The 230,686-nt window shown below is 72.9% G+C and carries 204 protein-coding genes, 1 tRNA gene and 4 pseudogenes (2 of these 209 running past the window's edge); 121 read left to right on the forward strand and 88 right to left on the reverse strand.

Annotated elements, in window-relative coordinates:
* The 5 genes in view from ptlI to fdxA are tightly spaced (at most 20 nt apart) and all read left to right on the forward strand, a layout consistent with a single transcriptional unit that may run on beyond the window.
* Positions 1–878, forward strand: the 3' portion of a protein-coding gene (gene ptlI, locus B446_RS29795; protein WP_020943156.1) for a pentalenene oxygenase. 517 nt of this gene lie to the left of the window's left edge; the window shows 878 of its 1,395 coding nt (coding positions 518–1,395); the start codon falls outside the window, past its left edge; the stop codon is at positions 876–878.
* Positions 875–1,864: a 4-hydroxy-3-methylbut-2-enyl diphosphate reductase gene (ispH, locus tag B446_RS29800; RefSeq protein WP_020943157.1), complete on the forward strand. Its 990-nt coding sequence runs from the start codon at positions 875–877 to the stop codon at positions 1,862–1,864. Before ptlI ends, ispH begins: the two co-directional genes overlap by 4 nt.
* Before the next feature lie 20 nt (positions 1,865–1,884).
* Positions 1,885–3,729, forward strand: coding sequence for a 1-deoxy-D-xylulose-5-phosphate synthase (locus B446_RS29805; RefSeq protein ID WP_020943158.1), 1,845 nt, complete (start codon positions 1,885–1,887; stop codon positions 3,727–3,729).
* Between the two features lie 13 nt (positions 3,730–3,742).
* Complete coding sequence (ispG, locus tag B446_RS29810) at positions 3,743–4,957, forward strand: flavodoxin-dependent (E)-4-hydroxy-3-methylbut-2-enyl-diphosphate synthase (RefSeq protein ID WP_078614959.1); 1,215 nt, start codon at positions 3,743–3,745, stop codon at positions 4,955–4,957.
* Entirely contained in the window at positions 4,954–5,274 is a 321-nt protein-coding gene (gene fdxA / locus B446_RS29815) for a ferredoxin (protein ID WP_020943160.1), read from the forward strand. The genes ispG and fdxA overlap by 4 nt, the downstream gene beginning before the upstream one ends.
* A 31-nt stretch (positions 5,275–5,305) precedes the next feature.
* On the opposite strand, the gene B446_RS29820 is transcribed toward fdxA, so the two are convergent.
* Both B446_RS29820 and B446_RS29825 read right to left on the reverse strand, forming a co-directional pair.
* Entirely contained in the window at positions 5,306–5,800 is a 495-nt protein-coding gene (locus tag B446_RS29820; RefSeq protein ID WP_020943161.1) for an NUDIX domain-containing protein, read from the reverse strand.
* A 28-nt stretch (positions 5,801–5,828) separates the two neighbouring features.
* Positions 5,829–6,902: an ADP-ribosylglycohydrolase family protein gene (locus tag B446_RS29825; protein WP_020943162.1), complete on the reverse strand. Its 1,074-nt coding sequence runs from the start codon at positions 6,900–6,902 to the stop codon at positions 5,829–5,831.
* Positions 6,903–7,062: 160 nt separating this feature from the next.
* Between B446_RS29825 and B446_RS29830 the strand changes: the two genes are divergently transcribed.
* Positions 7,063–8,214 (forward strand): glycerate kinase, encoded by a 1,152-nt coding sequence (locus B446_RS29830; protein WP_234967581.1) that lies wholly within the window; start codon positions 7,063–7,065, stop codon positions 8,212–8,214.
* Positions 8,215–8,292: 78 nt separating this feature from the next.
* Here B446_RS29830 and pssA read toward each other — a convergent pair whose 3' ends face one another.
* The 9 genes from pssA to B446_RS29875 all read right to left on the reverse strand — a co-directional run bounded on the left by pssA (position 8,293) and on the right by B446_RS29875 (position 19,283).
* A complete protein-coding gene (pssA, locus tag B446_RS29835; RefSeq protein WP_020943164.1) occupies positions 8,293–9,111 on the reverse strand; it encodes a CDP-diacylglycerol--serine O-phosphatidyltransferase in 819 nt (272 codons plus the stop codon).
* 22 nt (positions 9,112–9,133) lie between these two features.
* Positions 9,134–9,790 (reverse strand): phosphatidylserine decarboxylase, encoded by a 657-nt coding sequence (locus tag B446_RS29840; RefSeq protein ID WP_020943165.1) that lies wholly within the window; start codon positions 9,788–9,790, stop codon positions 9,134–9,136.
* Between the two features lie 170 nt (positions 9,791–9,960).
* Positions 9,961–11,166, reverse strand: coding sequence for an acyl-CoA dehydrogenase family protein (locus B446_RS29845; protein WP_020943166.1), 1,206 nt, complete (start codon positions 11,164–11,166; stop codon positions 9,961–9,963).
* A 2-nt stretch (positions 11,167–11,168) separates the two neighbouring features.
* Entirely contained in the window at positions 11,169–11,693 is a 525-nt protein-coding gene (locus B446_RS29850) for a MaoC family dehydratase (protein ID WP_020943167.1), read from the reverse strand.
* A 5-nt stretch (positions 11,694–11,698) separates the two neighbouring features.
* Entirely contained in the window at positions 11,699–12,661 is a 963-nt protein-coding gene (locus B446_RS29855; RefSeq protein ID WP_020943168.1) for an HpcH/HpaI aldolase/citrate lyase family protein, read from the reverse strand.
* Positions 12,658–14,685 carry a protein meaA gene (locus B446_RS29860; protein WP_043476688.1) on the reverse strand — a complete coding sequence of 676 codons (2,028 nt, stop codon included), beginning with the start codon at positions 14,683–14,685 and terminating at the stop codon, positions 12,658–12,660. Before B446_RS29860 ends, B446_RS29855 begins: the two co-directional genes overlap by 4 nt.
* Positions 14,686–14,694: 9 nt before the next feature.
* A complete protein-coding gene (gene ccrA, locus B446_RS29865; RefSeq protein WP_020943170.1) occupies positions 14,695–16,032 on the reverse strand; it encodes a crotonyl-CoA carboxylase/reductase in 1,338 nt (445 codons plus the stop codon).
* Between the two features lie 454 nt (positions 16,033–16,486).
* Complete coding sequence (locus B446_RS29870) at positions 16,487–17,308, reverse strand: TetR family transcriptional regulator (protein WP_237751126.1); 822 nt, start codon at positions 17,306–17,308, stop codon at positions 16,487–16,489.
* 160 nt (positions 17,309–17,468) lie between these two features.
* Positions 17,469–19,283, reverse strand: coding sequence for a 3-hydroxyacyl-CoA dehydrogenase family protein (locus tag B446_RS29875; protein ID WP_020943172.1), 1,815 nt, complete (start codon positions 19,281–19,283; stop codon positions 17,469–17,471).
* 403 nt (positions 19,284–19,686) lie between these two features.
* Here B446_RS29875 and B446_RS29880 point away from each other — a divergent pair, with 403 nt between their 5' ends.
* Positions 19,687–20,271 carry an adenylosuccinate lyase gene (locus B446_RS29880; RefSeq protein ID WP_043476694.1) on the forward strand — a complete coding sequence of 195 codons (585 nt, stop codon included), beginning with the start codon at positions 19,687–19,689 and terminating at the stop codon, positions 20,269–20,271.
* A gap of 7 nt (positions 20,272–20,278) precedes the next feature.
* On the opposite strand, the gene B446_RS29885 is transcribed toward B446_RS29880, so the two are convergent.
* The 3 genes from B446_RS29885 to B446_RS29895 form a co-directional block, all read right to left on the reverse strand.
* Positions 20,279–20,776 carry a GNAT family N-acetyltransferase gene (locus B446_RS29885; RefSeq protein ID WP_043479378.1) on the reverse strand — a complete coding sequence of 166 codons (498 nt, stop codon included), beginning with the start codon at positions 20,774–20,776 and terminating at the stop codon, positions 20,279–20,281.
* 166 nt (positions 20,777–20,942) lie between these two features.
* Positions 20,943–22,508, reverse strand: a complete 1,566-nt coding sequence (locus B446_RS29890) for an alpha/beta hydrolase (protein ID WP_043476697.1) — start codon at positions 22,506–22,508, stop codon at positions 20,943–20,945.
* Between the two features lie 149 nt (positions 22,509–22,657).
* Complete coding sequence (locus tag B446_RS29895) at positions 22,658–23,713, reverse strand: Rv2578c family radical SAM protein (RefSeq protein ID WP_020943176.1); 1,056 nt, start codon at positions 23,711–23,713, stop codon at positions 22,658–22,660.
* A 134-nt stretch (positions 23,714–23,847) separates the two neighbouring features.
* Between B446_RS29895 and B446_RS29900 the strand changes: the two genes are divergently transcribed.
* The 15 genes and pseudogenes from B446_RS29900 to B446_RS29970 all read left to right on the forward strand — a co-directional run bounded on the left by B446_RS29900 (position 23,848) and on the right by B446_RS29970 (position 42,413).
* Positions 23,848–24,291: an SRPBCC family protein gene (locus B446_RS29900; protein ID WP_020943177.1), complete on the forward strand. Its 444-nt coding sequence runs from the start codon at positions 23,848–23,850 to the stop codon at positions 24,289–24,291.
* A gap of 160 nt (positions 24,292–24,451) precedes the next feature.
* The gene (locus B446_RS29905; protein WP_043476701.1) at positions 24,452–26,893 is read left to right on the forward strand and encodes an MFS transporter; all 2,442 of its coding nucleotides are present in this window, start codon (positions 24,452–24,454) and stop codon (positions 26,891–26,893) included.
* 250 nt (positions 26,894–27,143) lie between these two features.
* Positions 27,144–29,674 (forward strand): annotated as a pseudogene (locus B446_RS29910) (SpoIIE family protein phosphatase).
* 126 nt (positions 29,675–29,800) lie between these two features.
* Positions 29,801–30,535: a class I SAM-dependent methyltransferase gene (locus B446_RS29915; RefSeq protein ID WP_020943179.1), complete on the forward strand. Its 735-nt coding sequence runs from the start codon at positions 29,801–29,803 to the stop codon at positions 30,533–30,535.
* Positions 30,536–30,733: 198 nt separating this feature from the next.
* A complete protein-coding gene (locus B446_RS29920; RefSeq protein WP_020943180.1) occupies positions 30,734–31,567 on the forward strand; it encodes a M55 family metallopeptidase in 834 nt (277 codons plus the stop codon).
* Positions 31,560–32,864 (forward strand): M20/M25/M40 family metallo-hydrolase, encoded by a 1,305-nt coding sequence (locus B446_RS29925; RefSeq protein WP_020943181.1) that lies wholly within the window; start codon positions 31,560–31,562, stop codon positions 32,862–32,864. The genes B446_RS29920 and B446_RS29925 overlap by 8 nt, the downstream gene beginning before the upstream one ends.
* A 63-nt stretch (positions 32,865–32,927) precedes the next feature.
* A complete protein-coding gene (locus tag B446_RS29930) occupies positions 32,928–34,928 on the forward strand; it encodes a prolyl oligopeptidase family serine peptidase (RefSeq protein WP_419184165.1) in 2,001 nt (666 codons plus the stop codon).
* Complete coding sequence (locus B446_RS29935) at positions 34,925–35,848, forward strand: S66 peptidase family protein (RefSeq protein ID WP_020943183.1); 924 nt, start codon at positions 34,925–34,927, stop codon at positions 35,846–35,848. Before B446_RS29930 ends, B446_RS29935 begins: the two co-directional genes overlap by 4 nt.
* A gap of 37 nt (positions 35,849–35,885) precedes the next feature.
* Positions 35,886–36,437: a GNAT family N-acetyltransferase gene (locus B446_RS29940; RefSeq protein ID WP_043476705.1), complete on the forward strand. Its 552-nt coding sequence runs from the start codon at positions 35,886–35,888 to the stop codon at positions 36,435–36,437.
* Positions 36,438–36,555: 118 nt separating this feature from the next.
* Positions 36,556–37,578, forward strand: a complete 1,023-nt coding sequence (gene paaA / locus B446_RS29945; protein WP_020943185.1) for a 1,2-phenylacetyl-CoA epoxidase subunit PaaA — start codon at positions 36,556–36,558, stop codon at positions 37,576–37,578.
* Entirely contained in the window at positions 37,575–37,877 is a 303-nt protein-coding gene (gene paaB, locus B446_RS29950; protein ID WP_020943186.1) for a 1,2-phenylacetyl-CoA epoxidase subunit PaaB, read from the forward strand. Before paaA ends, paaB begins: the two co-directional genes overlap by 4 nt.
* Positions 37,878–37,886: 9 nt before the next feature.
* Positions 37,887–38,720 (forward strand): 1,2-phenylacetyl-CoA epoxidase subunit PaaC, encoded by an 834-nt coding sequence (gene paaC / locus B446_RS29955; RefSeq protein ID WP_020943187.1) that lies wholly within the window; start codon positions 37,887–37,889, stop codon positions 38,718–38,720.
* Positions 38,714–39,229, forward strand: a complete 516-nt coding sequence (gene paaD, locus B446_RS29960) for a 1,2-phenylacetyl-CoA epoxidase subunit PaaD (protein ID WP_020943188.1) — start codon at positions 38,714–38,716, stop codon at positions 39,227–39,229. The genes paaC and paaD overlap by 7 nt, the downstream gene beginning before the upstream one ends.
* On the forward strand, positions 39,229–40,347 hold the full coding sequence (gene paaE / locus B446_RS29965) for a 1,2-phenylacetyl-CoA epoxidase subunit PaaE (RefSeq protein ID WP_020943189.1): 1,119 nt from the start codon (positions 39,229–39,231) through the stop codon (positions 40,345–40,347). The genes paaD and paaE overlap by 1 nt, the downstream gene beginning before the upstream one ends.
* 104 nt (positions 40,348–40,451) lie before the next feature.
* On the forward strand, positions 40,452–42,413 hold the full coding sequence (locus B446_RS29970; RefSeq protein ID WP_043476708.1) for a DUF5107 domain-containing protein: 1,962 nt from the start codon (positions 40,452–40,454) through the stop codon (positions 42,411–42,413).
* Positions 42,414–42,426: 13 nt separating this feature from the next.
* Here the strand turns inward: B446_RS29970 and B446_RS29975 are convergent, their stop codons facing one another.
* A complete protein-coding gene (locus tag B446_RS29975; RefSeq protein ID WP_020943191.1) occupies positions 42,427–42,774 on the reverse strand; it encodes a VOC family protein in 348 nt (115 codons plus the stop codon).
* Between the two features lie 107 nt (positions 42,775–42,881).
* On the opposite strand from B446_RS29975, the gene B446_RS29980 reads away from it, so the two are divergent.
* Positions 42,882–43,319 (forward strand): phage holin family protein, encoded by a 438-nt coding sequence (locus B446_RS29980; RefSeq protein ID WP_020943192.1) that lies wholly within the window; start codon positions 42,882–42,884, stop codon positions 43,317–43,319.
* 68 nt (positions 43,320–43,387) lie between these two features.
* Here the strand turns inward: B446_RS29980 and B446_RS29985 are convergent, their stop codons facing one another.
* Entirely contained in the window at positions 43,388–44,344 is a 957-nt protein-coding gene (locus B446_RS29985) for an LLM class F420-dependent oxidoreductase (RefSeq protein WP_020943193.1), read from the reverse strand.
* 221 nt (positions 44,345–44,565) lie between these two features.
* Between B446_RS29985 and B446_RS29990 the strand changes: the two genes are divergently transcribed.
* From B446_RS29990 to B446_RS30050, 12 genes are all read left to right on the forward strand, one after another.
* The gene (locus B446_RS29990; protein WP_020943194.1) at positions 44,566–46,101 is read left to right on the forward strand and encodes an NAD(P)/FAD-dependent oxidoreductase; all 1,536 of its coding nucleotides are present in this window, start codon (positions 44,566–44,568) and stop codon (positions 46,099–46,101) included.
* A complete protein-coding gene (locus B446_RS29995; RefSeq protein ID WP_020943195.1) occupies positions 46,098–47,945 on the forward strand; it encodes a transketolase in 1,848 nt (615 codons plus the stop codon). Before B446_RS29990 ends, B446_RS29995 begins: the two co-directional genes overlap by 4 nt.
* 133 nt (positions 47,946–48,078) lie before the next feature.
* Entirely contained in the window at positions 48,079–48,468 is a 390-nt protein-coding gene (locus B446_RS30005) for a gas vesicle protein (RefSeq protein ID WP_078614960.1), read from the forward strand.
* A gap of 87 nt (positions 48,469–48,555) precedes the next feature.
* Positions 48,556–48,978, forward strand: coding sequence for a gas vesicle structural protein GvpA (locus B446_RS30010; RefSeq protein ID WP_043479386.1), 423 nt, complete (start codon positions 48,556–48,558; stop codon positions 48,976–48,978).
* Positions 48,975–49,745, forward strand: coding sequence for a GvpL/GvpF family gas vesicle protein (locus B446_RS30015; protein ID WP_020943199.1), 771 nt, complete (start codon positions 48,975–48,977; stop codon positions 49,743–49,745). Before B446_RS30010 ends, B446_RS30015 begins: the two co-directional genes overlap by 4 nt.
* Positions 49,746–49,774: 29 nt before the next feature.
* Positions 49,775–50,038: a gas vesicle protein GvpG gene (locus tag B446_RS30020; RefSeq protein ID WP_020943200.1), complete on the forward strand. Its 264-nt coding sequence runs from the start codon at positions 49,775–49,777 to the stop codon at positions 50,036–50,038.
* On the forward strand, positions 50,035–50,727 hold the full coding sequence (locus tag B446_RS30025; RefSeq protein WP_043476718.1) for a hypothetical protein: 693 nt from the start codon (positions 50,035–50,037) through the stop codon (positions 50,725–50,727). Before B446_RS30020 ends, B446_RS30025 begins: the two co-directional genes overlap by 4 nt.
* On the forward strand, positions 50,724–51,965 hold the full coding sequence (locus B446_RS30030) for an SRPBCC family protein (protein ID WP_020943202.1): 1,242 nt from the start codon (positions 50,724–50,726) through the stop codon (positions 51,963–51,965). The genes B446_RS30025 and B446_RS30030 overlap by 4 nt, the downstream gene beginning before the upstream one ends.
* On the forward strand, positions 51,962–52,321 hold the full coding sequence (locus tag B446_RS30035; protein ID WP_020943203.1) for a gas vesicle protein: 360 nt from the start codon (positions 51,962–51,964) through the stop codon (positions 52,319–52,321). Before B446_RS30030 ends, B446_RS30035 begins: the two co-directional genes overlap by 4 nt.
* Complete coding sequence (locus B446_RS30040; RefSeq protein WP_020943204.1) at positions 52,318–53,085, forward strand: GvpL/GvpF family gas vesicle protein; 768 nt, start codon at positions 52,318–52,320, stop codon at positions 53,083–53,085. The genes B446_RS30035 and B446_RS30040 overlap by 4 nt, the downstream gene beginning before the upstream one ends.
* Positions 53,082–53,300, forward strand: coding sequence for a gas vesicle protein (locus B446_RS30045; protein ID WP_020943205.1), 219 nt, complete (start codon positions 53,082–53,084; stop codon positions 53,298–53,300). The genes B446_RS30040 and B446_RS30045 overlap by 4 nt, the downstream gene beginning before the upstream one ends.
* Positions 53,297–53,590, forward strand: a complete 294-nt coding sequence (locus B446_RS30050; protein WP_020943206.1) for a gas vesicle protein K — start codon at positions 53,297–53,299, stop codon at positions 53,588–53,590. Before B446_RS30045 ends, B446_RS30050 begins: the two co-directional genes overlap by 4 nt.
* 147 nt (positions 53,591–53,737) lie before the next feature.
* Here B446_RS30050 and B446_RS30055 read toward each other — a convergent pair whose 3' ends face one another.
* Entirely contained in the window at positions 53,738–54,574 is an 837-nt protein-coding gene (locus tag B446_RS30055) for a class I SAM-dependent methyltransferase (RefSeq protein ID WP_020943207.1), read from the reverse strand.
* Between the two features lie 143 nt (positions 54,575–54,717).
* Positions 54,718–56,205, reverse strand: coding sequence for a bifunctional phosphatase PAP2/diacylglycerol kinase family protein (locus B446_RS30060; RefSeq protein WP_020943208.1), 1,488 nt, complete (start codon positions 56,203–56,205; stop codon positions 54,718–54,720).
* A 107-nt stretch (positions 56,206–56,312) separates the two neighbouring features.
* On the opposite strand from B446_RS30060, the gene B446_RS30065 reads away from it, so the two are divergent.
* The 3 genes from B446_RS30065 to B446_RS30075 all read left to right on the forward strand — a co-directional run bounded on the left by B446_RS30065 (position 56,313) and on the right by B446_RS30075 (position 59,054).
* The gene (locus B446_RS30065) at positions 56,313–56,969 is read left to right on the forward strand and encodes a histidine phosphatase family protein (protein WP_043479388.1); all 657 of its coding nucleotides are present in this window, start codon (positions 56,313–56,315) and stop codon (positions 56,967–56,969) included.
* 42 nt (positions 56,970–57,011) lie between these two features.
* On the forward strand, positions 57,012–58,631 hold the full coding sequence (locus B446_RS30070; RefSeq protein ID WP_020943210.1) for an ABC-F family ATP-binding cassette domain-containing protein: 1,620 nt from the start codon (positions 57,012–57,014) through the stop codon (positions 58,629–58,631).
* Between the two features lie 165 nt (positions 58,632–58,796).
* On the forward strand, positions 58,797–59,054 hold the full coding sequence (locus tag B446_RS30075; RefSeq protein ID WP_020943211.1) for a DUF6158 family protein: 258 nt from the start codon (positions 58,797–58,799) through the stop codon (positions 59,052–59,054).
* 122 nt (positions 59,055–59,176) lie between these two features.
* On the opposite strand, the gene B446_RS30080 is transcribed toward B446_RS30075, so the two are convergent.
* The 4 genes from B446_RS30080 to B446_RS30095 all read right to left on the reverse strand — a co-directional run bounded on the left by B446_RS30080 (position 59,177) and on the right by B446_RS30095 (position 62,638).
* The gene (locus B446_RS30080) at positions 59,177–59,719 is read right to left on the reverse strand and encodes a type 1 glutamine amidotransferase domain-containing protein (RefSeq protein ID WP_020943212.1); all 543 of its coding nucleotides are present in this window, start codon (positions 59,717–59,719) and stop codon (positions 59,177–59,179) included.
* Between the two features lie 5 nt (positions 59,720–59,724).
* On the reverse strand, positions 59,725–60,381 hold the full coding sequence (locus B446_RS30085; protein ID WP_020943213.1) for a hypothetical protein: 657 nt from the start codon (positions 60,379–60,381) through the stop codon (positions 59,725–59,727).
* Positions 60,378–60,752: a DUF2795 domain-containing protein gene (locus B446_RS30090; RefSeq protein ID WP_020943214.1), complete on the reverse strand. Its 375-nt coding sequence runs from the start codon at positions 60,750–60,752 to the stop codon at positions 60,378–60,380. Before B446_RS30090 ends, B446_RS30085 begins: the two co-directional genes overlap by 4 nt.
* Before the next feature lie 86 nt (positions 60,753–60,838).
* Positions 60,839–62,638: a thiamine pyrophosphate-requiring protein gene (locus B446_RS30095; protein ID WP_020943215.1), complete on the reverse strand. Its 1,800-nt coding sequence runs from the start codon at positions 62,636–62,638 to the stop codon at positions 60,839–60,841.
* Between the two features lie 313 nt (positions 62,639–62,951).
* On the opposite strand from B446_RS30095, the gene B446_RS39915 reads away from it, so the two are divergent.
* The 3 genes from B446_RS39915 (at position 62,952) to B446_RS30110 (ending at position 66,837) form a co-directional block, all read left to right on the forward strand.
* Entirely contained in the window at positions 62,952–63,992 is a 1,041-nt protein-coding gene (locus B446_RS39915; protein ID WP_020943216.1) for a hypothetical protein, read from the forward strand.
* Between the two features lie 302 nt (positions 63,993–64,294).
* Positions 64,295–65,551 carry an aminotransferase class I/II-fold pyridoxal phosphate-dependent enzyme gene (locus B446_RS30105; protein ID WP_020943217.1) on the forward strand — a complete coding sequence of 419 codons (1,257 nt, stop codon included), beginning with the start codon at positions 64,295–64,297 and terminating at the stop codon, positions 65,549–65,551.
* On the forward strand, positions 65,548–66,837 hold the full coding sequence (locus B446_RS30110) for an MBL fold metallo-hydrolase (RefSeq protein WP_020943218.1): 1,290 nt from the start codon (positions 65,548–65,550) through the stop codon (positions 66,835–66,837). Before B446_RS30105 ends, B446_RS30110 begins: the two co-directional genes overlap by 4 nt.
* Here B446_RS30110 and B446_RS30115 read toward each other — a convergent pair.
* Positions 66,800–67,432, reverse strand: coding sequence for a DedA family protein (locus B446_RS30115; protein WP_020943219.1), 633 nt, complete (start codon positions 67,430–67,432; stop codon positions 66,800–66,802). The two genes, B446_RS30110 and B446_RS30115, sit on opposite strands and share 38 nt — an antisense overlap.
* Positions 67,429–68,202: an MBL fold metallo-hydrolase gene (locus tag B446_RS30120; protein ID WP_043479396.1), complete on the reverse strand. Its 774-nt coding sequence runs from the start codon at positions 68,200–68,202 to the stop codon at positions 67,429–67,431. Before B446_RS30120 ends, B446_RS30115 begins: the two co-directional genes overlap by 4 nt.
* Positions 68,203–68,286: 84 nt before the next feature.
* Here B446_RS30120 and B446_RS30125 point away from each other — a divergent pair, with 84 nt between their 5' ends.
* The 6 genes from B446_RS30125 to dnaK all read left to right on the forward strand — a co-directional run bounded on the left by B446_RS30125 (position 68,287) and on the right by dnaK (position 76,528).
* A complete protein-coding gene (locus B446_RS30125; RefSeq protein ID WP_020943221.1) occupies positions 68,287–68,718 on the forward strand; it encodes a hypothetical protein in 432 nt (143 codons plus the stop codon).
* A gap of 142 nt (positions 68,719–68,860) precedes the next feature.
* Positions 68,861–71,023 carry a phage holin family protein gene (locus B446_RS30130; protein ID WP_078614838.1) on the forward strand — a complete coding sequence of 721 codons (2,163 nt, stop codon included), beginning with the start codon at positions 68,861–68,863 and terminating at the stop codon, positions 71,021–71,023.
* An 80-nt stretch (positions 71,024–71,103) separates the two neighbouring features.
* The gene (locus B446_RS30135) at positions 71,104–72,165 is read left to right on the forward strand and encodes an ATP-binding protein (RefSeq protein ID WP_020943223.1); all 1,062 of its coding nucleotides are present in this window, start codon (positions 71,104–71,106) and stop codon (positions 72,163–72,165) included.
* The gene (locus B446_RS30140; protein ID WP_020943224.1) at positions 72,162–73,961 is read left to right on the forward strand and encodes a DUF2201 family putative metallopeptidase; all 1,800 of its coding nucleotides are present in this window, start codon (positions 72,162–72,164) and stop codon (positions 73,959–73,961) included. Before B446_RS30135 ends, B446_RS30140 begins: the two co-directional genes overlap by 4 nt.
* Positions 73,962–74,024: 63 nt before the next feature.
* Positions 74,025–74,450, forward strand: a complete 426-nt coding sequence (locus B446_RS30145; RefSeq protein ID WP_020943225.1) for an OsmC family protein — start codon at positions 74,025–74,027, stop codon at positions 74,448–74,450.
* A gap of 161 nt (positions 74,451–74,611) precedes the next feature.
* Positions 74,612–76,528, forward strand: coding sequence for a molecular chaperone DnaK (dnaK, locus tag B446_RS30150; protein WP_020943226.1), 1,917 nt, complete (start codon positions 74,612–74,614; stop codon positions 76,526–76,528).
* Positions 76,529–76,598: 70 nt separating this feature from the next.
* Here dnaK and B446_RS30155 read toward each other — a convergent pair whose 3' ends face one another.
* From B446_RS30155 to B446_RS30165, 3 genes are all read right to left on the reverse strand, one after another.
* Positions 76,599–77,411, reverse strand: coding sequence for an SAM-dependent methyltransferase (locus tag B446_RS30155; RefSeq protein ID WP_020943227.1), 813 nt, complete (start codon positions 77,409–77,411; stop codon positions 76,599–76,601).
* Between the two features lie 106 nt (positions 77,412–77,517).
* Positions 77,518–78,381 carry a helix-turn-helix domain-containing protein gene (locus tag B446_RS30160; protein ID WP_020943228.1) on the reverse strand — a complete coding sequence of 288 codons (864 nt, stop codon included), beginning with the start codon at positions 78,379–78,381 and terminating at the stop codon, positions 77,518–77,520.
* A 100-nt stretch (positions 78,382–78,481) separates the two neighbouring features.
* Positions 78,482–79,312 carry a helix-turn-helix domain-containing protein gene (locus tag B446_RS30165; protein WP_020943229.1) on the reverse strand — a complete coding sequence of 277 codons (831 nt, stop codon included), beginning with the start codon at positions 79,310–79,312 and terminating at the stop codon, positions 78,482–78,484.
* A gap of 79 nt (positions 79,313–79,391) precedes the next feature.
* Between B446_RS30165 and B446_RS30170 the strand changes: the two genes are divergently transcribed.
* From B446_RS30170 to B446_RS30180, 3 genes are read left to right on the forward strand one after another with little or no spacing between them, the layout of a single operon-like run.
* Positions 79,392–80,477 (forward strand): ADP-ribosylglycohydrolase family protein, encoded by a 1,086-nt coding sequence (locus B446_RS30170; protein WP_020943230.1) that lies wholly within the window; start codon positions 79,392–79,394, stop codon positions 80,475–80,477.
* 48 nt (positions 80,478–80,525) lie between these two features.
* On the forward strand, positions 80,526–80,831 hold the full coding sequence (locus B446_RS30175) for a 4a-hydroxytetrahydrobiopterin dehydratase (RefSeq protein ID WP_020943231.1): 306 nt from the start codon (positions 80,526–80,528) through the stop codon (positions 80,829–80,831).
* A gap of 5 nt (positions 80,832–80,836) precedes the next feature.
* On the forward strand, positions 80,837–81,583 hold the full coding sequence (locus tag B446_RS30180) for a class I SAM-dependent methyltransferase (protein ID WP_020943232.1): 747 nt from the start codon (positions 80,837–80,839) through the stop codon (positions 81,581–81,583).
* Between the two features lie 161 nt (positions 81,584–81,744).
* Here the strand turns inward: B446_RS30180 and B446_RS30185 are convergent, their stop codons facing one another.
* Positions 81,745–84,660, reverse strand: coding sequence for a glycoside hydrolase family 48 protein (locus tag B446_RS30185; RefSeq protein WP_020943233.1), 2,916 nt, complete (start codon positions 84,658–84,660; stop codon positions 81,745–81,747).
* Positions 84,661–84,921: 261 nt separating this feature from the next.
* Between B446_RS30185 and B446_RS30190 the strand changes: the two genes are divergently transcribed.
* The 4 genes from B446_RS30190 (at position 84,922) to B446_RS30205 (ending at position 90,047) form a co-directional block, all read left to right on the forward strand.
* Complete coding sequence (locus B446_RS30190; RefSeq protein WP_078614839.1) at positions 84,922–86,397, forward strand: cellulose binding domain-containing protein; 1,476 nt, start codon at positions 84,922–84,924, stop codon at positions 86,395–86,397.
* A 31-nt stretch (positions 86,398–86,428) separates the two neighbouring features.
* The gene (locus B446_RS30195; RefSeq protein ID WP_020943235.1) at positions 86,429–88,159 is read left to right on the forward strand and encodes a glycoside hydrolase family 6 protein; all 1,731 of its coding nucleotides are present in this window, start codon (positions 86,429–86,431) and stop codon (positions 88,157–88,159) included.
* Between the two features lie 173 nt (positions 88,160–88,332).
* Positions 88,333–89,286 (forward strand): class I SAM-dependent methyltransferase, encoded by a 954-nt coding sequence (locus B446_RS30200; RefSeq protein WP_020943236.1) that lies wholly within the window; start codon positions 88,333–88,335, stop codon positions 89,284–89,286.
* A 59-nt stretch (positions 89,287–89,345) separates the two neighbouring features.
* Positions 89,346–90,047, forward strand: a complete 702-nt coding sequence (locus tag B446_RS30205) for an SDR family oxidoreductase (protein ID WP_020943237.1) — start codon at positions 89,346–89,348, stop codon at positions 90,045–90,047.
* Between the two features lie 13 nt (positions 90,048–90,060).
* Here B446_RS30205 and B446_RS30210 read toward each other — a convergent pair whose 3' ends face one another.
* The gene (locus B446_RS30210) at positions 90,061–90,762 is read right to left on the reverse strand and encodes a glycoside hydrolase family 75 protein (protein ID WP_043476730.1); all 702 of its coding nucleotides are present in this window, start codon (positions 90,760–90,762) and stop codon (positions 90,061–90,063) included.
* A 140-nt stretch (positions 90,763–90,902) separates the two neighbouring features.
* On the opposite strand from B446_RS30210, the gene B446_RS30215 reads away from it, so the two are divergent.
* Complete coding sequence (locus tag B446_RS30215; RefSeq protein ID WP_234967582.1) at positions 90,903–91,538, forward strand: hypothetical protein; 636 nt, start codon at positions 90,903–90,905, stop codon at positions 91,536–91,538.
* A 224-nt stretch (positions 91,539–91,762) separates the two neighbouring features.
* On the opposite strand, the gene B446_RS30220 is transcribed toward B446_RS30215, so the two are convergent.
* The 3 genes from B446_RS30220 to B446_RS30230 form a co-directional block, all read right to left on the reverse strand.
* Positions 91,763–92,599, reverse strand: a complete 837-nt coding sequence (locus B446_RS30220; protein ID WP_020943240.1) for an aldo/keto reductase — start codon at positions 92,597–92,599, stop codon at positions 91,763–91,765.
* Positions 92,600–92,691: 92 nt separating this feature from the next.
* Positions 92,692–94,518 (reverse strand): AMP-dependent synthetase/ligase, encoded by a 1,827-nt coding sequence (locus tag B446_RS30225; RefSeq protein ID WP_020943241.1) that lies wholly within the window; start codon positions 94,516–94,518, stop codon positions 92,692–92,694.
* A 230-nt stretch (positions 94,519–94,748) separates the two neighbouring features.
* Positions 94,749–95,654 (reverse strand): LysR substrate-binding domain-containing protein, encoded by a 906-nt coding sequence (locus tag B446_RS30230; RefSeq protein ID WP_020943242.1) that lies wholly within the window; start codon positions 95,652–95,654, stop codon positions 94,749–94,751.
* Positions 95,655–95,881: 227 nt separating this feature from the next.
* Between B446_RS30230 and B446_RS30235 the strand changes: the two genes are divergently transcribed.
* The gene (locus tag B446_RS30235) at positions 95,882–96,889 is read left to right on the forward strand and encodes a bile acid:sodium symporter family protein (protein ID WP_043476734.1); all 1,008 of its coding nucleotides are present in this window, start codon (positions 95,882–95,884) and stop codon (positions 96,887–96,889) included.
* 43 nt (positions 96,890–96,932) lie between these two features.
* On the opposite strand, the gene B446_RS30240 is transcribed toward B446_RS30235, so the two are convergent.
* Entirely contained in the window at positions 96,933–98,816 is a 1,884-nt protein-coding gene (locus B446_RS30240; protein WP_043476737.1) for a sialidase family protein, read from the reverse strand.
* Positions 98,817–99,095: 279 nt separating this feature from the next.
* Between B446_RS30240 and B446_RS30245 the strand changes: the two genes are divergently transcribed.
* Complete coding sequence (locus B446_RS30245) at positions 99,096–99,623, forward strand: isochorismatase family protein (protein WP_193384513.1); 528 nt, start codon at positions 99,096–99,098, stop codon at positions 99,621–99,623.
* A gap of 151 nt (positions 99,624–99,774) precedes the next feature.
* Here the strand turns inward: B446_RS30245 and fdhD are convergent, their stop codons facing one another.
* Positions 99,775–100,623 (reverse strand): formate dehydrogenase accessory sulfurtransferase FdhD, encoded by an 849-nt coding sequence (gene fdhD / locus B446_RS30250; RefSeq protein ID WP_020943246.1) that lies wholly within the window; start codon positions 100,621–100,623, stop codon positions 99,775–99,777.
* 389 nt (positions 100,624–101,012) lie between these two features.
* Between fdhD and B446_RS30255 the strand changes: the two genes are divergently transcribed.
* From B446_RS30255 to B446_RS30270, 4 genes are all read left to right on the forward strand, one after another.
* Positions 101,013–101,960, forward strand: coding sequence for a beta-ketoacyl-ACP synthase III (locus B446_RS30255; RefSeq protein WP_020943247.1), 948 nt, complete (start codon positions 101,013–101,015; stop codon positions 101,958–101,960).
* A 230-nt stretch (positions 101,961–102,190) separates the two neighbouring features.
* Positions 102,191–102,877: a GntR family transcriptional regulator gene (locus B446_RS30260; RefSeq protein ID WP_020943248.1), complete on the forward strand. Its 687-nt coding sequence runs from the start codon at positions 102,191–102,193 to the stop codon at positions 102,875–102,877.
* Positions 102,878–103,147: 270 nt separating this feature from the next.
* Positions 103,148–104,704: an aldehyde dehydrogenase family protein gene (locus B446_RS30265; protein WP_020943249.1), complete on the forward strand. Its 1,557-nt coding sequence runs from the start codon at positions 103,148–103,150 to the stop codon at positions 104,702–104,704.
* Between the two features lie 173 nt (positions 104,705–104,877).
* A tRNA-Leu gene (locus tag B446_RS30270) sits at positions 104,878–104,965 on the forward strand.
* Positions 104,966–105,119: 154 nt separating this feature from the next.
* Here the strand turns inward: B446_RS30270 and B446_RS30275 are convergent.
* From B446_RS30275 to B446_RS30285, 3 genes are all read right to left on the reverse strand, one after another.
* On the reverse strand, positions 105,120–106,451 hold the full coding sequence (locus B446_RS30275; protein ID WP_043476740.1) for a L,D-transpeptidase: 1,332 nt from the start codon (positions 106,449–106,451) through the stop codon (positions 105,120–105,122).
* Between the two features lie 147 nt (positions 106,452–106,598).
* Positions 106,599–106,928: a hypothetical protein gene (locus tag B446_RS39330; RefSeq protein WP_020943251.1), complete on the reverse strand. Its 330-nt coding sequence runs from the start codon at positions 106,926–106,928 to the stop codon at positions 106,599–106,601.
* Positions 106,925–107,560, reverse strand: a complete 636-nt coding sequence (locus tag B446_RS30285; protein ID WP_193384514.1) for a ParA family protein — start codon at positions 107,558–107,560, stop codon at positions 106,925–106,927. The genes B446_RS39330 and B446_RS30285 overlap by 4 nt, the downstream gene beginning before the upstream one ends.
* 530 nt (positions 107,561–108,090) lie before the next feature.
* Between B446_RS30285 and fusA the strand changes: the two genes are divergently transcribed.
* The 3 genes from fusA (at position 108,091) to B446_RS30300 (ending at position 111,692) form a co-directional block, all read left to right on the forward strand.
* On the forward strand, positions 108,091–110,184 hold the full coding sequence (gene fusA, locus B446_RS30290; protein ID WP_020943253.1) for an elongation factor G: 2,094 nt from the start codon (positions 108,091–108,093) through the stop codon (positions 110,182–110,184).
* A gap of 291 nt (positions 110,185–110,475) precedes the next feature.
* The gene (locus B446_RS30295) at positions 110,476–110,823 is read left to right on the forward strand and encodes a carboxymuconolactone decarboxylase family protein (protein ID WP_020943254.1); all 348 of its coding nucleotides are present in this window, start codon (positions 110,476–110,478) and stop codon (positions 110,821–110,823) included.
* A 35-nt stretch (positions 110,824–110,858) separates the two neighbouring features.
* Entirely contained in the window at positions 110,859–111,692 is an 834-nt protein-coding gene (locus B446_RS30300; RefSeq protein ID WP_020943255.1) for a class II glutamine amidotransferase, read from the forward strand.
* A gap of 57 nt (positions 111,693–111,749) precedes the next feature.
* Here B446_RS30300 and B446_RS30305 read toward each other — a convergent pair whose 3' ends face one another.
* Positions 111,750–113,039 (reverse strand): ROK family protein, encoded by a 1,290-nt coding sequence (locus tag B446_RS30305; protein ID WP_020943256.1) that lies wholly within the window; start codon positions 113,037–113,039, stop codon positions 111,750–111,752.
* Between the two features lie 195 nt (positions 113,040–113,234).
* Here B446_RS30305 and B446_RS30310 point away from each other — a divergent pair, with 195 nt between their 5' ends.
* The 8 genes and pseudogenes from B446_RS30310 to B446_RS41190 form a co-directional block, all read left to right on the forward strand.
* Positions 113,235–114,551: an ABC transporter substrate-binding protein gene (locus tag B446_RS30310; protein WP_020943257.1), complete on the forward strand. Its 1,317-nt coding sequence runs from the start codon at positions 113,235–113,237 to the stop codon at positions 114,549–114,551.
* Positions 114,552–114,556: 5 nt separating this feature from the next.
* Positions 114,557–115,543 carry a carbohydrate ABC transporter permease gene (locus tag B446_RS30315; protein WP_020943258.1) on the forward strand — a complete coding sequence of 329 codons (987 nt, stop codon included), beginning with the start codon at positions 114,557–114,559 and terminating at the stop codon, positions 115,541–115,543.
* 13 nt (positions 115,544–115,556) lie between these two features.
* Complete coding sequence (locus tag B446_RS30320) at positions 115,557–116,396, forward strand: carbohydrate ABC transporter permease (protein WP_020943259.1); 840 nt, start codon at positions 115,557–115,559, stop codon at positions 116,394–116,396.
* Complete coding sequence (locus tag B446_RS30325; protein ID WP_052352203.1) at positions 116,393–117,790, forward strand: GH1 family beta-glucosidase; 1,398 nt, start codon at positions 116,393–116,395, stop codon at positions 117,788–117,790. The genes B446_RS30320 and B446_RS30325 overlap by 4 nt, the downstream gene beginning before the upstream one ends.
* 202 nt (positions 117,791–117,992) lie before the next feature.
* Positions 117,993–119,870 carry a discoidin domain-containing protein gene (locus B446_RS30330; protein WP_020943261.1) on the forward strand — a complete coding sequence of 626 codons (1,878 nt, stop codon included), beginning with the start codon at positions 117,993–117,995 and terminating at the stop codon, positions 119,868–119,870.
* Between the two features lie 202 nt (positions 119,871–120,072).
* Entirely contained in the window at positions 120,073–121,959 is a 1,887-nt protein-coding gene (locus tag B446_RS30335) for a DUF2075 domain-containing protein (protein ID WP_020943262.1), read from the forward strand.
* 210 nt (positions 121,960–122,169) lie between these two features.
* A complete protein-coding gene (locus B446_RS41185) occupies positions 122,170–123,348 on the forward strand; it encodes a DNA/RNA helicase domain-containing protein (RefSeq protein WP_043479406.1) in 1,179 nt (392 codons plus the stop codon).
* 41 nt (positions 123,349–123,389) lie between these two features.
* Positions 123,390–123,458, forward strand: a pseudogene (locus tag B446_RS41190) (DUF397 domain-containing protein); the annotation flags it as partial.
* Between the two features lie 174 nt (positions 123,459–123,632).
* Here B446_RS41190 and B446_RS30345 read toward each other — a convergent pair.
* From B446_RS30345 to B446_RS30355, 3 genes are read right to left on the reverse strand one after another with little or no spacing between them, the layout of a single operon-like run.
* Positions 123,633–124,142: a hypothetical protein gene (locus B446_RS30345; protein WP_234967583.1), complete on the reverse strand. Its 510-nt coding sequence runs from the start codon at positions 124,140–124,142 to the stop codon at positions 123,633–123,635.
* A complete protein-coding gene (locus B446_RS30350; RefSeq protein WP_020943265.1) occupies positions 124,139–125,302 on the reverse strand; it encodes a hypothetical protein in 1,164 nt (387 codons plus the stop codon). Before B446_RS30350 ends, B446_RS30345 begins: the two co-directional genes overlap by 4 nt.
* A gap of 47 nt (positions 125,303–125,349) precedes the next feature.
* Positions 125,350–125,766: a hypothetical protein gene (locus tag B446_RS30355; RefSeq protein WP_078614840.1), complete on the reverse strand. Its 417-nt coding sequence runs from the start codon at positions 125,764–125,766 to the stop codon at positions 125,350–125,352.
* Positions 125,767–125,956: 190 nt separating this feature from the next.
* Here B446_RS30355 and B446_RS30360 point away from each other — a divergent pair, with 190 nt between their 5' ends.
* The 7 genes from B446_RS30360 to B446_RS30390 all read left to right on the forward strand — a co-directional run bounded on the left by B446_RS30360 (position 125,957) and on the right by B446_RS30390 (position 131,987).
* Positions 125,957–126,832 carry a hypothetical protein gene (locus B446_RS30360; protein WP_020943267.1) on the forward strand — a complete coding sequence of 292 codons (876 nt, stop codon included), beginning with the start codon at positions 125,957–125,959 and terminating at the stop codon, positions 126,830–126,832.
* 235 nt (positions 126,833–127,067) lie between these two features.
* A complete protein-coding gene (locus tag B446_RS30365; RefSeq protein WP_020943268.1) occupies positions 127,068–127,295 on the forward strand; it encodes a hypothetical protein in 228 nt (75 codons plus the stop codon).
* Positions 127,292–128,119, forward strand: a complete 828-nt coding sequence (locus tag B446_RS40505; RefSeq protein ID WP_020943269.1) for a hypothetical protein — start codon at positions 127,292–127,294, stop codon at positions 128,117–128,119. Before B446_RS30365 ends, B446_RS40505 begins: the two co-directional genes overlap by 4 nt.
* Before the next feature lie 21 nt (positions 128,120–128,140).
* Complete coding sequence (locus tag B446_RS30375; protein WP_020943270.1) at positions 128,141–129,130, forward strand: hypothetical protein; 990 nt, start codon at positions 128,141–128,143, stop codon at positions 129,128–129,130.
* Positions 129,131–129,301: 171 nt separating this feature from the next.
* Positions 129,302–129,940, forward strand: a complete 639-nt coding sequence (locus B446_RS30380; RefSeq protein WP_043476744.1) for a hypothetical protein — start codon at positions 129,302–129,304, stop codon at positions 129,938–129,940.
* A gap of 51 nt (positions 129,941–129,991) precedes the next feature.
* Positions 129,992–130,735 carry a YcnI family protein gene (locus B446_RS30385; RefSeq protein ID WP_020943272.1) on the forward strand — a complete coding sequence of 248 codons (744 nt, stop codon included), beginning with the start codon at positions 129,992–129,994 and terminating at the stop codon, positions 130,733–130,735.
* Between the two features lie 139 nt (positions 130,736–130,874).
* Positions 130,875–131,987 carry a hypothetical protein gene (locus B446_RS30390; RefSeq protein WP_052352204.1) on the forward strand — a complete coding sequence of 371 codons (1,113 nt, stop codon included), beginning with the start codon at positions 130,875–130,877 and terminating at the stop codon, positions 131,985–131,987.
* Between the two features lie 145 nt (positions 131,988–132,132).
* Here the strand turns inward: B446_RS30390 and B446_RS30395 are convergent, their stop codons facing one another.
* Positions 132,133–132,918 carry a CDP-alcohol phosphatidyltransferase family protein gene (locus B446_RS30395; RefSeq protein ID WP_043476747.1) on the reverse strand — a complete coding sequence of 262 codons (786 nt, stop codon included), beginning with the start codon at positions 132,916–132,918 and terminating at the stop codon, positions 132,133–132,135.
* 108 nt (positions 132,919–133,026) lie between these two features.
* Between B446_RS30395 and B446_RS30400 the strand changes: the two genes are divergently transcribed.
* The 5 genes and pseudogenes from B446_RS30400 to B446_RS40510 all read left to right on the forward strand — a co-directional run.
* On the forward strand, positions 133,027–134,022 hold the full coding sequence (locus B446_RS30400; protein WP_020943275.1) for a zinc-dependent alcohol dehydrogenase: 996 nt from the start codon (positions 133,027–133,029) through the stop codon (positions 134,020–134,022).
* 140 nt (positions 134,023–134,162) lie between these two features.
* The gene (locus B446_RS30405) at positions 134,163–134,561 is read left to right on the forward strand and encodes a 6-pyruvoyl trahydropterin synthase family protein (RefSeq protein ID WP_020943276.1); all 399 of its coding nucleotides are present in this window, start codon (positions 134,163–134,165) and stop codon (positions 134,559–134,561) included.
* Entirely contained in the window at positions 134,558–135,739 is a 1,182-nt protein-coding gene (locus B446_RS30410) for a glycosyltransferase family 4 protein (RefSeq protein ID WP_020943277.1), read from the forward strand. The genes B446_RS30405 and B446_RS30410 overlap by 4 nt, the downstream gene beginning before the upstream one ends.
* The gene (locus tag B446_RS30415; RefSeq protein WP_020943278.1) at positions 135,736–136,938 is read left to right on the forward strand and encodes a methyltransferase domain-containing protein; all 1,203 of its coding nucleotides are present in this window, start codon (positions 135,736–135,738) and stop codon (positions 136,936–136,938) included. The genes B446_RS30410 and B446_RS30415 overlap by 4 nt, the downstream gene beginning before the upstream one ends.
* Positions 136,935–137,996, forward strand: a pseudogene (locus B446_RS40510) (lysylphosphatidylglycerol synthase transmembrane domain-containing protein); the annotation flags it as partial. The gene B446_RS30415 and the pseudogene B446_RS40510, both read left to right, overlap by 4 nt.
* A gap of 101 nt (positions 137,997–138,097) precedes the next feature.
* On the opposite strand, the gene B446_RS37530 reads toward B446_RS40510, so the two are convergent.
* Entirely contained in the window at positions 138,098–138,880 is a 783-nt protein-coding gene (locus tag B446_RS37530) for a creatininase family protein (RefSeq protein WP_078614842.1), read from the reverse strand.
* Positions 138,881–138,918: 38 nt separating this feature from the next.
* Between B446_RS37530 and ribA the strand changes: the two genes are divergently transcribed.
* The 5 genes from ribA to B446_RS30440 all read left to right on the forward strand — a co-directional run bounded on the left by ribA (position 138,919) and on the right by B446_RS30440 (position 143,197).
* Positions 138,919–139,578, forward strand: a complete 660-nt coding sequence (gene ribA / locus B446_RS30425) for a GTP cyclohydrolase II (RefSeq protein ID WP_020943281.1) — start codon at positions 138,919–138,921, stop codon at positions 139,576–139,578.
* Between the two features lie 125 nt (positions 139,579–139,703).
* On the forward strand, positions 139,704–139,853 hold the full coding sequence (locus tag B446_RS39920; RefSeq protein WP_158506789.1) for a hypothetical protein: 150 nt from the start codon (positions 139,704–139,706) through the stop codon (positions 139,851–139,853).
* The gene (locus tag B446_RS30430) at positions 139,850–140,995 is read left to right on the forward strand and encodes an NAD(P)/FAD-dependent oxidoreductase (protein WP_020943282.1); all 1,146 of its coding nucleotides are present in this window, start codon (positions 139,850–139,852) and stop codon (positions 140,993–140,995) included. The genes B446_RS39920 and B446_RS30430 overlap by 4 nt, the downstream gene beginning before the upstream one ends.
* Positions 140,992–142,053: a saccharopine dehydrogenase gene (locus B446_RS30435; protein WP_020943283.1), complete on the forward strand. Its 1,062-nt coding sequence runs from the start codon at positions 140,992–140,994 to the stop codon at positions 142,051–142,053. Before B446_RS30430 ends, B446_RS30435 begins: the two co-directional genes overlap by 4 nt.
* Positions 142,046–143,197 carry a saccharopine dehydrogenase family protein gene (locus B446_RS30440; protein ID WP_020943284.1) on the forward strand — a complete coding sequence of 384 codons (1,152 nt, stop codon included), beginning with the start codon at positions 142,046–142,048 and terminating at the stop codon, positions 143,195–143,197. Before B446_RS30435 ends, B446_RS30440 begins: the two co-directional genes overlap by 8 nt.
* Positions 143,198–143,248: 51 nt before the next feature.
* Here the strand turns inward: B446_RS30440 and B446_RS30445 are convergent, their stop codons facing one another.
* The 5 genes from B446_RS30445 to B446_RS30465 form a co-directional block, all read right to left on the reverse strand.
* Positions 143,249–144,193: a CU044_5270 family protein gene (locus B446_RS30445; RefSeq protein ID WP_020943285.1), complete on the reverse strand. Its 945-nt coding sequence runs from the start codon at positions 144,191–144,193 to the stop codon at positions 143,249–143,251.
* Positions 144,186–144,830, reverse strand: a complete 645-nt coding sequence (locus tag B446_RS30450; RefSeq protein WP_234967585.1) for an RNA polymerase sigma factor — start codon at positions 144,828–144,830, stop codon at positions 144,186–144,188. Before B446_RS30450 ends, B446_RS30445 begins: the two co-directional genes overlap by 8 nt.
* Before the next feature lie 182 nt (positions 144,831–145,012).
* Positions 145,013–146,236: a serine hydrolase domain-containing protein gene (locus B446_RS30455; protein ID WP_020943287.1), complete on the reverse strand. Its 1,224-nt coding sequence runs from the start codon at positions 146,234–146,236 to the stop codon at positions 145,013–145,015.
* Positions 146,237–146,296: 60 nt separating this feature from the next.
* Positions 146,297–147,658 (reverse strand): MFS transporter, encoded by a 1,362-nt coding sequence (locus B446_RS30460; RefSeq protein ID WP_020943288.1) that lies wholly within the window; start codon positions 147,656–147,658, stop codon positions 146,297–146,299.
* A complete protein-coding gene (locus B446_RS30465) occupies positions 147,655–148,281 on the reverse strand; it encodes a TetR/AcrR family transcriptional regulator (protein ID WP_020943289.1) in 627 nt (208 codons plus the stop codon). The genes B446_RS30460 and B446_RS30465 overlap by 4 nt, the downstream gene beginning before the upstream one ends.
* Before the next feature lie 123 nt (positions 148,282–148,404).
* On the opposite strand from B446_RS30465, the gene B446_RS30470 reads away from it, so the two are divergent.
* Positions 148,405–148,866, forward strand: a complete 462-nt coding sequence (locus B446_RS30470; RefSeq protein WP_020943290.1) for a PPOX class F420-dependent oxidoreductase — start codon at positions 148,405–148,407, stop codon at positions 148,864–148,866.
* On the opposite strand, the gene B446_RS30475 is transcribed toward B446_RS30470, so the two are convergent.
* Positions 148,845–149,936, reverse strand: a complete 1,092-nt coding sequence (locus B446_RS30475) for an NAD(P)-dependent oxidoreductase (protein ID WP_328285622.1) — start codon at positions 149,934–149,936, stop codon at positions 148,845–148,847. The two genes, B446_RS30470 and B446_RS30475, sit on opposite strands and share 22 nt — an antisense overlap.
* A 2-nt stretch (positions 149,937–149,938) precedes the next feature.
* On the opposite strand from B446_RS30475, the gene B446_RS30480 reads away from it, so the two are divergent.
* Complete coding sequence (locus B446_RS30480; RefSeq protein ID WP_020943292.1) at positions 149,939–150,535, forward strand: TetR/AcrR family transcriptional regulator; 597 nt, start codon at positions 149,939–149,941, stop codon at positions 150,533–150,535.
* 93 nt (positions 150,536–150,628) lie between these two features.
* Here B446_RS30480 and B446_RS30485 read toward each other — a convergent pair whose 3' ends face one another.
* The 9 genes from B446_RS30485 to tkt form a co-directional block, all read right to left on the reverse strand.
* Entirely contained in the window at positions 150,629–151,516 is an 888-nt protein-coding gene (locus B446_RS30485; RefSeq protein ID WP_020943293.1) for a hypothetical protein, read from the reverse strand.
* 124 nt (positions 151,517–151,640) lie between these two features.
* Positions 151,641–152,342 (reverse strand): TetR/AcrR family transcriptional regulator, encoded by a 702-nt coding sequence (locus tag B446_RS30490; RefSeq protein ID WP_020943294.1) that lies wholly within the window; start codon positions 152,340–152,342, stop codon positions 151,641–151,643.
* A gap of 234 nt (positions 152,343–152,576) precedes the next feature.
* On the reverse strand, positions 152,577–153,170 hold the full coding sequence (locus B446_RS30495; RefSeq protein ID WP_020943295.1) for a histidine phosphatase family protein: 594 nt from the start codon (positions 153,168–153,170) through the stop codon (positions 152,577–152,579).
* A gap of 6 nt (positions 153,171–153,176) precedes the next feature.
* Positions 153,177–154,055 (reverse strand): phosphogluconate dehydrogenase (NAD(+)-dependent, decarboxylating), encoded by an 879-nt coding sequence (gene gnd, locus B446_RS30500; RefSeq protein WP_020943296.1) that lies wholly within the window; start codon positions 154,053–154,055, stop codon positions 153,177–153,179.
* Between the two features lie 2 nt (positions 154,056–154,057).
* Entirely contained in the window at positions 154,058–155,722 is a 1,665-nt protein-coding gene (pgi, locus tag B446_RS30505) for a glucose-6-phosphate isomerase (protein WP_020943297.1), read from the reverse strand.
* Position 155,723: 1 nt separating this feature from the next.
* Positions 155,724–156,650 carry a glucose-6-phosphate dehydrogenase assembly protein OpcA gene (gene opcA, locus B446_RS30510; protein ID WP_020943298.1) on the reverse strand — a complete coding sequence of 309 codons (927 nt, stop codon included), beginning with the start codon at positions 156,648–156,650 and terminating at the stop codon, positions 155,724–155,726.
* Positions 156,647–158,242 (reverse strand): glucose-6-phosphate dehydrogenase, encoded by a 1,596-nt coding sequence (zwf, locus tag B446_RS30515; RefSeq protein WP_020943299.1) that lies wholly within the window; start codon positions 158,240–158,242, stop codon positions 156,647–156,649. Before zwf ends, opcA begins: the two co-directional genes overlap by 4 nt.
* Complete coding sequence (gene tal, locus B446_RS30520; protein WP_043476750.1) at positions 158,242–159,384, reverse strand: transaldolase; 1,143 nt, start codon at positions 159,382–159,384, stop codon at positions 158,242–158,244. The genes zwf and tal overlap by 1 nt, the downstream gene beginning before the upstream one ends.
* Positions 159,385–159,403: 19 nt before the next feature.
* Positions 159,404–161,479 carry a transketolase gene (tkt, locus tag B446_RS30525; RefSeq protein WP_020943301.1) on the reverse strand — a complete coding sequence of 692 codons (2,076 nt, stop codon included), beginning with the start codon at positions 161,477–161,479 and terminating at the stop codon, positions 159,404–159,406.
* A gap of 147 nt (positions 161,480–161,626) precedes the next feature.
* Here tkt and B446_RS30530 point away from each other — a divergent pair, with 147 nt between their 5' ends.
* Complete coding sequence (locus B446_RS30530; RefSeq protein ID WP_020943302.1) at positions 161,627–162,529, forward strand: helix-turn-helix domain-containing protein; 903 nt, start codon at positions 161,627–161,629, stop codon at positions 162,527–162,529.
* 294 nt (positions 162,530–162,823) lie between these two features.
* Here the strand turns inward: B446_RS30530 and B446_RS30535 are convergent, their stop codons facing one another.
* Together B446_RS30535 and B446_RS30540 are read right to left on the reverse strand one after the other, a co-directional pair.
* A complete protein-coding gene (locus B446_RS30535; protein ID WP_020943303.1) occupies positions 162,824–164,224 on the reverse strand; it encodes a glycoside hydrolase family 16 protein in 1,401 nt (466 codons plus the stop codon).
* 400 nt (positions 164,225–164,624) lie between these two features.
* Positions 164,625–165,434 (reverse strand): DUF817 domain-containing protein, encoded by an 810-nt coding sequence (locus B446_RS30540; protein ID WP_078614843.1) that lies wholly within the window; start codon positions 165,432–165,434, stop codon positions 164,625–164,627.
* 157 nt (positions 165,435–165,591) lie between these two features.
* On the opposite strand from B446_RS30540, the gene B446_RS30545 reads away from it, so the two are divergent.
* Complete coding sequence (locus B446_RS30545; protein ID WP_020943305.1) at positions 165,592–166,929, forward strand: 6-phospho-beta-glucosidase; 1,338 nt, start codon at positions 165,592–165,594, stop codon at positions 166,927–166,929.
* 305 nt (positions 166,930–167,234) lie between these two features.
* Here the strand turns inward: B446_RS30545 and B446_RS30550 are convergent, their stop codons facing one another.
* Positions 167,235–168,923 (reverse strand): carbohydrate binding domain-containing protein, encoded by a 1,689-nt coding sequence (locus B446_RS30550; RefSeq protein WP_020943306.1) that lies wholly within the window; start codon positions 168,921–168,923, stop codon positions 167,235–167,237.
* Positions 168,924–169,090: 167 nt separating this feature from the next.
* Positions 169,091–170,218, reverse strand: coding sequence for an ATP-grasp domain-containing protein (locus B446_RS30555; protein WP_020943307.1), 1,128 nt, complete (start codon positions 170,216–170,218; stop codon positions 169,091–169,093).
* 399 nt (positions 170,219–170,617) lie between these two features.
* Here B446_RS30555 and B446_RS30560 point away from each other — a divergent pair, with 399 nt between their 5' ends.
* Together B446_RS30560 and B446_RS30565 are read left to right on the forward strand one after the other, a co-directional pair.
* Positions 170,618–171,523 (forward strand): metallophosphoesterase family protein, encoded by a 906-nt coding sequence (locus B446_RS30560; protein WP_020943308.1) that lies wholly within the window; start codon positions 170,618–170,620, stop codon positions 171,521–171,523.
* A complete protein-coding gene (locus B446_RS30565) occupies positions 171,471–172,169 on the forward strand; it encodes a 4'-phosphopantetheinyl transferase family protein (protein ID WP_020943309.1) in 699 nt (232 codons plus the stop codon). Before B446_RS30560 ends, B446_RS30565 begins: the two co-directional genes overlap by 53 nt.
* A 23-nt stretch (positions 172,170–172,192) precedes the next feature.
* On the opposite strand, the gene B446_RS30570 is transcribed toward B446_RS30565, so the two are convergent.
* From B446_RS30570 to B446_RS30580, 3 genes are all read right to left on the reverse strand, one after another.
* Positions 172,193–172,420 carry a hypothetical protein gene (locus tag B446_RS30570; RefSeq protein WP_020943310.1) on the reverse strand — a complete coding sequence of 76 codons (228 nt, stop codon included), beginning with the start codon at positions 172,418–172,420 and terminating at the stop codon, positions 172,193–172,195.
* Positions 172,421–172,765: 345 nt separating this feature from the next.
* Positions 172,766–173,395, reverse strand: a complete 630-nt coding sequence (locus tag B446_RS30575; protein ID WP_043479424.1) for a hypothetical protein — start codon at positions 173,393–173,395, stop codon at positions 172,766–172,768.
* Positions 173,396–173,427: 32 nt separating this feature from the next.
* Positions 173,428–174,084 (reverse strand): helix-turn-helix domain-containing protein, encoded by a 657-nt coding sequence (locus B446_RS30580; RefSeq protein ID WP_020943312.1) that lies wholly within the window; start codon positions 174,082–174,084, stop codon positions 173,428–173,430.
* 241 nt (positions 174,085–174,325) lie between these two features.
* Between B446_RS30580 and B446_RS30585 the strand changes: the two genes are divergently transcribed.
* From B446_RS30585 to B446_RS30625, 9 genes are all read left to right on the forward strand, one after another.
* Positions 174,326–174,997 (forward strand): hypothetical protein, encoded by a 672-nt coding sequence (locus B446_RS30585; protein WP_020943313.1) that lies wholly within the window; start codon positions 174,326–174,328, stop codon positions 174,995–174,997.
* Between the two features lie 123 nt (positions 174,998–175,120).
* Positions 175,121–176,119, forward strand: a complete 999-nt coding sequence (locus B446_RS30590; protein WP_020943314.1) for a LacI family DNA-binding transcriptional regulator — start codon at positions 175,121–175,123, stop codon at positions 176,117–176,119.
* Positions 176,120–176,247: 128 nt separating this feature from the next.
* On the forward strand, positions 176,248–177,594 hold the full coding sequence (locus tag B446_RS30595) for an ABC transporter substrate-binding protein (protein ID WP_020943315.1): 1,347 nt from the start codon (positions 176,248–176,250) through the stop codon (positions 177,592–177,594).
* A gap of 5 nt (positions 177,595–177,599) precedes the next feature.
* The gene (locus B446_RS30600; RefSeq protein WP_020943316.1) at positions 177,600–178,556 is read left to right on the forward strand and encodes a carbohydrate ABC transporter permease; all 957 of its coding nucleotides are present in this window, start codon (positions 177,600–177,602) and stop codon (positions 178,554–178,556) included.
* Positions 178,553–179,428: a carbohydrate ABC transporter permease gene (locus B446_RS30605; protein WP_020943317.1), complete on the forward strand. Its 876-nt coding sequence runs from the start codon at positions 178,553–178,555 to the stop codon at positions 179,426–179,428. Before B446_RS30600 ends, B446_RS30605 begins: the two co-directional genes overlap by 4 nt.
* 33 nt (positions 179,429–179,461) lie before the next feature.
* Positions 179,462–181,069 carry a glycoside hydrolase family 13 protein gene (locus tag B446_RS30610; RefSeq protein ID WP_020943318.1) on the forward strand — a complete coding sequence of 536 codons (1,608 nt, stop codon included), beginning with the start codon at positions 179,462–179,464 and terminating at the stop codon, positions 181,067–181,069.
* Between the two features lie 117 nt (positions 181,070–181,186).
* Positions 181,187–183,331, forward strand: a complete 2,145-nt coding sequence (locus B446_RS30615; RefSeq protein ID WP_020943319.1) for a discoidin domain-containing protein — start codon at positions 181,187–181,189, stop codon at positions 183,329–183,331.
* Between the two features lie 223 nt (positions 183,332–183,554).
* On the forward strand, positions 183,555–185,603 hold the full coding sequence (locus B446_RS30620) for a phosphocholine-specific phospholipase C (protein ID WP_020943320.1): 2,049 nt from the start codon (positions 183,555–183,557) through the stop codon (positions 185,601–185,603).
* A gap of 66 nt (positions 185,604–185,669) precedes the next feature.
* The gene (locus tag B446_RS30625; protein ID WP_020943321.1) at positions 185,670–186,524 is read left to right on the forward strand and encodes a phospholipid scramblase-related protein; all 855 of its coding nucleotides are present in this window, start codon (positions 185,670–185,672) and stop codon (positions 186,522–186,524) included.
* Positions 186,525–186,608: 84 nt separating this feature from the next.
* On the opposite strand, the gene B446_RS30630 is transcribed toward B446_RS30625, so the two are convergent.
* Positions 186,609–187,724: a hypothetical protein gene (locus B446_RS30630; RefSeq protein WP_020943322.1), complete on the reverse strand. Its 1,116-nt coding sequence runs from the start codon at positions 187,722–187,724 to the stop codon at positions 186,609–186,611.
* The gene (locus tag B446_RS30635; RefSeq protein ID WP_020943323.1) at positions 187,721–188,524 is read right to left on the reverse strand and encodes a phosphatase PAP2 family protein; all 804 of its coding nucleotides are present in this window, start codon (positions 188,522–188,524) and stop codon (positions 187,721–187,723) included. The genes B446_RS30630 and B446_RS30635 overlap by 4 nt, the downstream gene beginning before the upstream one ends.
* Before the next feature lie 317 nt (positions 188,525–188,841).
* On the opposite strand from B446_RS30635, the gene B446_RS30640 reads away from it, so the two are divergent.
* On the forward strand, positions 188,842–189,456 hold the full coding sequence (locus B446_RS30640) for a TetR/AcrR family transcriptional regulator (protein WP_020943324.1): 615 nt from the start codon (positions 188,842–188,844) through the stop codon (positions 189,454–189,456).
* 138 nt (positions 189,457–189,594) lie between these two features.
* Here the strand turns inward: B446_RS30640 and B446_RS30645 are convergent, their stop codons facing one another.
* The 3 genes from B446_RS30645 to B446_RS37535 all read right to left on the reverse strand — a co-directional run bounded on the left by B446_RS30645 (position 189,595) and on the right by B446_RS37535 (position 193,311).
* Positions 189,595–190,641, reverse strand: a complete 1,047-nt coding sequence (locus B446_RS30645; protein ID WP_020943325.1) for a DUF2510 domain-containing protein — start codon at positions 190,639–190,641, stop codon at positions 189,595–189,597.
* 97 nt (positions 190,642–190,738) lie between these two features.
* The gene (locus B446_RS30650; RefSeq protein ID WP_020943326.1) at positions 190,739–191,899 is read right to left on the reverse strand and encodes an anhydro-N-acetylmuramic acid kinase; all 1,161 of its coding nucleotides are present in this window, start codon (positions 191,897–191,899) and stop codon (positions 190,739–190,741) included.
* Complete coding sequence (locus B446_RS37535) at positions 191,890–193,311, reverse strand: MFS transporter (protein WP_234967655.1); 1,422 nt, start codon at positions 193,309–193,311, stop codon at positions 191,890–191,892. The genes B446_RS30650 and B446_RS37535 overlap by 10 nt, the downstream gene beginning before the upstream one ends.
* Before the next feature lie 333 nt (positions 193,312–193,644).
* Here B446_RS37535 and B446_RS30660 point away from each other — a divergent pair, with 333 nt between their 5' ends.
* Positions 193,645–196,329 carry an ATP-binding protein gene (locus B446_RS30660; RefSeq protein ID WP_020943328.1) on the forward strand — a complete coding sequence of 895 codons (2,685 nt, stop codon included), beginning with the start codon at positions 193,645–193,647 and terminating at the stop codon, positions 196,327–196,329.
* A 270-nt stretch (positions 196,330–196,599) separates the two neighbouring features.
* On the opposite strand, the gene pcaD is transcribed toward B446_RS30660, so the two are convergent.
* The 7 genes from pcaD to B446_RS30690 are packed head-to-tail and all read right to left on the reverse strand — an operon-like array spanning position 196,600 to position 202,002.
* Positions 196,600–197,721, reverse strand: coding sequence for a 3-oxoadipate enol-lactonase (gene pcaD / locus B446_RS30665; protein ID WP_020943329.1), 1,122 nt, complete (start codon positions 197,719–197,721; stop codon positions 196,600–196,602).
* Positions 197,718–199,076 carry a 3-carboxy-cis,cis-muconate cycloisomerase gene (gene pcaB, locus B446_RS30670; RefSeq protein ID WP_020943330.1) on the reverse strand — a complete coding sequence of 453 codons (1,359 nt, stop codon included), beginning with the start codon at positions 199,074–199,076 and terminating at the stop codon, positions 197,718–197,720. The genes pcaD and pcaB overlap by 4 nt, the downstream gene beginning before the upstream one ends.
* Positions 199,073–199,675, reverse strand: coding sequence for a protocatechuate 3,4-dioxygenase subunit alpha (gene pcaG / locus B446_RS30675; protein ID WP_020943331.1), 603 nt, complete (start codon positions 199,673–199,675; stop codon positions 199,073–199,075). The genes pcaB and pcaG overlap by 4 nt, the downstream gene beginning before the upstream one ends.
* Positions 199,672–200,457, reverse strand: coding sequence for a protocatechuate 3,4-dioxygenase subunit beta (gene pcaH / locus B446_RS30680; protein ID WP_020943332.1), 786 nt, complete (start codon positions 200,455–200,457; stop codon positions 199,672–199,674). Before pcaH ends, pcaG begins: the two co-directional genes overlap by 4 nt.
* A gap of 17 nt (positions 200,458–200,474) precedes the next feature.
* Entirely contained in the window at positions 200,475–200,606 is a 132-nt protein-coding gene (locus B446_RS40840) for a hypothetical protein (RefSeq protein WP_268825420.1), read from the reverse strand.
* Positions 200,603–201,247, reverse strand: coding sequence for a CoA transferase subunit B (locus tag B446_RS30685; RefSeq protein WP_020943333.1), 645 nt, complete (start codon positions 201,245–201,247; stop codon positions 200,603–200,605). The genes B446_RS40840 and B446_RS30685 overlap by 4 nt, the downstream gene beginning before the upstream one ends.
* Positions 201,247–202,002, reverse strand: coding sequence for a CoA transferase subunit A (locus B446_RS30690; protein WP_020943334.1), 756 nt, complete (start codon positions 202,000–202,002; stop codon positions 201,247–201,249). Before B446_RS30690 ends, B446_RS30685 begins: the two co-directional genes overlap by 1 nt.
* A gap of 194 nt (positions 202,003–202,196) precedes the next feature.
* Here B446_RS30690 and B446_RS30695 point away from each other — a divergent pair, with 194 nt between their 5' ends.
* Positions 202,197–202,667 carry a MarR family winged helix-turn-helix transcriptional regulator gene (locus B446_RS30695; protein ID WP_020943335.1) on the forward strand — a complete coding sequence of 157 codons (471 nt, stop codon included), beginning with the start codon at positions 202,197–202,199 and terminating at the stop codon, positions 202,665–202,667.
* 32 nt (positions 202,668–202,699) lie between these two features.
* On the opposite strand, the gene B446_RS30700 is transcribed toward B446_RS30695, so the two are convergent.
* The gene (locus B446_RS30700; protein WP_043479428.1) at positions 202,700–203,698 is read right to left on the reverse strand and encodes a DUF3048 domain-containing protein; all 999 of its coding nucleotides are present in this window, start codon (positions 203,696–203,698) and stop codon (positions 202,700–202,702) included.
* A 272-nt stretch (positions 203,699–203,970) separates the two neighbouring features.
* On the opposite strand from B446_RS30700, the gene B446_RS30705 reads away from it, so the two are divergent.
* The gene (locus B446_RS30705; protein WP_020943337.1) at positions 203,971–205,161 is read left to right on the forward strand and encodes a zinc-dependent alcohol dehydrogenase; all 1,191 of its coding nucleotides are present in this window, start codon (positions 203,971–203,973) and stop codon (positions 205,159–205,161) included.
* A 51-nt stretch (positions 205,162–205,212) separates the two neighbouring features.
* On the opposite strand, the gene B446_RS30710 is transcribed toward B446_RS30705, so the two are convergent.
* Positions 205,213–206,277, reverse strand: a complete 1,065-nt coding sequence (locus B446_RS30710) for an ATP-dependent DNA ligase (RefSeq protein WP_020943338.1) — start codon at positions 206,275–206,277, stop codon at positions 205,213–205,215.
* Between the two features lie 74 nt (positions 206,278–206,351).
* Here B446_RS30710 and ligD point away from each other — a divergent pair, with 74 nt between their 5' ends.
* Positions 206,352–207,395, forward strand: a complete 1,044-nt coding sequence (gene ligD / locus B446_RS30715) for a non-homologous end-joining DNA ligase (RefSeq protein WP_020943339.1) — start codon at positions 206,352–206,354, stop codon at positions 207,393–207,395.
* A 3-nt stretch (positions 207,396–207,398) separates the two neighbouring features.
* Here ligD and B446_RS30720 read toward each other — a convergent pair whose 3' ends face one another.
* The gene (locus tag B446_RS30720; protein WP_020943340.1) at positions 207,399–209,528 is read right to left on the reverse strand and encodes a hypothetical protein; all 2,130 of its coding nucleotides are present in this window, start codon (positions 209,526–209,528) and stop codon (positions 207,399–207,401) included.
* 430 nt (positions 209,529–209,958) lie between these two features.
* On the opposite strand from B446_RS30720, the gene B446_RS30725 reads away from it, so the two are divergent.
* Positions 209,959–211,023, forward strand: a complete 1,065-nt coding sequence (locus tag B446_RS30725) for a LacI family DNA-binding transcriptional regulator (RefSeq protein WP_020943341.1) — start codon at positions 209,959–209,961, stop codon at positions 211,021–211,023.
* Between the two features lie 126 nt (positions 211,024–211,149).
* Here the strand turns inward: B446_RS30725 and B446_RS30730 are convergent, their stop codons facing one another.
* On the reverse strand, positions 211,150–211,941 hold the full coding sequence (locus B446_RS30730) for a VOC family protein (RefSeq protein WP_043479432.1): 792 nt from the start codon (positions 211,939–211,941) through the stop codon (positions 211,150–211,152).
* A gap of 418 nt (positions 211,942–212,359) precedes the next feature.
* Between B446_RS30730 and B446_RS30735 the strand changes: the two genes are divergently transcribed.
* Positions 212,360–212,605 (forward strand): WhiB family transcriptional regulator, encoded by a 246-nt coding sequence (locus B446_RS30735; protein ID WP_020943343.1) that lies wholly within the window; start codon positions 212,360–212,362, stop codon positions 212,603–212,605.
* 42 nt (positions 212,606–212,647) lie between these two features.
* On the opposite strand, the gene B446_RS30740 is transcribed toward B446_RS30735, so the two are convergent.
* The 4 genes from B446_RS30740 to B446_RS30755 all read right to left on the reverse strand — a co-directional run bounded on the left by B446_RS30740 (position 212,648) and on the right by B446_RS30755 (position 217,154).
* Entirely contained in the window at positions 212,648–213,622 is a 975-nt protein-coding gene (locus tag B446_RS30740) for an acyl-ACP desaturase (protein WP_020943344.1), read from the reverse strand.
* 260 nt (positions 213,623–213,882) lie between these two features.
* A complete protein-coding gene (gene ddaH, locus B446_RS30745) occupies positions 213,883–214,659 on the reverse strand; it encodes a dimethylargininase (RefSeq protein WP_020943345.1) in 777 nt (258 codons plus the stop codon).
* Between the two features lie 136 nt (positions 214,660–214,795).
* The gene (locus B446_RS30750; RefSeq protein ID WP_020943346.1) at positions 214,796–216,421 is read right to left on the reverse strand and encodes an ABC-F family ATP-binding cassette domain-containing protein; all 1,626 of its coding nucleotides are present in this window, start codon (positions 216,419–216,421) and stop codon (positions 214,796–214,798) included.
* Between the two features lie 319 nt (positions 216,422–216,740).
* Positions 216,741–217,154, reverse strand: coding sequence for an SsgA family sporulation/cell division regulator (locus B446_RS30755; RefSeq protein ID WP_020943347.1), 414 nt, complete (start codon positions 217,152–217,154; stop codon positions 216,741–216,743).
* A 205-nt stretch (positions 217,155–217,359) separates the two neighbouring features.
* Between B446_RS30755 and B446_RS30760 the strand changes: the two genes are divergently transcribed.
* Positions 217,360–218,463, forward strand: a complete 1,104-nt coding sequence (locus B446_RS30760) for a WD40/YVTN/BNR-like repeat-containing protein (protein ID WP_193384515.1) — start codon at positions 217,360–217,362, stop codon at positions 218,461–218,463.
* A 97-nt stretch (positions 218,464–218,560) separates the two neighbouring features.
* Positions 218,561–218,899, forward strand: a complete 339-nt coding sequence (locus B446_RS30765) for a hypothetical protein (RefSeq protein ID WP_020943349.1) — start codon at positions 218,561–218,563, stop codon at positions 218,897–218,899.
* A 33-nt stretch (positions 218,900–218,932) separates the two neighbouring features.
* On the opposite strand, the gene B446_RS30770 is transcribed toward B446_RS30765, so the two are convergent.
* Positions 218,933–219,229 carry a YciI family protein gene (locus B446_RS30770; protein WP_020943350.1) on the reverse strand — a complete coding sequence of 99 codons (297 nt, stop codon included), beginning with the start codon at positions 219,227–219,229 and terminating at the stop codon, positions 218,933–218,935.
* 60 nt (positions 219,230–219,289) lie between these two features.
* Between B446_RS30770 and B446_RS30775 the strand changes: the two are divergent.
* Both B446_RS30775 and mmpA read left to right on the forward strand, forming a co-directional pair.
* A pseudogene (locus B446_RS30775) lies at positions 219,290–219,979 on the forward strand (endonuclease V); the annotation flags it as partial.
* A gap of 560 nt (positions 219,980–220,539) precedes the next feature.
* Positions 220,540–220,686, forward strand: a complete 147-nt coding sequence (gene mmpA, locus B446_RS39810; RefSeq protein ID WP_167543350.1) for a morphogenic membrane protein MmpA — start codon at positions 220,540–220,542, stop codon at positions 220,684–220,686.
* An 18-nt stretch (positions 220,687–220,704) separates the two neighbouring features.
* Here the strand turns inward: mmpA and B446_RS30785 are convergent, their stop codons facing one another.
* The gene (locus B446_RS30785) at positions 220,705–221,883 is read right to left on the reverse strand and encodes a saccharopine dehydrogenase family protein (protein ID WP_020943353.1); all 1,179 of its coding nucleotides are present in this window, start codon (positions 221,881–221,883) and stop codon (positions 220,705–220,707) included.
* Positions 221,884–222,086: 203 nt separating this feature from the next.
* Here B446_RS30785 and B446_RS30790 point away from each other — a divergent pair, with 203 nt between their 5' ends.
* The 3 genes from B446_RS30790 (at position 222,087) to B446_RS30800 (ending at position 226,847) form a co-directional block, all read left to right on the forward strand.
* Positions 222,087–223,271 carry a CaiB/BaiF CoA transferase family protein gene (locus B446_RS30790; RefSeq protein ID WP_020943354.1) on the forward strand — a complete coding sequence of 395 codons (1,185 nt, stop codon included), beginning with the start codon at positions 222,087–222,089 and terminating at the stop codon, positions 223,269–223,271.
* A gap of 136 nt (positions 223,272–223,407) precedes the next feature.
* Entirely contained in the window at positions 223,408–224,622 is a 1,215-nt protein-coding gene (locus B446_RS30795; RefSeq protein WP_020943355.1) for an acetyl-CoA C-acetyltransferase, read from the forward strand.
* A 41-nt stretch (positions 224,623–224,663) separates the two neighbouring features.
* Positions 224,664–226,847 carry a 3-hydroxyacyl-CoA dehydrogenase NAD-binding domain-containing protein gene (locus B446_RS30800; protein ID WP_020943356.1) on the forward strand — a complete coding sequence of 728 codons (2,184 nt, stop codon included), beginning with the start codon at positions 224,664–224,666 and terminating at the stop codon, positions 226,845–226,847.
* Here the strand turns inward: B446_RS30800 and B446_RS30805 are convergent.
* Complete coding sequence (locus B446_RS30805; protein ID WP_020943357.1) at positions 226,833–227,540, reverse strand: MerR family transcriptional regulator; 708 nt, start codon at positions 227,538–227,540, stop codon at positions 226,833–226,835. The two genes, B446_RS30800 and B446_RS30805, sit on opposite strands and share 15 nt — an antisense overlap.
* Before the next feature lie 233 nt (positions 227,541–227,773).
* Here B446_RS30805 and B446_RS30810 point away from each other — a divergent pair, with 233 nt between their 5' ends.
* The 3 genes from B446_RS30810 to B446_RS30820 all read left to right on the forward strand — a co-directional run.
* Positions 227,774–229,249 carry an amino acid permease gene (locus B446_RS30810; RefSeq protein ID WP_043476763.1) on the forward strand — a complete coding sequence of 492 codons (1,476 nt, stop codon included), beginning with the start codon at positions 227,774–227,776 and terminating at the stop codon, positions 229,247–229,249.
* Positions 229,250–229,323: 74 nt separating this feature from the next.
* Positions 229,324–229,812, forward strand: a complete 489-nt coding sequence (locus tag B446_RS30815; RefSeq protein ID WP_043479441.1) for a macro domain-containing protein — start codon at positions 229,324–229,326, stop codon at positions 229,810–229,812.
* Positions 229,809–230,686, forward strand: the 5' portion of a protein-coding gene (locus B446_RS30820) for a PfkB family carbohydrate kinase (protein WP_020943360.1). The gene runs 40 nt beyond the window's last position; the window shows 878 of its 918 coding nt (coding positions 1–878); its start codon is at positions 229,809–229,811; its stop codon lies off the right edge, out of view. The genes B446_RS30815 and B446_RS30820 overlap by 4 nt, the downstream gene beginning before the upstream one ends.

Genomic DNA, 230,686 nt, shown 5'->3' on the forward strand with positions numbered 1-230,686 from the left:
CGGTCCTCAACGGCCTGTTCCGGCAGATGTTCCTGCCCCGCTTCCTGCGCCGCCTGCCCACCCCGGCCAACCGCCGCTACCGGCGGAACCTCGACTACCTGCACGCCACCACCCAACGGCTCATCGACGACTACCGCCGCGACGACGCCGAACACGACGACCTGCTCTCCGCGCTGCTCGCCTCGCGCGACGAGGACGGCGGCCGGCTCGACGACACCGAGATCCACGACCAGGTCATCACCGTGATGGCGGCCGGCACCGAGACCGTCGCCGGCACCCTCACCTGGATCTTCCACCTGCTCTCCCGGCACCCGGACGTCGAGGCCGCGCTGTACGACGAGATCGACACCGTCCTCGGCGGCCGCACCCCGGGCTGGGACGACCTGCCCGCCCTGTCGCTGACCGACCGGGTCATCAGCGAGACCCTCCGGCTGTACCCGCCCGCCTGGCTGTTCACCCGGCTCACCGCCGCCGACACCGAACTCGCCGGACAGAGCCTGCCCCGGGGCACCACCATCGTCTTCAGCCCCGCCGCCGTGGCGCTGAACGAGGAGGCGTACCCCGACGAGCAGCGCTTCGACCCCGACCGCTGGCTGCCCGAACGGGTCACCCCGCAGGCCCGCCAGGCCTTCATGCCGTTCGGCACCGGCGCCCGCAAGTGCATCGGCGACCTCTACGCCCGCACCGAGGCCGCCCTCGGACTCGCCACCATCCTCGGCAGATGGCGGATCACCTGCGAACCGGACGCCGACGTCCGGCCCGTCCCGCTGGCCACCGTCTACCACCCGCGCCGGCTGCGGCTGCGCGTCACCGCCCGCACCGGACGGCCCACCGCGGCGGCCCCCGTGCTCCCCGGGCTCGGGGGAGACGCCGCGTGAGCGGGCCCGGGACGATCGTCCTCGCCCAGCCGCGCGGCTTCTGCGCCGGCGTACGGCGGGCCATCGGCATCGTGGAGCGGGCCCTGGACCTGCACGGCGCACCCGTGTACGTGCGCAAGGAGATCGTGCACAACCACTACATCGTCTCCGAACTGGAGAAACGCGGCGCGGTGTTCGTCGACAGCGAGGAGGACGTCCCGCCCGGCGCGGTCTGCGTCTTCTCCGCCCACGGCGTCGCCCCGGCGGTCCGGGCCGGCGCCGAACGCCGCCGCCTCGAGGTGATCGACGCCACCTGCCCGCTGGTGGCCAAGGTGCACCAGGAGGCCCTGCGCTTCGCCCGGGACGGCCGCACCATCCTGCTGGTCGGCCACGCCGGGCACGAGGAGGTCGACGGCGTCCTCGGCGAGGCGCCCGAGCGGACGATCGTCGTGGAGAGCGCCGCCGACGTGGACCGGCTCGACCTGCCCGCCGGCACCCCGGTCGCCTTCCTCACCCAGACCACCCTCTCCTTCGACGAGACCGCGAAGGTGGTCGAGGCGCTGCGCGCCCGGTTCCCCGGCATCGTTTCCCCCGGAGGCGACGACATCTGCTACGCGAGCCAGAACCGGCAGAACGCCGTCAAGGACCTGGCACGCCGTCACGACCTCGTCCTCGTCGTGGGATCGGCCAACTCCAGCAACTCGCTGCGCATGGTCGAGGTGGCACGCGAGCACGGCTGCCGCGCCCACCTCGTCCCCGACCGCGGCCACCTGCGCCCCGAGTGGCTGGACGGGGTGTCGGGCATCGGCGTCAGCGCCGGGGCCAGCGCGCCCGAGATCCTGGTCGACGGCGTCCTCGACCGGCTCGCCGAACTCGGCTGGAGCCGGGTGGAGGTGCAGCGGGCGGTGCCCGAGGACGTCGTCTTCTCGATGCCGGCCCGGCTGGCCGACCCGCTCACCGGCCGGATCCCGCGCACCCCGCTCGCGGACGAGCCGCGGGCGCGATAAACGCGACGGAGGAGACACACGTGAAACAGACACCCCTCGCGGATCCGCGGCCGGCGGACATCAAGGGCCCCGAGGACCTGCGGGCCATGTCCCCCGGCGAGGTCCGGCGGCTCGTCCCGGAGATCAGGCGGCTGCTCGTCGACACCGTCACCCGTACCGGCGGCCACCTCGGTCCCAACCTCGGCGTCGTCGAACTCTCCGTCGCCCTGCACCGGGTCTTCGAGTCCCCCCGGGACGCCATCCTGTGGGACACCGGCCACCAGTCCTACGTCCACAAGATCCTCACCGGCCGCGCCGGGGACCTCGGCACGCTCCGCCGGCGCGGCGGACTGTCCGGCTACCCCAGCCGGGCCGAGTCCCCGCACGACGTCATCGAGAACTCGCACGCCTCCACCGTGCTGTCCTGGGCCGCCGGCCTGGCCCGCGCCCACGGCCTGCGCGGCGAACGCGACCGGGCCGTGGTCGCCGTCATCGGCGACGGCGCGCTCACCGGGGGCATGGCCTGGGAGGCGCTGAACAACATCGCCGCCGCCCCCGGCCGCCCGGTGATCGTGGTGCTCAACGACAACACCCGCTCCTACGGCCCCACGGCCGGCGGCATCGCCGAGCACCTGGCCGCCCTGCGCACCGGGACCGCCCGCGACCACCTGTTCGAGTCCCTGGGACTGGCCCGGCTCGGCCCCGTCGACGGGCACGACATCACGGCCCTGGAGACGGCACTGCGTCACGCACGCGACCTCGGCCGGTCCGTCGTCGTCCACTGCGTCACCGAGAAGGGCCGCGGCCACGCCCCCGCCGAACAGGACGAGGCCGACCGGCAGCACGCCGTGCGTCCGCTCGCCCCCGGCCGCCCCGGCGGCGACGGCTCGCCCTCCTGGACCGCCGTGTTCGGCCGGGAACTGGCCCGGCTCGGCGCCGAGCGGCCCGACCTGGTCGCCGTCACCGCCGCCATGCTGCACCCCACCGGGCTCACCGAGTTCGCCGGCCGCCACCCCGACCGCACCCTCGACGTGGGCATCGCCGAGCAGCACGCGGTGACCACCGCCGCCGGCCTCGCCCTCGGCGGGATGCATCCGGTGGTGGCGATCTACGCCACCTTCCTCAACCGCGCCTACGACCAGCTCCTCCTGGACGCCGCCCTGCACCGCGCCCCGCTGACCCTGGTCCTCGACCGGGCCGGCGTCACCGGCGACGACGGACCCTCGCACAACGGCATGTGGGACCTGTCGCTGCTCAACACGGTGCCCGGACTGCGGGTGGCGGCCCCCAGGGATGCCGCCACGCTGCGCCGCGCGCTGCGCGAGGCCGTCGCCGTCCACGACGGTCCCACCGCCGTGCGCTTCCCCAAGGGCACCACGGGCCCGGACATCCCGGCCGTCGACACCGTCCGGGGGGTCGACGTGCTCCGGCGGGGGGAGCTCGCCGACCTGCTCCTGGTCTCCGTCGGCGCCATGGGCGGCACCTGCCTGGAGATCGCGTCGCTGCTCGCCCTGGACGGCGTCGGCGTCACCGTCGTCGACCCGCGCTGGATCAAACCGGTGCCCCAGGCACTGGTCGAACTCAGCCTCGGCCACCGCCTCGTCGCGACCGTCGAGGACAACGGCCGGGCCGGCGGCGCGGGGGCCGCGGTGGCCCAGGCGCTGGGCGACGCGGGGGCACCCGCCCCCGTCCGCACCTTCGGCCTGCCCCAGCGGTTCCTCGACCACGGCTCCCGCGCCGAGATCCTGGAGTCCGCCGGACTCACCGCCCCCCGCATCGCCGACACCCTGGCCGCCGCGCTCCTGTACAGCCGTGCCGCGGCCGCCCCCGCCCCGCTCCCCGTACCGCGTCCGCCGGTTCCCGGCAGCGCCGTACCGCCGCACTGAGGAGGAACGTGCCATGCCCGTCCCGCTCGGGGTGCCCACCGTGCCGGTGCGCCTCGCCCCACGCCGCCCCAGCCGGCGGATCCAGGTCGGGTCCGTGGCCGTGGGCGGGGACGCGCCCGTCTCGGTCCAGTCCATGACCACCACGCCGACCGCCGACGTCGGCGCCACCCTCCAGCAGATCGCCGAACTCACCGCCGCCGGCTGCCAGATCGTCCGGGTGGCCTGCCCCTCGCAGGACGACGCGGACGCGCTGCCGGCCATCGCCCGCAAGTCGCCGATCCCGGTGGTGGCCGACATCCACTTCCAGCCCCGCTACGTCTTCGCCGCCATCGACGCCGGATGCGCGGGCGTCCGCGTCAACCCGGGCAACATCCGCCGCTTCGACGACCAGGTCAAGGAGATCGCCCGGGCCGCCGGGGCCGCCGGCGTGCCCATCCGCATCGGGGTCAACGCGGGCTCCCTAGACAAGCGCCTGCTGGCCAAGTACGGCAAGGCCACCCCCGAGGCCCTGGTGGAGTCCGCGCTGTGGGAGTGCTCGCTGTTCGAGGAGCACGGCTTCCGGGACATCAAGATCTCCGTCAAGCACAACGACCCGGTCGTCATGGTCAGCGCCTACCGGCTGCTCGCCGAGAGGTGCGACTACCCGCTCCACCTCGGCGTGACCGAGGCCGGCCCGGCCTTCCAGGGCACCATCAAGTCGGCGGTCGCCTTCGGCGCGCTGCTCAGCGAGGGCATCGGCGACACCATCCGGGTGTCGCTGTCGGCCCCGCCCGCCGAGGAGGCCAAGGTCGGCATCCAGATCCTGGAGTCGCTGAACCTCAGGCAGCGCCGGCTGGAGATCGTCTCCTGCCCGTCCTGCGGCCGCGCCCAGGTCGACGTGTACAAGCTCGCCGAGGAGGTCACCGCCGGCCTGGACGGCCTGGAGGTCCCGCTGCGGGTCGCCGTCATGGGCTGTGTGGTCAACGGGCCCGGCGAGGCCCGGGAGGCCGACCTCGGCGTGGCCAGCGGCAACGGCAAGGGCCAGATCTTCGTCAAGGGCGAGGTCGTCAGGACCGTCCCCGAGTCCAGGATCGTCGAGACCCTCATCGACGAGGCGCTCAAACTCGCCGAGCGCCTACGGGCCGACGAACCCGACGAACCCGATGAACCCGATGAACCCGATGAACCCGGCGAACCCGACCAGTCCGGCCGGCCCGGGCACCCCGACAAGGAGAGCGAGCCGTCATGACCTATCTGATCGCCCAGCCCTGCGTCGACGTCAAGGACCGGGCCTGCGTCGAGGAGTGCCCCGTCGACTGCATCTACGAGGGGCGCCGCGCCCTGTACATCCACCCGGACGAGTGCGTCGACTGCGGGGCCTGCGAGCCGGTCTGCCCGGTCGAGGCGATCTTCTACGAGGACGACACCCCGCCGGAGTGGGCCGGGTACCGGGCGGCGAACGCCGAGTTCTTCGACGAGCTCGGCTCGCCCGGCGGCGCCGGCGCCCAGGGGCTGATCGACCGCGACCACCCGCTGGTGGCCGGGGAACCGGTCCGCACGGCGTGAGCCGGGGTGGCCCGGCCGTCCCCGCGGGCGGTCAGGCCACCCGCACCCCGTTCTCCAGCTCCGCCGTGCCGCCGCCCTCCGCCAGGACGTCCAGCGCGGCCAGCACCCGGCGGCCGAGCGCCCCGGGCAGGTGCTCCGGGACATCGGCGCGGTCCACCAGCCGCCAGGACAGCAGTTCCGCCTCCTGCAGCCGGATGGCCCCGAACTCGGCGTCGGTCAGCACACCGCCGTCGTACACGTACGCCACCAGCGGGGGCCGGCCCGGACCGCGCACCCAGTCCACCGTGAGCAGCCGGCCCGGCTCCCGGTCCAGGCCGATCTCCTCCAGCGTCTCGCGGCGCGCGCCCTGCCGGGGCGTCTCACCGTCGTCCGACTCGATCGTGCCACCGGGCAGCGCCCAGCCCTCCCGGTAGTTCGGCTCGACGAGCAGGACCCGGCCCCCGGCGTCCCGGAAGAGCGTGGCGGCACCGGCGAGCACCCGGGGGAGGCTCGCGATGTACGCGGCGAAGTCTTCTGTGGTGGTCATCCCCGAAGGGTAACCAGGCGCCGGACGGTCACGGGCCGACCGCCGCCAGGCGCAGGGTGCGCTCGGCCAGCGCACTGATCCGCACCCCGTCGAAGCCGAACACCGCGCTCCGTACGGTGTCCCGCAGCGGCTCGCTCCACTGCGCCGGGATGGCGGCGGCACCGGTGAGCACCCCGGCCACCGAGCCGGCCGTCGCCCCGTTGGAGTCGGTGTCGAGACCCCCGCGGACGGTCAGGGCGATGGTGCGGGTGAAGTCGCCGTCGCCGTACAGCAGCCCCGCGGTGAGGACGGCCGCGTTCGGCACGGTGTGGATCCAGCCGAGCCCGGCGGTCTCCGCGGACACCGTAGTCAGCGTCTCCTCCCAGGAAAGGCGGCTCGCGTGCAGGGACATCACCCGGCGCACGGCGCGGGCGAGACGGCTGCTCGCGGGGACGACCGCGAGCCCGGCCTCCAGGGCCTCGCGCACCTCCCGGGCGGCGAACGCCGCCGCGATCAGCGCGGCGGCGAACATCGCGCCGTAGACGCCGTTGCCGGTGTGCGAGAGCACCGCGTCCCGGCGGGCGAGACCGGCGGCCCGCGACGGGTCGCCCGGGCAGGTCCAGCCGTAGACGTCGGCGCGGATCAGCGCGCCGATCCACTCCTGGTACGGGTTGTCGTACGTCGCCGTCAGCGGCGGTTTCAGACCGGCCGCGAGATTGCGGTAGGCCGCCCGTTCGGCGGTGAAGGTCTGCAGGTACGGCAGCCGGAGCAGCCACAGGTCGCCGACCTGCTCGGTGCTGAAGCCGAAGCCGTGCGTCTCCAGCAGGTGCAGGCCGAGGATGGCGTAGTCGACGTCGTCGTCGCGGCAGCTTCCGTCGACGCGGCCGCGCACGCACCGGCGCCATTCCGGGCGCAGCACGGCGCCGTCGTGCGGGTCGGCGGGCTCGGGCAGGTAGTCGGTGAGCGGCAGGGCCGCGGCCCGGCGCAGGTAGCCGTCGATGCGCTCGCGGGTCCACACCTCGCCCTGCTCGACCGGCTTGCCCAGCATGTTCCCCGCGATACGGCCGAGCCAGCCGCCGTGGATGCGGTCGGCCAGGTCCGGCCCGGTGCCCTGGTTGGTCATGGCCGGTGTCTACCCGTTTTCCCGCCGGATCCCCGGCGGGAGGCCGGCCGCTTCCCACGGTTCGGTCGGGGCATGACGGCACGGGTGCCTTGAGGTTATGGTCGCAGCGGCGCGACTGGCCCCGCCCTGCGCGGGGCCCGGAGAGCAAGGGGAAAGCAAGGTGGCGGACGCTGCAGTGGACGGGACCCGACGGGTGCTCGTCGCCGCGGACAAGTTCAAGGGCTCGCTGACGGCGGTGCAGGTCGCCGAGCGGGTGACGGCCGGGCTGCGCCGGATCGTGCCGGGCCTTCAGGTGGCGGCGCTGCCCGTCGCCGACGGCGGTGACGGGACCGTGGACGCCGCGGTCGCGGCTGGGTTCGAGCGGCGGGAGGTCCGCGTCGCCGGGCCCCTGGGCGACGAGGTGACGGCCGCGTTCGCGCTGCGCGACGGCACCGCGGTGGTGGAGATGGCCGAGGCGAGCGGTCTGGGGCGGCTGCCGGCCGGTGTGTTCGCGCCGCTGACCTCCTCGACGTACGGCTCCGGGGAGCTGCTGCGGGCCGCGCTGGACGCGGGCGCGCGGACCATCGTGTTCGGCGTCGGCGGCAGCGCCACGACGGACGGCGGCGCCGGGATGCTGGCGGCGCTCGGCGCGCGGTTCCTGGACGAGGACGGCGAGCCGGTGCCCCCGGGCGGCGGCGGCCTGGCGGAACTGGCCCGGGCCGACCTGTCCGGCCTCGACCCTCGCCTGTCCTCGGTCGAGCTGGTGCTGGCCAGTGACGTGGACAACCCGCTGACCGGCCCGAAGGGCGCTCCCGCGGTCTACGGCCCGCAGAAGGGCGCCTCCCCGGCGGACGTGGCCGCGCTGGACGCGGCCCTCGCCCACTTCGCGAAGGTCCTGGAGGCCGAGGCCGGACCGCGCGCGGCGGAGCACGCCGCGGCGCCGGGCGCGGGCGCGGCGGGCGGCATCGGCTACGGCGCGCTGCTGCTGGGCGCCCGGTTCCGCCCCGGCATCGAGGTCATGCTCGACGTGCTGGGCTTCGGGCCGGCCCTGGAGCGCGCCGACGTGGTCGTCACCGGCGAGGGCTCGCTCGACGAGCAGACGCTGCACGGCAAGGCCCCGGCGGGCGTCGCCGCGGCCGCCCGCGCCGCGGGCCGTACGGTCGTCGCGGTCTGCGGCCGGCTGGCCCTGTCCGAGGAGGCCCTGCGGGCCGCCGGGATCGAGCGCGCCTACCCCCTGACGTCGGTGGAACCGGACGTGGCCCGGTGCATCGCGGAGGCGGGCCCGATCCTGGAGCGGGTCGCGGAGCGCATCGCCCGGGACCTGCTGCGCTGAGCGGCGCGGCGGAAGCGGAAACGGGTGCGGCCCGAGCCTTGGAGGCTCGGGCCGCACCCGTGGTGCTTACGACGAGGATCAGGGCAGCTGGGCCGCCCGGGCCTCGCGCCGGTTGTCGCGGAAGTTGTTCACCCGGCGCGCCGTGGCGAACAGCGGGATCACCGCGCCCATGACCAGCTGCAGCGCGCAGCCCGTCTGGAGCAGCAGCTGTCCGCTCGGGGCGTCGAAGGCCCAGGCGGCCAGCAGTCCCATGGACAGCACGATCCACGAGAGCATGGCGCCGGCGAGCCGGCCCCGCGGCTTCGGGTACTCCACGCGGCTCACCATCAGCCACGCGGTGCCCAGGATCGCCAGCAGGGTCGCCACGAAGGGCAGCTCCAGCAGGACGATCGAGACGACCGTCAGCGCGCCGAACGGCGAGGGCATGCCCTGGAAGGTGCCGTCCTTCACCGTCACGCAGCTGAACCGGGCCAGCCTGAGCACCACCGCCAGCAGCACCACGATCGCCCCGAGCGCGGCCACTCTCTGGTGCGCGTCGTCCGCGACCATGCCGTAGACGAGGACGAAGTACGCCGGGGCGAGCCCGAAGCTGATCAGGTCGGACAGGTTGTCCAGCTCCGCGCCCATCGGCGAGGACCGCAGCTTGCGGGCGACCAGGCCGTCGAACAGGTCGAAGACCGCCGCGCAGAGCATCAGGATGACCGCCGTGGCCGCGCTGTGGCGGGCCATGCCGGACTCCTGGCTGCCGGTGAGGTGCGGGATCAGGATGCCCGTGGTGGTGAAGTACACCGCCATGAAGCCGCACGTGGCGTTGCCGAGCGTCAGGGTGTCCGCTATCGACAGGCGCAGAGAGAGGGGCATCTCCTCCTCGTCGTCCACCTCGTCGGCCTCGGGCACCCAGCCCGCCTGGGTCTCCGGATCAATCACGGTCAATGCGAGTCACCCCAGCCACGGTCTTCTGTCCGACCTCGACCGCGACCTCCACACCCTCGGGCAGGTAGAGGTCGACACGCGAGCCGAAGCGGATCAGACCGATGCGGTCGCCCTGCTCGACCTTCGTGCCCTCGGGGAGGTACGGCACGATGCGGCGGGCCACCGCGCCGGCGATCTGGATCATCTCGATGTCGCCGAGTTCGGTGTCGAAATGCCAGATTACGCGCTCGTTGTTCTCGCTCTCCTTGTTGAAAGCGGGGACGAAGCCACCGGGCACGTGCTCGACCGACGTCACCGTGCCCGCGAGGGGGGCGCGGTTGACGTGGACGTTGAGCGGGCTCATGAAGATCGCGACGCGGGTGCGGCCGTCCTTCCACGGCATGATGCTCTGCACCACACCGTCGGCGGGCGAGATGACCCGGCCCGGGGCGATCTCGCGCTCGGGGTCGCGGAAGAACCACAGCATGCCCGCCGCGAGCGCGGTGGCGGGCACGGCGACGGCCTTGGCGGCACCCGAGCGGCGGGCGCGGGCCAGGCTGAGGGCTGCGGTGGCGACGGTCGGCAGGAGCCACGGCGATGCTCCGCGCGCGAGGCGTGCGCCTACCAGGCTGTCGCGGTGTGCAGAGGTTTGGCTGTGGGGCATGGATGACCTTCGTAGCGGATGATGCCGCGCTCTGACGGGGGACGGCGGCTTTCCCGGGATCGTACCGGTCGCGGGCCGCAACTGGGCAAGCCAGTCAGCCGAGTCGGCGGCTGAACCCTGTCTACGGGGTGTGATCTTCTTCTCGGAGAAAACACCCCGTAGCCGGACAATCAGCCCTGGAACCGATACTCTTCGAGCAGCCTGCGCCCAATGATCATTTTCTGGATCTCGGCGGTGCCCTCACCGATGAGCAGCATCGGGGCCTCGCGGTAGAGGCGCTCGATCTCGTACTCCTTGGAGAAGCCGTAGCCGCCGTGGATCCGGAAGGCGTCCTCCACGACCTCCTTGCAGTACTCGGAGGCGAGGTACTTCGCCATCCCCGCTTCGAGGTCGTTTCGTTCGCCGGAATCCTTTTTGCGTGCCGCGTTGACCATCATGGCATGCGCGGCCTCGACCTTGGTAGCCATTTCGGCCAGCTTGAACTGGATGGCCTGGTGCTGGGCGATCGGCTTGCCGAAAGTGTGCCTCTGCTGGGCGTACTGGACACCCAGCTCGAAGGCACGCTGAGCGACACCGCAGCCACGGGCCGCCACGTTCACGCGGCCCACCTCGACTCCGTCCATCATTTGGTAAAAACCTCGACCGGTGACGCCGCCGAGCACCCGATCGGCCGGAACCCGCAGGCCGTCCATGACGAGCTCGGTGGTGTCGACCCCCTTGTACCCCATCTTGTCGATCTTGCCCGGAATGGTCAGGCCGGGGCGGACCTCACCGAAGCCGGGCTCCTTCTCGACGAGGAAGGTCGTCATCGACTTGTGGGGCGCGGTGCCCTCGGGGTGTCCTTCGTCACTCCGGACCAGAACGGCCACCAGGGACGAGGTGCCGCCGTTCGTCAGCCACATCTTCTGGCCGTTCAGGACGTACTCGTCGCCGTCCTTCACCGCCTTCGACGTGATCGCCGACACGTCCGAGCCCAGCGCCGGCTCCGACATCGAGAACGCGCCCCGGATGTCGCCGGCCGCCATGCGCGGCAGGAAGTGGTCCTTCTGCTCCTGCGTGCCGTGCTGCTTGAGCATGTACGCCACGATGAAGTGCGTGTTGATGATGCCGGACACCGACATCCAGCCGCGGGCGATCTCCTCCACGCACAGGGCGTAGGTGAGCAGCGACTCGCCCAGGCCCCCGTACTCCTCGGGGATCATCAGCCCGAAGAGGCCGAGTTCCTTCAGGCCGTCGACGATCTCCTGCGGGTACTCGTCGCGGTGCTCGAGACCGGTGGCGACCGGGATGATCTCCTTGTCCACGAAGTCGCGGACCGTGGAGACGATCTCCTGCTGTACGTCGGTCAGACCGGCGGTCTGGGCGAGACGGGCCATCTCTACTTCTCCGTCTTTTCCGAAGGGGCGTTCAGTTCGGGACGGCCCGGCTGCTCGCCGCCGCGCTCCTTGATGTACGTCTCGGTGGGCACCATGACCTTGCGGCGGAAGACGCACACCAGGGTGCCGTCCTGCTTGTAGCCCTTGGTCTCGACGTAGACGATGCCGCGGTCGTTCTTCGACTTCGACGGCCACTTGTCGAGCACGGTGGTCTGGCCGTAGATCGTGTCGCCGTGGAAGGTCGGCGCCACGTGCTTGAGTGACTCGATCTCCAGGTTGGCGATCGCCTTGCCCGAGATGTCCGGCACGGACATCCCGAGCAGCAGCGAGTAGATGTAGTTGCCCACCACGACGTTCTTGCCGAAGTCCGTCGTCTTCTCGGCGTAGTTCGTGTCCATGTGGAGCGGGTGGTGGTTCATGGTGAGGAGACAGAACAGGTGGTCGTCGTACTCCGTGACCGTCTTGCCCGGCCAGTGCTTGTACGTCGCACCGACCTCGAACTCCTCGTAGGTGCGTCCGAACTGCATCGCGCTCAGGCCTCCGGGATCTCGAACTTGCTGGTGCGCTGCATGCCGGCGGCCCGGCCCTTGCCGGAGACGACCAGGGCCATCTTGCGGCTGGCCTCGTCGATCATCTCGTCGCCGAGCATCGCCGAGCCCTTCTTGCCGCCCGCCTCGGACGTGTAGTAGTCGTACGCGTCCAGGATCAGCTCGGCGTGGTCGTAGTCCGCCTGCGACGGCGAGAAGATCTCGTTGGACGCCTCGACCTGGCCCGGGTGCAGCACCCACTTGCCGTCGAAGCCCAGCGCGGCGGCGCGGCCGGCCACCTCGCGGTAGCCGTCGACGTTGCGGATCTGCAGGTAGGGACCGTCGATCGCCTGGAGGTTGTTGGCGCGGGCGGCCATCAGGATCTTCATCAGGATGTAGTGGTAGGCGTCCGCCGGGTAGCCGGGCGGCTGCTCGCCCACGACCAGCGACTTCATGTTGATGGACGCCATGAAGTCGGCCGGGCCGAAGATGATCGTCTCGACGCGCGGGGACGCCTGCGCGATCGCGTTGACGTTGTTCAGGCCCTGCGCGTTCTCGATCTGCGCCTCGATGCCGATCTTGCCGACCTCGAAGCCCATGGTCTTCTCGATCTGCGTCAGCAGCAGGTCGAGGGCGACGACCTGCTCGGCGTTCTGGACCTTCGGCAGCATGATGCAGTCGAGGTTCGGGCCGGCGCCCTCGACGACCGTGACGACGTCACGGTACGTCCACTCGGTGGTCCAGTCGTTGACGCGCACGACCCGCGTCTTGCCGGTCCAGTCGCCCTCGTTGAGGAACTTGACGATCGTGTGCCGCGCCTCGGGCTTGGCGAGCGGCGCGCAGGCGTCCTCCAGGTCGAGGAAGACCTGGTCGGCGGGGAGCCCCTGGGCCTTCTCCAGGAAGCGGGGGTTCGAGCCCGGCACGGCCAGGCAGGAGCGCCGCGGGCGAAGGCGGTTGACGGTCGTCATGCGGGGACCTCCAGGGGGTCGAGCTTGTTCGCTTTCCGGATCTCGTCGACGATGCGGCCGATGATCCCGGTGATGTCGAAGTCCTTCGGGGTGAACACGGCGGCCACACCGGCGGCCTTCAGCTGTTCGGCGTCACCGTTCGGGATGATGCCACCCGCGATCACGGGGATGTCTGTGGCACCGGCCACACGGAGCCGCTGGACCACGTCCGGCACGAGCTGGGCGTGCGAGCCGGAGAGGATCGACAGGCCGACGGCGTGCACGTCCTCGTCGACCGCCGCGTCCACGATCTGCTCGGGCGTCAGCCGGATGCCCTGGTAGACGACCTCGAAGCCGGCGTCCCGGGCGCGCACCGCGATCTGCTCGGCGCCGTTGGAGTGACCGTCCAGGCCCGGCTTGCCCACCAGGAAGCGCAGCCGGCCCACGCCCAGCTCGCGGGCGGTGGCCTCCACCCTGGCCCGCACCTCGCCGAGCGCCGAGCCGGCCTCGGCGGTGACGGCCACGGGGGCGGAGGAGACACCGGTGGGCGCCCGGTACTCGCCGAACACCTCGCGCAGCGCCCCGGCCCACTCGCCGGTCGTGACCCCGGCGCGGGCGCACTCCAGGGTCGCCTCCATCAGGTTGCCGGTGCCCTTCGCGGCCTCCTTCAGCCGCTCCAGCGCCTTGCACGGGCGCGGGTGGTTGAAGGGCGGCTGGTAGCGGGTGTCCCGCCAGGCCGCCAGGGCCTCGACGACGCGGGCCTCGACCGCCGGGTCGACCGTCTGGATCGCGGTGTCCAGGTCGGCCGTCAGCGGGTTCGGCTCGGTCGTCTCGAAGATGTTGACGCCGACGATCTTCTCCTGCCCGGACTCGATCCGGGCCCGGCGCTCGGCGTGCGAGGAGACCAGTTCCGCCTTGAGGTAGCCGGACTCCACGGCGGCCATCGCGCCGCCCATCTCCTGGATCCGCTCGATCTCGGCGAGCGACTCCGCGACGAGGGCGTCCACCTTCGCCTCGATGACGTGCGAGCCGGCGAAGATGTCCTCGTACTCCAGCAGGTCGCTCTCGTGCGCCAGGACCTGCTGGATGCGCAGCGACCACTGCTGGTCCCAGGGCCGGGGCAGGCCGAGCGCCTCGTTCCAGGCCGGGAGCTGCACGGCACGCGCGCGGGCGTCCTTGGAGAGGGTGACGGCCAGCATCTCCAGCACGATCCGCTGGACGTTGTTCTCCGGCTGCGCCTCGGTCAGGCCGAGCGAGTTGACCTGGACGCCGTAGCGGAAGCGGCGCTGCTTGGGGTCCTGGATGCCGTAGCGCTCACGGGTGACCTGGTCCCAGATGCGGCCGAACGCCCGCATCTTGCACATCTCCTCGACGAAGCGGACGCCCGCGTTGACGAAGAAGGAGATGCGGGCGACCACGTCGCCCATCCGCTCCTGCGGCACCTGGCCGCCGTCGCGGACGGCGTCCAGGACGGCGATGGCGGTGGACATCGCGTACGCGATCTCCTGCACCGGCGTGGCCCCGGCCTCCTGCAGGTGGTAGCTGCAGATGTTGATCGGGTTCCACTTGGGCATGTGGGAGACCGTGTACGCGATCATGTCCGTCGTCAGGCGGAGGCTCGGCCCCGGCGGGAAGACGTGCGTCCCGCGGGAGAGGTACTCCTTGACGATGTCGTTCTGGGTCGTGCCCTGGAGCCTGGTGATGTCAGCGCCCTGCTCCTCGGCGACGACCTGGTAGAGCGCCAGCAGCCACATGGCGGTGGCGTTGATCGTCATCGAGGTGTTCATCTGCTCCAGGGGGATGTCCTGGAACAGCCGGCGCATGTCACCGAGGTGCGAGACGGGCACGCCGACCCGGCCGACCTCGCCGCGGGCGAGGATGTGGTCGGGGTCGTAGCCGGTCTGCGTCGGCAGGTCGAACGCCACCGACAGACCGGTCTGGCCCTTGGCGAGGTTGCGCCGGTACAGCTCGTTGGACGCCTCCGCCGTCGAGTGACCGGCGTACGTCCGCATGAGCCACGGACGGTCCTTCTGACGCTCTGTCATCTAAGGCCCTCAGACGTTCCGGAAGCGGTTGATGGCGTCGAGGTGCTTGGCGCGCATCTCCTCGTCGCGCACGCCCAGGCCCTCCTCGGGGGCGAGGCACAGCACGCCGACCTTGCCCTGGTGGGCGTTGCGGTGGACGTCGTGGGCGGCCTGGCCGGTGTCCTCCAGGGAGTACACCTTCGACAGGGTGGGGTGGATCTTGCCCTTCGCGATGAGCCGGTTGGCCTCCCAGGCCTCGCGGTAGTTGGCGAAGTGCGAGCCGATGATGCGCTTCAGCGACATCCACAGGTAGCGGTTGTCGTACTCGTGCATGTAGCCCGAGGTCGAGGCGCAGGTGGTGATGGTGCCGCCCTTGCGGGTGACGAACACGGAGGCGCCGAAGGTCTCGCGGCCGGGGTGCTCGAAGACGATGTCGATGTCCTCGCCGCCGGTCAGCTCGCGGATGCGCTTGCCGAAGCGCTTCCACTCCTTCGGGTCCTGGGTGTGCTCGTCCTTCCAGAACCGGTAGTCCTCGGCGTTGCGGTCGATGATCGACTCGGCGCCCATGGAGCGGCAGATGTCCGCCTTCTGGTCGCTGGAGACGACACAGATCGGGTTGGCGCCGCCGGCCAGCGCGAACTGGGTGGCGTACGAGCCGAGGCCGCCGCTCGCGCCCCAGATCAGGACGTTGTCGCCCTGCTTCATGCCGGCGCCGTTGCGGGAGACGAGCTGGCGGTAGGCGGTGGAGTTGACCAGGCCGGGGGCCGCGGCCTCCTCCCAGCTGAGGTGGTCCGGCTTCGGCATCAGCTGGTTGGACTTGACCAGGGCGATCTCGGCGAGGCCGCCGAAGTTGGTCTCGAAGCCCCAGATGCGCTGCTCGGGGTCGAGCATCGTGTCGTTGTGGCCGTCGGAGGACTCCATCTCGACCGACAGGCAGTGCGCGACGACCTCGTCACCGGGCTTCCAGGCGTTGACGCCCGGGCCGGTGCGCAGGACGACGCCCGCGAGGTCGGAGCCGATGATGTGGTACGGCAGGTCGTGGCGCTTGGCCAGCTCGTTGGTGCGGCCGTAGCGCTCCAGGAACCCGAACGTGGACAGCGGCTCGAAGATCGAGGTCCACACCGAGTTGTAGTTGACCGAGGAGGCCATGACGGCCACCAGGGCCTCGCCAGGGCCCAGCTCGGGCACGGGGACCTCGTCCAGGTGGATCGACTTGCGCGGGTCCTTGTCGCGGGTCTGCAGGCCCGCGAACATCTCCGTCTCGTCCTTGTGCACGGTGATCGCGCGGTACGAGTCGGGAAGCGGCAGGGCGGCGAAGTCGGCGGACGTGGCGTCCTTCGACTGGATCGCGTCCAGGATGTCCTTCACGGTCACGGTGTTGCCTCCGGCGGTGAGCGCCCTGAGGGAGGGGCGCTGGGGGTTCGTCGGTGCTGCTGGGAGTGCTGCTGAGGGTTGTGGTGGAACGTGCCGTCGGTTCGGCGGGTGGTGCTTCGGCAGCGCGTGGTGGCGCGGGAGGTTGCCTGTGACGCAGGCGTCCGGGCGCGCAGGCCGTCGGCTTGCGGGGACAGCCGGCGAACGAGTGGTCTCTGCTCGCCGGCCGCCCGGACTCCCTTCAACGTATGACACCGCGTGTCAGGTGACAAGGCACTGAGTGCCAGAACTTGCTCTCAGATGAAATCTTTACGTAACAAATGAGCGATGATCGATCGAACGGCGCTCGAAAGCTGCGCGAAAACGGGCCCTGACATGGCAAAACGGCCACCCCGAAGGGTGGCCGTCCTCACAGTGCCGCAGCGGGCCCGAGGCTCCGCTCGTGCTCCGCTCAGCGCTCCTTGAGCGCCTCCTCGATGGTGCGCATGACCTCGTCCAGCGGGGCGTCCGTGCGGGCCACCGTCACCAGCACCTCGCCGTGCGCGGAGACCGTCGCCGGGGCGGTGGCGGCGGCCGGCCGGGGCACCGAGCCGCGCCCGGCGCCGATGCCGGTGCCGAAGGTCTTGCGCACGATCGCGAAGGCGTGGTCGAGCTGGGCCTCCACGTCGCCCTGGCCGCCGGCCCGCAGCCAGCGCCGCAGGACGTGGTTGTGGGCGGTGACCACGGCGGACGCCGCGACCTCGGCCAGCAGCGGGTCGTCGTTGGCGTCGTCCGCGTGCGCGTGCTCGTCGAAGTGACCGAGCAGATAGCGGGTGAACAGGCGCTCGTAGCGGGCCACCGAGGCGATCTCCGCCTCGCGCAGGGTCGGGACCTCGCGCGTCAGCTTGTAGCGGGCGACCGAGATCTCCGGCCGCGCCGCGTACATCCTCATGACTTCCTTGATGCCGCGGCACACCGTGTCGAGCGGGTGCTCGTGTGCCGGGGCGGCGTTGAGCACCGCCTCGGCGCGGACCAGCGTGTCGTCGTGGTCCGGGAAGATCGCCTCCTCCTTGGAGCGGAAGTGGCGGAAGAAGGTGCGGCGCGCGACCCCGGCCGCGGCCGCGATCTCGTCGACGGTGGTCGCCTCGTACCCCTTGGTCGCGAACAGTTCCATCGCTGCGGCCGCCAGTTCCCGGCGCATTTTCAGCCGCTGGGCGGCGGCGCGACTGCCTGCGGCACTTTCCGGCGCGTCGGGCGTGGCTGGTGTACGTGAGGACTTGGCGGGCTGGGACATGACCCGAACGTACTGCATGTGCGCGGCCGAATGCGCAGGTCCGGGGTTTCCCCCGCCCGCGGGGGGCGGGGGGCCGCCGGGCGGGGCGGCCGGCACGAACCCGTGGGGGTCCAGCAGCCCGCCCCAGTCCGTCTCCGTGCGGGACCAGTCGCCGGCGCCCTCAGCGGCGGGCATACTCGCGGAAGCCGCGGCCGGTCTTGCGGCCGAGGCAGCCCGCGGCCACCAGGTGCTCCAGCAGCGGCGCCGGGGCCAGGCCCGGGTCGCGGAACTCGCGGTGCAGCACCTTCTCGATGGCCAGCGAGACGTCCAGGCCGACCACGTCCAGCAGCTCGAACGGCCCCATCGGGTAGCCGCCGCCGAGCTTCATCGCCGCGTCGATGTCGTCCAGGGTGGCGTAGTGCTCCTGGACCATCTTCACCGCGTTGTTGAGGTACGGGAACAGCAGCGCGTTCACGATGAACCCGGCGCGGTCGCCGCAGTCCACCGCGTGCTTCCTGACCTTGGCGCAGACCTCGCGGACGGTGGCGTGGACGTCGTCGGCCGTCAGCACGGTCCGGACGACCTCGACCAGCTTCATCGCCGGCGCCGGATTGAAGAAGTGCATGCCGATCACGTCCTGCGGCCGCGAGGTGGCACGGGCGCAGGCGACCACGGGCAGCGAGGAGGTGGTGGTGGCGAGGACCGCGCCGGGCTTGCAGACCTTGTCCAGCGCCTGGAACAGCTGCCGCTTGACCTCCAGGTCCTCGGCGACCGCCTCGACCGCCAGGTCCACGTCGGCGAACGCCTCGTAGGAGCCCGCCGGGGTGATCCGCTCCAGGGTCTGGGCGGCGGCCTCGGCGGTCAGCCGGCCCTTGTCCACGGACCGCGCCAGCGACTTGCCGATCCGGGCCTTGGCGGTCTGCGCCTTCTCGTCGCTGCGGGCGGCCAGGACGACGTCGTATCCGGCCTTGGCGAACACCTCGGCGATGCCGGACGCCATGGTGCCGGAGCCCGCCACCCCGACGGAGCGCACGGGACGGCCCACGGCCCGGGCGCCGTCCGCCGCCGGCGTCAGCGCGTCCGGCACGACCGTCGCGCTGCCGGGCGCCTCGTAGGTGTAGAAGCCGCGGCCCGCCTTGCGGCCGGTCAGGCCCGCCTCGCTGAGCTGCTTCAGGATCGGCGCCGGGGCGTGCAGCCGGTCCCGGGACTCCGCGTACATGGCGTCCAGGACCGTGCGCGCGGTGTCCACGCCGATCAGGTCCAGCAGGGCCAGCGGGCCCATCGGCAGGCCGCAGCCGAGCCGCATCGCCGCGTCGATGTCCTCGCGGGAGGCGTAGCGGGCCTCGTACATCGCGGCGGCCTGGTTCAGGTAGCCGAACAGCAGGCCGTCCGCGACGAAGCCGGGGCGGTCGCCGACCGCGACCGGCTCCTTGCCCAGCTCGATGGCCAGGTCGGTGACGGCGGCGACGGCCTGCGGCGCGGTCAGCACCGAGGAGACGACCTCGACCAGCTTCATCGCCTGCGCCGGGTTGAAGAAGTGCAGTCCGAGCACGCGCTCGGGGCGGGCCGAGTCGGCGGCGAGCCGGGTGACGGAGAGGGCGTTGGTGCCGGTGGCGAGGATCGTCTCCGGGCGCACGATGCCGTCGAGCTCGCGGAAGATCTGGTGCTTGACCTCGTACGACTCCGGGGCGACCTCGATGACCAGGTCGGCGTCGGCCGCCGCGCGCAGGTCCGTGGAGGTGCGGACGCGGGCCAGCACGCCGGCGCGCTCCTGCTCGGTCAGCCGGCCGCGCTCCACGGCGCGGGCGGTGGCGGCCTCCAGGGCGGCGACGGTCCGCGCGGTCTGGGTCTCGCTGATGTCGATGCCGATCACCTCGCGGCCGGCCTTCGCGAGAACCTCGGTGATGCCGGTGCCCATGGTGCCGAGGCCGACGACGGCGATCGTCTTCAGCGCGGACAGCGGGGAACCGGACTGGGGGGACAGGGGAGTGGCCATCGCGGGACTCCAGGAATGAGGGTGACGACTAGGAACGCGCCGGGTGCGCCGAAGGCGCACACCGGGGCGGGAAGGAGTGCGGGTGTTGCCGGGCTGCGAGCGCACACGCCCGGTGCCGGTGCCGAGGACGCGCACACGTCCGGCAGCGGCGGTTTCCGACCGGCCCTGTCCCGGAGCCGGGTCGTACTGCGGTACCGAGGTACCGAACCGACCAGCCCCCGCTGCCCGAAGGCGCCGGGGGAGACCGACGACGGCTGCGTCACCAAACCGTCGTCAGCGGATGCGAGGGGGTGACCTCGCTCGTCTGAGCTTAACCGGCGGGTAACGAGCGCGCCAGCCCCACGAGGAACCGACTTTGTGATGTGTCTCCCGCCGCGGTCGCCCCCCGCCTACCCTGGTCGCCGTGGACGAAGAGTTGCGATCGCTCACGGAGCGCGTACGGCGCGAGTCGGGCGGCTCGGCGGACTGCGAACGGCTGCTGGCCACCGGCGACCGCGACGAACTCGCCGGGGTGCTCACCGAACCCGGCCGGCCGCTGTGGGCCAGGGAACTGGCGGCGTTCCGGCTCGGCCTGGCCGGCGACCGGCGGGCCTTCGAGTCCCTGGTGCTGCTCCTCAACCACCGCGACCCGCCGCGCTGCGCCTCGGCCGCCCACGCCCTCGCCCGCCTCGGCGACCCGCGCACCGCCCGTGCCGCCGCCGCCCTCGCCACCAACGAACTGCGCGTCGCCTACGCCCTGCACCCGGTGCGGCTGCTGACCGCGCTGCGCGCCCCCGAGTCCGTGCCGGCGCTGATCACCACCCTGGAGCGGCGGCTGCGCCCGCACGACCCCTATCGCCGGGTGGCCCTCGCCTGCGTGGAGGGCCTGGGCGCCCTCGGCGACGCCCGGGCGCGCCGGGTCCTCGGCGAGGCCCTGGCGCATCCCGCGCTGGCCGAGGCGGCGGTGCACGCCCTGGCGCGCATCCCGCAGCGGCAGCCGCGGGAGTGACGCCCGGTCAGCCGCGCAGGGAGCGGGTGTAGCGCACCTCGGGCACCGGCACCCCGTCCACGTCGTACGGCTCCTCGGCGCCGTCCGCGTGGAAACCGGCCCGCTCGTAGAAGCGGCGGGCGGACGCGTTCTCCTTCAGCACCCACAGGCGCATGCACGAGTACCGCGCGCACTGTCCGACCGCTTCGGCCAGCAGCGCCCGCCCGACTCCGGTGCCGGTCCGCGCGGGGTCGACGTAGATCGCGTACAGCTCGGCGTCGCCGGTACGCCCCGCGACGTCGTCGCGGTACGGCCCGTGCGCGGCCCAGCCGACCACCTCGCCGTCCCGCTCGGCGACCAGGTTCACCACCGCGCCGTCGCCCTGCCCGAACCGGGCCCGGTGCCGCTCGGCGTCCCGCGCCACGCTGAGCCGGTCGAGATGGGACTGGGGCATGAGCCCCCGGTAGGCGTGCTGCCAGCCGCGGATCCTGATCTCGGCGACGCGGTCGCAGTCGGCGAGCTCCATCGGACGGACGCGGATGACCGGGGCGGGCGAGGCGGAGGCGGCGGGCGGGGCGGAGGCGGCGGGCGATGCGGGCGGGACGTCCATGGCCCACACCCTAGAGAGCCGCCCGCCCGGTCCGCCCGTGAATATCGGGGCCCCGCCCCGGGCCTGCCGGCTCCGCCCCCGGCTACCCGCGGAACCCCAGCAGGCGGTGCAGGGTCGTGCCGGCGGACGACGGGGCGGCGGCCTTGGTCGTCCGGGGGGCCGGGTCCGGGGACTTGGGGCAGACCGCGTCGGCGACCGGGCCGCCGTGCGGGAGCGTGCCGTCGGTGAGGTAGGCGGCCAGGTAGCCGTCCAGGCAGGCGTTGCCGCTCAGACTGATGCCGTGGTTGCCGCCGCCCTCCTCCACCACCAGGCTGGAGCGCGCGAGCAGGCGGTGGGCCGTGACGCCCCCGGCGTACGGGGTCGCGGCGTCGTCCGTGGCCTGGAACAGCAGCGCGGGCGGCAGTTCGGTGTTGGCGATGCTCACCGGGGCCGCCGGCCCGGTCGGCCAGAAGGCGCAGGGCGCGTTGTACCAGGCGTTGTTCCAGGCCATGAAGGGCGCCTTGGCGTACACCGCCCAGGTGTCCGCCTGCCAGCGGTTCCACGCGCGCGGCCAGGAGGCGTCACGGCACTGCACCGCCGTGTAGACGCTGTAGCCGTTGTCCCCCGCGGCGTCCACCGCGCCGAACTTCCGGTAGGCGTCCAGCAGCGGCCCGGTGTCCTTGTCGTGGACGTAGGCGGCGAACGCCTCGGCCAGGTAGGGCCAGTAGCCGTCGTAGTAGCCGCCCGGGACGAAGGTGTCCTCCAGCTCCGCGGCGCCCACCACGCCGCCCGCCGGCTTCTTCGCCAGGGCCGCGCGCATGGCGTACCACCGGGCCGCCACCCGGGCCGGATCCGTGCCGAGCCGGTACGTCGTGTCGTACCGGGCGATCCACGCCATCAGCGCCCGGTGGCGGGCGTCGAAGGCGTAGTCCTGGCCGAGGTTGTCCGCGTACCAGACCCCCGTCGGGTTCACGACCGAGTCCAGCACCAGGCGGTGCACCCGCCCGGGGAAGAGCTTCGCGTAGACCGCGCCGAGGTAGGTGCCGTAGGAGTAGCCGAAGTAGCTGATCCGCTCCGCCCCCAGGGCCTGCCGGACGGCGTCCATGTCCCGGACCGCGTTCGTGGTCGTCATGTACGGCAGCACGTCCGCGTACGCCCGGCCGCAGGCGGCGGCGAAGGTCCGGGCGCGTTCGAGGTTCGCCCGCTCCAGCGCGTCCGTCGCGGGCACCGTGTCGGGGCGCACCGGACCGAAGTGGCGCGGGGCGCAGTCCAGGGCCGGCGTGCTGCGACCCACCCCGCGCGGGTCGAAGCCGATGACGTCGTAGCGCGCCGCCACGCCCGCGGGCAGCGCCGAGGCGACGTACCCGGCGAGCGCGAGACCGCTGCCGCCGGGCCCGCCCGGGTTGACCAGCAGGGGGCCCTCGGAGGTCTTCGCGGTGTGGGGCACGCGGGTCAGGGCGAGGGTGATCCGCCGGCCGGACGGCCGCACCGGGTCCAGCGGCACCGGCAGGGAGGCGCACTGGAGCGTCGGGTGGTCGCCGGTCCCGCACTTCTTCCAGACGGGTGCCGCGGGGGCGGGGGCGGGGGCGGCCGCGCCCGCGGGCAGGGCCGTGACCGTGCCCGCCACCAGGGCGGCGGCCGCGCACAGCACGGCTGCGCGAGTTCTCATGGGGCCTCCCGGGACGGAGGGTGGTGCGAACCGTGGAGATCACGGTTCTCGCCGGATCGTCCCGGAGACGGAACCCAAATGAACCTTTTCTGTCACTACTTGACCCGATTGGATCGGGTGATGCCCTCCAACGACCTCACATGGACGTCTCACATCAGGGTGAGCTGGGTCGGCTCGTCCAGGGCCGCCACGGGCGCGGGGTCCGCCGGCCGGATCCGCCGGGCCTGCCCCGCGCGCCAGGGTCCGATGCCGTACTCCTGGGCCAGTTCGTGCACCTGGCGGGTGATCCGGCGCTGGTACCACGTGGGCGCGTAGGCGCCGTCCGCGTACAGCCGCTCGTAGCGGCGCACCAGGTGCGGGTGGTGCCGGCCGAGCCAGGCCGTGAACCACTCGCGGGCGCCCGGCCGCAGGTGCAGCACCAGCGGCGTGACCGAGGTGGCCCCGGCCGCGGCGATCGCCCGTACGGTCTCCCGCAGTTGCGCCGGGGTGTCGCTCAGGAACGGGATCACCGGCGCCATCAGCACCCCGCAGCCGATCCCGTGCTCGCCGAGGGTCCGTACGACGTCCAGGCGCCGCTCGGGCGCGGGCGTGCCCGGCTCCACCGTGCGCCACAGCTCCGCGTCGGTGAAGCCCACGGAGACGGAGATGCCGACGTCCGTCACCCGGGCCGCCCGGGTGAGCAGGTCCAGGTCGCGCAGGACCAGGGTGCCCTTGGTCAGGATCGAGAACGGGTTCGCGTGCTCGGTGAGCGCCGAGATGATCCCCGGCATGAGCCGGTAGCGGCCCTCGGCCCGCTGGTAGCAGTCGACGTTGGTGCCCATCGCCACGTGGTCGCCCTGCCAGCGCCGGGAGGCGAGCTGGCGGCGCAGCAGTTCGGGGGCGTTGACCTTGACCACGATCTGGGTGTCGAACCCGATGCCCGTGTCGAGGTCGAGGTAGCCGTGCGTCTTGCGGGCGAAGCAGTACACGCACGCGTGCGTGCAGCCCCGGTAGGGGTTCACCGTCCACTCGAACGGCATGCGCGAGGCACCCGGCACCCGGTTCAGGACCGAGCGGGCCCGCACCTCGTGGAAGGTGATCCCGCGGAACTCGGGTGTGTCGAAGGTGCGCGTGACGACGGCGTCCGCGCCGAACAGCGCGGGATCGGCGGCCCGGCCGTGATCGTCGGAGTCCGCGGACCGCACGGTGAGGTTGTCCCAGCGCATGACGCCTCCTCGGTAGCACTGGCCACAGAATAGAACATACGTTCCCATGATCGTGCGACCCCCGATTTGGGGGGCCGGGCGCCGGGGTGGTTGGCTTGCCCCCATCCCGAGCAACCAGGTCCTGGAGGAACGCAATGGCGCAGGTCGAGGCCACTACGGAGCGGGTCGTCGCGGCGGACGCGGAGAAGGTGTTCGACGCCCTCGCCGACTACCGCGGCACACGGCAGAAGCTGCTGCCCGAGCACTTCAGCGAGTACGAGGTGCGCGAGGGCGGCGACGGCGAGGGCACCCTCGTCCACTGGAAGCTCCAGGCCACCAGCAAGCGGGTGCGCGACTGCCTCCTGGAGGTCAGCGAGCCCACCGACGGTGAGCTGGTCGAGAAGGACCGCAACTCCTCCATGGTCACCACCTGGCGCGTCACCCCGGCCGGCGAGGGCAGGTCCCGGGTCGTCGTCACCACCACCTGGAAGGGTGCCGGCGGCATCGGCGGCTTCTTCGAGAAGACCTTCGCGCCCAAGGGCCTGGGCCGGATCTACGACGCCGTGCTCGCCAACCTCGCGCGCGAGGTCGAGGCGTAGCCGGCGGTCACCAAGAGCGGGCCGGTGCGGGGGCGTTGCGCCCCTCACCGGTTCGGGTGGATCTCCACCGAGTCCGGGACTGAGCCGTGTCTCACCGTACTTGTCCGCAGTTGTCGCCCTCGAGCGACACATGTGACAGGTACGACGTGGGGAGCGGTACGTGGGCGGGACGACTCTGGTGCGGCACGAACCGCACACGGCCGCTGACCCGGCCCCCGCGCCCGCACCCGCGGCGGAGGCCGAACTCCCGCCGCGCCGCGTGCGCCTGGTCTTCGTCGGGCTGATGCTCGCGCTGCTGCTCGCCGCGCTGGAGCAGATGATCGTCGCCACCGCCCTGCCGAAGATCGTGGGTGAGCTGCACGGCCTGGACCGGATGTCCTGGGCGATCACCGCCTACCTGCTCACGTCCACCATCGGCCTGCCCCTGTACGGCAAGCTCGGGGACCTCCTCGGCCGCAAGGGTGTCTTCCAGTTCGCCATCCTGGTCTTCGTCGTCGGCTCCGGGCTCGCCGGCCGGGCCGGCAGCATGGACCAGCTCATCGCCTTCCGCGCCCTCCAGGGCGTCGGCGCGGGCGGCCTCATGATCGGCGTGCAGGCGATCATCGCCGACATCGTGCCGCCCCGGCGGCGCGGCCGCTACATGGGCCTGATCGGCGCCGCGTTCGGCCTCGCCTCCGTCGCGGGCCCGCTGCTCGGCGGCTACTTCACCGACCACCTCTCCTGGCGCTGGTGCTTCTACGTCAACGTCCCCTTCGGCCTGCTCACCCTGGCCGTCGTCACCGCCGTCCTCGACCTGCCCAGGCCCCGGGTGCGCGCCCGGTTCGACGTCCTCGGCGCGCTGCTGCTCGCGACGGCGTCCACCTGCCTGGTGCTGCTGACCAGTTGGGGCGGCACCGAGTACGCCTGGGACTCGCGCCGGATCCTCGGCCTCGGCGCGGGCGCCGTCACCGCCACCGCGCTCTTCCTCGTCGCCGAGCGCTTCGCCGCCGAACCCCTCATCCCGCTGCGGCTGTTCCGCGACTCCGTGTTCAACGTCACCGGTCTGGTCGGCCTGGTGATCGGCGTCGCCCTGTTCGGCGCCGCCAGCTACCTGCCCACCTTCCTGCAGATGGTCGACGGCGCCAGCGCCACCGAGTCCGGGCTGCTGATGCTGCCCATGATGGCCGGGATCGTCGTCGCCTCGATCGCCGGCGGGCAGCTCATCAGCCACACCGGCCGCTACAAGGTCTTCCCCGTGCTCGGCGCTGCCCTCGCCGCCGTCGGCATGTGGCTGCTGTCGAGGCTGGAGACCGACACCCCCCGGCTCCAGTACAGCGTCTGGATGGCCGTCCTCGGCGCCGGCATCGGCCTGGTCATGCCCGTCCTGGTGCTCGCCGTGCAGAACTCCGTGCGCCCCGCCGACCTCGGCACCGCCACCAGCGCCAACAACTACTTCCGGCAGATCGGCGGCAGCGTCGGCGCCGCCGTCTTCGGCACGCTGTTCGCGAACCGGCTCGCCGACGCCCTGCGCGAGGAACTGCCCCCGCGCGCCGGCGCCCGGCTGCCCGACCCCGAGTCCCTGACCCCGCAGCTCGTGCACACGCTGCCGCCGGCCCTGCGCGACGCCTACATCCGCGCCTACGCCGACGCGATGCCCCGGATCTTCCTCTACCTCGTCCCGGTGCTCGTCCTCGGCCTGCTCATCGCCTTCTTCCTCAAGGAGAAACCGCTGGTGTCCCACCACGCCACCGAACCGGAACCCGCCACCAGGGCCGAACCCGCCGGCCCGTACGCCTCCGTCCCGCAGGCCCGCCCCCAGCCTCCGGCCGGGGGGACCACCGGCTCGCTCCGCTCGCCGCACACCGCCGGTATCCCCGTGTGCGGCACCGTTCAGCACCCCGACGGCACCGCGGTGCCCCGCGCGGCGCTCACCCTCATCGACGTCACCGGGCGGCAGATCGGGCGCGGCGCCAGCGGCGAGGACGGCCGGTACGCGCTCGGCACCCCCGGCGCCGGGTCGTACGTGCTCATCGCCGCCGCCGGCGGCCACCAGCCGCAGGCCGTCTCCGTCACCGTCGGCGAGCGCCCCGTCGAGCTCGACGTCGTCCTCGGCGGCGCCGGACGCCTCGCCGGCAGCGTGCTCACCGCCGACGGCAGCCCCGTCCGGGACGCCACCGTCACCCTCACCAACGTGCACGGCGAGGTCGTCGCGACCACCCGCAGCGGCCGCGAGGGCGGCTACGTCATCACCGAACTGGTCGCCGGCGAGTACACCCTGGCCGCCGGCGCCCCCGCGTTCCGCCCCGCCGCGCTCCCGGTCAGCGTCCAGGCCGCCCGGGAGACCCGGCAGGACATCGAACTCGCGGGCGGCGCCGTCCTGAAGGGCACCGTCCGGGCGAGCAGCGGCCGGCCCGTCGAGGACGCCCGGGTCACCCTCCTGGACGCGGCGGGCAACGTGGTCGACACGCTCACCACCGCGGCCGACGGGACGTTCAGGTTCGTGGACCTGTCCTCCGGCGAGTACACGGTGATCGCCGCGGGCTACCCGCCGGTCGCCACCGTCCTCCAGGTCGCCGGCGGCGGCCGCACCGAACGCGATCTCCAGCTCGGCCACGAGGACTAGGGCCTGTCGCGAAGGTGGTCCTCTGCCGTGCCACGCCCGGCCGCCCTTCGGGCGACGAGGCCACTTTCGCGACAGGCCCCGGGCCGCCCGGAGCCGAGGGGGCGCGCGAGGGGCGCTGAGCTGCGCGCCGGTGCGATCAGGTGGAACCAATTCCAGGATTGCCACACATCGCGACCGGCCGCAGCCGTACCGTAGTGGCGGGCGGCACAGATCGTTTGCGAACAGCCTGTGGGGAGAGAGGGCCTGGGCCATGGACCATGGCAGCGAGCGGGACACACCTCCCGGCGGCGCCGGTGACGCCACGTCGGGCCGGGTTCCGCTGGCCGTGGTGGTCGTCGACCGCGACGGCCTGGTGTCCCACTGGAGCAGCGGCGCGGGCCGGCTGTTCGGCGTGCAGCGGCGGGACGCGGTCGGGCGCCCGGCCGCCGACCTGCTGCCGGTCTCCGGCGCGCTCTCCGACGACCTCCTCGACCTGCACACCGACGCGCTGCCGGACGCCTACGGCCCCGACGGCCCGGGTGACGGACCCGGCCCCGACCTGGAGGCCTCTCTCGGCGGCGGCTCCGCCTACCCGACGGCCGGCCGCGCCCGCCTCTTCCCGCACGAACACGCGGACGAGCACGGGGACGAGCACGGAGGCGCGGACGAGCACCGGGACGGGCGGGCCGGCTCAGGGCCGGCCGACGCGCCCCGGATCGACGTGCTCTGGTGGGCCTACCCGCTGATCGGCCCCGGCCCCTCCCGGCTGCTGGTGCTCGCCGCCGACGCCACCCGCCTCCGGGAACAGCGCGGCTACGACGACGAGACCGCCGAGCGCATCGCGCCCGGATTCGCCCGCCACACCGAACTGCCCGCCTCCGACGAACTGGAGCGCCGGCTCCCCGAGATCCTGCCCAACATGGGCCCAGGGCTCAGCGGCCGCATCGTCTCCCAGATCCTCGAACTCGGCTACCCGGTACTGGAGTTCAGCCAGTACGACCGGGTGCCCGTCACCCCGTACTGGGGCGTGCCGCGCCGCCCGGGACGCAGCCGCGCCGAGGCCGTCGTACCGCAGCAGCGCTCGGCGCCGCCGATCCCCGCCGGCGCCGAGCACGAACTCGAGTACGCCGCCGTGCGCGAGCGACTGGAGTTCCTCAACGAGGTCAGCTCCGGCATCGGTTCCTCGCTCGACCTCGGCGAGACCATCCGCGAGGTCACCAGCGCCGCCGTACCCCGCTTCGCGGACTTCGCCGGCACCCACCTGCGCTCCGCCGTCCTCGCGGGCGAGGGCTTTCCCGACGGCCCGCCCGACGCGACCACCGTGATGCACCGCGTCTGGGTCGAGCACAACGACGAACCCGGCCGCTGGGACGACACCGTGCCGGTCGGCGAGACCTTCGCCTTCCCCGAGCACACCCCGTTCTACCGGTGCATGGTCACCGGCGAACCGGTGCTCGTCCCGCTGGTCACCGAGGAACTGGGTACCGCATCTCCGGCGAGTTCGAGAAGCGCGACCTCAGGCCGCTGATCAACGGGCGCTCCCTGCTGATCGTCCCGCTCAAGGCGCGCAACGTCGTCCTCGGCTTCATGGTCCTCATGCGCCGCCCGGACCGGGCGGCGTTCGACGACATGGACCGCACCACCGGCGCCGAACTCGCCGCCCGCGCCGGGCTCGTGCTCGACAACGCGCGCATGTACACCTACCAGGAGAACGTCGCCGACACCCTCCAGGACAGCATGCTGCCGCAGGTCGCGCCGCGGACGGCGGGCTGTGACGTGGCGACCCGCTACCTGCCCGGCACCCGGCTCGGCCGGATCGGCGGCGACTGGTTCGACAGCATCAAGCTGCCCGGCTCGCGCACCGCCCTCGTGGTCGGCGACGTCATGGGCCACGGCCTCAACTCCGCCGCCATGATGGGCCAGTTGCGCACGGCCGTGCAGACCATGGCCGCCCTGGAGACCCCGCCCGCGCAACTCCTGCGCAACCTGGACGACCTGGCCCGCAGACTGGGCGAGAACTACCTCGCCACCTGCCTGTACGCGGTCTACGACCCGATCCGCGGCGAACTGCACCTCGCCAACGCCGGACACATCCCGCCGGTCCTGGTGCGGGCCGAGGACGGCCGCAGCGAACTGCTCGACCTGCCCACCGGTGCGCCCATAGGCGTCGGGGGTGTCCCGTTCGAGTCCACCGTCGTCCGCGTCCGCCCCGGCGACCGGCTGGTGCTGTGCACCGACGGACTGGTCGAGGTGCGCGGCTGCGACATCGGCGAGGGCCTCGCCGCGCTCTGCGAGTCCGCCGCCCACCCCGCCGCGTCGATGGACGCCGCCTGCGACACCATCATCCGCGCGCTGAACACCCGCGGCGGCCGCAAGGACGACGTCGCCCTGCTCATGGCCCGGCTCAACGGCATCCCCGCCGACCACGTCGCCGAGTGGCGCCTCGACGCCGACCCGCGCGAAGCGGGACGGGCCCGGCGCCTGGTCGGCGAGCGGCTGCGCGCCTGGGGCCTGCCGCAGGCCGTGGAGACGGCACAGCTGCTGGTCAGCGAGGTCGTCACCAACGCCGTGCGGTACGGCGGCGGCGGTCCGGTCGGACTGCGGGTGGTCCGCACCGACGCGCTGCTGTTCGAGGTCACCGACGACGAGCCGGGCCTGCCCGCCATGCTCTCCGCCGGACCGTACGACGAGGCGGGCCGCGGCCTGCGGGTGGTGACCCGGCTGGCCCGCGAGTGGGGTGCCAGCGCCACCGGTCACCGCAAGACCGTCTGGTTCGAACAGGCCGTCGGCACAGGGCCGTGAACGGCGGCCGGGCACGCCGAACGGTGGCCCGAGGCCGTACATCAAGTGAAGGTGGTGTACGGCCCCTTGCCCCACGCCCGGCCGTCGCGATATCCCGATCACGGAACCGACCGTGGGGAGATCGCGATGAACGTCGTCTCGGACAACTACCGTGACAACTGGGAGAGTTACTGGCGTGGGACCTCCGACGCCCCGGGCGAGGCCATCTGGGACGCCGACCCCTCGCTGACCGCCGGACCGCACAGCGAACTGCTGCTCCCCCACGCGGACGCCACGCGCACCGTCGTGGACCTCGGCTGCGGCAACGGCACCCAGACCCGTTACCTCGCCACCCGGTTCGCGCGCGCCGTCGGCGTCGACCTCTCGCACGCGGCCGTCGAGCACGCCCGCCGCGCCGCCGAGAAGGCCGCGGACGGGACGTCCGTCGAGTTCCACCAGCTCGACCTGACCGACGCCGCCGCCGTCGAGGCCCTGCACGACAGGCTCGGCGACAGCAACGTCTACATGCGGGCCGTCATCCACCAGAGCGAACCGGCCGCACGCCCCCTGGTCGCGGCCGCCGTCGCCCGGCTCATCGGTACCCGGGGCCGCGCCTTCGTCGTGGAACTGACCTCCGCCTCCCGGGACGTCCTGCGGCAGGCGGCGGACGGCCCCGACGGCCCCGGCCCCAAGCTGCGCCGGGTCTTCGACCACCACCTCAAGCCCGCCGACGCCGACGACGAGGAGATCCCGCGCCTGCTCGCCGAGGCCGGCCTGAGGATCCTCGCCGAGGGCGGGACGACCCTGCCGCAGACCGAACACCTCGCCGACGGCACCCGTATCGACCTCCCGGCCCACTGGTTCGTCCTCGCCGCGCACTGACACCGCCCGCCCCGCTCCGGGCCCGGGACCGCGCGAGCGGACCCGGGCCCGGCGGACTTCCTCGCTCCGGCCGTGACGAAGCCGTGTCCCACCGGCGGTACCGCTGCCCGGGCGTGCCGCTCACCGGCCTCGGGCGGCCCTGACGACGTGGCCCGCCGTCGTAGCCTGCCGGGGCCGCGACGCGTAACGTGACGCGGCATGAAGATCCTCATCAGCGCGGACATGGAGGGCGCCACCGGGGTCACCTGGCCGGCCGACGTGCTGCCCGGGACGCCTCAGTGGGAGCGCTGCCGTTCGATGTTCACCTCGGACGTGAACGCGGCCGCCCTCGGCTTCTTCGACGGCGGCGCCGACCAGGTGCTCGTCAACGAGGCCCACTGGTCCATGCGCAACCTGCTCCTGGAACGCCTCGACGACCGGGTCGAGATGCTCACCGGACGGCACAAGACGCTGTCCATGGTGGAGGGCGTCCAGCACGGCGACGTCGACGGCATCGCCTTCGTCGGCTACCACACCGGCGCCGGGACGGAGGGCGTCCTCGCCCACACCTACCTGGCCAACCAGATCACCGGGGTGTGGCTGAACGGCGTCCGGGCGAGCGAGGGTCTGCTGAACGCGCACGTCGTCGCCGAGTACGGCGTCCCGGTGGTGCTCTTCACCGGCGACGACCTGGCCTGCGAGGACGCGCTCGGCTACGCGCCCGGAGCGCTGAAGGTCGCGGTCAAGGACCACGTGTCCCGCTACGCGGCGGTCTGCCGCACGCCGGCCAGGACCGCCGCCGACATCCGCGCGGCCGCCGAGGAGGCCGCGCGGCTCGCCGTCCGGCACGAGCCCGTGCACGCCGGGCCGTTCACCGTCGCCGTCGAGTTCGACGCCGAGCACCTGGCGATGGCGGCGACCGTCGTCCCGGGCGTGGCCCGCACCGGCGAACGGAAGGTGGCGTACACCAGCGACACCATGTACGAGGGAATCCGGACCTTCAAGGCGGTCACCACGATCGTCTCGGCCGCGGTGGAGGAGCAGTATGGCTGACCAGCAGGCACTGGACGAGGTGGTCGAGTTCACCTCCGGGCTGATCCGAATCGACACCACCAACCGGGGCGGCGGCGACTGCCGGGAGCGGCCCGCCGCCGAGTACGCGGCCGAGCGGCTGGCCGGTGCGGGCCTGGAGCCCCTGATGCTGGAGCGGACCCCCGGGCGCACCAACGTCGTGGCCCGGATCGCGGGCACCGACCCGTCCGCCGACGCCCTGCTCGTCCACGGCCACCTGGACGTGGTGCCGGCCGAGGCGGCCGACTGGAGCGTCGACCCGTTCTCGGGGGAGATCCGCGACGGTGTGGTGTGGGGGCGCGGCGCCGTCGACATGAAGAACATGGACGCGATGATCCTCGCGGTCGTCCGCTCCTGGGCCCGGCAGGGACTGCGGCCCCGCCGGGACGTCGTCGTCGCCTTCACCGCCGACGAGGAGGCCAGCGCCGAGGACGGCTCCGGTTTCCTCGCCGACGAGCACCCCGGGCTCTTCGAGGGCTGCACCGAGGGCGTCAGCGAATCGGGTGCCTTCACCTTCCACGACGGGGCGGGCCGGCAGCTTTACCCGATCGCGGCGGGGGAGCGCGGCACCGGCTGGCTGAAGCTCACCGCGCGCGGCCGCGCCGGACACGGCTCCAAGGTCAACAGGGAGAACGCGGTGACCCGGCTCGCCGCCGCCGTCACCCGTATCGGCGAGCACCAGTGGCCGCTGCGGCTCACCCCGACCGTACGGGCCGCCCTCACCGAACTCGCCACGCTCCACGGCATCGACCCGGACCTCACCGACGTGGACCGGCTGCTGGAGAAGCTGGGCCCGGCCGCCAAGCTGGTCGAGGCCACCCTCCGCAACAGCAGCAACCCCACCATGCTGGAGGCCGGCTACAAGCTGAACGTCATCCCGGGCGAGGCGGTCGCCTTCGTGGACGGGCGCTACCTGCCGGGCGGCGAGGAGGAGTTCCGCACCACCCTGGACCGGCTCACCGGCCCGGACGTGGACTGGGAGTTCGCGCACCGCGAGGTCGCCCTCCAGGCGCCGGTGGACTCGCCGACGTACGCGCGGATGCGCGCGGCCGTCGAGGAGTTCGCGCCCGAGGGGCACGTGGTGCCGTACTGCATGTCCGGCGGCACCGACGCCAAGCAGTTCTCGCGGCTCGGCATCACCGGCTATGGCTTCGCCCCGCTGAAGCTGCCCGAGGACCTCGACTACCAGGCGCTGTTCCACGGCGTCGACGAGCGGGTGCCCGTCGAGGCCCTGCACTTCGGCGTCCGGGTCCTCGACCGCTTCCTGCGGACGGCCTGAGCGATGGGGGAGGAGACGGCGCGGAAGACGACGCGGAAGACGACGCGGGAGATGACGGGGAAGATGACGCAGGAGATGGGGGAGGACATGGCGGACGGGACGGGGGACGGGACGGTCGCGGCGGCCTACGGGTCGTGGCCCTCGCCCGTCGACGCGGCACTGGCCGCCGCGCACGGCGGCGGCCCGCAGTGGGTCGGCTTCGTCGGGGACGAGGTGTGGTGGACCGAACCCCGGCCCGCCGAGGGCGGCCGCCGGGCGCTGGTGCGCCGCACCGCCGACGGCACCGAGCGCTCGGTGCTGCCCGCGCCGTGGAACGTGCGCAGCCGGGTCATCGAGTACGGCGGCCGGCCCTGGGCCGGAGTGGTCCGGGGCGGCGTGCCGCTGATCGTGTTCACCGACTTCGCCGACCAGCGGCTGTACCGGTACGAGCCCGGCGGCGAGCCGCGCCCGCTGACCCCGGTGTCCGCGGTGGGCGGCGGGCTGCGCTGGGCGGAACCGCGGGTGGACCTCGTGCGCGGCGAGGTGTGGTGCGTCCTGGAGGAGTTCACCGGCCCCGGTGCCGGCGACGTGCGGCGCGTCCTGGCCGCCGTCCCGCTGGACGGCTCGGCCGCCGGCGACCGGTCCGCCGTGCGGGAGCTCACCGAGGAGCGGCACCGGTTCGTCACCGGGCCCCGGCTCTCGCCGGACGGCCGCCGGGCCGCCTGGCTCGGCTGGGACCATCCCCGGATGCCCTGGGACGGCACGGAGCTGCTGGTCGGCGAGGTCGGTGACGACGGCAGACTGCATACCGTCCACACGGTCGCCGGCGGACCGCAGGAGTCCGTCGCGCAGGTGGAGTGGTCCCGGGACGGGCGGCTGCTGTACGCGAGCGACCGCGGCGGCTGGTGGAACCTGTACCGGGACGGCACCCCGCTGTGCCGGCGCGAGGAGGAGTTCGCCGGGCCGCTGTGGATGCTGGGCCTGAGCTGGTTCGCCCCGTTGGACAACGGGCTGCTGGCGGTCGTCCACGGCAAGGGGGCCGCGGCACTCGGCATACTCGATCCCGAGACCGGCGAGGTCGTGGACGCCGCCGGGCCCTGGACCGAGTTCGGGTCCACCCTGTCGGCCCACGGCGACCGGGTGGTCGCGGTCGGCGCCGGTCCGCGCACCGCCCCCGAGGTGGTCGAGCTGGACGCCCGCAGCGGGCGCGCCCGCGCCGTCGGCGCCCTGCACCACGACCCGGTCGACCCGGCGTACTACCCCGAGCCGCACAGCCGCACCTTCACCGGACCCGGCGGCCGCGAGGTGCACGCGCACGTCTACCCGCCGCACCACCCCGCCCGCACCGGACCCGCCGGCGAACTGCCGCCGTACGTCGTCCGGGCGCACGGCGGTCCCACCAGCCGGGTGCCGCAGGTGCTGGACCTGGAGATCGCCTACTTCACCTCGCGCGGCATCGGCGTCGTCGAGGTGAATTACGGCGGCTCCACCGGATACGGCCGCGCCTACCGGGAGCGGCTGCGCGAGCAGTGGGGCGTCGTCGACGTCGAGGACTGCGCGGCCGTCGCGCGGGCCCTGGCCGAGGAGGGCACCGCGGACCCCGACCGGCTCGCCGTCCGGGGCGGCAGCGCGGGCGGCTGGACCACCGCCGCCTCCCTGACCGGCACCGACGTCTACGCCTGCGGCACGATCATCTACCCCGTCCTCGACCTCACCACCTGGGGGCCGGGGGAGACCCACGACTTCGAGTCGCGGTACCTGGACTCCCTGATCGGGCCGCGCGATGAGGTGGCCGACCGGTACGCCGAACGCTCGCCCACCGCGCACGCCGACCGGCTCTCGGTGCCGTTCGTGATGCTCCAGGGCCTGGACGACGTGATCTGCCCGCCCGCCCAGAGCGAGCGCTTCCTCGCCGCGGTCGAGGGCCGGGGCGTGCCGCACGCCTACCTCACCTTCGAGGGTGAGGGGCACGGGTTCCGCCGGTCCGACACCATGGTGCGCGCCCTGGAGGCCGAACTGTCCTTGTACGCGCAGGTGTTCGGCCTGGACGTGCCCGGCCTGCCGAAGCTGGAGCTGCGCCCGTGAAGGAGCTGACGCGGCCGGCCCGGCTGGCGCCGGGCGCACGCGTGGCCGTGGTGGCCACCAGCGGCCCGGTGCCCGAGGAGCGCCTGCAGGCGGGCCTCGACGTGCTGCGCGGCTGGGACCTCGACCCGGTGGCCGGCCCCCATGTACTGGACCGGCACCGGGAGTTCGGCTACCTGGCGGGCACGGACGCGGACCGCGCCGCCGACCTGCAGAACGCATGGTGCGACCCGTCGGTGGACGCGGTGCTGTGCGCCCGCGGCGGGTACGGGGCGCAGCGCATGGTCGACCTGCTGGACTGGGAGGCGATGCGCGCGGCCGGCCCGAAGGTGTTCGTCGGCTTCAGCGACCTCACCGTCCTGCACGAGGCGTTCGCCACCCGGCTCGGGCTCGCCACGCTGCACGGCCCGATGGCGGCGGGGATCGACTTCGTCAAGAACGAGCGCGCCCAGACGCATCTGCGGGCCACCCTCTTCGCTCCGGAGTCCGTCCGCACCCTGGCCTGCGGCGGCGGTGCCCTGGTGCCCGGCCGGGCCCGCGGGGTCACCCTGGGCGGCTGTCTGTCGCTGCTCGCCGCCGAGCTCGGCACCCCGCACGCCCGTCCGTCGGCGCGCGGCGGGCTGCTGTGCCTGGAGGACGTGGGCGAGGAGCCGTACGCGCTGGACCGCTTCCTCACCCAGCTGCTGCGGGCGGGGTGGCTGGACGGCGTGCACGGGCTGCTGCTCGGCTCCTGGGAGCGGTGCGGCCCCTACGAGCGGCTGCGGCCGGTGCTCGCCGACCGCCTCGGCGCGCTCGGCGTCCCCGTCGTGGAGGAGTTCGGGTTCGGGCACTGCGCCGGCGCGCTGACCGTCCCCTTCGGCGTCGCGGCCGAACTCGACGCCGACGCGGGCACGTTGACACTGGACGAGCCCGCGCTGCGCTGACCGCGGGCGGCGCGCGCGGGCCGCGTAGGCTGGCCGGATGCCGAACCCCGCATCTCGCTACCTCGCCGAGGGCCCGCGCGTGGCCATCCGTCCCTTCACCCCGCAGGACGGGCCCGAGTTCACGGCCCGGGCCCGGCAGAGCAAGGACCTGCACCGGCCGTGGCTGTTCCCGCCGGACTCCGAGGAGGGCTACGCGGGCTACGCCGCGGCGCTCGTCGAGGACCCGGCCAGGGCCGGCTTCCTGGTGTGCGAGAAGGACACCGGGGCCATCGCCGGGTTCATCAACATCAACAACATCGTCCGGGGCGGTTTCCGGTCCGGTGCCCTCGGCTACGGCGCCTTCGCGCACGCGGCGGGCCGCGGCCTCATGCGCGAGGGCCTGGACCTGGTGATCGACCACGCCTTCGGGCCGCTCGGGCTGCACCGGCTGGAGATCAACGCGCAGCCCGGCAACACCGCGTCCATCGGGCTCGCGCGCGGCGCCGGCTTCCGTCTGGAGGGCTTCTCGCCCGACATGATTTACATCGACGGGGCCTGGCGCGACCACGAGCGCTGGGCGCTGACGGCGGAGATGCGGCCCGCGGACTGACCGGTCGCGGGGCCGGGCCCGGCCGGTCCTACCGCTTCCGAAGCGCACCACTTCCAAAACGACGGGAACTCGTCCTATCATGGACCGAACGAACGGTCGGTTGGGATTGGTGGTAGGGATGACTGCACGGCAGGCCGGGCACGTCTCGGCGGACGACGCGCCGCCCGGACTCCAGGAGCGCTTCGACGACACGATCGCGCGCGACCAGCGGATCGAACCGCGCGACTGGATGCCGGACGGTTACCGCAGGACGCTGATCCGCCAGATCGCCCAGCACGCGCACTCCGAGATCATCGGCATGCAGCCGGAGGGCGAGTGGATCACCCGCGCGCCGTCGCTGCGCCGCAAGGCCATCCTGTTCGCCAAGGTCCAGGACGAGGCCGGCCACGGTCTCTACCTGTACTCGGCCGCCGAGACCCTCGGCGCCGACCGCGCCGACCTGACCGAGCGGCTGATCGAGGGCCGCCAGAAGTACTCCTCGATCTTCAACTACCCGACCGCGTCCTTCGCCGACGTCGGCGTCATCGGCTGGTTCGTGGACGGCGCCGCCATCTGCAACCAGGTGCCGCTGTGCCGCAGCAGCTACGGGCCCTACGCCCGGGCCATGGTCCGCATCTGCAAGGAGGAGTCCTTCCACCAGCGGCAGGGCTACGAACTGCTGATGACCATGATGCGCGGCACCGATGCCCAGCGCGCCATGGTCCAAGGCGCCGTGGACCGCTGGTGGTGGCCGTCGCTGATGATGTTCGGCCCGCCCGACGACGCCTCGCCCAACTCGGCGCAGTCCATGGCCTGGAAGATCAAGCGGCACAGCAACGACGAACTGCGCCGGCGCTTCGTCGACATGACCGTGCCCCAGGCCGAGAAGCTCGGCGTCACCCTGCCCGACCCCGAGCTGCGCTGGAACGAGGAGAGCGGCCGCTACGACTTCGGCACCCCCGACTGGTCCGAGCTCAAGCGGGTGATCAGCGGCGACGGGCCGTGCAACGACGAGCGGGTGGCCAGGCGCCGCACCGCGCACGAGGACGGCGCCTGGGTGCGCGAGGCGGCCGCGGCACACGCGGCCAAGCAGGCGGCCAGGACCACGGCCGGGACGGACACCGGGGCGGACACCCGGACGAAGAAGGGTGCGGCGGCATGAGCGAGACGCAGACGAAGCGGGACGGCTGGCCGCTGTACGAGGTCTTCGTGCGCGGCAAGCGCGGGCTGAACCACGTGCACGTCGGCTCCCTGCACGCCGCCGACGACCGGATGGCCCTCACCCACGCCCGCGACCTGTACACCCGGCGCAACGAGGGCGTCAGCATCTGGGTCGTGCGCTCCGAGCACATCGCCGCCTCCACACGCGACGAGAAGGACCCCTTCTTCGACCCGAGCGCCGACAAGGTCTACCGCCACCCCACCTTCTACGACATCCCCGACGACGTCCCGCACATCTAGGAGCAGGTCATGAGTGACGACCACGTCTACCTGTCCCTGGCCGAGGGACACGACGACAGCGACGCCCGCTGGGCCTTCGGCACCGGCTTCGAGGACCCGCTGCACGGCGTGAGCACCGCCGTCCCCGAGGGCGTCGACCGGGCCGAACTGGCCGCCACCTGCCTCGCGCTCGGTGACGACGCCCTCGTCACCGCCCAGCGGCTGGCCGAGTGGACCACCCGCGCCCCGGAGCTGGAGGAGGAGGTCGCCCTGGCCAACCTGGGCCTCGACCTGCTCGGCCAGGCCCGGCTGCTGTACGCCCGCTGCGGCCAGGTCGACGGCACCGGACGCGACGAGGACGCCTACGCCTACTTCCGCGACGCGGACGACTTCCGCAACGTCACCCTCGCCGAGCTGCCCAACGGGGACTTCGCGTTCTCCATGGCCCGGCTGCTGCTCCTCGCCAGCTGGCGGCTGGCCCACTTCGAGCGGCTGGCCGGCTCCGCCGACCCGGTGCTCGCCGCCGTCGCCGCCAAGGGCGTCAAGGAGCTGACCTACCACCGGCAGTACGCCGCCGAGTGGGTCGTCCGGCTCGGCGACGGCACCGAGGAGTCCCACCGGCGCATGCAGGCCGGCCTCGACGAGGTCGTCCCGCACCTGCGCGAGCTGACCGCGGCGCACGACGCCGGGGAGCCGGTCCTCGCCGTGCTGCGGCAGGTCGCCGACGCGGCCGGCCTCACCCTGCCCGGCCTGCCGGCCGAGCCGGCCGGTTCCGGCCGCGCGGGCGCCCACACCGCCCACCTCGCCCCGCTGCTCGCGGAACTCCAGAGCGTGGCCCGCGCCCACCCGGAGGCGACATGGTGACCACCCTCACCGAAGCCCGGCGCGCCCGGCACCTCGCCGAGCAGGTGCCCGACCCCGAACTGCCCATGCTCACCCTCGCCGACCTCGGCGTGCTCAGGGACGTGCGGGTGACCCCCGAGGGCACGGTCGTCGCCGACCTCACCCCCACCTACTCCGGCTGCCCGGCCATGTCCGAGATGCGGGCCGACGTGGCCGCCCGGCTCAGGGGCGCCGGCTACCAGCGCGTCGAGGTGCGCACGGTCCTCGACCCGCCCTGGACCACCGACTGGATCACCCCCGAGGGCCGCCGCAAGCTCGCCGAGCACGGCATCGCACCCCCGGGACCCGCGCCGCGCCCGGCCCCCGGCCCCGTGCCGCTGGTCCTGTCGGCGACCCGCCGCACCGTGCCCTGCCCGCGCTGCGGCGCCACGGACACGGAGGAGACCTCCCGCTTCGGCGCCACCTCCTGCAAGGCGCTGTGGCGCTGCCGCGCCTGCCGCGAACCGTTCGAGTACGTCAAGGAGATCTGATGGAGGACCTGTTGGCGCCCGCCGACGCGGCCCCCGCCCCGGTGCGCCGCACCCGCCGCCGCCCGGCCTTCCACACCCTGCGGGTGGCGGCCGTACAGCGGCTGTGCGAGGACGCGGTCGCGGTGAGCTTCGACGTACCCGCCGAACTGGCCGAGGAGTTCGCCTTCGAACCCGGCCAGTCGCTCACCCTGCGCCGCCGGGTGGACGGCCGCGACGAGCGCCGCTCCTACTCGATCTGCTCCCCGGCCGGCACCCGGCCCCGGATCGGCGTACGGGTGGTCCCCGGCGGCCTGTTCTCCTCCTGGCTGGTCGACGAGGTCGCCCCGGGCGACACCGTCGAGGTGATGGGCCCCGTCGGCGCCTTCACCCCCGACCTGACCGTGCCCGGCCACCACGTGCTGATCGCCGCCGGCTCGGGCATCACCCCGATGGTCTCCATCGCCGAGTCCGTCCTCGCCGCCGACCCGGCCTCCCGGGTCACCCTCTTCTACGGCAACCGCCGCACCGACTCGGTGATGTTCGCCGACGAACTCGCCGACCTCAAGGACCTGTACCCGGCCCGCTTCCAGCTCGCGCACGTCCTGTCCCGGGAACCGCGCGAGGCCGATCTGCTCAGCGGCCGCCTGGACGGCGAACGGCTGGCCGCGCTCGTCGACGGCCTGGTCGACGTCCCCACCGCCGACCACTGGTGGCTGTGCGGCCCGCACGGCATGGTCCTCGACGCCCAGCGGGTGCTGTCCGGGCTCGGCGTCCCCGCCGACCGGATCCACCAGGAACTCTTCTTCGCCGGCGAGGAACCCGTCGCCCCCGTCCGGCACGCCGAGCCCCGCGCGGACGGCCCGGTCAGCGAGGTCACCCTCGTCCTGGACGGCCGTTCCACCACCTCCCCGCTCTCCCGCGAGGCCACGATCCTGGACTCCGCCGCCCGGGTCCGCCCCGACCTGCCCTTCGCCTGCAAGGGCGGCGTCTGCGGCACCTGCCGCGCCCACATCACCGAGGGCAAGGCCGACATGCGCCGCAACTACGCCCTCGAACCCGCCGAGGTCGACGCGGGCTACGTGCTGACCTGCCAGTCCTACCCCGTCTCCGACACCCTCACCGTCGACTTCGACAGCTGACCGGGCCGGCGGACGGCACCCCCGGCCCATGACCCGGGCCGGGGGTGCCTTTGCGCAATCCTGACCGGCAGCTCCTCTGGCCGACTCACCGCCCGCCGGGTTCCATGGTCAAGGTGACGAGGATCCGACGTGAGGTACTGACCCTGCCCGCTGCCCGGTTGGGCCCCGACAACCCCCTGCCGCCGCTGAGCCCCCTCGACGAGGTCCACCGCATCGACGACCGGGAACGGGACGACATGCCCCGGGACATGGCCCGGCAGCTCGGCCTCGACCCCCTGCACAGCCTGCTGCCCGAACGCGTCCGCGACGGGTACGGCAGAACCCGCGAACCGATGTCCCTGGACGCGCTGGTGATCGAGAACGACCGGCTGCGCGCCACCGTCCTGCCCGGCCTGGGCGGCCGCGTCGCCTCCCTCGTCCACCTGCCCACCGGCCGCGAACTCCTCTACCGCAACCCGGTGTTCCAGCCCGCCGGCTTCGCCCTCAACGGCGCCTGGTACTCCGGCGGCATCGAGTGGAACATCGGTGCCACCGGCCACACCGCCCTCTCCTGCGCCCCCCTGCACGCCGCCTTGGTGCCCGCCCCCGACGGCGGGCAGATGCTGCGCCTGTGGGAGTGGGAGCGGCTGCGCGACCTGCCGTTCCAGGTCGACCTGTGGCTCCCGGACGGCTCCGACTTCCTCTTCGTCGGCGTCCGCGTCCGCAACCCGCACGAGCGCCCGGTCCCCACCTACTGGTGGTCCAACACCGCCGTCCCCGAGGACGTACGCGTCCTCGCCCCGGCCGAGGAGGCCTGGCACTTCGGCTACGAGCGCCGGCTGCGCCGGGTGCCCGTCCCCGCCCACGACGGCATCGACCGCACCTACCCGCTCGACAGCCCCCATCCCGCCGACTGGTTCTACGAGGTACCCGACGGCCGGCGCCGCTGGATCGCCGCGCCGGCCGCGGACGGCCGCGGCCTGGTGCAGACCTCCACCGACGTGCTGCGCGGCCGCAAGCTGTTCGTGTGGGGCCACGGACCGGGCGGCCGGCGCTGGCAGGACTGGCTCACCGAACCCGGCACCGGCGGCTACTGCGAGGTCCAGGCCGGACTCGCCCGCACCCAGCTCGAACACGTCCGCCTGGAACCGGAGAGCGAGGTGTCCTGGCTGGAGGCGTACGGCCCGCTCGACACACCCCGCGAGGGGGAGTGGAGCGAGGTCGTGCGGACGGCGGAGGAGCGGCTGGCCGCCGTGCTGCCGCGCCGGCGCGTGGAGGAGGCGTACGCGGCCTGGAAGCCGTACGCCGACACCGAACCCGGCGAGCGCCTGGCCACCGGCTCCGGCTGGGGCGCGCTGGAAGTGCTGCGCGCCGACTGGAAACTGCCCGGCACCCCGTTCCCCGAGTCCACGCTCGGCGAGGACCAGGCGCCCTGGGCCGAACTGCTGCGCACCGGCTGTCTGCCCGAACCGCGCCGGGTCCGCCCGCCGCACCCGACCCTGGTCGCCCCGCACTGGCGGGACATGCTGGAGACCGCCCCCGCCACCCCGCACACCGAGTACCACCTCGGCGTCGCCCAGTGGCACGCGGGCGACCGCGCCCAGGCCGTCCGCAGCTGGGAACGCGCCCTCCCGCTCGCCCCCTCGCAGTGGCCGCTGCTGCGCTGCCTCGGCGTCGCCGACCAGGAGTCGGGCCACCTGGAACGCGCCGCCGACCGGTACGCGGAAGCCTTCGAGGACCTGTGCCGCGAACGGCGGGACGACGGCGAGACCTGGACGGCCGCCGTGGCCGCGCTCGGCCGCGAGACCCTCCAGGCGCTGCTGCGCGCTCGCCGCACGGCGGACGCCCGCGCCGTGTGGGAGCGGCTGCTGCCCGCCGTCCGCCGGCGCGGCCGGTTCCGGCTGCTGGAGGCCGAACTGCTGCTCGCCGAGGGCCGCCGGGCCGAGGCCCTCGCCGTCCTCGGGCCGGACCTGGAGGTGGCGGACCTGCGCGAGGGGGAGGACGTGCTCGGCCGGCTGTGGGCCCGGCTCACCGACGAGCCGCTGCCCGCCCGGCACGACTTCCGGATGCGACCGGACACGCCCTGACCGGCGCGGCCGGTCAGCCGGACTGGTCGACGTACTCGAAGACCGAACCGTCCGGATGCATCGCGAGCAGGTTCCGGCCCGCCGGGGTCGGCACCGGCCCCGCGATGATCCGGGCGCCCAGAGCCGTCAGCAGCCGGTGCGCCTCGGCCACGTCCTTCACCGCGATCGTGGCCGCCACCTTGCGCAGCACCTCCAGCTCCGCCTCGGGCCCGCTCATCAGCAGGAAGGAGCCGATCGCGGCGACCTGGACGCCGCCGCGCTCGAAGCGCTGTGCCGTGCCGCCCGTAAGACGTTCGTAGAAGGGGATCGCGGTGTCGAGGTCATCGACGCAGATGCGCAGCGAGGCGCCCAGAATCTCCATGCGCACGAGCCTAGTTGGGGCGGGGCCCGGCCCGCACCGGACGGCCGCGCGGTGCCCGGTCGCGGCCCCCGCCGTTACCCGCCGTGCCCCGCGGGTACCCGCGCGGCATGGACCGTTCGGATCACCTGGAACATCTGGACAAGCACCTCGTCGAAGAACTGGCACAGGTGGCACGCGAGACGGTGCGCGACGAACTGCGCGAGCAGAGCCGCAAGCAGCGCCGCACGGCCGTGCTCTACGCCGCCTCGGGTGCCGTCGCCCTGTACGCGGGCGGTGCCCTCGCCCTCGCCCTGGGCCTGGGTCTCGCGGTGGGCCTGCCCGGCTGGGCGGCCGCCCTGATCACCGCGGCGATCCTCGGCGTGCTCGCCCAGCTGCTGCGCGGCGCCGCCCACCCGAAGCACCCGCACGGCGCGGGCCCGGGTGCCGGCGGCGCGGGGACCGTACCGGCCGGCGGACTCGGCACGCGGTACCCGCCCATGCCGTCCGAGGCCCCCTCGCCGCCCCGCCCCGGCGTCGACCCCGAGGGCCCGCACCACCGGGCCTGACACGCACCGGCAGCACCGAGGGGCGCGGGAGACATCCCGCGCCCCTCGGTCGCGTGCCGGCCGTCGTCTCAGCCGGTGAGCCGCGGCAGCACCTTCGTGCGGTAGAAGTCGAAGAAGCCGCGCTGGTCGGATCCGATCTGGTTGACGTACACCCGGTCGAACCCCGCGTCCGCGAACGCGCTCAGCGCGGCCACGTGCTCGTCCACGTCGTCGCCGCACACCGACTTCTCCCGGACCATGTCCTCGGTGACCAGGTCCGCGAGCTGCTCGAAGTGCCGCGGCGAGGGCAGCACCTGCCCCATCTCGCCGGGCAGCAGCTCGTTGGACCACAGCCGCCGCACCGTGCGCAGGCACTCCTCGCGGTCGGTGCCGTAGCAGACCTTCGTGCCCCCGCTCACCGGCTTGGCCCCGCCGCCGCCCTTGCGGAACCGGGTGACCATCTCCTCCTCCGGCGCCATCGTGATGTAGCCGTCGCCCACCCGGGCGGCCAGCGCCGTGGCCTTCGGGCCGAAACCGGAGATGTCGATCGGGACCGGCTCGTCGGGCACGGTGTACAGGCGGGCGTTCTCCACCGTGTAGTGCGTGCCGTGGTGGCTGACCTCCTCACCGGTGAACAGCCGCCGCATCACCTGGACGGCCTCCTCCAGCATCTCCAGGCGGACGGGCAGCGGGGGCCAGCGGTCGCCGAGGATGTGCTCGTTCAGCGCCTCGCCGGTGCCGACGCCGAGCCGGAAGCGCCCGCCGGTCATCACCGCGGTGGTCGCCGCGGCCTGCGCCAGCACCGCCGGATGGATGCGCACGGTCGGGCAGGTCACGGCCGTCTCGACGGGCAGTGACACGGCCTCCGAGAGCGCGCCGATCACCGACCAGACGAACGGGCTCTGGCCCTGCGCGTCGTTCCACGGGTGGTAGTGGTCGGAGATCCACAGCGCCTGGAAACCGGCCTGCTCGGCCATCCGGGCCTGCTCGACCAGCTCGGCGGGGCGGTGTTCCTCGCAGGACAGGAAGTAGCCGTACTCGGGCATGGGTGACACCTCCGGCGACCGGGCGGTCGGGTTCGGGGCTTGCGGGTGGGCTCCGCGGGGTCCGGCCCGGGCGGAGCGGCGCGGCCCCGGCCGGGTAACCGGGGCCGACCCGGCGAAACGCGGGGTCCCGGCGGGCGTCCGGGTGAGCCGCGCGGCGTTTGGGTGCCCCTGCCCCGGTTACGCGGAACACCTCGGAGGAGCCAGACCGCCGGAGGCGCACCGTGAGCCGTCCACGCGTCGTGATCGTCGGTGCCGGATTCGCCGGGTACCGGGCTGCCCGCACCCTGGCCCGGGTGACCCGGGGCCGCGCCCACATCACGCTGCTCAACCCGACCGACTACTTCCTCTACCTGCCGCTGCTGCCCCAGGTCGCCGCCGGGGCCCTGGAGGCCCGCCGGGTCACCGTGTCGCTGGCCGGCACCCTGCCCGGGGTGCGGCTGCTGCTCGGCGAGGCCGGCCGGGCCGACCTGGACGCGCGCACGGTCCACTACACCGACCCGGAGGGCGGCACCGGCTCCCTCGGCTACGACCGGCTGGTGCTGGCCGTCGGCAGCGTCAACAAGCTGCTGCCGATCCCGGGCGTCGCCGAGCACGCCCACGGCTTCCGCGGACTGCCCGAGGCCCTATACCTGCGCGACCACGTCATCCGCCAGGTGGAGCTGGCCGCCGCGACCGGCGACCCGGCGGTCCGCGCCGCGCGCCGCACCTTCGTCGTGGTCGGGGCGGGCTACACCGGCACCGAGGTGGCCGCGCAGATGCAGATGCTGACCGACGGCCTCGCCCGCCGCCACCTGCCCGGCGGCAGCCGGCCGCGCTGGATGCTGCTGGACGTCGCGCCCCGGGTGCTGCCCGAGATGGACGAGCGGCTGTCCCGCACCGCCGACCGGGTGCTGCGGGCGCGCGGCGTGGACGTGCGGATGGGCACCTCGGTGAAGGAGGCCACCCGTGACGGGGTGCTGCTCACCGACGGCGAGTTCGTGGCGTCGCGGACTCTGGTGTGGTGTGTCGGGGTCCGGCCCGATCCGCTGGTCGAGGCCGTCGGGCAGCCGCTGGAGCGGGGGCGGCTGATCGTCGACCCCTACCTCCAGGTGCCCGGCCGCCCCGAGGTGTTCGCCTGCGGCGACGCGGCGGCCGTACCGGACCTGGAGCACCCGGGCGCGTTCACCCCGATGACCGCCCAGCACGCCTGGCGGCAGGGCAGGGTGGCCGGCGAGAACGTGGCCGCGGCCCTCGGGCTCGGCCGGCGCCGGCGCGCCTACCGCCACCGCGACCTGGGGTTCGCCGTCGACCTCGGGGGCGTCCACGCGGCCGCCAACCCGCTGGGGGTGCCGCTGTCCGGCCTGCCGGCCGGCCTGGTCACCCGCGGCTACCACCTGGCCGCGCTGCCCGCAGGCCGCGTCCGCGTCGCCGCGGACTGGCTGCTGGACGCCGTGCTCCCGCGTCAGGGCGTCCAGCTCGGCCTCGTGCGGTCCTGGGCGGTCCCGCTGGACACGGCGTCCCCCGAACTGCCCCGGGTACCCGACGCCGGCGGCCCGGCCCCCGCCCCGGCGGACACGGCCCCCGGCGCCGCGCGGGCCACCGCTCCCGCACGGAGCGAACCGGACGGCGGGGCCGCCGGAAACCGGACGGGCGACGAGCCCGCGCAGAACCGGCCGTCGACCCCCGGCCCCGCCGGCCCCCGCCCGGCAGAGGCGGAAGCGCAAGCAGAGCCGGCCCCAGCCCCAGACTCACCTGCAGAAGCAGAAGGAGACGCATGAACACCGAAGAACTCGGCGCCCTCGGCCAGCAGTTGCGCGTGGACAGCGTGCGGGCCGCCGCCGCGGCGGGGTCCGGGCACCCGACCTCCTCGATGTCCGCCGCCGACCTGGTGGCCGTGCTGTTCGCCCACCACCTCCGCTACGACTTCGAGCGCCCCGAGCACCCGGCCAACGACCGCTTCGTCCTCTCCAAGGGACACGCCTCGCCGCTGCTCTACTCCGCCTACAAGGCGGCCGGCGCCGTCGAGGACGGCGAACTGCTGACCTTCCGCAAGCTCGGCAGCCGTCTGGAGGGCCACCCCACCCCGCGCAGGCTGCCCTGGGTGGAGACCGCCACCGGCTCGCTCGGCCAGGGCCTGCCGGTCGGCGTCGGCATCGCCCTCGCCGGCAAGCGACTGGACCGCGCCGACTACCGCGTCTGGGTGCTGTGCGGGGACAGCGAGCTGGCCGAGGGCTCGATCTGGGAGGCCGCCGAGCACGCCTCCTACGAGCACCTGGACAACCTGACCGCCATCGTCGACGTCAACCGGCTCGGCCAGCGCGGGCCCACCCGCCACGGCCACGACCTGGACGCCTACGCCCGCCGCTTCCAGGCGTTCGGCTGGCACACCATCCAGATCGACGGCCACGACGTCGACAAGATCGACCGCGCCTACGGCGAGGCGATCTCCACCACCGGCCAGCCCACGGTCATCCTCGCCCGCACCCTCAAGGGCAAGGGAGTCGCCGCGGTCGAGGACCGCGAGGGCCTGCACGGCAAGCCGCTGCCGGATGCCGACGAGGCCATCGCCGAGCTCGGCGGCCCCCGCGACCTGCGGGTCCGCGTCTCCGAACCGTCCGCGGCCGCGGTGCTGCGCTCCGCCACCACCGACGCGGTCCGGCTACCGCGCTACGACCTGGGCGACGAGGTCGCCACCCGGGACGCCTTCGGCGCGGCGCTCGCCGCGCTCGGCACCGCGCGCGGCGACGTCGTCGCCCTCGACGGCGAGGTCGGCGACTCCACCCGCACCGAGGAGTTCGGCAAGGAGCACCCCGACCGCTTCTTCGAGTGCTACATCGCCGAGCAGCAGCTCGTCGCCGCCGCCGTGGGCCTGGCGACCCGCGGCTGGGTGCCCTACGCCTCGACGTTCGCGGCCTTCCTCAGCCGCGCCCACGACTTCGTGCGCATGGCCTCGATCAGCGGCTCCGGGATCAACCTGGTCGGCTCGCACGCGGGCGTCGCGATCGGCCAGGACGGCCCCTCGCAGATGGGCCTGGAGGACCTGGCGATGTTCCGGTCCGTGTACGGCTCGACCGTGCTCTACCCGTGCGACGCCAACCAGACCGCCCGGCTGGTCGCGCAGATGGCCGGCCTCGACGGCATCCGCTACCTGCGCACCTCGCGCGGCAAGGACCCGGTGATCTACGGTCCGGACGAGGAGTTCCCGGTAGGCGGCAGCAAGGTGCTGCGTTCCGGGGAGCACGACCGGCTGACGGTCGTCGCGGCCGGCGTCACCGTGCACGAGGCGCTGGCCGCCGCCGACCGGCTCGCACAGGACGGCATCGCGGTCCGCGTGATCGACCTGTACTCCGTCAAGCCGGTCGACGCGGAGACCCTGAGCCGGGCCGCCGAGGAGACCGGCTGCCTCATGACGGTCGAGGACCACCACGAGCAGGGCGGCCTCGGCGACGCGGTCGCTGAGGCGTTCGGCGACGGCCGGCCCGTGCCCCGCCTGGTCCGGCTGGCGGTGCGCACCATGCCGGGCTCCGCCGCGCCCGACGAGCAGCTGCACGCGGCGGGCATCGACGCGGCCGGCATCGAGGCCGCGGCGAAGCTGCTGGTGGAGGAGGCGGTCGTGCGCTGACCGCAGACCTCACGACCTACGGATCTCCTCCCCCGCGGGCGTCCTGACCTGTGGCTTCGTGGACTGCTGTGCGCTCGGTGCGCTCTCGATGTTTGGCGCGCCGAGGAGCGGCCACCCGCAGGTAGAGGTGGCCATGTCGAACACAAAGAACACATCCCAGTCACAGAGTTCACAGAAATCCCAGGACTCGGAGGATTCCCGGCCCGAGAAGGAAGAGGATTCCCAGCCCAAGAAGGAAAGAGACGTGAACCGGCGGCCCACCCCCATGGAGGTCCTGCGCGAGGCGCGGGCCCAACTGGCCGAACTCACCGGCCTGGTGCCCGAGTCGGTGTCCTCCTTCGAGCAGACCGACGACGGGTGGTCGCTCGAGGTCGAGGTCCTCGAACTGGAACGGGTTCCGGACACGATGAGCCTGATGGCGAGCTACGAGGTCGAACTCGACGCGGAGGGGCAGCTCACCGGTTACCGGCGCGTCCGCCGCTACGAGCGCGGCCGGGCGGACGCGCGCAGGGGCGGCCGCTAGGCCGCACGGACGCGTCCCCTCGCAGGGATGCGCACGGACAGATCGCGTACACCGCGCAACAGAACACCACAAGGAGGAATGGCCGGCATGACCGTAGTACCGGCACAGCAGAGCGGCGGCGGAGGCGGCAGCAGTGGCCTCTACGACGTCCTAGAGCTGGTTCTCGACAGGGGGCTCGTCATCGATGCCTTCGTGCGTGTCTCCCTGGTAGGCATCGAGATCCTGAAGATCGACGTCCGTGTCGTCGTGGCCAGCGTGGACACCTATCTGCGCTTCGCCGAGGCGTGCAACCGGCTGGACCTGGAGTCCGGGCCGCGCAAGGACCCCGGCCTGCCCGACCTCGTCGGCGAGATCACCGAGTCCGGCGCCAAGGGCAAGTCCAAGGGGGCGCTGTCGGGCGCCGCGCAGACCGTGTCCGACGCCTTCGGCAAGGCACGTGACGAGGGCCAGTCGGAGGAGCGGCCGCGTCAGCGCAGGACCGCGTCGCGCCGTAAGGAGGAGCAGGAGTGAGCACGTACGTCTACGGGATCACCGCAGGGTCCCACCCCACGCTCCCGGAGGGCACGGCCGGTGTCGGCGAGCCAGCCCGCCCGGTGCGCGTCCTCACCGCGGGTGACCTGGCCGCCGTGGTCAGCGACGCGCCCGAGGACCTTCGCCCCAAGCGCAGGGATCTGCTCGCCCACCAGAACGTGCTGGCCGAGGCCGGCGCGGCGGGCTGTGTGCTGCCCATGCGCTTCGGCAGCGTCGCCACGGACGACGACGCCGTGCGCCAGGTGCTCAGCGAGCGCTCCGAGCACTACCAGGAGCGGCTGCGCGAACTCGACAACAAGGTCGAGTACAACGTCAAGGCCACGCATGTCGAGGAGGCCGTGCTGCACCTCGTGATGGCCGAGAACGCCGACCTGCGCGCCCTCGCCGAGGAGAACCGGCGGGCGGGCGGCGGCGGTTACGACGACAAGATCCGCCTCGGCGAGATGGTCGCGGCCGCGGTCAAGGCCAAGGAGGGCGAGGACGCCACCGAGGTCCAGGGCCTGCTGGCCCCGGGCGCCGCCGCCGTGAGCGTGGGCCCCGAGTCCAGCGGCTGGCTGCTGAACGTGTCGTTCCTGGTCGACCGGGACTCCGCGGACAACTTCCTGGCCTCCGTCGAGCAGGTCCGCGAGAGCCACCCGCACCTTGACCTGCGCGTGAACGGCCCGCTCCCGCCGTACAGCTTCGTCGAGCCCGGCCCGGCCGAGCCCGCGGGCAGCCAGGCCGGCGTGGACGCCGGGACGCAGTAGCGCACGGGCCCGAACGGAAGGAGGACGCCGTGGGACTGATCAGCGAAGTGCTGCTGCTGCCGTTCGCACCGGCGCGCGGCAGCGCGTGGGCGATCAGACAGGTGATCCAAGAGGCGGAACGGATCTACTACGACCCCGCCACCGTACGGGCCGAACTCGCCCGCCTCGAAGAGCGTCTGGAGGCGGGCGAGATCACTGAGGAGGAGTTCGACCAGGTCGAGGACGAGCTGCTCGACCGGCTGGAGACCGCCACGCGCTCCGGCGAAACCACAGGCGACGGGACGGCATCATGAACCGAACAGCACTCGGCCTCGCGATAGGGGCCGGATACATGCTGGGACGCACGAAGAAACTGAAGATGGCCCTCGCGGTCGGCTCCGTCGTGGCCGGGAAGAAGCTGAATCTCACCCCGCGGGCGATCGGCGAGCTGCTGCAGCAGCAGCTGCGCGACAACCCCCAGTTCAAGGAGATCGGGGACCAGCTCCGGCAGGACATGCGCGGTGTCGGCAAGGCCGCCACGGGCGCGATGGCGGAGCGGCAGATCAACGCGCTCGCCGACCGGCTGCACGGCCGGACCGCCGACGTGCGCGACCGGCTCTCCGGCCTCGCTTCCGGCGGCGGCTCCGACGACGAGGAGTCCCGGGAGGACACCGGGGACGACGAGCCGCGCGACGACGCCGACGACGCCGCCGAGGACGAGGACACCTCGGGCGGCGGGCGCGAGGACCGCGAGGACCGCGAGGACGACGAGGAGGACGACGACTCCGGGGCCCGGCGTCAGGAGCGGCCGCGCAAGAAGGCCGCCCAGAAGGCCCCGGCGAAGAAGTCGTCCGCCGCGTCCACCGCGAAGAAGGCCGCGGGGAAGGCACCGGCGAGGAAGACGGGAGCGGCCCGCAAGACGGCCGCGAAGAAGACGGCCCCGGCCGGCGGCGGCAACCGCGGCGGCGGGTCGCGGCAGGCGAAGGGCGGTGACGACCGATGACGTCGACGACGGGGCCGCTGGGCTCCGCGGCCGGCAAGGCCACGGGCGCCGCGAAGGACAACCCGGTGACCGACCTCGTGCACAGCGAGGCCGCCGACCGGCTGAAGGGTGAGGTGCAGGACTACCTGTCCGCTCAGGCCGAGCGGCTGCTGTCCGGCCTCGGCCGCAAGCTGGGCGAGACCACCCTCAAGCTCAACGACATAGCCGACGGCAAGAGCCCCGGCTTCGCCAAGCTCGCCCTCGACGGCGGGCGCAAGCTGGCCGAGGGCAAGGGCCCGCTGCGCACCGCGCTCGAACTCGGGGCCTCCCATGCCAAGGACAACGTGATGAACGCGGTCAAGAACATAGGCGGCGGCGGCAAGGGCAAGAGAAAGGGCGGCGGGGGCAACAAGCCCACCGTCATCCTGGAGTCCATCGACGTCGGCGTGCCGGTGCGCACCGCCTACGACCAGTGGACGCGGCTCCAGGACTTCTCGACCTTCGCCAAGGGCGTCAAGAGTGCCAGCCGGGCGAACGACACCGACTCCGACTGGCAGGCCAAGATCTTCTGGTCCAGCCGGAGCTGGAAGGCGCACACCACCGAGCAGGTGCCGGACTACCGCATCCAGTGGACCTCCGAGGGCGCCAAGGGCACCGTCAAGGGTGTCGTCACGTTCCACCCGCTGGGGGAGAACCTGACCCGGGTGCTGCTGGTCATGGAGTACTACCCGAGCGGCTTCTTCGAGAAGACGGGCAACATCTGGCGCGCCCAGGGCCGCAGGGCCCGGCTCGACCTGAAGCACTACGCCCGCCACATCAGCATGAAGGGCGAGGTGGACGACGGCTGGCGCGGCGAGATCCGCGACGGCGAGGTCGTCAAGAGCCACGAGGACGCGGTGGCCGAGGAGGAGGAGCAGGAGTCCCAGGAGTCCCAGGAGTCCGGCGACGAGGGGCCCGAGGAGCCGGAGGGCCAGGAGTCCGAGGAGGGCCAGGAGCCCGAGGAGGGCGAGGAGTCCGACGAGTCCGAGGAGTACGAGGACGAGGCGGAGGAGCCCTACGAGGAGGACGCCGAGGACGAGGACGCCGAGGACGCGGAGTACGAGGACGAGGCGGACGACGAGCCGTACGGCGAGGAGGCCCCGGAGGAGGAGCAGGAGTACGAGGACGAGGCCGGCGGGGACGGCGAAGCCGCCGAGGACGAGGAGTACGAGGACGAGGAGGAACCGGAGCCCGCCGGAGGCGGCAGGAGCCGTCGATGACGACCCCCAACCGCTTCCCTCCCGAGCGGTCCGCCCGCTTCCCGGAGCCCTACGGCTCCGGGAGCGGGGCGAACCTCGCCGACATCCTGGAGCGCGTGCTCGACAAGGGCGTCGTGATCGCGGGCGACATCCGGATCAACCTGCTCGACATCGAACTGCTCACCATCAAACTGCGGCTCATCGTCGCCTCGGTCGACAAGGCCAAGGAAATGGGCATTGACTGGTGGGAGACCGACCCCGCCCTCTCCTCGCGCGCCCGCAGGGACGAGCTGACCCGGGAGAACGCCGAGCTCAGGGAACGGCTGGCGCGCCTGGAGGAGCTGGAGACCGGGCACGTGCGCGAGGAGGCCCCATGACCGCGGGACTGCGGTACGTCTACGCCGTGTGCCGCCCCCTGGGCGCGCCCCTGCAGGCCGAACTGACCGGCATCGGGGGCGCGCCGCCGGCGCTGCTGCACCACCACGGGCTGGTCGCGGTGGTCAGCACCGTCCCGGAGCACGACTTCAGCGAGGAGTCGCTGCGGGCCCGCCTGGAGGACCTGGACTGGCTGTCCGCCACCGCCCGCGCCCACCAGGGCGTGATCGACGCGCTGACGACGGTCACCACCCCGGTGCCGCTGCGGCTGGCCACCGTCTTCCGGGACGACAGCGGGGTGCGCTCGATGATCGAGTCCCGGGAGGACGACTTCCGGCGCATCCTCGACCGGCTGGAGGGACGGGTCGAGTGGGGTGTCAAGGTGTACGTGGAGAGCGGGCCGCAGGAGGCGAAGGCCCCGGCGCCCGCCGCCGCGCGGCCCGCCAGCGGGCGGGACTACCTGCGCAGGCGGCGTGAGTCGGCGCACGCGCACGAGGAGAAGTGGCGTACCGCCGAGACCTTCGCCGAGACCCTGCACGAGCGGCTCACCCGGCGCGCGGAGGACGCCCGGCTGCACCCGCCGCAGAACTCCGCGCTGTCCGGCACGCCGGGCCAGAACGTGCTCAACGCCGCCTACCTGGTGAGCCGGGCCGACTCGGAGGAGTTCGTGGAACTGGTGGACCGCACCAAGGGCGAGGTGCCCGGCGTCCGCGTGGAGCTCACCGGGCCCTGGGCCGCCTACTCGTTCAGCGGGGAGGAACGGTGACCGTCATCGAGCGCCGTGAGATCGCCCTGGTGGACCTGCTCGACCGGCTGCTGGCCGGCGGTGTGGTGATCACCGGCGACATCACGCTGCGGATCGCGGACGTCGACCTCGTGCGCATCGACCTGAACGCGCTGATCAGCTCCGTCAACGAGTCGGTCCCCTCGCCCTTCGAGCTGCTTCCCGCGGCCCGGCCGGACCATGAGGAGCCCCGATGACGGCCCAGGGCGCGTCACACAAGCGGCTGGACCTGGAGCCCGACACGGTCGAGCGGGACCTGGTGAAACTGGTGCTGACCGTGGTGGAGCTGCTGCGCCAGCTGATGGAACGGCAGGCGGTGCGCCGCTTCGACACCGGCGACCTGACCGAGGAGCAGGAGGAGCGGATCGGGCTCACGCTGATGCTGCTCGAGGAGCGCATGGCGGAGTTGCGGGACCGCTACGGCCTGCGGCCCGAGGACCTGAACCTGGACCTCGGACCGCTCGGCCCGCTGCTGCCCCGGGAGTGAGGCGGGCGCCGCTGTCCCCGGAGTGGGGCGGGCGCCGCTGTCCCGGGAGTGGGGCGGGCGCCGTTTTTTCCCCCGTGGTGAGCCGGGCGCGGCGGTGCGGCCGCCCGGCGGACCGGGCGTGACGCGCCGGACGTGATGTCCGGCGCGTCACACGCGTTTGCGGCACAGGATCTCGCCGTGCAGCACCGTGAACCAGCCGTCCTCCCGCCGCCCCCACTCCCGCCACGCCCCGGACACGGCCTCCAGCAGCTCCGGTGTGGCGTGGCCGCCCTCGACGGCGCGCTCCGCGTAGGCCGAGGCCAGGGTGCGGTCCGCCCACAGCCCGCTCCACCAGGCCCGCTCCTCGTCGGTGGCGTACGTCCAGGTGCCGGAGCCGGCCGTGATGTCCGTCAGCCCGGCGGCCCGTGCCCAGGCCTTCAGCCGGCGCCCCGCGTCCGGCTCGCCGCCGTTGGCGCGCGCTACCCGCTCGTACAGGTCCAGCCAGTCGTCCAGGCCCGGCACCGCCGGGTACCAGGTCATCGCCGCGTAGTCGGCGTCGCGCACCGCGATGAAGCCACCCGGTTTCGTCACCCGGGCCATCTCGCGCAGGGCTTGCACCGGGTCGCCGACGTGCTGCAGCACCTGGTGGGCGTGGACGACGCAGAACGTGTCGTCGGGGTAGTCCAGGCGGTGCACGTCGGCGACCGCGAAGTCCATGTTGGCCAGGCCCCGCCCGGCGGCGGTCTCCCGCGCCCGGCGCAGGATGCCGGGCGCGTGGTCGACGCCGGTGACATGGCCGTCGGGCACCAGTTCCGCCAGGTCGGCGGTGATGGTCCCGGGGCCGCAGCCGATGTCCAGGATCCGCATGTGGGGCTTGAGCACGCCCAGCAGGTAGGCGGCGGAGTTGGCGGCGGTCCGCCAGGTGTGCGACCGCAGCACGGACTCGTGGTGTCCGTGCGTGTAGACGGCGGTCTCGTGCGGTTCGGTCCCCTGCGCCCTCGGCATGGCTGTGCCCCTTCGCCCCTCGTCGACGGTCCGCTGCCGGGGACCGGACGGCCCCCGGCGCGGTACGCCGACAGTACGCCGCCGTGCCGAATGATGAGACCCACGTATCATGATGTGGACGGGTCGGGGGGACGTCCGGGGCGTCAGCTCAGCGGCCGGTACACCGTCAGCGCCTCGGGCAGCTTCTCCACCAGCACGTCGCCCTCGACCTCGGTCACCTCGCCGTCGTACGCCAGCGGCGTGCCCGGGGCCAGGCCCGTCAGCCGCAGCCGGTTGAGCTGCACCGCCGCGTGCGCGGGCGACCGGGTGAGCGGTCCGGCCGCCGCCGCTGCCAGCAGCCGCAGCGCGGGCCTGCGGCTGCCGTGCACGACCCGCACGTCCAGGAGCCCGTCCGCCAGGTCGGTGCGGCGGCCGGGCGCGAGCCCCATCCGGTGGTACATGCCGTTGCCCACGAACAGCAGCCACAGCGGGCGCTGCCGCCCACCGAGCTCGACCTCCAGCGGGTGCCGGTCGGCGCGCAGCACCTTCATCGCCCCGAGCAGCCCGGCCGGCCAGCCGCCGATCCGCTTGGACCAGCGCTCCCGCACACGCACCAGCTCCGGGTAGACGCCCAGGCTGAACGTGTTGACGAAGATGCCCTCCTGCCGCCCCGCGGCGAACCGGCCCACGTCCACCCGGACCGCCTCGCCCGCGCGCACGGCGTCGGCGACCTTGCGCTCGTCCTCCAGGCGCAGGTCGTAGGCGAAGTGGTTGAGCGTGCCCCCGGGCAGCACCGCCAGCGGCAGGCCGTGCCGCATCGCCGTCGCGGCCGCCGCGTTCACCGTCCCGTCACCCCCGCAGACCCCGAGCGCCCGCGCCCGGGCCGCCGCCTTCTCCAGCTCGGCCGGCACGTCCTGCGGCTCGCACTCCACGATCTCCGCGCCGGGCAGCGCCGCCTGCAGCACGCGCACCCGGTCGGAGGAGCCCGAGGCCCGGTTCGCGACCACCACGAGACCCTCGCCCTCCGGCAGGGCCGGCGCCTCGGCCCGCGGCCGCGGCGGCGGGGTGATCTGGGCGCGGGTCGGCACCAGGCCCCGGACGGCGAACGCGGCGCCCGCGCCGAGCGCCGCCCCCGCCAGGACGTCGCTGGGGAAGTGCACGCCCGTGTACACCCGCGACGCGGCCACCGAGAACGCCACGGGCGCCACCACCGCACCCCAGCGCGGCGACTCCAGCGCCACCCCGGCCGCGAAGGCCGCCGCCGAGGCGGCGTGCCCCGACGGGAAGGACGTGGTGATCGGCTGCCGCTTGAGCTGCCGCACCGCCGGCACCGTGTCCAGCACCGGCCGGGCGCGGCGCACCGAGCGCTTGCCGAGCGTGTTGATGGTCACGGAGGCCAGGCTCAGCGAGGCGATCCCGCGGGTCGCGGCCCGCCGGGCCCGCGGCGTCCGGCTGGCCGCGATCGCGGCGGCCGTGGCGAACCACAGCACCCCGTGGTTCGCGCTCCGGCTCAGCCTCGGCAGCACCCGCTCGGCACCGGGCCAGTGCCATGCGGCGGCCGCCTCGAACAGCCGGGTGTCAGCGGCCAGCAGCGCCCGCAGGGCGCGCCGGCCACTCTTCGGGACGGCGGTCAGGTCGACGTCTGCGCTCATGGGGTGCGGTTACCCTGAAGCCGCCGTTTCTTGTTCCCGTGTACGCCGACCGCCTGACGGCCCGGCCGCCCGGCCCGCCCGGCCTGATCGCCGCGGAGGAGACCCCGATGCGCCTGCTCCTCGTCCGCCACGGCCAGACCCCCTCCAACCTGGACCGGCTGCTGGACACCGCCGCCCCGGGACCGGGCCTGACCCCGCTCGGCGCACAGCAGGCCGCCGCCCTGCCCGAGGCCCTCGCCGGCGAGGGCCTCGACGCCGTCTACGCCTCCGACCTGCTGCGGGCCCGGCTCACCGCCGCCCCGCTGGCCGCCGCCCGCGGCCTGGAGACGGCCGTACGCGCCGGCCTGCGCGAGGTGTCGGCGGGCGACCTGGAGATGCGGCCGGGCGGCTCCCCGGAGGGCGAGCGATACCTGCGCACCGTGTTCGCCTGGGCGGCCGGTGACCTCACGCTGCGGATGCCCGGCGGGGAGAGCGGGGCGGAGGCGCTGGCCCGCTACGACGAGGTCGTCGCCGAGGCCGCCGCGAGCGGCGCCGCCGCCGTCGCGATGGTCAGCCACGGCGCCGCCATCCGCATGTGGACCGCCGCCCGCGCCGCCAACGTCGACGTGGCCTTCGCCGCCGCCCGCCCGCTGGCCAACACCGGCGTGGTGATCCTGGACGGCTCGCCCGCCGACGGCTGGAAGGCGCTGTCGTGGGCCGGCGCCACCGTCGTACCGGCCGGGGAGGGCGGTCCGGCCGGGCAGCCCGTGGACCCGGCCGGATAAGCGTTTGCCCCAGGCCGGGGACGCCCCGCAGAATGCCCCCTCATGGGACATCTGGAAGCCGCGCACCTCGAATACCACCTCCCCGACGGCAGGACGCTGCTCGGTGATGTCTCCTTCCGGGTCGGCGAGGGCGCGGCCGTCGCGCTGGTCGGCCCCAACGGCGCGGGCAAGACCACCCTGCTCCGGCTGATGTCCGGCGAGCTGAAACCGCACGGCGGCCAGGTCACCGTCAGCGGCGGCCTCGGCGTGATGCGCCAGTTCGTCGGCTCCGTGCGGGACGAGACGACCGTCCGCGACCTGCTGGTCTCCGTCGCCCCGCCGCGCATCCGCGAGGCGGCCCTGGCCGTGGACCGGGCCGAGCACGGCATCATGACCGTCGACGACGAGACCGCCCAGCTCGCCTACGCCCAGGCCCTCGCCGACTGGGCCGAGGCCCGCGGCTACGAGGCCGAGACGCTGTGGGACATGTGCACCACCGCCGCCCTCGGCATGCCCTACGAACGCGCCCAGTGGCGGCAGGTGCGCACCCTCTCCGGCGGCGAGCAGAAACGCCTCGTGCTGGAGGCACTGCTGCGCGGCACCGACGAGGTGCTGCTCCTCGACGAGCCGGACAACTACCTCGACGTCCCCGGCAAGCGCTGGCTGGAGCAGCAGCTCAAGGAGACCCGCAAGACGGTCCTGTTCGTCTCCCACGACCGCGAACTCCTCGCCCGCGCCGCGGAGAAGATCGTCTCCGTGGAGCCGGGACCCGCCGGCGCCGACGCCTGGGTGCACGGCGGCGGCTTCGCCACCTACCACGACGCCCGCCGCGAGCGCTTCGCCCGCTTCGAGGAACTGCGCCGCCGCTGGGACGAGAAGCACGCCCAGCTGAAGAAACTCGTCCTCAACCTGCGCCAGGCGGCCGCCGTCAGCCACGAGATGGCCTCCCGCTACGCGGCCGCCCAGACCCGCCTGCGCAAGTTCGAGGAGGCCGGGCCGCCGCCCGAGCCGCCGCGCGAGCAGGACATCACCATGCGCCTGAAGGGCGGCCGCACCGGCGTACGCGCCGTCACCTGCGCACAGCTCGAACTGACGGGCCTGATGCGCCCCTTCGACCTGGAGGTGTTCTACGGCGAACGGGTCGCCGTGCTCGGCTCCAACGGGTCGGGCAAGTCGCACTTCCTGCGCCTGCTGGCCGGCGATGACGTCGCGCACACCGGCCAGTGGAAGCTCGGCGCCCGCGTCGTGCCCGGCCACTTCGCCCAGACCCACGCCCACCCCGAGCTGCGCGGCCGCACCCTGCTCGACATCCTGTGGAAGGACCACGCCCAGGACCGGGGCGCGGCCATGTCCCGGCTGCGCCGCTACGAGCTGACCGGCCAGGCGGAGCAGTCCTTCGAGCGGCTCTCCGGCGGCCAGCAGGCCCGCTTCCAGATCCTCATGCTGGAGCTCCAGGGAGTCACCGCCCTGCTCCTGGACGAGCCGACCGACAACCTCGACCTGGAATCCGCCGAGGCCCTCCAGGAGGGCCTGGAGGCCTTCGACGGCACGGTGCTCGCGGTCACCCACGACCGCTGGTTCGCCCGCTCCTTCGACCGCTTCCTGGTCTTCGGCAGCGACGGCCGGGTCCGCGAGACCGCGGAGCCCGTCTGGGACGAGCGCAGGGTGGAACGGGCCCGCTAGCCCCACCGGGCCCGGTGCCCGGGATGTTCGTACAGTGGGTTCAGGAACGCGCGCTCCACGGCTCGCGCCCGGCACGCGCTGCTCCCGGAGAACCCGCCGGGAGCACGGCATGCCGGGCGGGGTACCCGTACGGCAGGACACGACCACGACGAGCGGGGCACCACCATGACCGGAGTCGACCCCAGCCGGCTGGACGACCTGCAGCTCATGAAGGAGCTGGAGACGATCCACCGCACGCGCCACGACACCCTCCTCTACGGCTCGAACGACGCGCTGCGGGCGCACAACGAGCGCATGGCACAGCTCGAGGGCGAGTACCTGCGCCGCAACCCGCGCCGCCTGGTCAGCGCGGGCCGCACCCGCGAGGGCGCCCGCGAACGCGGCTGCGGCGAGGCGGCGACCCCGCACGCCGCCGGCACCTGAGGCGGCCCCCGGCCGCTCCGGCGACCGGTCCGGGGCGGCCGCACGCGTGAGGGCCGGCCCGCGGTGACGCGGACCGGCCCTCGTACGACCCGGCGCGGCGGCCGGGCGCGGTGCGGCGGAGGTCAGCCCACCTCACCCGCGAAGACGTGCACGAACGCGTCGCAGAACGCCTTCAGGTCGTCCGGCTTGCGGCTGGTCACCAGCTGGTTCGAGCCGTGGTCGCAGATCTTCACCTGCTCGTCCACCCAGGTACCGCCCGCGTTCTCGATGTCCGTCCGCAGACTCGGCCACGACGTCAGCACCCGGCCGCGTACGACACCGGCCTCCACCAGCGTCCACGGCGCGTGGCAGATGGCCGCCACCGGACGGCCCCCGTCGAAGAAGTCCTTCACGAACGCGACGGCCTTCTCGTCCATCCGCAGGAAGTCCGGATTGGCCACCCCGCCCGGCAGGACCAGGGCGCCGAACGACCCGGCCGACGCCTCGCCCACCACCTCGTCCACGGGGAAGGTGTCCCCCTTGTCCAGATGGTTGAACGCCTGGATCTCACCGGACTCCGTCGACACCAGCACCGGTTCGTGCCCCGCGTCGGACGCCGCCTTCCACGGCTCGGTCAGCTCGACCTGCTCGACGCCCTCGGGTGCCACCAGAAACGCGATACGCATGATCCTCACTTTCCTTTCCGGGCCGGCCCGGCCGCCTCCGCGGCCCGGGCCCGCCGCTTCCTCACGCCCGCCGCCCGCCGGCAGCGCAGCAGCTCCTCGCCGTACGGCACGAGCACACAGGCACCGATGGCGAGCCCGACCGCCGCCAGATAGCCCGGCGACAGCGGCCGCCGGCGCCGTACCAGGCGCCAGGCGTCCGGATCGCCGCGCCCGCCCCGCACCAGCGACCGGACGTGGTCGGGGTGCAGGCACATCAGCGACGCCAGCGCGCCGAACGGCAGCGACTCCAGGAAGCTGTGGACGTGCTGCTCCAGCGGCGAGACCTCACGGTCGCTGTCCACCGCCGTCCGCACGTCCCACAGCGCCGTCGCCTCGTGTACCCCCGCCGCCCCGAGCTGCACGGCCAGCAGCAGCGGATTGACCTCGTAGCGCAGGGTCAGCGCGATGGGCAGGCCGACCTCCGCCATCATCAGGGAATGGATCAAGGACTCCTTGGTGCCGGACGTGTCCTCGATCCGGGTGCGCCGGTGCAGCGCCCAGTCCGCCAGACCGGGCACGAACCAGCCGGGCAGCAGCCCGTACAGCAGGAACCGGGTGGTGGCCTCCCCGACGTCGACCGTCCTTGCGGTCGCCGCGATCTGAGCCGCCTGGCGCTCGGTCACTCGCCCACCAGCGCCTCCGCGAGCTGCTGCACGTTGGCGTACCGCTCCGCGCGCGGCAGCCGGGCCACCGCGTCGACCAGCGGGGTGGGCGCGTTGCCGCGCCGCAGCGCACGGGCCACCTCCCCGGCGTCCGCCGGGAAGGAGTGCCGGCTCAGGTGCCGGGCCAGCTCCAGCCGCACCCGCTCCAGCGACGCCGGCGATCCCAGACCGCCGACCGGGCCGCTCCAGACCTCGGGGTCGTCGTCGGCCGCCGGCTCCGGGTCGTGCCACTCCTCGGCCCGCGTCGGGTGCCCGGAGCTGAGCATGCCCTTCAGCTCGTGCTTCATCTCGTCGTCCCGGTGGACGTTCAGCCGGTCACTGCCTCGCTGCATCTCTCACTCCACATGTTCGGGGTCCGCCCGCGTACCCGGCACCGGGAGACCGACACCGGGTGCCGGGCCGGGAACCGGCCGTCTCGCTAGTGCTTGTCGTGGCTGCCCTGCAGAAAGTCCTGCACCTTCGCCTTCAGCCCCTGCTTCACCATCGAACCGCGATCCGCGTCGCCCTTGAGGATCGCCGCTGCCGTCGCCTCCAACTGCTCCCAGGTGGCGTGCGGCGGGATCGGCGGCACCGCCGGGTCGGTGAGGAACTCGATCACCGCCGGCCCGTCGGCCTCCAGGGCGGCCCGCCAGCCCGCCTCCACGTCCTCGGGCTTCTCCACCCGTACCCCGGTCAGGCCCAGCGAGCGGGCGAACGCCGCGTACTGCACGTCCGGGATCTGCTGGGACGGCAGGAAGGACGGCGAGCCCTCCATCGCGCGCATCTCCCAGGTGACCTGGTTCAGGTCGCGGTTGTTCCACACGCCCACCACCAGCCGCGGGTCCGACCAGCGGTCCCGGTACTTCGCCGCCGTGATCATCTCCGCTAGACCGTTCATCTGCATCGCGCCGTCGCCGACCAACGCCACCACCGGCCGGTCCGGGTGCGCGAACTTCGCGCCGATCGCGTACGGCACCCCCGGCCCCATCGTCGCCAGCGTCCCGGACAGCGACCCGCGCATGCCCGGCCGCATGGTGATGTGCCGCGCGTACCAGTTCGCCACCGAACCGGAGTCGGACGTCAGGATCACGTTGTCCGGCAGCAGCGGGTCCAGCGCCCGGGCCACGTACTCGGGGTTGATCGGATCCGCCGACAGGCCCGCCCGCCTCTCCATCGTCTCGTGCCAGCGCTTGACGTTGTCGCAGACGGTCTCGCGCCACTCGCGCCCGCCGCGGTCGGTCTGCAGCAGCGGGATCAGCCGCCGCAGGGTCGCCCGCGCGTCGCCGACCAGATTCACCTCGTACGGGAACCGCATGCCGATCATGTGCGGGTCGATGTCGATCTGCACCCCGCGCGCCTTGCCGAACTCCGGCATGAACTGCGTGTACGGGAACGACGAGCCGATCGTCAGCAGCGTGTCGCAGTCACGCATCATCTCGTACGACGGTCGGCTGCCCAGCAGGCCGATCGGCCCGGTGACGTAGGGCAGTTCGTCGCTGAGCACATCCTTGCCGAGCAGCGCCTTCGCGACACCCGCGCCCAGCAGCTCGGCGATCTCCTGCACCTCCGCCACCGCCCCCGCGGCCCCCTGGCCGATGAGGACGGCCGGCTTGTCCCCCTCGTTCAGCACCTCCGCCGCCCGGCGCAGCGCGTCGTCCGACGGGACGGCCGTGTAGTCGCTCATGCCCAGGCTGGAGGGCACCATCTTGAACGCGTGCGTGGGTGGCGAGTAGTCCAGTTCCTGCACGTCGGCGGGGATGATGACGGCGGTCGGGCAGCGCCGGGCGCAGGCCGTGCGGATCGCCCGGTCGAGCACGTTCGGCAGCTGCTCCGGGACGGTCACCGTCTCCACGAACTCCGAGGCCACGTCCTTGTAGAGCGTGTGCAGGTCGATCTCCTGCTGGTAGGACCCGCCCATCGCGGTCCGGTTCGTCTGGCCGACGATCGCCAGCACCGGCACATGGTCCAGCTTGGCGTCGTAGAGACCGTTCAGCAGATGGACCGCGCCGGGTCCCGAGGTCGCCACGCACACCCCGAGCCGGCCGCTGAACTTCGCGTACCCGACGGCCTCGAAGGCGGACATCTCCTCGTGCCGGGACTGGATGAAACGCGGCTTGTCGTCGGCTCGTCCCCAAGCGGCCAGCAGGCCGTTGATGCCGTCCCCGGGATAGCCGAAGACCTGCTCCACACCCCAGGCGCGCAGGCGTTCGAGGATGTGGTCGGAGACCTTGGTGCTCATGAAGGGGACCTCCCCGGTGCGGTGCGAAGCGGACGATCCGGTCGGCGGCTACCGAGTCACCGTCACGACGTGCGGAAAACCTGTCCGTACGGCCGGCGCGGTCCGAGCGCGGAAGACCGGCCGACATCGCTCCCGGTCCGGGGCATCACCCGATAGGCCGTTTCGCGTCCCGCGAATGGGGCCCGGCCGCGCGCGGCCGGGCGCCCGGCGGGCTGTGATGGCAGCGAGGGCACGACACCCCGTGCCCCGCGGCCGCCGGGCCGCGCCACCGTCGAGACCGTCCCGCCCGTCGCCCTGCCGAGGAGCCCGCCCCATGCGCCGCACCGCCCGCGCCCTGTCCGCCACCGTCCTGGCCGGCGCCGCGCTCGTCATAGCCGGGCCCGCGGCCTCCGCGCACCCACGGGCCGGGACGACCCCCGGCACCGGCGGGCCCGCCGCCCCGCTCGCCGCCTCCCCGCTCTGCGACCCGCTCACCGGCCCGGAACCCGACCCCCTCGACACGACCGGGACGACGGCCGCCGGCGGCGGCGAACCGTGCGGCGGCGACGAGGGCCAGCCGGGCGGCGGTACGGCCGGATCGGCCCTGGACCCGCGGACGACCCCGGGACTGGCCCCCGAGCGGGAGTCGGGGCAGGAAGCGGGGCAGGGACCGGAAGGGGGGCAGGAGAGCGGCCAGGTGGCGGGGGAGGGGGTGCCCTCCGGTTCGGGGTCGGGGGCGGGGGCGGGCCTCGGGCCGGACCTCGGGCCGGGTTCCGGCTTGGACCTCGGGCCGGGTTCCGGCTTGGACCTCGGGGCGGGTTCCGGTTCGGACCTCGGGGCGGACCTCGGGGCGGGCTCAGGAGCGGTGCGGGAGCCGCAGCCGGGGCAGAGCCAGAGCCAGAGCCAGAGCCAGGGGCAAGGGCAGGGCCAGGGCCAGGGACAGGCGCCGGGGCAGGGCCAGGTGCCGCGGCCGCCGGGGTCGGGGACGGGGGCCGAGACGGGCTCCGCCCGGCCGCAGCCCCAGAGCCAGAGCCAGAGCCAGGGCCAGGGCCAGGGGCAAGGGCAAGGGCAGGGGCAAAGCCAGGGCCATGAGCAGGGCCAAGGCCGAGGGCAGGCTCAGGGGCACGGCCAGGGTCAGGATCAGGGCCAGTGCCGGGGGCACGGGGAGTGCCACGAGGACGGCTGCCGTGAGTCCCACGACGGAGGGCACGACGACTGCTCCCCGGCGACGGTGCAGAGCGGGGTCCAGGCGGGTGAGGGCGGCACCTTCACCGACTCGGTGCCCGCCCTGGTCACCGGGAGTGTGCTGATCGCCGCCGCCTGCGCGGGCGCCGTCCACCGGCTCCTCGGCCGCCGGAGGTACGCGAACCACTGAACGGCACGCACGCCGCGCACCGCGCCGACCGTGCCGGCCGCGTGACGGCCGGCACGGACCGGAGCGCGGGCCATGGAGCACCGCCCGCCGGGTACACACCACCCGAGGGCACCAGCGGACACGACGGGCACGGCACGCACCGCGGAGACGGCGGCGCCGCGGGCAGCGCAGGCACGGCAGGCACCGGCCGCGCGGCCGGTACCACCGCTCGGGCGGACGAGGAGGGACACACGGCCCGCACGGCCCGCACGGCCCGCACGAGAACACCACACGGCACCACCACGGACTGCGCGGAGGCGGACATGCGGCGGACGGACCCCGGGGGCCAGGGCCCCGTCCGCTACGGGCCGCCCCCGCCCGGCGACGGCCTGCCGGTCCTGCCCGAACTCGCCGCCCACCTCGCCGCCGCGGCGGGCCGCGCCGAGGCCCAGCCCGTCGGCGGCGCCCCCGCCCTGCTGGAGGCGGCGTGCGGCTACTGGACCCGGCGCGGGCTGCCCTGCGTCCCCGACCGGGTGGCCGCCGGCCCCGGCGCGCCCGCGCTGCTGCTCGCCCTGACCGCCGCGCTCTCCGGCGAGGGCGGTGACGTGCTCGTGCCCCGGCCGTGCGCCGCCTGGTGGGCGCCGTACGCCCGCCTGCTCGGCCGGCCCGTCTACCACGTGCCGACCCCGGCCGAGAGCGGCGGCGTCCCCGACCTGTACGCCCTGCTGGAGACCGTCCGCCGGGTCCGTGACGAGGGCGGCGACCCCCGGCTGCTGGTGCTGTCCGTGGCCGACGACCCCACCGCGACCGTCGCCCCGCCCGAGCTGGTGCACGAGACCGTCGAGGCGGCCGCCGCCGAGGGACTGCACCTGGTCAGCGACGAGACCTGGCGCGACACCCTGCACGACCCGCACCAGAGCGTGCTGCTCAGCCCCGCCGAGATGCTGCCCGACCGGGTCACCGTCGTCAGCGACCTGGCCGGCGCCCTGCTGCCGGCCGGCTGGCCCGCCGCCGTGGCCCGCTTCCCGGCCGGCCCGGAGGGGGAGCGGCTGCACGCGCGCGTGCTCGACGTCCTCACCGCGCTCGACGCCCGGATCGCCGCGCCGGTCGCCGCCGCCGCCGGGTACGCGCTCGACGAACCCGGGCCCGTCACCGAACGCCGGGAGGCCGCCGTCCGCCTGCACGCGCGCGTGGCCGCCGCCGCGCACCGCGTGGTCGTCGCGGCCGGCGCGCTCGCGCGGCCGCCGCAGGCCGGGCGCCACCTGTACGTCGACCTCGGCCCGCTGCGGGAGGCGCTCGCCGGACAGGGCGTCGCCGACGCCCAGGAACTGGAGGAGTTCCTCTCCGCCCGGCTCGGCATGCCCGCACCCGGCGGCCACCGCTTCGGCGACGACCTCCAGGCGCTGCGCGTACGGCTCGCCACCGGGCACCTGCTGGGCGGCACCGACGAGGAACGCGCGGAATGCCTCGGCTCACCCGCGCCGCTGGAACTGCCACAGGTGCAACGCGCGTTGAACTCCTTGGGGTCGGCCTTCGGCGATCTCCGCGACGACGCTCGGCGACGGGAGCCTCCTCGATGACGCAGCAGACGCAGCAGACGCATGAGCCCGGGTCGGACACCGCGACCACCGCCACCGACGCGACCACCGCCACCGACGCGACCACCGCGACCGGCCCGCGCGCGTCCGGCGCCCACCCGGCGGACACCCCGGGGACACCGGATCCGCACCCCGCCGGCCACGCCGCCGCCGGCCCCCCGGCCCACGTCACCGCCTCGGCCCCCGTCACCCCCTCCGCCCGTGCCGCGCTCGCGCCCCCCTTCCCGCCGCTCGCCGAGCCCCGGCCGCTCGGTGAGCACCGCGTCTGGCCGCGCACCTTCCACGACCGGCTCACCGCGCCCCTGCCCGGCCTCAAGGCCCTCGCCCGCTTCGCCCGCGAGGGCGCCGTACGCCCCGGGCCCGAGGGCCTCGCCGACATCCCCGGGCTTCCCTACGCACCCGCCCGGCTGCCCCGCCCCGGCGCCGGCACACTCGCCGTGACCTGGGTCGGACACGCCAGCTGGATCGTCCAGGTGGGCGGGCTGACCGTGCTCACCGACCCCGTGTGGTCCCGCCGCATCCTCGGCACCCCGGCCCGCATCACCCCCGTGGGCGTGCCCTGGGAGGCGCTGCCGCCCGTCGACGCCGTCGTCATCAGCCACAACCACTACGACCACCTGGACGCACCCACCCTGCGCCGGCTCCCGCGCGCCACACCGGTGTTCGTACCGGCCGGCCTCGGCGGCTGGTTCCGGCGGCGCCGGTTCACCCGCGTCACCGAGCTGGACTGGTGGGAGGGGGCCGAACTGTCCGGCGTCCGCTTCGACTTCGTGCCCGCCCACCACTGGTCCAAGCGCACCCTCACCGACACCTGCCACAGCCTCTGGGGCGGCTGGGTGCTGACCGCCGCCGACGGACCGCGCCTGTACTTCGCCGGCGACACCGGCTACGGGCACTGGTTCACCCGCATCGGCCGCCGCTATCCGGGAATCGACCTGGCGCTCATGCCCATCGGCGCCTACGACCCCCGCTGGTGGCTCTGCGACGTCCACTGCGACCCGGAGGAGGCCGTCCGGGCCACCCAGGACGTGGGCGCGCGCCGGATGGCGCCCATGCACTGGGGCACCTTCGTGCTGTCGGCCGAACCGGTCCTGGAGCCGCTCACCCGCGTGAGATCGGCCTGGGAGAAGGCCGGACTGGCGCGCGAGAACCTCTGGGACCTCCCGATCGGCGCGTCCGCGCTGCTCGGCCCGGACACCGACGGCCCCGCCCGCCCCGTCACCGGCGCCGCTAACGCGCCCGACGCACCAGAGTCGGCACCGCGCTGATCCCCAGCGTCAGCGCGATCGCCGCCACCACACCCTCCCAGGGCTCCGGGAACAGCGAACCGCCCAGTATCCCGATCACCTGATACGTCAGCGCCCACGCCAGGCACGCGGGCAGATTGCCGCGCGAGAACCGGCGCAGCGGCCACTCGGCCAGCAGACACGCCAGCATCACCGGTATGCGTCCCGCCGGCACCAGCCGGGACAGCACCAGCACCGCGACCCCGTGCTCGGTCAGCTTCCCCTGCGCCTGCGCGAGCCGCTCCTCCGGCGCCCGCGAGCGGATCGCCTCCAGCCAGCGCGACCCGTTCCTCGACCGCAGCCCGCGCCGCCCCAGCCAGTACAGCGCCGCGTCCCCCAGGAACGCCGCCAGCGAGGCGGTCAGGAACAGCAGCGCCAGCGAGAAGGGCGCCGTCCGGTGGAACGCCACCACCGCGGCGGAGCTGACCAGCGCGCCCGTCGGCACCACCGGCACCAGCGCGCCGATCAGCACCAGCAGGAACAGCGACGGGTAGCCGAGCGCCTGCTGCGTGACCTCCGGTGGCACCGTGGACGTCGCGGCGCCGGCCAGCTCCGCCGCCGAGGACGGCCATCTCACCGCGCGACCTCCAGCCGCACGCTCTCCCCGTGCTCCAGCCGGTGCACGGCCACCTGCGGCGCGGCGGCGGCGGCCAGCCGCACGAACTCCTCGCCCGGCGTGTGGAACTCGTGCGGCCGCACCGCGTCCATGCCGATCGGCCAGAACGTCCCGTAGTGCACCGGCACCGCCATCCGCGGCTCCAGCAGCGCCAGCGCCCGGGCCGCCCGCCCGGCGTCCAGGTGCCCCTCGCCGAGCCAGGGGCCCCAGCCGCCCACCGGCAGCAGCGCCACGTCCACCGGCCCGACCTCGTCCGCCATGGTGTCGAACAGCCCGGTGTCCCCGGCGAAGTAGGTGCGCGCCTGGCCCTCGACCACGTACCCGAGGGCGGGGGAGCGGTGCGGGCCGACCGGCAGCCGGCGCCCGTCGTGCCGGGCGGGCACCACCCGCACCAAAAGGTCACCGACCCGGACCCGGTCGCCGGGCCCGACCTCGGTGACGTCGAGCTGCCGCAGCCGGCGCAGTCCGGGCACCGCCCGTGGTGCGCCCCGGGGCACGAGCAGGCGCGTGCCCGGGGCGAGCACGGCCAGCGAGGGCAGGTGCAGGTGGTCGGCGTGCAGATGGGAGACGAGGGCCAGGTCCGCGCGGTGGGCCTCGGGCGGCGGTACCGCCCCCCGGCGGCGCCGCAGATGCGCCAACCGGCGGCCGAACAGGGGATCGGTGAGCACTCGTATGTTCGAATCCCGGAGCGTGCACGTGGCGTGACCCCACCAGGTGATCTCCACCGGCACCTTCTTCGCCTCCTTCACGCGACTCCCCGAAGCCTACGTGCAGGAGTAGGGTCGGCGGCGAAACCCGGAGGTGAGGGGGACGCCATGGGACAACTGCGGGGCGCCTGCGGCGGGCTCGCGCCGGTGCGGGTCACCGCCATCGCGAGCCTGACGCCCCTGGAGGAGCTGGAGGCCGACCCCTTCCTCGTGGACTCCCGCAGCCAGCACGCCATGTGCGCCCGCTGGGCGGCCGAGCACGGCTACGTCGTCGCACGCGAACTCCTCGTCGGCGGCCTGCGGTTCGACCACTGCGCCCTGTGGGACGGGGTCCGGTCCGGCGTCGACGTGTTCGTCGCGCCCAGCAGACGCGTGCTGGAACGCGCCCTGTCCTCGGTGGAGGAGTTCACCGCCGAGTGCGCCCGGCGCGGGGTGCGCGTGGAGACCGTGGGGCGCGCCGAGCCGTCGTACGACGCACAGATGAAGGCGCACGTGCACCGCAGACTGTCGATGCCGACCGCGGGCTACGACGGCCGCTGACGCCCCGCCGGCCCCGGCCGCCCGCCGCGCCCCGCGCCGTCCTCCGCACCCTGCGCCGCGCCCCGCGCCGCCCTCCGCGCCCGGAGCCCCGCACCTTGCGATCCCGCTCTCCCGGACCGCCCCGCCGCCCCGCCCGCACCGTATGACAAGGTGGGGCAAGCCCCGGCCGGGCCGGGCGGGAGGGGGCGCCCCCGCCACACCGGCGGGGGAGGGCCGGGACGTGAGGTGTGCGGGCGTGCGGTGGCGGCGGATTGCCGGTCAGACAGGCCGGAGCGTCACGGTGTGGGCGGTCTCCACCCTCACCATGCTCCTCCTCGCGGGCCTGCTGCCCGACTTCAGGCTCCAGTCCCCGACCGGTGACAGCGCCACCCGGATCGCCGTCACGGCCGCCTGCGGCGCCGGCGCCTTCGGCCTCCTGTCGGCCGTCGTCTGGCCCCTCCTGGTACGGCTGCTGCTCCTCGTGCCGGCCCTGGTCCTCGGCCTGCTGGTGTTCTTCCTCAACGGCTCCCTGCTGCTGCTCGCCCTGCGCCTCAACCCCTCCGGGCGCGGCGACGTCGCCCCCGAGACCGCCGTCATCGTGGCCGCCGTCATGTCCGCCGTCGCCTCGGCCACCGGCGCCGCCCTGGCCGTACGCGACGACGACGCCTACCGCCGCCGCCTGCTGCGCCTGGCCGACCGCCGCCGCAGAGCCGGCCCGCCCTGCCCCGACACCCCCGGACTCGTCTGCATCCAGCTCGACGGCGTCGGCCACGACGTCCTCACCGACGCCGTCGCCCAGGGCCTGATGCCGACCGTCGCCCGCTGGCTGTCGACCGTCGACGGTATGCAGCCGACCCACCGCCTCACCCCCTGGCGCACCGACTGGTCCAGCCAGACCGGCGCCAGCCAGCTCGGCATCCTGCACGGCAGCACCTTCGACGTGCCCGCGTTCCGCTGGTACGAGAAGGACCGCGGCGAGGTGATGGTCTGCAACCGCCCCACGAGCGCCGCCGAACTCCAGCGCCGCGCCATATCGCATACAGCCGACGGTGGACTGCTCACCGTCGACGGCGCGAGCCGCGGCAACCTGTTCGGCGGCGGCGCCGCCGAACAGGCCCTCGTGCTCTCCATAGCCGCCCGCCGCCGCGGCCGGGAGAACCGTTCCCGCGCCGGCTACTTCGCCTACTTCGCCGACCCCGCCAACGCCGTCCGCACCGCCCTGTCCTTCCTCGCCGAGGTCGGCCGCGAGATCGGCCAGTCCACCCGCGCCCGGTTCCGCAGACAGCGGCCCCGCGTGGGCCGCGGCGGCCTCTACCCCCTGGTACGGGCCTTCGCCACCGTCGTCGAACGCGACGTCGTCGTCGCCGCCGTCATGGGCGACCTGCTCGCCGGCCGCACCGTCGTCTACGCCGACCTCGTCGCCTACGACGAGGTCGCCCACCACTCCGGACCGCACAGCCGCGACGCCGCCAAGGTCCTGCAACGCCTCGACCGCTCCCTCGCCCTCGTCGAGAAGGCCGCCGAACACGCCCGCCGCCCCTACCGGATCGTCGTCCTCTCCGACCACGGCCAGAGCCCCGGCGAGACCTTCCGCTCCCGCTACGGCCTCACCCTCACCGACCTCGTCCGGGCCGGCTGCGGACTGCCCGTGCCCCGCCGCGCCGAACGCACCCGCAGCGGCGCCGAGGCACGCGCCGCCGTCCGCGCCGCCCTGCGCCGGCCCGAGGAAGAGCGCCACGACGAACACCGGCCCGGCCGCGACTCCGAGCCCGTCGTGCTGGCCTCCGGCAACCTCGGCCTCGTCTCCTTCCCCGACGTGCCCCACCGCATGACCAAGGAGGAGATCGACGCCCGCCACCCCGCCCTGCTCCCCACCCTCGCCAACCACCCCGGCATCGGCTTTCTGCTGGTACGCAGCGAACGGCACGGCGGCGTGCTCCTCGGACCGTTCGGCACCGAGATCCCCCTCGCCGACCTGGACGAGGAACCCGGCCCGCTCGCCCGCTTCGGCCCCGGCGCCGCCGACGCCGTCCGCCGCACCCACACCTTCCCGCACACCGCCGACATCATGGTCAACTCCGCCCACGACCCCGCCGACGGCGAGGTCCTCGCCTTCGAGGAGCAGATCGGCTCCCACGGCGGCCTCGGCGGCGCCCAGTCCCGCCCCTTCCTGCTCTCCCCGCTCACCCTGACCGCACCCACCGCGGACGGAGCCGAACTCGTCGGCGCCGAGGACGTCCACCACGTCCTGCGCCGCTGGCTGCACGAGGCCCACGGACCCCAGGTGCCGCTCACCGAACCGGCCCGCGAGGAGCGCGCCGCCTGAAAACCGGCTGCGGCCACGGGGGACGCCCACCCACACTGTTCGACACGCACACGTTCGAACACCCCCAAGGAGCACCGGCCTTGCAGGCTGCCGTCACGGTCACCCCCGCCCGCCTCCCCGAGCTGCTGCTCGGCCTCGCCACCGTCCGGCCCGTCTTCCTCTGGGGCGCCCCCGGCATCGGGAAGTCCTCCCTGGTACGGGAGTTCGCCGCCTCCCTCGGCCTGGAGTGCGTCAGCCTGCTCGGCACCCAGCTCGCCCCCGAGGACCTCATCGGCGTGCCCCAGATCCGCGACGGCCGCTCGGTGTTCTGCCCGCCGGAGACCATCGCCCGCGACGAGCCGTACTGCCTGTTCCTGGACGAACTGAACGCCGCCACCCCCGACGTGCAGAAGGCCTTCTACTCGCTCATCCTCGACCGCCGCATCGGCTCCTACGAACTGCCCGAGGGCTCCCTCGTCATCGGCGCCGGCAACCGCGCCACCGACAACGCCCTCGCCCGGCCCATCGCCTCCGCCCTCGTCAACCGGCTCACCCACGTCCACCTGGAGGCATCCGCCACCGACTGGCTCACCTGGGCCGCCGGCGCCGGCATCCACCCCTGGATCCTGGACCACCTCACCGACCGGCCCGACCACCTGTGGTCCAAGCCGCCCAAGACCGAGGAACCGTTCTCCACCCCCCGCTCCTGGCACATGCTCTCCGACGCCCTGCACTCCTTCGGGCCCGCCCTCGACGAACCCACCCTCACCGTCCTCGCGCACGGCACCCTCACCCCCGCCCACGCCACCGCCTTCTGCGGCTACGTCAAGGTCGTCCGCAGCCGCTTCGGCATCGACGCCATCCTCAAGGGCGACGCCCGCTGGCCGCACCGCCCCGAGGACCGCGACCTGCTGTACTTCCTCGCCGAGTCCTTCCGCGGCCGCCTCGCCAAGGAGCTGCCCGCCGGCAAGGACCACCTCTCCGAGAACGGCCGGCAGACCGCCTACCGCGCCAAGTCGCTGCTGGTGCAGCTCGCCGAGATCTCCGTCGAGGTCGCCCAGGGCGTCATCGCCGCCGACGCCGACGGCAACCCCGTCCTGCCCGCCTGGTTCCTGATCGAGGCCGCCCGCGACATGCCCCGCCTCGTCGAGGCCCGCCGGTGAGCCGCGGCCCGAGGAACCGCAAGGACAAGCCCGACCCGGCCGCCGAGCGTTGCGCCGAGGGCGTCCGGCTGGTGCGGGCCAACCCGGCGCTCGCCTCCCTCGACGCCGAGCTGTGCCGCCGGGAGGACTGCGCGTTCGCGCCCCGCGACGGTCTGGTCCGCGTGACCTCCAACGGCACCCTCCACCTCCACCCCACCCGCCGCGCCGAGCCCGCCGCATGGGCCTGGGCCCTCGCCCACGCCCTGATCCACCTCGGCTTCGGGCACGTCCCCGCGGACCGGGGCGAACGCGCCCAGCCCGACCGCCACGCCCTCGCCGCCCGCTGCACGGTCGTCAACCGCTTCCTCGCGACCTTCCCCGTCGGCCGCGCCCCCGACCACCTGCCCGCCACCTACCCGAACGGCGACGAGGAACAACTCGCCGCCCGCTGGCGCCGCGACGGCATCCCCGCCGGCCACGAGCACGGCGGCACCGCCGGCCCCGAACCCGACCAGCTGCTGCTGCCCTGGAGCCGGTGGGGCGGGAAGCCCCCCGACTGGCAGCTCGCGTTCGCCCACGGCCTCACCCGCACCATGGCCACCGCCATGGACCTGGCCGGCGGCCGCCGCGACGCCATGACCGGCGCCCCCACCCGGCTGCGCCCCTGGGAACGCGCCCTGAGCTGGTTCGTCTCCTCCTACCCGCTGCTCGGCGGCATCGCGGCCGGCATCCGGCTCGTCGCCGACGCCGACCTCGCCCGCGCCCACGGCATCGCGATCGCCGCCGTCGACGCCGGCGCCGGCGAGATCTACGTCAACCCGCTGCGCACCCTCGACGACGAGGAATGGCGGTTCGTCCTCGCCCACGAGATGCTGCACGCCGCCCTGCGCCACGGCGACCGCTGCGGCACCCGCGACCCCTACCTGTTCAACGTCGCCTGCGACTACGTCGTCAACGGCTGGCTCGCCGAGATGGGCGTCGGCACCATGCCCGACGGCCTGCTGCACGACCCGCTCCTCGCCGGACTGTCCGCCGAGGAGGTCTACGACCGCATCGCCGGCGACCTGCGCCGCATCCGCCGCCTGTCCACCCTGCGCGGCAAGGGCACCGGCGACGTCCTCGGCGCCCCGCTCGGACCGCCCCGCGCCACCGTCGACCTCGACACGTTCTACCGCCGCGGACTCGCCCGGGGCCTCGACCTCCACCAGGAACAGGAACGCGGCCTCCTGCCCGGCGGCCTGGTCGAGGAGATCCGCGCCCTCAGCCACCCGCCGCTGCCCTGGGACGCACGACTCGCCCGCTGGTTCGACGAGCTCGTACCCGGCCCCCGCCCGGTACGGACCTACGCCCGCCCCTCCCGCCGCCAGGCCGCCAGCCCCGGCATCCCGCGGGCCGGCCGGTACGTACCGCCCGAGGAGATCGCCCGCTGCACCTTCGGCGTCGTCCTCGACACCTCCGCCTCCATGGACCGCACCCTGCTCGGCAAGGCCCTCGGCGCCATCGCCTCCTACGCCGCCGCCCGCGACGTACCCGCCGCCCGCGTCGTCTTCTGCGACGCCGCCCCGCACGACGCCGGCTACCTGCCGCCCGCCGAGATCGCCGGCCGGGTCCGCGTCCACGGGCGCGGCGGCACCGTCCTGCAGCCCGGCATCGACCTGCTGCGCCGCGCCGAAGACTTCCCGGCCACCGCACCCGTCCTCGTCATCACCGACGGTTGGTGCGACACCCTGCGGGTACGGGGCGAGCACGCCTATCTGATCCCCGAGGGCAACCGCCTGCCGTTCACCCCGCGTGGCCCGGTCTTCAAGGTGCGGTGAGCCCGGATGTGATCGGATGGCACCACGAACTCGCAAACGGGATCACACGCGAAAGGAACCACCGTGGCTACCACGCGCACCGCGCACACCGTCTGGGAAGGCAACCTGCTCGAGGGCAACGGCGTCGTCACCTTCGACTCCTCCGGCATCGGCCAGCAGCCGGTGTCGTGGCCCTCGCGCGCCGAGAAGGCGAACGGCAAGACCAGCCCCGAGGAGCTGATCGCCGCCGCCCACTCCAGCTGCTTCTCCATGGCCCTCTCGCACGGCCTGGCCGGCGCCGGCACCCCGCCCACCCGGCTGGAGACCAGGGCGGACGTCACCTTCCAGCCCGGCGAGGGCATCACCGGCATCCACCTCACCGTCACCGGCGAGGTGCCCGGCCTGGACGCCGAGGCCTTCCGCTCGGCCGCCGAGGACGCCAAGAAGAACTGCCCGGTCAGCCAGGCCCTGACCGGCACCACGATCACCCTGACGGCCGAGCTGGCCTGACGGCGCCACGCCCCGCGATGCCGCGTCCCACCGGGGCGCGGCATCGCCGTTCCCGGGCACCCGTCCATTGACAAGGACGGGCGCCCGTCCTGTGCTGGGAGTGCGGCAGGCGTCCTGACGGACGCGTCCTCACGGAACGCGCGGGCGGAAGGGGACGGACCATGGCACGTGCGGTCGGGATCGATCTGGGGACGACGAACTCGGTGGTGGCCGTCCTGGAGGGCGGCGAGCCCACCGTCGTCGCCAACGCGGAGGGCGCGCGCACCACCCCCTCCGTCGTGGCCTTCGCGAAGAACGGCGAGGTCCTGGTGGGCGAGGTCGCCAAACGGCAGGCCGTGACCAACGTCGAACGCACCGCCCGCTCGGTCAAACGCCACATGGGCGACGCCGACTGGCGCTTCCCCGAGCACGGCTCGGTCGACGGCACCCGGCTGCGCGCCCAGGAACTGTCGGCACGGGTGCTGCAGAAACTGAAGCGGGACGCCGAGTCCTACCTCGGCGAGGACGTCACCGACGCCGTGATCACCGTACCGGCGTACTTCGACGACGCGCAGCGCCAGGCCACCAAGGAGGCCGGCGAGGTCGCCGGCCTGAAGGTCCTGCGGATCATCAACGAGCCCACGGCCGCCGCCCTCGCCTACGGACTGGACCGCGGCGAGGAACAGACCGTCCTCGTCTTCGACCTCGGCGGCGGCACCTTCGACGTCTCCCTGCTGGAGATCGGCGACGGCGTCATCGAGGTCAAGGCCACCAACGGCGACACCCTCCTCGGCGGCGACGACTGGGACCAGCGCGTCGTCGAGCACCTCGTCACACGGTTCAAGGGCCAGTACGGCATCGACCTCGGCGCCGACAAGATGGCGGTGCAACGACTGCGCGAGGCCGCCGAGAAAGCCAAGATCGAACTGTCCTCGTCCACCGAGACCTCCATCAACCTGCCCTACATCACCGCCTCCGCCGAGGGCCCGCTGCACCTGGACGAACGGCTGACCCGCGCCCAGTTCCAGGAGCTGACCGCGGACCTGCTCGAGCGCTGCAAGAAGCCCTTCCACCAGGCCGTCGAGGACGCCGGCGTACAACTGTCCGCGATCGACCACGTCATCCTCGTCGGCGGCTCCACCCGCATGCCCGCCGTCACCGACCTGGTCAGGGAACTCACCGGCAAGGACCCGCACAAGGGCGTCAACCCCGACGAGGTCGTCGCCGTCGGCGCGGCCCTCCAGGCCGGCGTCATCCGCGGCGACGTCAAGGACGTCCTGCTCCTCGACGTCACCCCGCTGTCCCTGGGCATCGAGACCAAGGGCGGCATCATGACCCGGCTGATCGAACGCAACACCACGATCCCGACCCGCCGTTCGGAGATCTTCACCACCGCCACCGACAACCAGCCCTCGGTCGGCATCCAGGTCTACCAGGGCGAACGCGAGATCGCCGCCTACAACAAGAAGCTCGGCGTCTTCGACCTCACCGGCCTGCCGCCCGCCCCGCGCGGCGTGCCGCAGGTCGAAGTGGCCTTCGACATCGACGCCGACGGCATCATGCACGTCTCCGCCAAGGACCTCGCGACCGGCCGCGAGCAGAAGATGACCGTCACCGGCGGCTCCGCCCTCCCCAAGGACGACATCGACCGCATGATGCGCGAGGCCGAACAGTACGCCGAGGAGGACCGCGGGCGCCGCGAGGCGGCCGAGACCCGCAACCAGGCCGAACAACTCCTCTACCAGACCGAGCGGTTCCTCGCCGACAACCGCGAACGCGTCCCCGCCGACACCCGCACCGACGTCGAGGCCGCGATGACCGAACTGCGGACCCTGCTCGGCCGCGACACCGACACCGCCGCCCTGCGCACCGGCGTCGAGCACCTCGCCACCGTCAGCCAGCGGATGGGCCAGGCCATGTACGCCCAGGCCCAGAGCGCCGACTCCGGCCCCGAGCCCGGCTCCGCCGGCTCCGCGGGACCGGCCGGGGACCGGACCCCGCCGGACGAGGACGGCGTCGTCGACGCGGAGATCGTGGACGACGAACGGGACACCGGCACCGGCACCGGCGGCACCGGCGGCGACGGCGGCAGGGCCTAGCGCGGCCCGCCGCAACGGCGCCCGCCCCGCCTGCGGCGGACGGGCGCCACCCCGGACACGGCCGTCCCGGTCACGGCTTGCGCGCCACCCCCGCGTACACCGGCACCACACCCTCCGCCTGCGCCACCACGTCCTCCGGCTCCGGCCGCCACCCGTGCACCGGGATCACCCCCGGACCCAGCAGCTCCAGACCGTCGAAGAACCGCAGGAACTCCCGCAGCGTCCGCGGATGGAACGGCGTACCGCCCGCACGGAACAACTCGGCGGCCCGCGCCATGCTCTCGGGACTGAGATCGGGCGTGACCTGGGTCAGGATCAGGTGACTGCCCGGCGCGAGCCGGTCCACGTACCGCTTCACCAGCCCGTACACGTCGTCCGCCGCGTCGTCCAGGTAGTGCGTCAGCGCGATCAGCGACAACGCCACCGGCCGCTCGAGGTCCAGGCTCTCCCCGGCCCGCCGCAGGATCGTGTCCGGGTCACGGACGTCGGCGTGGATGTACTCCGTGCTGCCCTCCGCCGAGCCGTGCAGCAGCGCCTCCGCGTGCCGCAGCACGATCGGGTCGTTGTCCGCGTACACCACCCGGGCGTCCGCCGCCGCGGCCTGCGCCACCTGGTGCAGGTTGGGCTCGGTGGGGATGCCGGTGCCGATGTCCAGGAACTGGCGCACCCCGGCCGCGGCCGCCGCGCGCACGGCCCGGTGCATGAACCGGCGGTTGGCGCGCGCCCCGCGCACCACCGTGCCGTCCACGGCGAGGATCCTCCTGGCCAGCTCCTCGTCCACCGGATAGTTGTCCTTGCCGCCCAGCCACCAGTCGTACACCCGCGCGGGGTGCGGACGGCTGGTGTCGATCACGGTGGGGGGCGCACCGTCGGAACCGGTCATGCGGTGTCTGCTCCTAGCTGTTCAGTTCACAGAGGCCGGGATCGGGGTCGGCGCCGGGGCCGGGCCGGGATCGGGGCCGGGGACTTCGTGAGCGCGGCCGGGGACCTCAGAGGGTCTCCCGGTACTCGCGCAGGATCTTCCGCGTGCGCTGGGCGGAGGCGGCCCGGGCCGTCATGTGGTCCAGCACCTCCAGGTGCGCCGCGACCTCCTCGCGCGAGTCCAGGTACAGGGCGCCGGTCAGGTACTCGGTGAACACCATGTCCGGCAGCTCCGGCTCCCCGAACCGGAACAGGGTGAACGGCGCGTACGTCCCCGGGTGCGGGCCCGCCGCGAACTCGGCGAGCTGCAACGTCACCCGGTCCCGCTCGGCGTACTCCAGCAGCCGGTCCAGCTGGTCCCGCAGCACCTCGGGCCGCACGCTCACCGGACGCCTGAGCACCGTCTCGTCCATGATCACCCACAGGTGCGGCGGATCGTCCCGCTCCAGCAGCCGCTGCCGCTCCATGCGCAGCGACACATGCCGCTCGACGGTGTCCGGACCGGTCTGCCCTATCGTCCCGGCCTCCATCACCTCGCGCGCGTACGCCTCCGTCTGCAGCAGCCCGGGCACGAAGTGCGGCTCGTAGGAACGGATGATCCGGGCCGCGCCCTCCAGGCTCACGTACAGGCTGAACCAGTCCGGCAGCACATCGTGGAACCGCTGCCACCAGCCCGGCTCGTTCGCCTCCTCGGCCAGCCGCACGAACGCGGCCGCCTCCTCCTCGCCGACCCCGTACGTCGACAGCAGCACCTGCACGTACGGGATCTTCAGCGCGACCTCGGCCATCTCCATCCGCCGTACGGTCGCCGACGCCACCCTGAGCACCCGGGCCGCCTCGTCACGGCCGAGCCCCGCCGCCTCCCGCAGTTCCTGCAGCCTCTTGCCGAGCACCACCTGGCCCACGGTGGGCGCAGGCCGCCGTTCACTCACGCCACGCCCTCCCCTACGCGCCGAAGCATGCGGGCAGTCTGCCATGCGACCCGCCCCTCGTACACGTGGTCGAGGACAACCCGGATTCCGTAACAGAGCGTCAACCCGCCAACGTGTGCAGGTACTTGGCCGTCGCCGGATCGGCGGGCAGGAACGTCTCGATGGCCAGCTCCGCCACCGTCACGTCCATCGGCGTGTTGAACGTCGAGATGGACGACACGAACGACAGCACCCGGCCGGCGTGCTCGATCCGCAACGGCAGCGCGAAGTACGCCACCGGCCCGTCCGGTTCGTCCTCCGGCGCCTCCTCGGGCACCGGATACCCGGCCACCTCCTCGTACAGCGACCGCAGCGGGTCCGAGCGGTGCAACGCGATCTCCCGCTCCATCTGCGCCAGCAGATGCCCGCGCCACTCGCGCAGATTGCGGATCCGCGGCGCCAGCCCCCGCGGATGCAGCGTCAGCCGCATCGCGTTCGGCGCCGGCGCCAGCAACTCCTCGTCCACCCCCTCCAGCAGCATCGCGATGCCCCGGTTGGCCGCCACCACCGTGTACCCCGCGTCCACCACCAGCGCCGGATACGGCTCGTAGCCCTGGATCAGCCGCTCCACACCGTCCCGCAACGCCTGAAGCGCCGGGTCGTCCAGCGGCGTCTCCGGATAGCGCGGCGCGTAACCGGCCGCCACCAGCAGCGCGTTGCGCTCCCGCACCGGCACGTCCAGGTGCTCGGCCAGCCGCAGCACCATCTCCTCACTGGGCCGCGACCGGCCCGTCTCGACGAAACTGATGTGCCGGGCGGAGGAGTCGGCCCGCAACGCCAGCTCCAGCTGCGAGATCCTGCGCCGCTCCCGCCACGAACGCAGCAGCGGCCCCACCCCCTTGTCCGTGGGGGCGGCTGCGGAGACGGACGGGCCGGTCGCGACAATGGTCATACGCACGACCGTAGTCGAGGATCCCGCCCGGCGACCGCACCCGGGCACCGGGCGGGCACCCCAGCCGAGGAGCACCCGCATGAACCAGCCCTGGCGCCACTCCTGGCACGCCGCCGCCGTGTACCGCTCCCGGGTCCGCGGCTGCCTGCTCGGCGGAGCACTCGGCGACGCCCTCGGCTACCCGGTCGAATTCGCCTCCCTCGACCGCATCCGCGCCCAGTACGGTCCCCGCGGCGTCACCGGCCTCGTCCCGGGCGCGCACGGCGCGCTCGGCCTCGTCAGCGACGACACCCAGATGACCCTGTTCACCGCCGAAGCCCTCCTCCAGGCACACGCCCGCGAACGCGAGAAGGGCATCGGCGGCGCCTGGCCCCAGCTCCTGCGCCAGGCCTACGAACGCTGGCTCACCACCCAGACCGCCACCGCCCCACCGCCGGCCGCCCCCGCCCACGGAGGCGCCCCCGCCGGCCTCGCCGCCGAACCCTGGCTGTACGCCCGCCGCGCCCCCGGCAACGCCTGCCTGTCCGGCGTCGCCCAGATGTACGCACCCGACCCCGCCCTCCCGCTCGACGGCAGCCCCGGCGAGGTCAACCCCGACTCCAAGGGCTGCGGCACGGTGATGCGCTCGGCCCCCTTCGGCCTCGCCGCCCCCGCCGACACCGCCTTCGCCATGGCCGCCCGCGGCGCCCAGATCACCCACGGCCACCCCACCGGCTACTACGCGGCCGGCGCCCTCGCCGCCGTCGTCGCCCACCTCGTCGCCGGGGAGTCCCTGGAAGGCGCGGTGCTGCGCACCCTGCGGCTGCTGGAGCGCCACCCCGGCCACCAGGAGACCACCACCGCCCTGCGCGAGGCCCTCGACCTGGCGGCCGACGGCGCACCCACCGCCCGAAAGGTCGAGACGCTGGGGGAGGGCTGGGTCGCCGAACAGGCCCTCGCCGTCGCCGTCTACTGCGCGCTCGCCGAACCCCGCGTCACGGACGCCCTGCTGCTCTCCGTCAACCACTCGGGCGACAGCGACTCCACCGGCTCGATCTGCGGCAACCTCCTCGGCACCCTGCACGGCGACGTCGGCCTCCCGCACCCCTGGGTCCAACGGGTCGAGGGCCGCACCCGCATCGCCGCACTGGCCGACGACCTCGCGGCGGAGTGCGCACGCCGCTGAACGTGGCAGGCTGAACACGTACCCGTCCGCACCGAAGGGAGCGCGCCCATGGCCGTCGAACCGCTGTCCGCCAAGGAGATCGAGGACCGGCTCGCCGAGCTGCCCGGCTGGTCGCTCGACGGGGACCGGCTCACCCGCACCTACCGGCTCCCCTCGCACTTCGCCGCGACGGCGCTGGTCGTCCACGTCGCCCGCATCCAGGACGAACTGGACCACCACTCCGACCTCACCCTCGGCTACCACACGGTCTCCCTCAGCGTCCACACCCACAGCGCCGGCGGCACCGTCACCGAGAAGGACTTCGAGCTCGCCCGCAGGGTGGAGGACATCGCCCCGGGCCACGGACCACACTGAGGGGTGTGCTCGACTACGACGAGGAAGCCGCCGCCTACGACGCCACCCGCGGCGGCGAGCCCCGCGCCCGGGAGGCCGCGCACGCCGTACTCGGCCTGATACCCGACCGGCCGGGCCGGCTCCTCGACGTCGCCTGCGGCACCGGCATCGTCACCCGCCGCCTCGCCACCGCCCGGCCCGCGCTCCAGGTGACCGGCGCCGACCTCGCCCCCGGCATGATCCGCAGGGCGGCCGACCGCCTCCCCGGCGCCGTCCTGCTCGCCGACTGCCGCCGGCTGCCCTTCGCCGACGCCACCTTCGACGCCGTCACCAGCGTCTGGCTGCTGCACCTGCTGCCCGCCCCCGCCGACGTCCACGCCGTCGTCACCGAGTGCGCCCGGGTACTGCGCCCCGGCGGGGTCTACGTCACCACCGTCGACAAGGCCGCGGCGCACGACGTCGGCAGCGACATCGACGCCGTCCTCGCCGCCCGCCCCCGCCGCCCCGCCCAGGACGCCGCCGACGCCGTCACCGCCCACGCCGGCGAGGCGGGCCTCGCACCCGCCGGACGGTCCGCATTCCCCGGCCTCGGGCAGGGCCGCAGCCCCCGCACCACCATCGCCGACCTGCGCCGCGGCTGGTTCACCCGGCTGCCGCCCGGCGACCCGCGCGCCGAGTCCCTCGCCGCGGCCCTCGCCCGCCTCCCCGACCAGGACCGCCCCCGCCCCGACCCCCTCTTCCAGCTGCGCTCCTTCACCAAGCCCGGCCACTGACACCGAACCGGCCCCGCGGCACGGCGCGTTGACGAGGGCCGGCGAGGACCGGCCCGGCGCGCGCGAAGGCCGGGCGGCCCCCCTCCCCACGGAAGGGGGGCCGCCCGGCCCGGTGGGCCCCGTCGCCCTGTGACGGGGCCCGGTACACGGAGCGGCGGGGGCTATTCGAGGAGCTCCGCGTACGAGCCCATGGCCAGGGCGATGTCCGCCTCGGCCCAGAACCGGTGGTACGTGAACACGGGCGCGGCGCCCCCCTCGAGATACGCCTCGATCTTCGACCAGGCCGGGTCGTTCCTGTAGAAGGACCGGATCGAGGAGAACGTCGAGGACGCGCCGGCCGTGTCCCCGTTCGGCATCTTCCCGCTCCAGCCGCTCGGCACGTACACGCTGTCGCCGAACCTGCCGTAGTCGCTGCGGGTCTCGGGCACGGCGATGCCGAGGCTGTCCGTGTAGTTGCCCCACATGCCGTCCAGCAGCGCCTTCGCCGTGGACTTCGCCGCCGCGTCACCGGACCGGGCGGCGTAGTACGTCAGCGTCTTGGCGTACGCGGCCGCCACCCCGACGTCGTCGGTGTAGTCGGCGACGGTCACGTGCAGTCCGCTGTTGCCGCCGGGACTCGCGGCGTTCCAGGTGTCCGGCCGGCCCGACCACTGCAGGGTGGAGGGGATCCGGTAGGTGCCGTCCGGGTTGACCGTGGTCTTGGACAGCGCCCACTTCACCCACTTGTCCAGGACCGTCCTGGCGGCGGCGCTCCCGGTCTGCTGGTAGTACTCGGCGACCCGCTCCATCGACCAGGCCTGGAAGCCGAACCACTGGTTGGACGGCGGGTCGTGGTAGACCGGCTCCCAGTCGTAGTACATGCCGTAGAAGGTCGGCGTACCGGCCGGCGGGGACGCGTACCTGCCCTGCCAGCTGTTGGTCGCACCGCCCGCGATCGCGCCCTCGGACGACTGCAGCCACTGGTAGAACTCCAGCTGCCGCTGAAGCGACTTGCCCCAGTCGCTCGCGCCGGAGGCCGACTTGGGCTTCAGGTCGGCGTTGGAACTGAGGGCGTAGGCGGCCAGGGGGTTCTGGTAGCCGCCGTGGACGTGGCTGGAACCGATCCGCCAGGCCCAGCCCGCGCTGGTGTCGCTGGCGCCGCCCCAGGCGTAGTACCAGGACAGCAGATAGTGCGAGGCGTCCTTGCCGGTACCGGCGGCGCAGGACGACGGTCCGACGCAGTTGCCGATCTTCTTGAAGTACTTGTCGTACATCGCGTACCGCAGGTAGTCGCCCATCTTGGCCGCCTTGGCGACCGTCGCGGACACCTCGCCGCTCCTGCCCTGCGCCTTCGCCCACACGTCCGCCCAGTAGGCGGCCTGCACCGCGCGCGCGTCCGCGTCCGGGGCGTCCGTGTACTTCCACTGCCTGGCGTAGGAGGAGTCGCCGGTGAACAGGTCCAGATAGCCGTTGGCGCCGCCGTACTTGAAGGCGTCGCAGGTCGGCTGCGGGACGGTCTCCCAGACCGACTCCTGCGGGCCGCGCTGGAAGGTGTTGATGTACGAGGGTCCGGTCGCCGTGGGGCCCGCCTCGCACGTGCCCGGCTCGTCGCCGTAGCCGTAGACGTTGTCGACGTCCTGGATCCAGTGCATCCCGTAGACGTCGTCCGTGCCGTACGCGGTCTTCAGCTCACCGGCGATCGGATCCGGACCCACCGACACCGACGTGTCCAGCTTCGCCGGGTACTCGTTCGGCGTGTCCAGCTCCGGCGCGTACGTCGCCGGCTTCGAGGCGTTGTAGAAGGAACTGGTCGGCTGGTCGGCGTGGGCGGGGATCATGTACTTCTCCATGAGGTCCCACGCGCCGTTGAACTTCGACCAGTCCCCGGTGACCTTGCCGTACATCGCCTGCAGCCACAGCAGATAGCTGTACGCCTCCGAGGTGGTCTCGTGACCGTGGTCGGGGGCCTCGACGATCAGCGTCTCCACCGAGTGGTACGGGATGCCCTCGGGGGAGAAGTAGCCGTTGGCCGGGTTGGTGATCTTCCCGTACAGGTCGAGGAACCGGGCGTCGTACGCCTTCGACGCGGCCAGCTCCGTGACCGTGACCGTCGCCTTGGTGTACCTGGTCGCCGAGGCCGTGAAGGTGGCGCTCCCGGTGCCCGTGGAGTCCGCCGTCACGCTCACCGACTGCGCCGTGTCCCACGTGGACGGCGTGAACGTCAGCGACGAGCCGGCGGTGACCGACAGACCCGTGTTGCCGTCCGTCCTGGCCACGCCCACCGTCACGTTCGCGCTCGGCTTCGTCGACAGCTTCACCGAGAACGTGCCCGACCTGCCCTGCTGCACGCCCAGTTGGGACGGGGACGCGACGACCGCGGGGCCCGGGGCGACCGTGATGCCGACCGGCGCCGACTCCGCCGAGGCGCCGAGACTGTCGTACGCCTTCGCCACCAGAGAATGACTGCCCACGGTCAAACTTGGGACGGAGAGCGCGTACGGGGCGCTCGTGTCGGTGCCCAGCAGTGTGGTGTCGTCGTAGAACTCCACCTTGCTCACCGTCGCGTCGTCGGCCGCCGCCGCGGTCGCGGTCAGCGCCACCGCGTCCCCCCGCGTGTACACCGCGCCCGCCGCGGGGCTGGTCAGCACGGCCACCGGCGGCCGGTGCGCGCCGGCACAGGTGGTGCCGTTGACCGCGAAGGACGCGGGAGCGGTGTTGGTGCCGCTGTAGCCGAACTGCGCACCGGCGGAGACCGCGGCACCGGCGGCGATCGTGCCGTTGTACGAGGCGTTCTTGACGGTGACCGTCTGCCCGGTCTGGGACCAGGTGCCGTTCCAGCCGTTGGACAGCTTCTGGTTGCCCGTGTAGCCGTACGTCAGCGTCCAGCCGTCGATCGCGGCCGTACCACGGTTGGTGATCGTGAGGTCGGCCGTGAAACCGGAACCCCAGTCGTTCGTCCTGTAGTCCACGCTGCACCGCACACCCGCCGCGTGCGCCGCGGTCGTACCGGTGGCGAGCATCGTCAGGGGCAGGGCCAGCGCCGCCAGCGCGGCGGTCCACCAGCGTCGTGCGGCTCTGCGTCTGCGTCCGGGATCCATGTGCTGGTTCCTCCTTGCGGCTTGCGGCACGGGGAGAGATCAAGGCTTGAACCAGTGGGAGCGCTCCCATAGTGGGGACGACGCCATGAACGGTCAAGGTGCTTGAAGAGTCGAAAAGATTTGACAGGCCGTCCCGCGGAAAAGTCGGACGGCGCCTCTGGGCAACCGGGCCGCCAGCCGCTACCTTCCAACGCACCAGTGGGAGCGGTTCCATTCAGTCGACGCGTCCGTCACGGCGCGCCAAGCTGCAAGGAGTCGCTCATGCGACACCCCCCGCGTTCAGTACTTTTAGCCATCGCCGGCGCCCTCGCCCTCGTCTCGGGTGCGGTCGTCCCGGCGGTCACGGCCCAGGGAGCCACCCCCGCCTGCACGGTGGAGTACGCCGTCACCGCTCAGTGGGACAACGGCTTCCAGGGCACCGTCAAGATCACCAACAACGAGGCCGCCGTCAACGGCTGGAAACTCACCTTCGACTTCGCCGCAGGCCAGAAGGTCACCCAGGGCTGGAACGCCAAGTGGTCCCAGTCCGCCACCACCGTGACCGCCGCCAACGAGAGCTGGAACGGCACCCTCGGCACCGGCGCCGGCACCACCGCCGGCTTCCTCGCCTCCTGGTCCGGCACCAACGCCGTACCCACCGCTTTCCGGCTCAACGGCACCCCCTGCAACACCGACCCCGACCCCACCACACCCCCACCCACCGACCCCCCACCCGCCGACGGGACCGCCCCCGCCCTGCACGTCTCCGGCACCAGGCTGGTCGACGCGGCCGGCAGGACCCGACGGCTGCTCGGCGTCAACCGCTCCGGCGGCGAGTTCATGTGCGTCCAGGGCCGCGGCATCTGGGACGGCCCCGTCGACGACGCGGCGATCAAGGCGATCGCCGACTGGAAGGCCGACGCCGTCCGCATCCCCCTCAACGAGGAATGCTGGCTCGGCCTGTCCGACATCAAGCCCGAGTACGGCGGCGCCCACTACATCAACGCCGTCAAGGACCTGGTGGCCCGCGTCGAGGCCCACGGCCTGACCCCGGTCCTCGACCTGCACTGGACCTACGGCCAGTACACCGGCAACTCGGCCGGCTGCTCCGACGTCCACGCCGGCTGCCAGAAGCCCATGCCCGACCTCCGGTACGCCCCGTCCTTCTGGTCCTCGGTCGCCGGCACCTTCAAGGATGACAAGGCCGCCGTCTTCGACCTGTTCAACGAGCCGTACCCGGACCGCGCGACACCCAGCACGACCGACGCCTGGACGTGCTGGCGGGACGGCGGCACCTGCCCCGGCATCCCGTACGAGGTCGCCGGTATGCAGGATCTCGTCGACAGTATCCGCGCCGCCGGCGCCCAGAACGTCATCCTGGCCGGCGGCCTCGCGTACTCGAACGACCTGAGCCAGTGGCTCACCTACCGGCCCACCGACCCCGCGGGCAATCTCGCCGCCGCCTACCACGTCTACAACTTCAACACCTGCGCCGACGAGAGCTGCTGGAACTCCACCCTCGCCCCGGTCGCCGCCCAGGTACCGCTGGTGGCCGGCGAGGTCGGCGAGAACACCTGCGCGCACGGCTTCGTCGACCAGGTCATGAAGTGGTTCGACGACCACGCCCTGTCCTACCTCGGCTGGACCTGGAACACCTGGGACTGCTCCTCCGGACCGTCCCTCATCACCAGCTACGACGGCACACCCACCACCTACGGCACCGGCCTGCGCGACCACCTGCGCGCCCTCAACCCGTAGACCCGACGGACGACAGAAGGAACCCGCACTCATGAGTCGTACCAGAACATCACTGCTCGCCGCCCTGACACTGGTCGCCGGGGCCTTGGGGACGGCGCTCACCGCCGCACCGGCCGGCGCCGCGGCCGCCTCCGTCCCCTGCACCGTCGACTACAAGGTGCGGAACCAGTGGGACACCGGCTTCACCGCCGCCGTGACCCTCACCAACAACGCGGCCGCCAGAACGAGTTGGGCGGTGAAGTGGGCGTACGCCGGCAACCAGAAGGTCACCAGCGGCTGGAACGCCAGGATCAGCCAGAGCGGCGCCGCCGTCACCGCCACCAACGAGAGCTACAACGGCACCCTCGCCACCGGCGGTTCGGTCAGCTTCGGCTTCAACGGCTCCTACAGCGGCACCAACACCGCACCCACCACCTTCACCCTCGACGGCATCACCTGCAACGTCGACGACGGCGGCAGCGGCGGCGGGGGAGGAGGCGGCGGCAACGGCGGCGGAGGCGGCACCGGCACCCGCGTCGACAACCCGTACGCCGGCGCCAAGGTGTACGTGAACCCCGAATGGTCGGCCAAGGCCGCCGCCGAACCGGGCGGCAGCCGCGTCTCCAACCAGCCCACCGGCGTCTGGCTCGACCGCATCGCCGCGATCAACGGCGTGAACGGCGGCATGGGACTGCGCGCCCACCTCGACGCGGCCCTCGCCCAGAAAGGCAGCGGCGACGAGGTCGTCCAGCTCGTCGTCTACGACCTGCCGGGCCGCGACTGCGCCGCGCTCGCCTCCAACGGCGAACTCGGCCCGACCGACATCGACAAGTACAAGACCCAGTTCATCGACCCGATCGCGGCCATCCTCGCCGACCCCAAGTACGCCTCCCTGAGGATCGTCACCACCATCGAGATCGACTCACTGCCCAACCTCCTCACCAACACCGGCAGCCGCGCCACCGCCACCGCCAACTGCGACACCATGCTCGCCAACGGCAACTACGTGAAGGGCGTCGGCTACGCCCTCGCCAAGCTCGGCGCCATCCCCAACGTCTACAACTACCTCGACGCCGGCCACCACGGCTGGCTCGGCTGGGACGACAACTTCGGACCCGCCGCGACCCTGTTCAAGCAGGCCGCCACCAGCGAGGGGGCGACCGTCGACGACGTACAGGGCTTCATCACCAACACCGCCAACTACAGCGCCCTGAAGGAGAACAACTTCACGGTCGACGACACCGTCAACGGCACCACGGTCCGCCAGTCGAAGTGGGTCGACTGGAACCGCTACGTCGACGAGCAGTCCTTCGCCCAGGCCTTCCGCAACCAGCTCGTCTCGGCCGGCTTCAACTCCACCATAGGCATGCTGATCGACACCTCCCGCAACGGCTGGGGCGGCAGCGCACGCCCGGCCGGCCCCGGACCCAAAACCAGCGTGGACACCTACGTCGACGGCGGCCGGTACGACCGTCGCATCCACATCGGCAACTGGTGCAACCAGTCCGGCGCCGGCCTCGGCGAACGCCCCCAGGCCAGCCCGGCCGCCGGCATCGACGCCTACGTCTGGATGAAGCCCCCGGGCGAGTCCGACGGCTCCAGCACCGCCATCGCCAACAACGAGGGCAAGGGCTTCGACCGCATGTGCGACCCCACGTACACCGGCAACGCCCGCAACGGCAACAACCTCTCCGGCGCCCTGCCCGACGCCCCGCTGTCCGGGCACTGGTTCTCCGCCCAGTTCCAGCAGCTGATGCAGAACGCCTACCCGCCCCTCACCTGACCGGGACCCGATGAGGTCCGCCGGGACCGGCCCCCACCCGGGCCGGCCCCGGCGGACCACCGCCCGCACCCCTCGCCCCGCCGCATCCCGCCCTTGCGGAAACCGCAACACCACTGGGCCGCCCCCGGTGCGCCGCCGCACGCTGACCGCACACCGACGAGAGGCTGACCCCCATGGCGCACGACCACGAGCCCCACCGGCACACCCACACCCACACGCACGGCGGCGACACCGACGTCGACTGGAGCGAGATGGGCCCCCATCTGGAGGCCCAGGCGGAACTGTTCGCCCCCGTCCACGAGCGGATCACGGCCTGGCTCGCCGAGGAGGTGACCGGGCCGGAACTGATCGTCGACGCGGGCAGCGGGCCCGGCGTCGTCTCCTGCCTGTTCGCCGAGAGGTTCCCCGGCGCGCGGATCGTGGCCGTCGACAACGCCGGACCGCTGCTGGAACGGGCCCGCGCCCGCGCCGCACGGCAGGGCTTCGCCGACCGCCTCGCCACCCTCACCGGCGAACTGCCCCAGGCGCTGGACGAACTGGACCACCCCGCCGACCTGCTCTGGGCCAGCCGCAGCCTCCACCACATCGGCGACCAGCGCGCGGCGCTCACCGCGTTCGCCGCGCGCCTCGCCCCCGGCGGCACCCTGGCCCTGCTCGAAGGCGGCCTGCCCTCCCGGTTCCTGCCCCGCGACATCGGCATCGGACGGCCCGGCCTCCAGGCGCGGCTGGACGCGCTGCAGGAGGAGTGGTTCGCGCGGATGCGGGCCGGGCTGCCCGGCTCGGTCGCCGAGGCCGAGGACTGGCCGGCCCTGCTGGCTGCCGCCGGGCTCCGGCACACCGGCACCCGCAGCTTCCTGCTCGACCTGCCCGCCCCGGCCTCCCCCCAGGCCCGCGCCTACGCCGCCGAGCAGTTCACCCGGCTGCGCGACATCGGCACGGAGGACCTGGACCCCGAGGACCTCGCCACCCTGGACCGGCTCCTCGACCCGTCCGACCCGGCGAGCGTGCACCGCAGGCCGGACGTCTTCGCCCTGAGCGCGTACACCGTCCACCGGGCGGTACGCCCCCGCCGGCCCCGGCCCCGCCGGCGTCCCGCCGCCAACCGTCTCTTCACGGAGGGGACTTGACTTCGAGAACTCTCCAAGTGGTGGACTCCCCGGCAGTCACCGACACACAGGGGGAAGACATGAACGACGCTCCGGTCGCACTCGTCACCGGTGGTGGCAGCGGCATCGGCGCCGCCGTGGCCCGGCAGCTGCTGACCGCCGGCCACCGGGTCACCGTCACCGGTCGCGGAGAGCGCAGGCTGCGGGAGTTCGCCGACGGTCTCGGACATCCCGAGGGCCTGCTGACCGTCGTCGGCAGCGCGTCGTCGTTCGACGATGTACAGGATGCGGTCGACCGTACACGGAAGACATTCGGCCGGCTGGACACCGTCGTCGCCAACGCGGGCTCCGCCACGCACGACTCGGTGGTCGACGGCGATCCGGCGGGCTGGACCGAGATGGTCCTCACCAACGTCCTCGGTCCCGCCCTGCTCATCCGGGCCGCCGTCGACGCGCTGAAGGAGACCCGCGGCCGGATCGTGCTCATCGGCAGCGTGGCCGGTTTCGTCCCCACGCCCGGCAATCTCTACGGCGCCACCAAGTGGGCGGTGACCGGTCTCGCCGAGAACACCCGCCGCCAGGTCACCGAGTTCGGCGTCGGGGTCACGCTGGTCGCCCCCGGCCGGGTGGAGACCCCCTTCTGGGACAGCTACGGCAGCCTGCCCCCGGGACACCTCCTGACCGCGGACCAGATCGCCGACTCGGTGGTCTGGGCGATCCGGCAGCCGGCCGGGGTCGACGTCAACACCGTGGTGGTGCGTCCGCTGGGTCAGCCCAACTGACGCGGCTGCACGATCAGTTGTTCCGCAGGAACTGCTTGGCCAGCTGGTCCCCGAGGGAGACGGCCGCGCTGTGGCTCTCGATGGGGGAGACCTTGGAGTTCTTGAACAGGATGTACGTCACGCCGGAGTCGGCCCCGCCGGTGGCCGGGTCGGGGTCGATGCCGAGGGCCTTGGCGGTGGCGTACGAGGCCTCACCGATGATCTTCGTGGGGCCGGTGTCGCCGACGACGGCGTACTCGACCTTGTTGTTGTAGATGACGGCGACCACGCCGCCGCCCTTGATGCCCGCGCCGGAGTAGTTCCAGATGCTGCTGGAGCTGGGCACAACGACGTACGGCAGGGACTCGGCCTTCAGCGGCTTGCCGTCGGACTGGTGGAACGCGGTGTCGTCCTGGTACCAGGGGTCGCGGTCCGCGTTGCAGTTGGTGGTGCGCTGGCCGTCGCAGTCGATGTCCATGTCGGCCTTCCAGAAGACCGCGCCGTTCTTGCCGCAGACGGGGACCGTGGCCGAGGTCTCGTCGTCGGTCTTGTACTTGCCGCTGGAGATCTGCGAACAGGACGTCACCTTGGCGAGCAGGTCGGCCGCGCTGACCGAGCCCTCCTGGGCGGACGTGGGCGCGGACGGGGTCGGGCCGGAGGCGTGAGCGGGGAGCACTCCGGCGGCGAGAAGGGCGGCTCCGGAAGCCGCGGCGAGGGTCAGTGTTCGAAAGCGCACTGTGGGGGACCCTTCTGTTAGGAAAGTTTCCTTACCGGTGCCGTACAAGGTGGCCCATGTGCATGTCCCCGTCAACCCCTCGCGAGCAACGGGCGAGCGCTGCGCCATTTGCGGGGATTTGCCCAGGGGGGAAACTGGTCATGTCGAACTGGGAGGCGAATGCCATGTTCGTGCGGACCATCTACGTGACCGGTGACCCCACGAAGATCGACGCGGCCGTCAGGGCCCTGAACACCGAGGGCCGCGACCTGCTCGAGGAACGGCCGGGCTACCGCGGAGCCGGCGTCTTCGTCGACCGGGAACTCGGCAAACTCCTCGGGGTCAGCCAGTGGGACACCCCGCAGCAGCGGCACAACAGCGACCTGGTGATGCGCGAGCACCGCACCTCGATGCTGGGCCCCTTCGCGGGCACCCTGACCGTGGAGAACTTCGAGTCGGTCGTCCGCCACTCCGTCCAGGCGCCCCGCGTGGGCGGCGGACTGAGCCTCACCCGGGTCGAGTTCGACCCCGCGGACGCCGACCTGTTCGCCGACACGTTCCGAGCGACCGCGCTCCCGCGCTACGAGACCCTGCCCGGCGTGGCCAGGTCCGTCCTGCTCCTCGACCGCGAGCACGGCACCGGCCGCGTCGGCATCCTCTTCACCGACCGCGAATCGATGGCCGCGTCCCGCGGCGGCCAGGCCGCGGCCCGCCACGAGGGCGCGGCCAAGGCACACGTACGGGTCGTCGGCCTGGAGGAGTTCGAGATCGTCCACGCGGACGGCCACCTCGACTGAAGCCACCGCCCCCGGACGGACCACCGGCCGCCCCCGGCAGCCGCGACTCGCGCGCGCCCGCATCCGAGCCCGGACAGCCGTCCGCCCCACCGCTCGGGCCGGTGACCTCGGGCGATGGGGCGGACGGACCGTGGAAGCGATCGGACCACGAGGATCAGATCACGCGGCTCAGATCACGCGGCTCAGATCACGAGGATCAGGCCGCGAGGATCAGACCGTGACGATCAGGCCACGTCGAACGTGGCCGGGTCCGGACCCAGCCGCCGGTCCTCGTTCAGCGCGCGGATCGCCGCGAGGTCCTCGTCGTCCAGGCTGAAGTCGAACACCGCGATGTTCTCCTCGATCCGCGACGGCGTCACGGACTTCGGGATCACCACGTTGCCCAGCTGCAGGTGCCAGCGCAGCACGACCTGCGCCGGGGTGCGGCCGTGCTTCCGCGCGATCGCGACGATCGCGGGCACCTCCAGCAGCCCCTTGCCCTGGCCGAGCGGCGACCACGCCTCGGTCGCGATGCCCTGCTCGGCGTGCAGCTCCCGCGACACGCTCTGCTGCAGGTGAGGGTGGAGCTCGATCTGGTTGACCGCCGGCACGACCGAGGTCTCCTCGATCAGCCGGCGCAGGTGCTCGGGCAGGAAGTTGGACACGCCGATGGCCTTGGCGCGACCGTCGGCGTACAGCTTCTCGAACGCCTTGTAGGTGTCGGTGTACAGGTCACGGGACGGCAGCGGCCAGTGGATCAGATACAGGTCCACGTAGTCGAGACCCAGCTTCTCCAGCGACGCGTCGAACGCGCGCAGCGTGGAGTCGTACCCCTGGTCGCTGTTCCAGAGCTTGGTGGTGACGAAGACGTCCTCGCGGGGCAGGCCGGACGCCGCGATGGCCTTGCCGGTGCCCTCTTCGTTGCCGTAGATCGCCGCGGTGTCGATGCTGCGGTAGCCGGTCTCGAGCGCCTTGGCAACGGCCCGCTCGGCCTCGTCGTCCGGCACCTGCCAGACGCCGTAGCCCAGCTGGGGCATCTCGACACCGTTGTTCAGGATGATCGGGGGGACCTTGCTGCTCACGAGCTCGTTGATCCTTCGGTTGTCGACAGGTGGTACTCACATGGTCAACGATCACGGGCCCCGATGTATTCCGGACGGGCCGATCCGTGCGCTCAGGCCCGGTACAGGGCCTCGACCTCGTTCTCGTACGCCTTCTCGATCGCCTTCCGCTTCAGCTTCAGCGACGGCGTCAGCAGGCCGTGCTCCTCGGTGAACGGCTGCGCCAGGATGCGGAAGGTGCGGATCGACTCGGCCTGCGACACGAGCGTGTTGGCGGCCACGACCGCCCGCCGCACCTCCGTCTCCAGATCCGGGTCGCGCACCAGCTGCACCGGGCTCAGCCGGGGCTTGCCGCGCATCTGCAGCCAGTGCTCCACGGCCTCCTGGTCCAGGGTGACCAACGCCGCGATGTACGGCCGGTCGTTGCCGACCACGATGCACTGGTTGACCAGCGGATGGTCGCGGACCCGCTCCTCCAGGACACCGGGCGAGACGCTCTTGCCGCCGGAGGTCACCAGGATCTCCTTCTTGCGGCCCGTGATGGTCAGATAGCCGTCCTCGTCCAGGGCGCCGAGGTCGCCGGTGGCCAGCCAGCCGTCGTGCAGGGTGGCGTCGGTGGCCTTCTGGTTGTTCAGGTAGCCCTGGAAGACGTTGCCGCCGCGCAGCCAGATCTCCCCGTCGTCCGCGAGGTGCACGGTGACTCCCGGGATGGCCTGCCCGACCGTGCCGTACCGGGTGCGCTCCGGCGGGTTGGCGGTCGCCGCCGCCGTCGACTCGGTCAGCCCGTAACCCTCGTAGATCTGCACGCCCGCACCCGCGAAGAACAGCCCCAGCCGGCGGTCCATCGCCGAACCACCGGACATCGCATTCCGTATACGGCCGCCCATCGCCGCCCGGACCTTCGCATACACGAGCTTGTCGAACAGCTGGTGCTGCATCCGCAGCGCCGCCGACGGCCCCGGACCGGTGCCCCACGCCTTGGCCTCGACGGCGTCGGCGTACTTCACGGCGATGTCGACCGCCTTCTCGAACGGCCCCGCCTTGCCCTCCCTCTCCGCCTTGCGGCGGGAGGCGTTGAACACCTTCTCGAAGATGTACGGCACCGCCAGGATGAACGTCGGCCGGAACGCCTGCAGGTCGGGCAGCAGAGCCGTGGCGTTCAGCTGCGGCTGGTGCCCGAGCCGCACCCCGCCGCGCATGGCGGCCACCTCCACCATCCGTCCGAAGACGTGCGCCAGCGGCAGGAACAGCAGCGTGGACGCCTCGTCGCCCTTCTTGGAGTGGAACACCGGCTCCCAACGCTCCATGACGGTGTCCGCCTCGAACATGAAGTTGCCGTGCGAGATCACACAGCCCTTGGGCCGGCCGGTGGTGCCCGAGGTGTAGATGATCGTGGCGACCGACTCGGGGGTGACCGCCTCCCGGTGCCGGTGGACCATCTCGTCGTCCAGGTGCGCGCCCGCGTCGTACAGCTCCTGCACACAGCCCGAGTCCAGCTGCCACAGCTCCCGCAGCCTCGGCAGCCGGTCGATGACCGTCGCGATCGTCATGGCGTGGTCCTCGTGCTCCACGATCGCCGCGGACACCTCGGCGTCGTACAGCATCCAGAAGCACTGCTCCGCCGACGACGTCGGGTAGACGGGCACCACCTGGGCGCCGATCGTCCACAGGGCGAAGTCGAAGAGGGTCCACTCGTAGCGCGTGCGGGACATGATCGCGACCCGGTCGCCGAACCGGATGCCCCGGGCCAGCAGCCCCTTGGCCAGCGCGAGCACCTCGTCGCGGAACTCCGCCGAGGTCACGTCCCGCCACTGCCCCGATGCGTCCTTGCGGCCCAGCGCGACGTGCAGGGGGTCCCGCCCGGCATGCTCGAAGACGGCGTCGGCCAGACCGCCCACCGGCGGTGCCGACGTCGACGGAGGGGTGGTGAACTCGCGCAAACCTCGCTCCCCGTTTCCTCGCTTTTCGGTCACGCCCGTGGTGCTCCGCTCAGCGCCGTGAAAGCTACCCCACCCGTTCGCCGGGCGGGAGGGGTAAGGAAACCGAGCAAACCTCGCCATCCTCCCGGCCCACGGCCGGAAAATACCCTCACATGCGGAAGGGTCGGACAGAATACTTACGGGTCAGTAAGTTTCGGTGCCGTAATCTCCACCGAATCTGTACGACCCGATTACCGGCCATGCTCCTGTCCGCGCAGGCCGCCCGCCTGCCGCTGCCCCGCGCGCAACCGGTCCCCGCCCGCCAGGATCGCCGACGCCAGCGCGTCCGCCGCGCCCTGCGCCGCCCCCGGACGCCGCCCGTGCACCAGCACGAAATCGACCCTGCCCAACTCGGGCAGCCCGGCCCGCTCCGGCACCCGGAACAGCCCCGGCGGGATCAGCCGCCGCGAGTGCGCCATCACCCCGAGCCCGGCACGCGCGGCGGCGATCAGACCGTTCAGGCTGCCGCTCGTGCACACGATCCGCCACGGCCGCCCCTGCTCCTCCAGCACCTCGAGGGCCCGGGCCCGGGTGATGCCGGGCGGCGGGTACACGATCAACGGCACCGGCCGGCCGGCCTCCAGACGCAGCTGCCCGGAACCGATCCACACCAGGTCGTCGCGCCACACCAGCTCACCGCGCGGGTCCTCGGACCGACGCTTGGCCAGCACCAGGTCCAGCTTCCCCGCCGCCAGCTGCTCGTGCAGGGTGCCCGACAGCTCCACCGTCAGCTCCAGATCGACCTCGGGATGGTCCTGCCGGAACCCCTCCAGGATCTCCGGCAGCCGCGTGAGCACGAAGTCCTCCGACGCGCCGAACCGCAGCCGCCCCCGCACCCGGGTGCCCGTGAAGAACGCCGTCGCCTGCTCGTGCACCTCCAGCAGCCTGCGGGCGAAGCCCAGCATGGCCTCGCCGTCCTCGGTCAGCTCCACCGCGTGCGTGTCCCGCAGGAACAGCCGGCGGCCGGCCGCGTCCTCCAGCCGGCGCACGTGCTGGCTGACCGTCGACTGCCGCAGACCCAGCCGACGGGCCGCCTGCGTGAAGCTGAGCGTCTGCGCCACCGCGAGGAAGGTGCGCAGGTGAGTGGGGTCGTACACGCCCGCAGCCTAACGCCGTCCATCACGGAACGCGATGACAGTCAGAGCGGTATGCCGGATTCCCGATCGAGGCGCCGGGATGGACCATGGAGGCGGTGGAAGGGCTTGCGGGCCCGCCCGTCCGACCCGACTCGGCGACCCGGCGGGTACCCGACGCGGCGACCCGACGGGCACGAACCGACGAAAGTGAGTGGAGCACCGTGACACGCCTGCGCTGGCCGAGCTGGATGCCGGTCGACCCCTACATCGTGCTGCTGCTCGGCACCGTGGGCCTCGCCGCGCTCTTCCCCGCCCACGGCACCGGCGCCGACGTGGCCTCCGGCGCGTCCACCGCCGCGATCGCCTTCCTTTTCTTCCTCTACGGCGCCCGCCTCTCCACCCGCGAGGCCATGGACGGCCTGCGGCACTGGCGGCTCCACCTCACCGTCCTGGCCTGCACCTTCCTCGTCTTCCCGGTCCTGGGCCTGGCCGCCCGCGGCCTGGTGCCGATGGTGCTGACCCAGCCGCTCTACCAGGGCCTGCTCTTCCTGACCCTGGTGCCCTCCACCATCCAGTCGTCGATCGCGTTCACCTCGATCGCCCGCGGAAACGTGCCTGCCGCCATCTGCGCCGGCTCCTTCTCCTCCCTGGTCGGCATCCTCGTCACCCCGCTGCTCGCGGCCGTGCTGCTCGGCGGCAGCGGCGGCGGGTTCTCCGCCGACTCCCTCGTCAAGATCGTGCTCCAGCTGCTGGTGCCGTTCCTCGCCGGCCAGGTGCTGCGCCGCTGGATCGGCGGCTTCGTCGCCCGGCACAAGAAGGTCCTCGGCCTCGTCGACCGCGGCTCCATCCTGCTCGTCGTCTACACCGCGTTCAGCGAAGGCATGACCCGCGGCATCTGGCACCAGGTCAGCCCCGCCCGGCTCGGCGCGCTGCTCGGCGTCGAGGCCGTCCTGCTGGCCGTCATGCTGGGCCTGACCTGGTACGGCGGCCGGATGCTCGGCTTCCCCCGGGAGGACCGGATCGCCATCCAGTTCGCCGGCTCGAAGAAGTCCCTCGCCTCCGGCCTGCCGATGGCCAGCGTCCTGTTCGGCGCCCACGCCTCCCTGGCCGTGCTGCCGCTGATGCTCTTCCACCAGATGCAGCTCATGGTCTGCGCGGTCATCGCCAAGCGGCGCGCCCGCGACCCGGAGGCGGCCGGGGAACCCGCCGGGCCGGCCGCGGCATCCCGCGCCACGGTCGGCACCGGCTCCCGCTGAGACCTCCCCGCACCCGCTGAGCCGCGCCCGGGGCCGGTGCGCGTCAGCCGGAGACCCGGTCCAGCGGCAGCCACAGCACGGTGTCCTTGAGGAACGGCGGCGCCTTCGGGTCGGACAGCTCCTCGTCGGTCAGCGCCCGGTCCCACACATGCACCTCGTCGATCGCACCGGTGAAGAAGGCCCGGCTGTCGACACGCTGGCCGATGTGCACCCCGAAGGGCGAGTTACGGCTGACGGAACCCGGTACACCGGCGACGGTCGACCGCATACCGTCGACCGTCAACGACAACGCGTCGGCCGACCGGCGCAGCACCAGGTGGTGCCAGGCGCCGTCGTTGTAGGCGTCGGCGGTCCGCACGTACGCGGTCTGCGGCGCCGCGGCGCCGTCGCGCACCGTGATGAGCCCCTGGAGGCGGTGGTTCGCGGGTTCGCCGCGCACCCAGACCTGCGGCTGGCTGGTGCCGACACCGCCCATCCACAGCAGGGGCTGCTCCCCGGTGCCGGCCGTGTACCGGAACCACAGGGACGCGGTGAAGTCGCCGCCGCCCAGCAACAGCCCGGGCCGGTACGGCAGGCGTACGGCGTCGTCGGCGCCGTCGAACTCCAGCGCGCCCCCGGACACGCCGTCCGTCTCCCGGGCACCGCCCAGCACCGCGGCCGGCCGGGCGCGCGGGGCGAGGTCGGCGGTGCGCGGGTCCGGGCCGCGGCGCGGGGCGAGCCAGTCCTCGGTGAAGCGGGCGAAGCGGATCTCGTCACGCGCGTCGACCGCGCCGCCCTCGTACAGCAGGCCCACGGTGTCGCGGTCGGCGCGCACCAGGTCGGAGTAGCCGGACCAGTCGGTGGTGACGACCGTGCCGCGGTCCACGCTGTCCCAGGTGCGGCCGCCGTCGTAGGAGGAGCGGACCATCATCGTGCGGCGCCGGTCGGGGTCGGCGGGGCAGGAGAGCAGGATGCGGTCGCCCAGGCGCAGCATCGAACCCTGGACCTGCGGGGCGTAGAGGTCCGGCAGCCCGCGGAAGGGGGCGGTGAAGCTGCCACCGCCGTCCCAGCTGACGGCCTGGGTGCGGTGGCCGAGGTCGGTGCCGTCCTGCTCGCGGCCGCTGACCAGGACCGAGCCGTCGGCGCGCTCGGCGAGGGTCAGCTCGGAGGGCTTCTGCCGGAAGGTGCCGTCGGCGGCGACGGGCCAGGTGTCGGTGGCGCCGATCCGCCAGTGGCCGCCGTGGTCGTCGCTGACGACGAGCGCGGCGTGGTTGGCGGTGACCCGGCTGCCGTCCCAGGTCTCGGTGTTGACGCCGAAGACCAGCCGGCCCGCGTACCGGCCGCGGGTGAGCTGGATGCCGTGCACCGGACCGGTCGCGTACCAGGAGTTCCAGTCGGCGGGCAGGATCTCGGGGCTCAGGTCGCGCGGCGCCGACCAGGTCTGCCCGTCGTCGTCGCTGTACTGCAGATGCGGGGTGCGGTCGCAGGGGACCGAGCAACTCGCGCTGTCCGTACGGCCGGTGTTGTACGTCTCCGCCAGCCAGATCCGGCCGGTCTCCCGGTCCACGACGGGCGCCGGGTTGCCGTGCGTGTCGCCCGCGCCCTCGTTGACCACCCGCAGCGGGCCCCAGGTGCGGCCGCCGTCCGTGGAACGCTTGACCACGATGTCGATGTCCGCCGCGTCACCGCAGTTCAGCACCCGCCCCTCGGCGAACGCCAGCAGCGTGCCGTCCGTGCTCCGCACGACCGCCGGGATGCGGAAACAGGCGTATCCGGGGTCCTGGGACGCCTTGAAGAGGACCTGCTGCTCGAACTCGGCTGCGGGCGAGCCGGCGCCCGCGTGGGCGTGCGCCGGGTGGGGGGAGACGAGCGGGAGCGCCACCAGCGCCGCCGTGGTGAGGACGGTGGCCGGCACGGACCCGAGACGGGCGCGGAGACCTGACGGCATGGAACGACCTGCCCTTCGGTGGCCGGACATCCGGACGTCCGGACATCCCACGTCCGATGTCCGTCCCCATGAAGGTAGTTGTGGCCCCGCCGCCCCACAATAAGCGTGCACCGCATGGAGCACGCGGCTTCAGGGAACCGCCTCACCCGTGGCGAAGGGGCCACCCACCGGACCTGGGAGGCGTTGCTCGCCCCCTGACGACCGCCGAACCCGATCAGTTCACACGCCTGTTGATCCGGATTTCCGCCACGGACGGCTGACGGCGGCTAACGTTCCGTCATGACCGCAGCTCCCGTGCTCGATCCGCAGCGCACCGCCCTCGTCCTCGTCGACCTGATGGACCGCGTCGTCGCGCTGCCCCTGGAACCCCGCAAGGGCACCGACGTACTGGCCACCGCCGAGCACCTCGCGGCCGCCTTCCGCGGCGCGGGCGCCCCCGTCGTCCTCATCCGGGTCGAACGCCCCTCGGTCCCCGAACAGCCGCCCGGCAGCGGGCTGGTGGCGGGACTGCGCCGGGAGGGCGACCTGGAGGTGGTCAAGCGCACCATCGGCGGCTTCCAGGGCACGGAACTCGACGAACGGCTGCGTGAACGCGGCATCCGCACCCTCGTGTTCGGCGGCATCGCCACCAACCTCGGCGTCGAGTCCACCGCCCGCGCCGCCGCCGACCTCGGCTACGACCTCGTCTTCGTCGAGGACGCCATGGCCGCACTCACCGCCCCCGAGCACGAGGCGTCCGTCCGGCTGGACTTCCCCCGGCTGGGCACCGTGACGAGCGCGACGGACCTCTCCTTCGCCCGCGAGTGAGCCCGAGGCGGGCGGGCCCGCGCCCGAGTCCGGGCGGGGCGGGCACGGGGGCGCGCCGGGGGTGCGACGGCACAGGGCGCGTTCGGACGCTCGCCACCGCCCCGGCGCCCCGCGAGGCCGCCGCGCTGCCGTGCGTCCTTCGGCGGACCCGTCAGCCCCGGGCGGCCGCGGCCGGCAGGGCGACGCGGTCCTCGCCCGCGTACACGTTCATCGAACTGCCCCGCAGGAACCCCACCAGGGTCAGCCCGGTCTCGGCGGCCAGGTCCACCGCGAGCGACGACGGCGCCGACACCGCCGCCAGCACCGGGATCCCCGCCATCACCGCCTTCTGCGCCAGCTCGAACGAGGCCCGCCCCGACACCAGCAGCAGCGTCCGCGACAACGGCAGGTCGCCGTTCTGCAGCGCCCGCCCGACCAGCTTGTCGACCGCGTTGTGCCGGCCGACGTCCTCCCGTATGTCCAGCAGCTCACCGTCCTCGGTGAACAGCGCTGCCGCGTGCAGACCACCCGTGCGGTCGAACACCCGCTGCGCCGCCCGCAACCGGTCCGGCAGGCTCGCCAGCAGGTCCGGGGTCACCCGGACCGGGGGCGTGTCCGCGATCGGCCAGCGCGCGGTCGTGCGCACGGCGTCCAGACTGGCCTTGCCGCACAGCCCGCACGACGACGTCGTGTACACGTTCCGCTCCAGCGTGAACTCCGGCAGCGCCACACCCGGTGCCGTCTTCACGTCGACGACGTTGTACGTGTTCACACCGTCGGCGGTCGCCCCCGCGCAGTAGACGATGTTCTGCAGATCGTCGACGGTCGCCAGCACACCCTCGCTCACCAGGAACCCCGCCGCCAGCGCGAAGTCGTCACCCGGCGTCCGCATGGTGATCGCGAGGGACTTGCCGTTCAGCCGGATCTCCAGCGGCTCCTCGGCGACGAGCGTGTCCGGCCGGCTGGACACCGCCCCGTCCCGGATCCGGAGGACCTTGCGTCGTTCCGTGACTCGTCCCATGTCCTGATCAGCCCCGGTTCTGTACGTGCTGGCGGCCGCGACGGCCCTTGATACGGAGAGTGCCGTGGCCACCTGACCGCCGTACGGCGAGGTGACCTCGACGATCTCATTGTCCTGCACACGGAGCGCGAGGCCGCGGCCCGCTCCGCGGTACCGCACACCGTCGTCGCCCCGTCCGCCCCGACCCGTCCCAGGTACCCGCCGCCCGCGTCCCGAACTCCGGCAGGACCGCCCGGCCGGCCGGAGGACCGCCCGCGGGGCGGCGGGACCCTGCGGAAGCCGACAACCATGGCGCCCGTTTCCTGTGACTTCACCTGCCGTCGTACCCGTGAGTCACTGATCAGACTGGTGGATCCCGCTACCCACGGCAACGAGGGGGACCCCCCGCCATGAACGGCTCGCGCATCGCCGCCATCGGTCACTACCAGCCCGCCAGGGTGCTCACCAACGAGGACCTGGCGGGCATGGTCGACACCAGCGACGAGTGGATCCGCAGCCGGGTGGGCATCCGCACCCGGCACATCGCCGGCGCCGACGAACCGGTCGACGAACTCGCCGCGCACGCCGCCGCCAAGGCGCTCGCCGCCGCGGGCCTCGCCCCGGACGACATCGACCTGGTCCTCGTGGCCACCTCCACCGCCATCGACCGGTCGCCGAACACCGCCGCCCGCGTCGCGGCCCGGCTCGGCGTCCCCAGCCCGGCCGCCATGGACGTCAACGTCGTCTGCGCCGGTTTCACCCACGCCCTCGCCACCGCCGACCACACCATCCGGGCGGGCGCGGCGACCCGGGCCCTGGTCATCGGCGCCGACAAGATGTCCGAGGTCGCCGACTGGACCGACCGCAGCACCTGCGTCCTGGTCGGCGACGGCGCGGGGGCCGCCGTGGTCGAGGCCTGCGAGCCGGGCCGGGAACCCGGGATCGGGCCGGTGCTGTGGGGATCGGTGCCGGAGATGGGCAACGCCGTGCGCATCGAGGGCACCCCGCCCCGGTTCGCGCAGGAGGGACAGAGCGTGTACCGCTGGGCCACCACCCGGCTGCCGCCCCTGGCCCGCAGCGCCTGCGAGAAGGCCGGCATCGCCCCCGCCGACCTGGCCGCCGTCGTCCTGCACCAGGCCAACCTCCGCATCATCGAACCGCTCGCGCAGAAGATCGGCGCCGTCAACGCCGTGATCGCACGCGATGTCACCGAATCGGGCAACACCTCCGCCGCCAGCATTCCCCTCGCCCTGTCCAAGCTGCTGGAGCAGGGCGCGGTCCGCGGCGGCGATCCGGTCCTGCTGTTCGGTTTCGGCGGGAACCTCTCGTACGCCGGACAGGTCGTACGGTGCCCGTGAGGCCGACGGCGGGGACGCTCGGGAGGACGTGACGCGCCCGACCCCCTGCGCCCGGCTTCCGCGCACCGCAGGTGTGCACCGCAGGCTGTAGACAAAAGACAATCCACATTGGGCAGTCCACCGTGTGCCGCATACGACCGGCCGCACACGACCGCCGCGCACGGCCCGCCGCAGACGACCCTCTGCGCACGGCGCGCCGCGTACGGCACCTGCCCAGGAGGGGGAACGCGATGCTGTCGACCGGACTGCCGCAGGGAGCCGTGCCCAAGCTGGAGCGGCCCGGCCCCCTGCGCGACCGCGTGTACGAGGCGCTGCTCGAGCTGATCACCGTCCGCGCCCTGCGGCCCGGCCAGCACCTGGTCGAGAGCGAACTCGCCGGTCACCTCGGAGTGTCCCGGCAGCCGGTGCGGGAAGCCCTGCAGCGGCTGAACACCGAGGGCTGGGTCGACCTGCGGCCCGCCCAGGGCGCGTACGTCCACGTGCCCACCCCCGAGGAGGCCGACCAGCTCCTCACCGTCCGCGCCCTCCTGGAGACCGAGGCGGCCCGGCTCGCGGCGCTGAACGCCGGCACGGCAGGCATCCACACCCTCCAGGACATCGTGCGGCAGGGCTGGGTGGCCGTGGCCGAGGACGACGTGCACCGCGCCGTCGCCCTGAACGCCGCCTTCCACCGCAAGATCATGGAGATGGCCGGCAACAGGGTCCTGGCCGGACTCGCCGCCCAGGTCGAGCGCCGGGTCCGCTGGTACTACGCGCCGGTGGCCGGACAGCGCGGCGGCACCGCCTGGCAGGAGCACCAGGACCTCGTCCAGGCCCTCACCGACCACGACGACCAGGGCGCGGCCCGCCTGATGCGCGAACACACCGAGCTCACCCGGCAGTCGTACCACGAGCACAGCGAGACCGACGGCGCCTGACGACGCCGCAACCGCGCCCCACGACACCGCCCCCGCGCCCCCCTACGCCGCCCACGCGCCTCGGCTCACCACGACCCAGTGACTTCACTCATAGTCCGCGCCCGGTGACTGTCGGCGTCCCCGACCTGTCGGTAACTTCTCCGTTCACGCCGCGCTTCCCGCCCGGGCCGTCCGGCGCGCACCGATGCCGGCTCTCCCGTTCCTCCCGCGGTTCCGCGCAGCCCTTCCCGCACCTTTCTCTCGACCGTGCACCGAGAGCGGAGCAACCGAATGGCACCCACCCTCACCGCCTCCCCCCTCACCCGCAAAGCGGGCACGTCCTGGCCCGAGACATGGCAGCACTGCCTGGCCGCCGCACCCGAAGCCTTCCGGGACGACCGAGTCCTCAACCTCTGGAACGCCGGCTGGCACGCGGACGGCCGGGCCCTGCCCGCCACCAGCCCGGTGGACGGCACCCCGATAGCGGGCCCGCCCCGGCTGGACCGGGCCGTCGCGCGGCAGGCCGTACGGGCCGCGCTCGACCAGCACCGCGCCTGGCGCCACGTCCCGCCGGCCGAGCGCCGGGCGCGGGTCGCCGCCACACTCGACGCGCTCGCCACGCACCGCGATCTCCTGGCCCTGCTGCTCGTCTGGGAGATCGGCAAGCCGTGGCGGCTCGCCCGGGCGGACGTCGACCGGGCCGTCGACGGCGTCCGCTGGTACGTCGACGGCATCGAACCCATGATCGCCGGCCGGGCCCCGCTGGACGGGCCCGTGTCCAACATCGCGAGCTGGAACTACCCGATGAGCGTCCTCGTCCACGCCCTGCTGGTGCAGGTGCTCGCGGGCAACGCGGTCATCGCCAAGACCCCCACCGACGGCGGCGTCGCCTGCCTCACCCTGGCCTGCGCCCTGGCCGCCCGCGAGGGACTCCCCGTCACCCTCGTCAGCGGCAGCGGAGGGGAACTGTCCCAGGCGCTGGTGCGGGCGCCCGAGATCGGCTGCGTCTCCTTCGTCGGCGGCCGTGACACCGGTGCCGCGGTCGCCACGGCCGTGACCGACCTCGGCAAGCGGCACGTACTGGAACAGGAGGGCCTGAACACCTGGGGCATCTGGAACCACTCGGACTGGGACACGTTCGGCGCGCTCGTGCCCACACTCTTCGACTACGGCAAACAGCGCTGCACCGCCTATCCGCGCTTCGTGGTCCAGCGCGACCTGTTCGACGCGTTCCTCGCGGCCTACCTGCCGGCGGTCCGCGCGCTGCGCGTCGGCCACCCGCTGGCGGTCGTGCACCCGGACGACCCCTACCCGGACCTGGACCTCGGCCCGGTCATCAACGCGGCCAAGGCGAAGGAACTGCGCGACCAGGTCACCGAGGCCGTCGACCGCGGAGCCGTCCCCCTCTTCCGCGGCGATCCGGCCACCGCCCGCTTCATGCCCGGCCAGGACACCTCCGCCTACGTCCAGCCCGTCACCCTCCTCGACCCGCCCCGCTCCTCACCGCTGCACCACGCGGAGCCCTTCGGCCCCGTGGACACCGTCGTCCTGGTCGACACCGAGGCGGAACTGCTGGCCGCCATGAACGCCTCCAACGGCGCCCTCGTCGCCACCCTCTCCACGGACGACCGGGCCACGTTCGAACGACTCGCCCCGCAGATCCGCGCCTTCAAGATCGGCCACGGCAGGCCCCGCTCCCGCGGCGACCGCGACGAGCTCTTCGGCGGCCTCGGCGCCTCCTGGCGCGGCGCCTTCGTAGGCGGGGAACTCCTCGTCCGGGCCGTCACCCAGGGCCCGGCGGGGGAGCGGCTGCCCGGCAACTTCCCCGAGTACCAGCTCATGCCCTGACCCGCGCACACCGTGGCCGTACGGTCATCGGCCGTACGGCCCCACGCCGGGCGCGGGCGGCGCCCCGGCCCCCGCCCACCGCACGGAAAACGCAGGTGAAACGCACTCCGAAACCTTGGTATTGTTGTCCATGTCGCCGCGGGGAACACCCCGCAAGGCGGCGGACACACCTGGTCCGGGTGGCGGAATGGCAGACGCGCTAGCTTGAGGTGCTAGTGCCCTTTATCGGGCGTGGGGGTTCAAGTCCCCCCTCGGACACCAGCAGAAAGGCCCCAGTTCATCTGGGGTCTTTTTCTGTTTCGGGCTTACCCCGCCCCTGCGCGGCGCGCAAACGCCGCGGGCGGCGGCCGACAGACGTGTCGGCCGCCGCCCGGCGGAAGGTGTGCGGGTGTGCCCGCGCGTGAGGGAGGTGGCGTCAGCCGGTCGCGCTGCCCGAGACCCACGCGCTCCACGGCATGTTCCAGTCGCTGAGGCCGTTGTCCGGGGCCAGCTTGGTCTTGTCCTGGGAGTTCTTGATGACCACGACGTCACCGGTCATCGAGTTGTCGAAGAACCACGCGGCGGGCGTCCTGCCGTCGCCACCGCCCCGGACGTCCTTCAGGCCCACGCAGCCGTGGCTGGTGTTGACCTTGCCGAAGACGGCGTCGGTGCCCCAGTAGTTGCCGTGGATGAAGGTGCCCGAGTCGGTCAGGCGCATGGCGTGCGGCACGGCCTTGATGTCGTACGAGGGCTTGCCGTCCTTCTCCGTGAGGCCGACGGTCGCGCCGTTCATGTGGACCTGCCGGTACTTCTCGGAGATGACCATCCGGCCGTTGTACGTCGGGTGCTCGGCGCTGCCGGACGAGATCGGGATGGTCTTGATCTTCTTGCCGTCCCGCACGACCGTCATCTGCTTCGTCCTGGCGTCGACGGTGCTGATCTGGCTCCGGCCGATCTTGAAGGTGACCGTCCTCTGCACGCCGTTGCTGCTGAGCGTGACGGTGACGGTGGAGCCGGCCTTCCAGTAGTTCTGCGGCCGGAAGTCCAGGCGGTGGTCGCCGAACCAGTGACCGACGACCTGCTGGCCGCTGCTGGAGCTGACCTTGATCGCCGACTGCACGGCCGCCTTGTCGCCGACCGCCTTGCCGAAGGTGACCGTCACCGGCATGCCCACACCGACCGTCGAGCCGTTCTGCGGGGACAGGTGGCCGATGAAGTTGTTGGCCGGGGAGACCGTGGAGATCGTGGCGTTCTCGGTGACGGAACGGCCCTGGGCGTCCACGGCCTCGGAGGCGACCTGGTACGTCGTGGCCCGGGTCAGCGGACCGGTCGACTTCCAGGACGTGCCGTCCGCGGACAGGGAGCCCGCGACCTCGGTACCGGACGCGACGGCGGTCACCGTCACCTTGGTGAGCTTTCCGTCGCTGACGGTGACCACGACGGGGGTGCCGACCGCGACGCCGTACGAGCCCGCCGCGGGCGTGATCTTTATTCGGGCGTCGGAAGCCGCCTGTGCGCCCGTCTGGTCGCCCTGCGTCTTCGTCTGCGCCTGCCCAGCCGCCGACACGGGCGCCGCCGCCGACACGGGCGCCGACGTCTGCGCGGGTGCGGGCGCCTGCGTCGGCGCCTGCGACGCCGCCCCGGTTCCGCTGCCGTTGCCGCCGGTCGCGGCGTAGCCGGTACCGCCGAGGGCCGTGAGGGCGAGTGCACCGCCGATTACGCCGGCCGTGGCCATCAGCCCGGTGCGTCGGTTACGTGCCGTGATCAATCGCTTCTCCCATGCCGCTGGTCGTTGAATCCGTGGAGCCGATCGCAGGGGAGCGCAACCGGCTGCAAAGAGCCATTTTTATTCATTCATCCGCCGAAACGGACAAATTGTGGCGGATTCCACGTAGGGGGAGAGGCGGACCAATCGTCACACAGTGTGTTCTTCCTCGGCGGCTCGTCCGTCCTGCCGCAGTGGTCTCAGGACCGTCTCACCCGCCCGCACGAGCGCGGACAGTTGCCGTCCGGCCCAGCGGCCGAGGTCTCGCGCGGGTGCGGTGTCCAGTTCGACGGTCACCTTGACGAAGCGGGTGTCCAGTGGCGTGACCCTGGTCGGGCCGGAAGGGGTGGACCGGGAGGAAGGGGCGGCCGCCGGAGCCGCCGGAGCCGCCGGAGCCGCGGGAGACGCGGCGGCCGCGGGGGCCGTGGCTTCCGGCCGGCGCCGCAGTGCGGCCCGATAGGTGTCCTTGCGCTGGTTCATGCCGCGTCCTGACGGTTGACGAGTTCCTCGGCGAGATCCATGTACGCCGTGCCTTTCACCTCTACGGGACTGCCGAAGGACTGGGAGTACAGGTCGAGCCGGGGGATGTGCGTGGACAGCACGTCGAAACCCCGCTCGGTGAGCGCTTCGCGGGCGTCCGCATCGGGGCCGGTGCGGGTGGCGTCCGGGCGGTTCGTGCGGTTCAGCAGCACGGCGGCGCGGGCCGGCCGGGAGCGCAGGGACTGCATGTCGTCCATCTCCCGGTCGATGGGCGCCATGCGGTCCAGCTCGATCGGGGCCGGGGTCACCGGAATGATCCAGTCGCTCGCGTACCTCAGGACGCCCCGGGCGATCTGGGCGTGGTCCTCCATCTGCGGGGCGTCGAACACCACGGCCCGCCGGTTGTCGAGGAAGTCGTTCACCCGCCGGTGCACGTCACCCACCGGGAGCGCGAGCACGGGAAACGGGAACCCGCCCGCCAGCTCGCTCCACCGCAGTGCGGAGGACGCGGGGTCGCTGTCCACGAGCAACGGTGACAGTCCCGACGCGTGCAGCGCGTGGGCCAGCCAGACCGCGCTGGTCGTCTTTCCCACCCCGGGTTTGAGGTTCACGAACGCATAGCTCAGAGGCACGGGAGCCGACTCTAACGGGCGAGCGCCCGCCGCTTCCGGCGACGCGTGGCCACCGCCTGCGGTTCACCCGGTGGCACCGGTGAATCATGCGCGCGGGCTAACGCGTGACACCGGCGAGGAGCCGGCCGTCCCTGCCATGACTCCGCGCCGCGGGGCGCCGGAAAACCAGGTGCTCCGGCCGGGCGATCTCTCGTACCGTCATCGACGTACCGGCCGCCGCCGCGACTTCACGGCGGCGCGCGCCGCCGCACACACCTACACCAAGGGGAGCCGACCGTGCGTGACCGCACCGCCGTCGTCGTCCCCCCGTCGCGGTCCGAGGTGATCCTGGTGTCCTCGTCCGTCCGGTGCCCGCTGCGCGGCCGGCACCGGATGCCCTGACGAGTCCCCGACCCGGTTCACCTCCGCCTCCAGCACTCCGCCTCCCGCCGGCCGGCCTCCGCCGCCGGCGGGCCGGTGAGGTCCGGTCCGTCCTCGTCCGGGTGATCGCGCCGCCCCTAATTCTCTGATCATCAGAAAGGCCATGGGCCGTGCGCACGCATGTCACCGACCTCGCGACCGTCCGCAACCTCGGCATCCTCGCCCACGTCGACGCCGGCAAGACCACCGTCACCGAGCGGATCCTCTACGCGACGGGCACCACCCACAAGCGCGGCGAGGTCCACGACGGCACCACCGTCACCGACTTCGATCCCCAGGAACGCGACCGCGGCATCACCATCTTCGCCGCCGCCGTCAGCTGCGCCTGGGCCGGACACCGCATCAACCTCATCGACACCCCCGGCCACGTCGACTTCGCCGACGAGGTCGAACGCTCGCTGCGCGTCCTCGACGGGGCCGTCGCCGTCTTCGACGCCGTCGCCGGGGTCGAGCCGCAGAGCGAGTCGGTGTGGCGGCAGGCCGACCGGTACGGCGTCCCGAGGATCGCCTTCGTCAACAAACTGGACCGCGCGGGCGCCGACCTCGACCGGGCCGTCGACTCCATCCGGGAACGGCTGCACCCCGCCCCGCTGGTCGTGCAGTTGCCCATCGGGACCGAGGGCGACTTCACCGGCGTCGTCGACCTGGTGCACATGTGCGCGCTGGTGCGGGACGACGACGCCGGCGGCGGTACGGCGGTGCAGGCGCCGGTGCCCGAAGCGCTCCGGCAGGAGGCCCTGCGCCGGCGCAGGACGCTGGAGGAGGCGGTGGCCGAGCTGCACCCGGCCGCGCTGGAGGAGTTCTGCGACCGCGAGACGCTGTCCGCCGCCACCCTGGCCGCCTGCCTGCGCGACCTCACCCGCACCGGCGACGGTGTGGTCGTCCTGTGCGGCTCCGCCTACCGCGACCGCGGCATCGAACCCCTGCTGGACGCGGTGGTGGCCTACCTGCCGTCACCGCTCGACGTACCCGCCGTGCGCGGCGTCCACGAAGGCGCCGAACAGCGGCGGGCCGCCGACCCCGAGGCGCCGTTCGCCGCACTCGCGTTCAAGGTGAACGCGAGCGGCACCGGACGCCTGACCTGCGTGCGCGTCTACTCGGGCACGATCGGGAAGGGAGACACCGTGTGGGACCCCGGCACCGGGCGCACCGAGCGGGTGGCACGGATCGTCCGCCTCATGGCGGACCGGCACGTCCAGCTGGACCGGGCGGTCGCCGGTGACATCGTCGCGCTGGCGGGGCTGAAGGGCGCGCGGGCCGGTTCCACCCTGTGCGACCCGGGCGCCCCGCTGCTCCTGGAACGCCCCGTGGTCGCCGAACCCGTGGTGTCCGTGGCCGTCGAGGCGCGCCGCGCCACCGACAGCGGCCGGCTGGCGACCGCGCTGGCGCGGCTCGCCGAGGAGGACCCCTCGCTGGTCGTCCGCACCGACGGCGAGACGGGACAGACGGTGCTGTCCGGCATGGGCGAACTGCACCTGGAGGTGGCCGTGGAGAAGATCCGCCGCGACGGCGGGCCCGAGGTGAGCGTGGGCCGGCCGCGGGTCGCCCACCGCGAGACCGTCGAGCGCGGAGTCGGCGGCCTGGTGTTCCGGCACGTCAAGCAGGACGGCGGGGCGGGGCAGTTCGCCCATGTCGTCCTGGACGTGGAGCCGCTCACGGGCGAACCGGGCGCGACCGGGTTCGAGTTCCGGTCCACGGTGGTCGGCGGACGGGTGCCGCAGGAGTACGTGCGCGCGGTGGAGGCCGGCTGCCGGGACGCCCTGTCAGAGGGTCCGCTCGGCGGCCACCCGGTGACCGGGCTGCGGGTCACGCTGACCGACGGCTCGACCCACGTGAAGGACTCCTCCGACACGGCCTTCCGCACCGCGGGCCGGCTCGGCCTGCGCGAGGCGCTGCGCGCCTGCGCGATGGTCCTGCTGGAACCGGTGGCCGAGGTCACGGTCACTGTGCCCGAGGACGCGGTCGGCGGGGTGCTCGGCGATCTGGCCGCCCGGCGCGGCCGGATCACCGGCTCCGAGCACCGGGGCGGTGCGGCGGTCCTGACCGCCACCGTGCCGCTGGCCGAACTCTTCGGCTACGCGACCCGGTTGCGCAGCCGCACCCAGGGCCGGGGCACGTTCACCACCCGCCCCGCCGGGTACGCGGCGGCGCCGCAGGCGCAGGCGCAGTCGCCGTCGCCGTCGCACTCGGTCGCGGCCCGGTAGCCGTCAGCCGTCGTCGCTGGTCGGTGTACAGGCCGCGGGCTCGTGCAGGCGGTATGCGGTATACGGTCCGCGGTATGCGGTCCGCACCCACGCACGGCAGTACGCGGGGTGCGGACCGCCCGTAGACCGTCAGCCGTCGCCCCCCCCACCCCACGCCGACCCGCACCCCGACCCCGCCCCCCAGCCAACCCGACGAAATCACCCTCCCCGGGCGATGCGGACCGTCCCCGCACCGGATGAGGTGGAAGGCGGACACCACCGGCCCGGCTGCCCGGAAGGCGTGAGGCGAAGATGACCGAGGAAATCACCGGCGCGAGCGGCATGGCCGCCCTCGCCGAGGCAGACGCTCCCGTGTTCGAGACGCTCGTCCACATGACCCTGGACACCTTCGAGCGGTCCGGACTCGACCCCGAGACCTATCTGCTCGCCCGTATCGCCGCCCTGGTGGCCCTGGACGCGGCGCCGGCCTCCTACCTGCTGAACATCGGCACGGCGGAGCAGTTCGGGGTGCCGTTCGAGAAGGTCCAGGGCACGCTCGTGGCGATCGCGCCCGTCGTCGGCAGTGCCCGGGTGGTGTCCGCGGCCCGGAACATCGGGGTCGCGTTCGACCTGGACCTGGCCGGGGCGGAGGAGGCATGACGCACCGCAGCGCCCCGGCAGGCAGGGGATGAGCCATGTGCCGTTGGCTGGCCTACTCGGGCACACCCCTGATCCTCGAAGAGGTCCTGTACCGGCCGAAACACTCGCTGATCGACCAGAGCCTGCACGCGCGGATGGGCGTGGAGACGACCAACGGCGACGGCTTCGGCATCGGCTGGTACGCGACGCACGCGCGCACCCCGGCCGTGTTCCACGACGTCGGCCCGGCCTGGAGCAACCGCAACCTCCAGGAGATCGCCGGGCACGTCCGCGCCCCGTTGTTCTTCGCCCATGTCCGGGCCTCGACCGGTACGGCGGTGCAGCAGACCAACTGCCACCCGTTCCGCCACGACCGCTGGATGTGGATGCACAACGGCGCGATCGCCGGCTTCCACCTGCTGCGCCGGTCGCTCCTGCTCGGCGTGGACCCGGCGCTGTTCTCGTCGATCGAGGGCACCACCGACTCCGAGGCGATGTTCTACCTGGCGCTGACGTTCGGGCTGGACGAGGACCCGCCCGGTGCGGTGGCCCGGATGGTCGGCTTCGTGGAGCGGGTCGCGGACCAGCACGGGGTGCCCGCCCCGATGCAGATGACGATCGCGGTGGCCGACGGGGAGAGGACGTGGGTGTTCCGCTACGCCAGCGAGGGCACGCCGAGGTCGCTGTACTTCAGCCGCCGGGTGGACGACCTGAGGGCGCTGCACCCCGACACCGACTTCCTGAAGGACGTCTCCGACGAGACCCGCCTGGTGGTCTCGGAACCGCTGGGCGACCTCCCCGGCGCCTGGAACGAGGTACCGGCGAACACGTACGGAGTGGTGGAGCCGGGCCGCGACCTCCTCGATGAGTTCCGGCCCCAACTACCCTGACCATCAGCCGACTTGCTGACGGGCGACGGCCGACCACCGTGCGCCCCGCTCGGCCCCTCACACCAACCTCCCGTCCAGTGCCGTACGCCAGGCGGGCGAGGGTACGGTCCGGTTCGCGGGCCGGGGGCGGCTGCCGCCGCGGGCGAAGAAGGCGGCGAGGGGGAGGACCGCCGCGCCGACGGTGACGGCGTCCGGTCCGAGGCGGCCGAGTTCGATGCCGACGCGGCCCGCGGGGAAGCGCAGGGCGTGCGTGAGGGCGTGGGCGCGGACCTCGTCCAGGAAGGCGCCGCCGAGCTGGAGGCCCGCCCAGCCGCCGATCAGGACGCGTTCGGGCTGGAAGAGGTTGATCAGGTCGGAGAGGCCGGCGCCCAGGTACTCGGCGGTCTCGGCGAGCACGGCGGCGGCCACCGGATCCGGGTCGCGGCCTGCCACGGGGCGGGCCGCGGCGAGCAGTTCGGTGAGGGCGGTCTCCTCCCCGGCGCCGGCGGACGGGCGGCCGCCCGCCTCCCGCCAGCGGGCGACGAGCGCCTCCGCGCCCGCGTAGGCCTCCAGGCAGCCGAGGGCGCCGCACCGGCAGCGGCGGCCGCCGACGCGTACCGTCAGGTGCCCCCATTCCACCGCCCGTCCCTGGGCGGCCTCCTCGGTGACGACGCAGGCGCCGACGCCGGAGCCGAACAGGACGACGACGGCGTTGCGGGCTCCGCGTCCGCCGCCGAACCACATTTCGGCCTGGCCGAGCGTCTTGGCGCCGTTGTCGATGAAGAGGGGCACGTCGTCGGGGAGTTGGCCGTTCAGGCGCAGCAGCCGTTCGAGCGGTACGGCGTCCCAGCCGATCGTCTGGCCGTGGACGACGGCGCCTTGCTCCCCGGTGTCCTCGATGATGCCGGGAACGCCGATGCCGACGCCGAGCAGGTCGCCCGGGTCCAGCCCGGCCGTGCGGAGCACGTCGGCGATGCCTTCGCGGACATGGCCGACGACGGCGTCGACGTCGTAGCCGCGTGGCCCCAAAGGGCTTTCGGCGCGCGCGAGTTCGGTGAGTGCGAGGTCCAGCAGCTCGACCCGGACCCGGGTCTCGCCGACGTCGACGCCGATCAGCCGGCCGCTGTCCGGCCGTATCCGCAGCAGCCGGCGCGGCCGGCCGGCGTCGGAGCCGACGCTGCCGGCCTCCTCCACCAGCTGGTCGGCCAGGAGTTCGGCGACGACGTTGCTGACGGACCCCGAACTCAGCCCGGTCGCCGGGCACAGCGCCTGCCGGCTCATGGGGCCGTCGAAATACAACCGTTGCAGAACGGTGCTCCGGCTCTCCCGCCGCAGGTCACGCACCGTACGGCCGCTCAGCCCTGCCACCCGACCTCCCTGGTTCGCGCGTTCCGGAGGCCCGTCGGGCCGGTCCACGGTGCCGGATCCCTTGACGAGCGTTTCTCTTGAGGTTTAACTCACATCCTAAATTAAGCCATGAGGGGCTTCGGGAGCCGAACGGGGTGTCGGTTCCCGCGACGCGCCCCTCAGGGTCTCGACTCCCGGAAAGGGACACCAGGAGCCATGCGCAGCATCCGAGCCGCGGCCGTAGGCGCCGTCACCATGTCTCTCGCCCTCGCGGCTACGGCCTGCGGAGGCGGTTCGTCGAGCGGCGGCGGGTCAAACGACTCGCCGAAGACGCTCACCTACTGGGCCTCCAACCAGGGCGCCAGCATCGCGATCGACAAGAAGGTCCTGCAACCGGAACTCGACAAGTTCCAGAAGCAGACCGGCATCAAGGTGAAGCTGGAGGTCGTGCCCTGGTCCGACCTGCTCAACCGCATCCTCACCGCCACCACCTCCGGCCAGGGCCCGGACGTGCTGAACATCGGCAACACCTGGAGCGCCTCCCTGCAGGCGACCGGCGCGCTGCTGCCGTGGGACGCGAAGAACTTCGACAAGATCGGCGGGAAGGACCGGTTCGTCGACTCGGCGCTCGGCTCGACGGGAGCGCAGGGCAAGGACCCGGCGGCGGTGCCGCTGTACTCGATGGCGTACGCGCTCTACTACAACAAGCAGATCTTCGCCGACGCCGGCATCAGCAAGCCCCCGGCCACCTGGGACGAGCTGATCGCCGACGGCAAGAAGATCAAGGCGAAGGGCAAGAACGTCCTCGGCGCCGAGGGCTCCAACCTCTCCGAGAACATCCACCACGTCTTCGTCTTCGCCAAGCAGCACGGCGCCGACTTCTTCACCGCCGACGGCAAGCCCGACTTCACCAACCCCAAGGTCGTCGACGCGGTCAAGCAGTACGTCGACCTGATGGCCAAGGACAAGGTCATCCCGACCAACGACGCCGAGTACGCCCAGAACCAGTCGGTCAGCGACTTCGCCAAGGGCAAGCAGGCCATGCTGCTGTGGCAGTCCGCCGCCGCCAACCTCAAGTCGCAGGGCATGAAGGACGACGCGTACGGCATCGCCCCCGTGCCCGTCCAGTCCGGTGCCCCGGGCACCGGCGCGCAGACCAACTCGATGGTCGCCGGCATCAACATCGCCGTCTTCAAGAACAGTCACAACCTGAGCGGCGCCACCAAGTTCGTGAAGTTCATGACCAGCGACGCCGAGCAGAAGATCCTCAACACCGCGTACACATCCATCCCGCCGGTCAAGACCGCCCAGTCCGACGCGGCGTTCAACTCCCCGGCCACCGCGGTGCTCAAGCAGACCCTCGCCACCAGCGCGGCCGCGCTCCCGCAGGTCGCGGCCGAGTCCCAGTTCGAGACGGCGGTCGGCACGGCCGTCAAGGACCTGTTCGCCGACGTGGCGGCCGGCCGCGCGGTGACGACCGACTCCGTCAAGGCGAAGCTGGAGAAGGCCCAGCAGCAGATGCCGGCGGCCTGAGCACCATGACCTCGACCGCTCTGAAGGAGCCGGTCCGCGAGAACTCCCCCGGGGCGGCGCGCGAACTCCGCCGCCGTCCCGGGCGGATCCGCCGCATCGGACTCCCGTACCTGCTGCTCCTGCCCGCCCTGCTCCTCGAACTCCTCGTCCACCTCGTGCCGATGGTCATCGGCATCGTGATGAGCTTCAAGGAGCTCACCCAGCTCTACATCCGCGACTGGGGCAGCGCACCCTGGTCCGGCCTCGGCAACTACAAGGTGTCGGTGGACTTCGACGCCCCCGTCGGCGAGGCACTGCTCCACTCGTTCTTCGTCACCATCGGCTTCACCCTGCTCTCCGTCGGCCTGTGCTGGCTGATCGGCACCGCCGCCGCCGTCTTCATGCAGGACACCTTCCGCGGCCGCGGCCTGCTGCGCGCCCTGTTCCTGGTGCCGTACGCGCTGCCCGTCTACGCTGCCGTGATCACCTGGGTGTTCATGTTCCAGCACGACAACGGCCTGGTGAACCACGTCCTGCACGACCAGTTGCACCTCACCGGCAAGCCGTCCTTCTGGCTCATCGGCGACAACAGCTTCTACGCGCTGCTCGTCGTGTCGGTGTGGAAGGGCTGGCCGTTCGCCTTCCTCATCGTGATGGCCGGCCTGCAGAACATCCCCAAGGAGCTGTACGAGGCCGCCGCACTGGACGGCGCCGGGGTGTGGCAGCAGATCCGCCGCATCACCCTGCCGTCGCTGCGCCCCGTCAACCAGGTCCTGGTCCTGGTGCTGTTCCTGTGGACGTTCAACGACTTCAACACCCCGTACGTGCTGTTCGGCAGGTCCGCCCCCGAGGCGGCCGACCTGATCTCCGTGCACATCTACCAGGCGTCCTTCGTCACCTGGAACTTCGGCACGGGCTCCGCCATGTCGGTCCTGCTGCTGCTGTTCCTGCTGGTCGTGACGGGTGTGTACCTCCTGTTCACCTCGCGCGGACGGAGGGCCGCCGATGTCTGACCACAGCTCCCCGATGGCGGCGCCGCGTTCGTTCACCTGGTCCCGGCGGATCTTCCTGACCCTGCTCACCGGGTTCGTGCTGGTGCCGGTCTACGTCATGGTCTCCAGCTCGCTGAAGCCGCTGGCCGACGTCACGGACAAGTTCCGCTGGCTGCCGAGCGGTCTGACGGTCCGGCCGTACATCGACATCTGGTCGACGGTCCCGCTCGCCAAGTACTTCGTGAACTCGCTGATCGTGGCGGGCGCGGCCACCGTCTGCTCGGTCGTCATCGCCGTGTTCGCGGCCTACGCCGTCAGCCGCTACGAGTTCCGCGGCAAGCGCGTGTTCACGGTGACCGTGCTGTCCACGCAGATGTTCCCGGGCATCCTCTTCCTGCTCCCGCTGTTCCTGATCTACGTCAACATCGGCAACGCCACCGGCATCGCCCTGTTCGGCTCGCGCGGCGGGCTGATCCTGACGTACCTGACGTTCTCCCTGCCCTTCTCCATCTGGATGCTCATCGGCTACTTCGACTCGGTGCCGCGCGACCTGGACGAGGCGGCGCTGGTGGACGGCTGCGGGCCGCTGAAGGCGCTGTTCAGGATCGTCGTGCCGGCCGCGATCCCCGGCATCGTCGCGGTCGCCGTGTACGCCTTCATGACCGCGTGGGGCGAGGTGCTCTTCGCGTCCGTCATGACCAACGACACCACCCGCACCCTCGCCGTCGGCCTGCAGGGCTACTCGACCCTGAACGACGTCTACTGGAACCAGATCATGGCCGCCTCGCTGGTCGTCAGCGTGCCCGTGGTGGCCGGCTTCCTGCTCCTCCAGCGCTATCTCGTCGCCGGTCTGACGGCGGGCGCCGTCAAATGACCCACACCCCTGATCCCGAAGGGACTTCAGTGTCCGGACGCATCGACCTCGCCGCACTCCCGCACGACTTCCTGTGGGGCACGGCCACAGCGGCGTACCAGATCGAAGGCGCCGTCGCCGAGGACGGCCGTTCACCGTCGATCTGGGACACCTTCTCGCACACCCCCGGCAAGATCGCGAACGACGACAACGGCGACGTCGCCTGCGACCACTACCACCGCTGGCGCGAGGACATCGGCCTGATGCGCCAACTGGGCACCAACGCCTACCGGTTGTCGGTCGCCTGGCCGCGGGTGATCCCCGGCGGCCGCGGTCCGGTGAACGCCAAGGGCCTCGCGTTCTACGACGAGTTGGTCGACGCCCTGCTGGAGGCGGGCATCACCCCCTCCGTCACGCTGTACCACTGGGACCTGCCCCAGGTGCTCCAGGACCGCGGCGGCTGGCCGGAGCGGGACACCGCCTTCGCGTTCGCCGACTACGCCGCGGTGGTCGCGGGCCGCCTCGGCGACCGCGTCAAGCTGTGGACCACCCTCAACGAGCCCTCCTGCTCGGCCTGGATCGGCCACCTCGAAGGCACGATGGCCCCCGGCTGGAGCGACCTCACCGCCGCCGTACGCGCCTCCTACCACCTGCTCCTCGGCCACGGCCTCGCCACCGGGGCGATCCGCGCCGCCGTCCCGGACGCCGAGGTCGGCATCGTCAACAACCTCTCCACCGTGCACGCCGCCACCGGCCGCCCGGAGGACCTGGCGGCCGCCCGCCGGCACGACGGCCACGTCAACCGCTGGTGGCTGGACCCGGTGCACGGCCGCGGCTTCCCCGCCGACATGGTCGACACCTACGGCGTCGAGCTCCCCGAACACCCGGGCGACCTGGAGACCATCGCGAGCCGGCTGGACTGGCTCGGCCTGAACTACTACTTCCCGGCGTACGTCGCCGACGACCCCGACGGCCCCGCGCCCCGCGTGCGCGCCGTGCGCCGCCCGGACGTCCCGCGCACCGGCATGGACTGGGAGATCGACGCGAGCGGCATCGAGACCCTGCTGCTCCGCCTGACCGAGGAGTACGGCGCCCGGAAGATCTTCGTCACCGAGAACGGCTCGGCGTACCCCGACGTGGTCCGCCCGGACGGCACCGTCGACGACCCGGAGCGCCAGGACTACCTGGAGCGCCACCTGGCCGCCTGCGCCGCAGCGGCCCGCAAGGGCGCGCCGCTGGCCGGGTACTTCGCGTGGTCGCTGCTGGACAACTTCGAGTGGGCCTACGGCTACGACAAGCGCTTCGGCCTGGTTCACGTCGACTACCGCACCCAGGTGCGCACGATCAAGGGCAGCGGACACCGGTACGCGGACATCGTCCGCGTCCACCGCGGCCAGGCACGCCGGGCCGCCTGAGCCCGGCTCGGACGACCGGTGGGCGCGGGTACGGGAGCCCGCACCCACCGGTCCCTCGCCCCACCGGCCCCTCACGCCAGCGCCGGGCACCCACCGGCCGCGCACCAGCCGGTCCCACATCGGACCGGCACCTTCGGACTGTCATGCACGCGCCAATACGGCAAACGAACGGACGCATCCCCACCCCACTGAGGAGAGCCGCATGCCATCCCGTGTCCCGCGCACCCTGCTCGCCGCCGCCCTGTCCACCGTCGCCCTGCTGACCGCAGGCCCGCTGCTGGCCGCCCCCGCCCACGCCGCCCCGGCCGTCGCCACCTGGGACACCGACCGCGCGGCCGCCGCCTACGCCGTGAACCCGGCCGCCGTCACCGCCTCCGGCAGCGAGAACGCCGGCACCGCCCCCGGCCTCGCCTTCGACGGCAACGGCTCCACCCGCTGGTCCAGCAACTTCGCCGACGACGCCTGGATCCGCGTCGACCTCGGCAGCACGATCCGCGTCGACCACGTCACCCTCGACTGGGAGGCCGCCTACGGCAAGCGCTACGTCCTGGAGATCTCGAAGAACGGCACGGACTGGACCCCGTTCTACACGGAGACCGCCGGCACCGGAGGCTCCGTCACGGCCCACGCCTACCCCCAGGAGGTCACCGGCCGCTACGTACGCCTGCGCGGCCTGGAACGCGCCACCCCGTGGGGCTACTCCCTCTTCAACTTCCGGGTCTACGGCGGCGAACCGGCCCCGGCGTCCACGACCCGCACCAACCTCGCCCTGAACCACCCCGCCTACACCAACTTCTACCAGGACGCGGGCCACTCGCCGGCGGCCGTCACCGACGGCGGCTGGCCCGCCGACCTGAAGGGGGACACCTCCCGCTGGTCGACGGACTGGAACGCCGACCGCTGGGTGTCGGTGGACCTGGGCGCGCAGTCGACGATCGACACGGTGGACCTGTACTGGGAGTCGGCGTACGCGGTCGAATACCTCCTGCAGGTGTCGGACGACAACCGCACATGGCATACCGTCTACGAACCGTCGGCGACGGACATCGCGGCCCGCCGCGCGAACGTGAAGTCGCCCGGCGACGCGGCCGGCCTGCACGACACGGTCAAGCTGCCCTCCCCGGCGACCGGCCGCTACGTCCGCATGCTCGGCAAGGAGCGCCGCTCCTTCTACAACCCGGCCCCGGCCACCGCACAGTTCGGCTACTCCCTGTACGAGTTCCAGGTCTGGGGCACGGGAGGCAGCGCGGCCGCGGCGTACCCCGCCCTCCCCGCCGATCAGCCGGGCACGTACCGCACCACGTTCTTCGACGACTTCACCGGAGCGGGCCTCGACCGCTCCAAGTGGCGAGTGGTCCGCACGGGCACCGAGATGGGCCCGGTGAACGGCGAGTCGCAGGCGTACGTCGACTCCACGGACAACGTCCGGGTGGCGAACGGTGCGTTGCTGCTCCAGGCCAAGTACTGCAAGGGCTGCACGAAGGCGGGCGGCGGCACCTACGACTTCACGTCGGGCCGCATCGACACCAACACCCACTTCGACTTCACGTACGGCCGGGTCAGCGCCCGCATGAAACTCCCCGTGGGCGACGGCTTCTGGCCCGCCTTCTGGCTGCTCGGCAGCAACGTCGACGACCCGTCCGTCTCCTGGCCGGCCTCCGGCGAGACCGACATCATGGAGAACATCGGCTACGGCGACTGGACCAGCACGGCCCTGCACGGCCCCGGCTACTCGGCGGACGGCAACATCGGCGCCCGCCAGACGTACCCCGCCGGCGGCACCGCGGACCAGTGGCACACCTACGCGGTCGAATGGACCCCGACGGCGATGCGCTTCTACGTCGACGACCACCTGGTCCAGGAGACCACCCGCAACGTCCTGGAGTCGACCCGCGGCCAGTGGGTCTACGACCACAACCAGTACGTGATCCTCAACCTGGCCCTGGGCGGCGCGTACCCGGCGGGCTGGAACAAGGTCACCAGCCCCTACTGGGGCCTGCCCCAGTCGAGCGTGGACAAGATCGCGGGCGGGGGAGTGCGGGCCGAGGTGGACTGGGTGCGGGTGGAGCAGAAGGGCTGACGGGGCCCCGCGGCGCTTCGCGAAGGGACCGGGCGCCACTGGCGTCCGGTCCTCCGACTGCACCCTGCCTCCGGTGCCGCGAAGGCGGGTAGGCTTGATCACGTCGTCATTGCGGCCCGACGGGCTTCCGCTCCACTGACGTGGAGTCTCAAGGACATGCCCCCACCCGCACGAGTCATTTCGTGCTGCCTGGGGGATTCCCTTGCTGTTCCGCGAGTCCGCGCAAACGATCGCCGAGAGGGCACTCGACAGCTCGCTCTACCTCCACCTCACCGAGCAGTTCGCGCACATGCACGGCTACCGGCCCAGCGCCGCCGAGGTCCGCTCCTGGGAGCGGAGCATCCCCGCACTCGCCGCCGCACTCAACGACGCCGGTCTCGGCGAAGTCGAGATCATGCTGGAGTACGCCCTCCCGCTGAACAGCAAACGTGCCGACGCAGTCCTCGCCGGAGTGCATCCCGTCACCGGGGAGCCGTCGTACGTCGTCGTGGAACTGAAGCAGTGGAGTCAGGCGGAGCCGGACGAGGACGACCCGGCACTGTGCAGGATCGATGCCTACGCCCATCCCGTCCTCAACCCCGTGGAGCAGGTGCGCCGCTACTGCGAGTACCTCGTCAACTTCAATGGAGCCGTGGCCGAACACCCGCACCGGGTCAGTGGCGTGGCGTACCTGCACAATGCCACGGAGTTCGGCGTAGGCGGACTCCGTGCCATCGAACTCGACGACCGCGGCCAGATGTTCACGGGGGAGAGGCGCGGCGAGTTCATCAAGCACCTGCGCGCCAAGCTCAGCGACAAGGCCGCCGGCGCTCGTGCGGCTGATGAGCTCCAGGCCGGCAAGACGGTTCCGTCGAGGCAGCTGATGGCCGTTGCGGCCCAAGAGGTACGCGAACGCGAGCAGTTCGTGCTCCTCGACGAACAGCAGGTGGCCTATCGCCTGGTGCTCAATGCGGTACGCAAGGCCAAACAGTCCGACCACAAGGAGATAGTCGTCATCACGGGTGGCCCCGGCACGGGTAAGAGCGTCATCGCGCTCTCCCTGCTCGGTGAGCTGTACCGGCAGGGCGTCCCGGCACTGCACGCCACTGGCTCCCAGTCCTTCACCAAGACGATGCGGAAGATCGCCGGCTCCCGCAAGCGCGAGGTGCAGGACCTCTTCAAGTACTTCAACAGCTTCATGACCACAGAGAAGAACGCCCTCGATGTCCTGATCTGCGATGAGGCCCACCGCATCCGCGAGACCTCCGCCAACCGCTTCACCTCGGCCGCTCACCGCACCGGTAGGCGGCAGATCGACGAACTGATCGACGTCGCCCGCGTCCCCGTCTTTCTTCTCGACGAACACCAGGTGGTGCGCCCCGGCGAGATGGGCACGGTGGAGGACATCAAGGCGGCAGCCGCCGCGAAAGGCCTCCAATGCCGTGTCGTGCCACTGGAGAGTCAGTTCCGCTGCGGCGGCAGTGACGCGTACCTGCGCTGGGTGGTTCGCCTCCTCGGACTCCAGCCTGGCGGTCCGGTCGTCTGGGAGCCCGACGACCGGATGCAGTTGCTGGTCGCCGACAGTCCCGGAGAACTGGAGGCATTCCTCGAGAGCCGCCGGGCCCAGGGCTACGGCGCCCGTATGTCCGCGGGATACTGCTGGCGCTGGTCCCCGGAACCCAGGCCCGGCGCTCCGCTCCCCGCCGATGTCGTCATCGGTGAGTGGGCCAGGCCATGGAACCTCCGCGGCGACCGTTCCGTCGCCGGTGCGCCGCCGTCCGCCCTTTGGGCCACCGACCCGGCCGGCTTCGGGCAGGTCGGTTGCGTCTACACCGCCCAGGGCTTCGAGTACGACTGGTCCGGCGTGATCATCGGCCCCGATCTGGTGTGGCGCGGGGACCGTTGGATCACGGACCGCACGCAGTCCAAGGACCCGGTCTTCAAGAAGTCGACGTCCGACGCCGACGTCGACCGCCTGATCCGCAACACGTACAAGGTGTTGCTGACCCGCGGCATGATCGGCACGATCGTGTACTCGACGGACCCGGAGACGCGGGAGAAGCTGAGGGAGCTGACGGGTGGAGTCGTGCGAGAGCTGACAACGGCCTGACCGTGCCTCACAACACACGGCCGGACCATCCCACTGGCCGCATCCGGCCACACCTTGTCCCTCAGCAGGCCGAAAGTCGTTCGGTATTTCCGGTCCGGTCCGCTGCCTGTCTAAGATCCCCGATACCGGTTGCGGCCCGACGGGCTTCCTGCATGGACACGCCCCCACCCGCACGAGTCACTCGTGCTCTGGGGGATCCTCCTCGTGTCCATGCTCCTGCTGCGACTAGCGGCACGGGACCTGCTAGCTCTGAACGCACGGCGCCGTCTGGTGCCCCACCTCGCGGCCCGCTGGGTGCACTTCCAGCGAGGCGATTCCTCTGACGGCGAGCGTTCAGCGTGGGCGCGCAGTCTCGTCTCGCTGGCGGAAGACCTGGTCGCTGCCGAACGCGGCAACGTCGAGATGCTCGTCGAGTGTTCGCCCACCGTGCACGCCTCAGAAGAGGCAGCGAAGACGCAGGGCCAGATTGATGTGGTCCTCGTAGGAAGGCATCCTGGGAAAGGCACCCTCTCCGTGCAGCTCGTCGAGCTGAAGCAATGGTCGTCGGTGACGAGGGTGGAGGCTGCCACGGCCGATCTCGTATACGTACCGGGCATCGAGGATCCCGTCACCCATCCTGCCCTTCAACTCGGTGAGTACTACGAACTGTTCACCGGACCCAGCGGCCCGCTGAACGGATTGCATTTCGAATGCGGCGGTTTCACCTACCTGCACAACGCCACGGATGAATCCGTCCGTCCGCTGCTCGGTGTCGACGCACCCACAGGGCCTTACGCCCGTACGTACACGAGCGACACCCGGGCCAGGCTCCTCAAGGATCTGCAGCGTCACTTCACCAGAGAGGAGGACTACTCCGCGGCCGAGTACATCCTGCACCGGATGAACCTCCGTAACACGCCGCTGCTCGACGCCATGGTCAAGTCGAATGGTGAGGACATGGTTTTCACCCTGAGAGGCCGGCAGAAAGAGGTCGCCGACGACGTGCTCGAGGCTTCGGAACTCATTCTCGACGCCCCGGATCGGGAGGCGCCCGTTCCCCGTCCGCAGCGTGCCGTCTTCCTCGTCACCGGGGGAGCAGGTACCGGGAAGAGCGCCATCGGGCTTCAGCTACGAGCCGATCTCGAAGCCGCCGGTCGAACGGTGAAGTGCGCGAGTGGATCGCGGGCCTTCAACGCCGCGATCAAGGAGAACGTCGGATACACCGCATCCGAGTTCCGGGAGCGTTTCGCGTATTTCAGCAGTTTCGTGGACAGGCCGGAGCCACCGCTGGACGTATTGATCTGCGACGAGGCGCACCGGCTACGGGACATGTCCAAGAACTGGCGTCTCCCCGAGGAGAAGCAGGGCACCAAGCCGCAGGTGGACGAACTCATTGAGGCGTCCAGGTAGCCGCCGCCTCCGCCAGGGTCCACGCCCGCGACTCGAAGGACACGACCCGCGCCCCGTTGGCCGTGGACCCCACGATCTGGACCGAGTTCGTCGCCTTCGCGGCACTCTGAACAGACGCGGGGCCCTCGGCAAGCGCACCGCTTGCCGAGGGCCCCGCGTACGTCGGCTCGCGCAACACCTTCAGTAACCCAGGCGCCGTGCTCGCCGGATGCCCGCGCAGGCCAGTGCGGTGCGGCCGTCAACGTCCGCCTCGGGCCCGGTGCCGTGTTCGGCTGACACCGAGGTCAGAACGCCTTCAGATAGACCCTGGCGTGACCGGCCTTGAGTGTCTGGACGTAGATGTCGATCCACTGCACCTTCTTGCGGCGATCGTCCTTCACGCACGGGGGGCAGACACCGGCCGAGCGGGCTCCCTTCAGCGTTTGCGGCTCGGCAAGCCCCAGGTGCCGGAACAGCTGGCCATCCGGGGCGAAGTCGACTTTCTTCACTTTCAGCGGCTCTTCGGGGCGAAGGTCCGCCGCGATGCCTTCGGCGTTCTTCTCGCTGGTGACGAACGAGAGGAGGTAGATGTCCTCCTGGGGGTTGATCTGCACGGCTCCCTTGACCTCGGTCGCACCCTTGGGTGCCGTCACGTGCATGAACGCCGACGCCTCGGGCGCGCCGGCGTTCTCGTCCCACCGCGAGGTGCGACCGTCGGTCACATGGCGCTCGTCCGTGTCCGGGCTGGAGCAGGCGGAAAGCAGGAAAGTGGCTGCCACTGCCGCGACGAGGAGGGCACCTCGTTTGGTCGTCACCGGTTCTCCTCGTCACCGCGTGAGACGTCGCCGCGGGTTCCTTCTCGTCCTTGGTCCGGCGGGCTCACTGTCGGTTTGGCATCGCTGTTCAGGTCGTAGGTGTACGTGGAGCTACTGCCTCGCATGTCGAACTCCTGAGCGAGTCCGGTCTTGTGCAACCGTCCCATGTTCTGGGCGATGTGAACCGAGACGTCGTCGCGAAATCCGGGATCATCCTTGAGGATGCGGTCGATGTCCAGGTCCAGCGGCTCACCCGTTGCACTCAGGTAATGCTCCATGTTGCGTGACGCCGCGTTCTCGCCGCTGACGTCGCCGCCGGCCGCGATGGCCTGCGCGCGGGCCAGGTACCACAGATCCTTGGCCGTGGGCTTCTCGGTGTCGAAGGCTCCGGACCCCGCGTCAGCAGCATGCCAGTGGTACAGCGGGCTCATGATCCCCGCCTTCCGCAACTCGTCGCCGTTCTCCTGAAGCAGGATGCCGCGCGTGACCGGATCGAGGCCGCGCCACCACTCGGCGACCGCCTTCTTGCCCTTGGGGACGTGCTGCGCTTTCGCCCTCTCCGCAAGCGACGGGTACGGGTCGGGCCCCGCTTCCCGGTTGAAACCGCCGATCGTGCCGTCCAAGGGGTCGCTGTCCTGCATCACGGAGGCGAGAGCGAGTTCGAACCCCTCGTCCGCGTCGTTCAGGGCCGCCACCGCCGAATCCAGATGCGCGGCCCATCCGGCAGCAGCCTTGCGGGAGCTCTCCTGGTAGTCGCGATCGTGCACGTAGGCCATGTACTCGCTGTGATCCAGCTTGGACGTGTCGAAGGCGACGGCGCCTTGCTCGGACACCTTCATGCCGGCCTTCACCGCGTCCTCTCCGACGTACTCGATCTTCTTGCGAAGACGGCTGAATTCAGCGTGCGCGTCCCGGAGTAGTTCGGCGACGGCCTTCGCCTCGCTCTGCGCTCCCTGGTACTCCTTCCACGTCACGTCGAAGCGTGCGGAGCCGGCGCTTGCACTCAGACCCACCCACATGTCGCCGATGGAAATTCCATGCACTTCCTGATGGTAGGTTCGCGCGAGCTTGTCGAAGTCCTTGGCCATGGCGGCCCAGTCGTCGGCAGCCGTGGTGAGCTTCGACAGGTCGGTGCCCATGATCTCGTAGTACGTCACCATGACTGAACTCCTGTTACGGCGCCCGCGGTTCGGTCGGACCTGTGCGATCAGAACGAGTCGAGCGCGGAGGACTTGCGGATGCCCAGCTCGATGCCGGTGTCCGTGTTCCGCAGCAGCGTGTTCGTGGCGCGCAACGCGGCCTTCTCCGAGCCGAGGCGGTTCATCAGCGTCGTGAGCTGTTCGCTCCACGTCTTACGCGCGGTCTTCAGAGCAGGTCCGGTGAGCCACCCCTCAAACTCCCGTGCGGCTGCCCCCGTGCTCTCACGCGCCTGGGTGCCGTCCCTGTGGGTGTCGGGCTCCAGGTGCCTCTCGATCGCCTCGGCTGCCTTCTTCTTCTCCGCGGGGCTCGAAGCGAGATCCTTGCCGCCGGACGGCGAGCCTCCACCGCCATCGAGCGGGGCCGCATGGTTCAGGCGCATCCGGGTCGGCGCCGCACCGCCCGGTGATATGTCGTCTACGGTCATGATCTCTCCCCCGAGTGTGATCAGATGCCCGCAACTTTATGTGAGGCACAGTTAGCAAAGTGCTGGTGAGCCGGAAACCGGCCTCGCTGACGCGGTACGGACCGTGTCGGCGAAGGCGTACCTGACCCTGGACGGCACGCGAACCCTGGGGTCTCCTCCGTGATCTGCGGAGCTACTGTAAGTTCCTGCCATGAAGCAGGGTAAAGAGGTCGAGAATCCCGAGTCGCGCTTCTTCGCGGTGCTGCTGGCGGCGGCCAAGCTCCCCGGTGTGCGTATCCACCGTGAGGCGTACCTGCGGACGGCGCTGGCGCGCCACTGCACCGAGGATGAGATCCGCAGAGCGATCGAAGAGACCCCCGCGGCGGCGGGTATCACCGTCGACGTTCTGGAGAAAGCGGCCAATGATTCGATCCGCTACGAGACCGCCAAAGTCAGCGCTCTCTCCGCCGCGGCCGGGATACCCGGCATCCTCGCCCTTCCCGCCACGGTGCCCGCCGACTTGGCACAGTACGTCGGCCACATGCTGCGCATCGCGCAGAAGCTCGCCTATCTCTACAGCTGGCCCGAACTGTTCTCCGACGAGGGCGATGACGTCGATGACGCGACCGTGGGGGTGCTCACGCTGTTCTTCGGCGTGATGTTCGGCACCCAGTCGGCGAACGCCGCTGTGGGGAAGGTCGCGGGGATGATGTCGGAACAGGTCGCCAAGAAGCTGCCTCAGAAGGCGCTCACCAAGGGCGTCGTCTATCCCATAGTGAAGAAGGTCGCGGCCTACATCGGCGTCAAGATGACGAAGGAGTCGTTCGCGAAGGCCGTCTCGAAGGCCATCCCCCTCGTAGGGGCTGCTGTCTCCGGCGGGCTCACCTTCGCTACCTACCTCCCGATGGCCAAGAGGCTCAAGAAGCACCTCGCCGGCCTGCCGCTGGCGGACCCGTCGCACCGAGTGATGGAGGGGGAAGTCGTGGACGGTGAAGTCGTCGAAGAGCACGAATCCTTCGTCCCGGCACAGGCTGAACCGCACGGCGCGGACTCCGCTGCCGTCAAGCTGGAGGAACCCAGGTCCTGACCCCGCGACTGGCCTCCTGGCTGCCGAAGGGGCCCGCCTTCCGCCTTCGACGGAGGTGCGGGCCCGGGTTCGCAGCCGCCACCTCGGTGATCACTTGGCGGGCAGCAGAGCCCTCATCCTTTGCTCACCTTGATCGGAACTCTGCCGCCCCTTCGTCAGGACCGCGAAGGCATCCCGGCTCGGTGAACTACCGTCTTCGGGCCGGTCAGCCGACTCAGGGGGAGCAGAGGACGCCATGGGCGACCACAGCGACGGCAAGATACTCGACATCAAGATCGCCGATCTGAAGGCGACGGCCCCGCAGTTCCACACGCACAGCTCCGACCTGGCCAAGGCGCTGACCAAGCTCAGGACCGCTCTGGGGGCGGCCGGTTCGCCGTGGGGTGACGACGAACAGGGACGGAAGCTCCATGAGTCCTACGGCCCGCACGTCAACTGGAGCTGTCCGCCACGCTCGGCGTGACCGTGTCCACCGAGATCGCCACCATCGCCGGCACCACCCTCGTCACGGCCGCCATCGGTGGACTCGAGTCGATCACCGTCGATCTCGCCGTCACCCAGCCCATCGCCATCGCCACCGGCGAGAGCAAGGGCCTCAGCCTCGACGAGGTGAGCGACTCCGCCCGCTACGGCATGGAGTTCGGCGGCGCGTTCGGAGCAGGCGGGAGCACCGCCCGGATCGTCGCCGAGAACGGCGGGGCGGTGGGCCTGTTCAACGGCTTCCGGCTGAACAGCGCGGCCCTCGACGAGATGGGCAAGTCCCGTACGTGGAAGCTGATCCAGTCCCCCGACTCGAAGATTCCCGTCCCTCCGGCGCGGGCCGGCGACTACGAGTTGATCTCGGGCGACCCTGTCTACTTCGGCAAGAACACCACCACGGTGGGTTACGACGAGCGCACCCTGAACAACCTGCAACGGGTCGCCCGTGTCCCCGGCGTGCACGACGTGGTCGTCCACGGCACGGACGAGGGGGTATTCGTCCCCGGCCGCGTCAACGCCGCCGGGAAGACCCTCACAGACTTCGAAGTGCACCCCCACCACATCGCGGACGCGATCCGCAGCAACCCCAACTACCACGGTGAACCGGTGCGCCTCATCTCCTGCTACTCCGGCGCCGACGCCAGACCGCCCGAGCTGCCCCTCGCGCAGTCCGTCGCCAACGAGCTCGGTGTACCCGTGACGGCACCCACGAGCAAGGTGGGAACGTCCCCCCAGCTCGGACTCAACCAGACCCCCACCATCGGCAACAATGGCTACTGGCGCACCTACCTGCCCATGGCCCACTAGGGCAGGCTCACAGGAGTGAAAATGATCAAGCGAGCGGGCTTCTATCGGGAGACCGGCGGTCGGGCCACCACGCCAGACGATGCGCCGTCGCTGCGAGATGCCGTACAGGACAGTGGGCCCTGGGACGAGGACCGTATCCTCGCCTACCTGGAATCGGCCCTGGAGATCTACACCACCATGGGCGCCGAGCGCGACGTCCTCACCGGCGAAGAGTGGATCGTCGGCTCCGGATCCCTGATGACGGACGGCACCTGGCTCTGGCCCGTCGATCTCACGCACTACGTACGTCGTCACCACGCCGCCCTGCCCCAGGAGTTCCTGGACCACATCCGGACCAACGACTACACCGTGCCCGTCGTCCCCGACGAACGGGCCAGGCACATCTTCCACGAGGAGTTCCCGGACCACGCCCCCGCTGCGGCCCCGTCCAAGGCTGCGGGCTTCTTCACCTGGTACGTGCCGAAGCTGGACAGCGCCCGTGCCCAGCATCTCCTCACACATCTGGAGAACGCCGGGCTCTCCGCCGTGCACCCGCTGACCAATGCCCTCTTCGGATTCCGCGAGACGCCGGTCGGAAACCGTGAGCCGCTGATGGGCGACGGCGCGGCCCTGGCCGCCGCCTTGGCCGACGAGCGGTACTCGAAGGCCGAGTTCACCTGCTGGCAGGGCTACGACCAGTCCGTGACCGGCATTGTGCGACGCACGGACGAGACGACGCAGAGCATCACGCTGCGCCTCACCGACGTCCCCCTGCCCGACCGAGAGGAGGCGGTCGCGGCACTGGTGCGCACGCTCGATCAGGATGCGGCCGACTGCCGCGGGTTCGTCATCGACCGAGCCGGCGTCTCGGCTTCCCAGGACTGGGACCGCATCCTCGTCGGCGACGGAGGGCACTTCACCGTGTGGCCCGACACCGTCGGCATCCTCCGGGACCGCGTGGACGACCACCCTGAGCTGGCCGACAGCAAGGCGACCGCTTACGGCCCGCTCGACGTCTTCCACCGCGCGTGAACTTCGGCCGCCCTACCGCCCCCGGCAGCGCCTGTCGGTCTGCGAAGTACCGCGGGTGGATGCCACGCCACGCGTAAGGGCGGCACTCTGCATCATCGGCGGCGCGCCGTAGACGACTGAACAGCCCGTCCCCGCCCCACGTATCCCCCCACCGTGGGAAGATCCCTCAGCATGAGCGCATCCCCGGCCGTGAGGAGCCTGCGCGCTGCCGTGTTCGCCGCGGTGTGCGTGCTGCTCGCCGGTGCCGGGCACGGGCTGGCCATGGGGGACATGCCGTCGGTGGGGGCCGACGCTGCCGCGTTCCTCGGGGTCTTCGGGCTCGGTTGGGTGCTCGGCCGGCGCGAGCGGTCGTTGCCGGGCATCGGTGCGGCCATGCTCGCCACGCAGGCGGGGCTGCACTTCGCCTTCGGAGCGGCTCATCCGGGCCCGGCCGCCGGTTCCGAGCGTGCTCACGCCATGAACATGGGCGACATGGGTGGGCACGGGATGGCGGCCATGCACGTCCATTCCGCGACGGTCCATGCGACGACCGCGCACGCCACGACCGTGTACGCCACCCTCGCCCATCTCCTCGCCGCCCTCGTCGCCTCCTGGTGGCTGCGGCGGGGCGAGGCCGCGCTGTGGTCGCTGCTGCGGCGGGCCGTCGCGCTCGTGCCCGGGCTCGTCGCCTGGTGGCGGAACGCCCCGTTGCCCGATCCCGCCGGGCGTACCCTGACCCTTCCCGCCGCGCCCGAGCCGCCCCGCCGGCCCGCGCTGCGGCACGCGGTGAGCCGTCGTGGGCCTCCGCTCCCGATCCCGTACACGGTCTGAACCGGGACTGACCAGCCCACACCCCTCACCCGTACGGAGATCCACTCATCCATGTCCACGACACGCACGCACACCCGCAGCCGTACCGCCCTGCGCCGGGCCGCGACCGTCACCGCGCTCGCCGCCGCCGGACTGTTCGGCGCCGCCGGGATCGCCTCGGCGCACGTCACCGTGCATCCGGAGAGCTACGCCAAGGGGGCCACGGACGGCGTGCTCACCTTCCGCGTGCCCAACGAGGAGGACAGCGCCTCCACCGACAAGGTGCAGGTCTTCCTGCCCACCGACCACCCCGTCCTCGGCGTCCTGGTCCACCCGCAGGACGGCTGGACCCCCAAGGTGACCACCACCAAACTGAAGACGCCGGTCAAGACCGACGACGGCACCATCACCGACGCGGTCTCCGAGATCACCTGGACCGGCGGGAAGATCGGCGCCGGCCAGTACGAGGACTTCGACGTCGCCTTCGGGCAACTTCCCGACAGCACGAACCAGTTGATGTTCAAGACGCTGCAGACCTACTCCGACGGCAAGGTCGCCCGCTGGATCGAGGCGCCGACGGGCGGGGAGGAGCCGGAGAACCCGGCGCCGGTCCTGAAGCTGGCGGCCGCGGGTGACGAGAACGCGGCGCCCACCGCGTCGAAGGGCGACTCCGACGCCGCGCCGAAGGCCGCCGCCACGTCGGGCGACTCCAGCGACTCCACCGCCCGGGGGCTCGGGGTCGCCGGCCTCGTGGTCGGTGTGCTCGGCCTCGCCGCCGCAGCGTTCGCGATCCTGCGCGGCCGGTCGACCCGGTAGTCACCGGCTCGGTCGTCACCCGGTACCGGGGAAGGACCCGGACCGGCACCGTGCGTGCCCGGTCCGGGCCCTGCCGTGTGCGGGGGCATGGTCGTAAACCGGTTGCGGCCGCCCTGCGGGTGGCGGTGAGGATGGGCACATGGGGGAGAGAACGTCGATGGAGCCGGTCGGGCGGGCGGAGCACGCCGCTCGGGTGTCCGCCTACGCCGCGGTGGGGGCCCGGCTCAGCCTGCTCAGCGACCGCCGACTGCGGGACGTGGTGGCCGGTGCGCGGGGGCTCGGCTCCGGGGTCGGCGGCAGGGCGGCCGAGACGGAGGTCGACGGTCTGCGCGTCTTCGTCAAACGCGTGCCGCTCACGGACCTGGAACTGACGGTCGACCGTATACGGTCGACCGCCAACCACTTCGAACTTCCCCTCTTCTACCAGTACGGAGTCGGTTCCACGGGCTTCGGCGCCTGGCGAGAACTGGCCGCGCACCTCATGACCACGAGCTGGGTGCTGAGGGACGACTACGCGGGATTCCCGCTGCTCTACCACTGGCGGGTCCTGCCGGACACGCCTCCCGACGGCTTCGCCGACGAGTTCGGCGGGGTCGAGGGAGCGGTCGCGCACTGGGACGGATCGGCCGCTGTCCGGCGTCGGCTGGAAGCCATCGGGGCGGCCTCCGCCAGCCTGGTCCTCTTCCTGGAGCACGTGCCGCACACGCTCGCCGACTGGCTCCGCGACACCTGTGCGGCGGCCGTGTCCGGCTCGGCGCACGGTTCATGGGCCCATCTGTGGGCCGAGGGCGCGCTGCGCGAGGGCACGGAATTCATGAGCGGACGCGGACTCGTCCACTTCGACGCCCATTTCCGGAACGTGCTCACCGACGGCCGGCAGGTCTACTTCGCCGACCTCGGGCTGGCGCTGAGCCGCGACTTCGAGCTGTCCGCAGCCGAACACCGCTTCCTCACCGACCACTTGCCGTACGACCGCTCGTACGTCCCCACCCACCTGCTGCGCCACCACCTGCCCGACGAGGTGCGCGGGGGCGTCGAACCCGGTGCGTTCCTGCGAGCGTGGACCGAGGGAAACCGGCCCGGCAGTGTTCCGCCGGATCTTGCCGCGCTCATCGACCGGCACGCACCGCACGCGCTCGTCCTGGACGACTTCCACCACCGGCTGCTCACCCGGAGCAAGCACACCCCGTTTCCCGCGGCCGAGATCCTGCGGGCGCTGGCCGCCAGGGCGCCCAGGGCGCCTTCGGCGTAGGGGTGAGAGCGGCAGGTCGCTGTTCGTCGGCTGTCCCTGGTCGGCTGTCCCTGGTCGACTGCCGACTGTCCACCGCCGACTGTCCACCGCCGACTGTCCACCGCCGACTGTCCACCGCCGACAGTCGACCACCGACCCCCCGCGCTCAGCGCGCCGCCAGCTCCAGCTCCCGCACCAGCGGCTCCACGGCGGCCGTCTCCTCGGCTCCCGTCCCCGCCCCCGTGCCCGAGTTGCCGTACAGCCACAGCACATCGCGGCCGAACGACCAGACCAGGGAGCCGAGGGAGAGCAGGACGATGCCCAGGTTGGCGGTGTGCGGCAGCAGGTCGGCGCCCGCGAGCAGCAGGCAGACGCCCTGGAGCGCGGCGACCGTCTTGCGGGCGAACGACGGGGGCAGCGGAGCGTTCAGCCAGGGCGCGACCCGGGCGGCGGCGACGAACACGTAGCGCATGCCGCCGATCAGCAGGACCCACGGGCCGAGCTGCGTCGACACGTACACGCTCAGCACCAGGATCAGGAACGCGTCGACCTCCATGTCGAAGCGGGCCCCGAGTGCGGAGGAGGTCCCGGTGCGGCGGGCCACCTTGCCGTCCACCCCGTCCAGCAGGAGGGCGACGGCGGTCAGGCCGACCAGCAGCGTGACCGGCGGGGAGCTCTCGAAGGAGTCCGCGACCAGCGCGGTCACCCCGCCGACCAGGGTGGCCCGGCCGAGCGTGACCCGGTTGGCGGGGCCGAAGGAGCTGAGCCGGGAGCGGTGCAGGGCGCGGGAGAGGACAGCCCAGGTGGCGAACGCGAAGACCAGTCCCGTCAGCCAGCCGGCCGGGCCCATGCCGATCGCGGAGCCGAGCAGGGCCAGCAGCAGGATCTGCACGCCCGCTCCCACAGCGGTCTCCTGCTGGAGCCTTGCGTCAAACGTGTTGTTCAGGGCCACCGCACATTCCTCCGGCCGAGTGACAGAGTCGATCACCGCCGCGTACTGTGCGCGGCCTGTGCACATCTCGGTACGTGAACCACTTCCCGATCGTTCAGGAGGATGCCGATGAACCGGTCGGCCCGCGCGTTCTGGCTCCGCTCGCCGGGACTGGGTGAGATCCGTGAGGTCGCCCTCACGGCGCCGGGCAAGGACGAGGTGCTGGTCCGCGCGCTGTACTCCGGAGTGAGCCGCGGCACGGAGACGCTGGTGTTCCGCGGCGGGGTGCCCGAGTCCCAACACGCCGTGATGCGGGCCCCGTTCCAGGAGGGCGACTTCCCCGGGCCGGTGAAGTACGGCTACCTGAACGTCGGCGTCGTCGAGGAAGGCCCCGCGCACCTCCTCGGCCGTACGGTGTTCTGCCTCTATCCGCACCAGAGCCGTTACGTCGTTCCGGTGAGCGCCGTCACCGTCGTACCCGAGCGGGTGCCCGCCCGGCGGGCCGTGCTGGCCGGGACCGTGGAGACCGCGGTGAACGCCCTCTGGGACGCCGCGCCCCTGGTCGGCGACCGGATCGCGGTCGTCGGCGGCGGCATGGTCGGCTGCTCGGTGGCCGCGCTGCTCGCCCGCTTCCCCGGCGTACGGCTCCAGCTCGTCGACGCCGACCCGGCGCGCGCGAAGACGGCGCGGGCGCTCGGCGTCGACTTCGCCGGCCCGGAGGACGCCCTCGGCGACTGCGACCTCGTCGTGCACGCCAGCGCCACCGAGGCGGGCCTGAACCGCTCCCTGGAACTCCTCGCCACCGAGGGCACGGTCGTGGAGATGAGCTGGTACGGCGACCGGCGCGTCAGCCTGCCGCTCGGCGAGGCCTTCCACTCCCGCCGGCTCACCGTGCGCGCCAGCCAGGTCGGCACCGTCTCCCCGGCCGCCCGCGCCGGCCGCGGCTACGCCGAACGGATGGCGCTCGCCCTCGACCTGCTCGCCGACCCGGCTCTGGACGCCCTGGTCACCGGCGAGAGCGCCTTCGAGGAACTGCCCGGCCTGATGCCGAAGCTGGCCTCCGGCGAGATCCCGGCCCTGTGCCACCGCATCAGCTACGGCCAGGACCCCCGACCCGCGACCTGACCTGCGCGGGGCGTAGTGCTTGAGCAGGAAAAAGAGTGAGGGGAGGCTGAACACGGGGAAGTCAGGAGCCGTACTACACGGCATCCCCCGGCAGGGAACCGCCGGGGACACCAGACGCGCCGCACCTGGAGGGTCGTCCGTTGTTCAGCATCACCGTCCGCGATCACATCATGATCGCCCACAGCTTCCGCGGCGAGGTGTTCGGACCCGCGCAGCGACTGCACGGCGCCACGTTCCTGGTGGACGCCACCTTCCGCCGTGAACAGCTGGACGAGGACAACATCGTCGTGGACATCGGTCTGGCCACGCGCGAACTCGGCGCCGTCACCGGCGAACTGAACTACCGCAACCTCGACGACGAACCCGAGTTCGCGGGGATCAACACCTCCACCGAGTTCCTCGCCAAGGTCATCGCCGACCGGCTCGCCGAACGCGTCCACAAGGGCGCGCTCGGCGAGGGCGCCAAGGGCCTGAAGTCCCTCTCGGTGACCCTGCACGAGTCGCACATCGCCTGGGCGAGTTACGAGCGTGGTCTGTGACCGAGACGACCGTGGCGAAGGCGCGGCTCACCTACGTGCCCGCGCAGCCCACCGCTTCCGAGAGGGCCGGGATCGTCCCCATGTCCCTGCGTACCGTGCACTTCGTCATGCCGGGCGGCGTCGACGACCCGGCCGCGCCGAGCGGCGGCAACGCCTACGACCGCCGGGTCTGCCTCGACCTGCCCGGCTTCGGCTGGCAGGCCGTGCGGCACGCGGTGCCCGGCAGCTGGCCGCGCCCCGCCCGCGCCGACCGCGACGTACTCGCCCGCACCCTGCGGGAACTGCCCGACGACACCGTCGTCCTGCTGGACGGCCTGGTCGCCTGCGGCGTCCCCGAAATCGTCGTCCCCGAGGCCGAACGCCTGCGCCTCGCGGTGCTGGTGCACCTGCCCCTCGGCGACGAGACCGGCCTCGACCCGCTCGTGGCCGCCGACCTCGACGCGCGCGAGCGTGCGGTGCTGCGCGCGGTGCCCGCCGTGATCGCCACCAGCGACTGGGCGGTCCGCCGCCTCGTCTCCCACCACGGCCTGGCGCCCGAACGGGTGCACGTCGCCGCCCCCGGCGCCGACATCGCGCCCCTCGCCCCCGGCACCGACGGCGTCTCCCGCCTGCTGTGCGTCGCCGCGGTCACTCCGCGCAAGGGCCAGCACCGGCTGGTGGAGGCGCTGGCCGCGGTCACCGACCTGCCGTGGACCTGCGACTGCGTCGGCGGCCTGACCGGCGACCCGGAGTACGTCGCCCACCTGCGCGGCCTGATCCGCGAACACGGCCTCCAGGACCGGCTGCGGCTGGTCGGGCCGCAGGCCGGCGCCGCACTCGACGCCAGCTACGCGACGGCCGACCTGATGGTCCTCACCTCGTACGCGGAGACGTACGGCATGGCCGTCACCGAGGCCCTGGCGCGCGGTGTGCCGGTGCTGGCCACCGACGTCGGCGGGGTGCCCGAGGCGGTCGGCCGCGCCCCCGACGGCGGCGTCCCCGGCATCCTCGTGCCGCCGGAGGACCCCGCCGCGTTCGCCGCCGAACTGCGCGGCTGGTTCGGCGAACCCGACGTGCGCCGCCGGCTGAAGGCCGCCGCGCGCGGGCGCCGCGCCGCCCTCGACGGCTGGGCGACGACCGCCCGCAGCCTGGCCGGGGTCCTCGGCCGGCTTCCGCAGGCCCAGGGGAGGGCGGCATGACCGAGACGACGACGGTGACCGGCGGGATCCCCGCCCAGCCGGGGCCCCGCGAGGGCGCGTATCCGCTGCCCGCCGGAAGCGAGGAGACACGGGTGGACGCCGGTGAGCGGACGGGCGAGCCGTCCGGTGCGGCCGCCGCAGGGCCGGACGGGCAGGGCACGCGGGGCGGGCAGGACGCGTACGGCGGTTCCCCGGGTGTGATCGCCGGTGCCGGGCCCGTCACCCGGCCCGGTGAGCGGGCCACGCTGCGGCTGCGGGAGGGCGCCGACGAGAACCACGGCGGGCACGGCGGGCACGGCGGACACGACGGGAACGACGGGAACGACGGGAACGACGACCGGGCCGGGGGACACGACGGCGGCGAGGAGCCGGCGCGGTACGCCCCGGAGTGGCTCCAACTACGCGAACCCGCCGACGCGGACGCCCGGGCGGCGGACCTGCTGGACCCCCTGCGGGACCGGCTCGCCGCCCTGCCCGACCGGGAGGGCGGCCTCGTGGTGCACGACCTGGGCTGCGGCACCGGCTCGATGGGCCGCTGGCTCGCGCCCCGCCTCGACGGCGCCCAGCACTGGGTCCTGCACGACCGCGACCCGTACCTGCTGCACTTCGCCGCCGTCGCCTCCCCGCGCTCCGCCGCCGACGGCAGCCGGGTCTCGGTCGAGACGCGCCGCGGCGACGTCGCCCGGCTCACCCCGGACGCGCTGACCGGGGCCTCCCTGGTGACGGCCTCCGCGCTGCTGGACGTCCTCACCCGCGAGGAGATCGAGGCCCTCGCCGCCGCGTGCGCCGGCGCCGGCTGCCCGGCCCTGCTCACGCTGTCCGTCGCCGGACGCGTCGAACTCGCCCCGGCCGACCCGCTGGACGCGGAGCTCACCGAGGCGTTCAACGCCCACCAGCGCCGTACCGGCCTGCTCGGTCCGGACGCGGTCACCGTCGCCTGCGAGGCGTTCGCCGAGCGGGGGATGACGGTACGGCTGCATCCCAGCCCGTGGCGGCTGGGCCCCGAGCACGCCGCGCTGACCGCGCAGTGGCTGCGCGGCTGGGTGGGCGCTGCCGTCGAACAGCGGCCCGAACTGCGCGAGCGCGCCGAGCGCTACCTCGCCGAACGCCTGGCCGCGTGCGAGGCCGGTGAGCTGGAGGCCGTCGTCCAGCACAGCGACCTGCTGGCGCTGCCCCGGCCGTCGGGAGGGGCCTCATGAGCGAGCCGGCCGGGGGAGGAGCGGGCACGGGCCGCCCGCACGAGGCGGCGACGGCGTTGGCGGAGGCGGCGACGGCGCTGCTGAAGCCGCTCGCGGGTGAGGCCGCGGGGGCCGGCGGCTCGTCGCCGGGCGGGTCCGGCGCTCCCGCGAGGGGCGAGCGCGGCGCATCCGGGCCGGCCGAGTCCAGCGCCTCGCTGCCCGCCCAGACCTCCACGGCCCGCACCGGCGCCCTCCTCGCGCGCCTCAACTCCCCGGCGTTTCGGACCCACTTCGGCACCGCGGCCGGGGTGGTCATCCTCGGCGTACTGCTGTGGCGGCTCGGTACCGGCGTGCTGCTCGACGGGCTGCGGCGGATCGACGCGACGACGCTGCTCGCGGCGACCGGCATCGGCGTGGCCACCACCGTGTGCAGCGCGTGGCGCTGGCAGTTGGTGGCCCGGGGCCTCGGCATCCGGCTGCCGCTGGGCGCCGCGGTGGCCGACTACTACCGGGCGCTGTTCCTCAACGCGGCGCTGCCCGGGGGTGTGCTCGGCGACGTGCACCGGGCGGTGCGGCACGGGCAGAGCGCCGGTGACGTGCGGCGCGGGGTGAAGGCGGTCGTCCTGGAGCGGGTCGCCGGGCAGATCGCGCTCGCGGTGTTCGGGGCCGCGGTGCTGCTGACCCTGCCGTCGCCGGTCCGGTCGGACGTCCGCGTCCTCGCCCTGCCGGTGGCCCTGGCCGCGGCGGCCGCGTTCGCCGTGCTGCGCGCCGTCCGCGGCAACCGCGCCTCCGCCCCCGGCGGCGGTGTGCGCCGGTTCCTCGCCGAGGCACGGCACGGGCTGTTCTCCCGCCGGTCCGGCCCCGGTGTCGCGCTGTCCTCGGCCGTCGTCCTGGCCGGGCACCTCGCGATGTTCGTCGTGGCGGCCCGGGTCGCGGGCTCGGCCGCCTCCGTCGCGGTGCTGCTCCCGCTCGCCGTCCTCGCCCTGGTCGCCATGGGCCTGCCGCTGAACGTCGGCGGCTTCGGCCCCCGCGAGGGCGTCACCGCCTGGGCGTTCGGCGCCGCCGGGCTCGGCGCGAGCAGCGGCGTGGCCGTCGCCGTCGTGTACGGCGTGCTCAGCTTCGTCGCGGCCCTGCCCGGCGCCGTCGTCCTCGTCGCCCGCTGGTGGACCGGGCTGCGCGGCTACTCCGGTACCGCGCCGGCGTCGGCGCCGTCGGCGGACGTGAGCAGCGCGAAAAGCGCGCCGAACGAATCCGCCAGGCTCGCCAGCAGTTCCTTCCCCTTTTCCGCCGAGCCCAGGGAAGGACGGCCGATGACGCCCGAATCGGTATAGGCGGACATTCCCACGGTGAGCAGATGGCGACGGTCGTCCGCGGTGAAATCGGCGGACTCGTATCCAGGGCGGACGAATTCGGGGTGAGCGTGCAGCAGAATCGACGTCTCGATTTCTCCGGCGTGCATGTCGGTCAGCAGCGAGGTGGTCACCCCCGCCCGCTGCCGAGCCGTCTCCCAGTCCTCGGCGGCCGGGAAGAGCCCCGTGCGCTCCCCGCGCGCGGACGCCTCCTGGACGACGTTGCCCAGCACGTAGTTCCCGCCGTGCCCGTTGACCACGACCAGCGCCTCGACACCGGAGCGGCGCAGCGACTCGGCGATGTCCCGGATCACCGCGTGCAGGGTCGGCGCGGAGATGCTGACCGTCCCCGGCCAGGCCGCGTGCTCGTGCGAGCAGGACACCGTCACCGGAGGAAGGAGGTGCACCGGGTACGCGTCGGCGATCTCCCGTGCCACGGCGCAGGCGACGAGCGTGTCGGTCGCCAGCGGAAGGTACGCCCCGTGCTGTTCGAGGCTGCCGACGGGAAGGACGGCGACCTGTGTTGAAACGCCCGCCCCCCGCATCCGTACGTCTTCCGTAGTGTCCGCCGGCACCACCCCGTATGCCACCGGCCGCGCGCCCGAACCACTCATCTTTTCCCGGCCTTTCGTCTCTGCTTAGGAATCAGATCATGACAGAAAACCTCGGCGTCCTCGGCAAGAAGTCCTCGCGGCGTTCGGGCGCGGAACGCGTCGTGAATACCCCGTTGCCCACCGTGTACGGGAAATTCCAGGCGATCGGCTACCTGGACCACGACCGCGGTGACGAGCAAGTCGCCCTCGTGCACGGCGAGATCGGCGCGGAGAACGTTCTGGTCCGGCTGCACTCGGAGTGCCTGACCGGGGACGCGTTCGGCTCCCAGCACTGCGAGTGCGGCGACCAGCTGGCCTCCGCCATGCGCGCGGTGGTCGCCGAAGGCAGCGGCATCGTCGTCTACTTGAGGGGGCACGAGGGGCGCGGCATCGGCCTGCTGGCCAAGCTGCGTGCGATGGCCCTGCAGGCGGAGGGCCTGGACACGGTCGAGGCGAACCTGGCGCTCGGCCTGCCGGTCGACGCCCGCGACTACGGCGTCGCCGCGCAGATCCTGCGCGACCTCGGGGTGCGCTCGGTCCGCCTGATGTCGAACAACCCGCGCAAGCGTGAGGCGCTGGTGCGGCACGGCATCCAGGTCGCCGAGCAGGTGCCGCTGCTGATCGAGCCGTGCGAGAGCAACATCACCTACCTGCGGACCAAGCGGGAGCGGATGGACCACATCCTGCCCCACCTGGACGCGGTCGCCCACGGCTCCTGAACCGCCGGTCTCCGACCGCCGGGCCCCAGACCCACGGCTCCCGCCCCGCCGGCTCTTGCCGGACGGGCCGGCCCCGCCCGACGGCGGGGCCCGCCGGACCAGGCGCCCGCCCGGTGCCGTGGCGCGTGCGGCACCCGGGTGCCATCGTCGACAGCGACAGCGACAGCGACAGCGACAGCGACAGCGACAGCGACAGCGACAGCGTCGGACTCGGCCTCCGGGACGCGGCGGCGGCCCGGGCCCTGATCGGCGCGGTGAAGGAGGCGGCCGAGTGAACCTTCGGGCCCGGGCGGTCATCGTCGGTGGCGGGGTGATGGGCACGAGCATCGCCTACCACCTGGCGCGCGCCGGAGTGCGGGACGTGGTCCTGGTGGAACGCGACGAACTCGGCGCGGGCTCCACCTCCCGGGCCGCGGGCGGGGTGCGGGCCCAGTTCTCCGACGAGCTGAACATCCAGCTCGGCGCCCGCAGCCTGGAGGCCTTCGGCCGGTTCGAGGAGGAGATCGGCCAGGACATCGGGCTGCACCGGGTCGGCTACCTGTTCCTGCTCTCCACACCCGAGCAGGTCGCCTCCTTCGAGGCGGGCGTGCGCCTGCAGAACTCCCTCGGGGTGCCCAGCCGGATGCTGACCCCGGCGGAGGCCCTCCGCCTGTCGCCGCTGATCAGGACCGACGGGCTGCTGGCCGCCGGCTACTCCCCGGACGACGGCCACTGCACCCCCGAGGCGGTCGTCCAGGGCTACGCCACCGCCGCCCGTGCCCGCGGCGCCCGCATCCTGCGCCACACCGAGGTGACCGGCATCGAACGCGACGGCACCACCGTCACCGCCGTCACCACCACCCGCGGCCGCATCACCACCGGCACGGTGATCTGCGCGGCCGGTGCCTGGTCGCGGGCGGTCGGCGCCCTGGCCGGGGTGGATCTGCCGGTACGGCCGCTGCGCCGGCAGATCGCCGTCACCGAACCGGTGCACGGCCTGCCGCCGGCACTGCCCATGACCATCGACTTCACCACCAGCCTCTACTTCCACGCCGAGGGCCCCGGACTGCTGCTCGGCATGTCCGACCCGGACGAGCGTCCGGGCTTCGCCACCGACACCCACGACCGCTGGATCCCCCGGCTGTGCGAGGCGATGCGGCGCCGCGCCCCCGCCCTGCTGGAACTGCGCCGCACCGGCGGCTGGGCCGGTCTGTACGAGAACACGCCCGACCACAACGCGCTGATCGGCGAGGCGTCCTCGGTATCCCGTTTTCTGTATGCGACCGGCTTCTCCGGACACGGTTTCCTCCAGGGACCCGCCGTGGGCGAGATCGTCCGCGACCTGTACCTGGGCCGCGTACCCTTCCTGGACGTCAGCCCCCTGAGCGCCGGCCGGTTCGCGGCCGACGCCCCGCGCCCGGAGGCGAACCTGGTATGACCGAGCTCCATCTGTGGCTGCGCCACGAGGCCCGCACGACCGAGCGGCGCACGCCGGTCGTCCCCGCCGACGCCCGCCGTCTCGTCGCGCACGGGGTCCGCCTGACCGTGGAGGAGTCCCCGCAGCGGATCTTCCCGCTGGAGGAGTACGCGGCGGCCGGCTGCGGCACCGCACCGGCGGGCTCCTGGGTCACGGCCCCGCCCGACGCGGTGGTCCTCGGCCTGAAGGAACTCCCCGGCGAGCCGCCCGCGCTGACGCACCGGCACATCTCCTTCGGACACGCCTACAAGGGGCAGCCGGGCGCGGCCGACCTGCTGCGCCGGTTCGCGGCCGGGGGCGGGGCACTGCTGGACCTGGAGTACCTGGTCGACGAGCACGGCCGCCGGCTCGCCGCCTTCGGCTTCTGGGCCGGCTACCTGGGCGCCGCCCTCACCGTGCTCCGGCACCGCGGCCGGCTGACCGCCCCCCTGCGCCCGACCGGCAGGGAGGAACTGGACGCCGCCCTCCAGCGGGCCGCCGGCGACGAGGAGTTCACGGCTCTCGTGATCGGCGCGCTGGGCCGCAGCGGCCGGGGCGCCACCGCCGCCCTGGACACCGCCGGCGTGACCGCCACCCGCTGGGACCTCGCCGAGACCCGCGACCTGGACCGCCCGGCCCTGCTGGCCCACGACGCGATGGTCAACTGCGTGCTCGCCACCGCCCCCGTCCCGCCCTTCCTGCGGGAGACCGACCTGGACGACCCCGCCCGCCGCCTGCGCACCCTGTGCGACGTCACCTGCGACGTCGGCTCGCCGCTGAACGTCCTGCCCGTCTACGACCGCACCACCGACTGGGCCGCCCCGGCACGCCGGCTGCGCGAGGACCCGCCGCTGGACCTCATCGCCATCGACAACCTGCCGTCCCTGCTGCCACGCGAGTCCAGCACCGACTTCTCCGCGGCCCTGCTGCCCGAACTGCTCGGCTTCGGCACCTCGGCGGCCTGGCGGCGCTGCCTCGACCGGTTCCACCAGGCCTGCCGGGAACTCGGCATCGACGAAGGGCGGTCGCGTCATGACTGAGCGCGTTCCGGCGAGCGGCACCGTGCACTGGGTGGGCGCGGGGCTGTCCACCGGCAGCGGACTGGCCGACCTGTGCGAGCGGGCCGCCCGGGTACGGCTGTGGCACCGTACCGAGGAACGCGCGGCCGGCGCCCTGGCCGGCATGGGCCTGACGGGACGGGCCGAACCCCGGGCGTTCACCCTGCCGGCCCTCGCCGCCGCTCTGGCGCCCGGGGACGTCGTCGTCTCCATGCTGCCCGCGCCCGAACACGCCGCACTGCTGTCCGCGTGCGTCCGGGCGCGTGCGCACTTCGCCTGCTCCAGCTACGTCTCGCCCGAGGTGCTCGACCAGGTCCCGGCGGCCCGGGCCGCCGGGCTCGTCGTACTCACCGAGGCGGGCCTGGACCCGGGACTCGACCACCTCTTCGCGCACAGCCTCATCGGCCGGGCGCGTGCCGAGATAGGCCCGGACACCCCGGCGGACTACCGCCTGACCTCCTACTGCGGGGGTGTCCCGGCGGTCCCGAACGACTTCCGGTACCGCTTCAGCTGGGCACCCCTCGGCGTCCTCAACGCGTTGCGCGCGCCCGCCCGTTACCTGGAGGACGGCGCCGAGGTCACCGCCGCCCGGCCCTGGGAGGCCACCCGGCCGCTCGTCCTGGCCGGGGAGACCTTCGAGGCGTACCCCAACCGGGACAGCGTCCCCTTCGTCGAGCAGTACGGACTCCCCGCCGCGTGGACGGCCCGCACGTTCGTGCGCGGCACGCTGCGCCTGGACGGCTGGCGCAAGGCGTGGGAGCCGGTCTTCGAGGAACTGCGCGCGGGCGACGACGAGCGCATCGCCGCCCTGGCCCGGGAACTGGCCGCGGCCCATCCGACCACGGCCGCCGACCGCGACCGCGTGGTGCTCTCGGTGTCCCTGACGGTCGAGGCCGCGGACCGCACCTGGAGCGGCGGCTACCTGCTCGACCTCGTCGGCGACGAGGAGGAGTCGGCGATGGCCCGCTGCGTCTCCCGGCCCCTCGCCCTCGGCGTCCGTCACATCCTCGACGGTTCCCTGCCGGCCGGTCTGAACCGGGCGGCGGAGACGGCCGCGCGATCGGCCCTGTGGCTGGCCGAACTCTCGGATGACGGAACGGACTTCGATTTCCGGCGGGATGCCTAGACGGCCCGGCGGGGCAGCCGGTCCGCGCGCGGCATCCCCCGGCCGGGCGGCTCAGTGGTGCTGTCCGATGCGGTCGACCACCTGGATGTCCTCCAGCGTCGTGGTCTCGTAGTAGTAGTTCACCTGCTTCCACTCGCCGTGCACCTTCTTCGCCGAACTGCCCTTCGTGCGCAGGCCCAGGTAGTCGTAGGTCCTGCGGTCGAAGACGAAGGTGAAGTTCGCCCGGGGGTGGGAGACGCCGACGGCCTTCCGGCCGGCCACGGTCGCGTCGTAGCGGTCGAGCCGGATGTGCGGGAGCTTCGACAGCGCCTCGAAGGCGGCGGCCTGCAGCTTCGGGGGCAGTACCCGTGGCCCCATCAGCAGCATGCACGCCTCGTCGAACGCGAACATGTCGGTATGCGTCGAGGGCTTCATCCCGCGCCTGAACGCGTCCAGCAGCGCGTCGGGGTCCGTCGGCATCCTCTGGAGTTCGGAGTAGACGGTCGGCGGCCAGCGCACCTCGTGCCTGCCGAGCGGCGGGTCGTGGTGGATCTTCCCGTTCTCCTGGCGCAGGGACGGCTTCGAGCCGTCCACCGACATCCAGCTCTCGTCGGTCCACGTCCGGGTCCTGCCGTCCTTCAGGTACGTGTGGACGACGTGGGTCCGGGTGTAGAAGTACTGGTCGTCGCGCGGGACGGGCAGGTCGCTGTTCGCGGTTCGGGAGCGGTCGGCGGCCTGCCGCAGCACCTCCGCGGCGCTGACCGTGTGCAGCACCGTGGTGCGGTGCGGTCCGCCGTCGCGTGTGACGACGACGGTCACGCCCGCGCCCGCCGCGACGGCACCGGCGAGCGCGGTGCGCAGCACCAGGCGGCGGTCCGGCCCGCCCGCGCGCGCCGTGCGGCCGCGGGACTCCCCGGTGATCGCGGTCTCCAGGCGGGCCCGGGCCGCCGCGCGGGCCCGGTCGGAGAGGCCCCCGGCGCCGGTGTCCCAGCCGCGCACCTGCGTCAGCTCATCCACGATCGGTCTCCTTCTGCGGTGCGTTCGAGGTGGGGTGGCCGGCCGCGGCGAGCGCCTTGCGCAGCCTGGTGCGGGCCCGGTGCAGACGGGAGCGCACGGTGCCGACGGGCACGCCCAGGGCCTGCGCCGCCTCCGCGTAGTCGAGTTCGCCCCAGGCGGTCACCAGCAGCACGTCCCGGTACCGGGCGGGCAGTCCGGCGAGGGCGCGGGCCAGGGCGGCGTGCGACCCGCCGCTGAGCCGTTCGGCGACCCCGTCCTCGGGACCGTCGTGTTCCGTGCCGGACGCCAGGGACGCCACCCGCGACAGCGCCCGCAACCGGCGGGCCTCGTCACGGCGGTGACGTGCGACCAGGTTCGTGGCGATCCCGTACAGCCAGGGCCGGGCGTGCGGATGCGCCGGGTCGTAGCGCCGCCGCCGCTGGAAGGCGATCACGAAGGTCTCCGCCATCAGGTCGTCGGCGGTGTCGGTGCCCAGGCGCCGGGCGAGATAGCGGTGGATGTCGTCGGCGTAACGGTCGAAGATCACGGCGAACGCGTCGGGCGTCTCCCAGGACCGTTCGATGACCGAGCCGTCGGAGCCGCCGCTCGCGCCCGTCGCCGGGGCGGCCGGGGCGCCGTTGTCTCGCAGCAGGGTCACGTTCCACCTCTGTGGTTCATGCACGTCCTCGGGATCGCGGTGCGGGATCGTGGTCACCCGCTGTTCGCCGATGCCGGGCAGGAAGTTCCACCCCGGCAAGTGACCTGCCTCACAACGACGATGGCTCGTGTCCCGGGTCGGAAGCCGTGCCCCTGCGGCGGTCCGGCCGCCGCTCCCCGGGGTCAGTCCGTCAGCGCCTCGTGCACCAGCCGGCGCAGGTCCGGGAAGACCTTCAGGGACTTCGGCCGCACCTGGGTCATGAACTGCACGGTGAGGTCATGCGTCGGGTCGACCCAGAAGGCGGTGGTGGCGACTCCCGTCCAGCCGTACGTGCCCCGGCTGGTCGGGGCCAGGGTGCGGGCGGGGTCGGTGACCACGGAGACGTTGAAGCCGAAGCCCAGGCCCTGGTTGGCGCGGCCCTGGTGGACCGGGGCGCCGAAGGAACTCAACTCGGCGTCCCCGGGGAGCTGGTTGCGGGACATCCGGGCCACCGTGGCGGGCGACAGCAGGCGGACGCCGTCCAGTTCGCCGCCCCGGCGCAGCATCTCCATGAACCGGTGGAAGTCCGGCGCGCTGGAGACCAGGCCGCCGCTGCCGGACAGGAACCGCGGCCGGCCGAGCACCGGCAGCCCGGGGACCGGGGTGATGCCGCCGTCCTCCGTCTCGCCGTACAACTCGGCCAGCCGGTGCGCCTGTTCGGGGGCGATGTGGAAGCCGGTGTCGCTCATGCCGAGCGGGCGCAGGATCCGCTCCGTGACGTACGCGTCCAGGGGCCGGCCGGAGACCACCTCGATCAGCCGGCCCAGCACGTTGGAGGCCACCGAGTAGTTCCACCGCGTGCCCGGCTCGAACTGCAGCGGCATCCGCGCGTACACGTCGACGGCCTGCGCGAGGTCCTTGCCCGGCGGCACCGAGTACTCCAGGCCCGCTTCCCGGTAGAGCGCGTCCACGGGGTGCTCGTGGTAGAAGCCGAAGGTCAGACCCGCCGTGTGGGTGAGCAGATGCCGGACGAGGACCGGTCCGCCGGCCGGACGGGTACGGACCCCGGCACTCGAACCGCCCTCGTACACCCGCGGTTCGGCGAAGGCGGGCAGGTGGCGGTCGACCGGGTCGTCCAGCGACAGGCTGCCGTCCTCCACCAGTTGGAGCACCGCGACCGCGGTGACCGGCTTGGTCATCGAGTAAATCCGCCACAGGGTGTCCGTTCCGACCGGCAGCCCGGCGGCGACGTCCCGGTGGCCGTGGACGCTCAGGTGGGCGACCCGGCCGCCGCGTGCCACGGACACCAGGTAGCCGGGCAGCCGGCCCTCCTCGACGTGACGGGCGAAGAACTCGTCGAGCCGGCCCAGGGCCTTCGGGTCGAGCCCCGCCTCGTCCGGGTCGGCTTCCTGCCGCAGCTGTGCCATCGTGCTCCTCCGCATCGCTCCCGCGCGTGCGCTCCGGCCCGCCTGCCGGGACGCACACCCTCATCGTCGCGCAGGAACACCCGAACGGACCCGCCCGTCCGTGATCTCCGTGTCCGGCGCGGCACCGGGCCCGGACAGCGCGCGGGCGGCCGGTACGGCGAGCGCCGCCACGGCCGCGAGCACGAGCAGTGCCGGCCGGGGGCCCGCGCCCATCAGTGCCGTCGCCGCGGCCACACCGAGCACGGGCCCCACGTTGAGCGCGGTCTGCTGCAGACCGCCCGCGACCCCGGCGACCGCCACCCGCGCACCGCGTACGACGACCTCGGTGGCCGCCACCATCACCGTGCCGAACCCGGCACCCAGCAGCGCGAAACCGCCGCCGAGGGCGGCCGTGCCGGTGGCCCCGGACAGGACCAGGATGCCCAGCGCGAGCAGCGCCATGGCCGCGACGGCCGTCCGCCGCGCGCCCAGCCGGCGCAGCAGCGCCGGGCACAGGGCGGCGGACAGCACCATCAGCACCGCGAGCGGCAGGCTGCGCAGGGCGCTCTGGAACGGGTCGAGGGCGAGCCGCCGCTGGAGCACGTACGTCTCGGCGAACAGGGTGCCGAACAGCGCGGCCGACGCGGCCACGAGCAGGCCGAGCGCGGCCCCCACCGCCGGGGAGCCGATCACCCCGGGCGGCAGCAGCGGATGCGCGCCGCGCCGCTCGTGCCGTACGAAGGCGGTCCCGGCGAGCACCGCGCCGCCCAGCGCCGACACCCCCCACACCCCGGAGCCGGGCAGCGAGACCAGCGCCTGCACGAGACAGGCCAGGGCGAGGGCGAGCAGCAGGGCCCCGGGCAGGTCCAGCGGGGTGCGGACCGCCGGGCGGCGGTCCGCGCCTGGCAGCGCGAGCGCCGCCAGGCCGAAGCCGGCCGCGGGCAGCGCGCCGACGAAGAACACCGCCCGCCAGCCCGGACCGCTCACCAGCGCGCCGCCCAGCAGCGGTCCCGCTGCCGCCGCCAGGCCGATCGCGGCGGTGCGCACGGCCAGCGGCACGGCCAGCCGCTCCGGCGGGTACGCGGCCCGCAGCATGCCGAGCGTCGCCGGCTGCAGCAGCGCCCCGAACACGCCCTGCGCCAACCGCAGTCCGATCACCCAGCCGATGCCGGGCGCCAGGCCGGCGCCCGCCGACGCCGCACCGAACCCCAGCATGCCGAGCCCGAAGGTCCGCCGGTGCCCGTACCGGTCGCCGAGCCGCCCCGCGAACACCAGCAGGCTCGCCACCGCCACGAGGTACGCGGTACCGGTCCACTGTACCGAGGCGAACGACGCGTGCAGCGAGCGTTGCAGGGAGGGCTGGGCGACCGTGAGGACCGTACCGTCCAGGGCGACGAGCACGGCCCCCGCCACACTGCTCGCCAGCGTCAGCCCGCGGTTCACCGCACGTCCCGCGAGCCCAGGTGGGCGTCCAGGACCGTATCGAGCAGCGGGCCCGACTCCTGGTCGCCGGTGGCGAGCTGGAGGCTGTTCCAGCGCCAGAGCTGGGCGATGCCGTGCAGGTTCGCCCACAGCGCGCCGGCCACCCGCCGGGCGTCCGTCTCGGGCCTGACCCGTCCCACCAGGTCCGCGAGCACCCCGAACAGCGGCAGGCTGGTCTCCCTGAGCCCCGACCCGCCGCTGTCCAGCAGGTCGTGACGGAACATCAGCTCGTACATGCCCGGGTTGTCCGACGCGAACTCCAGGTAGATGCGGGCCAGTTCCGTCAGCCGTCGGCGCGGGTCGGTGGCGCCGGGCGCGGACCTGCCGATGCGCTCGCCCAGGTCGGTGAACCCCCGGTGGGCGATGGCGGACAGCAGCTCCCGGTGGGTGGGGAAGTGGCGGCGCGGCGCCCCGTGGGAGACCCCGGCGCGGCGGGCGATCTCCCGCAGCGTCAGCGCCCGCACCCCCTCGGCGGCCACCAGCTCCACGCCCACGTCCACCAACCGGGCCCGCAGGCCCGTGTCGGACTCGGCCCTGGATCCCGTGTCGGTCTCGCCCCTGGATCCCGTGTCGGTCTCACGCATGGATACTGTCTACCAGCGACGAGTAGACACTGTCTACTGCAGACGGTAGGCAGTGTTCACCTATGGCCGTCGTGTCTCCCCGGCGCGGGGAATGCGGGATGATCCCGGCCAGTTGACGCCCATATGACAGAGGACTCGACGCAGGACCCGACACGGGCTTCGACGCAGGACGCACTGCTCCAGCTGCTCTCCGGTACGCGGGGCGGGGTGCTGGTCACGCTCAAGGGCGACGGCCGGCCCCAGCTCTCCAACGTCAGCCACGCCTACTACCCCGAGGAGCGGGTCGTCCGGATCTCCGTCACCGACGACCGGGCCAAGACCCGCAACCTCCGCCGCGACCCACGCGCCTCCTACCACGTCACCAGCGACGACCGCTGGGCGTACACGGTCGCCGAGGGCACGGCCGAGCTGTCGCCGGTCGCCCGTGACCCCCACGACGACACCGTCGAGGAACTCGTCCGGCTCTACCGGGACGTCCTCGGCGAGCACCCCGACTGGGACGACTACCGGGCCGCCATGGTCCGCGACCGCCGGCTGGTGGTCCGGCTGCCCGTCGAGCGGGTCTACGGCATCCCGAAGGGCTGAACAGCGGCCTGCCCCGGCGGAGCGGACCGGGACGGGGCCGCCCCGGACCCGGTCCGCGCCTCGATCGCGCGCAGCACCGCCACCATGTCCTGGCCGCCGTGCCCCAGCCCCACCGTCTCCTCGAACAGGGCGTGGCACACGTCCAGCAGCGGTGAGGCCAGACCCGCCGCGCGGGCGGCCTCGGCGATGAGCCGGTTGTTCTTGAGCACGTCCAGGGCCGCGGCCTGGACGGCGAAGTCCCCCTCGCGCAGCTTGGGCGCCTTCATCCGGGACACCCCGCTGGCCATGGGGCCCGCGTCCAGCACCTCCAGGAACAGCCGCCGGTCCAGGCCCTGCCGGTCGGCGAAGTGGAACGCCTCCGTCAGCCCGGTCACCAGCGTGATCAGGAAGAGGTTCACGGCCAGCTTCATCAGCAGCGCGCCCGGCGCCGCACCGCACCCGAACGTCTCCCGGCACAGCGGCGCCAGCAGCGGCCGTACGGCGTCGACGGCGGACTCCTCGCCGGCGAGCATGGCCACCAGTTCCCCCCGCTCCGCCGGCACCCGCGACCCCGAGACGGGCGCCTCCACGTACCGGCCGCCCGCCGCGCGCACCTCGGCCTCCAGGGCGCGCGAGTGCTCCGGCGAGGTCGTACCCATCGGGACGACGATCCGCCCGGCGACCCGGGCGGCGAACTCGGGGGTGCCGCGCCCCAGGACCGCGTCGAGGGCCGCCTCGTCGGCGAGCATCAGCAGCACCGCCTCCGCCCGCGCGAACACCTCACCGGGGTCCGCCGCCACCTCGGCGCCGGCCGCGCGCAGCGGCTCGGCCCGCTCCGCCGTCCGGTTCCACACCACGAGGGGCGTGCCGGCGGCCGCCAGGCGCAGCGCCATGGGTCGGCCCATCACCCCGAGACCGATGAATCCGACCTTCACGGCACTGCCCTCCGCTCCACGGCCCGGCCCCGACCCGGGCTGACTATGACAGCCGTCATAGTAGCGGCTCTTATGACGCCGGTCATAGAGTGGGCGGAGCGGTGGGACGGACCGGGCGGACACGAGCGCGGGCGCACACCGGCGAGCGGAGGTCACGGATGGCGGAGTCGCGGCACGGACCGCGCGAGCGCATGGTCTTCAGCGCGGCCCAGCTGATCCGGCGCCAGGGGGTCGGCGCCACCGGCATGCGGGAGGTGGCCGCCCACGCCGGAGCCCCGCGCGGATCGCTCCAGCACTACTTCCCGGGCGGCAAGGAACAACTGGTCAACGAAGCCGTCGGCTGGGCCGGCCGGTACGCGGGCAAGCGGGTGGCCCGGTTCCTGGCGGGCCTGGACCGGCCGACGCCGAGCGGGCTGTTCGCGGCGATGGCCGCCCAGTGGACACGGGAGTACGAGACGGACGGCTTCGAGGCCGGCTGCCCGGTCGCCGCGGCGACGGTGGACTGCGCGGCCCAGGACGCCTCCACCCGGGAGACGGCGGCCGCCGCCTTCGCCGCCTGGCGCGGCCCGGTCGCCGAGGCCTTGGCCGGCATGGGAGTGCCCGCCGGCCGCGCCGACCCCCTCGCCACCTTGATGATCAGCACCCTGGAGGGCGCGATCCTGATGGCCCGCGCGGAACAGGACGTACGCCCCCTGCTGACCGTGACCGGCGAGCTGGGGCCGCTGCTCGACGCGGCGGTGGTGCGCCCCGCCTGAGCGGGCGGCCCCCGGCCCGTGTCCGCCGAGTCCCGCCTGCCCCTGCGGGCGGACGACGGGACGTCACGGACACGACTTGGCCGGGGGAGCGGTTCAGCAGCCCGGCACCGCGCCGGCGCAGTTGGTCGGTGTGTTGCCGTTGACCCGGCTGCTGGTCAGGACGACGCTCGCGCCGGGCTGGTTGAGGATGCCGCCGGCTCCCGTGCCGCCGGTGGCCGTGTTGTTGTTGACGTTCGTCCGGTCCACGAGCAGGTTGCCGTGGCTCGAACCGATCACGAGGTTGGCGATGCCGCCGCCGTCGAGCGCCCTGTTCTCGTTCACGACGCTGTCGCGGACCGTCATGGTGCCGTCGTTGGCGAGGCCGCCGCCGAACTGGTCCGCCGAGTTCTGGATGAAGCGGCTCTTGGTGATCGTCATGGTGCCGTCGTTGGCGGCGCCGCCGCCGTTGTGGGTGGTGGAGTTGCCGGTGACGGTCGTGTTGTCGACCGTGGCCGTGCCCACGTTGCCGATCCCGCCGGAGAAGTCCGCGCGGTTGTTCAGGATCTGGTCGTTCTCCAGGTGCAGGATGCCGAAGTTGGCGATGCCGCCGCCGAAGTTGTCGGGGAAACCGCCCGTGGCCAGCCCGTTCGAGAGGGTGGTCTTGCTCAGGGTCAGGTCGCCGCCGGCGCCGACGGTGAGGATGCGGAACGCCGGGGCACTGTTCGCACGGGTGATCGTGCTCCCCTTGCCGTTGATCGTCATCACGGTGGTGATGGCCGGCAGCGGACTGTTCAGGGTGTACGTGCAGTTCGACGAGAGGGTCAGCACCGAGCCCGGCACGGCGTTCGCCTGGGCGATGGCCGCGGAGAGCTGGGCGGCGGAGCAGCCGACGGGCGGCGGCGGCGGTGCGGCCGCCGCGGGGGTGGCGGTCACGCCGAGGGCCGTCACGACGCCGAGACCGAGGCCCTGGGCGACACGTGCGACGACGGATGAGGAGAACATCGCGCTCCTTGGTGTCACGGAAGTGGGGGGTACCGCCCGGGGGCGGCACTCGCCACGGGCGGCACCAAATCGTGACCAGCACCGACCGGATAATCCGGTGATGTCATCGCACTGTCGTCGCATTTCATCCGTTCGGCCGAGCGCGCCGAGGGGGCGGTCGGCCGGCGGCGGTCCGCTCCGCCGTGAGGTGGGCGATCACCATGTCGCCGATCAGGGCCCGGTAGCGCTCGCGCTGCGCCGGGGCCACCAGGTCGCGGCCGAAGAGAACACCGAACGTGTGCCGGTTCGCCACCCGGAAGAAGCAGAGCGAGCTGATCATCGCGTGCAGCTCGACGGCGTCCACGTCGGCCGTGAACGCCCCGGACTCCCGTCCGGCGGCCAGGATCCGGCGGATCACGTCCAGCGCCGGCGAACCGATCCGCCCGAGCTTGCGGGAGGCGGCGATGTGGTGGGCGCCGTGGATGTTCTCGATGCTGACCAGACGGACGAAGTCCGGGTTCCGCTCATGGTGGTCGAACGTCAGCTCGGCCAGCCGCCGGATCGCCGCGACCGGGTCGAGGCCGTCCACGTCCAGGCGCCGCTCGGCGTCCCGGATCGCTCCGTACGCCCGCTCCAGCACGGCCGTGAACAGCTGTTCCTTGCCGCCGAAGTAGTAGTAGATCATCCGCTTGGTGGTGCGGGTGCGGGCCGCTATCTCGTCGACCCGGGCGCCGTCGTAGCCGGACCGGGCGAACTCCCGCGTCGCCACGTCGAGGATCTCGGCCCTGGTGCGCGCGGCGTCCCGCGCCCGCCCCTCGGGGCGTGCCGGTTCTTCGGCGCCGGTCATCGGGTTCCTTCGGGCGTGGGGCAGTGCCGGTGATTCTAGAAGGAGGCCCGCCGGGGCGTCCCGGGTTCTGTCCGGGACGCCCGTCACACCGGCTTCGGGCCTGCCGGGTCCTGCCGGGGACGGCCCGCGACACCCGTACCGGGCGGCGGGACGGTAGACGGTATACACCTGTTCGTGCCCGGCAACGCCGCGGCCCGGGTCACACGGGGTGACCCGGGCCGCGATGGCGCACTGTCAGGGGCGTCTGTTCCACTCGGCGATCACGGGGCGCCCGTGCTCCGTGGAGAGCCGGCCGACCGTGCCGGTCGCGAGCTGGAAGAGGCGGCCCTCGGCGGGCGCCAGGCCCAGCCGGCGGGCGGTGAGCACCCGCAGGAAGTGGGCGTGCGCCACGAGGACGACGTCACCGGTGTCCGCGGCGAGCGCCGCGTCCACCCGGGCCAGCACCCGGTCGGCCCGGGCCCCGACCGCCTCGGGCGACTCGCCGGGGTGCCCCTCGGGACCGGGCGGCACGCCGTCCGTCCACAGATCCCAGCCGGGCCGGTCGCGGTGGATGTCGGCCGTGGTGACGCCCTCGTAGCCGCCGTAGTCCCACTCGTGCAGCTCGGGTTCGGGCACGGCGCCGGTCAGGCCCGCCAGCTCGGCGGTGCGTACGGCGCGGCCCAGCGGGCTCGTCAGCACCAGGGCGTAGGTCCGTCCGGTGAGCAGCGGAGCGAGGGACTTGGCCTGTTCCTCACCGAGCGTGGTCAGCGGCAGGTCGGTCCAGCTGGTGTGCTGTCCCGACCTGCTCCACTCCGTCTCACCGTGGCGGACCAGCAGGAGGTCCCCCACGGCCGGTCAGTCCTTCTTCTCGACGGCGTGCCCGCCGAACTGGTTGCGCAGCGCCGCGATCATCTTCATCTGCGGGGAGTCGTCCTGGCGGGAGGCGAACCGGGCGAAGAGCGAGGCGGTGATCGCCGGGAGCGGCACCGCGTTGTCGATGGCCGCCTCGACGGTCCAGCGGCCCTCGCCGGAGTCCTCCGCGTAGCCGCGCAGCTGGTTCAGGTGCTCGTCCTCGTCCAGGGCGTTGACCGCGAGGTCGAGCAGCCAGGAGCGGATGACGGTGCCCTCCTGCCAGGAGCGGAAGACCTCGCGGACGTTGTCCACCGACTTGACCTTCTCCAGCAGTTCCCAGCCCTCGGCGTAGGCCTGCATCATCGCGTACTCGATGCCGTTGTGGACCATCTTCGAGAAGTGGCCCGCGCCGACCCGGCCCGCGTGGACGTAGCCGTACGGGCCCTCGGGCTTGAGCGCGTCGAAGACCGGCCGCAGCCGCTCCACGTGCTCCTTGTCGCCGCCCACCATGAGGGCGTAGCCGTTCTCCAGGCCCCACACGCCGCCGGAGACGCCCGCGTCGACGAAGCCGATGCCCTTCACGCCGAGTTCGGCGGCGTGCTTCTCGTCGTCCGTCCAGCGGGAGTTGCCGCCGTCGACCACCGTGTCGCCCTCGGACAGCAGGTCCTTGAGCTCGTCGATGACGCCCTGGGTGGCGGTGCCGGCCGGGACCATCACCCACACCGTGCGGGGCGCCTCCAGCTTCTCGACCAGTTCTTCGAGGCTCTTGACGTCGGAGACTTCGGGGTTGCGGTCGTAGCCGACGACGGTGTGGCCGGCGCGGCGGATCCGCTCGCGCATGTTGCCGCCCATCTTGCCGAGACCGATGAGACCGAGCTGCATGATCAGTTCTCCGATGCGTTCTTGAGAGTGCGGTAGGCGGCGACGAGGGCCGTGGTGGAGGGGTCGAGGCCGGGCACGTCGGCGCCTTCGGTGAGGGCGGGTTCGACGCGCTTGGCGAGGACCTTGCCGAGCTCCACGCCCCACTGGTCGAAGGAGTCGATGTTCCAGATCGCGCCCTGCACGAACACCTTGTGCTCGTAGAGGGCGATGAGCTGGCCGAGGACGGACGGGGTCAGTTCGCGGGCGAGGATCGTCGTCGTCGGCCGGTCGCCCGGGAACGTCTTGTGCGGGACCAGTTCCTCCGGCACGCCCTCCGCGCGGACCTCCTCGGCCGTCTTGCCGAAGGCGAGGGCCTGGGTCTGGGCGAAGAAGTTCGCCATCAACAGGTCGTGCTGGGCCTTGAGTTCACCGCTCAGCTCGGCGACCGGCCTGGCGAAGCCGATGAAGTCCGCCGGGATCAGCTTCGTGCCCTGGTGGATGAGCTGGTAGTAGGCGTGCTGCCCGTTGGTGCCGGGCGTGCCCCAGACCACCGGCCCGGTCTGCCACTGCACCGGACGCCCGTCGCGCTGCACCGACTTGCCGTTGGACTCCATGTCGAGCTGCTGGAGATAGGCGGTGAACTTGGACAGGTAGTGCGAGTACGGCAGCACCGCGTGGGTCTGCGCGTCGTGGAAGTTGTTGTACCAGATACCCAACAGCCCGAGCAGCAGCGGGGCGTTGGCCTCGGCGGGCGCGGTGCGGAAGTGGTCGTCGACCAGGCGGAAGCCGTCCAGCATCTCGCGGAAGCGGTCCGGGCCGATCGCGATCATCAGGGACAGGCCGATCGCGGAGTCGTACGAGTAGCGGCCGCCGACCCAGTCCCAGAACTCGAACATGTTGGCCGTGTCGATGCCGAAGTCCGACACCTTCTCCGCGTTCGTGGACAGCGCCACGAAGTGCTTGGCCACCGCCTTCTCGTCCCCGTCGAAGGCGTTGAGCAGCCAGGAGCGGGCCGAGGTGGCGTTGGTGATCGTCTCGATGGTGGTGAACGTCTTGGACGCGACGATGAACAGCGTCTCGGCCGGGTCCAGGTCGCGGGTGGCCTCGTGCAGGTCGGCGCCGTCCACGTTGGAGACGAAACGGAACGTCAACTCCCGGGCGGTGAAGGCGCGCAGGGCCTCGTAGGCCATGGCGGGGCCGAGGTCGGAGCCGCCGATGCCGATGTTGACGACGTTCCTGATGCGCCTGCCGGTGTGGCCGGTCCACTCGCCGGAGCGCACCCGCTCGGCGAAGCCGGCCATCTTGTCCAGAACGGCGTGCACGGCCGGTACGACGTTCTCGCCGTCGACCTCGACGACCGCGCCGGGCGCGGCCCGCAGCGCGGTGTGCAGCACCGCCCGGTTCTCGGTGACGTTGATCCTCTCACCGCGGAACATGGCGTCCCGCAGACCGAAGACGTCGGTGGCGGCGGCGAGTTCGCGCAGCAGCGCGAGCGTCTCGTCGGTGATCAGGTGCTTGCTGTAGTCGATGTGCAGATCGCCGACCCGGACGACGTACCGCTCGGCGCGGCCGGGGTCCGTGGCGAACAGCTCGCGCAGGCGAGGCTGTCCCTCGGCGCGGTGGTCGGCCAGGGCCGTCCACTCGGGCCGGTGGGTGAGCACGGGGGTGTCTGACGGTGCGTCGGACATGTCAGGCGTTCTCCTTGGTGGCCTCGCCGGTGAGGGCGATGGCGTACATCTCGTCGGCGTCGAGGCGGCGCAGCTCCTCGGCGATGAGTTCGGAGGTGGCGCGGACCTTCAGGGCGAGGGTGCGCGGCGGCTGGCCCGGCAGGGTCAGCGTGGCGAGCGGCCCTTCCGGCCGGTCGATGACGATCTCGCCGTTGGCGGTGCCGAGCCGCACGGCCGTGACGACCGGGCCTGCGCTGACCACCCGGTCCACGGTGACGCCCAGGCGGGCCTCCAGCCAGCGCGACAGCAGTTCGGCGCTGGGGTTGTCCTGCTCGGCCTCGACGGCCGCGGAGGTCACCTCGGTGCGGGCCTGGTCCAGCGCGGCGGCCAGCATGGACCGCCACAGCGTGAGCCGGGTCCAGGCGAGGTCCGTGTCGCCGGGGGCGTAGGTGCGGCTGCGGGTGTCCAGGACCTCCATCGGCCGCTCCACCGCGTACAGGTCGGTGATGCGGCGCTGGGCCAGCGCGCCCAGCGGGTCCTTGGCCGGGGCGTCGGGCGCGTCCACCGGCCACCACACGACCACCGGGGCGTCCGGCAGCAGCAGCGGCAGCACCACGGAGTCGGCGTGGTCGGACACCTCGCCGTAGGTGCGCAGCACGACGGTCTCGCCGGTGCCGGCCTCGGAACCGACCCGGACCTCGGCGTCGAGCCGGGAGTGGGTGCGGTCGCGCAGGGTGCGGGCGTGCCGCTTGATGACGACCAGGGTCCGCGAGGGGTGTTCGCGCGAGGCGTCCTCCGCGGCCTTGATCGAGTCGTAGGCGTTCTCCTCGTCCGTGACGATGACCATCGTCAGGACCATGCCCACGGCCGGGGTGCCGATGGCGCGGCGTCCCCGCACCAGCGCCTTGTTGATCTTGCTTGCCGTGGTGTCGGTCAGGTCGATCTTCATGGCCTGCGCCAGCTCCGTCCGTCTCGTGCGAGCATCTCGTCCGCTTCCTTCGGGCCCCAGCTGCCCGACGGGTACTGCGCGGGGCTGCCGTGCGCCGCCCAGTACCCCTCGATCGGGTCCAGGATCTTCCAGGACTCTTCCACTTCCTGGTGACGGGGGAACAGGTTGGCGTCGCCGAGCAGCACGTCCAGGATGAGCCGCTCGTACGCCTCCGGGCTGGACTCGGTGAAGGACTCGCCGTAGGCGAAGTCCATCGACACGTCCCGGATCTCCATCGAGGTGCCCGGCACCTTGGAGCCGAACCGCACGGTCATGCCCTCGTCGGGCTGGACGCGGATGACGATCGCGTTCGAGCCCAGCTCCTCGGTGGCGGTGGAGTCGAAGGGGGAGTGCGGGGCCCGCTTGAAGACCACCGCGATCTCGGTGACCCGGCGGCCAAGACGCTTGCCGGCCCGCAGGTAGAAGGGGACGCCCGCCCAGCGGCGGTTGTCGATGCCCAGCTTGAGCGCGGCGTAGGTGTCGGTCTTCGACTGCGGGTCGATGCCGTCCTCCTCCAGATAGCCGACGACCTTCTCGCCGCCCTGCCATCCGGCCGCGTACTGGCCGCGCACGGTGTGCATGCCGAGGTCCTCCGGCAGCCGCACCGACTTCAGCACCTTCAGCTTCTCGGTGAGCAGCGCCTCCGCGTCGAACGCGATGGGCTCCTCCATGGCGGTCAGCGCCATCAGCTGCAGCAGGTGGTTCTGGATGACGTCACGGGCGGCGCCGATGCCGTCGTAGTACCCCGCGCGGCCGCCGATGCCGATGTCCTCGGCCATGGTGATCTGTACGTGGTCGACGTACGACCGGTTCCAGATCGGCTCGTACATCTGGTTGGCGAAGCGCAGCGCCAGGATGTTCTGGACGGTCTCCTTGCCGAGGTAGTGGTCGATCCGGAACACCTGGTCCGGCTCGAACACGTCGTGCACGATCGCGTTCAGGGCCTGGGCGCTGGCCAGGTCGTGGCCGAACGGCTTCTCGATCACCGCGCGCCGCCAGGAGCCCTCCTCGGGCGGGCTCGCCAGGCCGTGCTTCTTCAGCTGCTGCACGACCTTCGGGAAGAACTTCGGCGGCACCGAGAGGTAGAACGCGAAGTTGCCGCCGGTGCCGCGGGAGGCGTCCAGCTCGTCGACGGCGTCCTTGAGCTGCTTGAACGCGGTGTCGTCGTCGAAGTCGCCGGGGATGAACCGCATGCCCTCGGCGAGCTGCTGCCACACCTCCTCACGGAACGGGGTGCGCGAGTGCTCCCGCACCGCGTCGTGCACGACCTCGGCGAAGTCCTGGTCCTCCCAGTCCCGGCGGGCGAACCCGACCAGCGAGAAGCCCGGCGGCAGCAGACCGCGGTTGGCCAGGTCGTACACGGCCGGCATCAGCTTCTTGCGGGACAGGTCGCCGGTCACACCGAAGATGACCAGGCCGGAGGGGCCCGCGATGCGGGGCAGCCGGCGGTCGCGGGGGTCGCGCAGCGGGTTCACCCAGTCGGCGGCCGGGCCGACCGGCACGCGCACCTCCTCGGCGGCGGGTGTCCCGTCTTTCGGGGCCTTGGTCGTCATTACGCGTCAACTCCCTTGCTGTCCAGGGACTTGGTGACGGCGTCCAGCAGTTCCTGCCAGGCCGTCCCGAACTTGGCGACGCCCTCGTCCTCCAGCTGCTGGACGACCTCGTCGTAGGAGATGCCGAGCCGCTCCACGGCGGCGAGGTCCGCGCGGGCCTGCTCGTAACCGCCGGTCACCGTGTCGCCCGTGATCTCGCCGTGGTCGGCGGCGGCCCGCAGGGTGGCCTCCGGCATCGTGTTCACGGTGCCGGGCGCGACCAGCTCGTCCACGTACAGCGTGTCCTTGTACGCGGGATCCTTCACACCGGTGGAGGCCCACAGCGGACGCTGCCGGTTCGCGCCCGCCTTCGCCAGCGCGTCCCAGCGGCCGGAGGCGAAGACCTCCTCGTACGCCTCGTAGGCGAGCCGCGCGTTGGCGAGGGCCGCCCGGCCCTTGAGCGCCAGGGCCTCGTCGGTGCCGAGGGCGGTGAGCCGCTTGTCGATCTCGGAGTCCACGCGGGAGACGAAGAACGACGCCACCGAGTGGATCGTGGACAGGTCCAGGCCGCGCTCGCGGGCCTTCTCCAGGCCGGCCAGGTAGGCGTCCATGACCGCGCGGTAGCGCTCCAGGGAGAAGATCAGCGTCACGTTGACGCTGATACCCAGACCGATGACCTCGGTGATCGCCGGCAGGCCCGCCCGGGTGGCCGGGATCTTGATCATCACGTTGGGGCGGTCGACCAGCCAGGCCAGCTGCCTGGCCTCGGCGACGGTCGCCTTCTCGTCGTGCGCGAGGCGCGGGTCGACCTCGATGGAGACCCGTCCGTCGCGGCCGTCCGAGGCGGTGTAGACGGTATGCAGTACGTCGGCGGCGGCGCGCACGTCGGCGGTCGTCATCATCCGCACGGCCTCCTCGACCGTGACACCGCGCACCGCGAGGTCGGTCAGCTGCTCCTCGTAGCCCTCGCCCGAGCCGATGGCCGCCTGGAAGATCGACGGGTTGGTGGTGACGCCCACGACACCGCCGTTCGCCACCAGCTCCGCCAGGCCGCCCGAGGCGATGCGGGTGCGCGACAGGTCGTCGAGCCAGACCGACACCCCCTCGTCGGCGAGGCGCTTGAGGGCTCCCGGGGTCCCGATTGCTTCGGTCACAGTGATCATCTTTCCTATCGCGTCGGTATCAGGCGTGCGCGGCGGCCAGCGAGGCGCGGGCAGCGGCGGCGACGTTCTCGGGGGTGAAGCCGAACTCGGCGAACAGTGTGGTCGCATCGGCGGAGGCACCGAAGTGTTCGAGGGAGACGATCCGGCCTGCGTCCCCGACGAACCGGTGCCAGGTCAGGCCGATCCCGGCCTCGACGGCGACCCGCGCCCGCACGGCCGGCGGCAGGACGCCGTCGCGGTAGGCCCGCGGCTGCTCCTCGAACCACTCCACGGACGGCATGGACACCACCCGCGTGCCGATCCCCTCGGCCTCCAGCAGCTCCCGCGCGGCGACGGCGAGCTGCACCTCGGAACCGGTCGCGATGACGATCACCTCCGGGGTCTCGGTCGACGACTCGCGCAGGACATAGCCGCCCTTGGCCGCGTCCTCGTGGGGCGCGTACGTCGGCACGCCCTGGCGGGACAGCGCGAGTCCGTGCGGGGCCGGGTCGGTGGCGTGCCTCTTCAGGATCTCGGCCCAGGCGATCGCGGTCTCGTTGGCGTCCGCCGGGCGGACGACGTTCAGGCCCGGAATCGCGCGCAGCGAGGCGAGGTGCTCGACCGGCTGGTGGGTGGGGCCGTCCTCGCCGAGACCGATGGAGTCGTGCGTCCACACGTACGTCACCGGCAGCTGCATCAGCGCCGACATCCGTACGGCGTTGCGCATGTAGTCGGAGAACACCAGGAAGGTGCCGCCGTAGATCCGGGTGTTGCCGTGCAGGGCGATGCCGTTCATCTCCGCGGCCATGGAGAACTCGCGGATGCCGAAGTGGACCGTACGGCCGTACGGGTCTGCCTCGGGCAGCGGGTTGCCCGCCGGCAGGAAGGAGCTGCCCTTGTCGATGGTGGTGTTGTTGGAGCCGGCGAGGTCGGCGGAGCCGCCCCACAGCTCGGGGATCACCGGGCCGAGGGCCTGCAGCACCTTGCCGGAGGCGGCGCGGGTGGCCACCGACCGGCCCTCCTCGAACACCGGCAGGGCGTCCTGCCAGCCCTCGGGCAGCTCGCCCTTGCTGATCCGGTCGAAGAGCGCGGCGCGCTCGGGCTGGTCGGCACGCCACTCGGCGATGCGCTTGTCCCAGGCCGCGTGCGCCTCGGCGCCCCGGTCCAGGGCCCGGCGGGTGTGCCGCAGCACCTCTTCGGAGACCTCGAAGGTCTGCTCAGGGTCGAAGCCGAGGAGCCGCTTCGTGGCCGCGATCTCGTCCTCGCCGAGCGCCGAGCCGTGGGAGGCCTCGGTGTTCCGCGCGTTCGGGGCGGGCCAGGCGATGACCGTGCGCAGTGCGATGATCGACGGCCGTCCGGTCTCGTCCCGTGCCTCGCCCAGCGCCGCGTGGAGCGAGGGCACGTCGATGTCGCCGTCGGCGGTGGGCTCGACGCGCAGGGTGTGCCAGCCGTAGGCCTCGTAGCGCTTCAGTACGTCCTCGGAGAAGGCGGTCGCGGTGTCGCCCTCGATGGAGATGTGGTTGTCGTCGTAGAGGAAGACCAGGTTGCCGAGCCTCTGGTGGCCGGCGAGGGAGGAGGCCTCGGCGGAGACGCCCTCCTCCAGGTCGCCGTCGGAGACGATCGCCCAGACGGTGTGGTCGAAGGGGGACTCGCCCTCAGGCGCGTCCGGGTCGAACAGACCGCGCTCGTAGCGGGCGGCCATGGCCATGCCCACCGCGTTCGCCACGCCCTGGCCCAGCGGGCCGGTGGTGGTCTCCACACCGGCGGTGTGCCCGTACTCCGGATGACCGGGCGTCTTCGAGCCGTGCGTGCGGAACGCCTTCAGGTCGTCGAGGCTCAGTTCGTACCCGGAGAGGAAGAGCTGGGTGTAGAGCGTCAGGGAGGTGTGGCCGGGGGACAGCACGAAGCGGTCACGGCCGGTCCACTCCGGGTCGGCCGGGTCATGCCGCATCACCTTCTGAAAGATCGTGTACGCGGCAGGCGCCAGGCTCATCGCGGTGCCCGGGTGGCCGTTGCCGACCTTCTGCACGGCATCTGCCGCGAGAAGCCTGGCGGTGTCCACGGCACGCCGGTCGAGATCGGTCCACTCGAAGCCGTCGGATGTCTGCGTGCTCATCTTCAAGAAGTCCTCGTTCAATGCGGGATTGCTGGCCGGACGCGTTCAAAAGTAAAAGTCTGACTTTTAAGAAGGAAGGGCGGGGTGTGTCACCCTGTGGTGAATCTGGGACAGTGATCGCCTGACAGGAGCGGCACGAAAGCGAACATGGCGGACACACCACCCCAAGGCGGCGACCCCACCGGCGGCGACGCGATCAGAACCTTCCCCTTCCCGGTCGAACTGGCCGTCGGCGGCGTCGGCATGCAGGTCGGCCCCATGGGAGACGACCACACCTGGCACGCCGACGCCCCGCTGCACCGTGTCCACCGCATCGACTTCCACGTCGTCATGCTCTTCACCGGCGGCCCCGTACGGCACATGATCGACTTCGCCGAGTACGAGGCCGCCGCCGGCGACCTGCTCTGGATCCGCCCCGGACAGGTCCACCGGTTCTCCAGGACCAGCGAGTACCGCGGAACCGTGCTGACCATGCAACCCGGCTTCCTGCCCCGCTCCACCGTCGAGGCCACCGGCCTCTACCGCTACGACCAGCCGCCCCTGCTGCACCCGGGCCCCGGGCAACTCGCCGCGCTCCGGGCCGCCCTCGACCAGCTCGGCCGCGAGTACGAGGACACCGCCACGCTCCCGGCCTCCCTGCACACCGCGGTGCTCCGGCACACCCTGACGGCGTTCCTGCTGCGCCTCGCCCATCTCGCGGCCAGCTCCGCGCAGGCGTCACGGCAGCGGGCGGACACCACCTTCACCCTCTTCCGGGACGCGGTCGAGCAGGACTTCGCCACCAACCACAGCGTCAGCGCCTACGCCGACGCGCTCGGTTACTCCCGCCGCACCCTCGTCCGCGCCGTCCGCGCCGCCACCGGGGAGACGCCGAAGGGCTTCATCGACAAGCGGGTGATCCTGGAGGCCAAGCGCCTCCTCGCCCACACGGACCTCCCGATCGGCCGCGTCGGCGCCGCCGTCGGCTTCCCCGACGCGGCGAACTTCTCCAAGTTCTTCCACCTGCACACCGGGGTCACGCCCGTGACGTTCCGGGCGGAGCTGCGATAGCGGCGGCGTTCCGGGCGCGGCGGCGGTGGCAGTTGGGGGGGTGGCAGTGGGGGTGGGGTGCGGGTGGGGTGGCGGTGGTCGGGGCGGGGCGAGCGGCGTCGGCCGGGTGCGAGCTGCGTCGGCCGGGTGCCGGCCCGAGCGGAGTGAGCCGGTCGCGGGCCCGAGCGGAGTGAGCCGGTTGCGGGTCCGCCGCCGTCCCGCAACTTGCGTGCCCCGGAACGTGCGTGCCCGGGAACGCGGCCGCCCCGGTGCGCGCCGCAGGGGCGGCGTGCACCGGGGCGGGAGTCCGGCTGGTCAGTGACCGAAGTCGAACCAGTTCACGTTCACGAAGTCGGCCGGCTGGCCGCTGGTGAACGTCAGATACACGTCGTGCGTGCCGGTCACCGCGCCGATGTTCGCCGGGACCGTGCGCCACGACTGCCAGCCCCCGGTGTTGGACAGCGCGAAGCTGCCGATGGGGGCGTTGGAGCGGCTGTCCAGGCGTACCTCGACCAGACCGCTCACCCCGGACGCGGCCCCGCTCGCCACCCGCGCGTTGAACTGGGTGGCCGCCGAGGAGCCGAACTTGACGCCCTTGTAGAGCGCCCAGTCACCGTTGGCGAGGTAGCCGATGTCCTGGCCGCCGCCGGTGTCCGTGGTGGTCTCCGTGCTCACGCCGGACTGGCTGTCGTAGGACTCGGCCTGGATGGGGGAGTAGGCGTCCCGGCTGCCGGAGGGCGGGGGAGTGGTGCCACCGCCTCCGCCGGACGACTGGAGCACCTGCACGTAGTCCACGACCATCGGGTGGTTCGGCTCGGTGCCGCTGTCCGGGCCGCCGCCGAAGGCCCCCGGGAAGCCGCCGCCCATCGCCACGTTCAGGATGACGAAGTACCCGTGGTTGGTGGCGTTCGCCCACGTCGTCGCGTCGACCTGGTTGGCCTTCACGGTGTGGAAGTTGACGCCGTCGAGGTAGAAGCGGATCTCCTCGGGGCTGGTCGAGCGGTCCCACTCCATGGCGTACGTGTGGAAACCGGCCTGGCAGGTCGTGCCGGTACACGCCGTGGAGTTGCCGATGCCGGACGTCTCGTTGCAGGGGCCGCCCGGGTTGCTGCCGCAGTGCATCGTGGCCCAGTCGGTGTTCAGGCCCTGCACGTTCTCCATGATGTCCAGCTCGCCGACGCTCGGCCAGTTCTGGTAGTTGCCGCGGAAGGGGGCGCCCAGCGTCCAGAAGGCCGGCCAGTAGCCCTTGGCGGCGGCCCCGGTCACGTTCGGCATCTGGATCCGGGACTCCACGCGCAGCTTGCCGCCGGCCGGTGGCTGGAAGTCGGTCCGGGTGGTCTCGATACGGCCCGAGGTCCAGTGCCCGGACGCGTCGCGGCGCGGGGTGATGAGCAGGTTGCCGTTGCCGTCCAGCGCGACGTTGTCGGTGCTCGAGGTCATCGACTCGACTTCGCCCGTACCCCAGTTGGCGGCACCGCCCGGGTACGAAGTGCCCGTGTCGTACTGCCAGTTCGACGTGTTGACACCCGAACCGGCCGAGCCGTTGAAGTCGTCGAGGAAGACCTGCGTCCAGCCGGAAGGGGGTGTGGGGGCGGAAGCGCTGGCGGGGAGGGTGGCGGCCGTCGCGGCCGCAGCGGCCAGACCGAACGTGGCGACGACGGCGACGAGCGCGCGCCGGAACGTCCGGGGTCTGGGTATGCCGGAGGATTCACTCATGGGGGAAGGACCTCTCGGGTACGGGGAGTGCGGGAGGGGAGCGCTCCCATGAAGGGGTGAGAGCGCTCTCAGGTTGCCGCCAATGTGCTCCCCGGCCCTGCGGCCGTCAAGACTTGAAGCAAGGAAAGTCCTTGTGGGGCACGGGAGTTCACGCCTCGAAGCGGGCGGTACCGGTCCAGACCAGACCAGGCCAGGGGTGAGGGGCCGGGTGGCGGGGCCGTGAGGGGAGAGCTGGGGCGATCGGATGGTGTCGACCGTGTGAGGGCGACCGTGTGAGGGCGACCGTGTGAGGACGGCAGTATGCGGGCTACCTTGTACGGGCGACCGTATGCGGGTGATCGCATACGGGAGACCGGTAGTGGTGGGCCGGGGATTCGTGCGCGTCAGGACCGTCGTTCGGTCAGGTGCGGCCCTGCGGCCCGGGGGCGGTGGCGGGGCGCGTTCTGCCGAGGGCGGCGAGGACGAAGGTGACGCTGATGAGCAGCGACCAGGCGCCGAACTTGGACATGTCGACGGGCTGCCAGCCGTGGAGCTGGTACGGGTAGCGCCAGGCGCCCACTCCGGTGGCGAGGTTCTCCGCCAGCCACAGGAAGAAGCCGATCAGGGTGAACGACAGCGCGAGCGGCATGCGCCGCCGTACCCCGCGCACCGTGTACCGCACGGAGGTGCCCGTGGTGACGGCCACGAGGAGGGCCGCGAGGGGCCAGCGGGCGTCGGGCAGCCAGTGGTGGCTGAAGAAGTTGACGTAGATGCCGGCGGCGACCACCGCGGTCGCGCGCGGCCGGTAGCCGACCACTTCCAGGTCGAACAGGTGCCAGGCCCGGCAGACGTAGCTGCCGACGGCCGCGTAGAGGAAACCGCCGTACAGGGGCACGCCCGCGAACTTCAGCACCGCCGGCTCCGGATAGCTCCACGAGCCCTGTGCCACCTTCACCAGTTCGAAGGCGAGGCCGATGACATGGCAGGCGGCGATGACGGCGACGTCCCGGCCGCTCTCCCAGCCGCGCCGCCAGAACAGCAGGGTCAGCAGCACACCGTAGGCGACGAGCAGGTCGTAGCGGGCCACGGGCAGCGGCGGCAGCAGCGTCGACGCCGCCACCCCCGACAGCAGCGCGATGGCGAAGGCGCAGGCGCGGGTCTGGGTCCAGGTGAAGTCGAGCAGCTGGCCCACCGGGGAGGCCGGAGGTCCGGCCGGACTGGTACGGAGCATGGTGATCAGGAGGACGGCCGGTGGCCCCCTGCGGTTGCCGGGGCGCGCAGGTCACGGGAAGGAACACGGGTCCGGTCCGGCGCGGCGAGTAGGGTGCCTGACGGGCCGGCCTGGGCAGACGGCGGTGCGTGGGTTCGCGTGCGGGAGAGGTGCGGGTGTGAGGCTGACGATTCTCGGCGGTGGCGGGTTCCGGGTTCCGCTCGTGTACGGGGCGCTGCTGGCGGACCGTGGTGAGGGGCGGGTCACGGAGGTCGTGCTGCACGATCTGGACGCCGGTCGACTGCATACGGTCGCCCGTGTCCTGGCCGAGCAGGCGTCGGCCGTCGGCGACGCTCCGCGGGTGACCACCACGACCGACCTCGACGAGGCACTGCGCGGCGCCGACTTCGTCTTCTCGGCGATCCGTGTCGGCGGTCTGGAGGGCCGGGCGGACGACGAACGGGTGGCCTTGGCGGAGGGCGTCCTCGGCCAGGAGACGGTCGGCGCGGGCGGTGTCGCCTACGGACTGCGGACGGTCCCGGTCGCCGTCGACATCGCCCGGCGGGTGGCCCGGCTGGCACCCGACGCCTGGGTCATCAACTTCACCAACCCGGCCGGGCTGGTGACCGAGGCCATGTCCGGCCACCTCGGCGACCGCGTCATCGGCATCTGCGACTCGCCGGTCGGCCTCGGCCGCCGTATCGCCCGGGTCCTCGGCGCGGACCCGAAGGAGGCGTGGATCGACTACGTCGGCCTCAACCACCTCGGCTGGGTGCGCGGTCTGAGGGTCGCGGGCCGGGACGAACTGCCGCGCCTGTTCGCGGATCCCGGTCTGCTGGGCTCCTTCGAGGAGGGCAGGCTCTTCGGCGCCGACTGGCTGCGGTCCCTGGGCGCCGTTCCCAACGAGTACCTGCACTACTACTACTTCAACCGGGAGACCGTACGGGCCTACCGGGAGGCCGAGAAGACCCGCGGCGCCTTCCTGCGTGACCAGCAGGCGCGGTTCTACGAGGAGGCCGGGCGCGCGGACGTGTCCGCCCTCGGCGCGTGGCACCGCACCCGCGACGAGCGCGAGGCGACCTACATGGCGGAGAACCGGGAGACGGCCGGTGCCGGCGAGCGTGAGGCCGACGACCTCTCCGGCGGCTACGAGAAGGTGGCCCTCGCCCTCATGCGGGCCATCGCCCGCGACGAGCGCACGACCCTCATCCTGAACGTGCGCAACCAGGGCACCCTGTCGGTCCTCGACCCGGACGCCGTCATCGAGGTGCCCTGCCTGGTCGACGCCAACGGCGCCCACCCGGTCGCGGTCGCACCGCTGCCCGGGCACGCCACCGGTCTGGTCTGTTCGGTCAAGGCAGTCGAGCGCGAGGTGCTCGCGGCCGCCGAGTCCGGTTCGCGTACGACGGCCGTCAAGGCGTTCGCCCTGCACCCGTTGGTGGACTCGGTCGAGGTGGCGCGGCGTCTGGTCGACGGGTACACGGCCGTCCATCCCGGCCTGGCGTACCTGAAGTAGCGGCGGGAAGGCGGCTCTTGGCGCTGCGGCGAGGGCGGCGGCGAGGGCCGTTCTTCGAGGCGGCCGGCCGCTCCCCGTGACTGCGGCCGGCCGACCCGATCCCCCGTTCACCCGGTGGCGCTTCCCCCCGTGCCCCCGGGTGGTCCCCCGTGCTTCCCCCGTGTTCCCCGTCCCCCGTGCTTCCCCCGTTCCTGACATGTAGAGCGGCCAGGCCGGGCCCTGATACACCCCGGGCGGAAAAAAATCCCCCCGGCCCGTCGGCCGGGGGGATTCTCGTCATCCGTGTGACTGTGTCCGTGCCGTGGTCAGCCGGTGAACCCGGCGGTGATGGACGTGAACTGCCAGTTGTTCTGGCCGATGCCGGAGCAGTTCGAGACGACTCCGCCGCCCGCGCAGGGCCGGTCGCGGTTGACCGACCAGAAGGCGAGCCGGGCGATGTGGTGCGCGTTGGACCAGTCGCGGATCTGGGTCCAGATCGCCGGGGTGGTCGTCTCCTGCTGGTCGGACAGGCCGTTCATGCCGGAGATGCCGATGTGGGAGTAGGCGGTCGCGTCGTCCCAGCCGAACGTCGACTTCAGCTTGGCCTTCAGGCCCTCGGCCGCGTTCACCGTGTTGCCGTACATGTCCGAGCCGCCGCCGAAGTCGAACGGCATGATCGTGAAGGCGTCGATGTCGGCGCCGAGCGACTTCGCCTGCTCGATGAGCCGGTTGCCGTAGTAGGTCGGGCCGGTGGTCGAGGTGCCGAAGGTGACGATGGTCTTCAGCCCCGGGTTGTCGGTCTTCACCGTCTTCAGCGCGGTCAGGATCCTCGCCTGCACGGCCTCGTTCTCGAACTCGTCCGTGTTCTCGATGTCCATGTCGATGGCCTTGAGCGAGTAGGCGTTGATCACCTTCTGCAGCGCCCCGGCCAGCGCGCTCGCGGAGGAGCAGTTGGCGCCCAGCTTGCTGCCCTGCCAGCCGCCGAACGACGGGACGACGTCACCGCCGGCGGACCGGATCTGGTTGACGGCGGTCTGGTCCACCCCGCCCGTCAGCGCCCGGCTGCCGTCCCAGGCGGGGTTGCAGCCGCCCGAGTCGAGCACGAACGCCATCGTGAACCACTTGACGCCGGTCGCGCTCATCACCGTGGACGGGCTCGGCGGGTCGCCCCAGCCCTCGTACAGGTAGGGCGCCGCCTGCTTGAAGGAGGTCCCGCCGCCGCTGCCCGCGTTGGTCGTGACGGTCACGGAGCCGGAGGCCGGCGAGGTGTTCCCGGCCGCGTCCCGCGCCTTCACGCTGAAGGTGTACGAGGTGCTCGGCGACAGCCCGCCGACCGTGGCGGACGTACCGGAGACGGTGAGGACCTGGTTCGATCCGCTGTAGACGTCGTACGCCGTCACGCCGACGTTGTCCGAGGAGGCGTTCCACTGCAGGGACACGCTCGACGACGTCTTCCCGGTCGAGGTGAGCCCGCCGGGCGCGGTCGGCGCCTGGGTGTCCCCGCCGCCTCCGCCGCCGCCCGGGCCGTCCAGGCTGATGTCGTCGGCGTAGTAGGTGCCCTGCGCGTACCAGCCGTGCACGTAGACGGTGGCGCTGGTCTGCGAGGCGCCGGTGGTGAAGGAGACGCTGAGCTGGCTGTACGCCGACGGGGACGTCGTCCAGGTGGAGGCGCCGCCGTTGACGCCGAGGTAGACGTACGAGCCGCGGACCCAGCCCTGCAGCGTGTACGTGGTGTTCGGCTGGACGGCGACCGTCTGGCTGCACTGCGCGTTGTCGCTGGAGCTGACGGCGCCCTGCAGGGCCTTGGAGCCGCCGTGCACGGGGGAGGAGACGACCGAGCCGAGGTTGCCGGAACAGGTCCAGGGCGACAGGCCGCCGGACTCGAAGCCGGGGTTGGTGAGGATGTTGGCCGCTTGAGCGGTGCCGGGAAGGGCGAGGGCTCCGCCGAAGGCGAGAGCGACGGTGCCGAGGACGGCGAGCAGCCGACGTCTGGTGCGTCTGAGTGGGTTGCGCACGCGATCTCCCTGTGGGGATGGGGGTGTTCGGGAGTGCAGGGGAGTGGGGGGTGCGCCAACCAAGTTGGTTTGGACCAATCCGGCTGTCAAGGAGCAGGACAGGATTGGTCCATACCGGTGGGGGTGAAGAGCGGGTGGCCGGGATCCGCGTCCGGCCGGTCGTTCGCCTACAGCGGCAGCGCCTCCGCCGAGGTCTGCTGAACGATGGGGAGGGGGGCGGGGGTCGTCGGCAGCAGGATCTCGGGCTGAGCCGTCCGCTGCTGGGGCAGCGAGACCGCGCGAAGCGGCCGCGGCCCGGACACCACGGTGTAGTCCTGCCCCAGGAACGGCGGCTCGATCGCGCCGGGGTCCTCACCGAGTGCCAACTGCACTGCCGCCCACGGGGCGTTGATCCCGCAGAGGGAGAGCTGGTGCAGGCCGCCCGCGGGCCTGGTGTTGACGTCGAGCAGCACCGGGCGGTCGCCGTGCATCCGGAACTGGACGTTGGACAGATAGTGCAGCCCGAAGCCCTCGGCCACCAGCCGGGCCGGCTCCAGCCACTTCTTGTGCAGGGTGAAGCCCCGGCGGCGGCCGTTCTTCGTGCGGCCCAGGGCGAGCCGGACGCGGTTGTCGGGGCCGGTCAGGCAGTCGACCGACACCTCGGGCTGGCCCAGCCGGGGCATCACCAGCCAGTTCACGGGCTCCGCCGCCCGCTCCAGCGCCTCGACCACCAGCTCCAGTTGGACGTGTGGACCGGGGAAGCCGCCCAAGTGGGCCAGCGAGAAGGGCTCACGCGTGATCACCCGGAAGCCGACGCCGCCCGCGCCGGACGCCGGCTTGAAGCACGCCACCTCTCCCGCCGACTCCAACTCCTCAACAGCGGCCACCAGTTCGGCTGCCGTGCGCACGCGCCACCAGGGCGGCACCGGCACCCCGACCGAGCGGACCGCCTCGTACGCCGTCGCCTTGTCCTCGAACACCGCGATCGCCTCGCGCGTCGGCGCCAGCAGCGCCGTGCCCGCGGCCTCGAAGTCGCTCCGGTGCGCCACCACCGCCGCCTGGTGCAGCCGGGGCACGAACACGTCGATGCCGCGCCGCGCGCACTGGTCCAGGGCGTACTCGACGTAGCCGGCCGGGGAGAGGCCCTCCGGCTCCAGGTCGGCGGTGTCGGCGGCGGCGAGCACGGGGGAGTCGGCGTCACCGTGGGTCGCGTGGATCTCCACCGCCCGGTCGCTGGGATTTCTCCGCAGCTGATCCATGAAGAACACGTTCTCCGCGTACGTGCGGTTGAGCCAGACGCGTACGCGAGAAGGCATGCAGGCCGCCTTTCGGGGGTTTTCGGGCAGGGCGGAGCGGCCCGTGCCCGGGCAGGAGGGAGGAAGGGACACCGAACGGCCCTGGGAAAAGGGAGGGAGGGCGCCGATGTTGGGGCGATCATACGGCTTTCAAACGCCTGCGCGTGCAACGTGAGTGTTACGGATTCACCCACGCCCCACAGGCCCCGCCCGGCCCCCTCGACCCGGCCGTCCCTCCTGTCCGGGCCGGCCGTCCACTCCGTCCGGCCCGACCGTCCACTCCGTCCGCCTCGTCCGTCCACCCCGTCCGTCCACCCCGTCCGTCTCGTCCGTCCGCCACATCCGGCCCGGTCGCCCTTGTCCCGGGCCGGTGAATGTGTTGTCGTGGTGCTGACGGATCATCGGATGAAGGGGTACGGGGTGGAGTCGACGGCCGGGGCCGGACAGCTGCTGGCCATCAGCGACCTGCACGTCTCCTATCCGGAGAACCGCGCGCTCGTCGAGGAGATGCGCCCGCGCACGGACGACGACTGGCTGATCGTCGCCGGGGACGTGGCGGAGACCGTCGAGGACGTCCGGTGGGCCCTGGCCACCCTCGCGGGCCGCTTCCGCAAGGTCCTGTGGGCGCCCGGCAACCACGAGCTGTGGACCCACCCGACGGACCCGGTCACCCTGCGCGGCGTCGCCCGCTACCAGCACCTCGTCGCCCTGTGCCAGGAACTCGGGGTCACCTCGCCGGAGGACCCGTACCCGGTGTGGGAGGGACCCGGCGGTCCGGTCGCCGTCGCCCCGCTGTTCCTGCTGTACGACTACTCGTTCCTGCCGCCCGGCTGCGCCACCAAGGAGGAGGGCCTGGCCTACGCGGAGGGCACGGGCATCGTCTGCAACGACGAGTACCTGCTCCACCCCGACCCGTACCGCACGCGCGAGGAGTGGTGCCGGGACCGCGTCGCCCGGACCGAGCGCAGGCTCGCCGCGCTGCCCGACGGCCTGCCCGTGGTCCTGGCCAACCACTACCCGCTCGACCGGCACCCGACGGACGTGCTCTGGCACCCGGAGTTCGCCATGTGGTGCGGTACGGCCCTCACCGCCGACTGGCACCGCCGGTTCCGCGTCGAGACGATGGTCTACGGCCACCTGCACATCCCGCGGACCACCTGGCACGAGGGTGTCCGCTTCGAAGAAGTGTCCGTGGGATATCCCCGCGAATGGCGCAAGCGCTCCGTACCCCCGGGGCAGCCGCGCCGCATCCTGCCGATGGAGGTCGGACCCGGTGATCGAGGAGCTGCTCCCGGAGTCGGTGGTGGCCGTGGAGGCGTTCGGTGACGAGAAGTCGGAGAACGCCACGCTGTACCCCGAGGAGGAGCGGATCGTGGCCCGCGCGGTGGACAAGCGCCGCCGGGAGTTCACGGCCGTGCGGGTCTGCGCCCGGCTCGCCATGGAGAAACTCGGCGTGCCGGCCCAGGCCGTGCCGACCGGCGAACGCGGCGCCCCGGTCTGGCCCCAGGGCCTGAGCGGCAGCATGACCCACTGCGAGGGCTACCGGGCCGCGGCCCTGGTCCGCGCCGGGGACCTCGCCTCCCTCGGGATCGACGCCGAGGTCGACGCGCCGCTGCCCGACCAGGTCTTCGAGAGCATCGCGCTGCCCTCCGAACAGCGGCGGCACCGCGCGCTGAGCGCCTCCCGGCCCGGCGTCCACTGGGACCGGCTGCTGTTCAGCGCCAAGGAGTCCGTGTACAAGGCGTGGTTCCCGCTGGCGCGCGCCTGGCTGGACTTCTCGGAGGCGGACATCGAGCTGGTCACGCACGCCGGGGCGGGCGGCCACTCCGGGACGGTCACCCGAGGCGGCTTCCGGGCCCGGCTCCTGGTCCCCGGGCCATGGGTGGGCGGTGTACGGCTGAGCGGGTTCGACGGCCGCTGGCTCGTCGCCGACGGACTCGTGCTGACGGCGGTGACCGTCCCGCACCGCTGAGCGGGACGGTCCCGCGCCCGGGCTCAGTCCCGCGGGCACCAGTGGCCGACGAGCCGGAGGAACTCCTCCTCGTTGCCCGTCAGTCCCGCCCGCTCCAGCGCCCCGTCCGCCTCGGCGAGCACGACGGGGGGCACCACCACGGGGCCGCCGCCGTCCGGTGGCCGGTCGAAGGCGGCGCGTACGGTGTGCAGCAGCCGCAGGTAGGCCTGGACGGCGGTGCGTTCACGGTCGGTCAGTACGGCGGTGGGCATCGGTCGGCTCTCCCCGGTTCGGCGTCACGGTCACGCGCCCTGCGGCGCCGTGCGCCGAGTCGTACGGCGCACGTGTCCAGCTTGCCGCCCCCCACTGACAACGCCGTTGCGCCTGGCCACGGATCGCCCGCTCAGCGGAGGGAAAACCCCACCGCGGCTGCGAATACGCCCTGCTCCGTCCTGCTCCGTCCTGCTCCGATCTGCCGCGGCTTGCCCGTCCCGGTCTCCTGCCGGCGCCCCGCTTCCGGCCGGCGGCCGGCTCCCCGTCGACGCCTCGCTCCCCGCTCCCCGCCGGAGCCGGGTTCCTCGTCGGCGCCCCGTCGTTCGCCGGTGCCCGCCGGCCGCTCAGCCCTGGGGACCCGGGTAGCCCAGGGCCGCCTCGATTCGGCCCGCCACGTCGTCCCGCCGGACCGGGCCGCGCAGGCCCGAACCGGTCAGCCGGGTGCGGCACTTGCTGGCGAGGAGCAGCCCGAAGGTCTCGGCCTCGCGCTCCTCGGCCTGGTCGAAGCGGGTGCGGGCGGCGACCCTGAGGACCGTGGCCTGGAGCGCGGCCTGGTCGGGGTCGTCGACCAGCAGCCGGGTCGCCACGCCGGCACCCGCGCCCGCACCGGCGCCGGTACCCGCACCCGCGCCCGCACCGGCGCCGGTACCCGCACCCGCGCCCGCACCGGCACCCGCGCCGAGGCCGTCGACGTGGTGCCCGCTGTGGTCGGCCTGCATGTGCCACAGCTCGTGGCCGAGGATCACCAACTGGTGGTCGGGGGCGGTGCGTTCCTCGACCACGACCAGGTCGCGGTCGGTCATGTCCAGCCACAGGCCGCTGGCCGTGCCGGGCGGGAAGGCGGCCGTACGGAAGTGCACGGGGCGGCCGCGGCGCCGGCTCATCGCCTCGCACAGCGCGCGGTAGACCTCGTGCGGCGGCGCCTGCGGGGGCAGGGCGAGTTCCCCGACCAGTTCGGCGCACAGCCGGCGCATGTCCTTGCCGATGCCCACGGTCCTCCCCCGGCTCACGACTCGGGCCGCTTGACGCTCTCCAGGAGCATGTCGAGCCACTCGGCGACCTTGTCCCGGTGCTGGTCGGTGGGCAGTTGGGCCGCCCGCCAGGCGATCCCGCGCACTCCGTGGTCCTGGAGCAGCCGTTCCAGCGGGTCTTGCGCCGACTCGGCCGCGGCTCGCTCCCGGTCGGCGAGCTTCTGCAGCAGGTCCTGCTCGGTGCGCTGCAGCGCACCCGCCAGCGCCTCGGGGTCCTCGGCGGTGAGGAAGCCGGCGTGCACGCGGAAGAACCGCTGCAGGGCGTCGCAGTGCTCCATGGTCGGCCGCCGGTCGCCGTTGATGAGCGCGCCGGCCTGCTGCCGGGACATGCCGGCGCCGTCGGCGATCTCCTGCTGGGTGTACTTGCGGCCGCCCGGTTTCAGCCGGGTGCGGCGCAGCAGGTCGAGGCGCTGCAGAAAGCGGGCCTGGACGTCCGGCTCGCCCGCGGGGCGGCCGGCCAGCAGGGCGTTGACCACCGGCTCCGGGACGCCGCAGGCCACGGAGAGCCGGCCGACGTCGAAGACCTCGGACTGCGGCACGCCGAGCCGGTCGGCGAGCGCGGTGACGCGGGCGACGACGGCCGGAAGCTGAGCGGTTTCCGTGGCGCCCGGATCCTCGTAGCCATCCGTCACCGACAGGACTCCTACGTCTCTCGAGGGGTTCAGGGGGCGTCCGTGCATCTTCACAAGCGGTTGCGTGAACTTCCCGGAGAGTAGCGGGTGCTTCGAACTCACATCCAGGTCCCGCCACAACTGTGGCGAATTTCAGCCGTCAACCGGCATGAAATGCCACGATAGTTGACATGGCTCTCGTCGGGGCAGCAGGATCGCATCGCCACGTGAAGGGCGCAGAGGCAAGAGGGGTGACCTCCCGATGGCACATCAGGCAGGAGGGCGGTGGCCGGCACCGCGGTCCGTCCCCGAGAGCCGCGAGGACCAGGCGTATCTCCAGGACTGCGCCACGCTGCTCGACGCCGTCGCCTTCCCCTCCCTGGTCGTCGACCACCGCTGGAACGTGGTGATGGCGAACGGCGCCTTCGAGTCCCTCTTCCGCGGGGTGCGCCCGCACCCGACGGCTCTGCCCGGGGACAACTTCCTGCGCTTCGTGCTGTTCCACCCGGACGCCGGTGACCTCCTCGGTGAGCACGAGGCGGGCTGGTGCCTGCCGATGCTCGCCCACTTCAGGACCGCGCTCGAGCGGTACGGCCACGACCACGAACTCCAGGCCGTGCGCCGGGACATCGCCCAGGACCCGATCATGGACGCCGCCTACCGGCAGGGGCTGCCGCACTGGATCCGTGCCGTCGGCGAGGCCGGGACGCGGCTCGACGGCGCCGTGCGCCTGCTGCTGCATCCGGACCCGCGCCGGGGTCCGACCGAGTGCCGGATCGTCGACGAGACACCCCCGACGCTGGCCGAGATCGGGCTGACCCGGCTGACGATGGTCCTGCGCGACCCCCGCCGTCCGGCCGCGGTCACGCGGCGGCCGCGGCGGCCGCGCGGCGCGGGCGCGCACCTGTCGGTCGTCGCGGCCGCCGAGGACTGACCCGGCTCCGTCGGCGTTCAGGTCGCCGACGGGGCCGGGCCGGAAACTCCCCTTTCACCTGCCCGGGCACTCCATGAACCCGTTACGCAAACTACTTGCGTAACTTGCGCTACGCTTGCGCGCATGACGCGACGACTTGCGGAAGTGGCGAAGAAGGTCGGGGTCAGCGAGGCCACGGTCAGCCGGGTGCTCAACGGCAAGCCCGGGGTCTCCGACGCCACCCGGCAGGCGGTGCTGACCGCCCTCGACGTTCTCGGCTACGAGCGCCCCACCCAGCTGCGCGGTGAGCGCGCCCGGCTCGTCGGCCTGGTCCTGCCGGAGCTGCAGAACCCCATCTTCCCGGCGTTCGCCGAGGTCATCGGGGGTGCGCTCGCCCAGCTGGGGCTCACCCCGGTGCTGTGCACCCAGACCAAGGGCGGGGTCTCGGAGGCGGACTACGTCGAGCTGCTGCTCCAGCAGCAGGTCTCCGGTGTCGTCTTCGCCGGCGGTCTGTACGCCCAGGCCGACGCGCCGCACGACCACTACCGGCTGCTCGCCGACCGCAACATCCCGGTGGTGCTGGTCAACGCGGCCATCGAGCACCTCGGCTTCCCGGCGGTGTCCTGCGACGACGCCGTCGCCGTCGAGCAGGCGTGGCGGCACCTCGCCTCCCTCGGTCACGAGCGCATCGGCCTGGTCCTCGGCCCCGGCGACCACATCCCCTCCGCGCGCAAGCTGGCCGCCGCGCGGGCCGTCGCGGCCGACCTGCCCGACGAGTTCGTGGCGCGGGCCATCTTCTCCATCGAGGGCGGCCACGCGGCGGCCTCCCGGCTCATCGACCGGGGTGTCACCGGCATCATCTGCGCCAGCGACCCGCTCGCCCTGGGCGCCGTGCGCGCGGCCCGCCGCAAGGGCTTCGACGTCCCCGGGCGGATCTCCGTCGTCGGCTATGACGACTCGGCGTTCATGAACTGCACCGAGCCCCCGCTGACCACCGTCCGCCAGCCCATCGAGGCCATGGGCCGCGCGGCCGTCGAGCTGCTGAACGTGCAGATCGGAGGCACCGCGGTGCCCGCCGAGGAGCTGCTGTTCGAGCCCGAGCTGGTGGTGCGCGGTTCCACCGGGCAAGCCCCCCGCGGGTGACATCGGGAAGATCCGCGTGGCTGCTAAATAATTTCAGATTCTGCGCGACATCTTGCGGCACGGTGTCGGCGGTGCTTGAGTGTGCGACGCCCACAGCTCCTGCCTTGAGTGCCATGAGGGGTCCACCGATGAGACACACCGGGTTCCGCCGTACCTTCGTCGCGATCGGCGTCTGTTCCTCGCTCGCCCTCGCCGCGTCCGCCTGCGGGTCGGGCGACGGCGACACGGCGAGCGGCAAGACACGCATCACGGTCAACTGCGAGCCGCCCAAGAGCGCCAAGGTCGACCGGAGGTTCTTCGACGACGACACCGCCGCCTTCGAGAAGCAGAACCCGGACATCGACGTCGTCGCCCACGACGCGTTCCCCTGCCAGGACCCGAAGACCTTTGGCGCCAAGCTCGCCGGCGGGCAGATGGAGGACGTCTTCTACACGTACTTCACCGACGCGCGGCACGTCGTCGACATCAACCAGGCGGCCGACCTCACGCCGTACCTCAAGGAACTCAAGAGCTACGACACCATCCAGAAGCAGCTGCGCGACATCTACACGGTGGACGGGAAGGTATACGGCATACCGCGGACCGGATACTCCATGGGGCTGATCTACAACCGCAAGCTGTTCCAGAAGGCCGGTCTCGACCCCGACAAGCCCCCGGCGACCTGGGAGGAGGTCCGCGCCGACGCCAAGAAGATCGCCGCGCTCGGCGACGGCACCGTCGGCTACGCCGACTACAGCGCCCAGAACCAGGGCGGCTGGCACTTCACCGCCGAGCTGTACTCCCAGGGCGGTGACGTCGTCGGCGCCGACGGCAAGGCCGGTGTCGACACCCCCGAGGGCCACGCCGTCCTGCAGAACCTGCACGACATGCGGTGGACCGACGACTCCATGGGCAGCAAGCAGCTCCTCATCATCAACGACGTGCAGCAGATGATGGGCTCGGGCAAGCTCGGCATGTACCTCTCCGCGCCCGACAACATCCCGATCCTGGTCAAGGAGAAGGGCGGCGACTACAAGGACCTCGCCCTCGCCCCCATGCCCGGCGGCAAGGGCACCCTCATCGGCGGCGACGGCTACATGTTCAACAAGAGGGACACGCCCGCCCAGATCCGCGCCGGCCTGAAGTGGCTCGACCACATGTTCCTCACCCCCGGCAAGGGCTTCCTCGGCGACTACGCACGCGCCAAGAAGAACGACGCGCCCGTCGGCCTGCCCGAGCCGCGTCTGTTCACCGGTGCCGCCGACGCCAAGGACCAGCAGGTCAAGAAGGCCAACGCCAACGTCCCGGTGAAGAACTACCAGGCGTTCCTCGACGGCAACCAGCAGCTCCAGATGAAGATCGAGCCGCCCGACGCCCAGCAGATCTACTCCGTCCTCGACAGCGTCGTCTCCGCCGTCCTCACCAAGAAGGACGCGGACATCGACCAGCTCCTCAAGGAGGCGTCCGCCAAGATCGACAGCATTCCCCGGAGCTGACCACCATGACGAAGACGGCCGAGCGGCGTCCGATCGCGGACGCCGCCGTCCACCCGGTCCCGGCGCCGCCCCCGGCAGGGGGCCGGAGGCGGCGCCGCCTCCTCGACCAGGCCTGCGCCTACGCCTTCCTCCTCGGCGGCCTCGTCTGCTTCGCCCTGTTCTCCTGGTACCCGGCGATCCGCGCGGTCGTCATCGCCTTCCAGAAGTACACGCCGGGCTCGAAGCCGCAGTGGGTCGGCACCGCCAACTTCACCCGCGTCCTGCACGACCCCGAGTTCGGCGCGGCCTGGCGCAACACGCTCACCTTCACCCTGCTCGCCCTGCTCGTCGGGTTCGCGGTCCCCTTCCTCCTCGCCCTCGTCCTCAACGAACTGCGGCACGCCAAAGCCTTCTTCCGGGTGGTGGTCTACCTGCCGGTGATGATCCCGCCGGTGGTCAGCGCCCTGCTGTGGAAGTGGTTCTACGACCCCGGGGCCGGCCTCGCCAACGAGACCCTGCGCTTTCTGCACCTGCCGACGTCGAACTGGTCCAACGGCACCGACACCGCGCTGATCTCCCTGGTCATCGTGGCCACCTGGGCGAACATGGGCGGCACCGTCCTGATCTACCTCGCCGCCCTGCAGTCCATCCCGGGCGAGCTGTACGAGGCCGCCGAACTGGACGGGGCGAACCTGCTCCAGCGCGTCCGGCACGTCACGGTCCCGCAGACCCGGTTCGTGATCCTGATGCTGATGCTCCTTCAGATCATCGCGACCATGCAGGTGTTCACCGAGCCGTTCGTCATCACCGGCGGCGGACCCGAGAGCGCCACGGTGACCGTGCTCTACCTCATCTACAAGTACGCCTTCCTCTACAACGACTTCGGCGGCGCCTGCGCGCTCAGCGTGATGCTCCTCGTCCTGCTCGGCGCCTTCTCCGCCCTCTACCTGCGGCTCACCCGCACCGAGGGGGACACCGCATGAGCACCCGCACCCTGATCTCGCCGGCCACCCTCGCCCGGCCGCGCGGCCGGGCGATCTACTGGACGGTGTTCGCGGCCGTCGTCGTCCTCTTCGCGCTCGCCTTCCTCTTCCCCGTCTACTGGATGGTGACCGGGGCGATGAAGTCCCCGGACGAGGTCGCCAGGACCCCTCCGACGCTGGTCCCGCACGACTGGCACCTGGGCGGCTACACCGACGCCTGGGACCTGATGCAGCTGCCGCAGCACCTGGGCAACACCCTGGTGCAGGCGGCCGGTGCCTGGGCTTTCCAGCTCGTGTTCTGCACGGCCGCCGCCTACGCGCTGTCCAGGCTGCGCCCCGCCTTCGGCAAGGTGATCCTCGGCGGCATCCTCGCCACCCTCATGGTCCCGGCCCAGGCCATGGTCGTACCGAAGTACCTGACCGTCGCCGACCTGCCGCTGATCCACACGAGCCTGCTGAACGACCCCCTCGGCATCTGGCTGCCGGCCGTCGCCAACGCCTTCAACCTCTACCTGCTCAAGCGGTTCTTCGACCAGTTGCCGCGCGAGGTGATGGAGGCCGCCGAGATCGACGGCGCCGGCAGGCTGCGCACCCTGTGGTCCGTCGTGCTGCCCATGTCCCGGCCCGTCCTCGGCGTGGTGTCGATCTTCGCGCTGGTCGCGGTGTGGCAGGACTTCCTGTGGCCGCTGATGGTCTTCTCCGACACCGACAAGCAGCCGATCAGCGTGACGCTGGTCCAGCTCTCGCAGAACATCCAGCTCACCGTGCTCATCGCCGCGATGGTGATCGCCAGCATCCCGATGGTGGCGCTGTTCCTCGTCTTCCAGCGGCACATCATCGCCGGGATCAGCGCGGGCAGCACCAAGGGCTGACACCGCCGCCCCGTCTACAGAAAGGCAAGCTCCGTGGGACAGCCCACCCCTGCCCAGAAGGACCGCGACTGGTGGCGTTCCGCCGTCATCTACCAGGTCTACGTCCGCAGCTTCGCGGACGGCGACGGCGACGGCACCGGCGACCTCGCGGGCGTCCGCTCCCGGCTGCCGTACCTCGCAGAACTCGGCGTGGACGCCCTGTGGTTCAACCCCTGGTACCTGTCACCGATGAAGGACGGGGGGTACGACGTCGCCGACTACCGGGCCGTCGACCCGGCCTTCGGCACCCTCGCCGAGGCGGAGAAGCTCATCGCCGAGGCACGCGAGCTGGGCATCCGGACCATCGTCGACATCGTGCCGAACCACGTCTCCGACCAGCACCCCTGGTTCCGGGCGGCGCTCGCCGCCGGGCCCGGCAGCCCCGAGCGCGAGCTGTTCCACTTCCGGTCCGGCCGCGGCGACAACGGTGAACTGCCCCCCAACGACTGGCCGTCGCAGTTCGTCGGTTCCACCGAACCGGTGTGGACCCGCCTTCCCGACGGCGACTGGTACCTGCACCTGTTCACCCCCGAGCAGCCGGACCTCAACTGGGCCCACCCCGCGGTGCGCCAGGAACACGAGGACATCCTGCGCTTCTGGTTCGAGCGGGGCGTCGCCGGCGTCCGCATCGACTCCGCCGCACTGCTCGCCAAGGACCCCGAGCTGCCCGACCTCGCCTCGCGGCCCGAGCCGCACCCGTTCGTCGACCGCGACGAACTCCACGACATCTACCGCTCCTGGCGGCGTGTGGCCGACGAGTACGGCGCCGTCTTCGTCGGCGAGGTCTGGCTCCCGGACGCCGAGCGCTTCGCCCGCTACCTGCGTCCGGACGAGCTCCACACCGCCTTCAACTTCTCCTTCCTGTCCTGCCCCTGGGAGCCCGGCCGGCTGCGCACCGCCATCGACACCACCCTCGCCGAGCACGCCCCCGTCGGCGCTCCCGCCACCTGGGTGCTGTGCAACCACGACATCACCCGCACGGTCACCCGCTACGGCCGCGAGGACACCGGTTTCGACTTCGCCACCAAGACCTTCGGCACCCCGACCGATCCCGTGCTCGGCACCCGGCGGGCCCGCGCGGCCGCCCTGCTGTCGCTGGCGCTGCCCGGCGCGGTGTACCTCTACCAGGGCGAGGAACTGGGGCTGCCGGAGGCCGAGATCCCGGTCGACCGCATACAGGATCCGATGTACTTCCGCTCGCAGGGCGCCGACCCGGGCCGGGACGGCTGCCGGGTGCCGCTGCCCTGGGCCGCCGGCCTGCCGCACGCGGGCTTCGGCGCGCAGCAGGAGCCGTGGCTGCCGCAGCCGGCGGACTGGCCTTCGTACGCGGTCGACCGTCAGCAGCGGGACCCCGGCTCCATGCTGGCCCTCTACCGGGAGGCCATCGCCATCCGTCCCGTCTTCGGTGACGGCCCGCTGACCTGGCTGCCCGCCCCCGACGGGGTGCTCGCCTTCGCCCGCGGCGGGGGAGCGGTGTGCGTGGTCAATCTCGCGCCCGGGCCCGTCGACCTCCCCCCGCACTCCAGGCTCCTGCTGGGCAGCGGTCCGCTGGACGACACGGGCCGGCTGCCCCAGGACACGGCGGCCTGGCTGCAGGCCTGAGCCGCCGGGCGCGCCGCACCGGGTCCGCCGGTCCGGCGCGCCGCAGCGCTGCCCCACGAACCCCCACCGTGAAGGGATCGGCACATGCACGCCACCACCCGCAGGAATGTCAGGCGCATGCCAAGCATCGGGGCGGTCGTCGCCCTCGCCGCCGGCATGCTCGTCTCGCTCGCCCCCACGGCGCACGCCGCCGCGGGCGCCACGCTCCCCTTCACCTCGGTGGAGGCCGAGTCCGCGACCACCACCGGTACGCGGATCGGACCCGACTACACGCAGGGCACCCTCGCCTCCGAGGCGTCCGGGCGGCAGGCCGTACGGCTCGACTCCGGGCAGCGGGTGGAGTTCACCGTGCCGCGCGCCGCCAACGCCGTGAACCTCTCCTACAGCGTCCCGGACGGCCGGTCCGGGACGCTGAACGTGTACGTCAACGGCACCAGGATCGCCAGGACGCTCCCGGTGACCTCCACGTACTCCTACGTCGACACCGGCTGGATCGCCGGGGCCAGGACCCACCACTTCTTCGACGACGCCCGCCTCCTGCTGGGCCGCAACGTGCAGGCGGGCGACAAGGTCGCCGTCGAGTCCACCGGCACCCAGGTCACCGTGGACGTCGCCGACTTCGAACAGGTCGCGGGGGTCGCCGCCCAGCCCGCCGGCTCGGTGTCCGTCGTCGCCAAGGGCGCCGACCCGAGCGGCGACGGCGACTCCACCCAGGCCTTCCGCGACGCCATCGCGGCGGCCCAGGGCGGCGTGGTGTGGATCCCGCCGGGCGACTACAGGCTGACCTCCTCGCTGAGCGGCGTGCGCAAGGTGACGCTCCAGGGCGCCGGCAGCTGGTACTCGGTCGTGCACACCTCGCGCTTCATCGACCAGACCGGCTCCACCGGCGGCGTGCACATCAAGGACTTCGCGGTCTTCGGCGAGGTCACCGAGCGCGTCGACTCCGACCCGGACAACTTCGTCAACGGCTCCCTCGGACCGAACAGTTCGGTGTCGGGCATGTGGATCCAGCACCTCAAGTGCGGCTTCTGGCTGACCGGGAACAACGACAACCTGGTGGTCGAGAACAACCGCGTCCTCGACACCACCGCCGACGGCCTGAACCTCAACGGCAACGCCAAGGGCGTCCGGGTCCGCAACAACTTCCTGCGCAACCAGGGCGACGACTCCCTCGCCATGTGGTCGCTGTACGCGCCGGACACCGACTCCAGCTTCGAGAACAACACGATCTCGCAGCCCAACCTCGCCAACGGCATCGCGATCTACGGCGGCACCGACCTCACGGTGCGCGACAACCTGGTCTCCGACACCAACGCACTCGGCAGCGGCATCGCGATCTCCAACCAGAAGTTCGCCGACCCCTTCTCCCCGCTCGCCGGGACCATCACCGTCGACGGCAACACCCTCGTGCGCACCGGCGCGGTGAACCCCAACTGGAACCACCCGATGGGCGCGCTGCGGGTCGACTCCTACGACAGCGCGATCAACGCCACCGTCAGCATCACCGACACGACGATCACCGACAGCCCCTACAGCGCCTTCGAGTTCGTCTCCGGCGGCGGCCAGGGGTACCCGGTGCGCAACGTCACCGTGAACGGCGCCACCGTGCGGGGCACCGGCACGGTCGTCGTCCAGGCGGAGGCCCCGGGCGCCGCCACCTTCCGCAACGTCACCGCCGGCTCCGTCGGCGCCGCCGGCGTCTACGACTGCCCCTACCCGGCGAACTCCGGACCCTTCACCCTCACCGACGGCGGCGGCAACTCCGGCTGGTCCAGCACCTGGTCCGACTGCTCCACCTGGCCCCGGCCCGGCCAGGGCACCCCGGATCCCGACCCCGGCCGCAACCTCGCCAAGGGCCGCCCGGCCACCGCGACCGGCTCCCAGGACGTCTACACCCCCGGCAAGGCGGTGGACGGCGACGCGAGCAGCTACTGGGAGTCGGCCAACAACGCCTTCCCGCAGGCCTGGACGGTCGACCTCGGCTCGCCCTGCGCCGTGCGCCGCCTGGTGCTGATGCTGCCCCCGTCCGCGGCCTGGGGCGCCCGCACCCAGACGATCACGGTGCTCGGCAGCGCCGACGGCTCGAACTACTCCACGGTCCTCGGCTCCCAGGGCTACCGCTTCGATCCGGCCACCGGCAACACGGCCACCGTCTCCCTGCCCGCCGGCACGAACCTGCGGTACCTGCGGCTGAGCGTCAGCGCCAACACCGGATGGCCGGCGGCCCAGTTCAGCGAGGTGGAGGCGTACCTGGGGAGCTGAGCCGCGGGTGCATCACAAGCCCCGCACCGGCGCGGCGTTGCGGCCCGCGACAGGGGACGGAGGTCACACTGGCCTCGGCCCCCTGCCGTACCGGCGACTTTCACATGGGCGCCATCGCACCCTTCCCTGACGTTTGCTGCTCTTGGAACACTCGCTGCGCGCAGTTCCCGTCATCCGGCGGCACCGCGTACGTCAGGAACGCAGGACGAGAGGACCCTCACCCATGCCCGAAGTCAACCGGCGGCGCTTTCTCCAGCTCGCGGGCGCCACGTCGGCGTTCACCGCGCTGTCCAGCAGCATCGAGCGCGCGGCCGCCCTGCCCGCGCACCACCGCACGGGTTCGGTCGAGGACGTCGAGCACATCGTCGTCCTGATGCAGGAGAACCGTTCGTTCGACCACTACTTCGGTTCACTGCGGGGCGTGCGCGGCTTCGGCGACCCGCGCTCGGTGACACAGAACGGCAGGTCCGTCTGGAAGCAGTCCGACGGCACCAAGGACGTGCTGCCCTTCCACCCGGACGCCGACGACCTGGGCCTCGCCTTCATCCAGGACCTGCCGCACGGCTGGAACGACGGTCACGCCGCGTTCAACGGCGGCAGGTACGACAAGTGGGTGCCGGCCAAGTCCGCGACCACGATGGCCTACCTGACCCGGCAGGACATACCGTTCCACTACGCGCTCGCCGACGCCTTCACCGTGTGCGACGCCTACCACTGCTCCTTCATCGGCTCCACCGACCCCAACCGCTACTACATGTGGACGGGGTACACGGGCAACGACGGCAAGGGCGGCGGCCCGGTCCTCGGCAACGAGGAGGCGGGCTACAGCTGGACGACGTACCCCGAGCGGCTGGAGCGGGCCGGGGTCTCCTGGAAGATCTACCAGGACGTCGGCGACGGCCTCGACGCGAACGGCGGCTGGGGCTGGATCAGCGACGCCTACCGCGGCAACTACGGTGACAACTCCCTGCTGTACTTCGACCAGTACCGCAACGCCAAGCCCGGCGACCCGCTGTACGACAAGGCCCGCACCGGCACCGACGCGCGCAAGGGCGAGGGCTTCTTCGACCGGCTCCGGGCCGACGTGCGGGCCGGCACGCTGCCCCAGGTCTCCTGGATCGCCGCCCCCGAGGCCTTCACCGAGCACCCCAACTGGCCCGCCAACTACGGCGCCTGGTACATCTCGCAGGTGCTGGACGCGCTCACCTCGAACCCCGAGGTGTGGGCGAAGACCGCGCTGTTCATCACCTACGACGAGAACGACGGGTTCTTCGACCACGTGATCCCGCCCTTCCCGCCGGGCTCCGCCGCCCAGGGCAAGTCCACCGTCGACCCCTCGCTCGACCTGTTCAAGGGCAACGCGAGCCACCCCGCGGGCCCCTACGGGCTCGGCCAGCGGGTGCCGATGCTCGTCGTGTCCCCCTGGAGCAAGGGCGGTTACGTCTGCTCCGAGACCCTGGACCACACCTCGATCATCCGCTTCGTCGAGCGCCGCTTCGGCGTCCAGGAGCCGAACATCTCACCCTGGCGCCGGGCGGTCTGCGGCGACCTGACGACGGCCTTCGACTTCTCCCGCAAGGACACCGCACCGGTCACGCTGCCGTCCACGTCCGGCTACCAGCCGCCCGACCGCGACCGCCACCCGGACTACGTGCCCACCCCGCCCGCCAACCCCTCGCTGCCCAAGCAGGAGCGCGGCAGCCGGCCCACCCGCCCGCTGCGGTACGCCCCGGCCGTCGACGGCGCGGCGGACACCGCGGCCGGGAAGTTCACGCTCACCTTCGCCTCGGGGCCGCAGGCGGGCGCGGCCTTCCTCGTCACCTCGGACAACCGCACCGACGGCCCCTGGACCTACACCACCGAGGCCGGCAAGACCCTCTCCGACACCTGGAACTCGGCACACTCCGGCGGCTCCTACGACCTCGCCGTGCACGGCCCCAACGGCTTCCTGCGCTCCTTCAAGGGCCGCAACAAGGTCAAGGGGCCCGAGGTCACCGCCCGGTACGCTGGTGAGGGCCTGGAGCTCACGTTCACCAACAAGGGCTCCGGCACGGTGACGTTGAAGGTCACGTGCGGCTACGGCGGCGGCCCGGTCACGGTCACCGTGCGGTCAGGGGCCACCGTCAGGCAGACCTTCGCCCTCACGGCCGGCAAGCGCTGGTACGACCTGACCGTCACCACGGACGCCGACCCGGCCTTCCTGCGCGGCTTCGCCGGCCACGTCGAGAACGGGCTCCCCGGAGTCAGCGACCCGGCCCTCGTCACGGGGTGAACGGGCGATGAACACCGCTCCGTACGGACTGGTCAGGTACGGGTCACATCAAGGTAGTGTGCCCCGGTGACCACGCAATCGAACACTCCTGCAGGCTGGTACCCGGACCCGCACGGAGCGGCCCAGACGCTCCGCTACTGGGACGGCGCCCAGTGGACGGAGCACACCAACCCGGCGCAGCAGGGCGCCGGGCAGGTGCCGCAGCAGCAGGCCGCGCCCCAGCAGGCCGCCGCCCACATCCCGCAGCAGCAGGGCGCCGACCCCAGGGTGCAGCGCCAGGTGCAGCGGCAGGCGGGCGTCGCGGCCGGCGGGGCCGGTGGCGGCACCCTGTTCACCGAGCCGGTCCTGGTCGTGAACCAGAAGGCCAAGCTCATCGAACTGACCAACGAGTACAAGGTCATGGACCAGAACGGCCGCGACCTCGGCGCGGTCACCGAGGTCGGCCAGAGCGCGCTGAGGAAGATCCTGCGCTTCGTCTCCAGCCTCGACCAGTTCATGACCCACAAGCTGGAGATCCGCGACGCCCACGGGCAGCCGCAGCTGGTGCTGACCCGGCCCGCCAAGTTCTTCAAGTCCCGGGTCGTCGTGACCCGGCCGGACGGCTCGCCGGTCGGCGAGATCGTCCAGCAGAACATGATCGGGAAGATCAACTTCGCGATGAACGCGGACGGCCGGCAGGTTGGCGCGATCAAGGCGGAGAACTGGCGGGCCTGGAACTTCGCGATCGTCGACCACGCGGACAACGAGGTCGCCCGGATCACCAAGACCTGGGAAGGCCTCGCCAAGACGCTGTTCACCACGGCGGACAACTACGTCCTGCAGATCCACTACCAGCTGCCCGAGCCGCTGCTGAGCCTGGTGGTGGCGACGGCCCTGACCGTCGACACCGCCCTCAAGCAGGACTCGCGCGGCTGGGGCTGACCGGGCCGGCACCCGGACGGCACGACGGCGACGGCGGCCGGCACGCGCGAGAGGCGCGTGCCGGCCGCCGTCGCCGTGCCCGGGTCAGTGCGAGGTGAGGTGCCCGGGCTGCTCCGGCTGCCGCGGAATCAGCGCCGGTTCGGCGGTGGCCGTGCGCGGCTCCAGCGCCAGCACGGCGGCCACCGGGTGGGCGTCGTCGGGTACCGCCACGGCGAGGCCGCCGTCCCGCGCGGCGACGGGGTGGGCGTCGTCGGGGACGGTCGTGGCGAGGCCGCCGTCCACCGCGGTGCCGGGGACGGTCGTGGCGGTCGCGGCGAGGACGCCGGTCCCTGCGGTCGCGGCCGGGTTGCCGCCCTGGGCCTGACCGTCGCCTGCCGGGCCCGGGGCGGTGCGGGTGAGCAGGACCACGCCCCAGGCGGCCAGGCCCGCGCCGGCCAGGCCCAGCAGGACGCCGCCGGTCCCGCCCCGCAGACCCTGTCCGAGCAGCGAGAGTCCGATCACCGCCGCGGCCACCGGGTTGGTCAGCGTGACCACCGCCAGCGGGCCCCCGAGGCCGCCGCGGTAGGCGGTCTGCGACAGCAGCAGGCCGCCGGTGGCGAACCCCGCGACGAGCAGGGCGACCAGGGCGACCTCGACGCCGGGCATCGTGCCCGTGCGGTCCGTGGCCGCCACCGTCACCGTCTGGGTGAGCGCGGAGGCGACCCCCGAGGCGAAGCCGGAGGCGGTCGCGTGCCGCAGTCCCGGGCGTGCACCCGGCCGCGACAGCATGCCGATCAGCGCCGCGGTCGTACCGGCGACCGCCAGCGCCTCGGTCAGGGACAGCGTCCGCTCGGGCGCCGGCCCGGACGCGGTCACCAGCAGCGCCGCCAGTCCCAGCAGGGTGAGCGCCGTGCCGCGCCACTCCGCCGCGCTGACCCGGCGGCCCGCCGCCCGCGCCCCGAGCGGCACGGCCGCGACCAGGGTGAGCGCGCCCAGTGGCTGGACGACGGTGAGCGGGCCGTACTCGAGGGCGACGACGTGCAGCAGCGCGGCGGCCGCGTTCAGGCCGACCGCCGACCACCAGGCGCCGGTGCCGAGCAGCCGCAGCAGGCCCGACGCCGCGGCCCGGGAGGCCAGGCGCTCCTGGGCGACGGCGGCGAGGGCGTAGGCGACGGCCGAGACCAGGGACAGGCCGACGGCGACCAGGGCGGCGGCGCTCATCGGGCCGCTCCCGCCAGGGCGGGCTCCCGCGGCGCGAGCCGTTCGGAGCCGTGTCCGGCCACCGTCCCCGACCCGCGGGCCGGCGGGTGGATCACCGCGAGCGCGACGCCGAGCAGGGCGGTCGCCGCGATGGCGTCCAGCCAGTAGTGGTTCGCCGTGCCGACGATCACCAGCAGGGTGACGAGCGGGTGCAGCAGCCACAGCCACCGCAGGCGCGAGCGGGTGGCGGCGATCAGGCCGATCGCCACCATCAGGGCCCAGCCGAAATGGAGCGAGGGCATCGCCGCGAACTGGTTGGAGAGGTGGTCGCCGGCCGGCGGGCCGTAGACGGACGGGCCGTAGAGCCGGCCGGTGTCCACCAGGCCGGTGCCGGTGACCATCCGCGGCGGGGCCAGCGGGAAGGTGAACGGCAGCACCAGGGCGGCGGCGGTCACGGCGGCCAGCACCCGGCGGGCCCACAGGTAGTGCGCGGGCCGCCGCAGGTACAGCCAGACCAGGAAGGCCAGGGTGGCCGGGAAGTGCACGGCCGCGTAGTAGGTGTTCGCCAGGTGGACGAGGGTGTCGCCGTGCAGCAGTGCGGACTGCACGGCGGTCTCGTCGGGCAGGTGCACGGCCCGTTCCAGGCCCCACACGCGGTGGGCGTCCCGGAAGGCGTCCGCGGTGTGGCCGACGGCCAGCTGCCGGCCGAGTTTGTATACGAGAAACAGCCCCGCGACGAGCAGGAACTCACGGAGGAGCGGCGGGCGCGCTGTCGTCGGCGCGCCCGGCTCCGGTGCTGCAGGCTCGGTTCGGGCGTTCATCCCCCGGCCCCTTCGCTGACGGTCGTGCGGGTGGTGGTGCGTGGTGGTGCGGTGATTCGTGGTGGTGCGGTGGTGCGTGGTGACGCCGGTCGGTGGTACGCGGGGTGGTGCTCGTGGGTCCCGGGGCCGGGGCCCCGAGTCATCGATACGTCCGCGTACCGATACGACAGTGTACCGATACGAGAGTGTACCGATACGCTCGAGTACCGGTACACTTGCGTATCGATTGGATTGCGACACACTGGAGACAGCGTTCCGGGGCGACCTTGAACGGATCTTTCTTCCGTGGGCCCGGCACGAGTGAGGAGAGTCAGCGCATGACGTCGCAGGCAGCGGACGGACCCGAGACGGTCGCCGCTTCGCGCCGCTCCAAGATCACGCCGGAGCGTGAGCGGGAGTTCTTCGACGCCGTGCTGGAGCAGATCCGCGAGTGCGGCTACGACTCCGTGACCATGGAGGGCGTCGCCGCGACCACCCGGTGCAGCAAGTCCACGCTCTACCGTCAGTGGCGGACCAAGCCCCAGTTCGTCGCGGCCGCGCTGCGCGCCAACCGCAAGGTCCGCTTCGCCGGCATCGACACCGGCTCGCTCGCCGAGGACCTGCGGCAGGCCGCGCGGGCCGCGGGCGACTGGTCCAAGAAGGACGCCCGGCTCATGCAGGCGCTGGGCCACGCGGTGACCGCCGACCAGGAACTGGCGCAGGCGCTGCGCGAGGCACTGGTGCTGCCCGAGATCGCCGCGCTGCAGGCGATCCTGGAGCGGGGCGTGGAGCGCGGCGAGGTGCCCGCCGGGCATCCCGCGCTGGAGCACATCCCGGCCATGATGTTCGGCGTCCTGCGGGTGCGGCCGGTCCTGAGCGGCCACTACGCCGACGCCGACTACCTCGTCCGGTTCGTGGAGGCCACCGTGCTGCCCGCACTGGGCCTGACCTGAAGACCCAGGCCGCCGTTCACGGGATGACTGAACGGTGACCTGACCGCGCCGCACCGTGGGGACGGGGGCGGCGCACACCCCCCGGCCGGGTGGGGCTCCTCTTGAGCGGAGAGGAGTCCCACCCGGCCGGCACTCGTCTCAGACGTTCTGGCCGTCGCCGCCGCCCGACGAGACCCTGACGCCCTTCAGGATCTCGTCGAGGACGGACACCTTCTGGCCGACGTCCAGGCCGAAGCGGATCACGACGAGCTGCTTGGCCTCGTTCGGCGAGGGGAACGCGACCGACTCGACGTAGCCGTCGGCGCCCTTGCTGGTGACCGCCTTCCAGCGCACCAGGTAGCCCTTCTGCCCGGCCACCGTCACCGCCTTCGAGGCCAGCACCTCGTGCGAGGTGATGCTGCCGTAGCTGCTGCCGCCGTAGGACTCCTTGGCGTTGGCCGCGATGTCCGCCTTGGCCACCGCCTCGGCCGTGTCGCCCTTCGTGCCGAGCACGACGGCGGGCGCGCTGTAGGCGCCGCCCGCGGTGCACGTCTGGGCGCTGTTGCCGGGGCACTTGTAGGAGTCGTCGGAGGACACCTGCGCGCCGACGCGCATCGCCTGGCCGGTCCAGCCGTCCGGCACGGGCAGGCTGATCCCGTTCGCCGGATCGGGCACCGTGCCGCCCCCCTTGATCTTGGGCGCGGCGGACTGCCCGGGCGACGGCGACCCACCCGGCCCGCCGGGCCCGCCCGAGCCGCCGTCGGGTCCGCCCGGGCCGCCGTTCCGGCCGCCGGGCCCCTGCCGGGAGGAGCCCGCGCGGTCGCCGTCACCGTGCCCGCCGTAGCCGAAGAGGACGGCCACGCCGACGCCGATGCAGGCCAGGACCGCCACCGCCGCGGCCACGGCTATGCCGGTGCGCAGACCGCGCCGGGGGGCGGCCGGGGGGTGGGCGGGATAGGGAGCGTAGCCCTGGTGGCCCTGCTGATGGACCGCGTGGTCCTGGTAGCCCGGCTGGGCCGGGTACACCGGGGGAGCCAGCGGCGCGCCGGCGGCCGTGGGCTGCGGCGGGGGACCCCATGTGGCGGCCGTCCCGGCGGGGCGGGTCTGGTCCGTCCAGGCCTTGCCGTCCCACCAGCGCTCGGTGGGCGGACCGTCATTCTTCTGCCCGGGATCGGGGTACCACCCGGGAGGAGTCACCTGCGTCATGGTCCCACCGTATGAGGCGTCGGTGAAAGCGGTATGAGAAGGTGCGCGGCAGGCCGTCACGAACCTCGCTCAACGGGCAAACCGGCGCCGGTTTTCCTCACTCCTCCCCGGTCACCACCACCAGCCGGCGCGGTGCGCCGTCCGTCCCCCGGGGTGCGGGCAGGCCGTCCCGGCCCGGTGTCACCGAGCCGAGCACGCTCGGCCGGCGGGCGCCCGTGGCCCGTGGGTCGGTGCCGGGCAGGCCGTGGGCGGTCAGGAAGCCGAGCACCGCGAAGGCGTACGCCTCCTTGGCCGCGGCGGGCAGGCCCAGGTCGTCCGAGGTGAGCAGCCCGGTCGGCGCCAGCAGCCGCCGCAGCTCGGACATGAGCACCGGGTTGCGGGTGCCGCCGCCGGAGGCGACCACCTCCGTGGCACCCACCGACCGCACCGCGTCCGCGACCGTCCGCGCCGTGAGCGCGGTGAGCGTCGCCAGCACGTCCGGCGCCGGCAGGCCGTCCACCCCGGCCGCCCGCAGGTACCCGGGGTGGAACAGCTCCTTGCCGGTCGTCTTGGGCGGCCGCAGCGCGTAGTACGGCTCGGCGAGCAGCCGGTCGAGCAGCGGCCGGTGCGGCCGGCCCCGCGCGGCCAGCTCCCCGCCCGCGTCGTAGGCCAGCCGTCCGCCGCTGTACTCCCGGGCCGCGGCGTCGAGCAGCGCACAGCCCGGGCCGGTGTCGAAGGCGGTGCCGTCCGGGGCGGTCAGATTGGCGATGCCGCCGATGTTCAGCGCGACCGGCGTGCCCGGCCGGCCCCGCAGCCACAGCAGGTCCACGAGGCTCACCAGGGGTGCGCCCTGGCCGCCGGCCGCGACGTCCCGGGCGCGGAAGTCGGAGACCACCGGCAGCCCGGTCGCCTCGGCGATCCAGGCGGGCTGCCCGAGCTGGAGTGTTCCGTGCACCCGGCCGCCGTCGGCCCAGTGGTAGACCGTCTGCCCGTGTGAGGCCACCAGCTCCGCGCCCTTCGCGCACAGTTCCCGGTTCGCTCGACGGGCGGCGGCGGCGAACGCCTGCCCGATCCGGGTGTCCAGGCGGCACACCTCGGCGAGCGGGACGGAGGCGGGCGGCAGCGCCGCCGCGAGCGCCTCGCGCAGCCCGTCGTCGTACGGCGCGCTCACCATGCCCAGCGGCCGCAGCACCAGTGTGTCGCCGTCCGGCCGCAGATCCGCGGCCGCCGCGTCGACCGCGTCGTACGACGTCCCCGACATCAGCCCGATCACCCGCACCGCTCGGACCTCCCTCTCCGTAGCGCCCGCCGGCTCCCGCTCGCTCCACCGCTTCTCCCTCCACCGGGCGCCCCGGCGCGCGTGCCTGCCCGCCACGGCCCCCGCGCCAGCACCAGCGCGCTGACCGCGCAGGCCGCCGCCGCGTAGTAGGCGGGCACGTCCGCGTCGCCGGTCCGCCGCACCGCCTCGGTGATGATCAGCCCGGCGCATCCCGAGAACACCGCGTTGGACAGGGAGTAGGCGAGCCCGAGCCCCGTCCAGCGCACCCGCGCCGGGAACATCTCGGCGAGCAGCGCGGGCCCGGGTCCCGCCATCAGCCCGACCACCGCGCCCGCGGCGGCCGTGGCCGCGCCCTTCGCCGCGGCGGACGTCCCGTCGTCCTGGAGGAGACGGAGCAGCGGGACCGCCAGTGCGGTCACCAGCACCGCCCCCGTCAGCATCACCGGCCGCCGTCCGACCCGGTCGCTGAGCAGGCCCGCCGGGAGGATCGCCGCGGCGAAGCCGAGGTCGGCCGGCACGGTGGCGAGCAGCGCCTGCCGGACGTCCGCGTGCAGCGCGACCTGAAGGTACGAGGGGAGGACGACCAGGAACGTGTATCCGGCCGCCGACCACCCCATCACCCGCCCGACGGCCGTCAGCACCACCCGCACGCCGACCCCGGCACCGCCCGGTGGCCCGCCGGCCAGGCCGTCCCGGCTCCGGGTGCCGGTCCCCGCATCGCCCGGCGGTCCGCCGCCCCGGCCCCACGCAGCGACCCCCGCGCCGCCCCGCGGGCCGCCGTCCTCGCCGGCCCCGGCCCGGGGTGTCTCGTCGAGGCCCACGCGCAGCCACAGCGCCACCAGGCCCAGCGGCAGCGCCAGCAGGAACGGCAGTCTCCAGCCCCATTCGGCCAGTTGGGCCGGCGTGAGCAAGGTGGCCGTCGCCGTCGCGACTCCCGCGCCCGCCAGCAGGCCCAGCGCGACCGTGAACGACTGCCACGCGCCGTACAGTCCGCGCCGCCCGGGCGTCGCGGACTCCGTCATCAGCGCGACCGCGCCGCCGAACTCGCCGCCCGCCGACAGGCCCTGCAACGCGCGCAGCAGCGTCAGCAGCCAGGGCGCCGCCGCACCCGCCGTGGCGTAGGTGGGCAGCAAGCCGATCAGCGCGGTCGACGCCGTCATCAGCGTGATCACACCGATCAGCACCGGCCGCCGCCCCGTCCGGTCGCCGAGCGTGCCGAACAGGGCCGCCCCGAGGGGCCGGAAGAAGAACGCCAGCGCGAACGCGGCGTACGTCCGCACCAGCGCCTCCGCCGCGCCGCCGCCGGCCGGGGTGAAGAACCGGTCGGCCAGCACGGTGGCCAGGAAGCCGTAGACGCCGAACTCGTACCACTCGACGAGATTGCCCACCGAGCCCGCCGCCACCGCGCGCACGGCACGCGCCCGTGCCCGTGCCCGCGAACCGGCGTCGCCGCGCGCGCCCCGGCCCTCGGCGTACTCCGCGGACTCCACCGGCCTCCCGTGCTTCGCGCACTCCCCGTCCTCCCCGTGCCCCCCGTACTCCACGTCCTCGGAAATCGGCCTGGCTCCCACCTTGTTGACGGTCCGTCGGTCGCGTACCGGCTGGCCGGGCGGTGAGCGCGTCGCCCCGCCGCTTCCTCTTTCACCCGGCGGGGCAACACCTGTCCCGACCAGCCACCACACATCCCACCCGACGGCTAGGCTCGGGGTCTGTACGTCATTCGGGCGACCTGGGGAGGTAACGGGATGACGGAGGGACGGCCGTCGGCGGCCGGCTCGGCTTCCCTGTGGGAGCGGGACGCCGAGATCGCCACCGTCACCGCGGCACTCGACGGCCTGTGCGCCGACCGGACGTCCGCGGGGAACCTGCTGGTCTTCCGGGGCGAGGCAGGGCTCGGCAAGACCGCGCTGCTGGCCGAGACCCGCCGCATCGCCGAGCGCCGCGGCTGCGCCGTGTGGTCCGCGCGCGGCGGCGAGACCCTGAGGTCCGTCCCGTTCAACGTCGTACGCCAGCTGCTGCAGCCCGCGCTCATGTCGCTGCTGCCGGAGGAGGCCCGCGAGTACCTCGGCGACTGGTACGATATCGCCGGACCCGCCCTCGGCATAGTGGACCCCGCAGGGGGCAGCGCCGACCCGCAGTACGTGTGCGACGGACTCGTCGCGGCCGTGCGCCGGCTCGCCCGCCGCGAATGGCCGCTGGTCCTGCTGGTCGACGACGCGCACTGGGCCGACCAGGAGACCCTGCGCTGGCTCGCCGCGTTCGCCGAACGCCTGGACGACCTGCCCGTGCTGGTCGTGGTCGCGCGGCGCCCCGGCGAGGTGAACGGCGAGAGCGCCCGCCTCCTGGAGGCGGTGGCCGCCGCGGCCGGCCGCCCCGTCAACAACCTCAGCGCCCTCACCCCGGACGCCACCGCCGGACTCACCCGCGCCACCGTGGGGCGGCAGGCCGACGACCCGTTCTGCCGCGAGGTCTGGGCCGTCACCGGCGGCAACCCGTACGACACCGTCGAGCTCCTCGCCAAGGTGCAGGACAGGGAGGTCCAGCCGGTCGAGGCCAGGGCCGCCGAACTGCGCGCGCTGAACCGCTCCGCCCGCGGCGGCGGACTCGTCGACCGGCTCAAGGGCCTCGGCATCGAGGCCACCCGGTTCGCCTGGGCGGCCGCGATCCTGGGCACCGGCATCTCCGTCGACATGGTCGCCCGGCTCGCCAGCATGCCCGCCGGCACCGCCGAGCGCTGCGCGGAACTGCTGTGCACCGCCCGTATCCTCACCGAACCCGACCCCACGGTCGCCGGTGAGGCGGACACCGGCGACCTGGAGTTCGTCCACCCGCTGATCGCCTCCGCCGTCTACGACTCGATCCCGCCCGGTGTCTGCACCGCCATGCACGGCATCGCCGCCCAGATCGTCACCGAGAGCGGGCGTGGCGCCGCCGAGGCGTCCCGGCACCTGCTGAAGGTGCATCCGGACGACGACGAGGAACTCGTCGAGCAGCTGCGCGAGGCGGCCCGCGAACACCTCGCCGTCGGCGCGCCGGACGCGGCCCGCCGCTGCCTGGAGCGTGCCCTGCGCGAGCCGCCCCGGCCCGAGGTGCACGCCCGGGTGCTCTACGAACTCGGCCGGGCCACCCTGCTGACCGCGCCCGCCGTCACCGTCGAGCACCTGCAGAACGCGCTCGCGCTGTCCGGCCTCGGTGCCGACGAGCGGGTCGACGCCGTGGTCCGGCTCTCCCAGGCGCTGATCCACAACGACCAGCTGGAGGAGGCGGTCCGCACCGTCGAGGCCGAGGCGGCCCGGCACACGGCGGGCCCGGTCAAACTGCGGCTGCACGCCGTGCAGTTCATGTGGGAGGGCATCCACGGCGAGACCGTCTCCCCGGAACGCTCCCGCCGCCTGGCCGAACTCGCCGCCACCTGCACCGGCCGGGACAACTCCGAGCGCGCCCTGCTGATCCTGCGCGGCTTCGACGCGATGACCCACGGCGAGAACGCCGAGGAGGTCCTGCAGCTCTGCGACCGCGCCCTCGTCAACGGGCGGCTCGCGCCCGGCCTCGGCTGGACCGACGGGGAGTGGGGCATCGAACTGCTGATGATGCTCGGCAGCGCCTACACCTACGCCGACCGGCTCGACCGTGCCGAGAGCCTCTTCGCCGAGGCCCTGCGCGCCTACACCGGGGCCGGCTGGCGCGGCGGTCACCTCTCCCTGGCCAACGCCTTCCTCGGCCTCGCCTACCGCAGGCAGGGGCGGCTCAAGGACGCCGAGTCCACCCTGCGCGAGGCGCTGGCCCTGGCCGAGCGGGTCGGCCGCGGACTGCCCCTGTACTGGTCGGCGACCTGCGGCCTCGTCGACACCCTGCTGGCCCGCGGCCAGACCGGCGAGGCCTGGTCGATAGCCGAGCAGTACGGCTTCGCCCCGCCGTATCCGTCCACCATCGTGCTGCCCGACATCCGTTCCGTGCGCGGGCGGCTGCTGATCGCGGTCGGCCGCACCGAGGAGGGCATCAACGAACTGGAGGCCGCCGAGAAGACGGCCGTCTCGCGCGGCGGGCACAACCCGGTCCTCGCGCCCTGGTCCGTCGACCTGGCCAGGGCCCTCGCCGGCCAGGACCCCGCCCGGGCGGCCCGGCTCGCCGCCGACGCCCGCCGGCAGGCCGAGCGGTTCGGCACCGACACCGCCATCGGTGAGGCGCTGCGTTGCGCGGCCGCCCTGGAGACCGGCCAGCGGGCGGTCGGCCTGGCCGCCCAGGCCGTCGCCTACCTGGAGGCCTCGCCCTGCCAGTACGAGCACGCGGCGGCCCGGGTCGAGTACGGCATCGTCACGCGCTCGACGACCGAGCTCAACCGCGGCCTGGCGCTGGCCCGTTCATGCGGCGCCGACGGCCTCGCGGCACAGGCCCGGGAGGTGCTGGAGACGGGCCGGGGACTGCACTAGCCGGGACGGCCGCCGAGCACCGGAGGACGGCGCGTCCCAGCTCGGCGCGTCCCAGCTCGGCGCACCCAGGGCGGTGCGCCCGAGGACCCGTACCCCAAGGGATGAGCGGCGCCCGCCCAGCCGTCGTCCACGGCCACCGCCCGGCGCCCTCAGCCACCGCCCGCCGCCCTTGGCTGCCGCTCGTCGTCCAACGGCGGCCGCCGGTCATCCGCGGCCACCACCCCCCATGGCCACCGCCCGCCGCCGACGGCCACCTCTCGACCTCCCCGGCTACCGTTCGTCCTCCTCGGCGAGCACCCGCTGGGCCGTCGCGAAGGCCGAGTTGGCCGCGGGCACCCCGCAGTACACGGCGGTCTGCAGCAGCACCGCGCCGATCTCGTCCGGGCTCAGCCCGTTGCGCCGCGCCGCCCTGACGTGCAGGGCCAGCTCCTCGTAGTGGCCGTGGGCGGCCAGCGCGGTCAGCGTGATCATGCTGCGCTCGCGGCGCGAGAGCGTCGGGTCCGTCCAGATCTCGCCCCAGGCGTAGCGGGAGATGAAGTCCTGGAAGCGCGCGGTGAACGGGGTCTGCCGGGCCTGCGCCCGGTCCACGTGGGCGTCGCCGAGCACCTCCCGGCGCACCGCCGTCCCGCTCGCCGGCGGCCCGTCCAGCTGGGTGCGCAGCGCGGTGAGCACGGCCCGCGGGCACTGCGCGGGCGCGAGGTGGGAGGCCCCGGGCAGCTCCACGAGCGCCGCGCCCGGCACCGCGTCCGCGATCTCCCGCAGATGCGCGGGCGGCGTCGCGGGGTCCTGGCGTCCCGCGACCAGCAGGGTCGGAACGGTGATGCCGGCGAGCCGGTCCCGCAGGTCGAAGGCGGCCAGCGCGTCGCAGCAGGCGGCGTACGCCTCAGGGTCGGCCTCCCGGAGGTCGCGCAGCAGCCGGGGCACGGTGAAGCCGGGGGTGAACCAGCGTGCCTCGGCGCTCTCCAGCAGCCACTGCATGCCCTCCCGGCGCACCCGTTCGGCCCGCTCCCGCCAGGGCGCCGCACCGCCGAAGTGGGCGGAGGCGCACACCACGGCCAGCGAGGTGAGCCGTTCGGGGTGGTGCGCGGCCAGGTGCAGGCCGACCGCGCCGCCCAGGGACACGCCCGCGTAGGCGAACCGCTCGACGCCGAGCGCGTCGGCGAGCGCCAGCACCTGTGCGGCGAGATCGCCGACGGTGGCGCCCGGCCCGATCAGCCCGGCCGCGGACCCGCCGTGCCCCGGCAGGTCCCAGCGCACCACCCGGTGGCCCGCGGACAGTTCAAGGGCGACCCCGTCCCACAGCGCGAGCGAGGTGCCGAGCGAGGGTCCGAGCAGCAGCGGGGGAGCGGAGGCCGGGCCTTCCGCCAGGTGGTTGAGGAGGGTCGCGGTCAAGGTCGCTCCAGGGCGCGGTCGGTGAGGGCACCGGCGAAGCCGGTGTAGCGGGCGGGGTCCGTCAGCTCGGTCAGGTCGACGCCCCTCAGTCCGGGCTGCTCGGCGAGGAGTTCGTACAGCGACCGGTCCTCGTCGTGGGCCCGGCGGGTGAGTTCGGTGAGGAGTTCTCCGGCCCGGGCGCGGCCGAGGCGGGGGGCGAGGGCGGCGGACAGGCGCTCGGAGACGATCAGTCCCCGGGTGAGGTCCAGATCGCGCCGCATGGCCGCCGTGTCCACCCGCAGATCCTCGGTGAGTTCGGCCGCGTCGCGGGCGGCTCCGCCGACCAGCCGGAGCAGGTCGCGCAGCGGCTCCCACTCGGCGTGCCAGGCCCCGGCCGGGCGTTCGTCCCCGGCGGCGAGACAGCCGTACAGGACGGCCGCGAGCTGCGGGGCGCGCCGGGCGGCGGCCGCGACGAGGGTGGAGCGCACCGGGTTCGTCTTGTGCGGCATGGCCGACGAGCCGCCGCCGCTGCCCTCGGCGACCTCGCCGGTCTCGGTGCGCGACAGGGTCAGCACGTCCTCGGCGATCTTGCCCAGCGCGCCCGCCGTGAACGCGAGACAGCCGGCCAGGTCGGCGACCGGCGTCCGCAGGGTGTGCCACGGCAACGGCGGTGCGGCCAGGCCGACTTCCCGGGCGTACGCCTCGACCAGCGCGGCCGGGTCCGGGGCGCCGTACTCCCGGAACGCGGCCAGCGTGCCCGCGGCGCCGCCGAGTTGGGCGGGCAGGGCCCGGCGCACCCGGGTGATCCGGTCGCGTGCGTCGAGGACCAGGGCGCGCCATCCGGCGGCCTTGAGACCGAACGTGGTCGGCACCGCGTGCTGGGTGAGGGTGCGCCCCGGCATCGGGGTGTCCCGGTGGGCGGCGGCTAGGCGGGCGAGGGCGCGTTCGGTGCGGGCGAGGTCGGCCAGGACCGGCTCCAGGGTGCGCGAGGCAACCAGCATGACGGCCGTGTCCATGATGTCCTGGCTGGTCGCGCCCCGGTGCACCTGGGGCCGGTGCGGTTCGCCCACCGCCTCGGTGAGCTCGGCGACGAGCGGGATGACGGGGTTGCCGCCGGCGCGGGCGCGTCCCGCGAGCAAACGGACGTCGAAACGGGCCGGATCGGCCGCGCGGGTCACCGCCTCGGCGGCCTCGGCGGGGGCCAGGCCCAGTGCGGCCTGGGCGCGGGTCAGGGCGGCCTCGGCGTCGAGCAGGGCCGTGAGGAAGGCGGTGTCGCCGGTCGCCTGCGCGGCCGGGGCACCGGCCCAGCCGGGGCCGAGCAGGCTGTCGCCGTCGCCGTCCGCCGGCGTCTCGTGCCCGGCGCGCGGGGCGGTCACCGGTACTCCAGGAAGACCGTCTCGGCCTCGCCCTGGAGCCGGATGTCGAAACGGTAGGTGCCGCCGCCCTCGTCGCGGGCGATCAGCGTGTCACGCCGGTCGCCCACCCGGCCGAGCAGCGGGTCGGCGGCGAGGGCCGCCTCGTCGCCGGGCAGGTAGATCCGGGTGAACAGGTGGACGAGCAGGCCGCGCGCGAAGACGCAGACGCTCAGGTACGGGGCGCTGCCCCCGCGTGCTCCCGGCCGCAGGGTGCGCGCGTACCAGTGGCCGTCCGTGTCCGTCCGGCTCCGGCCCCAGCCGGTGAACTCCACGCCGTTGCGGCCCGGATGGCCGCCGGTCGCCGGGTCCCGGCGCATGGAGCCGTCCACCCGTGGGACGGTGCCGTCCGGGCGCGCTCCCCACAGCTCGACGAGGGCGTCCGGGAGCGGCCGGCCCTCGCCGTCGAGGACGTGGCCGTGCACGGTGACCGTGTCCGGGTGGCCCAGCGGTGCGACGTCCTCGCCGCCGCAGAACGGCAGTGCGTACCCGTAGAAGGGGCCGACGGTGTGGGAAGGGGTGGGCGGCGGGTGCTCCGTGCCGTTCGTGTCGGTGGTCGTCATGGCCGGTGTCGGCGTCCTTCCTCGATCCAGGTGGCGGCCGGGCCGTCCAGCACGATGTCCCAGCGGTAGCCGAGGGAGAACTCCGGTACCGACAGGTGGTGGTCGTAGACGGCGACCAGCCGCTGCCGGGCCGCGTCGTCGGTCACGGACTGCAGGATCGGGTCGTACGGGAAGAGCGGGTCGTTCGGAAAGTACATCTGCGTCACCAGCCGCTGGGTGAACGCCGTACCGAAGACCGAGAAGTGGATGTGGGCCGGGCGCCAGGCGTTGACGTGGTTGCGCCAGGGGTAGGGGCCGGGCTGGATGGTGGTGAAGCGGTAGCGGCCCTCGTCGTCGGTGAGGGTGCGGCCCGCGCCGGTGAAGTTCGGGTCCAGCGGGGCGTCGTGCTGCTCGCGCCGGTGGGCGTAGCGTCCGGCCGAGTTGGCCTGCCAGATCTCGACGAGCTGGCCGCGGACCGGGCGTCCGGAGCGGTCCAGGAGCCGTCCGGAGACGGTGATCCGCTCGCCGATGGGTTCGCCGGTGTGCTGCCGGGTGAGGTCGTTGTCGGTCTCGGTGAGGTCGCGCTCGCCGAAGGCGGGGGAGTGCAGCTCGACCAGTTCGGGGTCCTCGGTGGTGTCGATGGAGACCAGGGGCTGCTTCGGGTGGCGCAGCACGCAGGAGCGGTAGGGGGCGTAGTCGCGGCGCGGGTGGTGCTCGGCCGGCGCGCCGTCGGCGACCCGCCTCTCGTACGCCGCGTGCGCGGCCGCGATCTCCCGGTCGATGTCCTGCTGGGTGAGGGGCATGGGGGATTCCTGACGGTTCACGGGCGTTCGAGGGCGTAGGCGAGGGCGGGACTCCGGCCGACGCCCACGCCCGGGGTGGCCACGCCGGTGCCGGAGCCGCGGCGGGCGAACGGGGTGGTGACGGCGTCGACCACGTACACGCGGTTCACGGCACGTCCCGTCCGACGGTCAGTTCGGCGTCGGTCCTGACGACGACGTCCTCCACGCTCACGCCCGGCGCGGTCTCCACCAGGAGGAGTCCTTCGGCGGTGACGTCCAGCACCGCCAGGTCCGTGACGATCCGGTTCACGCACGCCTTGCCGGTGAGCGGCAGCGTGCACCGCTCAAGGATCTTCGGGGAGCCGTCCTTGGCGGTGTGCGTCATGACGACGACGACCGTGCGGGCGCCGTGCACCAGGTCCATGGCGCCGCCGATGCCCGTGACGAGCTTGCCCGGGACCGCCCAGTTGGCGAGGTCGCCGCCCGCGGACACCTGCATCGCGCCGAGGACGGCCACGTCGATGTGCCCGCCGCGGATCATCGCGAAGGACAGCGCCGAGTCGAAGAAGGAGGCGCCCGGCAGGACCGTCACGGTCTCCTTGCCGGCGTTGATCAGGTCGGGGTCGGCCTCGTCGTCGAGAGGGTACGGGCCCGTGCCCAGGATGCCGTTCTCCGACTCCAGGACCACCTCGACGCCCGGCGGCAGGTGGCCCGGGATCAGCGTCGGCAGGCCGATGCCGAGGTTGACGTACTGGCCGTCCCTCAGTTCGCGGGCCGCGCGGGCGGCCATCTCCTCACGTGTCCAGGCCATCAGGACCTCACCGTCCGCCGCTCGATCCTCTTGTCCGCCGCCTGCTCGGGGGTCAGTGCCACCACGCGCCGCACGAAGACGCCGGGCAGGTGCACCGCGTCGGGGTCGATCGCGCCGGGCTCGACCAGCTCCTCCACCTCGGCGATCGTGACGCGTCCGGCCATGGCGGCGAGGGGGTTGAAGTTCCGGGCGGCCCTGTTGAAGACGAGGTTGCCGTGCCGGTCGCCCCGGGCGGCGCGGACCAGCGCGAAGTCGGTGCGGATGCCGCGCTCCAGGACGTACGGTGTGCCGTCGAACTCGCGGGCCTCCTTGGGCGGTGAGGCGAGCGCGACCCCGCCGGAGCCGTCGTACCGCCACGGCAGTCCGCCCTCGGCGACCTGCGTGCCCACACCCGCCGGGGTGTAGAAGGCGGGGATGCCCGCGCCGCCCGCGCGCAGCCGCTCGGCCAGCGTGCCCTGCGGGATGAGCTCCACCTCCAGCTCGCCGGCCAGGTACTGCCGGGCGAACTCCTTGTTGGCGCCGATGTAGGAGCCGGTCACCCGGGCGATCCGGCCCGCGGCCAGCAGCACCGCCAGCCCGGTCCCCATCGCCCCGCAGTTGTTGGAGACCACGCCGAGGCCGCTCGTGCCGCGTTCGTACAGCGCCTGGATCAGCACGTTCGGCACACCGCTGAGCCCGAAGCCGCCGACCGCGAGGGACGCGCCGTCCGGCACGTCGGCCACCGCCTGCGCGGCGGTGGCGACCACCTTGTCCATCCGTGAGGCCTCGTCTCTGCAATTAATATCTCTGCGATTAATCAGTGCACTGAGTATGTCGTGAGGTGCCGCTCACGCTGCCACCGAGGCTCGTGCACCGTCAAGACCTGGTGTTATCCAGGTTTGGTGCCGCAGACACCGTTTCCGGTACGGGTATCGTTCAGTGCACCGATGAATCGACCAGGGGAGCGCACATGGCCGCCGTGGACCTCGCCACCCACCCCGGGCACCTGGCCCGGCGGCTCCAGCAGGCCCACTACCTGCTGTGGAACAGCATGGTCTCGGAGGAGATCACCTCACCCCAGTTCGCCGTGCTCAACGCGCTCGTCGCCGAGCCGGGCCTGGACCAGCGGACCGTGGGGGAGCGGGTGGGCCTGGACCGGTCGACCATCGCCGAGGTCGTCAGCCGGCTCGGCCGGCGCGGGCTGCTGGACAAGGTGCGCGATCCCCAGGACGGCCGCCGCTTCCTGCTCCGTCTCACCGACGAGGGGCAGCGCACCCACCGCAGGCTGACCGTGCGCACCGCCCGGATGAACCAGGTCTTCCTCGCCCCGCTCTCCGCCGACGAGCAGGCGCTCTTCTTCGGCCTGATCCGCCGGGTCGCCGACGCCGTGGAGGACCTGCGCCACCCCGCCGAGCCCGCGGCGGCCGTACCGGAGGGCTGAGACGGGGCCGAGGAGTCCGCGAGCGTGCCGCGTCAGGAGGGTGCCGCGGCGAACACCACCCACACCTGGCCGTCGGCGAAGTCCATCGGGCCGCCGCCCGCGGCCGTGAACGTCGTGCCGTCCGTCGCGCCCGGCCGGGACCAGGTGGCGTCGAAGGAGCGCCCGTCCCGCAGGACGACGGCCTTCCCGGAGCCGACCGTCTCGGTGTACGGCGTGTGGTTGCCGAGCCGGTCGTGATAGCGGGACGAGCGGACCTCCACGTACTGCACGACGACCGTCGGCGGCGCCAGCCGCTGTCCGCCGGTGGTGACCGCGGGCGTGCCGTCCATGGAGACCTGCCAGCCGCCCTGCCGCGCCGACCAGGTGAAGGCGAACCGGGCCGCCGGGTAGCGCACGGTCCGCGAGGCCGTGGGCCTGCCTCCGGCGGGCGCGGGACCGTACCGGAAGCCCGTGGTCAGCGCACCCCTGCCGGGAGCGGAGCGCAGGAGCCGGTCGGGGCGCAGGTACAGGTTGTGCGGCGCGGCCCGGCTGGTCCCGCGGTAGTAGGCGGCGGCCGCCTCGTCGGGCGACTCGGCCCGCAGCGGAGCCCGGTGGATCAGCGGCAGCAGCTTGCGCTGGGCCCCCGAGAAGGCCAGCGTCGGCTCGTCGAACTGGCGCAACAGCTCCAGGTCGGACTCGCGGGCGCTGCGCACGGGGCCGACCGACTTCGGCAGCCGGGTGGCGTACACCGCCATCAGCCGGCTCAGACCGCCCTCGACCTGCTCCGCGTAGACGACGTCCGCCGCATCGAGACCCGTCTGCGGGCGTGCCGCCGGGACGTTGTCGATCTTCACCGCGAGCGGGGAGCCGGACGCCCGCGAGGCGGACGGCGACGGCGTCGGCGACTGCGCGGGGGCCGCGCTGCGGTGCGGCGCGCGGCCGTCGTCGGACGGGCCGTGCCGGGAGCAGCCCGTCGCCGGTGAGAGCGTCATCAGGGCGGCGGCCAGTACCGCCACCGGCGCGATTCTTCGGGGACGCGCCCCGTGTCCCATGCCCACCGTGGTCACCCCGTTCGTATCCGTCGATCGTGTGTTTGTCGGGTCGTCGTAGGTCATACCCCGTCGGCCTTACCCGTTCGACGCGGATCGCGCGCGCCCGGTGGGCCGAACGGGGTGCGACGGGGGGCGGCCCGAGGGTCCGGGTGGGGCGGTCGTCGTGGCGGGGCGGTGGTTCACCGGGGCGCGCACGGGTACCCGGGCGCCACCGCAGACCGGGCGCGCCTGGGCGAATCGGCGCGCCACCGTGACCAAGGGAGCGCGACCCCATGAAGGCAGTCACCTGGCAGGGCAGGCGGGACGTGCGGGTGGAGGACGTGCCCGACCCGCGCATCGAGGAGCCCACCGACGCCGTCATCCGCATCACGTCCAGCGGACTGTGCGGTTCCGACCTCCACCTGTACGAGGTGCTCACCCCGTTCATGACCCCGGGTGACATCCTCGGCCACGAGCCCATGGGCATCGTCGAGGAGGTCGGACCCGGCGTCCCCGACCTGGCGGCGGGCGACCGCGTCGTCGTGCCGTTCCAGATCGCCTGCGGGAACTGCTGGATGTGCCTGACCGGGCTGCCCACCCAGTGCGAGACCACCCAGGTCACCGGCGAGGGCATGGGCGCCCCGCTGTTCGGCTACACCCGGCTGTACGGCGCCGTGCCCGGCGCGCAGGCCGAGTACCTGCGCGTCCCGCAGGCGCAGTTCGGGCCGATCAAGGTGCCCGAGGGCCCGCCCGACGACCGCTTCGTCTACCTCTCCGACGTCCTGCCCACCGCCTGGCAGGCCGTCGAGTACGCCTCCGTCCCGCCCGGCGGCAGCCTCGCCGTCCTCGGCCTCGGGCCGATCGGGGACATGGCCTGCCGCATCGCGCTGGCCCGGGGCGCCGAGCAGGTGTTCGGCGTGGACCTGGTGCCCGAGCGGCTCGCCCGGGCGAACCGGCGCGGGGTGCGCACCTACGACCTCCGGGCCTTCGACGACGAGAAGGAACTGGTCCGGGCGATCCACGACGAGACCAACGGCCGGGGCCCGGACGCCGTGATCGACGCCGTCGGCACCGAGGCGCACGGCAGCCACGCCGCCAAGCTCGCCCAGACGGCCTCCGCGATGCTGCCGCGCAAGATCAGCGGCCCTCTCGCCGAGCGCTTCAGCGTCGACCGGCTCGGCGCCCTGTACATGGCCATCGACCTGGTGCGGCGCGGCGGCACCATCTCGCTCAGCGGCGTGTACGGCGGCATGGCCGACCCGCTGCCCCTGCTCACCCTCTTCGACAAGCAGATCCAGCTGCGCATGGGCCAGGCGAACGTCCGCCGGTGGAGCGACGAGATCCTGCCCTACCTCACCGACGAGGACCCGCTCGGCGTCGACGACTTCGCCACGCACCGGCTGCCGCTCTCCGAGGCGCCGCACGCGTACGAGATGTTCCAGCGCAAGCAGGAGGGCGCGATCAAGATCCTCATGCAGCCCTGAGCCGGTCCTGAGCCCCCGTGAGCCGGCCGTGCGGGCCGTGCGGGCTTTCGCCTAGGTGCCCAGGATCTCGCCGAGGTCGTAGCGCACCGGCTCCTCCAGCTGGGTGTACGTGCAGCTCTCGGCCGTCCGGTCCGGGCGCCAGCGGCGGAAGCGCGCCGTGTGCCGGAAGCGGGCGCCGTTCTCCATGTGGTCGTAGGCCACCTCGGCGACCCGCTCCGGCCGCAGCGGCACCCACGACAGGTCCTTCTTGCCCGACCAGCGGCTCGGTGCCCCCGGCAGCCGGGCCGTCTCATGGGCCGCCTCCTCCCCCCAGGCCGCCCACGGATGCCCGCCCACGTCCTCCATCCGCAGCGGCTCCAGCTCCTCGATCAGCTCGGCGCGCCGCTTCATGGGGAAGGCCGCCGACACCCCCACGTGCTGCAGCGCGCCCCGGTCGTCGTACAGGCCGAGCAGCAGCGAACCGACCACCGGACCGCTCTTGTGGAACCGGTAGCCCGCCACCACGACGTCCGCCGTCCGCTCGTGCTTGATCTTGAACATGGCCCGCTCGTCCTGCAGATAGCGCAACGTCAGCGGCTTGGCGACGACCCCGTCGAGCCCGGCACCCTCGTACTGCTCGAACCACCGCCGCGCCAGCTCCGCGTCCGTCGTCGCCGGTGCCACGTGCACCGGCGCGCCCGCCCCCGACAACTCCCGCTCCAGCAGGGCCCGCCGCTCGGTGAGCGGGGCCTGCACCAGCGAGCGGTCGCCGAGCGCCAGCACGTCGAAGGCGACGAACGACGCCGGCGTCCGCTCGGCCAGCGTCCGCACCCGGGAGGCCGCCGGATGGATCCGCTCGGTCAGCGCGTCGAAGTCCAGCCGCCCCTCGCGGGCGATCACGATCTCCCCGTCCAGCACGCACCGCGTCGGCACCCGCTCCTTCAGCGCCGCGACCAGCTCGGGGAAGTACCTGGTCAGCGGCTTGCCGGTACGGCTGCCCAGCTCCACCTCGTCGCCGTCGCGGAACACGAGGGCCCGGAACCCGTCCCACTTGGCCTCGTAGTGCATGCCGGGCGGGATGCGCGCCACCGACTTGGCGAGCATGGGCTTCACAGGCGGCATCACCGGCAGATCCATGGCTCCGATTCTGCGCGCTCGGCCCGGCCGCCGCCCGGTGTGCGCACGGGGCAGGCTGCGCCTACCGTGGCCGCATGGGTGACGCGGTGGAACTGGAAGTGGCCGGCCGGACCGTACGCCTGTCCAGCCCGGACAAGGTCTTCTTCCCCGAGCGCGGCTTCACCAAGCTGGACCTGGCCCGGTACTACGCCGCCGTCGGCCCCGGCATCCTGCGCGCCCTGCGCGACCGCCCCACCACCCTCGAACGCCATCCGGACGGTGTCGGCGGCGAGTGGTTCTACCAGAAGCGCGCGCCCAAGGGCATGCCCGACTGGATCCCGACCGCCCACATCACCTTCCCCAGCGGCCGCAGCGCGGACGAGATGTGCCCCACGGAGGAGGCCGCCGTCGTGTGGGCCGCCCAGTACGGCACGCTCACCTTCCACCCCTGGCCGGTGCGCCGCACCGCGGTCGACCACCCCGACGAACTGCGCATCGACCTCGACCCGCAGCCCGGCACCGACTACGCCGACGCCGTCCGCGCCGCCCACGAACTGCGCGAGGTGCTGCACGAGTACGGCGGCCTGCGCGGCTGGCCGAAGACCTCCGGCGGCCGGGGCCTGCACGTCTTCGTCCCCATTCAACCGCGCTGGACCTTCACCCAGGTGCGGCGCGCCGCCATCGCGGTCGGCCGGGAGATGGAACGCCGGATGCCCGAGCAGGTCACCATCAAGTGGTGGAAGGAGGAACGCGGCGCACGCATCTTCCTCGACTACAACCAGACCGCCCGTGACCGCACCATCGCCTCCGCCTACTCCGTACGGCCCCGCCCGCACGCCCCCGTCTCCGCGCCCCTGCGCTGGGAGGAGGTCGGTGAGGCCGCTCCCCGCGACTTCGACCTCGCCACCATGCCGGCCCGCTTCGCCGAAGTCGGCGACGTGCACGCCGACATGGACGACCACGCCTACTCCCTGGAAGCGCTCCTGGAGCTGGCCAGCCGCGACGAACACGACCACGGCCTGGGCGACCTGCCCTACCCGCCGGAGTACCCGAAGATGCCGGGCGAACCGAAACGCGTCCAGCCGAGCCGCGCCCGCAGGGAGGGCACGGGCCGCGCCCGCACGGAGGGCACGGGCTGAGGTCTATCCGCCGGTCCCCGCCACGATCCGCCGGCAGTCCGCGAGCAGGGCCACGTCCGCGGCGACGTCGTAGCGCATGTTGCCTCGCGAGCCGCCGTTGTTGTTGTGGCGGCGCGGGGAGGCCAGTTCCGCGCGGATCAGAGGCAGGGCCGGTGCTGCGGCGGGTCCCATGGCGGTCAGGCAGGCGGCCATGGTGGGGCGCTCCGCCGGGGTGGCCGGCCACTGGTCGAGGAGCACGGGCAGGACGTCCTCGGGGTTGTCGGTGATCCGCCACAGGGCGACGGCCGAGCGGGCGGGGCTGTGGTCGGCCGCGATCAGTCCGCGCAGCCGCGGCGCGAGCGCGGCGCCCGCCGTACCGAGCGCCTCGGTCAGGCGTATCGCGGCGGACCACTGCCACCACGTCGGCGCCGACAGGGCGTCGTCCACCACCGGCAGCACCGCCTCCGCGTCGCCCGTCAGCGACCACAGGGCCTCGGCGACATGGATCCGGTGCCGGTCCGCGAGGGCGCCGTCCCGCCACAGCCGGCGCACGAGCGGGGCCGCCTCCGCCGCCAGGGAGCCGTACCGGGACAGAGCGGACAGCACCTCCTCCGTCGTGCGGACGTGTGCGGCGTCGCCCAGGACCCCGAGGAGCAGGGGCACCGACTCCTCGTGACCGAGGGCGGCCAGGGCCCGGACGAGGTGGTCCAGGCCGGTGCCCGGTGCGCGGGGGTCCAGCCCGGCGAGCCGGCCGTGCAGGACCGGGGCGAGCGGGGCCGCCGCCTCGGGGCCGAGTGCCTCGATCCACCGGGAGAGGCGCTCGGGTATCTCCACCACTTCCAGGACGTGGGTGAGCGCCGGCACGATCCGGTCGTCGCCCTGCAGGGCCAGCACCTCGAAGGCCATGCCGACGGCCAGCTCCCGGAACGGTGTGCCGGTCTCCGGCGGACGGCTGTCCCAGCTCTCCAGGTAGGCCGCCACCGCCCCGGACACCCGGTGTGCGGCGGGTGCCAGGTACCGCAGCTCGGACAGCACCTCCTTCTGCAGGCGCAGGTCGTCGTCGGCGAGCAGCCGGGCCAGCGCCAGCAGCGGCTCGTCGTCGGGGGCCCGCCAACCGGTGAGCAGCCGCCCCGCCACGCCGACGGCCTGTCTGCGCTGACGGCGGCTCGGGCTGCCCAACTGGCCCACCAGCAGCGGGAAGCGCACGTCGACACGGTCGCCCAGCGCCGTGTGCAGCTCGTCGACCAGCTCCGCCGTGCCGTCGAGGCCGAGGCTGCGGCGGTGCTCCTCCTCCAGCTCGCGCACATGGGAGATGAGGGTGTCGGTGTGCGGCCGTTCCGGCGCGGCCGGCGGCGGGCCCAGTCCGTCCGTCTCCCGGGCCAGCCGCAACACGTCCAGCGCGATGCCGGCCGCGTCCGGCGGGAGTGCGCCGGGCGCGCAGCGCGCCAGCCGGGCCAGGGCCGTCATCCGCAGCTGCGGATCGGGGGTCCCGGACACCAGGTCCCGCAGCACCCGCGCCGCCTCGGCACCCGGGCCGCCCGGATGCCGCAGGGCCAGGGTGCCCAGGGCGCGCGCCAGCGCTCTCGCGGCACCGGGGTCGGTCTCGGCCGGCACGCGGTCGCACAGGGCGCCGAACACCAGCGCCGGATCCGGGTGCAGCCGGGCGAGCGCACCCGGTGCGGCGGCGCGCACCCCCGGATCCGGGTCGTCGAGCAGCCCGAGGAAGGTTCCGGCGCGCTCGCGGACCATGTCGCGCGCCACGAAGAAGTGTCTCTGCCACTCCTCGTGCCGGTCCTCGTCGAACTCCCCGGCGAACGCGTCCCCGTCGGGGCCGCCGTCATCCCCCTCGTCGCCCACGGGCCCCTCGTCCTCCTCCGAGGCGTGCGCGATGCTGCACAGCAGGCCGATCACCGCGCCCCGGTCGCCGGCCGACGGATGCGCGATCAGCTCGAACAGGAAGGGGACGCACGCCACCGTGCTGTCGTAGACGTCCCCCTGGTGGTGCACGGCTCCGTACATGCCGTCCAGCGCGATCTCCCGGCGCTCCGGATCGTCCGACGCCAGCCCCCACAGCAACTCCGGCACATCGGTCGCCGACTTCGTGTACGCGTGTCCCATCGACGCCCAGTCGACGTCGTCGATCCCCCTGAACACCCTGCCTCCCCGTGGTCCGTGGCGCCCGTCCCGCCACTGGTCACAGAATGCAGCACGGCACTGACAACGGGCCGGGCCTGTGGACAACCACCCGGTGGACAAGCGGATATCCGGACAACGCCGGATATCCGGGTCGAGGGAGACGGGTGCAGGGGCACGGGGTCCTCGGCGAGCGGCCGGTGAGCCCGGCCGAACGCGTCGGCCGAACGGTGCACGAGGTGCCGGTCGCGGTGGCCGCGCGGCAGTCGCGCGGCAGTCGCGCGCAGGGCGCGAGCCGCGTCTCGGGCCGCTCAGCCCGCAGGGGCCCCTCCCGAGTCCGTGCGGCGGTCCTCACCGCGCGACACGGCGTGGCGCAAGCCTTTTTCCGGGCCGTACGGCCGTGCGGCGGCGCGGTTATCCTGATCGCCAGCCGCCGATGAGGAGTCCCGAAGTGACCGAGGCAGTGTCGCGTCCCACGCTGGAGGCCGTGGCCGCGCGGGCCGGGGTGTCCCGGGCCACCGTGTCACGGGTCGTCAACGGCGGGGACGGCGTGAGGGAGCCGTTGGCCGAACGGGTCCGGCAGGCGGTCGAGGAGCTCGGCTACGTGCCGAACCAGGCCGCGCGCAGCCTGGTCACCAAGCGGCACGACGCCGTCGCCGTCGTCATCGCCGAACCCGAGGCGCGAGTCTTCGCCGACCCCTTCTTCGCCCTGCAACTGCGCGGCATCAGCAAGGAGCTGACGGCCCACGACAACCAGCTCGTGCTGCTGCTCACCGAGGGCCGCGCCGACCACGCCCGCGTGGCCCGCTACCTCGCCGGTGGCCATGTCGACGGCGCGCTCGTCTTCTCCCTCCACCTCGACGACCCGCTGCCCGGTCTGATCCGGAAGGCGGGTGTGCCCACCGTGTTCGGCGGCCGTCCCGACTGGAGCGACGGCGGCCCCGGGCCGGTGTACGTCGACAGCGACAACCGGGGCGGTGCCCGCGAGGCCGTGCGTCACCTGGTGGGTCTCGGCCGGACCCGGATCGCGCACATCACCGGGGTGCTGGACCAGACCTCGGCGGTGGACCGGCTCGACGGCTACCGGGACGTCATGGGCGACGCCGACCCCCGGCTCGTGGTGGAGAGCGACTTCACCCCGGGCGGCGGCGAACGCGCCATGCGCGAACTGCTCGACCGCTGCCCGGACGTGGACGCGGTGTTCGCCGCGAACGACCTGACCGCGCTCGGCGCCCTGCGGGTGCTGCGCGAGCACGGCCGTCGGGTACCGGACGACGTGGCCGTGATCGGCTTCGACGACGTGCTGCCCGTCGCCGAGCAGGCCGAGCCGCCGCTGACCACGGTCCGTCAGGACATAGAGGAGATGGGCCGGCTGATGGCCCGCCTGCTGCTGCGCGGCCGCGCCGGCGAGACGCCCGGCGCTGCGCTGGCGCAGGCGTCCGGCGCGGCTCCCGCGGAGGCGTCCGGCGCGGGCGTCGTGCTGCCGACCACGCTGATACGGCGGGCGTCCGCCTGACGAGGCGGGCGGCCTGCGGCGCACGGGCGCGCGGCGCCCCGGCTTCGCACCGCCTCGGCTGTACGGGCTCGCGGCCTAGCGGTGTCTCGGCCTCTCGTCCGCTCGGCGCCTCGGCCTCTCGCCGGCTCAGCCCTGCGGGGTCTCGCTCCTGATCACCGCGAAGCGGACGCCGCAGGGGTCGGCGAGCCTGGCCATGCGGCCCACGCCCGGCACGGTCGTCGCCGGCACGCGCACCGTGCCGCCCAGCCGCTGCGCCTGCTCGACGACGGCGTCGGTGTCCTCGACCGCGAAGTACGGCAGCCAGCAGGGCCCCGCCGCCGCTTCCGTCGGGTCGTCGGCCAGCGGGACCATCCCGCCGAACATCGCGTCCTCACCGGCGCCGCTCGGGTTGACACAGGTGTACGTGCCGCCCGGGAACGGCACGCCCGAGGTCTCCAGGCCCAGGACGCGGTGGTAGAAGGCCGCGGCCGCCGCGATGTCCGCTGTGTACAGCTCGACCCAGCACAGCGCGCCCGGTTCGTCCGCCGCGTCCACGCCCCTGGTCCGCCCCGGCTGCCAGATGCCGAACCGCACGCCCGCCTGGTCGGCGAGGACCGCCATGTGCCCCTGGCCCATCACGTCGAGCGGCGGGAACAGCACCCGGCCGTGCGCCTGTTCGGCGGCCGTCGCGGTGGCCCGCGCGTCCTGGCTCTGGAAGTACACCGTCCAGGCCGGGGGTCCCTGGTCCGGGCCGGCCTGCATGCCGCCGGCGACCGTGCGGCCGTCCAGCCGGAAGAAGCCGTAGCCCCCTGCGTCCGGACCCGCCGACTCGAACCGCCAGCCGAAGAGACCGCCGTAGAAGGCGAGAGCGCCGTCGAGGTCGGGGGTGGTGACGTCGAGCCAGTTGGGCGCGCCGTCGACGAAACGGGTGGTGAGCATCATCGCCCTCCTTGAAAGGGGGCCCGGGAGCCGGGTCCGGTCCGCTGCACCGTCGAGTCTGGCACCGCCCACCGACAACCGCGTGGCAGGTGCCCCCGCGCGCCGCGTTCACCCGGTCATGGTCCGGGTCTCGGCCGGACCTGGTCGCGCGCCCACCCGGACCCGTCCCGGGACGCACGGCCTCGCCCTCGTGCCCCGCCCCCGGGAGGACCCGCGCCCGCGCCCCGGGCGGCGCACCCCGCACGCCGGGCCGCCATGCCCCCGTCCGCGATTTCCCGCCGGTTCCCGGTCGTTCTCCCGCGCGCCGCCGTGCTCCGCCCGGCTCGGGGGGAGCATGATCGGGTCGGCCGGGGGCTCGGGACGTGCCGTTGATCCGGCGTTGATCGAACGTTTTTCCGCGCGCGGCACGATCCTTGCCATGCAGCTCGAAACCATCACCCCGGCCGACCTCGCCTGGCAGACGCAGGCCCTGTGCGCGCAGACCGGGGCCGACTTCTTCTTTCCCGAGCCCGGCAGCTCGGTGCGCGAGGCGAAGCGCATCTGCGGCATGTGCGAGATGCGCTCGGCCTGCCTCGACTACGCGCTCGACAACGACGAACGCTTCGGCGTCTGGGGCGGCCTCTCCGAGAAGGAACGGCTCGCCCTGCGCCGCACCTCGCCCTGACCCGCCCCGCTCACCACCGCGGGGCCGGGCCGGCTGCCGGGGTCAGCGCTGGCCGCGGGCGGCCAGCCGGGCCTTGCGGGCGGCCAGCCGCTCGTCGAACTTGAGGGCCTCCGCGTCCAGGCCGCCCATGAACAGCCCCAGCTCCTCCTGCGCCTGACGGCCCTCCGGGCCCAGGCCGTCGATCTCCATGATCTTCAGGAAGCGCAGCACGGGCTGCAGGACGTCGTCGTGGTGGATGCGCAGGTTGTAGACCTCGCCGATCGCCATCTGCGCGGCGGCCCGCTCGAAGCCGGGGATGCCGTGGCCGGGCATGCGGAAGTCGACGACGACGTCACGGACCGCCTGCATGGTCAGGTCGGGGGCGAGCTCGAAGGCGGCCTTCAGCAGGTTGCGGTAGAAGACCATGTGCAGGTTCTCGTCGGTCGCGATGCGCGCCAGCATCCGGTCGCAGACCGGGTCGCCGGACTGGTGACCGGTGTTGCGGTGCGAGATGCGGGTGGCCAGCTCCTGGAAGGCGACGTAGGCGACCGAGTGCAGCATCGAGTGCCGGTTGTCGGACTCGAAGCCCTCGCTCATGTGGGACATGCGGAACTGCTCCAGCTTGTCCGGGTCCACCGCGCGCGAGGTGAGCAGGTAGTCGCGCATCACGATGCCGTGCCGGCCCTCCTCGGCCGTCCAGCGGTGCACCCAGGTGCCCCAGGCGCCGTCGCGGCCGAACAGCGAGGCGATCTCGTGGTGGTAGCTGGGCAGGTTGTCCTCGGTCAGCAGGTTGACCACCAGGGCGATCCGGCCGATCTCCGTGACCTTGGAGTGCTCCTTCTCCCACGCCTGCCCGTCCTCGAACAGACCCGGGAAGTTGCGGCCGTCGCTCCAGGGCACGTACTCGTGCGGCATCCAGTCCTTGGCGACCTTCAGATGCCGGTTCAGCTCGGTCTCGACCACTTCCTCCAGTGCGTACAGCAGCTTCGCGTCGGTCCAGACGGACGGGCCGCCGAGGTGAGGGGAGGTGATCGTCACAGGAACTCCAGGGGGACGCCGTACGGAGGGGAGAAAAGGAGAGGAGGGAGAAAGCGGAACGAGCGAAAAGGGGGACGGTCCGGCGAGCGGTGCCGGGAAACCTACGAGATCGTAGGCTACGAAGCCGTAGGTTACGAAGCCGTAGGTTAAGGCCGTCGTAAAGATCGCTGATCAGCGGCCCCGGTCATGACGTCCCGGCGCGCGCGGAACAGCCCCGAGACGCGCAGGTCCCGGGGCTGCCCGGGGAGGGGAGCACCCGGTCAGGCGTACAGCTCCCGCATCCTTACCGAGAGGCACGTCACACACCCTTCGAGCTTCTCGAACTCGCCGATGTCCACCGTGACGACCTCCAGGCCCAGATCGGTCAGCAGCTCCGCCGTCCGCGGGGCGCTCGCCGCCATGAGTACCCGGTGGCCGCCGAGCAGCACCACGTGCGCGCCGGACTCCTCGGGCACCGACAGGAACCGGGGGAACAGCGACGGCCGGTCGACGAGCGGGATGTGCCCGACCACCGTCCCGTCCGGCAGCGCGGTGACCGCCGACTTCAGGTGCAGCACCTTGCTCACCGGTACGGCCACCACCCGTGCGCCGAGCGGCTCGAAGGCGGCCCGCACCTGCTGCACGCCCGCCGCGTTGGTGCGCCCGCCCCGGCCGACGTAGACGGTGTCGCCGACCTTCAGCACGTCACCGCCGTCCAGAGTGCCGGGCTCCCACACCCAGTTCACCGAGCAGCCGAGCCGGGCCACCGCCTCCTCGACGCCGGCGGTCTCCGCGCGCCGGGACTCGGCGCCGGGCCGGGTGATGAGCGCCACGTTCCGGTACATCACGACGGTGTCCTCGACGAACACCGAGTCGGGGCAGTCGTCCTCCGGGTCGACCTCGATCGTCTCCCAGCCGTGCGCGCCGAGCGCCTCGACGTAGGCCTCCCACTGCTCGACGGCGAGGTCGGGGTCGACCTTCTCCCGTTCGATGTGCGTCACCAGGCCCTCGGCGAGGCGCGGGCCGGGACGGCGGACGAGGGCCTTCTTGCTGGGCACGAGGGACCTTTCGGATCGGCGGTGCGGTCCGGCGCCGGCCGAGCGGCGCCGGACCGCCATCATGCAGCGCGCCCCGGCCGGGACAAAACCCCCGTGGTCGGGCTGTGCCCCACCCGCAACACCCCCGCCGCCGCGGCTAGGCCGTGTCCGCGAGCGCGTCGGGCGTGGTCTCCCTGAGTTCTCCCTCCTCCATCAGCAGCCACCGGGTGATGCCGATGGACTCCAGGAACGGCAGGTCGTGGCTGGCGACGAGCAGGGCGCCCTCGTACGACTCCAGGGCCGTGGTCAGCTGCCGGACGCTGGCCATGTCGAGGTTGTTGGTCGGTTCGTCCAGCAGGAGCAGCTGGGGTGCGGGCTCGGCGAGCATCAGGGCGGCCAAGGCCGCCCGGAAGCGCTCGCCGCCGGAGAGCGTCCCGGCCGGCTGGTCGGCCCGCGCGCCCCGGAACAGGAAGCGCGCGAGGCGCGCCCTGATCCGGTTGTTGGTCGCGCCGGGCGCGAACCGGGCCACGTTCTCGGCGACGGTCAGCTCGTCGTCGAGCACGTCCAGGCGCTGCGGCAGGAACCGCGACGGCACGTGCGTCAGCGCCTCGCCGGACACCGGTGCCAGCTCCCCGGCGACGGTCCTCAGCAGGGTCGTCTTGCCGGAGCCGTTGCGTCCGACGAGCGCGATCCGCTCCGGGCCGCGCAGGTCGAGAATGCCCTCGACGCGCGCCCCGTAGGCCATCCGCAGCTTCTCCAGCGTGAGCACCTGCCGGCCGGGCGGTACGGCCGTATACGGCAGGTCGACGCGGATCTCGTCGTCGTCCCGTACGGCGTCCGCCGCCTCGTCCAGCCGGTCCCTGGCCTCGGAGAGCCGCTCCTCGTGCATGATGCGGTGCTTGCCCGCGGACTCCTGGGCGGCGCGCTTGCGCGCCCCCATGACGATCTTGGGCTCGCGTTTCTGCTCGTACATCTTCTGCCCGTACCGCTTGCGGCGGGCCAGTTTGACGTGGGCGTCGGCGAGTTCGCGCTTCTGCTTGCGCACGTCCGCCTCGGCGACCCGCAGCGTCCGTTCGGCCGCCTCCTGTTCCACGGCGAGCGCCTCCTCGTAGGCCGAGAAGTTGCCGCCGTACCAGGTGACCTCGCCGGAGCGGAGCTCGGCGATCTGGTCCACCAGGTCCAGGAGTTCACGGTCGTGGCTGACCACGACGAGCACGCCGGACCAGGAGGCGACGGCCGCGTACAGGCGCCGGCGCGCGTACAGGTCGAGGTTGTTGGTGGGCTCGTCCAGCAGCAGGACGTCGGGCCGGCGCAGCAGCAGCGCCGCCAGGCGCAGCAGCACCGACTCGCCGCCGGAGACCTCGCCGACGGTGCGGTCCAGGCCGATGTGGGCGAGGCCGAGTTCGCCGAGGGTGACCAGGGCGCGCTCCTCGACGTCCCAGTCGTCGCCGATGGTCTCGAAGTGCTCCTCGGACGCGTCGCCCGCCTCGATGGCGTGCAGCGCGGCCCGCCGGGCGGCGATGCCGAGGGCGTCCTCGACGCGGAGCGTGGTGTCGAGGGTGACGTTCTGCGGCAGGTACCCGATCTCACCGGTCACCCTGACGGTGCCGTCGGCGGGCGTGAGTTCGCCCGCGATCAGCTTCAACAGGGTGGATTTCCCGGACCCGTTGACGCCGACGAGTCCCGTACGGCCGGGACCGAAGGCGATGTCGAGGCCGTCGAGGACGGGGGTGCCGTCGGGCCAGGCGAAGGAGAGGGAGGTGCAGGTGAGGGAAGATGACATACGGGCCTCGCGGTTGCTGGGTGCGGTCTGGCGAACGCGTGTCGAGACACCGCGAGACGGAACCGAAGGGCCTGGGGCACAAGAGGGGCCGGAAGGGCCGCAGGGGCCGAGAGAGAAGGGCCTGTGCCGAAGGACTGCTCGGACGCCGAGGTCGAACGCCACGCACACCTCACCGGTGTGAACGCGGTGTCTCGGGACCTCAGACGAGCAACGTCCTTCTCCAATCGGCGACAACAGGACCTTGTACAAGGTACGAGCGTCGCGATGAGGGTGTCAACGCGATTGAAGGGCGGACCGGAGGTCGGTAGGGGGGCGCGCGTCAGCAGGCGTCCCGCATCAGTTCGGCCAGGTCGTGGTCGAGGTCCAGGTGGAGGTGTTCGAGCCCGACGGGCACGAGGCCGCCGGTCGCCTCCAGGAAGCGGCGTATCTCGCCGGAGCGCACGTGCACGATCGCGGTGCCCTCGGGCGCGTGGAACTCCAGCACGGTGCGGTCGTAGCCGTACGGGCGCACGCGCACGTCGCCGTGGCCCTCGGGTCCCCGCAGGCCGTCCGTCAGCAGCTCGCGGGAGAAGGTCCAGCAGACCTCGACGCCCTCCAGGGTGGCCGGGGCCGGGAAGGTCATGCGCACGGCGAACGGGTCGCGCCGGTCGTAGGACAGGGTCGCGGGGATGGTCGGCATGCGCGGGGCGGCGGCGACGAGGCGTGCCTCTACGGACTGCTCGATGGTGGACAACGCCTTGCTCCCTCGTGACGGCTGGACGTTCTTTTCCGGGTGTGAGACCTGGTACTGGAAGAGACGACGGATCCGGCCGATCCGTGCACAGGGGGAACGAGTGACCTCGGTCACCGCGTTTCATGCACGCCGGGTACGGCCCGGGCGGGCACGCGCGCGGAGGTGCTCTGGACGGCGGGTGGCCGGTGGACTAGCTTCGCCCGCCATGAGGCGCTTGGGGAGCACGCGACGCGGGGGACGTTCGGGCCGGCTGGTGGCGGCGGGGGTGGCGTGCGCGGCGGCGCTGGCCGCGGTGGCCGTGCCGGCCGCGGCGGCGGGGCCGCTCGGGCACCGCGGCGTGCACTGGGCGGCCAAGGACAGCGGCGCCCCGCAGGTGCGCTTCCGCGGCCTGTCCGCCGTGGACCGCGACACCGCCTGGCTGGCCGGCACCCAGGGCACCGTGCTGCGCACCACCGACGGCGGCACGAGCTGGCGGAACGTCTCTCCGCCCGGTGCGGGCGGCCTGCAGTTCCGGGACGTCGAGGCGTTCGACGCGCGGCGCGCGGTGGTGCTGGCCATCGGCGAGGGCGAGGACTCCCGCGTGTACCGGACCGACGACGGCGGCGCGACCTGGACCGAGTCCTTCCGCAACCCCGACCCGAAGGCCTTCTACGACTGCATGGCCTTCTTCGACCGCCGGCACGGCCTGGCCATGAGCGACCCGGTGGACGGCAGGTTCCGCATCCTGTCCACCCGGGACGGCGGCCGCTCCTGGCGGGTGCTGCCCGCCGCGGGCATGCCCGCCGCCCTCGACGGCGAGGCCGGCTTCGCGGCGAGCGGCCAGTGCCTGGTCACCTCCGGGCCGAAGGACGTGTGGCTGGCGACCGGGGGCGGCGCGCACGCGCGCGTGCTGCACTCCGCCGACCGCGGCCTGAACTGGACGGCCGCCGAGACCCCCGTCCCGGCGGGCGATCCGGCCAAGGGCGTCTTCGCGCTGGCCTTCCGCGACCGCACCCACGGCCTCGCGGTCGGCGGCGACTACCGCCCGGACCAGTCCTCGCCGCGGGCGGCCGCGGTCACCGCCGACGGCGGCCGCACCTGGCGCCCGGCCGCGAGCCCGCCGCCCGCCTACCGCTCCGGTGCCGCCTGGCTCCCGCACAGCCGCGGCGCCGCGCTCGCCGTGGGGCCCGGCGGCACCGACCTGACCACCGACGGCGGCCGGACCTGGCGGACCGTCGACACCGGCTCGTACGACACCGTCGACTGCGCCCCGGACCTGAGCTGCTGGGCGTCCGGCGAGCAGGGGCGGGTGGCCCGGCTGGAACGCTGACGTAACGGCGCGCGACCCGGGTACTCGACCCCTGCCGCGGAGGAATCCGGTCACGACCGGACTCCCGCCGCGAGGGGACGAGACGAGAGGAGCGATCATGCCAGCCGGTTCCAGCCCGAAGCGCGAACGCCAGTACGAGCACATCAAGAAGAGCGCACAGGACCGGGGCGAGAGCACCGGTCGTGCCGAGGAGATCGCCGCGCGGACCGTCAACAAGGAACGCGCCCGCGCGGGCGAGTCCAAGACCGCCAGCCGCAGCTCCACCGAGGACATGTCCTCCGGCAAGCGCGGCGGCCAGCGGTCCGGCAACCGGACCGGGCCCCAGGGCCCGACCCGCGACCAGCTCTACAACGAGGCCAGGCAGCGCGGCATCGAGGGCAGGTCGCACATGAACAAGGACGAGCTGCGGCGCGCGCTGGACTCGAAGAAGAGCTGACGACGTCCCGGGGGCGGCCGACGCCCCCGGGGGTCAGCCCAGCGTCTGCCGGTGGGGTGCCAGCTCGGGGGCGGTCTTCGTGGCGATGAACTCCGTGACGCGGTACGCGCACACCCCGGCGACGACGAACGGGTCGCCCGCCACGACCTCCTCGATCCGGGCACGGTCCTCCGCGACGGCCAGGATCACCCCGCCGTCGCGGGGGTTCTTGCGTCCGGAGGCCAGGAAGAAGCCCTTCTCGTACTGCTGGTCGAGCCAGGCGGAATGCGCCGGCAGGACGGCGTCCACGGCGTCGAGCGGTGCGGTGTAGGACAGCTCCAGTACGAACATGATCGCGACCCTACCCCGGGGCCCGGCCGGGCGTCGGCGGACCGTACAGTCCTGTCCATCATGACGACCGTAGGCGTACCCGAGGGCTGGCCCGCCACCGAGGAAGAGGCGCGGGCCGTACAGGACGAACTGCGCGGACGGGTGGTGCTCGACGAGCCGGGTCCGCCGCCCGGTACGGGCACGGTCACCGGGGTCGACGTCGCCTACGACGACGACCTCGACCTCGTCGCCGCGGCGGCCGTGGTGCTGGACGCCGCCACCCGCGAGGTCGTCGCCGAGACGACGGCCGTCGGCCGGATCTCCTTCCCCTACGTCCCCGGGCTGCTCGCCTTCCGTGAGATCCCGACCGTGCGCGCCGCCCTGGACGCGCTGGAGCGCGAGCCGGGGCTGGTCGTGTGCGACGGCTACGGCCTCGCCCACCCGCGCCGCTTCGGCCTCGCCAGCCACCTCGGCGTCCTCACCGGCCTGCCCACCATGGGCGTCGCCAAGAACCCCTTCACCTTCACCCACGCCGACCCCGCCCCCGCGCGGGGTTCCTGGGCCGCCCTCCTGGCCGGCACTGAGGAGGTCGGCCGCGCCCTGCGCACCCGGGACGGCGTCAAGCCGGTCTACGTCTCCGTCGGCCACCGCGTCGGCCTGGACAACGCCGTGGCCCACACCCTCGCCCTGACGCCCGCCTACCGCCTCCCGGAGACCACCCGCAGGGCGGACGCCCTGTGCCGGCGGGCCCTGAAGGAGGCGGCCCGGGCCCGCAGCCCGCTCGCCGGGCGGGCGGCCGCCGACCCGGACCGTGACTGGGGCCGCAGCGTGTACGAGGGCCGGCGCGACCCGGTCGCCTGGGCCGGGCGGGTGCTCGCCGCGGCGGCCGGGCCGGGCCCCCGGCCGCCGGAGATCGAGGCCGCCCTGGAACTGGCCGCCGACCCCCTGCGGTGGAGCCGGGGGCGTGAGGTCTTCGAGCTCGTCCGCCGCGGCTCGCCGCTGCCCGAGGAGCGGGCCCCGCGGACACGGCTGCTGCTGTTCCGCCTCGCGGAACTCGTCGCCAAGGTCGCTCACAACACCGCGGGCCCCGCACCGTTCTTCGACCACCACGCAGGCTGGGCCATCGGCCCCCTCGCCCACCGCCTCGCGCTCCTCACCGACGACGGCCCCACCCGCGACCGGATCGCGAACGCCGTGGGGGAGTGGCCACCGCCGGCCTGAGCACCCGGCCGCCGGCCCGCCTGAGCACCCGGCCGCCGGCCCGCCTGAGTACCCGGTTTGAGTATCCCGACGGATGTGCGCGCCCGGGGGCCGTCGGCAGGCTGGGCCGCATGACGACGCACCGTGCAGCCAAGCCCCTCGCCGACCCGGACCGGCCCGTCGAGCGGGTCGTGAACGCCGCTCTCGCGCTGGCCGCCCTCGCCGGGTTCGGCTGGATATGCGCGGTGATCTACACCCTGGTGCGGTGGCCCCTGTAGGGGCGGTTTCCGCAGCGGTCAGCGGGTCGCCGCCACCCGGAAGGTGATGCCCGCCGCGCGCAGCCGCTCGGTGAGCGCGTCGCCCATGGCGACGGCTGTCGTGACCTGGCCCGCGGTCGGCGGCAGCGCGTCGAGGGCCAGGGCGAGGGCCGCCTCGGCGAACATCTTCGCCGTCTCGTCGTAGCCCGGGTCGCCGCCCGCGACCTCGGTGAAGACGCGCCGCCCGCCCCCCTCGCCCACGAAGCGCACCCGGAACCAGCTCTCCGCCCGCTTCTTCGCGTCCGGTCCGTCACCGGGCCTGAGCCGGCCGGACAGCCACCGCCGCACCGGCGGCAGCTGCGCGGCCACCGCGACCGCGCCCACGGCGGCGGCGCCCCCCGCGGCGACCGGCAGGTGCCGGACCGCCGCGTAGTGCCGGTAGCGGAAGTCGGGGCCGTAGCGCTCCAGTGCCCTCGCGGAGCGGCTCACGATCTGCGGGTCGATGGTCGGCAGCGGCAGCGCCCAGGCGCCGACCTCCGGGGCGAACCGCGGCGCGCCCGCGGGCGCCGTCACCCGGCGCGCCGGCAGGCGCGGTTCGTGCCGGCGGCGTTCGCGGGCCGCCGCCACGAGCTGCCGGCCGCGCGCGAACTGGTTGAGCGCCGAGGCGAGCGTGCCCCCGGAGAAGGCCGCGTCGGCGGTCACGAACCCGTCCACGGTCAGCGGCACGCCCTCCGGCAGCTGCCGGACCGTGAAGTACACGCCCAGGTCGTGCGGCACGGAGTCGAAGCCGCAGGCGTGCACCAGGCGGGCGCCGGTCTCCCGCGCGCGTGCGTCGTGCCGGACGTACATCCGGTCCACGAACTCCGGCTCACCGGTCAGGTCGAGGTAGTCGGCCCCGGTGTCCGCGCAGGCGGCGACGAGGTCCTCGCCGTAGCTGACGTAGGGCCCCACGGTCGTGGCCACCACGCGCGCGTGCTCGGCGAGCCGGCGCAGCGAGGCCGGGTCGCCGACGTCGGCCCGCAGTACCCCGACGCCGGAGCCGCCGGGCAGCCGTTCGCGCAGCCGCCGCAGCTTCATCTCGTCCCGGCCCGCGAGCGCCCAGCGCAGGCCCTCGGGCGCGTGGGCGGCGAGGTACTCCGCCGTGAGCGCGCCGACGAAGCCGGTGGCCCCGAAGAGCACGATGTCGTAGGGACGGTCCGTCCGGTTCAGCCTGCTCATGACACCCCTTCGCCCGCAGCCCGCGCCGCTGTCGGTGGCTGAGGCTAGCGTGAGGAGTGCGGACCCGCGGACGCGGCCTCGGCGGTCCGGGCCGGGCACTTGGCTAAGCGCTTGCTCGTTCAGGTCTTGTGCCGGGTGGAACGTGTTCTTAGCATCACTGGTGTTACAGCATCGGTGTCACACGCGCTTGGGGGCAGGACGGGATGACGACGGCAGGGACGCCGGCGACGCCGGGGCACGGTCCGCTCTCCGGCGTGCGCGTGGTCGAGCTGGCCGGCATCGGGCCCGGCCCGTTCGCCGGCATGCTCCTCGCCGACCTCGGCGCCGACGTGGTCCGGGTGGACCGCCCCGGCGGCCCGGGCCTCGGCATCGACCCCGCGTACGACGTGACCAACCGCAGCAAGCGTTCGGTGATCGTCGACCTCAAGGCGCCCGGCGGCCCCGCGCGCGTGCTGGACCTGGCCGCCCGCGCCGACGTCCTCGTCGAGGGCTACCGGCCCGGAGTCGCCGAGCGGCTCGGGGTCGGGCCCGCGGACTGCCACGCCCGCAACCCCCGTCTGGTCTACGGCCGGATGACCGGCTGGGGCCAGGACGGCCCGCTCGCCGACCGCGCCGGGCACGACGTGGCCTACATCGCCCTCACCGGAACCCTCGGCATGATCGGCCGCCCCGGCGAGCCCCCGGCCGTCCCCGCCAACCTGCTCGGCGACTACGCGGGCGGCGCCCTCTACCTCGTCGTCGGCGTCCTGGCCGCCCTGCACCACGCGCGCGCCACCGGCACCGGCCAGGTCGTCGACGCGGCCATCGTGGACGGCACGGCCCACCTGTCCGCGATGATCCACGGCATGCTGGCCGCCGGCGGCTGGCAGGACCGGCGCGGCGCCAACCTGCTGGACGGCGGCTGCCCGTACTACGGCACCTACGAGACCGCCGACGGCGGCCACATGGCGGTCGGCGCCCTGGAGGCCGGGTTCTACGAGGAGTTCCTGCGCCTGCTCGGCCTGGACGACCTGGCCCCGGCCCGCGGGGACCTGACCCGCTGGGACGAACTGCGCGAGCGGGTCGCCGCCCGGTTCAGGTCCCGCACCCGCGCGGAGTGGACGGCCGTCTTCGAGGGCTCCGACGCCTGCGTGGCGCCCGTCCTCTCGCTGCGCGAGGCCCCGCACCACCCGCACCTGGCCGCCCGCGGCACCTTCACCGGCCACGCCGGTATCACCCAGCCGGCGCCCGCCCCGCGCTTCTCCGCCACCCCGACCCAGGTCCGCAGCGGCCCGGCCCTGCCCGGCGCCGGCGCGGACACGGTGGCGCGGGACTGGGGGATACCCGGCCTCGCACCGGACCCCGTGGCGGACCTCGCACCCGACGAGCCGGCCACCGAGGGCGCCTGACCCGGCCCCCGACCACCCGGCCCCGGCGCCCCGGTCCCGACCTCCCTGCTCCGGCCACCCGGCCCCGACGCCCCCAGCCCTCCCACAGCCCTCGGCGGCCGACCCCGCTCGGCCCACCCTCCCGAAAGGCACACCAGTGAGCACCGAAGCGTACGTGTACGACGCGATCCGCACCCCGCGCGGCCGCGGCAAGGCGAACGGCGCCCTGCACGGCACGAAGCCCATCGACCTGGTCGTCGGCCTCATCCACGAGATCCGCGACCGCTTCCCGGGCCTCGACCCGGCCTCGATCGACGACATCGTGCTGGGCGTCGTCGGCCCGGTCGGCGACCAGGGCTCCGACATCGCCCGGATCGCCGCGATCGCCGCCGGCCTGCCCGACACCGTCGCCGGTGTCCAGGAGAACCGCTTCTGTGCCTCCGGCCTGGAAGCCGTCAACATGGCCGCCATGAAGGTCCGCTCGGGCTGGGAGGACCTGGTGCTGGCCGGCGGTGTGGAGTCCATGTCGCGCGTGCCGATGGCCTCCGACGGCGGCGCCTGGTTCAACGACCCGATGACCAACCTGTCGGTCAACTTCGTCCCGCAGGGCATCGGCGCCGACCTCATCGCCACCATCGAGGGCTTCAGCCGCCGGGACGTCGACGAGTACGCGGCCCTGTCCCAGGAGCGCGCGGCCACCGCCTGGAAGGAGGGCCGCTTCGACCGCTCGGTGGTCCCCGTGAAGGACCGCAGCGGCCTGGTCGTCCTGGACCACGACGAGCACCTGCGCCCGGGCACCACCGCCGACTCCCTCGCGGGGCTCAAGCCGTCCTTCGCCGACATCGGCGAGCTGGGCGGCTTCGACGCCGTCGCGCTGCAGAAGTACCACTGGGTGGAGAAGATCGACCACGTCCACCACGCGGGCAACTCCTCCGGCATCGTCGACGGCGCCTCGCTCGTCGCGATCGGCTCCAAGGAGGCCGGCGAGCGCGGCGGCCTCACCCCACGCGCGCGGATCGTCGCCGCCGCCGTCTCCGGCTCCGAGCCGACCATCATGCTCACCGGTCCCGCCCCCGCCGCCCGCAAGGCCCTCGCCAAGGCCGGCCTGACCATCGACGACATCGACCTGGTCGAGATCAACGAGGCGTTCGCCGCGGTCGTGCTGCGCTTCGCCAAGGACATGGGCCTGTCCCTGGACAAGGTCAACGTCAACGGCGGTGCCATCGCGCTCGGCCACCCGCTCGGCGCGACCGGTGCGATGATCCTCGGCTCGCTCATCGACGAGCTGGAGCGCCAGGACAAGCGCTACGGCCTCGCCACCCTCTGCGTCGGCGGCGGCATGGGCATCGCCACCGTCGTCGAGCGCATCTGACCTCCCAGCGGACCCCCGAGACCTCAACGGAGACGACTGTCATGACCGAGAGCACCACCATCCGCTGGGAACAGGACGACACCGGGGTCATCACCCTCGTCCTGGACGACCCGAACCAGTCCGCGAACACCATGAACCAGGCGTTCCGCGACTCCCTCGCCGCGATCACCGACCGGCTGGAGGCCGAGAAGGACTCGATCCGCGGCATCGTCCTCACCTCGGCCAAGAAGACCTTCTTCGCGGGCGGCGACCTGCGCGACCTGATCCGGGTCACGCCCGAGACCGCCCAGGACCTGTTCGACGGCGGCCTCGCCATCAAGCGGAACCTGCGCCGCATCGAGACCCTCGGCAAGCCCGTCGTCGCCGCGATCAACGGCGCGGCCCTCGGCGGCGGCTTCGAACTGGCCCTCGCCTGCCACCACCGCGTCGCCCTCGACACCTCCGGCACGAAGATCGGCTGCCCCGAGGTCACCCTCGGGCTGCTCCCCGGCGGCGGCGGGGTCGTCCGCACGGTACGGCTGCTGGGCATCGCCGACGCCCTGCTCAAGGTGCTCCTCCAGGGCCAGCAGTACAACGCCCGCCGCGCCCGGGACAACGGCCTCGTCCACGAGGTCGCCGGCACCCCCGAGGAACTGATCGCCAAGGCCCGCGCCTTCATCGACGCCAACCCCGAGTCCCAGCAGCCCTGGGACAGGCCCGGCTACCGGATCCCGGGCGGCACCCCGGCCAACCCCAAGTTCGCCGCCAACCTGCCCGCCTTCCCGGCCACCCTGCGCAAGCAGACGGGCGGCGCGCCCTACCCGGCGCCGCGCAGCATCCTGGCCGCCGCCGTCGAGGGCTCCCAGGTCGACTTCGAGACCGCCCAGGTCATCGAGGCCCGCTACTTCGTCGAGCTGGCCGCCGGGCAGACCTCGAAGAACATGATCCAGGCGTTCTTCTTCGACCTCCAGGCCGTCAACTCCGGCGCCAACCGTCCCCAGGGCGTCGAGCCCCGCACGGTCCGCAGGGTCGCCGTCCTCGGCGCGGGCATGATGGGCGCCGGCATCGCCTACTCGTGCGCCCGCGCGGGCATCGAGGTCGTCCTCAAGGACGTCTCCCTGGAGGCGGCCCTCAAGGGCAAGGGCTACTCCGAGAAGCTGTGCGCCAAGGCCGTCTCCCGGGGCCGCACCAGCCAGGAGAAGGCCGACGCGCTCCTCGCCCGGATCACCCCGAGCGCCGACGCCGCCGACCTCGCGGGCTGCGACGCGGTGATCGAGGCCGTCTTCGAGGACACCGCGCTCAAGCACAAGGTGTTCCAGGAGATCGAGTCGGTCGTCGCGCCCGACGCGCTGCTGTGCTCCAACACCTCCACGCTGCCCATCACCGCGCTCGCCGAGGGCGTGGAGCGCCAGGCCGACTTCATCGGGCTGCACTTCTTCTCGCCCGTCGACAAGATGCCGCTCGTCGAGATCATCAAGGGCGAGCGGACCGGCGACGAGGCCCTCGCCCGGGCCTTCGACCTGGTCCGGCAGATCAACAAGACGCCGATCGTCGTCAACGACTCGCGCGGCTTCTTCACCTCCCGGGTGATCGGCCACTTCATCAACGAGGGCGTCGCCATGGTCGGCGAGGGCATCGAGCCCGCCTCGGTCGAGCAGGCCGCCGCCCAGGCCGGCTACCCGGCCAAGGTCCTCTCCCTGATGGACGAGCTGACCCTCACCCTCCCGCGCAAGATCCGCAACGAGTCGCGGCGGGCCGTGGAGGAGGCGGGCGGCACCTGGACCGCGCACCCGGCGGAGGCGGTCATCGACCGGCTGGTCGACGAGTTCGGCCGCACCGGCCGCAGCGGCGGCGCCGGCTTCTACGACTACGCCGAGGACGGCGCACGCGGCGGTCTGTGGCCCGGCCTGCGCGAGCACTTCACCAGGCCCGGGCACCGGATCCCGTTCCGCGACATGCAGGAGCGGATGCTCTTCGCCGAGGCGCTCGACACCGTACGCCTGCTGGAGGAGGGCGTGCTGACCTCCGTCGCCGACGCCAACATCGGCTCCATCCTCGGCATCGGCTTCCCCGGCTGGACCGGCGGCGTGCTCCAGTACATCAACGGCTACGAGGGCGGGGCCGCCGGCTTCGTCGCCCGCGCCCGCGAACTGGCCGAGACCTACGGCGAGCGGTTCACGCCGCCCGCGCTGCTGGTCGAGAAGGCGGAGAAGGGGGAGCCGTTCGCCGACTCAGTCCGTCCGTGACCCGGTGAGCCATTCGCCCAGCTCCTCCCGCAGCGACCGCTGGAACGTGGTCAGCAGGGCCTGCACCACCAGCGGCTGCATGTGCGCCGACAGGGACCGCACGTCCTCGTCGGCGCGCTCGGCCACCGCGCCGCGGAAGAGCCGGGACAGCTCGTGGGCCGCGGCGCGCGAGTGCTCGACGAGCACCTTGCGCGCCGCGAGGATGGACTCCTGCGACAGCGGCACGTCGAGGAGTTGGACGCCGAGGCGGAGCAGCCCGGCGTCCACCCGGAACGTGCCGTCGTCCGCGGGGCCCACCACGTTCATCGCCGCGAGGCGTTCCACGTCCTCCTCGCCCAGCGGCCGCCCGGCCCGCCGGTCGAGCTCCTCGCGGGTGACCGTCTCGACGGCCTCCGGCGCCCAGGACGCGACCACCGCCCGGTGGATCGCGAGATCGTCCGCGCCGATGCCGGCCGGCAGCCGCCCCAGGTAGCGCTCGATCGCGGCCAGGGTCATGCCCTGCTGCCGCAGCTCCTCGATGAGGGCCAGCCGGGCCACGTGCCCCGGTCCGTAGCGCCCCACCCGGCGCGGCCCGATCACCGGCGGCGGGAGCAGCCCCTTGCTGCCGTAGAAGCGGACGGTGCGGACCGTGACGCCCGTCCGCGCGGCCAGCTCGTCGATCGTGAGGGTGGGCTCCGCGGCGTCGGTCGTCATGTGCAGCAGTATCGCTGTCCCACCACCGCTGTGACACCCGGAGTGAAGCGTGTGCGGCGTGTGCGGGTCGTGTGAGAAGCGCCGCTGTGTGACTCCGATTACCGCGTGACCTGGGAATTGTCTGAGAAAGTGCTGCCTTGGTCTGTGCCGCGCACACCAGAGGTGGTGCGGGCCGAGCCCTGCACGACCCCCGGGCCCACGAAGTCCGGGCGCATCAGGAAGTGGAACCACCCGTGAGCAACAAAGCCGTGGAACCGGCGCAGACCGCCGCTCATGCCCGGGCGGCCGGATCCCCCGCGGACGCGGGCGACGCCGGTTACAGCAAGGACCTCAAGGCCCGCCACGTCAACATGATCGCCATCGGCGGCGCCATCGGCACCGGACTCCTCCTGGGCGCCGGCGGCCGGCTGCACAACGCGGGCCCCGCGCTCGCCCTGGCGTACCTCGTCTGCGGCGTCTTCGCCTTCTTCGTCGTCCGCGCCCTCGGCGAGCTGGTGCTCTACCGCCCGTCCTCCGGGTCCTTCGTGTCCTACGCCCGTGAGTTCCTGGGCGAGAAGGGCGCCTACGTCGCCGGCTGGATGTACTTCCTGAACTGGTCGACCACCGGCATCGCCGACATCACCGCGATCGCGCTCTACACGCACTACTGGAGCCTGTTCACCTCGATCCCGCAGTGGGTGCTGGCGCTGATCGCCCTCGCGGTGGTGCTCACGGTGAACCTGATCTCGGTGAAGATCTTCGGCGAGATGGAGTTCTGGTTCGCGATCATCAAGGTCGCGACCATCGTCGGCTTCATGCTGATCGGCATCTTCCTGCTCGCCACCCAGCACAAGGTCGGCGGCCACACCCCCGGCACGAGCGTCATCACCGGCAACGGCGGGGTCTTCCCGCACGGTGTGATGCCGGTCGTCCTGGTCATGCAGGGCGTGATCTTCGCCTACGCCGCCCTGGAGCTGGTCGGCGTGGCCGCCGGCGAGACCGCCGAGCCGGAGAAGGTCGTCCCGCGCGCGGTGAACTCGATCATGTGGCGGGTGGGCCTGTTCTACGTCGGCTCGGTCGTGCTGCTCGCGCTGCTGCTGCCCGGTTCGGTCTACTCCGCCGACGAGAGCCCGTTCGTGACGGTGCTGTCCAAGATCGGCGTCCCGGCGGCCGGCGACGTGATGAACCTGGTCGTGCTGACCGCCGCGATGTCCTCGCTGAACTCCGGTCTGTACTCCACCGGCCGCATCCTGCGCTCCATGGCCATGGCCGGTTCCGCGCCGAAGTTCACCGCCCGCATGAACCGCAGCCAGGTCCCCTACGGCGGCATCCTGCTCACCTGCGCGGTCTGTGTGCTCGGCGTCGGCCTGAACTACCTCATGCCCAGCCAGGCCTTCGAGATCGTGCTGAACGTCGCCTCCCTCGGCATCATCAGCACCTGGGTGATCATCATGCTGTGCCACATGCTGTTCGTCCGCCGTGCCCGCGCGGGCCTGGTGACCCGGCCGCACTTCAAGCTGAAGTTCAGCCCGGTCACGGAGATCGCCACGATCGTCTTCCTGCTGGTCTGCCTCGGCATGATGGGGAACGACCCCGAGGTCGGCCGCAAGACCCTGCTCCTCATCCCGGTGCTCGCCGTCATGCTGGTCGCCGGCTGGTTCGCCGTGCGCAAGCGGGTGTCCCAGAACGCCGAGGAGGAGCTGAACCGGATGTCCCCGGACCCGAAGTAGCCGCCCCGGCGGCAGCCCGCCGCCGCACCGCGGCCACTGTCAGTGGCACCGCCTACGGTGGCGTCATGCCGGAGATCACGGAGATCGTGTACGTCCGGGGTGACGCCACCGCCCCGTTCGCCGAGGGACCCAAGGTCATCGCCCATGTCTGCAACGACGTCGGCGGCTGGGGCAGGGGCTTCGTCCTCGCGCTCTCCCGGCGCTGGCCGGAGCCCGAGGCCGCCTACCGCGCCTGGCACCGGGGGCGCGCGGGGAACGACTTCGCTCTGGGCGCCGTCCAGCTCGTCGAGGTCGGCGCGCGTCTGTGGGTCGCGAACATGATCGGACAGCGCGGCGTCCGGACCGGCGGCAAGGGCGTCCCGGTCCGGTACGAGGCGATCGACGCCGGCCTCGGCCGGCTCGCCGGGGAAGCGGTGGAACGGGGCGCGTCCGTGCACATGCCCCGCATAGGCTGCGGTCTGGCGGGCGGCAGCTGGTCCCGCGTCGAACCGCTCGTCAGGGAGCGGCTGGTGGCGCGGGGCGTCGCGGTGACGGTCTACGACCACGGGGAGGCCGCGGGATGACCGCACGGGCAGGGGACCACGACGTACTGGTGCTGGGCGGAGCGGGGGTCGACACGATCGTCCACGTCCCCGAGCTGCCGCTCCCGTACGCCGACAGCTACATGATCGACTCGGGGATCCGCACCCGCGCGGGCCAGACCGGCGACTTCGTCTCGGTGGGCCTGGCCGCGCTCGGCCTGCGCACCCACCATCTCGACCTGCTCGGCGACGACCCCGAAGGCGACCTCGTGCGCGCCCTGCACCGGGAGCGGGGCATCGGCCTGACCGCCCTGCCGCAGCCCGCGGGGACCAAGCGCGCGGTCAACCTCGTCGGCCCGGACGGCCGCCGGCTGTCCCTGTACGACACCAGCCGCTCCCACCCGGGCGACCGCTTCCCGCAGGAGTTGCTGCGGGACCTCGCCCGGGCCGGCCGGCACGTGCACGTGACCATCACCCAGCCCTGCGCCGAGGCCCTGCCCGTGCTGGCCGGGACGGGCGTGCCCCTCTCGACCGACCTGCACGACTGGGACGGCGAGAACCCGTACCACGAGCCGTTCGCGCTCGCCGCGGACGTCGTCTTCCTGTCCGCCGCCGCGCTGGACGACCCCGAGCGGACCATGCGCCGCATCGCCGGGCGCGGCCGGGCCGAGGTGGTCGTCGCCACCGCGGGAGCCGAGGGCGCCCACCTGCTGGCGGACGGCGAGCTGACCCGGATACCCGCCGTGCCGCCGCCCGCGCCGGTGGTCGACTCCAACGGCGCGGGCGACGCCTTCGCCGCCGCGTTCCTCTACGGCCGCCTCACCGGCGAGCCGCCGGCCCGGTGCGCCCGGTTCGGCGCGGTCGCCGGGGCGTACGCCTGCACCGTCCCGGCCACCCGGACGGAGGCGGTGGGCCG

The sequence above is a fragment of the Streptomyces collinus Tu 365 genome, assembly GCF_000444875.1.
GTDB classification, from domain to species: Bacteria; Actinomycetota; Actinomycetes; order Streptomycetales; family Streptomycetaceae; genus Streptomyces; species Streptomyces collinus_A.

Coding starts and splice junctions, on each gene's coding strand:
- ispG (WP_078614959.1), top strand. CDS start 3,743: ATGCCCGTCCCGCTCGGGGTGCCCACCGTGCCGGTGCGCCTCGCCCCA.
- fdxA (WP_020943160.1), top strand. CDS start 4,954: ATGACCTATCTGATCGCCCAGCCCTGCGTCGACGTCAAGGACCGGGCC.
- B446_RS29820 (WP_020943161.1), bottom strand. CDS start 5,800: ATGACCACCACAGAAGACTTCGCCGCGTACATCGCGAGCCTCCCCCGG.
- B446_RS29825 (WP_020943162.1), bottom strand. CDS start 6,902: ATGACCAACCAGGGCACCGGGCCGGACCTGGCCGACCGCATCCACGGC.
- B446_RS29840 (WP_020943165.1), bottom strand. CDS start 9,790: ATGCCCCACAGCCAAACCTCTGCACACCGCGACAGCCTGGTAGGCGCA.
- B446_RS29845 (WP_020943166.1), bottom strand. CDS start 11,166: ATGGCCCGTCTCGCCCAGACCGCCGGTCTGACCGACGTACAGCAGGAG.
- B446_RS29850 (WP_020943167.1), bottom strand. CDS start 11,693: ATGCAGTTCGGACGCACCTACGAGGAGTTCGAGGTCGGTGCGACGTAC.
- B446_RS29855 (WP_020943168.1), bottom strand. CDS start 12,661: ATGACGACCGTCAACCGCCTTCGCCCGCGGCGCTCCTGCCTGGCCGTG.
- B446_RS29860 (WP_043476688.1), bottom strand. CDS start 14,685: ATGACAGAGCGTCAGAAGGACCGTCCGTGGCTCATGCGGACGTACGCC.
- B446_RS29870 (WP_237751126.1), bottom strand. CDS start 17,308: ATGTCCCAGCCCGCCAAGTCCTCACGTACACCAGCCACGCCCGACGCG.
- B446_RS29875 (WP_020943172.1), bottom strand. CDS start 19,283: ATGGCCACTCCCCTGTCCCCCCAGTCCGGTTCCCCGCTGTCCGCGCTG.
- B446_RS29885 (WP_043479378.1), bottom strand. CDS start 20,776: ATGGAGCTCGCCGACTGCGACCGCGTCGCCGAGATCAGGATCCGCGGC.
- B446_RS29890 (WP_043476697.1), bottom strand. CDS start 22,508: ATGAGAACTCGCGCAGCCGTGCTGTGCGCGGCCGCCGCCCTGGTGGCG.
- B446_RS29895 (WP_020943176.1), bottom strand. CDS start 23,713: ATGCGCTGGGACAACCTCACCGTGCGGTCCGCGGACTCCGACGATCAC.
- B446_RS29900 (WP_020943177.1), top strand. CDS start 23,848: ATGGCGCAGGTCGAGGCCACTACGGAGCGGGTCGTCGCGGCGGACGCG.
- B446_RS29915 (WP_020943179.1), top strand. CDS start 29,801: ATGAACGTCGTCTCGGACAACTACCGTGACAACTGGGAGAGTTACTGG.
- B446_RS29920 (WP_020943180.1), top strand. CDS start 30,734: ATGAAGATCCTCATCAGCGCGGACATGGAGGGCGCCACCGGGGTCACC.
- B446_RS29925 (WP_020943181.1), top strand. CDS start 31,560: ATGGCTGACCAGCAGGCACTGGACGAGGTGGTCGAGTTCACCTCCGGG.
- B446_RS29930 (WP_419184165.1), top strand. CDS start 32,928: ATGACGCAGGAGATGGGGGAGGACATGGCGGACGGGACGGGGGACGGG.
- B446_RS29940 (WP_043476705.1), top strand. CDS start 35,886: ATGCCGAACCCCGCATCTCGCTACCTCGCCGAGGGCCCGCGCGTGGCC.
- paaA (WP_020943185.1), top strand. CDS start 36,556: ATGACTGCACGGCAGGCCGGGCACGTCTCGGCGGACGACGCGCCGCCC.
- paaB (WP_020943186.1), top strand. CDS start 37,575: ATGAGCGAGACGCAGACGAAGCGGGACGGCTGGCCGCTGTACGAGGTC.
- paaC (WP_020943187.1), top strand. CDS start 37,887: ATGAGTGACGACCACGTCTACCTGTCCCTGGCCGAGGGACACGACGAC.
- paaD (WP_020943188.1), top strand. CDS start 38,714: ATGGTGACCACCCTCACCGAAGCCCGGCGCGCCCGGCACCTCGCCGAG.
- paaE (WP_020943189.1), top strand. CDS start 39,229: ATGGAGGACCTGTTGGCGCCCGCCGACGCGGCCCCCGCCCCGGTGCGC.
- B446_RS29970 (WP_043476708.1), top strand. CDS start 40,452: ATGGTCAAGGTGACGAGGATCCGACGTGAGGTACTGACCCTGCCCGCT.
- B446_RS29975 (WP_020943191.1), bottom strand. CDS start 42,774: ATGGAGATTCTGGGCGCCTCGCTGCGCATCTGCGTCGATGACCTCGAC.
- B446_RS29980 (WP_020943192.1), top strand. CDS start 42,882: ATGGACCGTTCGGATCACCTGGAACATCTGGACAAGCACCTCGTCGAA.
- B446_RS29985 (WP_020943193.1), bottom strand. CDS start 44,344: ATGCCCGAGTACGGCTACTTCCTGTCCTGCGAGGAACACCGCCCCGCC.
- B446_RS29995 (WP_020943195.1), top strand. CDS start 46,098: ATGAACACCGAAGAACTCGGCGCCCTCGGCCAGCAGTTGCGCGTGGAC.
- B446_RS30005 (WP_078614960.1), top strand. CDS start 48,079: ATGTCGAACACAAAGAACACATCCCAGTCACAGAGTTCACAGAAATCC.
- B446_RS30010 (WP_043479386.1), top strand. CDS start 48,556: ATGACCGTAGTACCGGCACAGCAGAGCGGCGGCGGAGGCGGCAGCAGT.
- B446_RS30025 (WP_043476718.1), top strand. CDS start 50,035: ATGAACCGAACAGCACTCGGCCTCGCGATAGGGGCCGGATACATGCTG.
- B446_RS30030 (WP_020943202.1), top strand. CDS start 50,724: ATGACGTCGACGACGGGGCCGCTGGGCTCCGCGGCCGGCAAGGCCACG.
- B446_RS30035 (WP_020943203.1), top strand. CDS start 51,962: ATGACGACCCCCAACCGCTTCCCTCCCGAGCGGTCCGCCCGCTTCCCG.
- B446_RS30040 (WP_020943204.1), top strand. CDS start 52,318: ATGACCGCGGGACTGCGGTACGTCTACGCCGTGTGCCGCCCCCTGGGC.
- B446_RS30050 (WP_020943206.1), top strand. CDS start 53,297: ATGACGGCCCAGGGCGCGTCACACAAGCGGCTGGACCTGGAGCCCGAC.
- B446_RS30055 (WP_020943207.1), bottom strand. CDS start 54,574: ATGCCGAGGGCGCAGGGGACCGAACCGCACGAGACCGCCGTCTACACG.
- B446_RS30060 (WP_020943208.1), bottom strand. CDS start 56,205: ATGAGCGCAGACGTCGACCTGACCGCCGTCCCGAAGAGTGGCCGGCGC.
- B446_RS30065 (WP_043479388.1), top strand. CDS start 56,313: ATGCGCCTGCTCCTCGTCCGCCACGGCCAGACCCCCTCCAACCTGGAC.
- B446_RS30070 (WP_020943210.1), top strand. CDS start 57,012: ATGGGACATCTGGAAGCCGCGCACCTCGAATACCACCTCCCCGACGGC.
- B446_RS30075 (WP_020943211.1), top strand. CDS start 58,797: ATGACCGGAGTCGACCCCAGCCGGCTGGACGACCTGCAGCTCATGAAG.
- B446_RS30080 (WP_020943212.1), bottom strand. CDS start 59,719: ATGCGTATCGCGTTTCTGGTGGCACCCGAGGGCGTCGAGCAGGTCGAG.
- B446_RS30090 (WP_020943214.1), bottom strand. CDS start 60,752: ATGCAGCGAGGCAGTGACCGGCTGAACGTCCACCGGGACGACGAGATG.
- B446_RS30095 (WP_020943215.1), bottom strand. CDS start 62,638: ATGAGCACCAAGGTCTCCGACCACATCCTCGAACGCCTGCGCGCCTGG.
- B446_RS39915 (WP_020943216.1), top strand. CDS start 62,952: ATGCGCCGCACCGCCCGCGCCCTGTCCGCCACCGTCCTGGCCGGCGCC.
- B446_RS30105 (WP_020943217.1), top strand. CDS start 64,295: ATGCGGCGGACGGACCCCGGGGGCCAGGGCCCCGTCCGCTACGGGCCG.
- B446_RS30110 (WP_020943218.1), top strand. CDS start 65,548: ATGACGCAGCAGACGCAGCAGACGCATGAGCCCGGGTCGGACACCGCG.
- B446_RS30125 (WP_020943221.1), top strand. CDS start 68,287: ATGGGACAACTGCGGGGCGCCTGCGGCGGGCTCGCGCCGGTGCGGGTC.
- B446_RS30130 (WP_078614838.1), top strand. CDS start 68,861: ATGACAAGGTGGGGCAAGCCCCGGCCGGGCCGGGCGGGAGGGGGCGCC.
- dnaK (WP_020943226.1), top strand. CDS start 74,612: ATGGCACGTGCGGTCGGGATCGATCTGGGGACGACGAACTCGGTGGTG.
- B446_RS30155 (WP_020943227.1), bottom strand. CDS start 77,411: ATGACCGGTTCCGACGGTGCGCCCCCCACCGTGATCGACACCAGCCGT.
- B446_RS30165 (WP_020943229.1), bottom strand. CDS start 79,312: ATGACCATTGTCGCGACCGGCCCGTCCGTCTCCGCAGCCGCCCCCACG.
- B446_RS30170 (WP_020943230.1), top strand. CDS start 79,392: ATGAACCAGCCCTGGCGCCACTCCTGGCACGCCGCCGCCGTGTACCGC.
- B446_RS30175 (WP_020943231.1), top strand. CDS start 80,526: ATGGCCGTCGAACCGCTGTCCGCCAAGGAGATCGAGGACCGGCTCGCC.
- B446_RS30185 (WP_020943233.1), bottom strand. CDS start 84,660: ATGGATCCCGGACGCAGACGCAGAGCCGCACGACGCTGGTGGACCGCC.
- B446_RS30190 (WP_078614839.1), top strand. CDS start 84,922: ATGCGACACCCCCCGCGTTCAGTACTTTTAGCCATCGCCGGCGCCCTC.
- B446_RS30195 (WP_020943235.1), top strand. CDS start 86,429: ATGAGTCGTACCAGAACATCACTGCTCGCCGCCCTGACACTGGTCGCC.
- B446_RS30200 (WP_020943236.1), top strand. CDS start 88,333: ATGGCGCACGACCACGAGCCCCACCGGCACACCCACACCCACACGCAC.
- B446_RS30205 (WP_020943237.1), top strand. CDS start 89,346: ATGAACGACGCTCCGGTCGCACTCGTCACCGGTGGTGGCAGCGGCATC.
- B446_RS30215 (WP_234967582.1), top strand. CDS start 90,903: ATGTCGAACTGGGAGGCGAATGCCATGTTCGTGCGGACCATCTACGTG.
- B446_RS30235 (WP_043476734.1), top strand. CDS start 95,882: ATGCCGGTCGACCCCTACATCGTGCTGCTGCTCGGCACCGTGGGCCTC.
- B446_RS30240 (WP_043476737.1), bottom strand. CDS start 98,816: ATGCCGTCAGGTCTCCGCGCCCGTCTCGGGTCCGTGCCGGCCACCGTC.
- B446_RS30245 (WP_193384513.1), top strand. CDS start 99,096: ATGACCGCAGCTCCCGTGCTCGATCCGCAGCGCACCGCCCTCGTCCTC.
- fdhD (WP_020943246.1), bottom strand. CDS start 100,623: ATGGGACGAGTCACGGAACGACGCAAGGTCCTCCGGATCCGGGACGGG.
- B446_RS30255 (WP_020943247.1), top strand. CDS start 101,013: ATGAACGGCTCGCGCATCGCCGCCATCGGTCACTACCAGCCCGCCAGG.
- B446_RS30260 (WP_020943248.1), top strand. CDS start 102,191: ATGCTGTCGACCGGACTGCCGCAGGGAGCCGTGCCCAAGCTGGAGCGG.
- B446_RS30265 (WP_020943249.1), top strand. CDS start 103,148: ATGGCACCCACCCTCACCGCCTCCCCCCTCACCCGCAAAGCGGGCACG.
- B446_RS39330 (WP_020943251.1), bottom strand. CDS start 106,928: ATGAACCAGCGCAAGGACACCTATCGGGCCGCACTGCGGCGCCGGCCG.
- B446_RS30295 (WP_020943254.1), top strand. CDS start 110,476: ATGACCGAGGAAATCACCGGCGCGAGCGGCATGGCCGCCCTCGCCGAG.
- B446_RS30300 (WP_020943255.1), top strand. CDS start 110,859: ATGTGCCGTTGGCTGGCCTACTCGGGCACACCCCTGATCCTCGAAGAG.
- B446_RS30310 (WP_020943257.1), top strand. CDS start 113,235: ATGCGCAGCATCCGAGCCGCGGCCGTAGGCGCCGTCACCATGTCTCTC.
- B446_RS30315 (WP_020943258.1), top strand. CDS start 114,557: ATGACCTCGACCGCTCTGAAGGAGCCGGTCCGCGAGAACTCCCCCGGG.
- B446_RS30320 (WP_020943259.1), top strand. CDS start 115,557: ATGGCGGCGCCGCGTTCGTTCACCTGGTCCCGGCGGATCTTCCTGACC.
- B446_RS30325 (WP_052352203.1), top strand. CDS start 116,393: ATGACCCACACCCCTGATCCCGAAGGGACTTCAGTGTCCGGACGCATC.
- B446_RS30330 (WP_020943261.1), top strand. CDS start 117,993: ATGCCATCCCGTGTCCCGCGCACCCTGCTCGCCGCCGCCCTGTCCACC.
- B446_RS41185 (WP_043479406.1), top strand. CDS start 122,170: ATGCTCCTGCTGCGACTAGCGGCACGGGACCTGCTAGCTCTGAACGCA.
- B446_RS30350 (WP_020943265.1), bottom strand. CDS start 125,302: ATGGTGACGTACTACGAGATCATGGGCACCGACCTGTCGAAGCTCACC.
- B446_RS30355 (WP_078614840.1), bottom strand. CDS start 125,766: ATGACCGTAGACGACATATCACCGGGCGGTGCGGCGCCGACCCGGATG.
- B446_RS30360 (WP_020943267.1), top strand. CDS start 125,957: ATGAAGCAGGGTAAAGAGGTCGAGAATCCCGAGTCGCGCTTCTTCGCG.
- B446_RS30365 (WP_020943268.1), top strand. CDS start 127,068: ATGGGCGACCACAGCGACGGCAAGATACTCGACATCAAGATCGCCGAT.
- B446_RS30375 (WP_020943270.1), top strand. CDS start 128,141: ATGATCAAGCGAGCGGGCTTCTATCGGGAGACCGGCGGTCGGGCCACC.
- B446_RS30380 (WP_043476744.1), top strand. CDS start 129,302: ATGAGCGCATCCCCGGCCGTGAGGAGCCTGCGCGCTGCCGTGTTCGCC.
- B446_RS30385 (WP_020943272.1), top strand. CDS start 129,992: ATGTCCACGACACGCACGCACACCCGCAGCCGTACCGCCCTGCGCCGG.
- B446_RS30390 (WP_052352204.1), top strand. CDS start 130,875: ATGGGGGAGAGAACGTCGATGGAGCCGGTCGGGCGGGCGGAGCACGCC.
- B446_RS30400 (WP_020943275.1), top strand. CDS start 133,027: ATGAACCGGTCGGCCCGCGCGTTCTGGCTCCGCTCGCCGGGACTGGGT.
- B446_RS30415 (WP_020943278.1), top strand. CDS start 135,736: ATGACCGAGACGACGACGGTGACCGGCGGGATCCCCGCCCAGCCGGGG.
- B446_RS37530 (WP_078614842.1), bottom strand. CDS start 138,880: ATGAGTGGTTCGGGCGCGCGGCCGGTGGCATACGGGGTGGTGCCGGCG.
- ribA (WP_020943281.1), top strand. CDS start 138,919: ATGACAGAAAACCTCGGCGTCCTCGGCAAGAAGTCCTCGCGGCGTTCG.
- B446_RS30435 (WP_020943283.1), top strand. CDS start 140,992: ATGACCGAGCTCCATCTGTGGCTGCGCCACGAGGCCCGCACGACCGAG.
- B446_RS30440 (WP_020943284.1), top strand. CDS start 142,046: ATGACTGAGCGCGTTCCGGCGAGCGGCACCGTGCACTGGGTGGGCGCG.
- B446_RS30455 (WP_020943287.1), bottom strand. CDS start 146,236: ATGGCACAGCTGCGGCAGGAAGCCGACCCGGACGAGGCGGGGCTCGAC.
- B446_RS30465 (WP_020943289.1), bottom strand. CDS start 148,281: ATGCGTGAGACCGACACGGGATCCAGGGGCGAGACCGACACGGGATCC.
- B446_RS30470 (WP_020943290.1), top strand. CDS start 148,405: ATGACAGAGGACTCGACGCAGGACCCGACACGGGCTTCGACGCAGGAC.
- B446_RS30480 (WP_020943292.1), top strand. CDS start 149,939: ATGGCGGAGTCGCGGCACGGACCGCGCGAGCGCATGGTCTTCAGCGCG.
- B446_RS30485 (WP_020943293.1), bottom strand. CDS start 151,516: ATGTTCTCCTCATCCGTCGTCGCACGTGTCGCCCAGGGCCTCGGTCTC.
- B446_RS30490 (WP_020943294.1), bottom strand. CDS start 152,342: ATGACCGGCGCCGAAGAACCGGCACGCCCCGAGGGGCGGGCGCGGGAC.
- gnd (WP_020943296.1), bottom strand. CDS start 154,055: ATGCAGCTCGGTCTCATCGGTCTCGGCAAGATGGGCGGCAACATGCGC.
- pgi (WP_020943297.1), bottom strand. CDS start 155,722: ATGTCCGACGCACCGTCAGACACCCCCGTGCTCACCCACCGGCCCGAG.
- opcA (WP_020943298.1), bottom strand. CDS start 156,650: ATGAAGATCGACCTGACCGACACCACGGCAAGCAAGATCAACAAGGCG.
- zwf (WP_020943299.1), bottom strand. CDS start 158,242: ATGACGACCAAGGCCCCGAAAGACGGGACACCCGCCGCCGAGGAGGTG.
- tal (WP_043476750.1), bottom strand. CDS start 159,384: ATGATCACTGTGACCGAAGCAATCGGGACCCCGGGAGCCCTCAAGCGC.
- tkt (WP_020943301.1), bottom strand. CDS start 161,479: ATGAGCACGCAGACATCCGACGGCTTCGAGTGGACCGATCTCGACCGG.
- B446_RS30530 (WP_020943302.1), top strand. CDS start 161,627: ATGGCGGACACACCACCCCAAGGCGGCGACCCCACCGGCGGCGACGCG.
- B446_RS30535 (WP_020943303.1), bottom strand. CDS start 164,224: ATGAGTGAATCCTCCGGCATACCCAGACCCCGGACGTTCCGGCGCGCG.
- B446_RS30540 (WP_078614843.1), bottom strand. CDS start 165,434: ATGCTCCGTACCAGTCCGGCCGGACCTCCGGCCTCCCCGGTGGGCCAG.
- B446_RS30555 (WP_020943307.1), bottom strand. CDS start 170,218: ATGCCTTCTCGCGTACGCGTCTGGCTCAACCGCACGTACGCGGAGAAC.
- B446_RS30570 (WP_020943310.1), bottom strand. CDS start 172,420: ATGCCCACCGCCGTACTGACCGACCGTGAACGCACCGCCGTCCAGGCC.
- B446_RS30575 (WP_043479424.1), bottom strand. CDS start 173,395: ATGCGCCGGCTGTGCGCCGAACTGGTCGGGGAACTCGCCCTGCCCCCG.
- B446_RS30585 (WP_020943313.1), top strand. CDS start 174,326: ATGGCACATCAGGCAGGAGGGCGGTGGCCGGCACCGCGGTCCGTCCCC.
- B446_RS30590 (WP_020943314.1), top strand. CDS start 175,121: ATGACGCGACGACTTGCGGAAGTGGCGAAGAAGGTCGGGGTCAGCGAG.
- B446_RS30595 (WP_020943315.1), top strand. CDS start 176,248: ATGAGACACACCGGGTTCCGCCGTACCTTCGTCGCGATCGGCGTCTGT.
- B446_RS30600 (WP_020943316.1), top strand. CDS start 177,600: ATGACGAAGACGGCCGAGCGGCGTCCGATCGCGGACGCCGCCGTCCAC.
- B446_RS30605 (WP_020943317.1), top strand. CDS start 178,553: ATGAGCACCCGCACCCTGATCTCGCCGGCCACCCTCGCCCGGCCGCGC.
- B446_RS30615 (WP_020943319.1), top strand. CDS start 181,187: ATGCCAAGCATCGGGGCGGTCGTCGCCCTCGCCGCCGGCATGCTCGTC.
- B446_RS30620 (WP_020943320.1), top strand. CDS start 183,555: ATGCCCGAAGTCAACCGGCGGCGCTTTCTCCAGCTCGCGGGCGCCACG.
- B446_RS30630 (WP_020943322.1), bottom strand. CDS start 187,724: ATGAGCGCCGCCGCCCTGGTCGCCGTCGGCCTGTCCCTGGTCTCGGCC.
- B446_RS30635 (WP_020943323.1), bottom strand. CDS start 188,524: ATGAACGCCCGAACCGAGCCTGCAGCACCGGAGCCGGGCGCGCCGACG.
- B446_RS30640 (WP_020943324.1), top strand. CDS start 188,842: ATGACGTCGCAGGCAGCGGACGGACCCGAGACGGTCGCCGCTTCGCGC.
- B446_RS30645 (WP_020943325.1), bottom strand. CDS start 190,641: ATGACGCAGGTGACTCCTCCCGGGTGGTACCCCGATCCCGGGCAGAAG.
- B446_RS30660 (WP_020943328.1), top strand. CDS start 193,645: ATGACGGAGGGACGGCCGTCGGCGGCCGGCTCGGCTTCCCTGTGGGAG.
- pcaG (WP_020943331.1), bottom strand. CDS start 199,675: ATGACGACCACCGACACGAACGGCACGGAGCACCCGCCGCCCACCCCT.
- pcaH (WP_020943332.1), bottom strand. CDS start 200,457: ATGCCCCTCACCCAGCAGGACATCGACCGGGAGATCGCGGCCGCGCAC.
- B446_RS30685 (WP_020943333.1), bottom strand. CDS start 201,247: ATGGCCTGGACACGTGAGGAGATGGCCGCCCGCGCGGCCCGCGAACTG.
- B446_RS30690 (WP_020943334.1), bottom strand. CDS start 202,002: ATGGACAAGGTGGTCGCCACCGCCGCGCAGGCGGTGGCCGACGTGCCG.
- B446_RS30695 (WP_020943335.1), top strand. CDS start 202,197: ATGGCCGCCGTGGACCTCGCCACCCACCCCGGGCACCTGGCCCGGCGG.
- B446_RS30700 (WP_043479428.1), bottom strand. CDS start 203,698: ATGGGACACGGGGCGCGTCCCCGAAGAATCGCGCCGGTGGCGGTACTG.
- B446_RS30705 (WP_020943337.1), top strand. CDS start 203,971: ATGAAGGCAGTCACCTGGCAGGGCAGGCGGGACGTGCGGGTGGAGGAC.
- B446_RS30710 (WP_020943338.1), bottom strand. CDS start 206,277: ATGGATCTGCCGGTGATGCCGCCTGTGAAGCCCATGCTCGCCAAGTCG.
- ligD (WP_020943339.1), top strand. CDS start 206,352: ATGGGTGACGCGGTGGAACTGGAAGTGGCCGGCCGGACCGTACGCCTG.
- B446_RS30730 (WP_043479432.1), bottom strand. CDS start 211,941: ATGCTCACCACCCGTTTCGTCGACGGCGCGCCCAACTGGCTCGACGTC.
- B446_RS30735 (WP_020943343.1), top strand. CDS start 212,360: ATGCAGCTCGAAACCATCACCCCGGCCGACCTCGCCTGGCAGACGCAG.
- B446_RS30750 (WP_020943346.1), bottom strand. CDS start 216,421: ATGTCATCTTCCCTCACCTGCACCTCCCTCTCCTTCGCCTGGCCCGAC.
- B446_RS30760 (WP_193384515.1), top strand. CDS start 217,360: ATGAGGCGCTTGGGGAGCACGCGACGCGGGGGACGTTCGGGCCGGCTG.
- B446_RS30765 (WP_020943349.1), top strand. CDS start 218,561: ATGCCAGCCGGTTCCAGCCCGAAGCGCGAACGCCAGTACGAGCACATC.
- B446_RS30770 (WP_020943350.1), bottom strand. CDS start 219,229: ATGTTCGTACTGGAGCTGTCCTACACCGCACCGCTCGACGCCGTGGAC.
- mmpA (WP_167543350.1), top strand. CDS start 220,540: ATGACGACGCACCGTGCAGCCAAGCCCCTCGCCGACCCGGACCGGCCC.
- B446_RS30785 (WP_020943353.1), bottom strand. CDS start 221,883: ATGAGCAGGCTGAACCGGACGGACCGTCCCTACGACATCGTGCTCTTC.
- B446_RS30790 (WP_020943354.1), top strand. CDS start 222,087: ATGACGACGGCAGGGACGCCGGCGACGCCGGGGCACGGTCCGCTCTCC.
- B446_RS30800 (WP_020943356.1), top strand. CDS start 224,664: ATGACCGAGAGCACCACCATCCGCTGGGAACAGGACGACACCGGGGTC.
- B446_RS30805 (WP_020943357.1), bottom strand. CDS start 227,540: ATGACGACCGACGCCGCGGAGCCCACCCTCACGATCGACGAGCTGGCC.